Source organism: Streptomyces sp. NPDC003035 (genome assembly GCF_042888285.1).
Classification (GTDB): Bacteria; Actinomycetota; Actinomycetes; order Streptomycetales; family Streptomycetaceae; genus Streptomyces.
On sequence record NZ_JBIAPJ010000003.1, the window covers coordinates 56,991 to 282,454 of the forward strand.

A 225,464-nucleotide genomic window follows, 5' to 3' on the forward strand; every position below is an offset into this window, starting at 1 on the left:
ACTGGGGACAGGTCCTCTGCTCGAACGGCTGGTCCGCCTGGGTCGACGCGCGGCTGCTCGTCTCCGTGCCCGTCGACCCGCCGGAGGCCCGTCAGCCGCTCGCCAGGACCGCCGACCCGCGGCCGCTGATCGCCCGGGCGGAGGAGTCGCTCGGCCGCTTCCGGCGGGCCGCGGAGGAGTTGGCGGCGGGCCGCACGGACCGGGACACGTTCCGGCGGCGCACGTTCGGGCTGCGCGTCGGGATGGTGGTCGACGGCGAGTCGCTGTGGCTGTACGACGGGGAGCACGAGCGCTGGGTGTACTGCGACGGGACCGGGCTCAGTGCGTACGCGGTCTCCGCCGGGCCCTCGGCGGCGGCCGCCGTCCCGGCGGGCGAGGGGGTCGGCACCGGGCACGAGCCGACGCGGGTGGTGTCGCGGCTCGACGCGGACGTATCGGGCCCGGCGGGCCCGGCGGGCGCGGAGGGCGCGGAGGGCGAGAAGGGCGAGGAGAGTGGACGGCCGAACGAACCGGCCGGACCGCCGCCCACCCGGGTCGTGGACGTGACGAACCTGCCGGGTGAGGGCTGATGGCCGGCGCCTCCCGGCACACGGATCTCCCCGTCGGCCGGGAGTCGGGGCTCATCGGCAAGCAGATCGCGAGCTACGTGGTGGATGCCGAGATCGGGCGCGGCGGGATGGCGGTCGTGTACCGGGCGCGCGATCTGCGCCTCGACCGGACGGTGGCGCTGAAGCTCCTGGCTCCCGAACTGGCCCGTAACGACACCTTCCGCAAGCGGTTCGCGCACGAGTCGCGGGTGGCGGCGGCGATCGACCATCCGCACATCGTGCCGGTCTTCGAGGCGGGCGAGACGGAGGGGGTGCTGTACATCGCGATGCGGTACGTCCCCGGGCAGGACCTGCGGGCGCTCCTGGACCGCGAGGGCGCGCTGCCGCCGGTGCAGGCGGGGCGGATCGCCATCCAGGTCGCGTCCGCCCTGGACGCGGCGCACGCGCACGACCTGGTGCACCGGGACGTGAAGCCGGGCAACATCCTGGTCGCCGAGGGGACGGACCGCGACCATCCGGAGCATGTGTACCTCACGGACTTCGGGCTCACGAAGAAGTCGTTGTCGCTGACCGGTCTGACGACGGTGGGGCAGTTCGTGGGCACGCTGGACTACGTGGCGCCGGAGCAGATCTCGGGGAAGCCGGTGGACGGCCGGTGCGATGTGTACAGCCTGGCGTGCGTGGTCTACGAGACGCTGGCCGGGGTGCCGCCGTTCCGTCGTGACGACGACATGGCCCTGCTCTGGGCGCATCAGTACGATCCGCCGCCACCGCTCTCCTCGGAGCGGCCGGAACTGCCGGAGGCCGGGGACGAGGTGCTGGCGAAGGCGCTGGCCAAGGCGCCGGAGGAGCGGTACGGGACGTGCCTGGAGTTCGTCACGGCGCTGCGAGCGGCGCTGGAGCGGGGCGCGGACGGTCCGGGCGTCCGGAGCGGACGGGTCGGACCGGAGCCGCCGTCCGCTCCGCCCGCGCCGCCGGCATGGGCACGGCCGGTGTTCCGGGAGCCGCCGTCCTGACGCGAGGTCCGGCCGGACCCGGCGGGTACGGCGGTACGGCGCGGCAGGTACGGCGGTACGGCGCCGGGCTCAGCGGGCGGCGCCGGGCTCAGCGGGCACGTCGGTACGGCCCGGACTCAGCGGGTACGTCGGTACGGCCCGGACTCAGCGGACACGTCGGTACGGCCCAGGCTCAGCGGGTACGGGAGTCTGCCTCGCCGGTGCCTGCCCCGCCGCTGCCCGCTTCGTCTGTGCCGACCTCGCCGCGGCGGTGGACACGGGTGGCGAGCAGGCCGCCGAGGAAGCCCGCGACGAGGCCCCAGAGGAGGGCGAGGCCGGCCGTCTTCCACACCTGGGGCCGCAGCAGGACCTCGCCGCCCAGGGATTCGAGCTCCCCGATGCCGAGGATGGACAGCCCGAACCGCGCTTCGACGAGCGTGACGGGGGCGACGACCAGCACGGTCAGCGCGAAGGCGATCCCCAGATGGAGCGCGTGCTGCCAGAGGCGTGTCCGGGCGGGCGAGCGGACGGCCGAGAGGAAGGCCACGGCCAGCACCAGGACGGCGGCCACGGGCAGCAGCCACCAGGCCCGGGAGTCGTACGAGGCGAGGGAGGACAGGTCCACGGTGGACAGGCCGGCCGTGTCCGTGCGCAGGACCGAGTCGAGGATCTGGGGCATGGGCAGCCCGAACGGCCCTTCGACCGTGCCCTCCCAGGAACCTCCGATGCCGACGCCGAGGGCGAGCCAGCTGACGTTGGGCAGGCCGAGCAGGATCACGGCGAAGGTGTCGGCCGCATGACCCTTGGTGGCCGCCACGACGATCCCGATGGCCAGGCCGAGCACGACGTACACGAGCAGCAGGAGCAGCATCGCGAAGGCCGGCGGCCGTACGGCTTCCTGGTACCGCACGAGCCGGGGCGGCAGGGGGGTTCGGCGGGAGACCAGCAGGGCCATGAGGAGGACGCCGAGGATCCACAGGAGGCCGAAGCCGAGGGTCGCTCCGACGTCGGTGCGGAAGCCGACGGTCGGGTTCGCCGCATCGAGCAGTTCGCCGAAGAGGTCGGACATCGGGTCCTGGCTCTGGCCGCCGCCGATCGAGACGGGGAAGTCGTGCCGGGCGAGGGCGGAGAGGCAGGCCAGGGCGGCCAGCCAGACGACGACGGTGCGACCGGCCCGGGCGAGGAGGTCACGGGTCCCGGCGACGGCGTGGTGGCGCAGTGGGCGCAGGAAGCAGATGCCGGTGACCAGTGCGCCCACGAGGGTGACGGTGAGCGGCATGGCGGTGAGTTCGGCGTTCGTACCGGCGAGCGCTCCGGCGTCGCCGGAGAGGTCGACGCGTCCGCCCGCGGCCATGACGACCACCGCGGCGACGACGCTCGCGAAGCCGCCGGGCAGGTCGGTGGCGCCCGCGGCCCAGAGGCCGAGCGCGGCGACGACCGCCATCGCGAGGAGACCGGCGACCACGGCGGCCAGGGCCTCGCCCCAGTGGCGGGCGAGTTGCCGGGCGCCGTGCGCCGGTCGGGAGGTGGTGGGCAGCTGTTGGCTCACGTGTCCACGCTAGTACCGGAGCATGCCGTCCGCTTGCGGGCTGGACGGGTTCGGCGCACACAATGGGCCCGGAACGGAAGAAAGGGAAAAACGTGACTTCCCACCCGCCGTCCGGCCGCCCCTCGGTTCCCCCCTCAGGTCCGCCTTCGGGTCCTCTCTCGGGCCCGGGCACGCGCCCCGGAGCAGCCGGCCCCCCGCCACCCCCCGATCGGCCGCACGACGGCTCGGGGGGCGGTTCGGGCGGCCCCGGCGGCCCCGGCGGCTCTGGAGGCGGAGGGGGAGGCGAAGGCGCCTCCGGTGGAGGCCGGAGCGGAGGTGATGGCGGGGGCGCGGGCGGTGGCCCCTGGTGGCGCTCCGTCCCGAAGGTCGCCTCGGTCACCGCCGTCCTGGTCGCCGCCGTCGCCCTGGTCTTCGTCCTCACCCGCCCCGACGGCAACGGCGGCGGAGGAGGTGCGGCCGGCGGAGAGGTGTTCCTGCAGAACGCCTCCGCCTCGGGACCCGACCCGTTCACCAAGTCCACGGCGACCGCGACCGATGCCTCGCAGTCACCCGCGCCCCTGCCCACCCCGACCGAGTCCGTGGACGCCAACACCACGCGCAGCGTGAACGGTTCCGCCGCGGGCCTGTACGGCGGTTCGAGGAACACGGCGAGCTGCAACGTCGAGCAGCAGATCCGCTTCCTCGCCGACGAGCCCGCCAAGAACGCGGCCTTCGCCTCGGTCCTCGGCATCACGGCCGAGGAGGTCCCGGACCGTCTGCGCTCCCTGACCCCGCTTCAGCTCCGGGTCGACACCCGGGTGACCAACCACGGATTCCGGGGCGGCTCCGCCACCTCGTACCAGGCGGTGCTGCAGGCCGGTACGGCCGTACTCGTCGACGACCGTGGCGTCCCTCGGGTGCGCTGTGCCTGCGGAAACCCGCTGACGCCGCCGGTCGCGCAGAAGGCTCCGAGGACGACGGGTACCGCCTGGTCCGGCTATCGGGCCAACCAGGTGGTCGTCGTGTCGCCCTCCACGACCGTGGTCAACATCTTCGTCGTCTACGACCCCAAGGACGACGGCTGGTTCGCGCGCGAGCCGGGCGACACGGGCAAGCAGGACAAGCCGACCAGTCCGCCGACGGCTCCTCCGTCGCCCTCCGTCTCGGACCTGGTGACCGATTCCCCGACGAGCCCGCCGCCCTCGCCGGTGCCCTGCGTGACGGTGACGGGAGGGGAGGCTCCGAAGCCCCGTGGCACCGTGACGCCGACACCGTGCCCCTCGGACTCCGCCTCCACGTCCTCACCCGCGCCGAAGTCACCCGATGCGCCGAGCCCTCAATCGGAGCCGGCGACGGGCGGAACGGACACGGGCGGGACGACGACGAACGGCACGACGGGCACCACGACCGACGGGACGACGGACGGGACGACCGACCGGTCGGCCTCGGTGGAGAGCCCGCAGACCTCCGTCGGCTCACCGCAGCCCGGACCGCAGGCCCAACCGGTCCTCTGACCCCGACCGCCCCCGACCCCGTACCGGCCGCTCCTGGTACGGGGTTTCGGCGTTGCCGACGCGCGCGCCGACGCTCATGCCGGTTCGCACGGCCGGGCAGGACGCGGCCGGGCCGCGGCCATCGGGGCACGCCCTCCGGTCTCCGCGCGGTGGGCCGCCACCTGGGCCACCACCACCGCTCCCAGCCGGCGGATCCAGGCGCCGATCGGCAGGGGCCGCGCCACCCGCTCCTCGGCCCTGAGCTGCCAGATTCTCTCGTCACGGTCGGTCAGTTGTCCGGACATCGGTCGTCTCCTCTCACGCATCGGCCATACGGCCACCGGGCCACTGAAGAGAGTCTGTAGGCTTATTGGCCTGGACAGCAGAGCCAATAAGGAGTGATTGGCATGGCAGAGGGTCGAGTGGTCCGCACTGTGGTCCACACCGCGGACCGCACCCTGACGGGCCGCCAGCTGGCGTCGCTGCTCACACGGCCGCCGGACGGCAGGTTCGGCTACCGGGAGCTGGCCCGGGCCATCCGGGAGACCCTCCTCGACGGCCGGGTCGCGCTGCGGCTGCGGCTGCCCGCCGAGCGGGAGCTCGCCACCGCGCTGATGGTGAGCCGTACGACCGTCACCGGCGCCTACGACCTGCTGCGGGAGAGCGGGTACGCGCACAGCCGCCGGGGCGCGGGCACCTGGACGGCGCTGCCGGACAGCCAGGCACCGATCACCCTGGCCACGTTCCACGGCCACTCCGACGTCGCGATCGACCTCGCGCTCGCCGCGCCGGAGGCCCCGGCCGACGCGCTCGCCGAGGCGCTCGCCGTGGCCTCGGCCGAACTGCCGCGGTACGCGCGGACGCAGGGCTACCACCCCTTCGGGCTGCCGGAACTGCGTGCCGCCATCGCCGACCGCTACACGCGGCGCGGACTGCCGACCCGACCCGAGCAGATCCTCGTCACGACCGGGGCCCAGCAGGCCGTGTCCCTCTCCCTGGCGCTGCTCGGCGGCCCCGGCGACCGGGCGCTCGCCGAGAACCCTTCGTACACCAACGCTTTGGACGCCATGCGGGGCCGGCGGCTGCGCATCACCCCCGTACCGGTCACGGAGTCCGGCTGGGACAGCGGGCTGATCGACGCGGCGCTGCGTCAGACGGCGCCCCGACTCGCGTATCTGATCCCCGACTTCCACAATCCGACCGGGCATCTGATGCCGGACGCGCAGCGCCGGGAGGTGGCACGCTCGGCGCACGCCACCGGCACCTGGCTCGTGGTCGACGAGACGCTCGCCGACATCGCCCTGGACGTACCGTCTCCGCGGCCGTTCGCGGCGGTCGCGGGGCCGGGTCACGGCGAGCAGATCATCAGCGTCGGGTCGCTCAGCAAGGGCTGCTGGGGTGGGCTGCGGGTCGGCTGGGCCCGGGCCTCGGCGCGGGTGATCACCGAGCTGGCGCGCGTCCGGATCACCGCCGATCTGGCGGGTTCCGTCCTCGACCAACTGCTCGCCGCCGAGCTGATCGACCGCCTGGACACCATCCTGCCGGGCCGCGCGGAGGAGCTGCGGCGGCGCCGGGAGGCGCTGGTGACGGCGCTGGCGCGCCATGTGCCGGAGTGGCACTGGACCCTGCCGTCCGGCGGGCTCTGCCTCTGGATCGACCTCGGCCGTCCGATCGCCTCGTCCCTGGCGGGGCGGGCGCTCCGCCACGGGGTACGGGTCGAGGGCGGTTCCCGGTTCGGTGTGGACCCGGGCACCCACGAGCACCGGCTGCGCATCCCCTTCACGCTTCCGACGGACGTGTACGACACGGCGGCGGAACGCCTGGCGGCGGCCCTGTCGGGTGCTCCGGCCCGGATCGCGGACCCGAACCTGCCGGATTGGGTGGCCTGAGGCGGCCGGGTGACGGGCCGGCGCGGGCGGGTGGCGGCCGGGTGATGGGCCGGCGCGGGCGGGTGGCGGGCCGGCGGTCCGCCCGGGGCGGCCCGGGGGAAATCCGGATGCCCGCACGTCGGGGTGCGTGTACGGTCCACCGAGTGGAACCTCTTACCGACCAACAGATCCGCTCGTCGTTCGTGAACTGCACGAAGGGCGAGGCAAGCAGGCTCAAGCTGCCGCTGGACTTCGCCGAACTCCCCTGGCAGGACCTCGACTTCCTCGGCTGGGTCGACCCGGGCGCGCCGCTGCGCGCCCACCTCGTCGTCCCCCGCGAGGACGGTCCGCTCGGCATCACCCTGCGGGTGCCCGCGACGAGCCGAACCAGCGCGGTCAAGTCCAGTCTCTGCCAGGTCTGCCTGACGGGGCACGCCTCCTCGGGCGTGACCCTGCTCGCGGCGCCGCTCGCCGGCAGCCGTGGACGCGAGGGGAACACGGTCGGCATCTACCTCTGCGCCGACCTCGCGTGTTCCCTCTACATCCGCGGCAAGCGCCAGCCCAAGCTGCGGGCCGGGCGCCAGGAGGAGTCCCTGGACGTCGACGGACGGATCCAGCGGATGACCGCCAACCTCGACGCCTTCCTGGCCAAAGTGACGGCCGGCTAGACGGCCGGTCCACCGCCTCGCCGCACCGGGCCCTCCGGTGCGGCGCGGGGGATCAGCGGAAGGCCTGCTCGCCCGTGAGCGCCTTGCCGATGACCAGGGAGTGGACCTCGCTCGTCCCCTCATAGGTGAGCACCGACTCCAGGTTGTTGGCGTGGCGCATCACCGGGTACTCCAGGGTGATGCCGTTCGCGCCCAGGATCGTGCGGCACTCACGGGCGACGGCGATGGCCTCGCGTACGTTGTTCAGCTTGCCGACACTGACCTGCTCGGGCGTGAGGGTCCCCGCGTCCTTGAGGCGGCCGAGGTGGAGGGCGAGCAGCATGCCCTTGCCCAGCTCGAGGGACATGTCGGCGAGCTTCGCCTGCGTCAGCTGGTAGGAGGCGAGGGACCGTTCGAAGACGATGCGGTCACCGGCGTACGAGATCGCCGCCTCCAGGCAGTCGCGGGCGGCGCCGAGGGCGCCGAAGACGATGCCGAAGCGGGCCTCGTTGAGACATCCGAGCGGGCCGGACAGACCGCGCGCCGCGGGGAGCATCGCGTCCGCCGGGAGTCGTACGTCCTCCAGGACCAGCTCGCTGGTCACACTCGCCCGCAGCGACAGCTTCTGCTTGATCTCGGGGGCGCTGAAGCCGGGGGTGCCGGCGGGCACCAGGAAGCCGCGGACCCCTTCGTCGGTCCGGGCCCAGACGACCGCGACATCGGCGACCGAGCCGTTCGTGATCCACATCTTGGTGCCGTTGAGCACCCAGTCCGTCCCGTCCCGCTTGGCACGGGTGCGCATGGACCCGGGATCCGAACCGGCGTCCGGCTCGGTCAGCCCGAAGCAGCCGATGTACTCACCGGCCGCCATGCCGGGCAGCCACTGCTGCTTCTGCTCCTCCGAGCCGTACTTCCAGATCGCGTACATGGCGAGCGAGCCCTGGACGGAGACCAGGCTGCGCAGACCCGAGTCGACCGCCTCCAGTTCCAGGCAGGCCAGACCGTACGCGACGGCGTTGGTGCCCGCGCAGCCGTAACCCTCCAGATGCATGCCGAGCACGCCGATGCCGCCCAGCTGCCGCGCGAGCTCGCGGGCGGGGATGGCGCCCTGCTCGAACCAGCCGGCCACGTGGGGGCGCAGCTCGCGGTCCGCCATGGCGCGGACGGTCCGGCGGATCTCCCGCTCCTCGTCCGTCAGAAGCCCGTCGATAGCGAACAGATCGAAGGGGTGGACGGGGGACGACTTCGACGCGTTCGACGACTGCGGCGACTGCGGCGACTGCTTCACGGACGGCCTCCAGGCTGGTGCGGCTACTCGGCGTGCCGAGCGTAGCGCCAGATCGGATTTTGGATCCAGTATTGAATATCTGATCTCCGATGCGTACGTTCCCCCTGGATCCGATCACCGGGCGGAGGAGAGCGGTATGCACGCAGATCACCAAGGGACGCCCGGCCCGGGCGCCTTGTCCGGGATCGTCGTCGCCGACTTCGGCCGGGTGCTGGCCGGCCCCTACATGACGATGCTTCTGGCCGACCTCGGCGCCGACGTGATCAAGATCGAGCGGCCCGGGTCCGGGGACGACACGCGCGCGTGGGGCCCGCCGTTCGCGGACGGCGAGGCCACCTACTTCCTCGGGGTGAACCGGAACAAGCGCTCCGTCGCCCTCGACCTGACCGACCCGTCGGGCCGGGAGGCGGCCCGGGCCATCGTCGACCGCGCCGACGTCCTGGTGGAGAACTTCCGGCCCGGCACGATGGAGAAGCTCGGTCTCGGCTTCGAGGACGTGCGGGGCTCGAACCCCGGGCTCGTCTACTGCTCGGTGACCGGTTTCGGCGCGGCGGAGGGCGCCCACCTGCCCGGCTACGACCTGCTCGTCCAGGCCATGGGCGGCTTGATGAGCGTGACCGGCGAGCCCGACGGGCAGGGCACGAAGGCGGGTGTGGCGCTCGTCGACGTGATCACCGGGCTCCACGCGGGTCTCGGTGTCCTCGCCGCCCTGCGCCACCGGGAACGCACCGGAGAGGGCCAGCGTGTCGAGGTCTCCCTGCTCACCTCCCTGCTGTCGGCGCTCACCAATCAGTCGGCCGCCTATCTCGGCGCCGGAGTGGTCCCCCGCGCCATGGGCAACCGGCACCCGAGCATCGCCCCCTACGAGGTGTTCGAGGCCGAGGACCGGCCGCTCGTCCTCGCCGTGGGCAACGACCGCCAGTTCCGGACCCTCTGTGCCCGGCTCGGGCTCCCCGGGCTCGCCGACGACGCCCGTTTCGCCACCAACACCGCCCGCGTCGCCCACCGGGAGGAGCTGCTCGGGGCTCTGGCCGGTCCGCTCGCCGAGCGGACCGCCGACAGCTGGTTCGAGGAGCTCACGGCCGCCGGCGTGCCCTGCGGACCCATCAACGATCTCGCCGCCGCCTTCGAGCTGGCCGACCGTCTCGGCCTGGAACCGCGCGTGCCCAACGAGGCCGCAGGCCCGGGCCAGGTCGTCCACCCGATCGCGTTCGGCGCCACGCCGCCCGCCTACCGCGCGGCTCCCCCGCGCCTGGGCGAGCACACCGAGTCCCTGCTCACCGAGCTGGGACTGCTCCCCCGTACTCCGTAGGAAGATGTACGGATCCGGCACCGCGGGACCGCGGACCGGCCACGGAACCGAAGGAAGGGTCACAGGCGATGAGCAGCGCGGTGCAGAAGCGGCGGCCGCCGACCGCCCAGCAGTTCGTCCTTGAGGAGCTGCGGCGCGCCATCACCACCGGGGAGCTGCGGCCCGGCGACCAGATCCGCCAGGACGCGCTCGCCGCGCGGCTCGACGTCAGCCGGGTCCCGCTGCGCGAGGCCCTGAAGACGCTGGAGGCCGAGGGCCTCGTCGTGCACCACATCCACCGCGGGTACTTCGTCGCCGAGCTGTCCTTCGCGGATCTGGAGGAGATCTACCGGATCCGGGAGCTCCTCGAGACGGAGGCGGTCCGCCTGGCCGTCGTCCGCGGCGGGGACGGACTGGTCGCCACGCTGGAGACCGTCCAGCGGGAGGTGGAGCGGGCGGCCGACGCCGGGGACGTGACGGAGATGGCCGCGGCCAACCGCCGCTTCCACTTCACCCTGATCGAGGCGTCCGGGATGCCCCGGCTGGTCCGGCTCATCGGCACGCTCTGGGACGCCACGGACGCCTACCGCGCGCTCTACTACACCGAGGTACCGCACCGCGAACTGGCCGTGCGCGAGCACCGGGCCGTCATCTCTGCGGTGCGCCACGGCGACGAGCACGCCGCGGTGCGTCAGCTGAGCGAGCACCGGGCCCACGCGGTCGCGGCATTGCGGGAGGTCCTGGACCTGGACTGAGGCGGAAAACCGGATGACCGGTCCTCACCGACTCCCTAGCCTCGACGCCATGGAACACGGACGCCTGCTGAACATCGTCGACGTCGAGGCGACCTGCTGGGAGGGGAAGCGGCCGCCGGGGGCGGTGAGCGAGATCATCGAGATCGGTCTCACCGTGGTCGACCTGGACGCGGGCGAGCGGATCGGCCGGCACCGCGTCCTGGTCAAGCCGACCCGTTCCACGGTCAGTTCGTTCTGCACGGAGCTGACCGGACTCACTCAGGCCGAGGTGGACACCGGCCTGGACTTCGCCGCCGCCTGCCGGAAGCTCGCCGTCGAGCACGCCGCCGCGGCCCGGCCGTGGGCGAGTTGGGGCGACTACGACCGCAATCAGTTCACGCACCAGTGCCGGGTGACGGGTACGGCGTACCCCTTCGGCCAGCACCACACCAACGCCAAGGCCGTGTTCACCGAGGCGAACGGCCTGGCCAAGCGTCCCGGCATGGCCCAGGCGCTGGAACTCGCGGGGCTGCCGCTGGAGGGGCGGCACCACCGGGGCGAGGACGACGCCTGGAACATCGCCGCACTCGTCCTGCGGTTGCACGAGCGCGGGGCCTGGCCCACGTAACCGGGTCCGGAGGATTGACAGGGTCATAACATCCTCACCATTCTGAGAGCGCTCTCAGCTTCCTCCTGACCCCCACCCAGAGGAGCCCTCCCCCATGCCTTCCCGCCATCGACGCAGGCTCACGCCGCTCGCCCCCGTCACCGCCGCCGCCCTCATCGGCACCGCCGTCATCCTCGCGGGCCCCTCCCCCACGGTCCGGGCCGCCGACGCCCCGAGCGCCGCCCGGGCCGCCGCCCCGGCAGCGGTGCCCGCTACGATCCCGCTGACGTTCAGGAACAACTCGGGCCGCGGCGAGCAGGTGTACGTCTACAACCTCGGCACCGAACTCTCCACCGGCCGCCAGGGCTGGGCGGACGCCAACGGCACCTTCCACCCCTGGCCCGCCGGGGGCTCCGTCCCCGTCCCCGCGCCCGACGCCGCCATCGTCGGCCCGGCGAACGGCGGATCCATGACGATCCGTCTGCCGAAGTTCTCCGGCCGGATCTACTTCAGCTACGGCCAGAAGCTCGTCTTCAAGCTCGCGACGGGCGGCCTCGTGCAGCCCGCCGTACAGAACCCGAGCGATCCCAACCGGAACATCCTCTTCAACTGGTCCGAGTACACGCTCAACGACGCCGGGCTCTGGATCAACAGCACCCAGGTGGACATGGTCTCGGCCCCGTACGCCGTCGGGGTCAAGCGTCCCGACGGGAGCGTCGCCACCACCGGCCGGCTCAAGCCCGGCGGGTACAAAGGCTTCTTCGACGCGCTCAGGGGCCGGCCGGGCGGCTGGTCGCGCCTCGTCCAGACCCGGACCGACGGCACTGTGCTGCGCGCCCTGGCCCCGAGCCACGGCATCGAGGCCGGCGCGCTCCCGGCGGGCGTCATGGACGACTACATCAACCGCGTGTGGTCGACGTACACCGGCTCGACGCTCACCGTGACCCCCTTCGCCGACCGGCCCTCGGTGAAGTACCACGGCCGGGTCTCCGGCGACGTCATGAACTTCACGGACGGCGCGGGGGCCGTCGTGACCTCCTTCCAGAAGCCCGACTCGGACAGCGTCTTCGGCTGCTACAAGCGGCTCGACGCGCCGAACGACCAGGTCCGGGGCCCTATCTCCCGTACCCTCTGCGCCGGCTTCAACCGCTCCACCCTGCTCACGAACCCGAACCAGCCGGACACCTCGTCGGCAGGCTTCTACCGGGACCCGGTGACCAACCACTACGCGCGCGAGATCCACGCGCAGATGGCGGACGGCAAGGCGTACGGCTTCGCCTTCGACGACGTCGGCGCCCACGAGTCGCTGGTGCACGACGGCGATCCGCGACAGGCGTATGTGACCCTCGACCCGTTCGACTAGGGGGCCCGCCGCCCCGCGTCCGACGCCGTCCCCGGGTCCGCGTGGGGGATCATGGACGAAGGAGCGGAGAAGGGACGGGACCGGCGATGCGGAACCGCAGTGTGGCAGACCTGATGACGCCGACCGCGGTGGCCGTGCAGCCGGGGACGCCGTTCAAGGAGATCGCGCGGCTGCTCGACGAGTACGGCATCACCGCGGTGCCCGTGGTCGACGAGGACAACCGGCCGGTCGGCGTGGTGTCCGAGGCGGATCTGCTGCGGCGCCACACCGCCAAGGGCGGGCCCAGTACGGCCGGGGCCATGATGTCCAGCCCCGTGGTGGTGGCCCGCCCCTCCTGGACGGCGGTCGAGGCGGCCCGGCTCATGGAACGGCACCGGGTGAAGCGGCTGCCGGTGGTGGACGCGGGCGGGCAGCTCATCGGTGTGCTCAGCCGGAGTGATCTGCTCCAGCTGTTCCTGCGACGCGACCGAGCGATCCAGGAGGAGATCCTGGAGGACGTGGTCACCCGCATCCTCGGGCTCTCCCCCGCCTCCCTCCACATCGACGTGGAAGAGGGCCGGGTGACGCTCAGCGGCACGCTGGAGCGCCGGAGCCTCGCTCCGGTCTTCGTCCGGCTCTGCGAGAGCGTGGACGGCGTCGTGGAGGTCGTGGACCGGCTGTCGTACGACGTCGAGGACGACGTCGGCAAGGACAAGGGCGAGGTCGAAGACGAAGGCGAAGGTGGCGGCGGCCGCCACGGTGGGCAGGCGCCGCACCGGCCGTGACAGCCGGCCGGGCCCGCCGGCGGAAGGCCGGCGGGCCCGGTGCGGGTGGCGGTCCCGTTACGAGACCGCCTCCGGCCAGCCGTATCCGGGGCCGGTGTGCTGGGGTACCGTCCCCGCGCCCACCGCCTCCATCTCCCGGTTGGCCTCTCGCATCAACTGGCCCGCCAGGTCCTTCATGGCCCGGCCGGCGGCGAGCTCGTCGCCGATGGCCGGAACGTCCACGTCCGACGGGTTGCACCGTGCGCTGCCGTGGCCGGTGAGGGTCGACGTGCCGGTGTTCAGATGCGCCTCGGCCTTGGTCCTGCCGTCCTCTTCGACCAGTTCCAGGCCGACCGTCCACTCGAGGGTCCGTGTCATGGTCTGCCTCCTCGCGCCGTCGGGACGCGTAAGATCGCCGCGCGTTCCTTCCTCCTCCCAGGATCCATCCACGCGCGCGTGGGCGCGCGGCGACGGCACGGCGTACGTGGGAACGGGGTCGCGCCCGTCGTCCGACGTCAGCTCTTGACGCGGACGCGGTTCAGGGGCGCCGGGGAGATCTTCTTGTGGGCCCTGAGGTAGTCCACGAAGCTCTCGTGGTCCGCCCCGTTACGGACCGGAGCGGTATAGCCGGCGAAGGCGCTGTAGCCGTCGGCTCCTATGACCGTGTACGCGAGCGCGGCCACCCGGTAGGTGCGCTCGGGATCCAGCGGCCGGCCGTCGATGAGCACGTCGCGGGGCGAGACGCGGTCGCCGACCGGACGCGCGGGGTCGTAGAGGTAGGAGACGTTGCGCGACACGGCGAGCGGGGCGGACCTCACCGTGCCGTCGGCCTGCTTCTGCCACTGCTGCTCGAGGATCGCGTCCAGCCGACTCCCCTTCACGCTCACGGTGAGGACGGGGTTCCCGTAGCCGTACGCGTTCCAGGACTCACCGAACAGGATGCGGCCGTCCGCGTCGGCGGGGTGGCTTCCCTTGGCGTGGGGCAGGTCTCCGCGTACGGCGGTGCTGCCCTTGGCGGGCCGCGCGGCGATCAGCGCCAGATCGGCCCGCCCCTGGCGCGTGCGGTTGGCGTTCCAGTGCTGGACGTCGGCGTACAGGTCGGCGGCGGTGCTCTCGCCCGCGGCGTTCGGCGTACGGGTGAAGGAGCCGGTCTGGGTCGCGAGCGGTTCGGCGAAGCGCTCGGCTCCGCGCGCGGCCCAGTGGTCGACGATCCGCTGGACCTCGGGGTCCGGTGCCACGTCACGCGTCACCGCATGATTCACGGATCGGGTGCGGTCCCTGCGGACCTCGCCCGTCACCGGGTCGAGGGAGAGGTTGATCTCGCTGATCAGGGCGCCGTGGTTGCCGGCTTCGACGACCGGGCGGGGTTGGCCGGCCGGGTCGGGCACCATGCAGTTGAAGCGCGAGTGCCAGTCGCCGGTGACGACCGCGTCGATCTCGGGTGTCACCTTCTTCGCCAGCTCGATCACCGGCCCGTAGGCGGAGTCGCACGCGTCGTAGCCGGAGGTCGCGGCGGACTTCGGCGAGCCGCCCTCGTGCACGTTGAGGACGATGGCCTCGACGCCGCGGCGCTTGAGCTCCTCGGTGGAGCGTTCGATGGTCCGCGCCTGGTCGAGTGCGCGCAGTCCCGGCTGATAGGACGTCGAACCGGTGACGGTGGCCTCCACCGTGGTGGAGATGAAGCCGACGGGGACGCGCCTGCCGGAGGCGGTACGGAACCACTCGATGCGGTACGGATCCACGACCGGGCGACCGGTGCGCGAGGAGACGATGTTGCCGGACTGGAAGTCGAAGTCCGCGCCGTGGAAGCGGCGTCCGGTGGAATCGGTGAAGCAGCTGTCCACGCCGACCGTGCCGAAGCAGCGGCCCTGCTCCATGTGCTTGACGAGGAAGTCCGGGGACACGTCCAGCTCGTGGTTGCCCATGGCCGAGAAGCGCAGGCCCAGTGCGTTGAGGACCTCGATCGTCGGCTCGTCCTGGAAGGCGTCCACCTCGAAGGGCCAGCCGGCGAAGTTGTCGCCGGTGGAGAAGAAGACGGAGTGGGGGTGTCCGGCGCGCAACCGCTTGAGGTGGGTGGCGAGATAGGCGGCGCCGCCGACGGTGACCGAGGTGCCGTCGCCGGCGGGTATGCGTCCGCCCTGTCCGGCGGTGGGCGGCTGAAGGTAGCCGTGGAAGTCGGTGATGCTGAGGAGTTGGACGTCGAGGGTGTCGTCTGCTGCGGCCGGTGTGACGGACAGCGCGCCGCCGAGGAGAGCGGCGCTCACGGCGATGACGCCGATCCGGCGAAGGACGTTTCTCAAGGCGATGACTCCTTCGGAGTGGGACGAGCGAACTCATCTCAACTCCCTCTGGTGTCATGGCCATGAACGTCGGACTGCGCGGCAAGACATGGCGAATGACCGGGCTTCGTCGACGCCCGGCCCAGCGGGCGGGGGGGGCGGGCAAGGGCGGTCGCGCCGGCGGCCCGACCGCCGCGAACTCACTTCTGGGAGGGGGCGCCTTGGGCGGCCGGCTTGTCCACGCGCGCGTGGACGCGCGGTGGCGGCAGGGTCGAGAGAGCCGCTTCCACGTCGTCGAGAGCGCGCCGCGCCACCGCGATCCGCTCGCGCAGCCGTGCCTCGTCGCCCGCGCCCTCCTCACCGGCCTTGCCTCCGGCCCCGGCCCCGATCCCGCGCCCGCCCTCGCCCCCGGCCCCGATCCCGCCCCCGGAGGGGGTCTCCCCCGCCTCCGTCTTCTCGATCTCGCGGGCCTCCTCCAGTGAGTTGATCACGACCCCGATCAGCACGTTGACCAGGACGAAGGAGGCGATCAGCACATACGAGACGTAGTAGAGGAAGCTCCACCGGGAGATCGCCAGTCCCGCGTGGACCGCGTCGCCGAGCCCGTCGAGCGTCATCAGGAGGAAGAGGGTGAGGACGGCCCGGCCGATCGATCCGAAGTGCTGGGGGTCGTGCGCGGCGAAGAAGACCCAGCCGACCATCGCGTACACGTAGAGCAGCAGTGCTCCGACCAGCAGGAAGCTGGCGGTGCCGGGCAGGCTGCGGCCGACGGTGACGAGGACGATCCGCAGCTGGGGCAGGAACCTGGCCGCGCGCAGCACCCGTGCGAGCCGGAGCAGGCGCAGGACCGTGGAGTTCTCGCGCGCCGCGGGGATGAAGGCGGTCAGGACCACGACGAGATCGAAGATGTTCCACGGGTCGCGGAAGAAGTCCCGGGGCCGGACGGCGTACACACCGGCGCGCAGGACCATCTCCGTCGCGAAGGCTGCCAGGAAGAGGTGCTCGACCACCTGCAGTTCGGCGTGGAACCTGGTGGCGACTCCCGCGTACGTCTCCACCCCGAGCACCGCGGCGTTGCCGAGGATGAGGAGGAAGACCGCGGTGGCGAACCAGCGGGCCTCGGTGATCTCGCGGCACCGTACTGCCACCCGGACGCGGTGGCTGGGGCCCGCCACGGCGGACTGATCGGGCATGTCGGCGCTCCTCGATGCGTTGAACCGTGCTCAGGTGTTCCAACGGCGAGGACGGCCAAGGGTTCTGGGTTCTGGGTGCTGCCGCCGTCGGCGGCACCACCCGGCGAGCGGTCCGGACTCCGGTCGGTGGGGGTCCGGTGACCGCCGCTCGAAGGTTTCGCATCAGGGGGCGGTGGGGCCCGTGGGACGCGCCGTTCGGCGACGAGGTACGCGAGCCCCGGCAGCGTCAGCAGGGCGCTGCCCCACAGGGGAAGGAGGAACAGCGGTCCGTCACCGGCCAGTTCGTCGGCGAGGATCGGGGCGGAACGCGATCAGCGCCGCCATCCGCGGCGCGCGCCGGGGCAGCGGCATCCGCGCCCCACGCGCTCTTCGCCTCTCGAACCCCAGAGCTAGATGAAGATGATTATCAAACGCTAGTGTGTCCCCGCCCGCCACGGCACCCCGCCGCGGGCGCACAGGCGTGCGCCGAACCCGGCGGTCACGTGGACACGAGGACGGGAGACCACGATGGCCGAGGGGCCACCGACGACCGCGAGAGCCCTGGAACGCGGCGCGCCGACGGAGGAACGGCAGTGGAGGCAGGTGGCCTCCACCACCCCGCTGTTGGTGGCGGCGGCCGTCGCCCTGCTCCTCTTCCTCCCGGTCGCTCTGCCGTGGACCGACCCGGCAGCTCTCGGGGCCTGGCGCACGCTCCTGGTGGCCATCGTGGTGCAGGGCATCCCGTTCCTGCTCCTCGGCACGGTCGTCTCGGCGGCGATCGGCGCGTTCGTCCCGGCGCGGGTCTTCGCCCGCGCCCTGCCCAGGAATCCGGTGCTCGCCGTACCGGTGGCCAGCGCGGCCGGAGTCGTACTGCCCGGGTGCGAGTGCGCTTCCGTGCCCGTCGCGAGCAGTCTGATGCGGCGCGGGGTCGCCCCGGCAGCCGCGCTCGCCTTCCTGCTGTCCGCGCCGGCCGTCAATCCGGTCGTCCTCGTCTCCACGGCGATCGCGTTCTCCGGAAGCCCCGAGATGGTCTTCGCCCGGCTGTCCGCGTCGCTGCTCACCTCGGCGGCGATGGGCTGGCTGTGGATCAGGGCGGGGCGCGAGGAGTGGCTGCGGCTGCCCAAGGGGCCGACGGGTCACGCCCCGGGCGCGAACCGGCTGACCGAGTTCCGGCGCGGACTGCAGCACGACTTCCTGCACGCCGGAGGGTTCCTGGTGGTCGGCGGCATGGCGGCGGCGACCTTCAACGTCCTCGTACCGCCGTCGGTGCTCGACCTGTTCACCGACTCGCCCTGGCTGTCGATCCTGCTGCTGGCCCTGCTCGCCGTCCTGCTGTCGGTCTGCTCGGAGGCCGACGCGTTCGTCGCCGCCTCCTTCACCGGCTTCTCGCGCACCGCCCAGCTCGCCTTCATCGTCGTGGGGCCGATGGTCGACATGAAGCTGATCGCCCTTCAATCCGGCGCATTCGGACGGGCGTTCGCGATCCGCTTCTCCAGTGCCACGTTCGTCGTGGCCGTCCTGTCCTGCCTGCTCGTCGGAGGAGTGCTGCTGTGAGCAAGCCCGTCCAGCCCCTGCTGCTGCTCCTGACCGGCGCGGCCCTGCTGCGGATCACCCTCGGCAGCGACGTCTATCTGCGGTACGTGAAGGAGGGCCTCTGGCCGCTGCTGGTCCTGTCCGGTGTGCTGCTGGTCGGACTCGGCATCGCGGGACTCGTCTCGCTCGTGGCCGACCGGCTGCGCCAGCCGGTGATGCAGCTGCGCCACGACGCCGACGGCAGGCCCTACTGGCACCCGGCCCGCGACGCGCACGGGCGCGAACACGGGCACGGGCACGGGCATGGACATGGGCATGCGCACGGGCACGGGCACGGCGCGCCGCGTGTCGCCTGGTTGCTCGCCGTACCCGCCGTCAGCCTGCTGTTCTTCGCGCCCCCGGCGCTCGGCTCGTACACGGCGGCGCGCGACGGTGCGTCCGCCGCCGCCGAGCTGACGGCCTACGCCGAGCTGAAGGACGAGCCGACCGTCCCCTTGCGGATGGGCGAGTTCATCGGCCGCACCGTCCACGACACGTGGAGCGTCCGGGGGCGCAAGGTGAAGGTCATGGGCTTCGTGGCGCCCGGAAGCCGTCCGGGAACGTGGTATCTCAGCCGACTCACCGTCAACTGCTGCGCCGCCGACGCCCGCCCGATGCGCATCGAGATCCATGGCGCCGCCGCTCCGCCGACGGACTCCTGGGCGGAGGTCACCGGCCTGTGGCGGCCCACCGACGTCGATCCGGACGACCCGCTGCCGCAACTCGACGCGGGCGAGGTCACACCGGTCTCGCCGCCCAGGAACCCGTACGCCGACGAGGCGCCGGCCGGCGGCTCCGGAACGTCAGGGCCCCCTGAGAAGAAGGCGGGGAGCGCACAGGACGGCGCCTGACGCCCGGCCGGGGCGGCCAGGGCAGGGCGGCCAGGCGGGTCAGGCCAGGGCGGGGCGGGGCGGGGCGGGGCGGCCAGGCATCAGGCCGGGCAGGCCGGGGCGGCCAGGGCGGGTCAGGCCGGGCGGCCCGGCATCAGGCCAGGCAGGCCGGCATCAGGCGTTCATGGTGCTGAGCACCACGAACGCCCAGATGGCTGCGCCGACCGCCACCAGGACGGCCACCGTGCCCAGGACGGTCCCACCCCACGCGCGCCGACGGGCGGCGGGGCCTGGCCCGCCTACGGCGCCTGCGGCGCGCAACACGCCGACACCGGAGGCGATCGCCCAGATACCGACCGGGACGATCAGGTACACCGGAAAGAACCGGATCCACGGCGAGACGGCCTCGGGCAGCCAGGGGCAGGCCCCCATGGCCACGGCGCCGAGCCCGAGAAGCAGCGACCGGGTACCGGTCCGGGGCGCCGGGCCCGTCCCGGACGGCTCCGCCGTGCCTACGGCCAGGCGTTCGCCCACGCCGTCGCCTTCGTGTCGGTCAGCACTCATGGCGCGGAGCCTATGCGCCCCGGCTTCGCATCGCGTCGGGCCGACTACTCAGGTGGATCTGAGTACGGCGATCGGCCCGCCGGGCGCACGCCCCCCGTGTGTCTCGCCGTAGGTCCGGTGAACCGGCCGTGGAGCCGCCGGACGGCCGGGCGACAGATGGTCGCACGGTCGCCGCCCGGGTCACTCCTTCATGTGAGGCCGAGCCGGGCCAGCAGTACATGGCGGGCGAGGGTCGACCCGTCGGTGGGCCGGATCGCGGTCCAGGACGCGCCGGCGGCCAGTGCCGTGGCGGCGCTCGCGACGCCGAGGACCGCCCCCGCCGCCACATCTCCGGGGTAGTGCACGCCGGTGTGGACACGGGAGTAGCCGACGGCGCCCGCCAGGACCCCGAGCGGCACGGCGGCCACGGGCAGGACGACTCCGACGGCCGTGGCGAACGCGACGGCCGAGGCGGTGTGTCCCGAGGGGAACGACGCCGAGGCCGGCATGGGGACGTGCCGGGCCACGCCCACCCGGGCCGCCTCCCGGTCGGGGCGCCGTCGGCGGACCACGCGCTTGCCGACCAGATTCGCCGAGACGGAGGCCACGGCGACCGCCCCCACACCCGCGAGCGCGGCCCGCCGGGGCCGGCCGGGGAACACGGCGAGCGCGGCGGCGACGGCGAGCGAGATCTTGGAGTGGTCGGCCGCCGTGGACAGCCGCCGCAGCCCCGTGTCCAGCGTCGGCGTGGGGGTGGCGGCCACCGCCGCGTACACGGCACCGTCGACGGCGCGCAGGTCGTGGAGCGCCGCGGCGAGGCTCCGCCGCAGAGCCCAGGGCCCGCGCGACCGGCCCGTGCCGGCCCCGGCCTCGGGCCCGACCCCGTGCCCCGCCCCGCTGCTCGTGTCGTTCTCCCGCGGCGGCCTCACCGTGCACGTCCCAGGGCGAGTGCGGTGATCCACCGCCAGTTCAGGGGCGAGCGCGGAGCCACGGTCCCGGGCCGGTGGCGCGGAACGAGGACCCGCAGGGCGCGCGGGCGGACGGTGCAGACAACGGGCGTGGGCAGCGTCAGTGCCTCGCCGTCCACCGCGACGGGGAGGGTGTCCGTCTCCGCCACGACCTCCACCCGGTGTGCCGTCAGGACGTTGAGCCCCTGCGAGCGTTCTCCCCGTACGGCGAGCTCGGCCGCCTGGGCCACGTCCTCCACGCGGAGGGCGATCACTCCGAGCTTCCCGCGGTCGAGCCGGGACCGGAGGCCCGCGGCCGTCGGATCGGCCGTGGCATAGGGGTTGTTGCTGACGAGGATCGCCTGCTGTCCGGTGAGCCGCTTCTCGTCGACGGTCGCGTCCAGGCGCCGGCCGCTCTCCCCGAGCAGGTCGGGAAGAAGGGTGAAGGTGGTTCCCGTCTTCGCGTCGCGGTACTCGGGGCTCTGGACGATGTCCGCGTACACCCCGAAGGACACGGTGTTGACGAAGGGCCGGCCGCTGACCGTGCCGAGATCGACCCGGAGTTGCTCACCGTCGATCAGAGCGTCGAGACACCCGGACGGGTCCGTACGGTCGAGGCCGAGGTCCATGGCGAAGTGGTTGCGCGTACCGGCGGAGATCACCAGGAAGGGCAGATCGTGCTCGACGGCCACCCCGGCGACCAGCGCCTGGGTGCCGTCACCGCCCGCCACACCGAGCAGGTCGGCTCCGTCCTCGACGGCCTTGCGGGCCAGCGCCTCCACATCGGTACCGTCCTCCGTGTCCAGCAGGTGCACCTCGGCTCCCATCCGCTCGGCGCGCTCCACCAGTCCGAAGCGCTCGACCTTTCCGCCGCCCGACTTCGGATTCATGATCAGAACGGGCCTTCGTGGCAGCGGGCGCGTCTTGCCTCGCATCACGTACGCCCTCCCGGTGGCGCGCAGGGCGGCGCGCGCGCAGACCAGGGCGAGGCCGTAGAGGCCGAGGGCCAGGAGCGCGTTGCCCCACACGCCTTCCAGGATGTAGTGGACCAGCACGCCCACGGGTGCGGCGACCGCGAGCAGCGCGCCGAGCAGCCGGAGCGGTCCGCGGCGGGCGAGCAGCCACCACAGTCCGGCGGCGGAGACCACGATGCCGCCGAGGCCGCTCAGGAGGACCATCGGCCCGGCCTCGCCCAGCGCCAGGAACAGCACGACGACGGCGGCCACGATCGCCAGCAGCGCGCAGCGGGCCAGGAGCCGGGCCACTCCCCTCGTACGACCGGAACCACCCACCGGTACCACCTCCGGTCCAAGCCTCCCCCACTCGGCCCTGTCCGGCGCCTCGAACGGCGCCGTTCGGGAGACGTTTTCCGCGCCCAAGTCCCAGCCCCTCTCTCACGTACACCGCCTGTCCGGACCTGTGCATCGGCAAACCGCAGGGCGTCGGCCGGGACGGGAGGGCGGCGCGCGGCCGGTGTGGACCCGACGGGTCGTCAATCGGCTGACGACTCGAGCTTGCGCCTGGCCCGGTCGGCGGCGCGGTGCGCGTCCCGTGCCGCGCGACCGGCGTCCTTCACCGCCGCCTCGGCCTCGGCCACCGCGGTGCGCGCGGGGCGTTGTTCCCGCTTCGCCTCCCGCAGCTGCCGCTCCAGCTCGGTCACGCGCTCGTCCGCCGCGGCGGCATGATCCCGCGCCGCCCGTCGCTCTCCCTCGGCCCCGTGGAGCACCTCGTCGTGACGGCGGGCCTCCGCGGCGGCCTCCTCGGCAGCCGTACGATCCTGCTCCCGCCGCTTACGTCGCTCCGCTTCCGCTTCCACTTCCGCATCCGCATCCGCCTTGCTCGGCCGCTTCGCCGCGCTCCTCGCATGCCCCGCGTTCTTCGCCGGCTTCCCGGGTCCGGCCTGCCTCTCGGCCTCTGCGGGTTCCGGCGGCTTCCTGAGCGGGAGGGCCGTTTCGGGGGTGAGCTCGCCGAAGCCGACCGCCACCTCCGGTGCCTTGACGAGCCTGCCCGTCGCCCACTGCGCGGATACGTCGGCGCGGGCCAGGACGGTGTGGAAGATCTGCTCGACGTCCTGGAGGACCGCGTCGCTCACCGCCTGCCCGGCCTCCCGCGCCGAACCGGCTGCCTCCCGGACGAGCGCGGCGATCACCTTGTGCCGCTGCCCGCTCGCTTCCCGCATCGTCACCGGATCGAGCGTCCGGTGGGCCTCCCGGAGGGTCTCGCCCAGCGCGAGCAGGCGATCGACGTCCGCCTGCCGTTCCCGGACGAAGAGATTGGACACCCACGCCGCCGTGGTCGGCCGCCGAAGGCCCGAGAGCGCCTTCACCGCATCGGCGTCCCGTGCCTTGCGCGCCTCGGCGACGTACGCGTCACGGGCGGCGGTGAACTCCTCGGGCCGCAGTCCGTACAACTCATCGATGACCTGCTCGACATCCACGCCTCCCACTATCCGCCGTGCGCCGCCGAGGACGGCGCAGGACGCGTCCGTCGGGGTGCCCGTCATCGACTTCGGGCAGTTCGCCGCCCGCCGTCGCCGTCGCCGGTGGGGCGGGGACAACGCCCTTCGACCACCCGGCACTTCGGCGACCGGCGCCGCGTCCCCGGGACAGGGCCCCGCCCCGATCCTCTGGTACGTCGCCATCGCCGTGCTGGTGCTCTGGGTGCTGGGCTTCTTCATGCGCGGCGCGAGCGGGCGCTGGTACCGCTGGTGAACCCGGCCGCCTCCGGGCGTCTGGGAGGCTGGCCGCATGACGTCCGGTACCGCCGAGGAGTTCACCTCCCACCGCCCCAGGATGTTCGGCCTCGCCTACCGGCTGCTCGGGTCCGCCGAGGAGGCGGAGGACGTCGTGCACGACGCCTATCTGCGGTGGAGCGGCGCCGACCGGGCGTCGATCGAGCACCCCGCCGCCTGGCTCGCCAGGGTCGTCACCAATCTGTGCGTCAACCGGCTCACCTCGGCCCGAGTGCGACGTGAGCGGTACGTGGGGCCCTGGCTGCCGGAGCCGGTGTTCACGCGGGACGGATCACTCGGACCCCTGGAGTCCGCCGAGCAGCGTGACGCCGTGTCCACGGCGCTGCTGGTGCTGCTGGAGCGGCTCACACCGACGGAGCGTGCGGTCTATGTGCTGCGCGAGGCGTTCGGCTACAGCTACCGGGACATCGCCGAGGTGCTCGACCTGAGCGAGGCCAACTGTCGTCAGTCCTACCGCCGGGCGGTCCAGCGGGTGGCGACGGCCGAGCGCCGCTTCGCACCGGCGGCGAAGCGGCGGAACGAGCTCGTCGAGTCCTTCGTCAGGGCGGCGCGCGAAGGCGACCTGGCGGGCCTGGAGAAGCTGCTCGCCGAGGACGTCACCTGGTGGAGCGACGGCGGCGGCAAGGTCACCGCGGCCCGGCGGCCCCTCGTCGGCCGGGACCGGGTCGTACGCTTCCTCGCGGGCGTCGCGCGGCGCGTCCCGGACGGTCTGGTCCTCACGGTCGCCGAGGTCAACGGGTCGCCGGCGCTGGTCGCGCACACCGGGCGGCAGCTCGTCGCCGTCGCCTCGTTCGAGGTGCGGGACGACGCCGTCATCGAGGTGCAGGTCGTCATGAACCCGGAGAAGCTCGTCTTCGCGGAGCGGCAGTTCGCCGCCTCGGCCCCCACTGTCTGACCGGTGGGTGAGCGCGATCACATCGGCGGCTGTCACATCCGTCGGTGTTCGCCGGTTCTCAGCGGATGACGGGCGCTCCACCGGGGAGCACCCGCTCACCGAAGGGACGACACCACCATGACCACCATCCTGGTGACCGGCGGCACCGGCACCCTCGGCAGGCTCGTCACCGAGCGGCTGCGCTCCGCAGGAGGGCACGGAGAACACGGAGAGCGGGAAGAGCACGAGGTGCGCGTGCTGAGCCGCCGTTCCCGGCCGTACGCCGTGGATCTGCGCGAGGGCACGGGGCTGGCCGCGGCCGTCGCGGGCGTGGACACGGTCGTGCACTGCGCGAGCTCGCCGCGAGGCGGCGACGAGCAGGCGGCACGCCATCTCGTCGAGGCGGCGCGTGACGCGGGGGTCCGGCACCTGGTGTACATCTCGATCGTCGGCGTGGACCGGGTGCCACTCGGTTACTACCGGACGAAGCTCGCCGTCGAGGGGCTGATCGAGGAGTCGGGGCTCGGCTGGACGGTGCTGCGCACGACGCAGTTCCACGACCTGGCGTTGCGGGTCCTGGAGGGCTCGGCGAAGCTGCCGGTCATGCTGTTGCCGGCGGGGGTCGCCGACCAGCCGGTCGACGTGGCGGAGGTCGCCGCCCGGCTGGCCGAGCTCGCCGGCGGGGCGCCCGCGGGGCGTGTGCCCGACATGGGCGGTCCCGAGGTCCGTACGCTTCCGGAGCTGGCCCGGGCCTACCTGCACGCGAGCGGACGCCGCCGGCCCCTGGTGAACGTACGCCTGGCAGGCCGGGCGTACCGCGGGTTCCGCGCCGGCGGGCATCTGACGCCTGAGCGAGCGGTGGGCACGGTCACGTTCGAACAGTTCCTGGCGAAGAGCTTCCCCGCCCAACGGTGACCCCGGGGACGGGGCGGGCGAGGTGGTGCCTGGAGAAGGTGACCGTGTACGCCACGTACGCCAGCCTCGGTCTGGGGGACGCTGGAGCGGGCGCACGCTGCGGGTTTGGCGGCTTGGGACCTGATCGTCGTGGACGAGGCCCACCGGGTTTCGGGCCGGATCGGGAAGCCGTGGGCGGTCGTTCACGACAACCAGAAGATTCCCTCCCTGCGCCTTCTGTACATGACGGCCACGCCCCGGCTGTGGCAGCTCGGGGACGAGGACGAGGCCGGCGCACCGGGCGAGCTGGTCGCGAGCATGGACGACGACCCCGGCGGGCCCTTCGGCAGTAGGGCGTTCACGTTGACGCTCTCGGAGGCCATCGATTGGGCAATCTGTGCCCCCTACCAGCTTGTATGCGTGGACGTCACGGACACCGCGCTCCAGGCCGCGCAGCTCCTGGGCGCGGAGGGCCGGTCGGCAGAGGTTCGTGGTGCGCGGCTCGACGCCCTCCAGACCGCGTTGGTGAAGGCGTCCTCGGAGGAGAATTTCCGCAGGACGCTGGTCTTCCACCACCAGGTCCGCGAGGCCGAAGCTTTCCCGGCCGGCCTCCCGACGTCGCCGCGCAGCTCCACGCCAGCGACCCCGAGCTGTACCCGGCCACGATCTGGGCGGACTGGCTGTGCGGGGATCACAAGCCGCTGCACCGACGGATTCTGCTGGGCGAGTTCGCCGCCGGGATCGCCACGGACGGCACCGTGGTGGAGAAGCGCTTCCTGGGCTCGGTGAAGGTCTTGGGCGAGGGCGTCGACACCAAGAACTGCGACTCCGTCTACTGGGCGGATGTGCGCGGCTCGATGCCCGACCTGGTCCAGGCCGTGGGCCGGGCGCTGCGGATGCAGCCGGGCGAGGGCAAGATGGCGTCGCTCGTGGCGCCGGTGCTGCTCGGGCCGGGCGACACGGCGGACAACATGCTCACGTCCCGGGCCTTCGGCGGGCTCGCCAAGCTCTTGGAGGCACTGCGGGTGCACGACGCCAGGATCGTCGAGCAGCTCGCCGAACAGCAGGCCCCGAGCCGCTACAAGCCCGTAGCCAAGGACGAGAGCGGAAAGGACGGCGGGAGCGGCGAGGGCGCCGGGGGCGTCAGCGCCTCCGCCAAGGCCCTGCTGAAGTTCTCCACGCCCCGCGACCCGGCCGCGCTCGCCGCGTCATCAACCTGCGCGTCCTCAACCCGGAACACGAGCACTGGCGGCGCGGCGTGGAAGCGGCCGTCATCTACGTCCGCGCACACGGCGACCTGAAGGTCCCGTTCACGTACCGCGTCCCAGAGGGCGAGGAAGCCGAGGGAATTGGCTGGCCAGCCTCGCTGGCGAACTTCCCGCTGGGGCAGTGGATCGCCGACGCTCGCCGGTTTTACGCCCGCGGCGACATGGACGAGGACCGTATCGAGCAGCTGGAGAAGCTCGGCATGATCTGGAGCCATTTCGACGTCGCGCGGGAGGAGGGCCTGTCCGCCGCCCGCGGGTGGGCCGCCGAACACGGCCACCTCCCTGCCCCGCTGGACGCCGCCCACCAGGGCGATCTGGCTGAAGAACGCCCGCGCCGCCGCCCGCCGCGCCCAGGAGCTTGATGGATCGTTTGCCATCCAAGGTGGACCGACCAGCTGAACAGGTCTGATGGCTCCGTTGTTAGGGTCCGGTCCTGTGACTCTTTCAAATCCCGCAGCCAAAAAGCGGTTCCTCGTCCTGCACGACTATGGGATGGGCGGTTCGTGGTGGTGGGTCCACGCTCGGTCGGCCCGGGAGATTTTGGAAACGTTCGCATGGACCGAGGTTGTCACCAAGCAGGAGTCGGTGACCTGGGCCGAGGGCCAGGAGCTCGAAGAAGTCGACATCGATGCACCGCTCATGCCTCCAGGCCTGGACGACCTGCGGGCCAAACGCGACGTACAGCGCGGGCTTCCTGGCTTCGGCGCACTCGCGGACAGGAGCATCGTGTACGTGCGGCGTCACTGGGACGGCGAGGACGACGGCGGCCCGGTCTACCTCATGGAGGTCGAATCGGACGGGCGCCGGACCCGCGAAGTGGAGCTGGCTGAGGACGGGAGCGGCCGCATCAGGAGCGAACCTGACGACTGGCCCTTCAACCCGCCGGTCGTCGACTTCTTCGACCCCGAGTTGCCAGGCCAGGAGATCACCCGGGAAGAGTTCGAGGAGCAATGGGAACGCGCCGTACCCACTTCTGGCCTGTAGCCGCCCACGGCACGTGATCCTGCTTCGATGGCAAACGGTCCAAGTCCGGTGACAGAGAACACTTCGTCTTCGTCACCCGGCCGCGTGCTCCGATCAGGAAAGCCCCCGAACGCGTCACAGGCAGGCCTCACACGGTGACGCCTGCCGAACGCGAACGCCGCCGCCATGCCCTCGTGCGGCACCGCGGCGAGCACTATCGGCTGTCCGACCGTTCCCGGGCGCCGAAAAGGGGTGTCGCTGGGGTACCAGGTCGCCCCGCACTCCGGGCAGCGGAACCTCGGCCACGGATGCGGCCTGCCTTCGATCAGGGCCCGCATCGCCTCGCCGCCGGCGTCGATCGCTGGCCTGCGGGCCCGCTAGGTGTATTGACTCGCAGGGTTGTTTACGCGGCTGATGGGCGGGTGTCCGTCGAGTGCGGTGTGGCAGCGGTGGTGGTTGTAGGTGTGGAGGAAGTGTGCCAGGGCTTCGGTCCGCTCGGTGTTGCTGGTGTAGGGCCGTTGGTAGGCCCATTCGTCGAGCAGGGTGCGGTTGAAGCGTTCGGCCTTGCCGTTGGTCTGGGGCCGGTAGGCGCGGGTGAGTTTGCCGGTCGCGCCGAGGGCGGCGATGGCGGTCTTCCAGGCCAGGCCTTTGCGGTAGGCCCAGGCGTTGTCGGTCAGCACCCGTTCGATCCGGTCGATGCCGTGATTGCGGAAGAAGGCGGCCGCGCGGGTGAGGAAGCCTGCGCAGGTCGCGACTTCTCGTCTTCGTGGATCTCGCTGTAGGCGAGGCGCGAGTGGTCGTCGACGGCTCCTTCTGAACATCCTGGCCGGCAAGGACGACGAGCTAAAGCGACTCCGCCGCGAGCTGGAGACGTTCAGCCCGAACGTCCCCGGCGCCCGTCTCGGAACCGCGGCAGGGGTGGAGACAGCAAGCGCAGACTTGAGTCTCCTGCAGGGGGGACAGGAAGGTGAGCTCATGGACGGCGGCACCCTCTACTCGATCGGCGAACTGGCCAGCGCACCGGGCTGACGGTCAAGACCATCCGGTTCTACTCCGATCGGGGCATCGTCGAGCTCGCCGGCCGCACCCACGCCGGCTACCGGCTCTACGCCCAGGACACCGTCGCTCGCCTTGCCCTCGTGCGAACACTGCGAGAACTGGGACTCGGCCTCGCCACGATCCGGCACGTCGTGAACCAGGAACTCACACTCAGCAAAGTCGCCGCTGAACACGCGGCCGCACCTGACGCGCAGATCGGCATCCTGCGACTGCGACGGGTGGTTCTGACAGCCGCCGCCAAACGCGAACCCACCCCCGAGGAGCTGGAACTCATGCACCAGCTGGCCACGCTCTCCGAAGCCGAACGCCGACGCCTGATCGACGACTTCCTCAGCAGCGTCTTCGAAGGCCTCCACCGCGGCTCCTACCACGCTGCAGCTCGGCGTTCTATGACGCCCGAGCTCCCCAACAGCCCCACAGACGAACAGATCAGAGCATGGGTGGAGCTGGCTGAACTGTCTCTGGGCCCGGATTTCCGCGCAAGTGTGCCGCGCCTGGCCGAAGACCACGCAGCCGCCCTGCCCGACGACGCCCCCACGCCACCTCGCCCAGACATGATCGCCATTGCCCGAGATCTCGTTGGGCCAGCCGTGGCGCGCGCGGCATCAGCCCCGACTCGCCCCAGGCCGATCCTGTCGTCGCGTCGCTCACCGCCCACTGCGCGCCCGCCCACGGCCGCCCCGATGACGCCGAGCTGCACCGGTGGCTGCTACAGCGCCTGAAAGCCGCGAGCGATCCGCGCAGGGACCAGTACCTCCGGCTGCTCGCGCTGATCAACGACTGGTCGACACCGGAACGCCTCACCCCCGGTGATCGACTGGTCCATCACAGCTCTGCGGATACGGGCAGCCCAATGACGCAACAACCTCACAGCCCCGCCCCACAGTTACTGGCGGCGGGTGCCCAAGCCTTCGGGGGGCGCCGCGGTCGTACTCGGGGAGCGTTGCGTCGCTGCGCGGTACCCGTTTCACCTCGCGGCGGCGCTTCTTCCGGGGGCGTGGCATCACCTGACTTCTCGCGGGCTTGCATCTTCGCTTGGAAGCGCCGGTTGCGGACTTCGAGGAGAGCGGACACGCCCGCCGGACAGTCTCCGACCTCCTGCCCCGGCAACCCCGGCGCACCCGCTGGGCAGTCGCGCCGATCTGCGATAAAGTGATATCACTTTGCTACACCGAGCAGGGTACGGACGCGCAGAGAACGGGGACCCTCATGTTGACCACCTCCTCCCACCACCCCGGGCCCGCCCCCGCGGACGGCCTCCCCGAGATGCCCGCACCCCGGGTCACCGAGTTCCAGGCGCACAGCATCGGCGGCGGCCTCGCCCTCCTCCTCGGCCTGCTCGGCGTCGTCCTTTCGGCCGGCCTGATCGTGCTCGGCGCGACCGCTGTCCCGGTGGGCCTGAAGATCGTGCTGGTCGTCGTCGGCGTGCTGCTCTTCTTCGGCTCGCTGCTCGCGATGAGCGGACTGAACATGGTCTCGCCCGGTGAGGCCCGCGTCGTCCAGCTCTTCGGCCGCTACCGGGGCACCATCCGCACCGACGGTCTGCGCTGGGTGAACCCGCTCACCACCCGTAACAAGATCTCCACCCGGGTCCGCAACCACGAGACCGCCGTGCTGAAGGTCAACGACGCGTACGGCAACCCGATCGAGCTGGCGGCGGTCGTGGTCTGGCGGGTCGAGGACACCGCGCAGGCCCTCTTCGAGGTGGACGACTTCCTGGAGTTCGTCTCCACCCAGGCGGAGGCGGCGGTACGGCACATCGCCATCGAGTACCCCTACGACGCCCACGAGGAGGAGGGCCTCTCGCTGCGCGGCAACGCGGAGGAGATCACCCAGAAGCTCGATATCGAGCTGCGTGCGCGGGTCGAGGCGGCCGGGGTGCACATCATCGAGTCCCGCTTCACCCACCTCGCGTACGCTCCGGAGATCGCCTCCGCGATGCTTCAGCGGCAGCAGGCCGGCGCCGTGGTGGCGGCCCGCAAGCTGATCGTGGAGGGCGCGGTGGGCATGGTCGAGCAGGCGCTCGGCCGGATCGCGGAACAGGGCATTGTCGAGCTGGACGAGGAGCGCAAGGCGGCCATGGTGAGCAACCTCCTGGTGGTGCTGTGCGGCGACCGCGCGACCCAGCCGGTCATCAACACGGGTTCGCTCTACCAGTGAGCGACGACGAGACGGAGGGCCCGGCACCCAAGCCCCGCAAGGAGCCGCGCAAACAGGTGCTGCTCCGGCTCGACCCCAAGGTGTACGACGCCCTGGCCCGCTGGGCCTCCGACGAGCTGCGCAGCGCGAACGCCCAGATCGAGTTCCTGCTCCGCAAGTCGCTCATGGACACGGGCCGCCTACCCAAGAACACCGGCCCGATTCCGCGCCGGGGGCGCCCGCCGAAGGACCCGGACCCCGAGTAGCCGCGGGCCGGGCATAGGGCGAAGGTGAGGGGGGGTCGGGACGCCGGCCGGGCGCCTGCTCTCCCCGCTCACTCCGTCCGCAGCCCGTCCGGCCGCATCAGCCGCCACAGCGGAGGCAGGCTGAGCAACCCACGAGGGCATCCATTCAGGCATGGAGCTGATTGTGGCGGCTGATTGGGGGCCGGATGAACGCTTACGGCCCCCGTCCGGTCTCAGTGCTTCCGCTGGAACGCTGACTCGAGGCCGAGGCACAGCACCCCGCCGCGGCAGAGTTCGGCCCTGGCATCCGCCGCTTCGGCGTTAACGGGGGCGGGCGACGGTGGGAACCGCTACCGGCCGATGTCGTACTCGATCCCAGTGCCCTTTGTAGGCGGTCTGGGCGCTGGGCTCCAACGTGGCACGGCGGTTTGCCGGAAAAGTGCGCCCTCAGCCGTCCTCCGCGAGGATCAGATCGGCTGTGTGGTGCGGACAGGCCAGGGTGTGCCGGGTCACCGACAGGAACTCGCCGTCGGCGCTGAGAGTCCGTGCTCCGCCAGTGGCCGCAGTGGCCCGGCAAACGCCACAGAAGACGACCTTCAAAGGGAACAGGTCTGCCGAAGGGCGGGATCGTGTCGTCTGTTCCAACGCCTGCTCCTGCGGTGGCGGCACGGGCGAGACGAACCAGTCACACCAGCCCTTTGATCACCCCTCACCAGTGTGAAAACTCCGCAGGTCACCCCGTATAGGACGCGCTCTGTCCTATACGGAGGGCATGCTTCCGGCTAGGACTTCTCAAGGCGGGCTGCGTGCCCGTGAGAAGGCCACCGGCCCTTTTGCCCGCATCCCCTCTCGAGGAGTGATCCCTGATCAAATCACCTGCCATCTCTCCGTGCCTGGGTGTCTCGGACACCCAGGCGACCGTCGACTTCTACGAGAAGCTCGGCTTCACCGCCCTGCCCGCCGGCAACGACCCCGACGACGACCTGCGCATCCTCCTCTTCGAGGGCGAGTTCGCGCTGATGGTCTATTGCGACGAGCAGCTGCGCGGCTGGCTGCCCGTCCTCAAGGACACTCCGGTCGGCGCGTTCGGCATGTTCTACCTGGCAGTGGACGACTTCGACTCCTACGTCGAGCGCATCCGGCCCCTGGTCACCGTCCAGAAGGACGTCATGGAGCACCAGGGCCAGAAGCTCTTCTACTTCACCGACCCCAACGGCTACGTCATCGCTGTCACCCAGAAGCAGAGCTGGTGACCGCCGTGACGGGGTCTGCCTTTCCTGAACAGTCGTCTCCTGATCCGGGACGGTGTAGCCCAGCGCGCGACCCCCGCCGTGCCACTGTCGCAAAGTCGGCTGTGGGGGACAAAGAACTCACCGTCCGGCGAATCAGCGGCGCCTGACTCAGAATCGCCGCAACGGCGTCGCGGAAGCGCGGTGACGGGCGCCTGACCGGACGCCCCGGAGAGGGCGTCCTGCGGGTCCCAGCCCCGCATTCTTGCCCGCGGCGACGGTCCTGACCAGCTCCGCCTGGGCCTTCGCGACGTGCTCCAGGGCGCCGCGTTCGGTTTCGGTCGTGTAGACGTACGCGACGACCGTGCCGATGCGCATAGCCGCCGACCGTCCCCTCCTCCTCATCTCCACGCCTGCATGCCCGGCCTGCCCGGCCGCGACAGAGCCATTCACGGTGGAGGGCGAGCCGGTCTGGCGCTGCCCTTGCTGCTGCCCCCGCACATTCGGTTTCGTACTCTGCGAGGGCAGTCGTTGTCGTCCAGCGGCCGAGGACGACGTACACGGGTTCGCCCGGATGCGTTACCCGGGTACGAATCCCGGCGACGACTGCGTCGCTGGACCAGTTCTCGCTGACCCGGCGCCGACCGATGGGCCGCTGCGCTAGCCTCGGGCTGTACCCGACCACCGGAGGACCCGATGGCGCACCTGGCCTTCGACGAGGCCGAGCAGCGCGAGCTCCGCGAAGCCGCGCGCAGCGAGTTCCCCGGGAACCCGGCGCTCGCCTACGTCCTCGAGAACCTCGCCTCCGAGGGCATCGACCTCGACCGGTGCCGCGACTGGGACGACATCCGGGCCGAGAAGGGCCTGCCCGAGCGGAACGACGAGGCCCCGAACGTTGCCTAGTCCCAAGCACTCCCGCGGCCGCCGACCGCGCATCGTGTTCATCGAGCCGGCCGAGACCCAGGTCCGCGCCCTGAGCGCCGCGCAGGCCGCGATCCTGGACGGGACCCTGAACGCGATCGCGGCCGACCCCGACGCGGTCAAGCCGCACGCGCCTCAGCACTGCGTGACTACGAGCAGGACGGCGTCCGCGTGATCTTCTACGCGACCGCGCTCGGGAGCATCCTCATCGTCACCTACGTCGAAGTCGACTGACCGAAGCGGAGGCATGTCGGCTGGTTCGCGCCCTTGTGGCCGATCGCCCCGGTCCGTCACCTTCAGGATCGACAGCACGTCGTTCGTGAAGGGGGACATGTTGGCCAACCCGACCACACCCGCACCCCGACCCCTCACCCGCTGGACCGGCCGCGCGCTCCTGCACTGGGCGCGCCTCCTCCAGCACACCGTCGCCGGCCTGGACCGGCGTAAAGCCCTCGTCGCCCGCCGCAACTCCGCCATGCGCGCAGCGCACCAGCACGGGATAGACCGCGATGCGATCGCCCGGGCGGTGGGCCTGAGCACCCAGCAGACCCGTAAGGCCCTGAAGGGCGAGCCGACCGTCGAGTGACCGTTCATCCTCCACGGTGTGCGCGGCGGGTCACCCTCACCGGTGGTCACGACTGCACCCCGCCGTCGTTCGTGGCCCCCAGGTTCCACGCTCTGGCCTGGGGCCACGGACACCCTGCCGTCGGCCCTGCGGCTAAGGGTATTGACCTGCAGCGTTGTTGACGCGGCTGATGGGCGGGTGTCCGCCGAGTGCGGTGTGACTGCGGTGGTGGTGTGGTTGTAGATGTGGAGGTGTCGGCGTACACGTGAACGTGGCTCTGGCAAGATTTTCGTAGCTGGAGATCATCTCGATGACACGGTCGGCCGGTTCGCATAGTGGCGGCGAAGGGCCTCCGGGTGCTCCACAGGCCGGCGACGACCGCATCCCGGTCGCGTAGGAGCCCGTCGGCGAACTGTCGCAGGGCTGGGAGGTCGTCACGCCCGCCCCGTTCGATCCAATCGTGGAGGTCTTAGCCGCGGTGTTCGCAAGTTCGACGCGACGACCAGGGATTCAATCTGTGTCTCGTTGAGGACCCTGACTCTCGATGCTCCGCCAAGGAGCTCCTTCCCCCGGCTCAAGAGCCTCGACAAAGCCAGTAGCACCACGTCACAAGATCAGCGACAGAGCCCATTCGTCCGTACCCGACTGGGGAGAAAGTCCGTACGCCGACACCTGGGCCTTCGCCGTTATCCGGACCGGTTCCGAAGCGGAGCTCCGCGCCGTAGGTCGCGTCAGAAGTGGAGGATGCCGAGATCTCGCACCGTGTCGGCCAGAGCACGGATGAGGTCGTTCTCGGCTTCCGTCCGCCAGACCAGGGCGAAGGTCAAGGTTCCTATCTCGGGGATGGGCAGCCATCGGATGTGGGACATGCCCCAGTACCTGGTGACATGGCTGGGGAAGGTGTGGATGATTTCGCCCATACCGATGAGGCTGACCAGCTCGTCGGAATTGTCCGCCGGCTTGATGCGCTCGATCCGCCGGCCTCGTGGGGTGTGAAAGGGCAGGTAGCTGTCCTCCCAGTAGTCCGGCACGTCGAGGGCGGTGGCATGTGGGAACTCGGCGAGCAGCTCCAGCGGAACGGAGTCCCGTTGCGTGAAGCGGTGGTCGGCGGGCACGCCAAGGACCCGGGAGTCGGTGCAGAAGGTCGGACCGACGGTGAGGTCTGGCTCTTCCACCGGCAGCCAGACGACAAGGACATCCGTGGCGCCGGAACGGAGCCGGCCGAACACATCGTTGAAGGTCTCTAGGCGTATCTGGAGTTCGCACTGCGGATTCCTCGCGCGGAACGCCTTCCAGTACGGGTGCAGATCGGGCAGGTTGAAGGGCATCAGGCTGACGCGAAGCTGAGCCGTGATGCCGCGGGCCGCCAGCCGGGCGCGCTCCAGGGATGCGTGCAGGCCCGCGTAGACCGGTTGCAGATCATCGCGGAACTGTCGACCGACCTCGGTCAGGAACACCGTGCGGCTGGTGCGGGCGAACAGCTCGGCGCCGATGCGCCGTTCCTGCTTCTTGATGGCCTGACTGACGCGCGCCTGGGAGACGTGCAGCCGCTGTGCCGTCCGGCCGAAGTGCAGCTCCTCCGCCAGCACCAGGAATATCTCGATGTCCCGTAGCTCCACCGGCCCCCCAGCCTGTCGTCGATAACCCAGCGGTTATCGAACCGCGCGGAAGTTTACATTGATCATGATTGCGGCCGGCCAGAAGGTTGAGGGCATGCAAGCACTCATGAAGAACCCGGCGCTCGTCCTGCCGGACGCGCTTACGAGCATCGGCAGCTTCTTCAAGTCGGTCAACCAGGGAGCCCTCTCCAACCATCTGCCCGAGATCGTGGCTCTGCGCGCCAGCCAGGTCGTCGGCTGCGGTGACTGCGTGCACACCCACGTGCGGAGTTTGCGCGAGGCGGGTGAGAGTGACGAGCGGGTGGCGGCGGTGGCCGCCTGGCGGGAGGCACCGTTCTTCACCGATGCCGAGCAGGCCGCACTGGAGCTGGCCGAGGAGGTCACGCGCCTGGCCGACCGCTCCCCGGGCCCCGTGCCTGACGGCGTGCCGGACGCGCTGTGGGAGCAGCTGGCCGCGCACTTCAACGAGCAGCAGCTGTCCGCCCTGATCCTGTCGATCGGCGTGACGAACATGTTCGACTGCCACACCATCGCGGTCCGTGAACCGGTCGGCGGGTCCCGGGGCCGACGCCGGCCATGAGCGATGCCTTCGACCTGACCGTGATGTACGTGATGCACGATGCCCTTCGCCGGGAGCTGGCCCATCTGGACCGGATGACCACCGGCGCGGACCGTGATCCCGGGCAATTACCGGCCACGGCCGGATGGGCGCTGTTCAAGAAGGCTCTCCACGCCCATCACACGGCCGAGGACGAGGCCCTGTGGCCGGTGCTCCGCGGACGCCTGGCCGGTCACCCGAAGGACCTGGCTCTTCTGGAGGCGTTGGAGGCCGAACACGCAGCCATCGTCCCGCTGGTCAAGGCCATCGACGCGGCTCTCGCGGCTCCCGAGGTCGACCATCTGGGGTTGGGCATCCTGACCGACGCATTGGCCACCGGTCTGGCAGGGCATCTCAAGCACGAGGAGGACACGGCCCTGCCACTGGTCCGGCGGGCGTTGACGGCCGAGCAGTGGGGCCGCTTCCGTCAGGTCCAGGCCCAGCTGATCTGCCCGGAGGCGCCGCTGATGCTGCCGTGGCTGCTGGACGGCGCCGACGAGCGGACGGTGGCGAAGCTGCTCGCTCCCCTGCCCGCATCCGTTCGCGCCGCCTACACCACCGAGTGGGCCCCGGCTTACACCGCCGTGGACCGTTGGAGTCCTGGCACCGCCCCGACGCACTGACACCCCGGCTGCCGCGCCCCGCAGAGCGTCGCGTCGCGTCGCGTCGGTCAGTGTCGCAGGGGCCGGGGCCGGCCCGATGCCACCCGTGGGGCGGTTCACGGGCCCCGCAGTCTCGCACGGCATGCGTGCGCCCCGTCCGGAACCGGAACCCGAACTTACGTTTCCCGCAGAAGATCCCTGGAGTCATCGCCTTGTCCGAGCACATCCACCTCAGTCCGCTCCACGACATCTCGGCCGCCGACGCCGCGGCCTGGCACCGGGTCGTCGCCGCCTCGATGGCCCATGACCTGCCCGGAGTACCGTCTCCCGGCCCCGATCAGATCCACGCCCAGCTCACCAAACCCACGCTGAACAGCCACCGGCTGACCTGGCTGGCCACCGGGGCGGACGGCAGTCCGGTCGGAGTCGCGGGCCTGCGGCTGTTCACTTCCCCGGGGCGGGATCACCTGGCCGAACTGGAACTCCACGTAAACCCCGCGTACCGGCGCCTGGGCACCGGCTCCCTCCTGCTGTCGGCGGTCGTGGCGGCCTGCCGTGCCGAGGACCGGCGCAGCCTGATCGTCGAGGTGGCGGCCGACGGCCCGGGCGAAGCCTTCTGCGAAAAGCGGAACTTCCGCCAGGCACTGGCCCTGAACCATCTGATCCTGCGCCTGGACCAGTTGGGCGAGGCCACCGTTCTCCAGGTCGCCGAGGCCGAGCACCCCGGCTACCGGCTGACGGGCTGGACCGGCACGGTGCCCGACGACCTCGCCGCCGCCTTCGCCACCGCCAAGAACGCGATGAACGATATGCCCGTCGGAGACCTGGACTACGGCACCGAGAACTGGGACGCCGACCGCGTAAGGACCATGGCTCAGGTGATCGCCGACCGCGGCGACACCCTGCTGACCCTCACCGCCGTCCACGACGACGGCGCCATGGCCGGATACACCGAGATCCTGCTCCCTCGGGGCGCGGCACCTCGGGCGCAGCAGTACGACACCGCCGTCGTGCCCGCGCACCGCGGCCATGGCCTCGGGCTGTGGCTCAAGGCCGCCATGGTGCGCCGGCTGCGCGCCGAGCATCCCGGTGTCGTCGAGATCGAGACCGACAACGCCGAGGACAACGTCCACATGCTGGCTGTCAACCACCGGTTGGGGTTCCGCTCCTACCGGCGCACGCGCGAGTTCCAGCTCGACGTGCCCGCAGTCTGATCCCAGTACCCGTACGCACCACCGTGGCGAAGAAGCGAGAGGCCCCCGCGCAGGCCGACCTACCGCCTCCCCGCCCCACCCACCCGTCCCAGCTCACACTTCCGAGGAATCGCCATGCATGTGTCCGCCTCCACCGTTTCTCTCACCGTCGCCGACGTCGACGCCTCCCGTGACTTCTTCTGCACCCACCTCGGCTACGAAGTGACAATGGCCCAGGACGGCTTCGCCTCTCTGACCCGCGAGGGAGCCGCCGTCGACATCGTCCTGCTCCGCAAGGGCACCGAGGTCCTGCCCACCGAGCAACGGGACCGGGAAGCAGGCGGCCTGATCCTCGCGCTCACGGTCACCGGCCTCGCCGCGGAGGAGGCCCGGCTGCGCGCGGCGGGCGCCCCCATCACCATGGCCCTGCGGGAGGAGCCCTGGGGTGAGCGGCTGTTCCAGATGACCGACCCCAACGGGGTCGTCGTCCAGCTCGTCGAATGGGCCGTCCCCGGCGCCGGCACGGACGGGAGCGGGAGCACAGACGGGAGCGAAGGCACCGCCGTTCAGGTGATCACTCCCTCGGCCGACGATGTCACCGTCTCCCCTAACGCCACCATGACGGGCCTCGCGGCCCCCAGCCGCGGCAGCGCCGAACTCAGCACCTGGACGGTCTTGATGGAAGCCGGCGCGACCGGACCCGAGCATTCCATCAGCCGCGAGCAGGTTTGGACGGTCACGGCGGGCGCCCTGGAAGTGACCTGCGACGGCCGTACCGAGAAGGTACAGGCCGGCCAGAGCCTGATCCTGCCGCCGACCCTCGTCCGCCGTATCCACGCCCCGGAACGGGCAGAGGCCCACGTCTCGATGCGCTCCGACGGAGTCGCCTCCGTTCCCGGCACCGAGGGCACCCGCGACCTCCCCTGGGCTCGGTGACCGCGACCACCGCACACCAGCCCGCCTCCCGGCGGCTTCCGGCGCGATCGGGAACCGTCCCGAACCATCACCGGCCGAGGCCGGGATACACAGAAACGAGAATGACGACATGCGCGTGCTGATCATGGCCTACGGGTCACGCGGCGACATCATGCCGCCGACCGCCCTCGCGGCACAGCTGCAGAAACTCGGCGCAGAGGTACGGGTGTGCGCACCTCCGGACGAGGAGTTCGCCCAGCTGCTGGCCGGAGTTGGTGTGGAGCACGTGCCCTTCGGCCGAGCGGTGCGCCCGCTGGTCACCGGCGCGCCGCCGTCGCCCGACTTCGCCACCGAGTTCGCGGCCGAGCTGGTAGCCGCGCACTTCGACACGATCGCCGAGGCGGCCGAGGGATGCGACGTGCTGGTGGCGACCGGCCTCATGCCGGCCGGCGCACGGTCGGTGGCCGAGAAGCTGGGCATCCGCTACGTGTACGCCTGCTTCCACCCGTTCGAGATACCGTCGACGAACTACTTCCCGTCACCGCGGCCGGGCCCGGGGATCTCCGCCGAGGGGATCGACCCGACCGACAACCGGGCCATGTGGGACCTGGACGTCCAGAAGGTCAACGCCCTGTACCTGGCCCCGCTCAACGCCCACCGGGCGGAGATCGGGCTGCCGCCGCTGGACAACGTCCGCGACCACGTCTTCGGCGACCGGCCGTGGCTGGCTGCGGACCCGGTCCTGGGGCCGTGGCAGGAGCTGACGGACCTCGAACTCGTCCAGACCGGCGCGTGGATCCTGCCCGACGAGCGCCCGCTGCCGGCCGACCTGGAGGCGTTCCTGGACGCCGGCACACCGCCGGTGTTCGTGGGCTTCGGCAGCATGCCCATGCGCGCGGCGACGGACGTCGCCCGAGTGACCGTCGAGGCGGTCCGCGCGCAGGGCCGACGCGTACTCGTCTCGCGCGGCTGGGCCGACCTGGGCCTGGTCGACGACGCGGACGACTGCTTCGCCGTCGGCGACGTCAACCACCAGGCCCTCTTCCGCCGACTGGCCGCCGTCGTGCACCACGGCGGCGCGGGCACGACGACGACGGCCGCCCGGGCCGGCGCACCGCAGGTCGTGGTGCCGCAGTTCGTGGACCAGCCGCACTGGGCAGCCCAGGTCGCCGAACTGGGCATCGGCACGGCCCACGACGGTCCGGTCCCGACCTTCGAGTCCCTGTCGGCCGCGCTCAGCACGGCGCTGGCGCCCCAGACCGCGGCCCGGGCGAAGGCCGTCGCGGGCAGGGTCCGGGGCGACGGGACGGCGGTCGCCGCGAAACTCCTCCTCGATGCGGGGCAGGCTGCGCCGGTGAGCCGCGAACAGATCTCCGGCATCGCGCACGCCGACCACCCGATCAAGGCTCCGCTCGACGACGAATCGGTCAGCCGGCTGCTCGAACGCGCCCTCCCGCGAGGCGACGAGCGCGTGCTCGACCTCGGATGCGGCACAGCCGAATGGCTCCTGCGCGCCCTGGCGACACGCCCGCACCTGCACGCCGAAGGCGTCGACGTCTCCGAGGTCGCCCTGACGCAGGCCCGCCGGGCAGCGAGCGAACGCGGGGTCGAGGAGCGCCTGGTCCTCCACCACCAGGAAGCCGCGGACTTCGTCTCCGAGCAGCCGTTCGACCTGGTGATCAGCGTCGGCGCCACCCACGCCTTCGGCGGTCTTCTCCCCACCCTCGCAGCGGCCCGCAAGCACTTGGCCCCCGGCGGCCGCGTCCTGATCGGCGAGTCGTTCTGGGACCGCGCCCCCTCGCCGGCGGCGGTCGAGGCGTTCGGTGACCTCGACGACCTGGCGACCACGGTGGACCGCGTCGTCGCCGACGGCTGGGCCCCTGTCCACGGCCATGTCAGTACCCGCGGTGAGCTGGACGCCTACGAGTGGGCCTGCTGGGGCTCGCTGGCCTCATGGGCGCTGGATCACTCGGCGGAGCCGGCGAGCGTCCAGGTGCTGGAGACGGCCACCGCTCAGCGTTCGCAGTGGCTGCACGGGTACCGGGACAGCTTCGGCTTCCTGTGCCTGGTCCTGCGTGAGACACCCGTCATGACGACCGGAAAGTGAGTACCCGGAAGTGAATGCACAGATGCAACCGACGTTCGTGCTGGTCCACGGAGCCTTCGCGAACTCCTTCTCCTTCGCGCCCCTCCAGGCCGAACTCGGCCTCCTCGGGCACCGCTCGGTCGCCGTCGACTTGCCCGGTCATGGCTTCCAGGCGACCTTCATACGCGCCTACCAGTCCCCTCAGGACCCCGAGGGCCTCGCCACCGCGCCCGGCTCGATCAAGGGCGTGACGCTCGCCGACAACGCCGCGCACCTGATCGGGATCCTCGAGCGGGCCAAGCAGAACGGCCCCGTGATCCTCGTCGCCCACAGCCGCGGCGGCATCACGGCCACGGTCGCGGCCAACGCCCGCCCGGATCTGATCGACCGCATCGTCTACGTCTCGGCCTGGTGCCCGGTCGACCTCGACGTCAACGACTACTACGCCGAGCCGGAGATGACCACGGTCGACCCGGCCGCTTTCGCCCCGGCCCTGGCCGGAAACCCTGCCGACCTCGGCCTGCTCCGCGTCAACTTCCGCACCGCGAACCCGGACTCGCTCGCGGCGCTCAAGGGAGCCTTCTTCGCCGACGGCACCGACGAGCAGTTCCTCACCTTCCTGAACACCTTCCAGCCCGACGAGAACCTGGACGCCGGTAGCTCCGCCGACCGAGCGCAGGCCGCGACCTGGGGCCGCGTCCCCAAGACCTACATCCGCCTGGCCGCCGACACGAGCCTGCCTCTCGCCTTGCAGGACCGGCTGATCCGTGAGGGCGACGAGCTGACACCACACAATCCGTACGACGTCCGCACACTGGAGGGAAGCCACCTGAGGTGGCTGGTCGACCCGGCGCCGGCGGCCCGCCTCCTGGGCGAACTCGCCACGCTCCCGGGGCCGTCCGCTCCGGCATGAGCGGACTGGCCTGAGCGGATCGGTGGTGGAGACACGAGGAACGAGGGCGCCCGCGCGGGGCGCACCACGACCGCCCCCGGCGCTGACATCGGACGCCGCTACCGGCTGACGGCCTTAGCTTGGTCTTCGGCGCCAGGGTTACCTATGGCCCAGCCGCGTTTGTCAGACCGCCCCGGTACGGTCAGCGCATGCGAGCTACGGCAACTTTCACAGTCAAAGCGTTCGTCCCGACCGAGCTGAAGCCTCAGCCTGCCGTGTCCACTGGGCTCCCGGTAGGTGTGGCGACGATGGAGAAACACTTCGAGGGAGAGGTCGCGGGACGTTCGGCGACCCTGTTCACTGCCGCGTTCGACCAGTCCACCGGCGTCGGCAGCTATGTGGCCATGGAGTCATTCGAAGGCTCCCTGCAGGGACGGGAGGGAGCCTTCAACTTCGCGCACTCGGCGACAACATCCGGCAGCGACCGCACAGCGGAGTTCTTCACCATCGTGCCTTCGAGTGGCACCGGCGAGCTGGCCGGGATCTCCGGGGCCGGAGGGATAGCCGTTGAAGCTGACGGCACGCATCGCATCTGGTTCGACTACCAGCTCGGCTAGGCGTGTTTTAGAACTCGCTGACCTGCCTGGTTGGCCGTCCGGGGAAGTCGCGGGCGGCCATCCAGATGGTGAGGTCGCGGGCGATGTCATTGACGCTGGACGCCGTGGTGACCTCGTGCTCGTTGCGGGCGGTGTCACGGCGGACGATCTCGTAGCCGCCTTCATCGAGGACGGCCACGGAGGCGAACCAGACGGGGTCGTCCTCGTCGGGCTGGACGACCAGGAAGGTGTTGTCGGAGTTGTTGAGGTCGCTGATCAGGAGGAAAGTTCCGCCCCATCCGCCAACGCCCGGCACATCGCGAACGTCGGATCAGTCCGCCATTCCCCCACGTCACACCGCCCCACCGTCGAGTCCGAGCGGAACCGATCATGCCACCTTCAGGTCCGCGTGTTCGAAGCCGGAGGTAGACGACAAGCTGAACGCCTGTTTTCGTCCTGATGTTCTTCAGCCTCCTCCTTCGGGACGCGGCGCCGCCCGGGCGCAGCCGGGGCCAGCGGTCGCTACTCCTTCCGCCCCCGGGCCTAGGAGGGTGTGTGAATGCCTGATCCCCTCTCCTGCCTACCGCGAGGTACTACCACGGGAATGCCCAGGTCGACGGTTTGGGGCACGTAGGTCAGCCTCCCCGCTTCGACCTGCTTCTGCCGAAGCAGCCTCAAGGTCAGATCGATGCCCTCGATCTCGCCGAGCCAGCCTTCAGCGTCGGCACGGGCCCGGCGTGCGATCAGATCGGTCTCGATCTCCTCCAGGCGGAAGGCCATCTGCGGGTTGACCCGCAGAAGCGGACAGCGGATGCAGGCATGTTCGTGGCGGCAGTCGCTGGCGTACGGCCGGCCGCAGTCGCCGAGCTCGACCTTGCGGGTGTCGAAGTGCTGCTCGAACTCGCTCCACTCGGCGCTGGTCGGGTCCGGTATTCGCCGTCGGGTCGCAGGCGGCGCCGGTAGTCCCGGAACTGCTGGTAGTGCCGGACCTTCACTCCGGCGCAGGGGCTTGAGGCAGCACCTTCGACTTCGGTCGCGCTGGGTGATCACGAGATGTTGACCAGAGTCATCAGGACTGGCTGCTGTCACAGACCAGCACCGTCGCGAGGGGTTATTGGAGCAGGATGTTTTGCGGAGCAGTTCGAATCCGGGTCGGGCGCTCGAAGTTCACGTACCAGTTCCGCAGGCCGGCGCCGGTGAAGAACGCGTTGATGCTGGACCATTCGCCCGGCGGCTTCCACATCAGCAGCTCCCTCTCCTGCCACACGCCGTCCTCGAGGTCCCACTCCCCCGCCGCCATCACCTCGAACGCCTCGGTGCGCAGCGTCCGGTCGCCGCCCGCCGCGCGGGCCTTGGCTTACAGGGAGGGCCAGCGGGCTTCGGCTCCCGGTGCGCAGGCGATCACCAGCGCGTCGCCGGTGTCGTCGATGACCCGCAGCGCCTGCTCGCTCCACACCCGGCCGGAGCGGTGTACGACGCGCCGTACGACCGTCTGAACCATCTCGAACCTGCGCACCGCATCCTCCTCCGCCGGCCGAGGCGGTGATGTCCGGCCCGGCTTGCCCAGCTCAGCGCGCTATGACCGCTGTGGGCACTCGTCCGGCCAGGCTTGCTGGAGGTCGATGACGAACCGCCGGTCGCAGTCCCCGCGCAGAGACGGCCGGGGTTCTTGTCCAGGCATCGGGAGCGTGGGGACCCCGAACGTGGTCGAAGCCCCCACGCTCCGAGCTGTACATGCGGGGAATCAGGCGCCGCTCCATCCAGACAGCGGGGCTGGGCCTCACCTCCTTCACGTCCACGGAGTAAACGCCCGACACCCACCGGGTCATGCGCGTTCTTGTGGCTCTTCCTGAAGGGTGGCTCGATGCTCCTCATGCCCATCGGACGCGAGCGGCTCCGCCGGGCGGCCCTCCAATTCCCGCTGCCTGGCGGCCAAGGCCTTCGCCAGCATCCTCGCCCGGTAGGGGTTCGACGTTCCGAGAGCCTTCGCCACCTCCACGGCCTCGTCCAACAGGGCCAACCGTCGCTCAGGCAGCTCCCGCACCAGGGGCGACGTGCTCGCCTCCACCAGGACGTACGCCAGCTTCGACCCGTACGCCTCCGGCTCGACCTGAGTCAGAAGGCGGTAGATCCACATCCCCTCGGCGCCGCCCACCACCCGCCTGTTGGCACTGAGCAGCCTGACCCTCGCCAGTACAACCATGTCCTGATCCATCGATCCCCCTCGTCCCCCCACCCCCGGGCCCGTGCACGCCACACGGCGAGACAACACAGCGAACCCGCCGACAACCAGGAAGAGTTGCCGACAGCTTGGCCGGAGAGTGGATGACGACGAGTCTGGCCCGCGGCACCAGCCGCCACAAGGTCGAACGGACGTGCCGTGCGTCCTACCGAAACCGCCTCCGAACAGGCATGATGGACCTGACACTCACTCAAGTCAGTCTGCCAACCCTTGCTCGACTCAGCCACGGCATCCTGTGCATTTCAGCGGGCTGGACAGGGTGTTCCTGGCCGGTTCCGCTGGCTTGTCCGTGCGTCAGCCTGAGACCTCTTCGACGGTGGCCACGATGAGGCCCGGGAGGAAGTCGATGGCCCGCTTCAGCAGGCTCTCGACGGGGACGGCGTGGTGGTTACTGTCCACCCTGATGAGTCCGGCCCATCCGGCCGGCTCGTAGCGGGCCAGCATCGAGAGCGTGTAGACGACCGACCACCAGGCCATCAGCAAGTGTGGTTCCCGGCCAGTCGGTGGGATCGCCGGCAAGAACCAGCGTGACCGGCCGTGGCTCCGAGTGAGGCCGACGCGCTCGTGTCCTTGGGGCATGAGCCAACTCACCCGGAGTTCGCCACCGCCGCGGTCGTAGCGGGTAAAGTCGGGTGGCCCGTCGGGGCGGGGTGTCCGGCGGACGTACTCGTGATGCTGGGCGAGGCCCGGGTACTTCGCGAAGAACTCGTTCACCGTCTCCTGACTACCGCTGTCGATGACCCAGTCTGGGATGTCGCAGACCGGGACGTGCAGCAGAGGGTGGGGGTCGCCGTGGATGCTGACATCGTTCGTGTACAGGGCGGGGTGCCGGTTCCGGTCCGTGAGCGGGTACTCGAGGTTGACCGGCAGCAAGTCCCAGACATCCTCGAGCCGCACGGGATCGTCCTTGCCCCAGACCGGGGAGTCGAGGAGCCGACTCAGCCGCACGAAACTGCCCCGCGATGTCGCGGGGTCAGTGCGGATCTCGATGTCGGCGAAGGGCTTGTCGAAGCCGCTAGCCCGGATGCCGTGCCCGTCAAGTCGCCAGTGCTCGTCCTTGAGATCGACCGCCGCCGCGGCGATGGCACGGCCGGCCTGGCTCAAGCCGTAAAAGACCTGCAGGGGTCGAGTGGCCGGGCCCACCACGGCGGCCGCGCGGAACATCTGCTCTGCCTGTTCCAGGGCCGCCGCGTACGTCTTCCGGCGCGCTCCACCGCCAGCCTTGCCGGGCGGGTTCGCCCGGCTCGCACGCAGCTTCTCCCACGCCTCGTCAGGATCCGCCTTCATGTACATGCGCCGACGCTACCCCTCGGCACTGACATCGGTCTGAGAGGTATTCGGTACCCAGGGGGTTGTGGTCGGTGCCGTAGACCGGCGGCGCAGCAGCTGTTCGTCATCACGATCCATCCGTTTCAGCCTGGCGGCTGCCGCTGACAGCCGGGGTGCGGTCGTTTCACCTGCGGAAGCGGGAGAGCCAGGTTCCGCCCGCCTTCTGCCCGGGCACGGCCGGGCCCTGCTATTCATGCCCGTGCTCGTCCGACCAGGCTTGCTGAAGGTCGGTGACGAAGCGCCGGTCGCAGTCCGCGCACAGAGTCGGGTGGGGCTCTGGGGAAGCCAGCCGACGCGCTCGGTCGCCTTCCACCGTTCGTCGGTGAACGCGGCACCGCACTCGGTGCAGACGGGACGGCGGGCCTCGCGCTCGGCTGCCTTCTTCGCCTCCTGCTCCTGGGCCGCCCGCCGCACCTGTGCCTGGTACTCCTGCTGGCGGGCCTTGGCCTGCTCTTGCTCGCGAGCGTCGGCTGCCTCACGCCGGGGGTTGCCAATCGCTTCCCGCAGGGGCTGCATGTAGTCGCGCCCGAGGCGGAGGAACACCGGTCCCTCCGGGCCGTGCTCGCCCAGGTGGTTCAGGCCGGTCGCGATGATCGGCATCCTCCCGTCGTAGACGTGGTGGTCCTCGTACCGCTCTCCCTGCCACAGGTGACGGGTCAGCTCTTGCAGGCGCGGGACGGTGCGGTTGGGGTTGCGCTCGCCGACGCGGTTGAACACCAGCAGCACGGGCGGGTGCGCCGCATCACCGGACCAAGTGGCCGGAGCGCTCCAGCGGGTGCGCCACATCGGGCGCTCACGTCCGTCGGTGTCCTTCACCTTCCGCCGGAAGAACCGGGCGTACTTCTCCAGCTTGTCGGCGAGCTCCTCCGCAGCCTCGTGGCAGTTGTCGACCTCGATGAACAGCAGCGGCACCGGTCCTGCGGGGCGGTCAGGACGATGTCTGCCTGGGCGCCGCCCTTGCCGGGCGCGTTCCAGCTGCCGGTGGCGGGCAGCGGGACCTCGGTCCAGTACGAGGCGATCGTGCCGGCCCGGCCGGCCCGTCGACGACGGCCTGGGCGGCTGCCCGGACCTCCGGCGGATCGTCGGCGAGCTTGGCCATGTTCTCTCGTCGATCAGGCCGGATCAGGGAGCGGGGTCTGGTGCATGGGGTCTCCCCAGGCCCGCCAGGGCCGAGGGGACGGCTCGCAAGGCGGAGGAGGGAGACAACGCGGTGTGGGGGCACCTCCCGTGCCCGAAGGGCTACGGGGGAACGGTGCCAGGGCACGCGAGCCCGGCCTGATCGGCACGACACCCCCTAGGGTGGGCGGCGTGCGAGTGTTGCTGGTCGAGGACGACGACAATCTGCGATTCGGTGTGGCGGCGGCGCTGCGTGCCGCGGGGCTCGCCGTCGACGAGGCAGCCGACCTGCCCCGGGCCGACGAGGCGCTCTTCGTCACCTCGTACGACTGCGCCGTCTTCGACCGGATGCTTCCGTCCGGGGACGCCGCCGCGTACGTGGAGGAGATGCGCCGCGGCGGCAGCGCGGTCCCGGTGCTCTTCCTGACCGCCCGCGACTCGGTCACCGATCGTGTCGAGGGCTTCGCGAGCGGCGGCGACGACTACCTGGTGAAGCCGTTCGCCGTACCGGAGCTGGTCGCCCGGGTCCGCAGCCTCTGCCGGCGGGCCGCGACCGTCCGACCGCCCGTCCACCGGATCGGCGACCTTGAGGTCGACACCGCGCGTCGGCGTGTGCGTCGCGCCGGTGTGCTGCTCGCGCTGACCAGCCGGGAGTTCGCGGTCCTGGAGATGCTGGCCGCGCGGTCCGACCAGGCGGTCTCTCGGGCGGAGTTGCTGGAGAGCTGCTGGGACGAGATGGCCGAGCCGCAGTCCAACGTCCTCGACGTGCTCGTCTCCCAGCTCCGCCGCAAGCTGGGAGAGCCGCCGCTCATCCACACCGTCCGGGGTGTCGGATACCGCCTCGCCTGCGACGACCTGTGACGAGCCGACCCACCCACGTCGGTCGAACGGCCCGCATCGGGCGACCGGCCACCGCCCCCACCTCGGCCGACCGGTCCCGGTCGTCCTCATCAAATCCTCAGCATCGGCCCGTCATGCTCCCAGCGAACCGAACATGGGAGCACCTCGTTGAACCGCGCTGTCCGCCATCACGCCCTGGCCGTCGTCCTCGCCGTCGTCGGCACCACCACGCTCGCCGCCTGCACCTCTGAGCCAGGGCCCGGCAAGGGCCGGGCGCCGGGGGCGACCCGGCATGTCGACCCCGCCGACCGGCCCGAGCTGACACCCTTCTACCAGCAGAAACTGAACTGGACGGCGTGCGGTGCGTACCAGTGCGCCGAGCTCACGGTCCCCATGGACTACGCCCACCCGGCGAACGGGAAGACCTTCGTCCTTCCGGTGGCCCGAGCGGTCACCGCGAAGCCCGCCCGGCGGATCGGCTCGATCATCGCGAACCCCGGCGGACCGGGTGCTTCCGGAGTGACGTCCCTCCTGGAGGAGGGCATGGCCGATTCGTTCTCCGCCACGGTGCGCGCCCGCTTCGACATCGTCTCGTTCGACCCGCGCGGCGTCGGGGGCAGCTCGCCGGCGCTGACATGCGGGGGAGATGAGGAGACCGACGAGAAGGCCACCGACACCCGCGAGGAGACGGGCTCGGAGCCCGCCCCGGCCGATCCGTTCTTCCCGAAGGCCCCGAGCGAGCGCGCCGAGGCCCTCGCGGCCGCCAAGGAGCAGGCCGACGCGTGCGTGCGGCACAGCGCCGCCATCCTGCGCCATGTCGGCACGCAGGACGTGGCCCGGGACATGGACGTACTGCGGGCCGCGCTCGGGGAGCCCCAGGTCACGTATCTCGGCTGGTCGTACGGGACGAGTCTCGGCACGGCGTACGCCGAGCAGTTCCCGCGCCGAGTCCGCGCGATGGTCCTCGACGGCGCGGTCGACCCCTCCCTGGACTGGTCGAAGCGAGCCATCAGCCAGGGCGCGGGCTTCGAGCGAGCCGTCGACGACTACATCGCCTCGTGCGCCGACGTGGCGGGAGACAGTTGTCCCGGCGACACCCCCGAGGAGATACGGACGTTGATCGACCGGCTCTTCGAGGAGACCGCGCGCGATCCGCTGCCGATAGAGGGGGCCGAGTACGGCGCCGACGCGAACGTGCTGCTCGAAGCGCTCGTCATGTCGATGTACACGCCCGAGGCGCAGTGGAAGAGCCTGTCCGAAGCCCTGAGCGACGCGGGTCGCGGCGACGGTACGAAGCTGGCGCGTCTCGCGGAGTCCGAGGAACCGGCACCCGAGTCCGACGACTCCGCGACCGCTGCCCCGTCGGACGGACCGGGCGATGCCGACGAGCCCGGCGCGGAGGTTCCTTCCGACAACAGCGACGCGGCGCTCCTGGCCGTCAACTGCCTCGACGTCCCGCATCCCCGCGATCCGCAGCCGTACTGGGAGGCCCTGGCCCCCGCGGAGAAGGCCGCCGGCCGGTACGGCACCTCCGGCGTGACCATGGCACTCGCCTGCAAGGACTGGCCCACGCCCTCACCCGCACCCGCTTCCGGGCCCGCGTCCGCACCCGCCACCGCTTCCGCGCCGAGGCCGCATCGGGTCAGCGCCGAGGGTGTCGCACCCGTCCTGGTGGTGGGCACGACCGGCGACGCCGCCACCCCTTACGCGGAGGCGGCGAGTCTGGCCTCCCAGTTCCCCGGCGGCATGCTGCTCACCTACGAGGGCCTCGGCCACACCGCGTACGGCCGCAGCAACACCTGCCTCACGCACCACGTCGACGACTACCTCATCGAGCGGAGGACGGTTCCCTCCGGGACCGCCTGCTGAACCGGGCGGGCGAGCGAGGCGAGGAAGCCGTCGAGCATGGCGGTCTGAATGTCCTCCGGGAACCGGCCGGGGTCGAAGAGCGCCTGGACGACGAGTCCGTGCGTGAACGCGACGGCGGTGGCGGCCAGTTGGTCCGCGTCGGCGGTCTCCGGCAGCTCGCCGCGGTCGCGAGCGGCTTCGAGGTGGGGACGGATCGTCGCGCGGAGACGGGAGTAGCGGTCGGCCTGGTCCGCGCCGAGTGCGTCGTCGGCGAGGGCCAGGTCCCACGAGCTCACCCAGATGCGGTTACGGGCGGTGTCGTCGGGGGTCAGCGGCAGGATGTCGAGCAGGACGGCCCTCAGGGCGGCGAGGCCCTCGGTGGGACGTTCACGCCGGGGCCGTTCCGCGGTGCGCTTCTCCAACAGGTCCAGGGCGTGCGCGATCAGGGCCCGCTTGGTCGGGAAGTAGTGCATGAGCATCCCGGTCGAGACGCCCATCTCCGCCGCGACGGCACGCAGGGTCAGACCGCCGAACCCCTTGTCGGCGAGTACGTGCCACACCGCCTGCGAGACGTCCTCGCGGCGGGCTTCACGGTCTCCGGGTGCGGGTGGCATGCTGCTACTTTACATACCGAACGCTTGTTACGTACCCAGGGAATGAGGCATCCGTGTTCGCTCTGCCGCTCGGTGACCACGCCCGGCTCCGCCCTCTGGAGCCTTGGCAGGCCCAGGAGTTCCTCGATCACATCGACCGCGCCCGGCCGTACGTGGACCCCTGGATACCCTGGGCGACGTTCAGCACCGACCTCGACTCCGCCACCGCCGTCCTGCAGCGGTACGCCGACGACCAGGCGACGGACACCCGCCGGATCTACGGGATCTGGCTGGACGGCACACTCGTCGGCGGGGTCATGTTCACGAAGTTCGACGCCGCGTCCGGGGTCTGTGAGATCGGCTGCTGGCTGGAGGCCGACGGGGCGGGGCGGGGGCTGGTGACCCGGGCCTGCCGGGCGCTGATCGACTGGGCTTTCGGGGAACGCGGGATGAGCCGGGTCGAATGGGTGGTCGGGTCGGGCAACACCCGGAGCATCGAGGCCGCGCGCCGGCTCGGCATGACCCGCGACGGTGTGCTGCGGCAGCGCTATCCGTACCGGGGCGAGCGGCACGACAGCGAGATCTGGTCGCTCCTCTCCGAGGAGTGGTCCCCCGCGGGGGCCTCACCCGTGCCCGCGCCCGTACCGGTGTCCGCACCCGCGCCCGCGCCGGACGTCAAGGCGGAGCTCGACCGGCTGACGCACACCTTCTTCGGAGCGTTCACCAACACCGGGGACAGCCGGCCGGACGTCCATGTCGTCCGCGAGGTGTTCATTCCGGAGGGAAGGATCATCAGCAACGCCGGGGCCGATCCTGTGGTCTACGACCTCGACGCGTTCATCGAGCCCCGGCAGAAGATGCTCACCGACGGGACGCTGACGGAGTTCTCCGAGTGGGAGGTGGCCGAACGCACCGAGGTCCTCGGAACGATCGCGCACCGGTTCAGCGAGTACCGCAAGTCCGGCTTCCTCGACGGCGCGTGGTTCGAGGGCTCCGGGCGCAAGACCACCCAGTTCGTCCGTACGCCCGCCGGCTGGCGGATGAGCTCGATGGCCTGGGTCGACGCCTAGGGCGTGTTTCGAAAGTAGCGCCGTCCGCCCGCAGGGCGGGGCCCGCGGCGTCTGGTGCGTGCAATCGCAAGGCGGAGGATCATCCTCGTACTGGACGTACTTGGATGACTCCGACAACGCAGCGTGGGGGCACCTCCCGTGCCCGAAGGGCTACGGGGGAGTGCGTGCCAGGCGTCGCGGGCCAGGCGGGACTTTCGAAACACGCCCTACGACCTCGTGCACGGTAGGCGGTGAGACGTCGGGCCTGGATGGTTGATCATGGTCAGGTGGTGGGGAACTCAACGCGTGCGGTGATCATCAGTAATCGGCAAATCGCGGGCCTGACTCCCGGGGTGATTGCTGAACTCGTCGAGGAGATCGGCCCGTTGTGGCAAGAGCGTCACCAAGAGAGGCTTGCCGCTCGACCGCGGAAGCGGGCCGTGGGCGCCGGCGCCAAGCACCGGCTGGTGTTCATCGACCGGCTCCTGGCCACGCTCGTCCATCTCCGTCACGGGGTCACCCACGACGTGCTGGCCTGCTGGTTCGGCGTGGACCGCTCCACCATCACCCGGGCCGTCGGTGAGGTGCGGCCCCTGCTCGCCGAGCGAGGATGCACCGTCAGCCCCGACGTGCGGCTGCGGTCTCTGGCCGAGGTCGTCGACTATCTCGGCGCGAGCGGTACGGTTGGCATCGTCGACGGCACCGAGATCCGGGTCCGTCGGCCCGCCGCCGGACGCAAGGACCGCGACACGTTCATCTCCGGCAAGAACAAGCAGAACGCCGTCAAGTCCATGGTCGTCACGGACGGCGAAGGCCGCGTGCTGTGGTGCAGCCCAGCACGGCCCGCGAGCTGCGCGGACATCACTCACGCCCGCCAGTTAGGGCTGGTCAGGCTCCTGGCCGACGGGCCCGCGGTCGAGATCCTCGCCGATGCCGGCTACCAGGGCCTGAGCGCGCAGACCGGCGGCCGGGTGGTGACACCACCGCACCGCAAGTTCAAGAAGAACGCCCCGGACTGGTACGAGGAAATGCACGAACGACAGCGCAAAGCCCACTCCTCACGTCGTATCCGTGTCGAGCACGGCATCGCTCATCTGAAGAACTGGCGGGCGCTGGCCCGCCACCTCGGCCGCCGCGAGCACATGAGCGACACCGTCCAGGCAATCGCCGGCCTGCTGTCCCACCAGCAGACCGTAGACCTGAAGCCGACACGGCAGACGTGAACCTGGGCCACACCGAAGTTCGCGACGTCTCACCACCTACCGTGCACGAGGTCGCTAGGACTCCCTCCGCCCTCGGCCCGAACGGGGCCGAGGGCGGACGGAACACCGGCGGGCCGAGAGGACCCGGGCTTTACGGAGCCATCTCGTACGCGCCGGACAGCGCCTCGACGCGCTGCCAGACCCGGCCCGAGCGTGCCTCGTCGACGACCGGGCGCCGGACGGCTCCCAGCGCCCAGGCCTGCTGCTGCTCGGTGGCGGAGTCCTTGCCGTGCAGCTCCACGGCGTGGGCGGAGAAGTCCCGTACGAGAACGGCGAACAGCTCGTCCAGGACGTCCTCGTCGAGGCCCGTCAGGCGCGCCTGCTCCAGGACCAGCTGGCCGTGGACGACGAGCGCGAACAGCTGGCCGACGGCGAGGAGGAGGTCGAGGTCGCGGCTCTGCTCCTCGTCGGGCGCCGCGGTGGCGACGAAGTCGCAGAGGGCGTCGGCCTGTTCGCGGAAGCGGCCGACGTTGGGCAGGTGGGCGTACGCGTCGTACGCCGGGCGCCAGTCGTGGAAACGTACGGCTCCCAGGCCGCGGGCCGGTCCCTGCCGGAAGAGGAAGGTGTCGTCGGCCTCGTCCAGGCGGGTCGGGACGGGCTCGTACGCGGCCGGGTCCAGCAGGTGGTTCCGCAGGAACTTCAGGATCAGCGCCAGGTTGACGTGGACGGTGCCCTCCAGCTTCGGCAGGCCGCGGATCTCGACGGCCGCCTGGGCGAAGTAGTTGTCCTTCTCGAAGCCCTTGGCGGCGATGACGTCCCACATCAGGTCGATGACCTTCTCGCCCTCGGTGGTCACCTTCATCTTCGTCATCGGGTTGAAGAGGAGGTAGCGGCGGTCGTCGGGGCCCGCGGAGCGGAAGTAGTCGACGGCGCGGTCGCTGAACAGCTTCATGCCGACGAGGCGGACGTAGGCGTCGGTCAGCTCGCGCCGCACGTGCGGGAAGGCGGTGACGGGGCGGCCGTAGAGGATGCGGTTCTGGGCGTGGGTGACGGCCTCGTACATCGCGTGCTCGCAGATGCCGATCGAGGCGGTGCACAGGTTGAACTTGCCGACGTTGACGGTGTTGAGGGCGGCGTCGAAGGCGGCGCGGCCGGTGTGCAGGACGTCCTCCGCGGAGACGGGGTAGTCCTCCAGGCGGAACTCGCTGACGTACTTCGACGAGTCGACGACGTTCTTGACGAGCCGGTACGCCGGGTGGCGGCTGTCGGCGGCGAAGAAGACGTAGCCGTCGGGGCCTTCGACGTCCGTGCGGCGGCCGAAGACGGAGACGAGTCCGGCGGCGTTGCCGTTGCCGATGTAGTACTTGGAGCCGGTGGCCCGGAAGCCGCCCTCGCTGTCGGGCGTGAGCAGCATGTCGGTGGAGTAGATGTCGGCGCCGTGGGCCTTCTCGGACAGGCCGAACGCGAACACCTCACCCTGGTCGAGGAGTTCGGCGGCGCGGGCGCGGGCGGCCTCGTTGTCGCTCTGCCAGACGGGGCCGAGGCCGAGGATGGTCACCTGCCAGGCGTACCAGTAGTCGAGTCCGTAGAAGCCGAGGATCTCGTTCAGGGCCGCGATTCGGGCGGTGTCCCAGCGCTTGTCCCGCTGCCCGTCGGCGGCGCCGGAGGGCGTCAGGAAGGTCGCGAACAGCCCTTCCTTGGCGGAGAAGGCGAGGAAGTCGGCCAGCCATGCCCGGGACCGGTAGTCCTCGATCAGCCGGCGCTTGCCACGCTCCTCGAACCAGTCCACGGTGGCGCGCAGCAGGCGGCGGGTCTCGGGATCGAAGTGCGCCGGGTCGTAGGTGCGCGGGTTGAACAGCAGCGAGTCGGCCATGTGCTCCGTCTTTCGGTCGAGTGGACGAGAGGGGTGGTGCGGGTCGCCCCCATGGGGCGCTTCGGTGGCGTGCGCCTGGCGGGGCGTACGGTCGCGGTTCAGCGCTCGGAACCGAGCCGGTGGAGGGTGGCGAGGACGTCGTCGAGCCAGGCGAGCGTCATCCGCTCGTACGCGATGCCGCCGCGCAGCACGACGTGCTGGAGTTCCCGCCCCGGGTCGGGCGGGCCGCCGGCCGTTCCGGGCGCCTCCGGCCCCGTGAAGTCCCGCTCCTCGCCCGCGAGGTAGTGGGCGAGGCGCTCGGCGTGCGCCCGCCGGTGCCGTTCCACCTCGCCGATCAGCGCGGCGGGGTCGTCGAAGGCCGCGCCCCGGATCTTCACGGCAAGATCGTGCCGGAGACTCTCGGGCTCGACGCGCTCGTGCAGCCACCGGAACAGGGCGTCCCGTCCGGGGGCCGCGACGGAGTACTCCTTCTTGTCCGGACGGCCCTGCTGCGGCACGTCCCGGACGTCGACCCAGCCGTCGCTCTCCATGCGCTTGAGCACGCGGTAGATCTGCTGATGACTGGCCGTCCAGAAGTACCCGATGGACCGCTCGAACCGCCGGGCCAGCTCGTAGCCGGAACCGGGCTTCTCCAGCAGGGAGACAAGAATCGCGTGTTCGATCGCCACACCCCGATCCTTCTATGCAACTCGTTGCATAGACAAGCTCCACCGCCCGGGTGAGACGCGGCTCACCCGCTTCTTGAGCACCGTCTTCCATACGATCCGACCAGTCGGTATGTTGCACCGGACCGCCCAGCGCCCTTGGAGGACGTCATGCCCGAGCCCGGCCCGGCCCGTACACCCGGCACCGCCCCCGCGATTGAAGGGCGCTGCGACCGTCGCTTCGCCGCCGTACGGGACGCCTTCGAGGAGAACTTCCGCACACGGGACGAGCTCGGTGCGGCGGTGACGGTCCAGGTCCACGGCGAGACCGTCGTCGACCTGTGGGGCGGCTGGGCGGACGCCGCACGCACGCGGCCCTGGGAACGCGACACCGTGGTCAACGTCTGGTCCACGACCAAGGGCGTGACCGCGCTCTGCGCCCACCTGCTGGCGGACCGCGGGCTGCTCGATCTGGACGCTCCGGTCGCCGCGTACTGGCCCGAGTTCGGCGCGGCGGGCAAGGAGGACCTTCCCGTACGCCATCTCCTCTCGCACCGCGCGGGGCTGGCGGGTCTGCGCGAGCCGCTCTCGCTCACGGAGTTCTACGACTGGGAGGTGACGACGGCGCGGCTCGCGGCGACGGAGCCGTGGTGGGAGCCCGGCACCCGCTCCGGGTACCACGCGATGACGTACGGCTTCCTGGTCGGCGAGGTGATCCGGCGCATCACCGGACGGCTGCCCGGCGCGTTCCTCCACGACGAGATCACCGGCCCGCTCGGGATCGACTTCACGATCGGCCTGCCGGAGAAGGAGGCGGTCAGAGCGGCCGAGCTGGTACACCCGCGAGTTTCGTCCTCGAGCGAACAGGCCGCTCTTTTCGCCCAGTTGGAGCCCGCGGCACAGGCTGCCCTCGCCAACCCGGTCGTCGGCGCCACCCAGGCCAACAGCCCCGAGTGGCGCGCCGCCGAAGTGCCGGCGGCCAACGGCCACGGAACGGCCCGCGCGGTCGCCCAGCTGTACGGGATCTTCGCCGGGCGCGGTCGGTCCGGCGAGCGCCGGATCCTCTCCGAATCGGCCGCCGAACGGGCCCGCGAGGGGCAAGGGGCCTGCCGTGACCTGGTGCTCGGCGCGGGCTTCACCCACGACACGGAGTGCTCCCTGGGCCTCTGGCTCAGCGGCCCCAACGCCTCCTACGGACCCAACCCGCGCGCCTTCGGTCACGACGGCTTCGGAGGCTCCTGCGGCCTCGCGGACCCGGAGTCGGGGATCTCCCTGGGCTACGTGATGAACCGCATGGGCCCCCGTATCGCCGACGACCCGCGCAAGATGGCCCTGGTCGAGGCGGTGTACGCGGCGCTGTGACGCCGGCACGGGAAGCGGCGACGGGCGGGAACGGGCGACTGCGGGTCAGGACCACCACCCGTGTCCGCGACGGGAACCGGACACCCGTCGACCCGGAGGAGAGGGAACGATTACGGCATTGGGGGGCGTCCGCACCTGTACCACTGACCTGCGGACGGCCCTCCCCTCCGCCACGACCACGGACCCCCACGCCCCCGGCCCCTCCCGAGACCGCGGCGGGATCTGTGCGGCCGCTACCTCTCCGACGCACGGCCGCACCCCGCCCGCCGGAGAGCTCGTGCCGGAGGCGCGCGAGGAGCCGGCGGCGACGGCGGCGCGGCGGCTGAGGTGGAGAAACGGTACAGCCCCTTCCGCTTCCTGGGCCCGTCGGCGCGGCGCCGCCCCAGCCCCGCCGACACCTCCTGAAAAGCCGTCAGCAAAGCCGAGAAAGCGTTTGCACACTGACGACCTCCGCAGCTCGCGAGGTCCCCGATCCGGGCCCGCGCGGCCCCCGCCGGGTCCCGTACCGCGCGGACACGCGTGGATCGGCCGAAAGGCGTTCTTGCCGCGGGGGCCGGCCGAACCAGAGGATTCCACTCGTCGAGATTGACAGGGGCATGGCGGAGAACCCTCCGTCCCGGCCCGACGACTCCGTTTCGAGGACCCGCCCACCCAGCGGGTCCCCCACTCCCCCACCGGAGGATGTAGTGAACCTCAAGCGCCTGTCACCCCGCGGCGGCGTCGCCAAGGGCGCACGGCTGATCGCCGTGGCCTCCGCGCTGCTCGCCGCCTCAGCGCTTGCCGCCCCCACCTCGTCCGCGGCGACGGCCGAGGACGGCCGGGCCACCGCCGCCCAGCTCGCCGTCGCCGGCGAGGCCGTCCGCGGAGCCGACGTGCCCGGTACCGCGTGGTACACCGACGAGGCGACCGGGAAGATCGTCCTCACCGCCGACTCCACCGTCTCCGCCGCCGAGATCGCCAAGATCAAGAAGGCGGCCGGCGACCGCGCCGACGCCCTGGAGATCAAGCGGACCCCCGGCACGTTCAGCAAGCTGATCGCGGGCGGTCAGGCCATCTACGCGGGCGGCGGACGCTGCTCGCTGGGATTCAACGTCCGCAGCGGCTCGACGTACTACGCCCTGACGGCCGGTCACTGCACCAACATCGGCAGCACCTGGTACACCAACTCGTCGAACACCACCGTGCTCGGCACGCGGGCCGGTTCCAGCTTCCCGAACAACGACTACGGCATCATCCGCCACTCCAACGCCTCGGCGGCGGACGGCCGGGTCTCCCTCTACAACGGCAGCTACCGCGACATCACCGCGGCGGGCAACGCCTACGTGGGCCAGTCGGTGCAGCGCAGCGGCAGCACCACCGGCCTGCGCGGCGGAACGGTCACGGGCCTCAACGCGACCGTCAACTACGGCAACGGCGACATCGTCTACGGCATGATCCAGACCAACGTCTGCGCCGAACCCGGTGACAGCGGCGGCGCCCTGTTCTCCGGCAGCACGGCCCTCGGCCTCACCTCCGGCGGCAGCGGCAACTGCTCCAGCGGCGGCACCACGTTCTTCCAGCCGGTGACGGAGGCCCTGAACGCGTACGGCGTGAGCGTCTTCTAGCTCCGGCGATCCACCACCCGCCTCACGGCGACACCACCTCGCGGGCACACGGGCCGGCGGTCCCCACCGGGGCCGCCGGCCTCCGGCGTCCGCGACCTCAGCGGAGCCGGAACCAGTGCTCCTCACCGGGGCCGACGGTGACCCGCCGTTCTCCGGGGAGCACCACGGTGAGCGGTCCTGCGGGCGAGGCCGGCACCCGGACGCCCAGCCGCCCGGGGAGTATCCGCAGCCGTACGCCCTGATGGCCGCCGAAGCTGAGGGTGAACGCGAACCTGGGGATCTCCCGCAGCGCCACCGGAGCGACGCGCAGGCCCTCCGGTCCGGCTTCGAGGCCGGTGATCCCGCGCTCGACCAGGTCGAGGGTGCCCGCCATCGCGCCTAGGTGGATGCCTTCGCCGGTCGTTCCGCCCTGGACGTCGGCCACATCGGCGAGCAGGGCCTCCCGGCAGAACTCCCAGGCGCCCGTCCCCTGCTGACGGGCCAGGACCCAGCCGTGGACCAGGCTGCTGAGCGTCGATCCGTGACTGGTGCGCCGCAGGTAGTACGCGACGGTCGCGCGCCACACCTCGTCGTCCAGTGCGTACCCGAGCCGGCCGAAGAGGGCGTACAGCTCGGCCGGGCGGAAGACGTGGCCGAGCATGAGGGTGTCGGCCTGCTTCGACGCCTGGTAGCGGTTGACCGTGTCGCCCTCGGCCTCCAGGATCCGGTCGAGTCGGCGGATGTCACCGTACCGGTCGCGGTACCGGTCCCATTCCAGCTCCGCCAGCTCGCCGAAGCCCTCGAACTGGCTGATCACTCCCCGGTGGAACGGCACGTACAGACGGCGGGAGACGTCCTCCCAGTGGGACAGTTCCCCGGCGTCGAGCGACAGCCTCTCCGTCAGTTCCGCACGCCGGGCGTCGGACAGTTCCGCCAGCAGCTCCAGGCCGCGGGCGAGGACCCAGGCGGCGGTCGCGTTGGTGTAGGCGTTGTCGTCGATGCCGGGGGTCGTGGCGTCCGGATAGGCGTCGTGGTACTCATCGGGGCCCATGACTCCCCGGAGCCGATAGCGGTCACGCTCGGCGTCGTACGTGGCGGCACCGGCCCAGTAGCGGGCGACCTCCAGCAGGAGCTCCGCCCCGGCGCCGTGGAGGAAACCCTGGTCCCCCGCGGCCTGCGCGTACCGCCAGACGTTCAGCGCGATCGCCGAGCCCACATGGCGCTGGAGGTGCGAGTGATCGGCCAGCCAGCGGCCCGAGCGCGGGTTGAGGTGCAGCTCCTGGGTCTCCTCCCGGCCCGAACTGGCGCTCTGCCAGGGGAACATGGCGCCTTGACCACCCGCTTCTCGCGCGGCCGTGCGCGCTGCCGGAAGCCGGCGATGCCGGTACATGAGCAGGGCACGGACCACCTCGGGGAAGTGGAGGGTCAGGTAGGGGAGCACGAAGAGCTCGTCCCAGAAGACGTGGCCGCGATACGCCTCGCCGTGCAGGCCGCGGGCCGGGACCCCGACGTCGAGTTCGGCCGTGTGCGGCGAGAGCGTCTGCAGAAGATGGAAGAGGTGCAGGCGCAGGATGTGGCCCGCCTCTCCGGGGACGTGCAACTCGCCCTGCTCCCAGAGACGTTGCCAGGAGGACCGGTGGGCGGAGAGCAGGGCGGGGAAGGCCGGGGCGCGGGCGGCGGCGTCGACGGCCTCGGTGAGCGGATCGCCGGCGGGCCGGTCCAGCGAGCTGTGCAGCGCCAGGGTCTTCACGACGGTCGCCGAGCGGCGGGGACCGAGGGGCAGGCGGTACGTCTGAACGGTGCCCGTGCTGGTGGCGGTCTGCCGGGCGGCGCGTACGGGACGGGTGACCGTGCGGACGGCCATCGCGAGGTGGACGCCCGGGTCTGCCGTACGGCAGGACACCCCAGCGACCCCCTCGGGTCCGAAGCCGGTCCGGTGGTCCGTCAGATGGCGGCCCTCGAGATCGCGGTAGCGCTCCACTCCGGCGTTGACGACGGCGCCGTCGAGGACGGACTCGACCTCGACGGCGCCGCTCCAGCCGTACGCCCGGAACATGCTCCGCTGCACCGCCAGCCGGGCGTCTCCCATGTGGACGATCCTGATGTGGCGGACGAGCAGGCGGCGGCCTCGATCGTCCCGGAAGAGCATGCGGCGGGTGAGCACCCCGGCGCGCAGGTCGAGGTGGACGCGGTAGTGGCGCAGCCCTGCTGAGTCGGGGGTCAGCCAGTCCCCGGCCGGGCCGTCGGCCGGCAGGCACCGATAGCGCAGCAGGGTCCAGTTCGGGAGGTTGACGAGCTCCTCGTTCTCGACCCGCTCGCCCGCGACGAGCGAGGTGAGGCGGTCGTAGCAGCCGGCGAGGTACGTCCCCGGGTAGTGCACGGCGTCGGCGGCGCACTCGGGGGCCGAGCCACGGGTGGCGAATCTGCCGTTGCCGAGGGTGCAGAGGGCTTCGAGCAGCCGCTCCCGTCCCGGGTCGTAGCCGTCGTAGTCCCAGCTCCATCTGTCGGTCATACGGTCACTCCCCACACCTGCTCCACCAGCGCGACGAGATCGGTGACCACCGTGTCGGCGCCCTCCTCCCGCAGGCCGGGAGTGGCGCGCCGGTCCGGGGTGCGGTCGAGACCGGCGACGAGCCCGAAGTGCCCGCGGCGCGCCGCGGCGATTCCGGCGACCGCGTCCTCGACGACGGCGGTGTCCTCGGGGCGGGTGCCGAGGAGACGGGCCGCGTGGAGGAAGAGCGCGGGGTCCGGCTTTCCCGCGAGTCCGAGCCGGGCCGAGTCCTCGCCGTCCACCACCACGGGCAGGTGGGCGTCGAGCCCCGCGGCCCGGAGCAGCGCCCGGGCGTGCCGGGACGCGGACACGGCCGCGCAGGGCACGCGGGCCGCGCGCAGGGCGGCGAGCGCGGGCCGGGCGTCCTCGAAGGCCGCCACCCCCTCGGAGCGCAGCACGTCGCCGAACGCCTGTTCCTTGCGCGCCGCGACGGCCCAGACCGTGCCGCGGCCGGGCGCGTCGCGGGGGTCTCCGGGTGGGAGGCGAAGGCCGCGGGCGGCGAGGAAGGCGGCGGCGCCGTCGTACCGGGACCGGCCGTCGACGAGCCGGCGGTACTCGGCGTCCGCGTCGAAGGGTGGCTGTGTCCCGCCGTCGGGCGCCGGCGTGTCGAGGCAGGCGTCGAACGCGATCTTCCATGCCGCCGCGTGCACGACGGCGGAATCGAGCAGGACGCCGTCGGTGTCGAGGACGACGCCGTGCGGCGGCCCGGAGCGGGGGCCTCGACCCCGCGCGCCTCCGCCGTGCGCGCCCCGATCGCTCCGGCCTGGACCGTTCATCGGATCACCGGTGTGCCGGGGACGCGCACGGCCGTGTCCGGGGGCCGGCCGGCGCGAGCTCTGTCGGGAACACGAGTGCCTTCATGGCTGCGGCCTTCTCCTCGATGTCTCTTCCAGGGTTTCGCGAACCGGGGAAGCCGCAACTGGGATCGCGGGGGACGCGGGCGTGCGCGGCCGTCCCCGTGCGGGACGTCGCTCCGCCGCGCATGCTCGAAACATGTCCCAGGTGACGGCCACCGACCTCCGCGAGGTCACCATGGCGCTCTCGTACCTGCGGGAGGACATGCGCGCACCGGCCACCTTCAGTCTCTTCGTCCGCGACCTTCCTCCGGGCCGCGGGTTCCTCGTCGCGGCCGGACTCGAACCCGCCCTCGACCACCTCTCCCGGTTCCGGCTGGGACGGTCGGACGTCCAGGAGTTCGCGCAGGCCCTGCGGCGCCCCGCCGAGGAGCTCGAACCGCTGCACGGCCTGTCCTTCGACGGCCAGGTCCGCGCCGTCCCCGAAGGGCGGCTCGTCCTCGCCGGTGAGCCTCTCCTGGAGGTCACCGCACCGCTCCCCCAGGCCCAGCTCGTGGCGACGTCCCTGCTGTCCCTCCTCTGTCACCAGACGGCCGTCGCCACGAAGGCGGCGCGGTGCGTGCTCGCCGCCCGCGGCCGGCCGCTCCTGGACCTCTCGCTCCGCCGGAGCCAGGGGCCGGCGGCCGCCCTGCACGCGGCGCGGCTGTGCGCGGTGGTGGGCTTCGCCGGCACCGGCGACATCGCCGCCGCGAACCGGTACGGCATCCCCGCCTCCGGGGGCATGGCCCACGCGTACGTCCAGTCCTTCCCCTCCGAGGAGGACGCCTTCCGGGCCTACGCCCGCGCCCACCCCGGCCCGGTCACCTTCCCGGTCGACACGTACGACACCGATCGGGGGGTCGCGACGGCCGCGCGGGTGCTGGGTGACCTGGGGCGCGGTCCGGGATGCGCGATCCGCCTCGGCGGCGGGGACCTGGACGCGCTCGCCCACCGGGCCCGCGCCACGCTGGACGCCGCCGGACTGCGGGACGTCCGGATCGTCGCGGGCGGCGGACTCGACGAGTACGCCGTCGCCGCGCTCGTACGGGACGGGGCACCGATCGACGTCTTCGCGATGGACGCGATGGACGCGAACGCCGGCGGGGCCGGGGACGCCCCGTACCTCGACGCGACGTACGAGCTCGTCGAGTACGACGGGAGACCGGTCATGAGGCTGTCGTCCACGACGGTGAAGGCGACGGCACCGGCCCCGAAGCAGATCTTCCGCGGACCCGATCTGCGCGACGTCATCGGCCTGGCGAACGAGGAACCGCCCGAGGGCACGGAGCCGTTGCTGCGCACGATGATGCGCGGCGGCCTGCGCACGGAACCGCCCGACACCCTCGACGCCGCCCGCGCCCGCTTCGAGGCCGACGTCGCGGAGCTGCCGCAGTCGGCCCGGCGCGTCGAGGACCCGGTGGCCCCGGTCCCCGTGGTGTCGACGCGCCTGGCGGCCCTGACCACCATCGTGCGCCACCGCCTCCAGGCGCGGACGCCGAGTGGAACGTAGGAAACGAGCGGAACCTGGAGGGGCGGCGGTGGGGCGCGCGAATCCACCGGGTAACAGCGGGAAGACTGCCGGAATGACGTGGCTTCCGACGCTCGCGGGCGCTGCCCTGGTCCTGTACATCCTGCGGGACGTGTTCCACACGCTCTGGCACCCGACCCGTCACGGAGGTCTGAGCAGACTGGTGATGACGTCGATGTGGCGGCTCTCCGCGCGCTTCGGGGGGCGATGGCGGCCGGCCGGTATCGCGGGCCCGCTGGGCATGGCGCTGGTCGTCGCCGCCTGGGCGGTGACGGTGGCCGTCGGCTGGGCGCTCGTCTACTGGCCCCATATGCCGGAGAACTTCTCGTACGCGACGGGGCTCGACCCCTCCGAGCACGCGGGCCCCCTGGACGCGCTCTACATCTCCCTGGTCAACCTCTCCACCCTCGGCCTGGGAGACATCGCGCCGGCCTCGGGCTGGCTGCGCGTGCTCGCCCCGATGGAGGCCCTGGTGGGCTTCGTCCTGCTCTCGGCGACGGTGGCCTGGATCCTCGGCATCTACCCGGCACTGGCCCGTCGCAGGGCACTGGCTCTGCGGCTGTCCCACCTCCGTCGCAGCCGGGCCACCCCCCGGGCCCTCGACTCCGACGGGGGCGCCGCTCTCCTGGACGGTCTGGCCTCGGCTCTCGCGGTCGTCACGGTCGACTTCATGCAGTACGCCGAGTCCTACTACTTCTACGACGGCGACGAGGACACCTCCCTGTCCGAGCAGCTGGGTCACGCGTCCGGCCTGGCCGACGAGGCGACGGAGGCGCGCCACCCGGACGTACGGCTGTCCGCGTCGGTGCTGCGCACGGCGCTGGAGGACCTGGCCGCCGTGATCGACGGCCGCTTTCTGCGCACGGGAGAGAGCCCGGACCGCGTCTTCGCGGCGTATGCCGCCGACCACGGGCGTCCGGCGGGCAGGAGGCCGGACGGCCGCCGCCCCTGAGTCAGGAGCCCCCGCTCTGTTCCGGGTGGAAGCTTCCGCTGCACATCGACGTCAACGCCACCGACCACGACCAGGACACCGAGCCGGCCAGGTCCGGTTCATCCGAGGTAGTCCTCAGGGTGCGCCTGGGTCTGCAGCGTCCAGTACTCGCCCGCGCAGCCGCTGGGCATCGGCGGGAACCGATGCCCCTTCACATCGGTGCTCCAGTGGTGCTCCCCACCGCAGTCACACTCATAGATTCCGCTGGCCGGCACGATCTGTCCCGGATGCCACGACGACTCTTCCTCGCTCATGCCCTCAGGTCTACGTCGCCGGGCACGGGTCCGCTACCCGAGCGCCGTACGGCAGAGGCCGACGGCTGTCGCAGGCCGCATCCTCACCGTCATGGGTGCGGGTGGCATGCCACCGGCCGGCGGCTCGATCACCTCACGGAAGGGTGAGCGATCGGCCGCCGGCCGGGGCGTGCGCACAGCCGGAATCAGCGCATGGGCTCAGGACGCCCGGGCTTGACCTCCTGCTGCTGGATCTTCTCCCGCAGCTGACGCGCCCTCTCCTGCAGGCGCTGGCGCTCCTGCGGGTCGTTGGCGCGCTCGGCGGCCTGTTCCATCTCCTGCGCCTTGCGGCGCATCTGCTGAGCCTGATCGGCAATGCTCATGATCACTCCTTTGTGAACGGCTAGAGCGCCTCCAGCCAAACAGAGCCCCTCGGACATCGCACTCCGAACAGTCACGGAACGTGACATCCTGAGTCGGCGCGGCGACCTGTGACGCACCGGTGCGCGGTGGTGATCTCGCGCCGATAATTGCGCCGTGACGCGCATTCTCAACGCTCGTTCACGCGTCCCGAACGACCTGTGAAGACCGCTCGGCTACTCCCCTGCTCATCTCATCAGGAGGTATCCATGAGGATGCTGATCAACGTTCCGGAGACCGTCGTCGCCGACGCGCTGCGCGGCATGGCCGCCGCGCATCCCGAGCTCACCGTCGATGTCGAGCACCGCGTCGTGCTCCGGCGTGACGCGCCCGTCGCCGGCAAGGTGGGGCTGGTGTCCGGGGGTGGTTCGGGGCATGAGCCGTTGCACGGGGGGTTCGTGGGGCCCGGGATGCTGACGGCGGCCTGTCCGGGCGAGGTGTTCACCTCGCCGGTACCCGATCAGATGGTGCGGGCCGCCGCGGCGGTCGACAGCGGGGCCGGGGTGCTGTTCGTCGTCAAGAACTACACCGGTGACGTCCTGAACTTCGAGATGGCCGCCGAGCTCGCCGAGGACGAGGGCGTCCAGATCGCCAAGGTGCTCGTCGACGACGACGTGGCGGTGACGGACAGTCTGTACACGGCCGGGCGTCGCGGGACCGGGGCCACGCTGTTCGTGGAGAAGATCGCCGGGGCCGCCGCCGAGGAGGGCGCGCCGCTGGAGCGGGTCGAGTCGATCGCGCGGCGGGTGAACGAGCGCTCGCGGAGCTTCGGTGTGGCCCTGAGCGCCTGCACCACGCCCGCCAAGGGGAGCCCGACCTTCGAACTGCCCGCGGGCGAGCTGGAGCTGGGCATCGGGATCCACGGCGAGCCGGGGCGTGAGCGGCGGTCGATGATGACCTCGCGGGAGATCGCGGACTTCGCCGTCGATGCCGTACTGGAGGATCTGCGGCCGTCCGGGCCGGTCCTCGCCCTGGTGAACGGCATGGGCGCCACTCCGCTGCTCGAACTGTACGGATTCAACGCCGAGGTCCAGCGGGTCCTGACCGAGCGGAGGGTGCCCGTCGCCCGGACCCTGGTCGGGAACTACGTCACCTCGCTGGACATGGCGGGCTGTTCGGTGACGCTGTGCGAGGCCGACGAGGAGATGCTGCGACTGTGGGACGCGCCCGTACAGACTCCTGCCCTGCGCTGGGGCCGGTGAGAGGAGTGCCCGAAGTGACCGCACTGGACGCCGCGTTCTTCCGTCGCTGGCTGGCCACGGCCGCTGCCGCCGTCGACCGTGAGGCCGACCGGCTCACCGAACTCGACTCGGCGATCGGGGATGCCGACCACGGGGCCAACCTGAAGCGGGGGTTCGCCGCCGTGACGGACGTACTGGAGAAGGAGGCTCCGGGGACTCCGGGGGCGGTGCTCGTCACGGCCGGGCGGCAGTTGATCTCCACCGTCGGCGGGGCCTCCGGGCCGCTGTACGGGACGCTGCTGCGCCGTACCGGGAAGAGCCTCGGCGAGGCCCCGGCGGTGACGCTGCCGGAGTTGGCGGCGGCGCTCACCGCCGGAGTCGCCGCGGTCGGCCAACTCGGCGGTGCCGCGGTCGGGGACAAGACCATGCTGGACGCGCTCGTCCCGGCGGCCGAGGGGCTCGGCGAGTCGTTCGCGGCGGCCCGGGACGCGGCCGAGCGGGGTGCGCTCGCGACCGTACCCCTGCGCGCCCGGAAGGGCAGGGCGAGCTACCTGGGCGAGCGTTCCGTCGGGCACCAGGACCCCGGGGCCACCTCGTCCGCGCTGCTGATCGCCGCCCTCGCGGAGGTGGCGGACGCGTGAGCGCACAGGTGGGCATCGTGCTGGTCTCGCACAGCGCGGCCGTGGCCGCCGCCGTCGCCGCGCTGGCCCAGGGTCTCGCCGGTGGCGGGGCGATCGCGCCGATCGCGCCCGCGGGCGGCACACCCGACGGCGGTCTCGGCACCAGCTCCGAGCTGATCGTCGAGGCGGCACGCGAGGTCGACCGGGGTGCCGGAGTGGCGTTGCTGGTCGATCTGGGGTCCGCCGTGCTGACGGTCAAGGCGCTCCTCGCCGAGGGGGACGAGCTTCCGGAGGGCGCACGGCTCGTGGACGCCCCGTTCGTCGAGGGCGCCGTCGCCGCCCTCGTCACGGCGAGTGCCGGCGGGGATCTGGAGGCGGTGGTGGCCGCCGCGTCGGAGGCCTACGCGTACCGGAAGGGGTGAGCAGGGGGCGCGCGAGATCCGTCACACACCGTCCGGAGGGGCATCCGTGTTGTGATGTAGCTGGTCAACCCACTAATGTCACAGCGCCTTGGTGTACGGGAAACCGGTGCGGTACCGGTGCGGCCCTCGCCACTGTGATCGGGAAGTCCGGCTCCATCCCTCCGGGGAAGCCACTGGACCGCCGCGGGAGACCGCGGCGGTGTGGGAAGGCGGAGCCGCGGCGGCATGACCCGTCAGCCAGGAGACCGGCCAAGGTGCGTTGTCCATCCACGAGGTGCTGGAGAGGTCTCCCAACCATGCATATAGCCGAGGGGTATCTGCCCCCTGTGCACGCGGCCGCCTGGGGCGTCGCGTCCGCTCCGTTCGTCGTCCACGGTGTCCGCGCGCTGACCCGTGAGGTCAGGTCCAACCCCGAGTCGACCCTGCTGCTCGGTGCGGCGGGCGCGTTCACCTTCGTCCTGTCCGCGCTCAAGATTCCGTCGGTGACGGGCAGTTGCTCCCACCCCACCGGTACGGGTCTGGGCGCGATCCTGTTCCGGCCACCCGTGATGGCGGTCCTGGGCACCATCACGCTCCTCTTCCAGGCGCTTCTGCTCGCCCACGGCGGGCTCACGACGCTCGGCGCCAACGTCTTCTCGATGGCGATCGTCGGGCCGTGGGCGGGCTTCGGCACGTACTGGCTGCTGCGCCGGTTCGACGTGCCGCTCATGGTGAGCGTGTTCTTCGGGGCGTTCGTCGCCGATCTGTCCACGTACTGCGTCACCAGCGTCCAGCTCGCGCTGGCCTTCCCGGACCCGGGCAGCGGTGTGCTCGGGGCGCTGGCCAAGTTCGGCGGGATCTTCGCCGTGACGCAGCTGCCGCTCGCCGTCAGCGAGGGGCTGCTCACGGTTCTCGTGATGCGGCTGCTCGCCCAGTCCAGCAAGGCGGACCTGACCCGGCTCGGGGTCCTGCTGCCGTCCCGGAAGAAGAACGAGAACGCGGAGGCGAGCGCCTGATGAGCCGGAACGCCAAGATCAACACCCTGCTCCTGCTCGTCGTCGCGGCGCTCGCGGTGCTCCCGCTGGTGCTGGGGCTCGGCGACCACAAGGAGGAGCCGTTCACCGGGGCCGACGCCGAGGCGGAGACGGCGATCACAGAGATCGCTCCCGACTACGAGCCGTGGTTCAGCCCGCTGTACGAGCCGCCGTCCGGCGAGGTCGAGTCGGCGCTGTTCTCGCTCCAGGCGGCGCTCGGCGCCGGCGTGCTCGCGTACTACTTCGGGCTGCGGCGCGGTCGCAGGCAGGGTGAGGCGCGCGCCGTGGCGGCGAAGGAACCGCTGGTCACCACCGGCGACGAGTAAGCGCCGATGCTGCCGATCGACGCGGCGGCGCACAGCAGTCGCTGGCGCCGCCGTCACCCCTGCGAGAAGGCCGTGCTCGGCTTCGGTCTGACGCTGTGCGCGGTCTGCCTGCCGCCCTGGCCGGGTGCCGTGCTGGTGGCGGCGGCCACGCTCTCGGTGCTCCTCGGGCCGGCCGGGGTGCCGGGACGTCAGCTGTGGCGCGCGTTCCGCATTCCGCTGGGCTTCTGCGTGACGGGGGCGGTCCCGTTGCTGTTCGAGGTGGGCGGGGCGCGGGGCCTTGTCGCCCTCGCGCCGGACGGCCCGGTCCACGCGGGTGAGTTGCTGCTGCGGACCTCGGCCGCGTCCCTGGGCGTGCTGCTGTTCGCGTTCACCACGCCCGTCTCGGACGTGCTGCCGCGGCTGGTACGGGCGGGGGTGCCGGCGCCCGTGGTGGACGTGGCGCTGGTGATGTACCGGATCAGCTTCCTTCTCCTTGACGCGATGTCCAAGATCCGGCAGGCCCAGGCGGCCCGGCTCGGGCTGACCACCCGGGCGGCGGTCTGGCGCTCGCTCGCCGGGCTCGCCGCGACGGCGTTCGTCCGCGCCTTCGACCGGGCGCAGCGGCTGCAGACGGGGCTCGCCGGGCGGGGGTACGACGGGACCTTGCGGGTCCTTGTGCCCCAGGCCGCGATCTCGGTCCGGTTCCTCGCGTCGACGGCCGGTCTGCTGGCCGGTCTCGTCGCCCTCACTCTCGTACTGGAAAGGTCCCTGCCGTGAGTCCTGCACCGCCTGTCGTGGAACTGGTGAAGGCCACGTTCGCCTACGAGGACGGGCCGGTCGTCCTCGACGGCATCGACTTCGCCGTACCGGAAGGCCGGGCGCTGGCTCTCCTCGGCCGCAACGGCGGCGGCAAGACGACGCTGCTGCGGCTGCTGAGCGGGGGCCTGCGCTGTGCCGGCGGCGCCCTCCGGCTGGACGGGGAGGAGGTGTCGTACGACCGGAAGGGGCTGACCCGGCTGCGGACGACCGTGCAGCTGGTCGTCCAGGACCCGGACGACCAGCTCTTCGCCGCCTCGGTCGGACAGGACGTGTCGTTCGGGCCGATGAACCTGGGGCTTCCGGAGGAGGAGGTACGGCTCCGGGTGCGCGAGGCGCTGGAGGCGCTGGACATCGTGGCCCTGGAGAACCGGCCGACGCATCTGCTCTCGTACGGGCAGCGCAAGCGGGCCGCGATCGCGGGCGCCATGGCCATGCGGCCGCGGGTGCTCGTCATGGACGAGCCGACGGCGGGCCTGGATCCGCACGGGCAGGAGCGGCTGCTCGGCGCGCTGGCGCGGCTGCGGGAGTCGGGCACCACGGTGGTGATGGCGACCCACGACGTCGATCTGGCCCTGCGGTGGGCGGACGAGGCGGCGGTGCTCACGCCCGAGGGACTGCGGACGGGCCCGATCGAGGAGCTGCTGGCGGACGACGCGCTCCTCGACGCGGCACGGCTGCGCCGCCCCTGGGGGATGGCGGTGACGCGCCTGCTCCGAGCCCACGGCCTGCTCGGGGCCGACGCGGAGGGCCCGCGCACGGCGGAGGACCTGGACACCTGGGTCACGGCGCCCCGCAGCGCATGAGACACCCACCACCCCACGACGGCCCCCTGGCGGACACCCGCGAGGGGGCCGTCGTACGCCACGCCGCCGCGCAACGTCGCGCAGATCACGCCCTCCGCCTTATGCAACTTGTTGCACAAGCTCCCTCGGGTCGTCTACAACAGTCCTGACGACACTGCGCGAGGAGGCGCCCCCCATGACCCCGTACCCGCACCTGCTGAGCCCGCTCGACCTCGGGTTCACCACCCTGCCCAACCGGGTACTGATGGGTTCCATGCACGTCGGCCTCGAAGAGGCGGAGAACGGCTTCGAGCGGATGGCAGCGTTCTACGCGGAGCGCGCCCGCGGTGGCGTCGGACTGATCGTGACCGGCGGCATCGCCCCGAACGAGGCCGGCCGCCCCTGGGACGGCGGCGCCAAGCTCACCACCGACGAGGAGGTGGCCGAGCACCGGGTCATCACCGACGCCGTGCACGCCGAGGGCGGACGGATCGCGATGCAGATCCTGCACTTCGGCCGGTACGCCTACCACCCCGCGCTCGTCGCCCCCAGCCCGATCCAGGCGCCGATCAGCCCCTTCGCCCCCAACGAGCTCACCGACGCCGAGGTCGAGCAGACCGTCGAGGACTACGTCCGCTGCGCCGAGCTCGCCAAGGCCGCCGGATACGACGGCGTGGAGATCATGGGCTCCGAGGGCTACCTGATCAACGAGTTCATCGCTGCCGCCACCAACCACCGCACCGACCGCTGGGGCGGCTCGTACGAGAACCGGGTCCGCTTCCCGCTGGAGATCGTCCGGCGCATCCGCGAGCGGGTCGGCGAGGACTTCATCCTCGTCTACCGCCTCTCCATGCTCGACCTCGTCCCGGGCGGTTCGACGCTGGAGGAGGTCGTCGCGCTCGCCAAGGAGATCGAGTCCGCCGGCGCGACCATCATCAACACCGGCATCGGCTGGCACGAGGCCCGCATCCCGACCATCGCGACCTCGGTGCCCCGGGGTGCCTACACCTGGGTGACCAAGAAGCTGATGGGCGCGGTGACCATCCCCCTCGTCACCAGCAACCGCATCAACACCCCCGAGGTCGCCGAGCAGATCCTCGCCGAGGGCCGCGCGGACATCGTCTCCATGGCCCGCCCCTTCCTGGCCGACCCGGAGTTCGTCGCCAAGGCCGCCGCGGACCGCGCCGACACCATCAACACCTGCATCGGCTGCAACCAGGCGTGCCTGGACCACACCTTCAGCCTGAAGATCACCTCCTGCCTGGTGAACCCGCGCGCCTGCCACGAGACCGAACTGGTCCTCTCCCCCACCCGTCTCGCCAAGCGGATCGCCGTCGTCGGCGCGGGCCCGGCCGGACTCGCCTTCTCCGTCTCCGCCGCCGAACGCGGCCACTCCGTCACCCTGTTCGACGCCGCGGGCGAGATCGGCGGCCAGTTGAACATCGCCAAGCGGGTGCCGGGCAAGGAGGAGTTCGACGAGACGCTGCGCTACTTCCGCACCCAGCTCGACGCCCGGGGCGTGGACGTCCGGCTGAACACCACCGCCACCACCGAGCTGCTCGCGGAGTACGACGAGGTCGTCGTCGCCACCGGCGTCACCCCGCGCACCCCCGAGATCGAGGGCGTCGACCACCCCAGCGTCGTCACCTACCTCGACGTCCTGCGCGACGGGGCGCCCGTCGGCGAGCGCGTCGCGATCATCGGGGCCGGCGGCATCGGCTTCGACGTCGCCGAGTTCCTCACGGACGGCGGCGAGGGCGCGAGCCAGGACCCCGAGACCTACTTCCGCCAGTGGGGCGTCGACACCTCGTACGAGACGCGCGGCGGGCTGCGCACGCCTGAGCGGCCCAAGCCGCCGCGCCAGGTCCACCTGCTCCAGCGCAAGACCACCAAGGTCGGCGCGGGCCTCGGCAAGACCACCGGCTGGATCCACCGCGCCGAGATGAAGCACCGCGGCGTCACGATGGTGGCGGGAGCCTCCTACGAGCGGATCGACGACGAGGGCCTGCACATCACCCTCGACGGCGAGCCGCAGACCGTCCCGGTCGACACGATCGTCCTGTGCACCGGCCAGGAGCCGCGGCGCGGGCTGTACGAGGAGCTGATCGCCGCGGGCCGTACGGCGCACCTGATCGGCGGCGCCGACGTGGCCGCCGAGCTGGACGCCAAGCGCGCCATCGACCAGGGCACGCGTCTGGCGGCCGCCCTGTGATCGTTCCGCCGCCCCGAACCTAGGATGCGGGCATGTCCCTCCCGCACGCGATCCTGACCGCGCTGCTCGAGAAGCCGTCCTCCGGGCTCGAGCTGACGCGCCGTTTCGACAAGTCGATCGGCTACTTCTGGTCGGCCACGCACCAGCAGATCTATCGCGAGCTGGGCAAGCTGGAGCAGGCGGGGCACATCCGCGCCCTGCCCGCCCAGGTGCCGGCCCGTGGGCAGAAGAAGGAGTACGAGGTCCTGCCCGCGGGCCGCGCCGAGCTGAGCGAGTGGGTGGCGAGGAGCGAGGACCCCAAGCCGATGCGGGCGGCGCTGCTGCTCCGGATGCGGGCGGCGGCGGTCGTCGGGGCGCCCGGGATGCGGGCGGAGCTGGAGCGCCATCTCGTCCTCCACCAGCGGCAGTTGGAGGAATACCGGGCCATCGAGGTCCGGGACTTCCCGCCGGCCCGCCGGGAGAGCGAGCCGGACCGGCTGCGGCATCTCGTCCTGCGCGGCGGGATCGACCTGGAGCGGTTCTGGGTGGAGTGGCTGACCCAGGCGCTGGGCGAGCTGGAGCGGTAGCCACCCGCTCCAGCACCCGCCACCGCCGCGCCCAGTGGAAGGCGACCACGCCCCAGCTGGTCCCGATCACGGTCGACGGCGTCGTCTACCGGGTGCCGCAGCGCCTGGCCAAGGCGTACGAGCGCGGCCTGCCGCACCCGGAGAGCTGAGCGCGACAACGGCCACGGCGACGCCCGTCCCGGCCGTGACCGCCTGACCCTCACTCCCCGGCCGTCGCCTTCCGCCAGGCCGCCTCGCGCAGCAGCCGCAGACCGTTGAGCCCCACCAGGACCGTGGAACCCTCATGGCCGGCGACGCCGAGCGGCAGCGGGAGGTGGCCGACGAGGTCCCAGATCACCAGGGCGCCGATGCAGGTGCCCGCGATCACCAGGTTCTGGACCACCAGCCGGCGGGCGCGGCGCGAGAGGGCCACGACCGCGGGGACGGTGGCCAGTTCGTCGCGTACGACGACCGCGTCGGCGGTCTCCAGGGCGAGGTCGGAGCCGGCCCGGCCCATCGCGATGCCGGTGTGGGCGGCGGCCAGGGCGGGGGCGTCGTTGACGCCGTCGCCGACCACCAGGACCCGGGAACCGGCCTGCTCCCACTCCCGTACGGCCGCGACCTTGTCCTGCGGCAGCAGGCCCGCCCGCACGTCGGTGATGCCGGTCTGCGCGGCGACCCGGCCCGCCGCGCCGGCGTTGTCGCCGGTCAGCAGGGTGGGCGTGGTGCCGGTGAGGCGGGTGAGGGCGGCCACCGCCTCGGGCGCGCCGTCCCGGAGCCGGTCGGCGAGTTCGATCACGGCGATCCGCTCGCCGTCGACGACGACCTCGACGGTGGTGTCGGCGTGCTCGCCGTCCGCGCGCCGGACGCGTACCTCTCGGCCCTCGACCACGGCCCGTACGCCCTCGCCGGGCACCGAGACGAAGTCGTGCGCCTCGGGGACGGTGAGTCCGCGGGCTCGTGCGGCGGCCACCACCGCGCGGGCCAGCGGGTGTTCGCTGGGCAGCTCGGCCGCGGCGGCGAGGGCGAGCGCCTCCGGGTCTCCGTCGACGCGGGTCACGCGCGGCGCGCCCTCGGTCAGGGTGCCGGTCTTGTCGAGCGCGACCCGGTCGACCGCGCCCAGGCGCTCCATCACGACGGCGGACTTGACCAGGACGCCGTGGCGTCCGGCGGTGGCGATCGCGGAGAGCAGCGGCGGCATGGTGGCGAGCACGACCGCGCAGGGCGAGGCCACGATCATGAAGGTCATGGCGCGGAGCAGCGTGCTGGTGAAGTCGGCGCCGAGCGCGAGCGGGATCGCGAAGAGGGCCAGGGTGGCGACGACGACGCCGACGGAGTAGCGCTGCTCGATCTTCTCGATGAAGAGCTGGGTGGGGGCCTTGGTGGCGCTGGCCTCCTCGACGAGGGCGACGATCCGGGCGATGACGGAGTCGGCCGCGTCCTTGTCCACGCGGACGCGCAGGGCGCCCGTGCCGTTGAGGGTGCCGGCGAAGACCTCGTCGCCGGGCGTCTTGGCCGCGGGCAGCGACTCGCCGGTGATGGTCGCCTGGTCGACGTCGCTCGCGCCGTCGAGCACGGTGCCGTCGGCGGGCAGCCGCTCCCCCGGCCGTACGAGAACGGTGTCGCCGACCCGGAGATCGGCCACGTCCACCGGCTCCTCGGCCCCGCCCCTCAGCCGTACGGCCCGCGCGGGCGCGAGGTCCAGCAGGCCGCGTACGGAGTCGGCGGTGCGGCGGGTGGCGAGCGCCTCCAGGGCGCCGGAGACGGCGAAGATGACGATCAGGAGGCCGCCGTCGAGGTACTGGCCGATCGCCGCCGCGCCGATCGCGGCGACCACCATGAGCAGGTCGACGTCGAGGGACTTCTCGCGGAGCGCCTGGAGCCCGGCCCAGCCGGGCTCCCAGCCTCCGGCGGCGTAGCAGACGGCGTAGAGCGGCCCCCAGGCCCAGGCGGGGGCGCCGGCCAGATCCAGCGGCAGGGCGAGGAGGAACGCGAGGGCGGACAGCGCGGCCCAGCGGACCTCGGGCAGGTCGCGAAGACGGGCGCGCCGGGAGGGGGGCGGGGCCGCGTCCGCGGAGGCCGCGGTCCGGGCCTCGAGCACCGGGGAAGCCATGGGGGGTACACCTCTTCGAAAGGGGACGTCGGGGTGAGCGGACACCACCATAGCGGAACACATGAAGAGGTCTTCATTCATAGGTACTCGCCGCCGCTACGATGAACGCATGGGACACGGAGCGAACGGCGAGACGACCCCGGCAACCCACCTGGACGCGGAGTCCGCGGCCACCATCGCCGCCACCCTCCAGGCCCTCGCGACGCCCTCACGGCTGATGATCCTCACCAAGCTGCGCCAGGGTCCCTGCGGAGTTACCGAACTCGCCTCCGCCGTCGAGATGGAGCAGTCCGCCGTGTCCCACCAGCTGCGCCTGCTGCGCGCACTGGGCCTGGTCACCGGTGTCCGGCAGGGGCGCCGGATCGAGTACAGCCTCTACGACAACCACGTCGCCCAACTCCTCGACGAGGCCGTCTATCACATCGAGCACCTGCGCCTCGGCACGCGCGATGCACCGCGCGAGACAGTGGATACTGGTCAGCCGTAGACCCACTTCGGGGAAGGGGCGGGGATGGCCGACGAGTTGGGGTACCGCGGGACACGTCACGCGGTGGTCATCGGGGGGAGTCTCGCGGGCCTGCTGGCGGCGCGAGTGCTCAGCGAGCACGCGGAGAGGGTGACGGTCGTCGAGCGCGACCGCTTCCCCGAGGGGCCGGAGGCCCGGCCCGGTGTGCCGCAGTCCCGGCACACGCATGTGCTGATCGAGGGCGGACAGCAGGCGCTGGACGAGTTGTTGCCGGGGTTCATGAAGGAACTGGCAGGCCTCGGTGCGCCTCGGGTGGGCATGCCCGAGGACATGGTGCAGTGGCAGAACGGTCAGTGGTTCCGCCGGACGGCCGCCACGTCCACCATCTCCACGGGCTCCCGCGCACAGCTCGAATGGCTGGTGCGCCGACGTGTTCTCGCCGATCCGCGGATCGGGACCGTCGAAGGGGCCGAGACGGTCGGCCTGATCGGTGACGCCTCGCGGGTCCGGGGCGTACTGCTGCGCGAACGCGGAGCGGGGGCCGCCAAGGAGGCCCGGCCCCTGGCGGCCGACCTGGTGGTGGACGCCTCCGGCCGCGGCACGGGCGCCCCCGACTGGCTGGCGGCGATCGGCGCGGAGGCGCCGCACGAGGAGACCATCGACACCGGGCTCGCCTACTCCACCCGCGTCTACCGCGGCCCGCGGGACAGCACCTCGGACGCCTCGGACGCGCTCGCGTACTACATCATCCCCAATCCCGAACAAGTCTACAGCGGTGGGGTGTTGCCGCTCGGCGAAGGCCGGTACATGGTGACGCTGTCCGGACTGCGGGGCGACGAGCCGCCCACGGACGAGGCCGGATTCGAGGAGTACGCGCACCGGCTGCCGCACCCGCTGATCGGCGAGTGGCTGGCGAAGGCGGAGCCGGAGTCCTCCGTCTTCGGGTTCCGCAAGACCGCCAACATCCGCCGCCGGTACGACCGTCCGGGACGCCGGCCGGCCGGCTTCCTCGCCACCGGCGACGCGCTGTGCGCCTTCAACCCGATCTACGGCCAGGGCATGGCGGTCGCCGCGATGAACGCCGTCGCCCTGCGCCGGGCGCTGGCCGATCCGAAGCGCACGCCGAGCACCCGAGCGGTGCAGAAAGCACTGCTCGACTCCTCGAAGCAGGCCTGGGACATCTCGGCCGGCGCGGACAAGAAGATGCCGGGCGCCACCGGCAGCGCGATGGGCTCCCGCGCGGTGGACAAGCCCGTGGGCTGGTACCTGAGCCGGCTGCAGCAGCGGTACGCCGGGGATCCGGTGGTGGGTGCGGCATTCCGTTCCGTACTGACTCTGACGTCTCCGATGACCTCGTTGTTCGCGCCCGCCGTGGCCCGTGCGGTGCTGTTCGGTCCGGTTCCGGAGACGCCGGCCGAGCCGCCGATGCGACGCGAGGTATGACGTCGCGGACCCGTCCTCGCCGTCACACCCCGGGTGCCGCGATGAGCACGCCGGCGGCGATCGCCGCGCTCAGCGCCGCGTAGTCGTCGGCGTTCTGGCCCGCGTACTGGATCGCGAAGTCGGCGACCGACCGGTCGAACACGTCCGAGGAGCCGAGGTAGGCGGCGATGGCGATGCGGTCGCCGGAGCGGGCGTGGGCGCGGGCCAGGGCGCGGCCGCAGAGCCTCGCGTACCCGCGGAGCATCGCCGGGGACATGGTCTCGACGTCCGCCGACCCCTTCATGTCGCGCAACTGGCGCCAGTAGAAGTGGCGTCTCTCCGGCCCGGTCGTCCAGCCGAGGAAGATGTCGCCGGCGGCCTGGATGAGGCGCTGTCCGCAGACGACCCGCTGCCCCTGATGGATGTACGCGCTCGGCGACAGATACGGCTCGAGGACCGAGCGGCCGGCCTCCTTGATCTGGAGCATCAGCGGGTCGGCGGCGTCGCGGCCTTCGAACAGGAGGACGAAGCAGCGCGTGCCCACGCTGCCGACGCCGACGACCTTGCGTGCCGCGTCGACGAAACGGAACCGGTCCAGGAGCGGCCTGCGTTCGTCGGAGAGCGAGCTGCGGTAGTCGCTGAAGATCTTGCTGAGGGTGGCCCGGTCCACTTCTGTGACGCGTTCGAGGAGCGGCGGGTCGTCGACGAAGTGGCGGCCACCGCTCTCGTCCTGCTCGGTGAGCCTGCCGAGCGCCTGGAGGCTGGTGCGGCGGCGCGCCTTGGCCAGGTTGCTCTCGGCCCGCGCCCGGCGGTCGGGACGGACCAGGGCCGGCAGGTCGTCGGCGTCGAGCCGGGCGTACCAGACGGCGAGCTCCCCGAGGCCCGCGAGACGTTTCATGGCGGCGTGGTACGCCTCGGTGGCGGCGAGGGCCGCGCGGTGGGCCTTGGGCTTGGTGGTGCCGTTCTGCAGGGCGGCCACGGCGACACTGGCGGCCAGCCGCTTCACATCCCACTCGAAGGGGCCGGGCAGGGTCTCGTCGAAGTCGTTGACGTCGAAGAGAAGCGCCCGTTCGGGTGAGGCGTAGACGCCGAAGTTGAGGAGATGGGCGTCGCCGCAGAGCTGGACGGTGAGGCCGGTGTGGCGCTGGGCGGCGAGGTCGGCGGCCATGACGGCGGCGGCGCCGCGCAGGAACGCGAAGGGGGAGACGGCCATCCGGCCGTACCGGACGGGGAGCAGTTCGGGTACGCGGTCGACAGCCTGTCGCTCCAGCACGCTCAGCGGGTCCGGGCGCTGCGACGAGGGTATCCAGCGGCCGTGCGAGGACCGCGGCACACTCCTGCGGGCCGCTCTGCCGGCCTCGGCCCGCGCCGCCGGTGTCGTCATCCGGCCTCACCGCCTCTTCCGCCGCCGTTGCCGGTCGAGACTCATTACAAGGTCAGACGCCGCCGGGCGCACCCGGAGCGGTCCGGGTTTCGGCCAGTCCGCCCGACCCCTCTTCCTAATGGTTTAGACCAATGATAGGAATTGATCACCCACACGACCCAGACAGTCACGCTGAGCAAAGAGAGGGTTGGAACATGGCTGAGCCCGAACCCGAGCAGGCGGCGGTGGTCCCGCTCTACCTGAAGGTCGCCGCCGCACTGCGAAGCGATCTCGCCGACCGGCGGATCTCCCCCGGAAGCCGGCTGCCGTCCGAACGCTCCCTGGCCCACCGCTACCACGTGAACCGGCAGACCGTCCGCAACGCGCTCCACCTGCTGCGGGAGGAACGGCTCGTCGTCACCGACCGCCGCGGCACCTTCGCCGCGAGCGGCGAACACGGGCCGGCGACACCGGGCCTGACGGCCGGTCGGCAACTCTTCCCCGGCGGTACGGAGACGGTCGCCGCCCTGGTCCGCGCCTCGCTCGCCTGGGAGGCGCCGCCGGCCGCGTCGGCCGGGCGGCTCGGCCTGGTGCCCGGCGAGCCCACGCTCGTCCACCGGCATGCCGTTCTCTCCCCCGGCAGCGCGCCCCTGCAGCGCTCCGTGTCCTGGTTCTCCCGGCCGGCGCTCGCCGAGATACCGCAACTCGCACGCTACCGGCGGGCCAGGGGCATCGTGCTCCAGCCCGATCTGCGGCTGCTCTACCACTGGATGCACCAGGCCGGACTGCACCTCACCCGTCGGGAGTCGATCGGCGTGCCGCCGATGCCGCCGGCCCGCACCACCGGGGTCGGGGGCGGTGCGGCCCGGCTGCTCGTCCACCGGGTGGTGAGCGACCAGCACGGGCACGCGCTGGAGATCACGGACATCGACTTCGCGGCGCACGGGGCCGCGTGGACCTACGAGTTCAGCGGCTGACGCCGGCGCTCCTCGTACGACCCGTCAGACGATGCCCTCGGCGATCTCCGCCTCTTCGCGGGCGCTTCCGTACGCCGAGGGCGTGCCGTACGAGCGGCGGGCCACGTACCACCAGACGCTGGAGAGCAGGAGAACGACGGCGAGGGCGACGACCGCGTAGTTCATGGAGTCGATGGTCACCGGCGACTTCTGCGGCAGGCAGAAGAGAACGGTGACGAGGCCCACCCAGATCACGGCGGTCCAGCCGATCGGCGCGCTCCAGCGACCCAGGCTCCAGGGGCCCGGCGTGAACCGCTTGCCGGCCCGCAGCCGCAGATAGATCGGAATGGCGTAGGCGGGGGTGATGCCGATGACATTGATGGCGGTGACGGCGCCGTACGCGGTGGCGGAGTACAGCGACGGTACCGCGAGGAGTGCGGCGACGCCGACAGCGAGCCAGACGGCCGGCACCGGGGTCTGCGTACGGCTGCTGACCTTGCGCCAGAGGGCCGAGCCGGGAAGGGCGTTGTCGCGGCTGAAGGCGAAGACCATGCGGCTGGCGGCGGCCACCTCGGCGTTGCCGCAGAAGAGCTGGGCCACGATCACCACGAGCAGCAGGGCGGTGGCGCCGCCGGAGCCGAGCGCGTCGAGCAGGATCTGGGCGGGCGGGACTCCGGTGGCGCTGTTCTGCGTCCCCGCGTAGTCCTGGATGGCGAAGGTCAGTCCGGCGAGCAGCGCGAACCCGGCGATCCAGGAGACCCAGATGGCGCGGACGATGCCCTTGGCCGCGCTGACCGAGGCGTTGGACGTCTCCTCCGAGAGATGGGCCGAGGCGTCGTAACCGGAGAAGGTGTACTGCGCGAGGAGCAGGCCGACGGCGGCGACGTAGAAGGGGTTGGCCCAGCCGGTGTCGTTGACGAACTCGGTGAAGACGAACTCGGCGGACTGGTGGCGGTCGGGGATGAACGCCAGCGTGCCGACGATCACGGCCACACCGGTCAGGTGCCACCACACGCTGATCGAGTTGAGCACGCTGACCAGGCGTACGCCGAAGAGGTTGAGCACGGCGTGCAGCAGCAGGATCGCGAGGAAGATCAGGAAGGTGGAGCCGGCCGTGGGCACGACGCCCCACTGGAGATGGAGCAGCGCACCTGTGAAGAGGGCGGCGCCGTAGTCGATGCCCGCGATCGCACCCAGCAGACCGAGCAGGTTCAGCCAGCCGGTGTACCAGCCCCAGCGCCGGCCGCCGAGCCGGTCGGCCATGTAGTAGAGGGCGCCGGAGGTGGGGTACGCGCTGGTGACCTCGGCAAGCGCGAGACCGACGCACAGCACGAAGAGGCCGACGCCCGCCCAGCCCCACATCATGACGGCGGGGCCGCCGGTGCCCAGGCCGAAGCCGTACAGCGTCATGCAGCCGGACAGGACGGAGATGACGGAGAAGCTGATGGCGAAGTTGCCGAAGCCGCCCATGCGGCGGGCGAGAACGGGCTGGTAGCCGAGCTCTCTGAGCCGGGCCTCCTCGTCCTGCGCGGCCGGGGGCCTGCGTATCTCGTCGGCGGGGACGGTGCGGGACATGCCGGTACCTCCGGGGAAGGGTGAGCGAGGGTCGGGGAGCGGGGGGCGTCGCCAGGGACCAGGGGGCGCGGTCAGGGATCGAGACAGCGGGCACGGGCGCGCACGAAGACCTCTTCGGCGAGCGCACGATCGTCGGGCCGAGGCGTGCGGTACGCCCAGGGCAGGACCGTCCAGTACGGCCCGAGGGCCTCGAAGACGCGGGCCGCGTCGGTGAAGCGGAGCGCGCCGAAGAGGGCGTGGGCGAGATGGTTGAGGTCGAGGAGGGAGGCCTCGGTGGTGTCGCAGAAGAGGAACCAGGCGTCCAGGGCGCGGCGCGCGTCGCGGACGGCGTCCTCGGCGACCCAGTGCAGGTCGAGGGCGTGCTCCTGGCCGCGTTCGCGCCGGTAGCGCTCGACCCTGACGTGCAGCGGAAGGGCGTGCAGGGCGGAGCCCATGGGAGCCGAACCGGTCGCCCACTGCGCGTAGTTGACGGCTTCGGAGAGCGATCCGGAGGGGCTGCCGAGGAAGAACTGCAGCATCCGGTGGTGGGCCTCGCGGTTGTGCGGGTCGCGTTTCTCCGCCTCGGCGAGGAGTCCCCAGGGGCCGGGCGGCAGCATGGGCGCGGGTGGGCGGAGCCGGTGCTCCTCCATGTGCCGGCGCTCGTCGAGTGTGGCGAGGGCGAGCAGGCAGACCCAGGGGACGGGGTCGGCGGGTGCCCGTTCGGTGGCGTGATGGCAGGCGGTCCACGCCTCCTGCCAGAGGGTGCGGGTGCGGGGGTGGCCGGCCCGGTGGGCGCGTACGGCCCGTTCCACGGCGACCCGGGCGTGCATCACGGTCGCGGAGACGCTGTCCGGCTGCTCGGCCCGCCAGGTCTGCACGACGTCGGTGCCGGCGGCGACCGTGGCGAGCACCTGGGTGCGCCGGGTCCAGCCGTCCCAGCCCGCCGTCTCGTCGAGCAGTCGGGCCATGGACACCCAGCGGCCGGTCCGCAGGTCCTGGACGGCATGGCGCAGGGCGTGGTCGTGGCCCGCCGGATGGTAGACGGGCCGGAAGCCGTGTCCTGCCATCAGCGAGCGGGGCGTGCGGTGGGAGACATGGGTCCTCGGTGAATGAAGGGGATGGTCAGTCCCCCCGGTGGGCGTCCCGGCCGGTGGTCGGCGATCACTATAGAGGCGTCTGGACGAGCCCGGTCCGGTTTCGGATCTGACCGTAACTATTCGGCCACGGAACGAATATGAGCAACCATCACATCTCTGTGACGAGCTGACGTACTGGCCGGGAACCGCTTGACGGAACGGTGCGCGTGCACGAGTCTTTCCGCTTCCGCGATCAAGGACCGAAGGCGCTTCGGGGACGGGAGTACGACGATGACGGGCCCGGTACTCGCCGTCGACCAGGGCACTTCCGGGACCAAGGCGCTCGTCGTCTGCCCCGAGCGGGGCGTCATCGGCTCCGGTTCCGCGCCCGTGCGCCCGCGTTATCTGCCGGGCGGTCTGGTCGAGGTCACGCCTGCCGACCTGTACGACTCCGTCGTCACCGCGGGCCGGGCGGCACTGGCCGAGGCGGGCACTCCGGTCTCGGCGGTCGGCCTGGCGAATCAGGGCGAGACCGTGCTGGCCTGGGACCCGGCGACAGGTGAGCCGCTCACCGACGCGCTCGTCTGGCAGGACCGCAGGGCCGAGAGCCTGTGCGGGGAACTCGCCGCCCACGCCGACGCGTTGAGGCAGTGGACCGGTCTGCCGCTGGACCCCTATTTCGCCGCGCCCAAGATGGCCTGGATCCGTCGCCGGCTCACCGGGGAAGGGGTCGTCACGACGAGCGACGCCTGGCTGGTGCACCGGCTCACGGGCGAGTTCATCACGGACGCCGCGACCGCCGGGCGCACCGGCCTGCTCGATCTGGACACCGTGTCCTGGTCCGCGGAGGCCCTCGACGTCTATGGTCTCGGCGGCGAGCGCCTGCCCCGTGTGGTCGACGCCGACACCCGGGTGGGCGTCACCACCGCGTTCGGGCCACCGCTGCCGCTGACCGGGCTCCTGGTGGACCAGCAGGCGGCGCTCCTCGCCCAGAGCGTCACCGAGCCGGGGGCGGCCAAGTGCACCTACGGGACAGGGGCGTTCCTGCTCGCGCAGACCGGGCCGGCCCCGCGCCGCGGCGACTCCGGGCTCGTGAGCTGTGTGGCCTGGCGGCTCGCCGGACGGACCAGCTACTGCCTCGACGGCCAGGTGTACACGGCCGCGTCCGCCGTGCGCTGGCTGACCGACCTCGGGGTGCTGTCGGGCGCCGGGGACCTCGACGCGGTGGGCGGCGCGGTGCCGGACTCCGGCGGAGTCACCTTCGTACCGGCCCTGGCCGGGCTCGCCGCCCCGTGGTGGCGCGGCGACGTGCGCGGTTCCCTGCACGGCCTCGGCCTGGACACCACGGGCGGGCACCTGGTCCGGGCGCTCTGCGAGGGGATCGCCGCCCAGGTCGTGGAGCTGGCAGGCGCGGCCGCCGCCGACCTCGGCACCCCTTTGACGACGCTGCGTGTGGACGGCGGCCTGACCCGCTCGGCCCTGCTGATGCAGACGCAGGCCGATCTGCTCCAGCTCCCCGTCGAGGTCTCCGCGTTGCCGGACGCGACGGCGCTGGGGGTCGGCGCGGTGGCCCGGCTCGGTCTCGACTCCTCCCTCACCGTCCGCGAGGCCGTTCCGGAGTGGAAGCCGTCGGCCGTGTACGAGCCCGCCGTCAGCGGCGCCGAAGCGGCGGAACGCCTGGACCGGTTCCGTTCCGCCGTGGCGGCGCTCCTCGACGGTTCCTCCGAAGCGTCCCGCCCGTGACGGCGGATCGGCGCGTCGGCGTCGTCACCCGTAGGGGAGCGCTGCCGGACACCTCGGCGCCGGGCGCGGAGTACGACGTCGCGGTGGTCGGCGCCGGGGTGGTCGGCTGCGCGATCGCCCGCGAACTCGCGCGCCGCCCGCTGCGGGTGGCGCTCGTCGAGGCGTCCGGCGATGTCGGCGAGGGCACCTCGAAGGCCAACACGGCGATCCTGCACACCGGTTTCGACGCCGTCCCGGGCTCCCTGGAGGCCCGGCTCGTACGGGACGGGCAGCGCCTGCTCGCCGATCACGCGCGGGAGACGGGCATCCCCGTCGAGCCGGTCGGCGCGCTGCTCGTCGCCTGGGACGAGGAGCAGCTGGCCGCGCTCCCCCGTCTCGCGGACAAGGCGGTGCGCAACGGCCATCGCACCACCCGGATCCTGGGCGCCGGGGAGCTGCGCGCGCGGGAGCCGCAGCTGGGGCCCGGAGCGCGCGGTGCGCTGGACGTACCGGGTGAGTCGATCATCTGCCCCTGGACGACCACGCTCTCGTACGCCACCCAGGCGGTTCGCTCGGGGGTCGACCTGCATCTCGGCTGCCGCGTGGAGAAGGCGGTTCCCGGCGAGCCGCACCGGCTGGTCACACCGCGCGGCGTCCTGCGCGCGCGGTACGTCGTCAACGCCTGCGGGCTGTACGCGGACCGGTTCGACGCGCTGTTCGGCCGACGGGACTTCACGGTGACACCGCGCCGCGGCCAGCTGATCGTCTTCGACACGTTCGCGCGCTCCCTGATCCGGCACATCCTCCTGCCCGTGCCCAGCGCGCTCGGCAAGGGCGTCCTGGTCGCGCCGACGGTGTACGGGAACGTGCTGCTCGGCCCGACGGCCGAGGACCTGGACGACAGGTCGGCCACCGGGTCGACGGCCGACGGCCTGGCCGCGCTGCGCGCGCAGGGCCGCCGGATCCTGCCCGCGCTCCTCGACGAGGAGGTCACGGCCGTCTACGCGGGACTGCGGGCGGCGACCGAGTACGACGACTACCGGATCAGCGCGCGGTCCGCCGGGAAGTACGTCACGGTGGGGGGCATCCGGTCCACCGGCCTGACCGCGTCGATGGCGATCGCCGCGCACGTGGTGGACCTGCTCGCGGACAGCGGGCTGGCCCTGGGGGCGGAGCGTCCGCTCGCCCCGGTACGGATGCCGAACCTGGGCGAGGCGTTCCCTCGCCCGTACCGGGACGCCGGACTCATCGCCCGGGATCCGGAGTTCGGCTCGATCGTCTGCCACTGCGAGCGGGTCACGCGGGGCGAGATCCGGGACGCGCTCGCCTCGACGATCCCGCCGGCTTCGCTCGACGGACTGCGGCGCCGCACACGGGCGCGCGCGGGCCGGTGCCAGGGGTTCTTCTGCGGGGCCACGGTCCGGGCGATGTTCGAGGAGGCGAAGCAGTCATGACCGGAGCGGTGAACCGTACGGTGGACGTGCTCGTCGTCGGCGCCGGGCCCGCCGGGCTCGCGGCGGCCGCCCGGCTCGCCACGACCGCGGCGGGCCGCTACCGGATCGAGGTCCTGGAACGGGAGCGGGAGGCCGGTGGCGTACCCCGCCACTGTGCCCACGGCGGTTTCGGCTCGATCGGCGCGATTGGCTCGGTCGGCTCGGTCGGCTCCGGCCGCACCATGGACGGGCCGGGGTTCGCGCGCCGGACGGCGCGGGCTGCGGTGGTGGCCGGGGCCACGGTCCGTACCGGGGTCTCCGTGACCGGCTGGGCGGGTCCCCTCACCCTGGACGTGACGGCACCGACCGGGCTCGAGAGGGTCACGGCGCGGGCGGTGGTCCTGGCGACCGGTGCGCGTGAACGGCCGCGCGGCGCGCGCCTGGTGCCGGGGACGCGGCCGGCCGGGGTGCTGACCACCGGCGAACTGCAGCAGTCCGTGCATCTGTACGGAGTGCGGGCCGATCGGCTCGGGCGGCGGGCCGTCGTCGTCGGCGCCGAACCGGTGGCCCACCACGCGGTGCGGGCGCTGCGCCGGGGCGGGGCGGAGGTGGTGGCCATGGTCACCGAGCAGCCGTACGCGCCACGACCGTACGCCGCCGCGCCTCCCCCTCCGCTGCTGAGGGGCACGGTGGTGACGGAGCTGCTGGGCCGGGGACGCCTCACCGGTGTCCGCCTGAGCCGCCCCGACGGTCGCGATGTCACGATCCGCTGCGACACGGTCGTCTTCACCGGGGAGTGGATCCCCGACAACGAACTGGCCCGCGCGAGGGAGGTGCCGCTGGATCCCGGTACGCGCGGGCCCGCGGTGGACGGCTTCTTCCGTACCGCTTCGGCGGGTGTCTTCGCGGCGGGCAACGTGCTGCGCGGGGTGGAGTCGGCGGCCGCCGCGGCGGCCGAGGGGCGGGGAGCGGCGGACGCGGTGCTGCGCCATCTGTCGGGCGAGCCGTGGCCCGTCGGAGGTGTGCCGGTGGCGCCGGATCCGCCCCTGGCCTGGGTGGCGCCGAACCGGATCACGACGGGAGCGGCCGCACGCCCGTTTCTGCTGCGGGTGAGGGAGCCGCTGGTGCGTCCGGTCGTGGAGGTCGCGCAGGACGGCCGGATCCTGTGCAGGAAAAGGCTTCTGGGCACGGCGTGGCCGCACCGGTCCGTGCGGCTCGCGGGTGCGTGGGCGTGCGAGGTGGACCCGGCGGGCGGTGCCGTGACCGTGCGGATCGCCGCGTAGGCGCCACTGGCCTGGGCCATTGGCAGGGGTCCCGCACTGTTGACCGGGGTCCCGTCCCGCCCCATGCTCGTGGTCATGCTCATGACGGGGAGCGGGCGGAGAACCCTCCGCCCGCTCCCCGTCCGCCGTCTTCTTCCGCCGTCTTCTTCCGCCGTCTTCTTGCCACACACGGAGGTGTCATGGTCCGGCGCTTGGTCAGATCCCTGCTCGCCACGGTCCTGGTGGTGGTCGCCGCCCTCGCGGGCACGGTCGCCACATCCGGCACCGCGCACGCCGACGAGTGCTACACCTGGGGCCGCACCCTGTCCTCGGGCATGTCCGGCGCGGACGTGACCCAACTGCAGATCCGGGTCGCCGGGTATCCCGGCTACGGCGCGGTGCTGACGGTCGACGGGGACTACGGCCCCGCCACCAAGGCCGCGGTGACCCGCTTCCAGCAGGCGTACGGACTGGCCGCCGACGGCGTCGCCGGCCCCGCGACCTTCTCGAAGCTGTACGCCCTCCAGGACGCCGACTGCACGCCGGTCCACTTCACCTACGCCGAGCTCAACAAGTGCAACAGCGACTACTCGGGCGGGGCGGTCAGCGCGGCCACCGCCAGGTCGAACGCCCTGCGCGCGATGTGGAAGCTGGAGGCGATGCGCCACGCGCTGGGTGACGTCCCGATCTCGGTGAGCAGCGGTTTCCGCTCGTACGCCTGCAACTCGGCGGTCGGCGGGGCGTCGGACAGCCGGCACCTCTACGGCGACGGGATCGATCTGACGGGGTCGCCCTCGCTCTGCACGCTGGCCAAGCAGGCGCGCTACCACGGCTTCAACGGGATCCTCGGCCCCGGCTACCCGGGCCACGGCGACCACGCCCACGTGGACACCCGTGCCTCCCGCTACTGGTCGGCGAGCAGCTGCGGCATCTGACCCGGTCCGCCACACTGGACGCCATGTCGGACAAGCGCAGTGCCGGGCTTCTCCTCTTCCGCCGGACGGCGGACGGTGGCTTCGAGGTGCTCATCGGTCATATGGGCGGTCCCTTCTGGTCCTCGAAGGACGTCTCCGCCTGGTCGATCCCCAAGGGCGAGTACGGGCCCGAGGAGACGCCGGAGGCCGCCGCCCGCCGTGAGTTCGAGGAGGAGCTCGGCCTGCCGGCGCCGGACGGCGAGCGGATCGCGCTCGGCGAGGCGCGGCAGGCGAACGGAAAGACCGTCACCGTCTGGGCGATCGAGGCGGATCTGGACCCGACCCTGGTCGTGCCGGGCACGTTCACCATGGAGTGGCCGCGCGGTTCGGGCGTCCGGCGGGAGTTCCCGGAGATCGACCGGGTCGGCTGGTTCCCGCCCGAGGCGGCCGCTCCGCTCCTCGTCGCGGGCCAGCGGGTCTTCCTCGACCGGCTCGCCACGGCGGTGGACGGGAACGGGCGGCGCGACATCTGACCGGCGGGTCCTGGACGCTACGACGGGACGGCGGCGGCGTGCGGTTCGTCGGTCACCGGCCGCGGCAGGGGTTCGCTGAGCTGTTCGCGCAGGTAGTTCCAGACCACCGCGATCAGCGCGGCCACGGGTACGGCGAGCAGGCTGCCCACGATGCCGGCCAGGCTGCCGCCCAGCGTCACCGCCAGCAGGACCACCGCGGCGTGCAGGCCGAGCCCGCGGCTCTGGATCATGGGCTGGAACACGTTGCCCTCCAGCTGCTGCACGACCACGATGATCGCCAGCACGATCAGGGCATCGGTCGGGCCGTTGGACACCAGCGCGATGAGCACCGCGACCAGGCCGGCGAACAGGGCTCCCACGATCGGCACGAACGCGGAGACGAAGGTCAGCACCGCCAGCGGGAGGACCAGGGGCACCCCCAGAATCCACAGTCCGAGGCCGATGAAGACGGCGTCGAGCAGGCCGACGAGAGCCTGGGAGCGCACGAACGTGCCCAGGGTGTCCCAGCCGCGCTCGGCGACGACCGGGACGTCGGTGGCGAGCCGGCCGGGGAGCTGTCGGGTGAGCCACGGCAGGAACCGCGGACCGTCCTTGAGGAAGAAGAACATCAGGAAGAGCGCCAGGACGGCGGTGACGATGCCGTTGAACACGGTGCCGACTCCGGTGGCGACGGCGGTGACCATGCTGCCGACGCTGTCCTGGACGCGGGTCATCGCGGTGTCGAGAGCGCCTGAGATCTGGTCGTCGCCGATGTTCAGCGGCGGCCCGGCGGCCCACTCCCGAAGCCTCTGGATGCCTTGGACCACGCCGTCGGCCAGTTCGCCGGACTGGGAGGCCACCGGCACCGCGATCAGCGCGACGATGCCCGTGACGAGCAGGAGGAACAGCACGGTCACGGCGCCCGCGGCGAGGGCGGGAGGCCAGCCGTGCCGGCGCAGGAACCGGGTCAGCGGCCAGGTGAGGGTGGTGAGGAACAGGCCCACTATGAGCGGCCAGACGACCGGCCACATCCGGCCCACGATCCACAGACTCACGGCAGCCATCACGAGGACCAGCAGCGACTCCCCGGAGACACGTGCCGCGGTACGCAGCGCGGCGGCCGTTTTCGTGGAACTCAACGTCACAGACATGGGATCACCCTATGGGGGCCCGATGGCGGCGGTGCCGCCGGTGGTCGCATGCCCGCACCGGCGACACCGCCGACCCGTCAGCGGCGCTCGGGCAGGTCCTCCTCCGCGGGGAGCGTCGAGAAGCCGCGCGCCGAGGGCGAGGACGCCGAGGAAGTCGCCGGGGCCGGCTTCTTGCCGCAGAACGCGGCCTCCAGCGTGCCGCCGAGCGCGGTGTTGGCCGCGCCCCGGTTGGAGGTGTTGGCCATCGCGGCGAGGCTGCGGCGGCCGTCCCGGGTGGCGAAGGCATAGGTGTAGTAACCCTGGACGGTGCCGGTGTGCCCATAGACCTGAGTGCCGCAGGACAGGTCGTAGCGGCGCAGCCCCAGCCCGTAGAACCGGGTGTTGGTCGTGTCCGTCGGGGTGACGGTGGTCATGGCGTCGAGCATGCGGGGCGACAGCAGCCGGCCCCGCATCAGCGCGGTCGTGAAGGTGTTCAGGTCGGCGGGGCTGGAGATGACGGCCCCGGCCGACTGCGCCCAGGACACGGTCTGTTCCGTGGAGTCGACGAGCGGGGCACCGGCCTCGTCCGGGTGCAGATAACCGCGCGCGTGCGGTCCCTCGATCCGGGTGTCGGGGTGGACGTAGGAGGTGTTGCGCAGCCCCAGGGGCTTGATGATGCGGCGCTCGTACGCCTTGGCCACCGGCCGGCCGGTGGCCTTCTCGATGAGCATGCCGACCACGACGAAGTTCGTGTTCGAGTACTTGTACGCGGCTCCGGGCTCCGTGGTGCGCGGTTCGCCGAGGGAGAGGTCCACCAACTCCTGGTAGCCGAACACACGGTTGCGTACGGCCTCGAAGCCGGGCACGGTCTTCTCGAACATCGCATTGGTGTAGTCGGCCAAGCCGCTGCGATGGGTCAGCAGATGACGCACCGTGATCCGGTCGTCGGGCAGGAGACCCGGCAGGTAGGCGTTCACCGGAGCGTCGAGCTCCAGCTTGCCCTCCTCCACCAGTTGCAGCAGGACGACGGAGGAGAAGGTCTTGCTGACGCTGCCGATCCGGAAGCGTGCCCGGGTGTCCATGGGCGCGCCCGACTCCCGGTCGCGGACTCCGAGGGCGCGCGTCTGGACACCACCGGGGCCGGTGTAGCGGGCCATCGCGCCCGGGGCGCCGTTGGCCATGGCGGCGTTCAGCGCGCCGACCACGCCCTCCATGTCGGGGGCGGGAGCGGTGGGGACCGCGGGGGCGGCGGGCGTGAGGGGCGCGGCGGACGCGGTGGCGGGGGCGATGCCGGCGGCGAGCGCGGCGATCAGCGTGGCGCTCACGGTCAGGCGGCGGTGTGACGACAGGGGCACGTTACTTCCTCGACTCGGTGGGTACGGGCACGAACTGCAGTCGGCCGTAGGGCTTCAGGAGGCCGGCGGTGTGCGCCGTCTCCCGGTCCCATGGGTCATGAGTGCCAACGTCACCGAAAGGTTCCTGACACGGGGCGCGGGTTCCCGGACAGGGGCGGACATGCCGAGGGAGGCCGTCCAGAGCCTCATTGTCAGACCCGTACGAGAGGGTGGAAGACGCCAACCTGTCGAGAGGGAGCCCGACATGACCACGATCACCGCCCGTGAGCGCGCCGCTGCCCAGGCGTACCTTCGCCTTCTGGAGTCCACCCAGGCCGTGCTGACCGATCCGCACCTCGTTCCCTACGCGGCGGCGATGCTCACGCACCCCATGGCGGAGGCCGACGAGGCCCTGCGGGCCGCGGGCTTCTCGGGCAACGAGGCGCATCTGCTGCACGTCGTCTCGGCGCTGCGCGCCTCCCCCGCGGGCGACCGCGGCCGGGCGGGGTGAGCGGTCATCTCCTGGCGCGACGCCGCTGCGCGGCGACACGTTCCCGGGAGGCGCAGGCGGCGGAGCAGTACCCCTGGGCGCTGCCGGGACCGGCGCCCAGGTAGAGCGTGGAGCAGCGGGCGGCGGCGCAGACGCCCCAGGTGATCCGGCCGTGGTCGGCGAGGAGCTGGGCGAGGACGAGGGCGCTGGACGCGAGGAACCAGTCGGCCCAGCCGGTGTCCTCGCCCCGGTCGACGTGCAGGTGCCAGGGACGCGCCCGCCGCCCTGTTGCTCCTGGCCGCCGCGGTGACCCAGATCGTCGCAGCCGCGCTCCACCACGTTCCTCCGGCGCGCTCGGGGTGCCGATCGTGTGTCCGCGACTCACCCGACGGGGTCCGGTGCGGGCTGACGCGGGCGGCGGCCGAGCAGTTCGGCGAGGCCGCGGCGCGTGGCGGCGATGACGACCCGGTCCCCGGCGCCCAGGACACGGTCCGGCTCCAGCTGCCAGACGAGCCCCGCCCCATGGCGGCCGAGGGGCGCCGAACCCGTGGCCAGGGCGATCACCCGCCAGGCTCCCGGCTGGAACGCCTGCGCCACCGTCCGGCCCTCGAGCAGAGGGTTGTCCGCGGCCTCCACGGCCGCGAACAGCAGCACGCGGCGCTCCACCGGGATGGCGCCCAGGATCTGGCGGCCCATCATCGCGCCCGCGAACGCGGGCGCGGCCAGGTGGGAGACGCTGCGGCTGCGCGTGAGGGCGTCGGGATGCGCGACACGCAGGGTGCGGTAGACGGCGGTGGCGAAGTCGTCGTCGTACAGCCGCAGCGCGACCCGGAGATCGGCCTTGACGGCACGGGCGGAGAGCGCGGCCTCCAGGTTGGTGATGTCGATGCTGGTCAGGGCGAGCAGGGCGTGGGCCCGGTGGATACGGGCGGCCTCCAGGACGCCCTCCTCGGTGACGTCCCCGATGACGGTGGGCACGCGCAGCCGGCGCGCCAGCGCGATACCGCGCGCCTCCGGGTCGGACTCGACGCACACCACGGGGATGTTCAGCCTGCGCAACCGCGCCAGGACACGCGTGCCGACCTTGCCGAGGCCGAGGAGCACCACGTGTCCCGACAGGCCGCGCGGCGGGCGGCGCAGCGAGGTCGCGGTCCGGAAGGTGCCCAGGGCCTCCAGGATGCCCGCGATCAGGACGGGCATCAGCAGGAGGCCGACGAAGCCGGCGAGGATCTGCAGCACCTGACGGCTGGTCGTCTCCCCGACGGCCGGGTCCCCGATCGCGAAGAGATCGAGCAGCGTGAGGTACGCGGCGTGCAGCGGGTGGTCGCCGGTGGTGAGCCAGGAGGCGAGGGCGATCGCCCCGACCGCGGCCGCCACGCCCGCGAGCGACCAGCGCAGGCGGCGGGAGAAGAGCGAGCCGACGGGCAGAGCGGAGGCGCCGAACCGTTTGGAGGACAGGGTCGGACCCGCGTACGTGATCGCTTCGAGCGCGACCGTGCCCCGGCCGGGAGCGGCCGCGACCGCCCGGTCGTCGGGCAACAGCAGCGGGCCCTGGTCGCCGCTGCTCTCCGAGCCCTCGCAGCCGGCCGGGTCGTTGGTGGTCGCCGACAGCAGGGCGAGCGTGCACAGCCCCGGGTCGGCGACCTCGCCGCGCGCGGGCGGAGTCCGCTCGACGGCGTGCAGGAGCAGACCACCGGCCTGCACGACCTTGCTCGTGCCGGCGACGGCGGTGGCCGCCAGGGCGGGGGCCGCGGTGTCCGCGTCGGAGAGCACGGTCGTCGAGGCGTCGAGGAGCTTGGGGTCGAGACAGGGTTCGGCGACGGCGGCGGCCTGGTCCAGGAGCGTCTCCAGGTGCTGGCCGAGCTTGCGGTTGTAGAGCCGGATGACCAGGCGGAGCCGGGGGTTGAGGCGGCGGGCGGCGAGCGCCGCGCGGATGTTCGTCTCGTCGTCGTCGTGGACCAGGGCGAGGGCGGCGGCCTGCTCCACCCCCGCGTCGAGCAGCACCGCGTCATCGACCTCGTCCGTCTCGACCACGCGGACGGATCGCCCGGCGGGCGCACCCCGTTGTTCCCCGACGGCCGTACGCGTCACGGCGGCGGTCACCCGCCCGAAGAGCGCGACGGCGCGGCCCGGGCGACCCGCGGGCTGCTGCGGGGTGTCCGTCCGTGCCGGTACGAGCAGGGTGACCCGCTCCCCGTAGACCTCGTGCAGCTCACCCGCGAGCCGGTGGGCGAGCACGTCGTCCCCCCAGACGATCATGTGGCCGAGAGGGGCGGGCCGGTCCGGCCGCTCGGCCCGGAACAGGGGCGCGCCGAACGGCGCGCCCTGCGGGTCGCCGGCGGACGGACGCACCGCGGGGTCCGGCGTAACGCGTGTACGGGGCTGCGGAGATGAGGACACGTCACCAGGATGCCCTGCCCCACCGACAGCCCGGTCACCGGTCGCCGTTCACCCGTTCGCGGGACTCGGAGGGCGAGGCGGAATCCATGGGGCGACCGTTCGGAGCCCTGGCCGCGCACCGCCCGTCCGCCACTCGCCGTACGCCGGTCGGCGCACTTCGATCTGCGGGCGCCGTCCCCGCTTCCTACGGTGGCTGAATGATCGTCACGTCAGCTGTCCGTCACGCTGCCGCCGGTACCGCGGCGCTGCTGCTCGTGCTGCCCGTCCCGGCGGCCACGGCATCCTCCGTCACCGAACCCACGCCTCCCGCCGCCCGCTTCATCGACCCCGCCCGGCTCCACCGCTCGGGGACCCAGGTCCAGCCGCTGTCCGGCGGGCCGGACGCGCCTTCCTCCGTCTCGGCGCTGTCGTGGCTGGTGGCGGACGCCTCGACCGGCGAGGTCCTGGCGGCGCGCGACGCCCACCGACGGCTGCCGCCCGCCAGCACGCTCAAGGCGCTGTTCGCCGTGACCGCGCTGCCCCACATCGATCAGGAGCAGCGGCACACCGTCACCGAGTCGGAGCTGAAGGGAATCGGCACCGGCAGCAGCCTGGTGGGCGTCCGGGCCGGCTACACGTACAAGGTGTCGGATCTGTGGAACGGGGTCTTCCTCAGCTCGGGCAACGACGCCGTCCGGGTGCTCGCGGCGATGAACGGGGGCTGGGAGTCCATGGCCCGTCAGATGCAGGCGAAGGCCCGTGCGCTGGGGGCGCGCGACACCCGGGTGGTGTCGCCGGACGGGTACGACGCGCCGGGGCAGGTGTCGTCGGCGTACGATCTGGCGCTCTTCGGCCGGGCGGGCCTGCAGGACCCCGCGTTCACCCGGTACTGCTCCACGCCGTACGCCGATTTCCCGGCCGGGGGCTGGTCGTACGGCATCCGCAACACCAACAGGCTGCTGACCGGGGCGAACGGCGTGGCCCGCTACCCGGGGCTCATCGGGGTCAAGAACGGCTACACGAGCGGCGCGGGGAACACGCTGATCGCGGCGGCCCGACGGGGTCCGCGGACGCTGGTGGTGTCGGTGATGAACCCGCAGTCGGGCGGCGGGCTCGCGGTGTACGAGGAGGCGCGCACACTCCTCGACTGGGGGTTCGACGCGGCGGGCTGGGTCCAGCCGGTGGGCTCCCTCGGACCGGTACGGGACAGGGCGAAGGAATCGAAGGAGTCGGTGAAACAGGCGGCGAAGGAGCGGACCGGGCGCGAGACCGTACCGCAGGCGGGCTCGGAGGCAAGGAAGGAAGGAGGCGGGAAGACGGAGAAGGACGTGGCGGGGAAGGCGGTGGCGGGCCAGGCGGCGAAGGGGCCGGTGGCGCCGTCGGCGGACGGCGCCGCGCTGGCCGCCCCTGAGCAGCCGGCGAAGCCCGGGACGACCGTCTCCCGCGACGCCGTCCCCCCTCGGCCTTGGGCGGGCCTGCCCCTGGCCTTGGTGGGGTCCTCCCTGGGCGCCGCGCTCTCCCTGTGGATGTGGCGCCGCCGCCCGACCCGGGGGAGCGACGAGGGCGTGTGATGCCCTTCGTCCGGTGCTCACCGCGCTTCGTGAGCACCGGACGAAGGCCGCCGCTCAGGTCCTGAGCCCGGCCTCGACGGGTCCTGTCAGGCCGGCAGGAAGTCGCCGAGCAGTGTCGCGAACTCCTCCGGGTCCACCAGTCTGATGCCCAGCTCCTCCGCCTTCGCACGCTTGGATCCGGCCTTCTCGCCCGCGACGACGAGACCGGTGCGCTGGGAGACGCTGGAGGAGGACTTGCCGCCTGCGCGTTCGATCAGCTCGTTCATCTGATTGCGGCTCAGGGCTTCCAGAGGGCCCGACATGGCGCCGGTGACGACCACCGACAGGCCCGAGAGCGGACCGGCCGCCTCGGTGGTGGAGGCGTCCGCCCAGGACTCCGCGCCGAGCTCCGGCCCCGTCCCCGGCGCGGGCGGCGGGGTGGCACCAGGCTCGGTCATGTTCACCCCGGAGGCCACGAGCTTGTCGATGACCGCGGCCAGCTCGGCCAGCTCGGCGACGATGACCGGCGCCTTCTCCGCGCCGATCCCGTCGACCCGCTGCATCGCCTCCGCGTCGGCCGCCCGGACCGCTTCCATGGTGGCGAAGTGGCGGGCTATGCGACGGGACATGGAGCGCCCCGTCCCCCGGATGCCGAGGGCGCACAGCACCCGGCCGAGCGGCCGCGTGCGCGCGGTGGCGATCGCCGCGAGGAGGTTGTCCGTGCTGGTCTCTCCCATGCGGTCCAGGCCGAGCAGCTGCTCGCGGGTGAGGGTGAACAGGTCGGCCACGTCCGTGACCAGGGCCGCGTCGACGAGCTGGACGATCCGGCTCGCGCCGAGGCCCTCGATGTCGAGCTGGTCGCGGCCCACGGCGTACGACAGGGAGGCGACGAGGTGGCAGTCGCGTCCACGTGCGCACCGCCAGCGCTGCTCGCGGCGGTCGATGCCGGAACCGCACTGCGGGCAGGTCTCGGGGAAGCCGATCGGCTGTTCGTCACCGGTCCGCAGGTGGGCGACGGGCGCCTCGATCCGCGGAATGATGTCGCCCGCCTTGTAGACCATCACGTGGTCGCCGAGGCGCAGGTCGCGACGGGTGATGTCGGAAGGGTTGTGCAGGGTGGCGTAGGTGACGGTGCTGCCGTCGATCTCCACCGGCTCCAGGACGGCGCGGGGCGCGATGACGCCGGTGCGGCCGACGTTCCACTCGACCGCGACCAGACGGGTGACCTTCTCCACGGCGGGAAGCTTGTACGCGATGGCCCACCGCGGCGCACGGGAGCCCTCGCCCGCCTCCCGCCGGTCGGCGGCGAGGTCGGCCTTGATGACGATCCCGTCGATACCGAAGGGGAGTTCGGCGCGCAGGGCCGCTATCTCCGCGACACGGGCCAGCACCGCCTCCGTGCCGGTGACCGCACGGCCGGGCACGGCTGTGGCGCCCGAGGTGTGCAGGCCGAGGGCGGCCGCCCGCGCGATCAGTTCACTGTGGGCGAGACCGTCCAGACCGTCCGGGTCCACGTCCCCCTCCGCGACCGGGCCCTCTGCGTCGGTCGTGGCCGGCGGGAGCATGTCGTAGGCGAAGAAGGTCATCTCGACCCGGTACGGGCGGTCCTTGGCCCGCAGCGTCCCGGCCGCCGCGTTGCGCGGGTTGGCGAACGGCTCGCCGCCGTGTGCGACGCGCACGGGGTTGGCCGCCTCGAACTGCTCGGTGGTCATCAGCACTTCGCCGCGTATCTCGACGGTGACCGGCTCGGCGAGCCGCTCCGGCAGCCCGACGATCGTCCCCCTCGCGTGCGACACGTCCTCGCCGGCCGTGCCGTCGCCGCGCGTGACGAGCCGGGTCAGCCGCCCGCGCTCGTACCGTGCGGCGATCGCCAGGCCGTCGAGCTTCGGCTCGACGCTCCACCGCTCGACAGCGCGCCCGATCCGGCGCTCCAGCGACGCGGCCCAGCCGGTGAACTGCTCGGCCGAGAACACGTTGTCGAGCGAGAGCATCGGCCGGGTGTGCGGTACGTCCCCGTCCGCGGCGCCCCCGGCGACCTTGCCGGTCGGGGAGTCCGCGCTCACCTCGTCGGGGTGCTCCGCCTCCCAGGCCGCTATCGCCCTGCCGAGGTGGTCGTAGGCGTCGTCGTCGAGCGGGGACGTACCGCCCGCGTAGTAGGCGGCCGCGGCCCGCTTGGCGTCCTCGACCGCCTGCGCGTACGCGGCGGCATCGGCAAGAACCGGAGTCGTTGTCATGGTGTCCATCGTGCCGGGCACCACTGACAACGGACCCTGCCTCTCGCCCCTGCCGATCGACCCGGTCGGCGACCCCGGCCGCTCAGCTGCCGAGGGCCCGCTTCAGCTGCGCCTTGTCCATGGACGAACGGCCGTGGATGTCTCGCCGCTTCGCCTCGGCGTACAGCTGGTCGTACGTCTGGCCCTGGGAGCCGCTGTGCGATCGCTTCCCACCGCGCTCGGAGGACGACATGTCCTCCGTGGAGCTCTTGCTCGCGGTCTTCGACTCACCGGAGCGGGCGCGTTCCTTGTTGACGGTCCGTGACGCGATCTCCTTGGCCCGCTTCTCGCTCTCTCCTCGGTCCTTCGCGCTCTCCTTGATGTGCTCGTACTGTCGTTCCCGCTTGGGGCTCGATCCGCGAGGCATGACGCGCTCCTCTCCTGTCAGGGTTTCGTGTCGAGGTTCCGGGACCAGCGGATGACCAGGCGCAGCAGGCAGCTCAGCGTCACCACCCAGACCGCCGCGAAGGCCCAGATCAGGCCGGGTCTCCCGGTGGTCACCGCGAGGACCAGCAGTCCGAGGGTCAGCGCTCCGAGCAGCGCGACGCCCAGCGCCGCGCGGTGGCCGCCCACGGTGAAGCGGCGCCCTCCCCCACGTCGCATGGTGCGCAGTCCGCGCTCCAGGGCTACGTCCTCGCGCAGCGCCTCCTCGATCTCGGCCAGGATGCGCTGTTCACGCTGCGAGAGACGGGCCTCGTCCATCACCGACACCTCCCGTGTGGACGCCGGATCCGTTCCGCCGGTGCGGGTACCCCGGAGGAGCGCGTTCAGACACCCGGGCGTGGCGGACCGGTAGAATCCAGAACGGACGCGATCATTCCGGACAACCACACGGTGGAGGGACGGAGGAGTCGTGACGACGTCTGCGGCGGAAGCTCCGGAGCCCGGCACCCCCGGCCTCGCGGCCGAGAACAGGCGGCTACGGGCGGAATTCACCCGTCGGCATCTCATCGACCTGGCCACGGGCGTTCTCGCGGCCCAGCTGAACGCGTCCCCGGCCGATGCGGCGGAGCACCTGGACTCCCTCTCCCACGCGACAGGCCTCGGCGTCGAGGATCTCGCCGCCGACATCGTGAACGGCGTCGCCGGCCTCACGGCCGGTGGGACGCGGGCGGCCCCCTCGGGAGCCCCCGGGTCCGGAGCCACGTCCCTCGTCTCCGCGCCGGACCGGTCCGCGGCTCCGCCCGTCGTGTTCAGCACCCCCGACGAGCGGCGCGCCCGGCGCGCGGCCGCGGCGGCCGAGACCATGGACACCGTCGGCGAGGCCGCACAGGAGCTCCTGGAGGGCGGCCTCGCCCCTCTCGGCGCGCAGAGCCTCTGGCTGTGGCGCTGCGACGCGCCGGGATGTCTGCGCCTTGCCGGACACGCCGGCGCCGGGGCCGCGGAGGCCGCCGCCTGGCGTTGGATCCCCCCGGCCGCCCCGGCCGCGTTCCGCTCCGTGCTCTCCGACGGCACGGCCGTCTGGCTGGAGTCCGGCCCCGAGGACGGCGAGGTCCTGCCGGGGCCCGGGCCTCACGCGGCGCGGGCGCTGCTCCCCCTGCGCCTGCGCGGTACGACGGTGGGTCTGGCCCTGATCGCGTGGCCGGGGCCGGTCACGTTCGACGACGGGCTGCGCAGGGCCCTGGTGGGCCTGACGGAGGTGGCCGGAACCGTTCTTGACGCGGCCGACGCGCCCCCGCCGGTCACGCCGGTCCTGGTGGACGTCCTGGACGCCCTCGTCCATCCCGCGATGCTGCTGAAGGTCGCCCCGACCACCGCGCAGCCGACCGTCGAGCACCTCAACGAGTTCGCCGTGGCGGCGCTCGGCGGCGCGCCACCCGCCGAGAACCGGGCCCTGTCCTTCGTACTCCCCCAGATCCACGCCGATCTGGCCCATCTCGTACGCCGCGCCCAGCGGACCGCGCGCACCCAGCGGGTGGCCCGGCTGCCCGCGTCCGCGGACACCGGTCCCGGGGAGCCGGCGCCGCTCCTCGACGTGCGCGTCCTGCCGGCCGGGGCGGAGCGCGCCGTGGTGCTCTGGCACGGCACCACCGATACGGGGCTCGCCTCGGAGCGTGCCGTGTCCCGGCTGCAGAGCGTGGCCCTCTTCCAGGACAGCCTGACGGGCGGCGACACGGTGTGGTCGGAGCAGGCCTACGCCCTCTTCGGCAGGGCCCGTGACGAACCTCCCGTGCCGCTGCTGGGGCTCCGGGGGCTCGTGCACCCGGAGGATGGTGAGGCCCTGACGGAGCTGCTCAGGACGCTGGTGGAGCGGCGCACGGGCTCGCAGACGGTGTTGCGCCTCGTGCTCGGCGACCGGATCGTGCGCCATGTCCGGGTGGCGGCGGAGCCGCTCCTGGACGGAGGGTCGGTCATCGGTGTGGCGGGGGTGTACCAGGACGTGTCGGCGAGCCGGCGGACCGAGGCCGCGCTGACCGCGACGTTCGACCAGCTCACCGCCGTACGGACGCAGGCCGAGCTCAGGCACCAGCTGGCCCTGCAGCTGCAGCAGGCGATCGTGCCCGAGGTTCCCGACCTGCAGGACCTGCCCGGTCTGGTCGTGGCGGCCCGGTACCGGCCGGCGGCCGAGGAGTACCGGGTGGGCGGGGACTGGTACGACGTCCAGCCGCTGCCGAGCGGCAAGGTCCTCATGGCGGTCGGGGACGTGGCGGGGCACGGCATCGACTCGGTCACCGGCATGGTGGCGCTGCGCAATGCCCAGCGCGGCCTGGCGTGCACCGGCGACTCCCCGCGGCGGCTGATGGAGTGGCTCAACGAGATGACACTGCGGACCAGCGGACACCCGACGGCGACCGCGGTGTGCGCGCTGTACGACCCCGAGGACCGCAGCCTCGTCTGGTCGAGCGCCGGGCACCTGCCACTGCTGCTCCTGCGCGACGGCGTGGCACGGCTCCTCGAACCCCCGCACGACGTCCTGTTGGGGGCGGTGCCCTCGTACGCGTATCAGGAGCGCCGTACCGCGCTGCGCCCCGGCGACACGCTGCTGCTCTACACGGACGGGCTGGTCGAACGGCGCCACGACGGTCTCGACCACGGGCTGGCGCAGCTCGCCACGACGGCGGAGCAGCTCAGTGGTCTGCCTCCGGATCAGCAGGTGGAGCGGCTGCTGGGCGCGGCGACCGGCGACACGGACGACGACACGAGCATCGTCGCGGTACTGGTCCAGTGACGCGGCCCGGCATCACGGGGACGACGTGGACAGCCAGTGCCGGACCTTGGCCATCAGGCCGTCCGCGTCGACGGGCTTCGCCACGTAGTCGCTGGCCCCGGCGGCCAGGGCCCGTGCCCGGTCGCCGGGCATGGCCTTGGCGGTGACGGCGATGACCGGCAGCTCCGCGCGGCCGGGCAGCTTGCGGATGGCTTCGGTGGCGGCGTATCCGTCCAGGCCGGCCATCATGACGTCCATCAGGACGAGTTCTATCTCGTCGTGGGACTCGAGCAGGTCCAGACCGGCACGGCCGCTGTCGGCCTGGAGCACCCGGACGCCGTGGCCTTCCAGCACTTCGGTGAGGGCGTAGACGTTGCGTACGTCGTCGTCGACCACGAGGACGGTGCGGCCCGCCGTGCGGGGGTCGTGTCCGCCGGTGCCGGGCTCGCTCCGCCCGCCGGTGCCGGTGTCCGCGTCGGCGGCCGCCGCCCCGGCTCCGGTGGGCGCGCCGGGCGGAGCCGTACGGGGGGCGGGCAGGTAGAAGGTGAACCGGCTGCCCTGTCCGGGTGTGGAGCGGACGTCGATGGCGCCGCCCAGGAGGCCGGCGACCTCGCGGCTGATGGAGAGCCCGAGTCCGGTGCCTCCGTAGCGGCGGGCCGTGGTGCCGTCGCCCTGCTGGAAGGCGCCGAAGATGCCCTCCAGGCGCTCGGCGGGGATCCCGACCCCGCTGTCGTTGACGTGGAAGGCGAGCACCGGTCCGCTGTCGCGCAGCCCGGGCGGGGGTTCGTCGGGGCCGGCGTACTCGATCGTCAGCTCCACGCCGCCCTCGTCGGTGAACTTCAGCGCGTTGGACAGCAGGTTGCGCAGGATCTGCCGAAGCCGCGACTCATCGGTGGTCAGTTCCTCGGGCACGTCCGAGGAGACCGTGACCGAGAAGGTCAGCCCGCGCTCGTCCGCCACCGGTCCGAAGGTCGCCTCCAGATACTCCAGGAGCTGGTGGAGCGGGAAGCGTTCGGCGCGGATCTCCATCTTGCCCGCCTCGACCTTGGACAGGTCCAGGATGTCGTTGATCAGCTGGAGCAGGTCGGAGCCGGCCGAGTGGATGACCTCGGCGTAGTCGACCTGCTTCTCCGTCAGGTTCCCCGCCGGGTTCTGGGCGAGCAGCCGGGCGAGGATCAGCAGGCTGTTGAGCGGGGTGCGCAGCTCATGGCTCATGTTGGCCAGGAACTCGGACTTGTACATGGAGGTGCGGGACAGCTGCTGGGCGCGCGCCTCCAGCTCCTGGCGGGCCTGTTCGATGACGAGGTTCTTCGACTCGATGTCCTTGTTGCGTTCGGCGAGCAGCGCCGCCTTCTCCTTCAGTTCGGCGTTCGAGCGCTGCAGTTCCTGCTGCCGGGCCTGCAACTCCTTGGAGCGCGAGCGCAGTTCGTCGGTGAGCCGCCGGGACTGGCCGAGCAGCTCGTCGGTACGGAGGTTGGCGACGAGCGAGCGGACGACGGCTCCCGCGGTGTCCACGAACTGTTCCAGGAAGTCCCGGTGGATCGCGGAGAACGGCTGCAGCGAGGCGAGTTCCACGGCGCCGAGCACCTGGTCCTCGACCACGATCGGCAGGATGATCAGCATGCCGGGTTCGTCGGAGCCGGTCGCGGAGGCGATGGTGGCGTACGCGGCGGGGACCCGGTCGACGACGAGGACGCGCCGGTCGCGGGCCGCCTGTCCGACCAGCGACTGGCCGAGGCGGAAGCGGCGGGGCGGGGCGTCGGGGTCGTCCGGGCTCGCATAGGCCGCGGTGACGACGAGTTCGGTGCCCTGCCCGTCGTGCCGGGCGACGAAGAAGGCGCCGTACTGCGCGGAGACCAGGGGCGGCACCTCGGTCATGATCAGTTCGGCGACCTCGTCCAGGGTCCGGGCGCTCTGCATGAGGCGGGCGATCCGGGCGATGTTGGTCTTGAGCCAGTCCTTCTCCTCGTTGGCCCGGGTGGTGGCCCGCAGCGACTCGACCATGGCGTTGATGTTGTCCCGCAGCTCGCCGACCTCGCCGGGGGCGTCGGCGGTGATCGAGCGGGTGAGGTCGCCCTCGGCGACGGCGCTGGTGACCTCGGCGATGGCGCGGACCTGCCGGGTCAGGTTGCCGGCCAGCTCGTTGACGTTCTCGGTGAGCCGCTTCCAGGTGCCGGAGACGCCTTCGACCTCGGCCTGGCCGCCGAGCTTGCCCTCCGTACCGACCTCGCGGGCCACACGGGTGACCTCGGCGGCGAAGGAGGAGAGCTGGTCGACCATGGTGTTGATGGTGGTCTTGAGCTCCAGGATCTCGCCGCGCGCGGACACGTCGATCCGGCTGGTCAGATCGCCCTGGGCGACGGACGTGGTCACCTGGGCGATGTTGCGCACCTGGTTGGTGAGGTTGTCCGCCATGGAGTTGACGTTGTCGGTGAGGTCCTTCCAGGTGCCGGAGACACCGTGGACCGTGGCCTGACCGCCCAGTTTGCCCTCCGTACCGACCTCGCGGGCGACCCTGGTGACCTCCTCGGCGAAGGAGGACAGCCGGTCCACCATCGTGTTGATGGTCTCCTTCAGCTCCAGGATCTCGCCCTGCGCGTCGACCCGGATCTTCCGCGTGAGGTCGCCGCGGGCGACGGCGGTCGCGACCTGGGCGATGGATCTGACCTGGGAGGTCAGATTGTCGGCCATGGTGTTCACGCCGGAGGTCAGCTCGCGCCACACACCGCTCACCCGCGGCTGTCGGGCCCGCCCGCCGAGCAGCCCCTGCCCGCCGACCTCGCTGGCGACGCGGGTGACCTCGGAGGTCACGAGCGACAGCTGGTCGACCATGTCGTTGTAGACGGCCGCGATCTCGCCGAGGACTCCGCCGGTGGAGTCCGGAAGACGCACGGAGAGATCACCGTCGCGTACGGCGGTGAGCCCGTTCAGAAGTCTTCCCAGGCCGTCCTCGTCCACCTGCTCGGAGGGCGGGCGCGGCTCGGACGCGGGCGCTCGGGGGGAACTCTCCATCACGGACCTCGCGCGGCACCTATACGGCAGGGACGGCGGACCGGGTCCCGTCACGGATGCGAGCTGTGCGCCCGTGACAGCCCCCGCCCCGCTCCTCCACTCTAGGCACGACCCGGGCGAGCGGCAGCGTCTGCCGAGGGGGCCGGGGCCATCTCCACCTCGAACCAGACGGCCTTGCCCTCACCGCGCCGGAGCCAGCCCCACGCCGCGGAGAGGCGTTCGAGCAGATAGAGACCGTGCCCCGAGGACCGGCTCGGGACGTGGGGGCCGTGCGGGTGCGGACGGGCCGGACTGGTGTCGCTGACCTGCACCCACACCCGGCCGCCGGAGCGGCCGAGGCGGAGTTCGTACGGGGCGCCACCGTGCTTGTACGCGTTGGTGACGACCTCCGAGACCAGGAGCAGGACGTCCTCGACGAAGATCTCGTCCGCCCCGCCGACCGGGCCGAACCACTCACGGAGCGCCTGGCGCGTGAGGTCGCGGCACTCACCCACCACACCGGGGCCGTCACCCAGTGCGAACCGGCGTGCCGTTGTCGTCGTCATGGCACGCGTCTTACCGGATATTTCGTGTCAAATCCCCTTTGAAGGGAATGTCTCTCTCAGGATGCTCGAACGACGGACCTCCGCCGCCCCCGTTCGGCAGCGCAGGGCCACACCACCCCGTCGAGGGAGTCCTCATGTTCACCGATCGCAAGCCGACACCCACGGAACCCGCCGCCGTACGCCACCGTGCGCTGGCCGGTCTGCCCGAGATAGACCGGCCCACCGAGGTGAGCACGACAGACGCCCAGACGCTGTCCACGGCGCTCTTCACCCGCCTGGAAGGCCTCGAGGAGGGCACGCCCGAGCACGCGTACGTACGGAACACGCTGATAGAGCTGAACCTCAGCCTCGTGAAGTTCGCGGCCCGCCGGTTCCGGAACCGGGCCGAGCCCACGGAGGACATCATCCAGGTGGGCACGATCGGCCTGATCAAGGCGATCGACCGGTTCGAGGTCGGCCGGGACGTCGAGTTCTCGGCGTTCGCACTGCCCACCATCGTGGGCGAGATGAAGCGCTTCTTCCGGGACACCAGTTGGTCCGTCCAGGTGCCGCGACGGCTTCAGGAGCTGCGCATCGAGCTGGCGAAGGCCGTCGACACCCTGGAGCAGCATCACGGCCGGCGCCCGAGCCGGGCCGAGCTGGCCGCGTACCTCCACATGGACGAGGAGAGTGTGGCGGAGGGCGAACAGGCGTCGAACGGCTATGTCGCCCGCTCGCTCGACACGCCGGCCGGCGACGACGAGTCGACCCTCACCGCGGGCGCCAGGCGTCTCGGCGAGGAGGAGCGGGCGTTCGAGCTGATCGACTCGCTGGAGTCGCTGAAGCCGCTGATCGCCGGGCTCGACGCGCGGGACCGCACGATCCTCGCGCTGCGCTTCGGCGAGGAACTGACCCAGGCGCAGATCGGTGAGCGCCTCGGCCTCTCCCAGATGCACATCTCGCGCCTGCTGGCGCGGATCCTGGACGAACTCAGGACCGGCCTGCTCGAGGACGACGACACCCCGCACCGGACCCCCGCGGCCTGACCGACCAGGGACCCCCGCCCAGCCGGACGGCCGGGCGGGGGTCCCGGCCGGAGGAAAAGGGACGACCTAGGCGGGCGGGTGCCGGCGGAGGCGCCGGGTGCCGACGGAGCGCGTGGGGGCCGGGCTGCCGCCCGCTGGGCCCGGGCGTACGGGTCCGGGCCCCGCCGCGTGCCGGGCGGACGGTGCGGGCCCGTGGTATCCGCCGGGGCGCACCCGGGTCAGGGAAGGGCGTCGCGGTGCCACGGGGGGTGGGACGGGCGTTCGACCTCGAGCCAGACGACCTTGCCGCGGGCGCGGGGCTCCGATCCCCAGTCGCCCGCCAGCCGGTCCAAAACCATCAGCCCGTGGCCCCCCGGAAGTGACGGGGCCCGGGGCTGTCGCCGTCTCGGCGGCTCCGGGTTCGCATCCGAGACCTCCACGCGCAGGCGCCCGTCGCCGTGGCGCAGCACCAGTTCCTGGGGCCCTCCGGCGTGCAGGCACGCGTTGGTGACCACCTCGGAGACCAGGAGCAGCACGTCGTCGACCCGCTCCCGGGCGTCGTCGTTCTCGGCCGGGATCCAGCCCCAGTCGGCGAGCGCCTCGGCGGTGAAGTCGCGGCAACGCATCACCACGCCCTTGGTCCCGAACAGCACGAGCCGCCGGACCTGCCCTTCCTCCCCAGCTCTCTCGCCCACGGCTCCCTCCGCCCTCGCCGCCTAACCGCTCGCCCGTCGGTCCTCGAGCGCCTCCGACACGTTCTCGTACACCCGGAACACCGTCCGCGCCCCGGTGATCTCGAACATCCGGGCCACCGGCGGTCGCAGTCCGGCCAGCTCCAGACGGCCGCCCGCCTCCAGCGCGTGGAGGCGGGCCCGCAGCAGGACGTTCAGGCCGGTCGAGTCGCAGAACCGCAGCCCCTCGCAGTCGACGAGGATGCGTACGGCACCGTTCCGTTCCTCCAGCGAGGCGCGCAGCGCGTCCGCGGTGTCGTGGTCGAGCTCCCCCGCGAGGGACAGCACCACGACTCCGGGCCGCGGCCCGGGCGCCGCCGTGACGGTGAACCGCTCCGACGCCATCGGGTCACCCGCCTCCCTCCGCCTTCGTACAGGGGCGTATACCCCTAATGCCCCAGATACTCGGGAAAATGGCCTTCCTTCGTCAGGAGCCGGGCATGCCTTCGAGGGCCTGCCGGGGCGCGGGGTGCGCCTTCCCCACGTACCGTTCGGCGGCGTGGACCGCCTCACGCGCCGTCCGCTCCCCCATCAGCACGCACAGCGTGTACGCGGTGTCCTCGAAGCGCCTGCGGATCGCCAGGTCGGACGGCCTGGCCAGGACCGCCCTTTCCTGGGCCCGGTAGTACCGCAGGAGTCGGTCGATCGTGTTTCGGTCGGGCAGCAGCATCATGTCCTCCTGGCGCACCCCCTTCGCTTCGTCGCTCCATATTCGGGTCACCTCGTCACCCGCGCGACCCGCGCGGACACACTCCGTAACGGCTCGGGTTCGGCGTGCGGGTCCGCCGCGGATGACGGAAGGTCGATGCATGAAGGCGAGCGAGGGACTGAAGGTGGTCGTCACGGGCGCCACGGGCAATGTCGGTACGAGCCTGGTCCGGGCTCTGGAGCGGGAGGAGCGGGTCTCCTCCGTCCTCGGACTCGCCCGCCGCAGACCCGCGTTGACGCTGTCGAAGACCGAGTGGGCCGAGGTGGACCTGTCGCTGGAGGGCGACGAACCGCGGCTCGCGCAGTACATCGAGGACGCCGACGCGGTCGTCCATCTGGCCTGGCGCTTCCAGCCGACCCACGACCCGGTCGAGACCTGGCGGGCCAACGTCCTGGGCTCGCTGCGGGTCTTCGACGCGGTGGCGGCGGCCCGGGTGCCCGTGCTGGTGTGCGCCTCGTCGGTCGGGGCCTACTCACCGGGCCCCGCGAGCGGCGCGGCCGTCTCGGAGTCCTGGCCGACACACGGCTGGCCGGGCGCCGCCTACACCCGCGAGAAGGCGTATCTGGAACGGGTTCTGGACACCTTCGAGCGCGACCATCCGACGACCCGGGTGGTGCGGATGCGGCCCAGCTTCCTGTTCAAGGAGGAGTCGGCCAGTGAGCAGCGCCGGATCTTCGCGGGCCGCTTCCTGCCGGGCGGACTGGTCCGCCCCGACCTGCTGCCGCTCCTCCCCGGACCGGACGGACTCCGCTTCCAGGCCCTGCACACGGACGACGCGGCCGATGCCTACCTCCGGGCGCTCGTACGGGACGTGCGCGGCGCCTTCAACCTGGCGGCGGACCCGGTGATCGACATGCCGACCCTCGCCTCGCTCCTGGACGCCCGGCCGGTGAAGGTGCCGAGCGGGGCGGTACGGGGCCTGCTCGCGACCGGCTGGAAGATGCGCGTGGTCCCCGCCTCCCCCGACCTCTTCGACGCCGTGCTGCGCCTGCCGCTGCTCTCCACGGATCGCGCCCGCAGGGAGCTCGACTGGACGCCGACCGCCACCTCCCTGGAGGCTTTCGGCGCCTTTCTGCGGGGGGTCCGCGCGGGCCGCGGGGACGCGACGGCCCCCCTCGCCGGGCGCCGCGTCGGCTGACGGCACGGCGGCCCCGACGCCCGCCGCACCGCCCGCATGGGCGGGAGCGAATCGGGTAGCCGCGCTGCGTCGTACCCCGGCTTCATCCGTGAGGCCCCGCACCGAAGGACGAGCACACCATGGTTTCCCTCGCCGATCCGGCGGCGGCCGTTCCGCTCCAGGAAGGCCGTATCGTCCGGCTGCTCGGACTGGCGCTCCGGTTCTCCGGCCCGGGCGACATCTCCATGGCCGTGCCTCCGACGGAGGCGGCGTCGGGCCCCTTCACGGTGAAGGAGGGCGCGGAGTTCCGCGCCGTGGTCAGTTTCCGGGTGGACGGCCCGTCGGTGACCGGTCTGAAGGTGATCGACGTACGGACGAGGAACGGCGTGGAACTCGGCGGGCGCGAGGTGATGCTCGGGGACTTCCGGCACGGCGGGCCGTACGAACTGGAGCTCCCGCCGGATCGCGTCCCGAGCGGCCCGCGGGCGCGCGGGGTCTACGACGTCTATGCCGCGCTGGCGGACGCGGAGGGCCGGGTGCTCGACCGGCGGGACTACCGTTTCGAGATCAAGAAGGACTGGGACCCGCCGTACGCGTGACGCTCCGGCGCTCCGGGGCGCACGAATCCGGTCACCGCCGTGCGGAATAATGCGGACCATGCGCATCTCAGCCAGGGCGGACTACGCGGTGCGAGCCGCGCTTCAGCTCGCCGCCGCCCAGGACGCGGGCCCGGTGAAGGCGGAGGCGATCGCGGAGGACCAGGGGATCTCCCACAAGTTCCTGGAGGGGATTCTCGGCGACATGCGCCGGGGCGGTCTGGTGCTGAGCCAGCGGGGCGGCAACGGTGGGTATTGGCTGGCCAGGCCGGCCGATTCGATCTCCGTCGCGGATGTGATCAGGTGCGTGGACGGTCCGCTGGTGTCGGTGCGCGGGGTGCGGCCTCCGGAGCTCTCGTACACCGGCCCGGCCGAGTCGCTGCTCACGCTGTGGATCGCGCTGCGGGCGAACGTGCGCGCGGTGCTCGACGGGGTGTCCCTCGCGGACGTGGCCGCGGCGAAGCTGCCGCCGGGGATCTCCGCGCTGGCGGAGGACCCGGAGGCATGGACCAATCCCTGACCGCGCATCTCGCCACGCCGTCTCGCGAAGCAAGATCCTTCTGTCCATGATGTGAGCGCCTCTTGGGGCCCGGGCCGACCTCTGCCACTATCCCTACCATTCCAGTGGGGATATCAGGGATCATGTGAGGTGACGTGAGAACGCCGAAGAAGTCAGCGATACGGCCCACCTCCGGACCGTCCGACCGCCCCGTCGACCGCCCCGCCGACCGCCCCGCGGACGACGAGCTCTGGGACCGTGTCACCCGGGAACTCGCCGACGACCTCGCGGCCGACGCGCCGGCCAGGGACCGGGCCGGCAAGGCACCCTTCGACGAGGTGGCCAGGCTGCGGGAAGCCGGACTGCCCGCTCTGCTCACCCCACCGGGGGTGAGCCGCCGCGGCGCCGACTGGAAGGCCGCCTGCGCAGTGATCCGCGAGATCTCCGCGGCGGACGGCTCGATCGGCGAACTCCTCGCCCACCACTACGGGTTGTCCTGGACCGCCCGCTTCTTCTCGCGGGGCGGCGAGGCGCCGGGCGCTCCGGCGGCCTTCGAGGACCGCACGGCGCAGGAGCGGTGGCTGCTCGCGGGTGGCGTCGAACCCTCCCGTACGGACGGCGGCGAACCGGGGCTCACCCTCATCCCCGCCGACGGCGGTTACGTCCTCGAGGGGCGCCGCTCCTTCGCCTCCGGCGTCACCGTCGCGGACCGCCTGGTCGTGGGGGCACGGTGTACCGGGACCGGTGAGCTCCTCGTCGTGCTGGTGGACCCCGCCCATCACGCGGTGTTCACCGACGCCGGGACCGACCGGCTCGGCCAACGCCTCGCGGGCGCGGGAACGGTGACCTTCGACCAGGTGCGGGTGGCCGCCCGGGACGTCCTGGGCGCGCTCCCCCGCGACGAGCACGCCGTGGCCCCCTTCACGGCGCTGGCCCCGCTCGCCCTGCGGCTGCTCCTGGTCCACGTCGTCCTCGGCATCGCGGAGGGAGCGCTCGCGGAGGCCCGGGACGTCAGCCGCGCCGCCCAGGCCGTACCGCCGCCCGCCGACCCGCGCACCGCCGCGGACACGGAGGCGTACCCGATGGGCTGTGGGGAGGATCCGTACCTCCCGCTGGTCTACGGGGAGTTGGCCACGGCGGCGCACGCCGCCGCGGCGGTCGTCGAGCGGGCGACGGACGCCCTGGCGCGCGGACTGCTCGCGGAACAGGCGCTCGGGGCCGAGGAGCGCGCCGACATCGCCGTGCTGGTCGCCGCGGCCGAGGCCGTGACCGGTGGAGCGGCGGTCCGGATCACCACGCGGATCCTCGAACTCGTCGACACCGTACAGGCCGCCCCCAGCACGGACGGCGGGCCGGGTTTCGACCGCTTCTGGCGCAACGCGCGCACCCTCACGGCCCAGTCGTCCCCGGCCCACCGGCTCCGCGACATCGGCGACCACTACCTCCACGGGACCCATCCGCGGCTCACGCTGCGGGCGTGAGCCGCGGGTCCCTTCCGGTCCGGTCAGGGGCAGCCGGTGCGGGTGTCGCCCGCGTCGGTGGAGCAGGAGTCGGTGCCCGGACCTCCGTGAGCGCTGTCGTTGCCCGAGACGCCGTCCACGGTGTGGAGCGTGTCGTTGCCGTACGAGCCGGTCACGCTGTCGTTCCCCGCCTCGCCGAAGAGCCGGTCGGCACCGTAGCCGCCGTCGACGGTGTCGTTGCCGTGGCCGCCGTAGACGGTGTCGTTGCCGTTCCCGGGGGTGATGACGTCGTTGCCGCCGAGACCACAGACCACGTCGTCGCCGGCGGTGCCGTAGAGGCGGTCGGCGCCGCTCGTGCCCACGACGGTGCAGCCGCGGGAGTTGGCCACGGTCGTCGTCACACCGGCCGAGTTGTTCCCCGGGACGGGATCGCTCCCGGAGGCCGAGACGGTGGCGGTGTCGCCGATGGTTCCGGCGGCGGACGGCTCGACGACGACGCTCACACCGACGGACGCGCCGGGCGCGAGCGTGCCCAGCGCGCAGGTCGCGGTGGCGCCGGCCAGGGAGCAGGTGCCCTGCCCGGGGGCGGCCGAGATCAGCGTGCCGGGACCGGTGTGGGCGTCGGTGAGGGTGACGCCGGTGGCCGAGGCGGCGCTACCGAGGTTGGTGACCGTCACGGTGTAGGTGACGCGGGTGCCGAGCACGACGGACGTCGGACCGCTCTTGGTCACCCTCAGGTCCGCGCCGGTCGGCAGAGGTGCGCCGCCGCCTCCCTGGTAGCGGGCGAGCGCGAAGTCACCGTCGCGGTGCCCGGCGGCGACGATGTTCCCGTCACCCTGCAGGGCGAGTCCGTACGCGATCTCGAATCCGCCGCCGAAGTCGGTGACCGCCCTGCCGTCGCCGCTGAAGCCCGTGTCGAGACTGCCGTCGGTCTGGTAGCGGGCCAGGGCGAAGTCGCCCGCCCTGTTGCCGCCCGCCACGATCCGGCCGTCGGGCTGGAGGACCACGGCGCGGGCGAGTTCACCGCCCCCGTCGAAGTCGGTGGTCGTCCTGCCGTCGCCGCTGAACGCGGGGTCGGGGGCGCCGTCGGCGAGCAGCCGGGCGACCGCGAAGTCGTTGCCGGACGCTCCCGCGGCGACGATCCGGCCGTCGGAGTGGACCGCGACGCCGTGGGCCATGTCGGTGGCGCCGAAGTCGACGGTCGCCCGCCCGTCGGCGCTGAAGGTGGTGTCGAGACTGCCGCCGGTGGTGTACCGGGCCACCGCGAAATCGTAGTTCGGGCCCGCCCCGTGGTGGCCGGCGGCGACGATCCGGCCGTCGGCCTGCACGGCGAGCGAGCGGGCCGCGTCGGCGCCTCCGTCGAAGTCGGTGGTCACTCGCCCGTCGGTGCCGAAACCGGTGTCCAGAGTGCCGTCGGGGTTATAGCGGGCGAGCGCGAAGTCGCCCGCGCTCTGGCCCGCGACCACGATCAGCCCGTCCGGCTGGACGGCGACCGAGGTGCCATCGTCGGCGCCTCCGGTCCCGAAGTCGGTGACGACCCGGCCGTCACCGCCGAACCCGAGGTCGGGCGTGCCGTCCGGGTGGTAGCGGGCGACGGTGATGAAGAAGCCGCCCTCGCTCGACTCGCTCGTGCCGGCGACCACGATCGCGCCGTTCTGCTGGAGCGCGACGCCCTGCGCGACGTCGCCGCCGCCGTCGATGTCGGTGAAGACCCGGCCGGTGTCGCCGAAGCTCAGGTCCCGGCTGCCGTCGGGGTGGTAGCGGGCCAGCGCGAAATCGCCCGCCCCCTGGGGTGTCCCGAAGCCGACGGCCACGATGCGGCCGTCCGGCTGCACGGTCACCGCCCGCGCCTCCTCCTCGGCTCCGAGGTCGCTCACCAGGCGGCCGGCGTCACCGAAGCCCGGATCCAGGTCGCCGGGGGCGGCCTGCGCCGGGGTGGGAAGGGCCACGACCAGCGCCGTGGCGGCGACCGCCGCCAGCGCGGCGCGCCGGGCCGCGGCCGGTCTCGGTACAGAACTGAAGGGGGACGTCACAGGTCCACTCGCCTCTCGTCGTCATCCGGCGAACCATCGGCCTCAGAGTCCCGGCGCGGCACCCTGACGACGACTCAGCAGCGGTCGGGGCTGCGCCCACTGGCGCTCCTGATCCACTCTCCGGAGTGAGCGGAGGCGGTGGCCCGCGGACCGACGTACCGTCATGGGGGGACGTCCGGCCCTCTGGTCGAGCGGTCGAGGCTCCCCTGCCCGGAAGCGAGAAGGGCCGGTCGACGGACCGGGCCCGCCACGGATGACGGAGGCAGCCTGATGAGTCGAGAGATCGTCGCGGGAGTGGACGGTTCCCCCGAGAGTCTCGCGGCGGCCGACTGGGCCGCCCGCGAGGCGGGACGCCGGCGCCTGCCCCTGCGGCTGGTCCACGCCTGGCGCTGGGACCCGCTCGACCTCCCGCTCCGACAGGACCGGGCGAGCCAGGAGCGGATGGCCGACGACGTGCTGCGGAAGGCCGAGTCGGCTCTCGCCGAGCGGCATCCCACACTCCCGCTCACCGCCGAGGTGGTGCCCGACACCCCGGTCGCCGCGCTGCTGAGCACCGAGGAGCGGGCCGAGATGGTGGTCATCGGCTCGCGCGGGCACGGGGCGGTGGCCGGCTTCCTGCTCGGTTCCTACGGTCAGCAGATCATCGCGGCCGCCCACCGGCCGGTGGTGGCGGTGCGTTCGCGGGACGGCGAGGACGCCGGCGAGGTGGGCAAGCACCGCGGCGAGCACCCGGACGGCGGCGGCGTGATCGTCGTCGGTCAGCTGGGCGGGGCGGAGGACAGCGCGCCGGCGCTGCGCTTCGCCTTCGAGACGGCGGCGGCCCGGGGCGCGTCCGTCCGCGCGGTACGGGCGTGGAGCCTGCCGCCGCTGTACGCCTACAGCCCCACGTCGAGTGCGCTGGCGCTCGCCGACGAGGCCGGCGGCCTCGTCCCGTACGAGAAGAAGGCGCTGCGTGAGGCGCTGACCCCGTGGCGGGAGCGGTTCCCCGAGGTGGGGGTCGACGAGCACGTGGAGATCGGCAGCGCGGGACAGGTGCTGCTCGGAGTCTCGGGCGACGCCGGGCTCCTGGTGGTCGGGCGGCGGGCGCGGCGCGGGGCGATCGGGCCCCGGATCGGTTCGGTGGCCCACGCGGCGCTGCACCTGGCGCCGTGCCCGGTGGCGGTCGTGCCGCACGAGTGAGGCGGGGCGCACCGCGTTGACGAGGTGTGTCGATGATCCGGGGGGCGGAAAGTGTTATGGCCGTCGCCCTGGCGGCTCTCCCTTGTGCCGGACGGTCCGGTGGACCCGGAGAAGAGAGCGGAGCACATGCAGCACCACGACGAGCGCAGCACCGACGACCAGCGGACGAACGGCGGCGGCAGGCACCGCAGAGGAGGAGGCGCGGGCCGTCACGCGCGCCGCGTGCCGTCCTTCCGTACGGCCGTGACGGTCGCGGGTACGGCGACGGCGGTCCTCACCGTGGCGGCCGGGGCGTACGTGGCGTCCCTGGGCACTCCGGAGGATGCGGCCACCCGTCCGGACGCGGTCGCCCTGGCGCAGGTGGGCCCCCTCCTGGAGGGATCCGTACCGTCGGCCGCGGCCTCGGAACGGACGCCGGGCGCCGTGACCACCGCCCCTTCGGTCACCCCGCCCCCTGCCCCGTCCGTGTCGGCGGCGGCGTCCGTGTCCGCGTCGGCCCCCTCGTCCGGCCGGCCCACGCCGGTCCAGGAGCCGGCGACGACACGGCCCACGCCGGAGAAGGCAGCGCCCGCCGTCGGGACGGCCGACCGGTACATCGACCAGGTCGTCTCGCTCGCCAACGCCGAGCGGGAGAAGGCGGGTTGTGACCCGCTCCGCTCCAACGGCCGGCTGCGGAACGCCGCCCAGGCCCACGCGGACGACATGGCGGCGCGCGACTACTACGACCACAACAGCCCCGACGGGCGGGACGCGGGCGACCGGATCACGGCCGCCGGATACACGTGGTCCAGCTGGGCCGAGAACATCCACCGCGGCCCGAAGACCCCCGCCGAGGCGGTGGAGGACTGGATGAACAGCGACGGGCACCGCCGCAACATGCTCAACTGCTCGTTCAAGGACATCGGCGTCGGGGTGAACCTGAGCGCCAACGGCCCCTGGTGGGTGCAGAACTTCGGCAGCGCCCGCTGACCGGAGCGCGCGCCGTCGGGCGGGCGGTGTGGGTTCAGGAGGCGGGCGAGGCCAGCTTCTGCACCCACACCGTGCCGTCCGGGCCGGGTACGGCGGCGACTCCCGTGTGGCGGTAACGGCAGTCCAGCATGTTCTCCTGGTGCATCCCGCCGTCCATCCAGCCCTCGAAGACGGCGGCCGGGTCGGCCGTGCCGCGCGCCAGGTTCTCCGCCCAGGCGGACCAGGCGTAACCGGCCGACGAGATCCGTGCGTCGGCGAACGCGCCCTCGGGGCTGCTGTGGGCGTAGTAGCCACGCCGGACCATGTCCCGGGCGTAGGCACGGGCGGCCCCGGCGAGCCGGGGATCCGTCCGCAGTGGCGCGCAACCCGCCTGCGCGCGACGCTGGTTGACGAGTCGGGTCAGCCGCTCCTCGGCGGTGACCGTCCGTGCCGGGGTGGGCGTCGCGGTGGCCTTCGGGGACGGGGGCGGGGTGGGCGCGGCGGTGGTGCCGCTCGCTCCGGGCGGGGTCGTCGGCGCCGGGGGCGGAGCCGCCACGGGCGCGGCGGGCGCGGGCTCCCGCGCCTCCGGCTCGGACGGTACGAGCAGGATGACCCCGCCGAGTACGCCCAGGGCCACCGCCCCGGCGACCCAGGCCCGCCGCAGCGAACCCCCGCCCTCGCCGCTGCCGGCCATCGGCCCGCCGTCGCCCCGCCCGGCCTCCGTGACCGGTGGCCGCCCCTGGTACGAACCCGAGGCCGGCCCTGTGCCCCCGTACGGAATCGGGCCGGGCCCTGCGCCCGCGGACAGGGAGGGGTCCGGGACCACGTTCGTGAGCGGGTCCGGGACCGCGTCCGTGAGCGGGTCCGGGACAGCCCCCGCGTGCGGGTCCGGGACAGCCCCCGCGTGCGGGTCCGGGGCTGCTCCCGCGAGAGGGTCCGGGGCCGAGCCGGTCGGGTCGGGGGCGTCGCCCGCCCAGGCGGCCGCCTGGGTGTCCGGGTGGGCCGCGGGCCAGAGAAGCAGGGGCGGGATCAGGCCGAGGCCCACCAGGAGCCCCTCGGCGGGGGCGAGGCCCGCGCGGGTGCGGCCGCACGGGGCGCAACCCATCGCGTGGCGGGCGATGCGCTTGCGCCATACAGGAGCCGGGCGCCCGTCCCAGGCCGCGGTCACGCGGGCCAGGGCCGCGCAGGGCGGCCGCGCGGCGAGGGCCCGGACGACGGCCCGGCCGGTCTCCAGCCGGTCCTTCATCCGCTGGACGCGGACCGCCGCGTGCGCGGGGGTGACGGCCAGGGCCTCGGCGAGCTCCGCCCGGCTCAGTTCGCCGCCCGCCTCCAGCCACCACAGGGCGAGCAGCTCGCGGTCGGTCTCGTCCAGCCAGCGGGTCGCCTCGGCGACCTCGCGTCGCTGCCCGGACAGGCCGAGCCGCAGAATGGTGAGGTCGACGAAGTCTCCGGCGGGATCGGGGAGCTCGGCCGCCCGGTCGAGGCCGGGCAGCGGCCCCGCCTGCCGCTCACGCCAGCGCCGGCGGACCTGATTCATCGCGATCGCGACCAGCCAGGACCGGAAACGTTCGGGGTCGCGCAGCCCGGGCAGTCCGTCCAGCGCGCGGAACATCGTCTCCTGCACGACGTCGTCGACATCGGCGTGCCCGTCGAGCGCACGGCCGACGATGTTGTAGACGAGCGGAAGGTACGCGCGGATCAGCCGCTCACCGGCGTGCCGGTCCCCTGCCGCGGCCGCGTCCACCAGTGCGGCCGTGCCGCGCTCGTCGCTGTGCATCCTGCCTGCTCCCTCATGCCTGGGTCTGTCCGTCCCCGTCGTGAGGAGACCCGTGGACGCGGGTGGGATAACACTTCGCGACGATGTTCATGCCGGAGGTCGTGACAGGGACGGCACGGTGGCCGCGTTCCCCTCCCGCACCGCCTCGACCGCGGCCTCGTGGAGATCGCGGCTCTCCCTCTCCGTCGCGCACGGAACCGGACTGCCCGACATCGTGAACCAGTCGGACGCGCCGCTGTACTGCACGGCCACGCGTGCTTCGCCCTCTGCCCAGGTGGTGTGCACGGTCACGTCGCCCGTGACCGGACCGACTTCGTCGGTGAGCACCCCACCACGCCCGGTGTAGACGCCGGGGGTCGTCCATGATGCCCAGCTCATCCCTCAAGGTTCACACCCGAATGCCACATCCGCCACCGACAGGACCGCCCCGGCCGGAAGAACTCCGGCCGGGGCGGAACCACTGTCGCGCCGGGATCAGGCGAGGGACGCGATGGCCTCGTTGAAGGTGGCGGACGGACGCATCACGGCCGCGGCCTTGGCCGCGTCCGGCCGGTAGTAGCCACCGATGTCGGCCGGGGAGCCCTGCACCGCGTTGAGCTCGGAGACGATGGTCTCCTCCTGCTCGGTCAGGGTCTTGGCCAGACCGGAGAATGCCTCCGCGAGCTGCGCGTCGTCGGTCTGCCTGGCCAGCTCCTGGGCCCAGTACATGGCCAGGTAGAAGTGGCTGCCGCGGTTGTCGATACCACCGAGGCGACGGCTCGGCGACTTGTCCTCGTTGAGGAAGGTGCCGGTGGCGCGGTCGAGGGTGTCGGCGAGGACCTGGGCGCGGGCGTTGCCGGTGGTGGTCGCCAGGTGCTCGAAGGAGACCGCGAGGGCGAGGAACTCGCCGAGGGAGTCCCAGCGGAGGTAGTTCTCCTTGACGAGCTGCTGGACGTGCTTGGGGGCGGAGCCGCCGGCGCCCGTCTCGAACAGACCGCCGCCGTTCATCAGCGGGACGACCGAGAGCATCTTGGCGCTGGTGCCCAGCTCCAGGATCGGGAAGAGGTCGGTCAGGTAGTCACGGAGCACGTTGCCGGTGACCGAGATGGTGTCCTCGCCGCGGCGGATGCGCTCCAGGGAGAACGCGGTGGCCTCGACCGGGGAGAGGATCTTGATCTCCAGGCCCTCGGTGTCGTGCTGCGGGAGGTACTGCTTGACCTTGGCGATCAGCTGGGCGTCGTGCGCGCGGGTCTCGTCCAGCCAGAAGACGGCCGGGGAGCCGGTGGCGCGGGCGCGGGTCACGGCGAGCTTGACCCAGTCCTGGATCGGCAGGTCCTTGGTCTGGCAGGCGCGGAAGATGTCGCCCTCGGCGACCTCCTGCTCCAGGACGACGTTGCCGGCGGTGTCGACGAGGCGGACGGTGCCGGCCGCGGCGATCTCGAAGGTCTTGTCGTGGGAGCCGTACTCCTCGGCCTTCTGCGCCATCAGGCCGACGTTGGGGACGGAGCCCATGGTCGACGGGTCGAAGGCGCCGTGGGCGCGGCAGTCGTCGATGACGGCCTGGTAGACACCGGAGTAGCTGCTGTCCGGGAGGACGGCGAGGGTGTCGGCCTCCTGGCCGTCCGGGCCCCACATGTGGCCGGAGGTGCGGATCATGGCCGGCATGGAGGCGTCGACGATGACGTCGGACGGCACGTGCAGGTTGGTGATGCCCTTGTCGGAGTCGACCATCGCGAGGGCCGGGCCCTCGGCGATCTCGGCCTCGAAGGACGCCTTGATCTCCTCGCCGACGTGCGGCACGGAGGCGAGGCCGTTCAGGATGGTGCCGAGGCCGTCGTTGGGGGACAGACCGGCGGCGGCGAGCACCTCGCCGTACTTCGCGAAGGTCTTCGGGAAGAAGGCGCGCACGACGTGGCCGAAGATGATCGGGTCCGAGACCTTCATCATCGTGGCCTTGAGGTGGACGGAGAAGAGCACGTCCTCGGCCTTGGCGCGGGCGATCTGCTCGCCGAGGAAGGTGCGCAGGGCGGCGACGTGCATGACGGAGGCGTCGACGACCTCACCGGCGAGGACCGGGACCGACTCGCGCAGGACGGTGGTGGTGCCGTCGGCGGCGACGTGCTCGATGCGCAGCGTGCCGTCCTCGGAGACGACGGTGGACTTCTCGGTGGAGCGGAAGTCGTTCTCGCCCATGGTGGCGACGTTGGACTTCGAGTCGGAGACCCAGGCACCCATGCGGTGCGGGTGGGTCTTCGCGTAGTTCTTGACCGAGGCGGGGGCGCGGCGGTCGGAGTTGCCCTCGCGCAGGACCGGGTTGACGGCGCTGCCCTTGACCTTGTCGTACCGGGCGCGGACGTCCTTGTCCTCGTCGGTCTGCGGGTCGTCCGGGTAGTCCGGGAGGGCGTAGCCCTGCGCCTGGAGCTCGGCGATCGCGGCCTTGAGCTGCGGGATGGACGCCGAGATGTTCGGCAGCTTGATGATGTTGGCCTCGGGCGTCTTGGCCAGCGCGCCGAGCTCGGCGAGGGCGTCCTCGATGCGCTGCCCCTCTTCGAGACGCTCGGGGAAGCTGGCGATGATGCGGCCGGCCAGGGAGATGTCACGGGTCTCGACATTGATCCCGGCGGTCGAGGCGTAGGCCTGGATCACGGGCAGGAACGAGTACGTCGCCAGGGCGGGCGCCTCGTCAGTGTGCGTGTAGATGATGGTCGAGTCAGTCACCGGGTGTGCTCCGCTCCACGTCTGCGTCTGCGAGATTGCTCGACATCAAGATATCTCGTGATCGGCCTCGGTGGGAAAGGGCCCCGGCTCGGGCGGAACGGGGGTGCCCGTGAGCCGGTAGTGGGTGGGGCGGGCGTCCAGGTCGACATGGCGCAGCAGGGCGAGCAGCACGAGCGTGACCGCCGCGCTCGCCCCGGCGGCCAGGGCGTGTCCGGACCGGTAGGCGAGGTGGGGAAGGTAGGGGTCGGTGGGCTGCGGGGCGAACATCGAGTCGACGAGCAGCACGGTGCCGAGGCCGAGGCCGCCCACCGCGGCGACGCAGAGAAGCAGGAGCACGAGGAGGGTGCGCAGCGGGAGGGGGCGCCTGCGCCCGGGGCCGACCCGGCCGCGGCGGGCCATGACCGCGACGAGCCCGCAGGCCACGGCGAGGACGATCAGGTCGGCACCGATCGTGTCGCTGGGCCGGTGCCACCCGGCGGCCACGGTGTACGCGCCCACGGCCATCGCCCACAGGGCACAGAGGCCCACGGCGAGGCCGCGTGCCCGGTACGGGACGACGAGGGCCAGGCCGAACATCACGCTCATCGCGATCGTGGTGTGTCCGCTCGGGAAACTGTTGGGGATGAGCCGCGGCGGCGCGTCGACCAGGTCCGGGCGGAACAGGACGTAGCGCTTGAGCACCTCGACGAGGAACAGGGAGAGCCCGACGGTGCCCAGGGCGACGACCGTGAGCGCGTACCGGCGGCGGAGCATCCCGATGACGGTCAGCACCAGCAGGGCGACGGCCAGGGAGTACACGGTGATGTACTGCAGGGTGCGGTTCGCCTCGTGGGCGGCGGCCAGCGTCTCGTCGGTCAGCCGGCCGGCGAGCACCGCGTTCTCCCAGCGCTGGCCCGTGGCGGTCAGCACGAGGCCGGCGTAGACGACCGCGAACAGCAGGACCGAGCCGAGGCAGGCGTGCCGCATCCTTTTACGTACGCGGGTGCTGAAGGAATCGGCCGCTTCACCGGCGACGGCGGCGTACCACCAGGTGCTGGTGTCCAGCGACTGCGTGCTGCCGTCGGTACGGAGCCTCTCGTAGGGAGCCATGGTCCGATTCGAACCCGACGGCGGCTCGCCCGCCCGCTGGGCGCACCCGAACGAATCGCCGACCGGGCGTTTCCGGGGCCGTCGGCCGCGCGGCGGGCCGTCTGCTCCGGCGATCGGCGGTCCTGGCCGGTACGGGGTCGTCGGGCCCCGGGAGCAGGGCGAGCGGCCGTCGAGGCCGCCGGGATCACGTCACGGCGGAGCGCCCCAGGGCCGAACGATCGTGCCGGCGTGTCCCGAACAGGGTGAACGCCGTGTTGACCAGGGCGACATGGCTGAGGGCCTGAGGCATGTTGCCCAGCTGGCGACGGGCGTGCGGATCCCATTCCTCGGCAAGCAGGCCCACGTCGTTACGGACGTCCAGGACCCGCTCGAAGACGGTGCGCGCCTCGGCATGGCGGCCCGTCATCGACAGTGCGTCGGCGTACCAGAACGTGCAGGCCAGGAAGGTCCCTTCGGCGCCGCGTACGCCGTCCACCTCATGGACCTCGCCGTTGCTCACGTCCGCGTACCGCCGCAGGAATCCGTTGTCGTCGAGGCCCCCGATCGCCCGGACGGTGCTCAGGACGCGCGGGTCGGTCGCGGGGAGGAAGCCGAGCCGGGGGATCAGCAGCGCGGTCGCGTCGATCCGCCGGGCTCCGTAGTACTGCACGAACGACTGCTGTTCGTCGCTCCAGCCGCGCGCGCAGATCTCGTCGTGGAGATCGCGGCGCAGGGCCTGCCAGCGCCGGACGGAGGTGCGCAGGCCGGCGACCCGGGCCAGACGCAGGGCACGGTCGGCCGCGACCCAGGCCATGATCTTGGAGTGGACGAAGTGGCGGCGCGGGCCGCGGACTTCCCAGATGCCCTCGTCCGGGTCCTGCCAGCGCTTCTCGACGTACTCCAGGAGCGAGGCCATCAGAGTCCAGACGTGTGGGTCGATGGCGACTCCGGCCCGGACGGCCGAGTAGATCGTGCCCAGCACCTCGCCGTAGATGTCCAGCTGGAACTGGTCGACGGCCGCGTTGCCGAACCGGACGGGGCGTGAGTCCTCGTATCCCGGCAGCCAGTCGGCGAGCACCTCGCGGAGGTTGCGCTGTCCCGCCACGCCGTACAGCGGCTGCAGATCTGCGGGGTCGCCCGCGACGGCGCGGACGAGCCAGTCCTTCCAGGAGAGCGCCTCGCGGCGGTATCCGCTGCGCAGCAGACAGGAAAGGGTGAAGGTGGAATCGCGCAGCCAGCAGAATCGATAGTCCCAATTCCGCTGGCCTCCTATGGATTCGGGGAGCGAGGCGGTGGCCGCGGCGATGACTCCGCCGGTCGGTTCGTAGGTGAGGGCCTTCAGGGTGATGAGTGATCGGACGACCGCTTCGCGATACGGGCCGTCATAGCGGAGATTCGACGTCCATTCGTCCCAGAAGGCGAGCGTGCGGGCCAACTCCGCCTCCACGTCCGGCATGGGGGGAGGCACGGAATGGGAGGGGCTCCAGGCGAGCACGAAGGAGGCGCGCTGACCTGCCGTCAAGGAGAGGTCGAGCGAGGTGCATCCGTCGGTGACGGTGATGTCGGTGCCCGGCCCGCAGCGCAGATACGCCGCGTCCGGGCCGGCCACGGTCGCGACCGTACGGGGGTCGGTGAGCCGCGACCAGGGGACGACGCTGCCGTTGTTGAAGCGCATCCGCAACTCGCCGTGCAGAGCTACCTGCCCGGCGAGGCATTCGACCAACCGGACGATCCGCGGCGCCTGTTCGCGCGGCGGCATGAAATCCGTGATGCGTACGGTGCCGGAGACGGATTCCCAGACGGATTCCAGCACCAGGGTGTCGGCCCGATAACTCCGGCGACTGCACGGGCGTTTACCGGTCGGCGCGAGGATCCATTGACCGTGGGACTCGGACCCCAGGATCGCGGCGAAGCAGGCGGGCGAATCGAAGCGTGGGGCGCACCACCAGTCGACAGCCCCGTCCATTCCTATGAGAGCGGCCGTCTCCAAATCCCCGATGAGGGCATAGTCCTCAATTCGCCCTGCCATGAAGGGAGTGTAATACCGTGGAGGGGAGCCGTGCGGAGGAGAATTCGATGGATTCCCACTCTCCCGCATAACAAGCCGCCCGGAGAAGACCGATCCCGGAGGCCATACCGATGAGTAAGGGGCCGCATCCGCTGCGCCGGTCGACCGACCGGGCGCCGGGAGGCGACGGCCGCACGGTGAGCCTGGTCGTCCCGGTGCGGCCCGGGGACCGCGATACAGGCCGGCTGCTCGCGCGGGTGCCGTCCGACGTCAGGGAGGTCGTTCTCGTCGGACGCGGCACCAGCACCAGCACCGACACCGACATGCGCACCGCTCATGGCACTGTCCGCGTCCGCAGACTCGGGCCGTGGAACTGCGAGGCGGGCGACATCCCCCATGCGGGGCTGCTCGCCGCCACCGGCGACCACATCGTGCTGATGGGCGCCGACGGCTCCATGTCCCCGGAGGAGATCCCGCACTACCTGCACTACCTGAACAGCGGTTACGACTTCGTCAAGGGTTCACGCTTCATCGCCGGCGGCGACTTCGCCGACTATCCGCTGCTGCGACGGCTCGGCCACAGCGCGCTGCTCCGTCTCGCCCGCCAGTTGTACGGTCAGCATCTGACCGACCTGTGGTACGGCTTCTGCGCCTTCCGCCGGGGCTTCGTCGACCTGCTGGACCTGCGCCAGGACGGCGTCGAGCTCGGCGCCGAACTGGTCACCCACGCCCTGCACTACGGGCTGCGCATCGCCGAGGTGCCCAGCCTCGAACTGCCGCATCCCCACGGGTCGCCCCACCCCCGCACGTTCCGGGACGGGGCGCGCATCCTGGGTGGACTGCTCCAGGAGCGCCCGCACAACGCCCTGCACCGGCTGGCTCCCGCGACCCGACCGGAGAAGCACGCGAAGCAGACCCATCGCGCTTGACGGATCAGATACCGGATGCTAACGCTGGAAGTCAGACATTTCGGACGCATGGCAGACCCTCGGCAGGGTCGGTTGCCGGAAGAAGCTCGCCGTGACTGCACTCCGCATCGGCCGGACCCCGGCGGCACCCGCTCCGCATCCACGGCGACGGGTGACCGACTGGCCTTCCGTCGATTCCCGGCGCCGCCCCGCCCGCGTCCTCCCCCGGCGCCCCACGGCCCATCCCGCACGGCGTGCCTCCGACCGCCTCCCCGTCGCGGTCCGGACCTGCCCTCCCGCCGTCCGCCGCCCGCGGGCGGCCGCCCGGCGCCGGCGCTCCCGTACGGTCCGCGCCTGCGCCACGGCCGACCGGCGCGACGGCGGATCGGACGGCTCGGGCCGGTCCGCGCCATCCGCGGGACCCGCTGATCAGCGGCGATCCGGACGGCCCCGCGGCGGTCCACGTGCGCGCGCCCGCACGACTCCCCCGCCCCCAGGCGGACGTCGAACTGATCATTCCCGCGCGCATCGAGACCCTCGACCGTCGCTCTCGGCGCGGCGCGACGGACTGCGGAGGCGGGTCTCGTGGACACGGTGAACGCTCCCCTTCTGGTCGCGGTGTCCGGCCCCGACGGCACGGGCAGGTCCTCGCTGGTCCGGCGCCTGGCGACGCTGCTGCGTGAACGCGGTTTCGGTGTCGCCACGGTCCACGGCCACGGCTGCTTCCTGTGCCGCAGGTTCACCGCTCCGCCCCGGGCCGGGGTCGAGAACGGCGAGGGGGCTCCGCCCTCCGGCGGGGCCGCGCGCCGCGGATCGTGGACGCGCCGTGCCCACGCCCTCCTCGACGCGAGCGAGCTGTCCGTACGGACGACGGTCGCACGGCGCCTGGTGTCCGCCCGGTCCATGGGCCGTCCCACGGCCGTCCTGACGGACCGTGGACCGCTGGACGGGCTGGTGAGGTTCGACCTCCCGCCGCGTGCCGGGGCCTCGGCGCTCTTCCTCCGGATCGCCCGCCGCTACGACCTGACCCTGCTCCTGGAGGCCGCTCCGGCCACACCGCGGGCGCGCCACCGCTCCTGGGGCTCGCGCCTGCCCCGGGTGGCGCGCCTCGACGGCGAGCGCGCCCCCTCCCTGGTGGCGGTCGAGGCCCTGGAGCGGATGCTCGACAGCGCGAGGAGCCGGAGCGGCGGCAGGGACACGGACAACGGGACACCCGGCGCCGCGCGCAAGCGCGTCGTCGTCTCGATCTACGACGACGCGGGCAATCCCGACTATCGGGGCGAGGGAGCGCTGGTGGTCGAGAAGGTCGCCCGCAGGCTCTGCGACGACTTCGACGTGACGGTGGTGACGGCCGGGCTGCGCGGGGGCACGCGGGAGCACGACGGCATCCACTACCGCTACCTCCCCGTGCGCTGGGCCGGCCCGCGCCTCGGGCAGCTGCTCTTCCTGGCCCTGCTGCCCTTCCTGGCCCGCAGGCTGCCGCACGACGCGTGGCTGGAGCACTTCACGCCGCCGTTCTCGACGAGCTTCCTGCCGCTCTTCTCCCGCGCCCCGGTGGTCGGCATCGAGCAGGGCCGCAGCGCCGAGGCGCTGTGGCGCAGGTACCACGTCCCGTTCTTCCTGGTGGAACGGATCGGGCTGCGCTGCTACCGGCACCTCGTGGTGCTGAGCGAGGCGGACGCGTCCGCCGTACGGCGGCTCCGGCCCCGGGCCGACGTCCAGGTGATCGCCAACGGCGTGGAGCAGCGGCAGATCGACGACGCCCGGCTCGGCGACGGCGACTACATCCTGTTCCTGGGCCGGATCGACATCTGGATCAAGGGCATCGACCTGCTGCTCGACGCCTACGCGCGGGGCCGTCCGCCGATGCCACTGCTGCTGGCCGGCAGTGGCACCCGGGCGGAGGAGCGGAAGCTGGCGGCGCTGCTCGCCGCGCACCCCGGCGGCGTCCGCTGGGTGGGGCACGCCGGGGAGGGACTCAAGCGGGACCTGCTGCGCGACTGCGCGTTCCTGGTCATGCCGTCACGCCACGAGACCTTCGGCCTGGTGGCGCTGGAAGGCATGTCGTACGGGAAGCCGGTCCTCCATTTCGATCTGCCGGCGCTGCGCTGGATGAGTGACGGCGGCGATGTCGCCGTGCCGCCGTTCGACGTGGCCGCGCTGGCCGACGGGATGCGCATGCTCGCCACCGACGAACGGGCGCGCGGCACCCTGGGGCGCCAGGCGGGGCACGCCGCGCAGCGCTACACCTGGGACGAGATGACGGGCCGGTATCTGGCCCTGACGCGTCGCCTCGTCGACACTCCGGCCGTCGGGCGTCGGCCGCGGAGGGACAGGAGGGGCGCGCCATGGCCGTCGACCCGCTGACCGCCGAGGTGGCGAGGGAAGGGCCGCACATCGCGTTCTCCGTGGCCCCCGTCGCCGCGGCGGCTCCGACGGGGGCAGGTCATGGGCGCTAGCGCACGCCGGCCGCGGGTCCTTCTCCTCACCAGCAGCCCGCTGGACGGAGCGGGTGGATCGGACGTGCGTCTGGCCGACGAGGTCCTCGGGGCGTTGCCCGACGTGGACTTCGTGTGGTTCTCCCGGTGGCCGCGCCCGCGCGGGCGACCGCGGCCCGACGGCCGGAGCATCCCGATCCTGTCGGGGGACGGCGTGACGCGTGTCCCGGGGCGGGTGCAGTCGGCGCTCGTGGGGGCCGTGGCGGCACGCCGTGTCGATCTGGTGCACGCCTTCCTGACGATCGGACGCGCATTTCCCGTCTTCTCCTGGCTGCGCCCCCTCATGCTCGGGGCTCGCCCGGTCGTCCACACCGTGCCCGGAGTGATGGAGTCCGGCCACCTCTCCAGGACCCGTCCGCTGGGGACGACGGTCGCGCTGTCGGAGTCGATGGCCCGGCGGCTGCGGGCGGCGGACTTCGGTGACGTACGGGTGATCCCGCCCATGGTCCCGTTGGATCGGTGGCCCTGCCTGCCGCGTCCCGCGGGCCTGCCGGTGGTCCTCTTCGCCGGCCACCACGACCCGCGAGGCGGCGCCGTGACCGCGATCGAGGCCGCCGCCGAGGCGGCGAGCGCGGGGGCCGAGTTCCGGCTCGTCCTGGCCATGCGGGGGCGCCCGGGGCAGAACGTCGGTGCGCTGGAGGAGGAGTTGCGGGAGCTGGCCGGGGAACGCGGGCTGCGGGACGTGGAGGTCCGAGGGTACGTCGACGACATGCACGCGCTGCTGGCCTCCGCCCATGTGCTGCTCTTCCCGCCACCGACGATCGGCGGCAAGGCCGACATCCCGCTGACCGTCCTGCAGGGGCTGGCCACCGGCCGGCCGGCCATCCTCAGCGATCTCCCCCAGTTCGCCGACTTCGGCGACGCGGTGTTGCGCGCCCCCGCAGGGGACGGGCGCAGGACCGGGCAGCAGCTCGCCTGGCTGCTCGCCCAGCCCCGGGTGTGGGACATGCTCGCGGAGCGGGGGAGGACCACCGTGGAGGAGCGTTTCGGCCCCGAACGGTTCGCCGCCCAGTACGGGGCGCTCTACCGGGAGTTGCTGGCATGAGGCCGCCCACCCCGCGCGCGAGCGGCGGTCCGCTCCGGGGTCACGGCCGTTCCGGTCGTACGGCCGTCAGCAGGATCACCCCGGTGTCGCCGTAGTCGGGCAGAGTGCGGTCCTTTCCCAACCGGTCGATCCGCAGCTCCTCGGTCAGCGGGGCGAAGACGGAGCGGACGGCGTCGACGTCCACCGGACAGGCCGGCCAGCGGGGTCCGGGGCCGATGCGGTAGCTCGGCATCCGCTCCATGAAGGAGGCGACGAGGTACCCGCCCGGACGCACCGAACGGACGAAGGCGCCGCAGAGCGACGCGACCTCGGCGAAGTCCTCGGTGACGCTCTCGGCGACGAAGTTCATCGAGGCGAGGTCGTAGGTCCCTTCCGGGATGTCGCCGGCGTCGCCGGGGACGATCCGCACCCGGGCCAGGGCCTTCGCGGCCGTGTCGGGGAGGCCCGGGTCGAGCGCGCGGCAGAGGGCGTAGAAGGCCTGCCAGCTGTCGTCCGGTCCCCGGTCCAGCTGGTCCTGGAGATAGCCAACGTTGGCGGCGCTCGGTTCGAGCGCGTCGATGTGCCGGCTGGCCGCCGCGGCGAGCATGAGCGGGTAGAGGTTCGGTCCGGCGCCGACCTCCAGGGAGCGCGCGATCCCGCCGGGCGGGAAGCGCCGGTAGAAGGCCGAGTGGTGGCGGATCACGCCGATGTCGCAGGGATGCAGGCGCCGGTAGTTCTCGGCGAGGTAGTCCTCCACGGGCCACGCGTTCCAGTCCGCGTCCCGGTTGTGCCGTATCCGGCCGGGGTGCGCCGCCGGGTTCACCGCGCGTCCGGCGACGGGTGTCCGGCCACGACGCCGCCCGCGTGCGCCTCGGCGGTCCGTTGCAGCGCGAAGCGCCGGGACAGGTCGGTCAGTGCCGCGTTGAGCTGGTCGATCTCCTCGTCGGTGTTGGCGGCGGTGACCTGGATGCGGAAGCCCACGCGGTCGCGCGGGACGAGCGGATAGCTCGCCAGGGTGACGTAGATGCCCCGCTCCCACAGGAACGCGGCGACGGCTTCGAGGGTCTCCGCCTCGGCGAGCGGGACCTCGATGATCGGGAGTCCGTCGGTGTTGGGGGTGGCGATGCCCAGCGCCCGTACGTGCCGCAGAACGCGGTCCGTCTTGCGGTGCAGGTCGGCCCGGATCGCGTCGCCGCGCTCGGCGTTGACGTCGAGGCCCGCGAGCGCCGTGGCGAGTGAGGCCGTGGGGGACGGTCCTGAGTAGAGGTAAGGGGCCGCCGCGACCTTGAGATGGTCCTTCAGCCAGGTGGGGACGGCCAGGAAGGCGAGCAGCGAGGAGTACGCCTTGGAGAATCCGCCGACGAGCACCAGGTTGTCGTAGGACTCGCCGAGGTGGCGGACGATGCTGTTGCCCCGGGAGCCCCAGGACGAGCTCTCACCGGGGACGCGTTCGCCGATCACACCGAACCCGTGCGCGTCGTCCACGTACAGCAGTGCGCCGTTCTCCCGGCAGATCCTGGCGATCTCCCGGAGGTTCGGATAGTTGCCGGTCATGCTGTTGACGCCGTCCATGCAGACCAGGCGGCTCACGTCGCGGGGCAGGGCCCGCAGTTGCAGGTCCAGGTCCCACGGGCTGTCGGCGTGGAAACGCTTCAGCGTCGCGCCCTGGCCACGGGCCGCCACGCATCCGTCGTAGACGGTGCGGTGGGCCTGGGCCTCGACGAAGACCCGGCCGCTGCCCGCGAGGAGCGGGATCACCGAATGGTGGATGAGGGTGATGGTCGGCAGCAGCAGGGTGTCCGGTGCGCCGAGGAGTTCCGTCAGCCGTTCCTCGATCCTGGGATAGAGGCGCGGGCTGCCGATCAGGCGCGACCAGCTGGGGTGGGTGCCCCAGTTCCTGACGTGCGGGCCGATGGCGGCCATGATCTCCGGATCGAGATCGAAGCCGAGGTAGTTGCAGGAGGCGAAGTCGACGAGCCATCGGTCCTCGACGCGGAGCTTGCGTCCGTCGATCTGGTCGATGACGGCGTCGCACATCGGGCTGGTCCGCTTCAGGCGCTCCAGGTCGCGCCAACGCGGGTCGCGCCGGACGGACCGGCCTCGCCTGCCTCCCGGGCCGGCGGCCCGCGGCGCCGCCGCCGACTGCCGCGCCGCCGTCACGGCCCCCGGGCGGACGGGCGGCCGTCCGCCCGGCGTTCCCGGCTCGCCGCGGGCGGCGGGGCTTGCATCGGCCCTGGCCTCGGCGCGGCGCAGGAAGGACTCGGCCTGGTGGGCGGTCATGGGCCGGGCGAAGAGATAGCCCTGGCCGTACCGGCAGCCCATGTCGGCGAGGAGCGCGCGTTGGCCCTCGTTCTCGATGCCCTCGGCGACCACCCGTAGCCCGAGGACGTCGGCGATGCGCACGATCCCCTCCACGAGGGCCACCTGCTGGCGGTCGGTGGTGATGTCGTCGATGAACGACTTGTCGACCTTGAGGACGTCGATGGGGAACTCCCGCAGATAGCTGAGCGAGGAGAACCCGGTGCCGAAGTCGTCGATCGCGAGGGACACCCCGAGGTCCCTCAGGGCCGTCATGGTGGCGTGGATCTGCTCGTCCTTGCGCATCAGGACGGTCTCCGTGAGCTCCAGCACCAAGGAGCCCGGCTCGAGTCCTGAGGACGCGAGGGCGTGGCGTACCTCGTCGAGGAGATTCGGGTCGCGGAACTGGCGCGCGGAGACGTTGACGCTGGCGTGCAGGGGCGGCTGCCGGCCGGGGCGGGCCCGCTGCCAGCGGGCCACGTCGAGCGCCGCGTGCTCGAGCACCCAGGCGCCGAGCGGCATGATGTGCCCGCTCTCCTCGGCCAGGGTGATGAACTGGTCGGGCGGGACCATGCCCCGCCGGGCGTGCGGCCAGCGGATCAGCGCCTCGAAGCCGGCGACGGTGCCGTCGGCGACCTCGACGATCGGCTGGTACCGCAGGGCGAAGGCATGCTCGGCGATGGCGGTGTCCATGCCTGCCTGGAGTTCGTGCCGGGCGACCAGCCGGGAGTGCAGTTCGGGCCGGAACCGCCGCCACCGCTTCTTGCCCGCCGCTTTGGCCGCGTAGAGGGCGAGGTCGGCGTGGCCGAGCAGTTCCTCGGCGTGGGCGCTGTCCAGGACGGTGGCCACGCCCACACTGGTCGACACGGACACGGCGCCGTCGGTGAGGTGGAAGGGCTGGCTGAGGCTGTGCACGATGTGAGCGGCGAGGGCCTCCGCGTCGGCGGGCTCCTTCGCTCCCTCGATGAGCACGGCGAACTCGTCCCCACCGAGGCGGGCGGCGGTGTCGCTCAGCCGCAGCACGGAGGTGAGCCGACGGGCCACGGCGACGAGCAGTTCGTCACCGACCGAGTGCCCCATGGTGTCGTTCACGACCTTGAAGTCGTCCAGGTCGACGAAGAGCATGCAGGTCAGGGTGGACTCCCGGCGTCCTCGCAGCAGCGCGCGCTCGATCCGTTCGAGCAGCAGGACACGGTTGGGCAGCCCGGTGAGCGAGTCGTGGAACGCCCGGTGGGTGAGCTCACGTTCGAGCTTCCGCTGCTCCGTCACGTCGCGCAGGGTGAGCACGAGGCCGTGGACGGTCTGTTCGTTGCGGAGGTTGCTGCACCGGACCTCGACGTGCAGGTCCTTGGCGTCGCCGCGCAGCAGCTTCCAGTCGGCCCGGGCGTCGACGTCGTTGCGCGAGCGGACGCCGGCCAGGATGCGCAGGGCGCTCGCGGCGTCCCCAGGGGCCAGGACGTCGACGAGCGGGGTGCCGGGCAGCAGCGCGTGACCGAACATGGACTCGGCCGAGGGGCTGGCGTACCGCACGGTGTCGTCGTCGTCGACGATGAGGATGACGTCCGAGGTGTTGTGCACGAGGGTGCGGAAATACGACTCGCTGGTACGCCGGTTGACCTCCTCGCTCAGCCCGAAGCGCTCCAGGGCCAGGGCCGCCTGGGAGGCCAGGGACTGCGCGGGCCCCGATATGTCGCGGAGCTTCTTCTCGGGGCCCGCGAGCAGCAGCACCCCGAGCAGCCGTTCGCCCGCGGCGGGTGCCTGCAGGGCGAGCGGTGAAAGCAGCGCCTGCGGCAGGGGTTCGAGGGCGTGCGCGACGACGGGGTCGAGCTGTTCGGTGGGAACGAGCCGGCTGCCCTCGGCGAGGAGTTCGGGCCACGGGGCGCCCTGGGGGCCCGACAGCCCGGTGGCCCGGAAGTTCCAGGGCAGGTGCCCGGTCGGGACGGCGTACAGCAGGCCGCGGCGGTCCCGGGCGAGCAGCATCGTCTTGTGCGGTGTGCCCGGTCCGACGAGCGTGGCGGCGGCCGCCTCCACCGCGCTGGCGACCTCGCGCGGGCTCAGCGAGGCCACGAGCGAGGCCGCGGCCACGCGCAGACTGCGCTCGCGGGCCTCGGCGTTCCGATGCTCGGCCATCATGCCCCACAGGCGCGTGAGCACGAGCAGGAACATGATCGCGGAGAAGACCGCGATGACGGCGGTGTCCTGCTCGTGGTCGGTCCGCAGGGACTGGTGGAGCAGCAGGGCGGGGGCGACGAGCGAGGCCGCCGCGAGCAGGGCGAGGCGCCGTTCGGCGATGACGGGCGGCGGCCGGGGCGCGCGCTCGGTCAGCCCGGTCATGGAGGGGTGCAGCGCGGCGAGGCCCCAGGCGGTGAAGAAGACGACCCACCCGAGGTCCCAGCCGGTGCCCACCCGCCAGGTGCCCTTCAGCTGGAGCATTCCGTAGATGACGTCGGAGGCGAGGATGCCGCAGGTCCCGACGGTGAGCAGCTGCACCGCCCGCGACCTCAGACCACCGGGGACAAGCAGACGGGCGAGCATCGCGAGCATCAGGACGTCACCGAGCGGATAGGCGATCGAGATCGCCTTCTCGACCCACGTCATGCCGGGCGCCTCGGTGAGCGGGGTGATCAGGTGCACCCAGGAGAGCAGGGCGAGCCCGGAGGTGAGGATCAGCGCGTCGAGCGCCACGGCGAGGTCGCGCCCGGCGGCGCGGTAGCGGATGAAACCGAACAGGCCGACGGCGAACAGCGGGTAGGTGACGAGGTACAGCGCGTCCGCGACGGAGGGGAACGGGTTGGTCTGCCCGAACAGGTTCTCCAGCAGGTTGTACGCCGTGTCGCCCGCCACGAAGGTGAAGTTGGCCCCGGCGAGCACGAGCCAGGGCCAGCGCCTGGCCGGCTTGTGCAGATGGACTCCGGTCAGGATCGCGGCCACTCCGCTGAGGCCGATCAGCGCCCACAGCATGGTGTGCCGGGAGGGCACGGTGAGGTAGGCGGCGGCGAGCAGGGCCACGGCGAGCACGTAGACCAGGGTCCACCGCTTCAGCGTCCCGGTCCGGTTGAGCGCACGGTTCTGCTGTCGCAGCGGCATCGACGACCGCCCCCTTGCCAGGTTGGCGCCCGGTGACGGAAGGGACCCTGTTGTCCCAATTCTCCGCACATCGCGGGGGTGGTGCATCTCGGAGGGACGGGCCCGCCCCCGCGGAGGGGCGCGACGCGTCGGAGGAGCTCCAGGACACGTCGGGAGGAGCTTCAGGACGCGTCGGAGGAGCCTCAGGACGAGTCGCGGACGACCAACTCCGTCGGCAGCACACGGTGCGGCTGCTCCCCCGACGCCCCGGCGATCTCCTGGAGCAGCAGCCGGGCCATCGTGCGCCCCATCTCCTCGATGGGCTGGCGCACGCTGGTCAGGGGCGGGTCCATGTGACGCGCCACCGCCGAGTCGTCGACGCCGACCAGGGCCACGTCCTGCGGGACCCTGCGCCCCGACGCGCGCAGCACCGCGCGGGCGCCCGCCGCCATGACGTCGGAGGCGGCGAAGACGGCGTCGAGGCCGGGGCTGCGCTCCAGCAGCTCCCGCATGGCACGCCGTCCGCCGTCCTCGGTGAAGTCACCGGTGGCCACGAGGGCTTCGTCGGGGGTGAGCCCGGCCTCCGCGAGTCCGTGATGGTAGCCGTCGAGGCGGCAGCGGGCGACGTACATGTCGAGCGGGCCCGTGATCGTGGCGATGCGGCGGCGGCCCCGCCCGGCGAGGTGGGCGACGGCGGAGCGCCCGGCCCCGACGTTGTCGGAGTCGACGTACGCGACCGGTTCGGCCTCGGTGCGGCGGCCGTTCAGGACGGCCGGCAGACCGAGCGCCCGCACCTGGTCCGGCAGCGGATCGTCGCCGTGGACCGACACCAGCAGCACGCCGTCCACCCGCTGGGCCGCCAGATACTGCTCGAAGCGCTGGCGCTCCTTGTCGCTGCGGACGAGCGTGAGCAGCAACTGCTTGTCGGCGTCGGCCAGTTCGGCACTTACACCGCGGATGATGTCGAGGAAGTACGGCTCGGCGAAGAGCCTGGCCTCGGTCTCGGGGATCACCAGCGCCACGGCGTCGGTACGGCTGCCGGCCAGCGCCCGCGCCGCACGGTTCGGTACGTAACCGAGTTCGGCGACGGCCCGGTCGACGGCGGCCTTGGCGTGCTCGCTCACCCGCGGGGAGCCGTTGATCACCCGCGAGACCGTGCCCCGGCCGACACCGGCCCTGGCCGCGACCTCCTCCAGGGTGGGCCTGCCGTTCTGGCGCCCGCTCACCACCATGTGCCGTCTCCCCTCATGTCCCCTGCGTTCCCCAGACCCTATCAAGCATGGGAGCGCTCCCACACTCCACGTAACGGATCCTGGCCCACCTCTTGACACCCGTACGAGCCAGGCAGCAACCTTCCGGCGAGACGCAGTGGGAGCGCTCCCACGTGGCGGGCCCAGCGCCCCCGCATCGCACCACCCCGGACGAGGAGAGTCGTATGCGCATTTCCAGCACGAGCCGCAGCAGACAGAGGGACCGCCGCACCGCACGCGCCGCGGTCGCGGGGGCCGTGGCCTGCGCCGCCCTGATCACCGGCTGTGGCGGCGACGGCGGTTCCGACGAGGCCGGCGGCGGGAAGATCACCCTGCGCATCGGGACCTTCGGCTCCTTCGGTTACGACAACGAGACCGGTGCCAAGCTGTACGCCGAGTACGAGAAGTCGCACCCCAACATCAAGATCGAAGAGTCGAACGTCGCCGACGGACAGAAATACTGGGACACGCTCAAGCTACGCCTGTCCCGCAACAGCGGACTCGCCGACATCCAGGCGCTCGAGGTCGGCTACATCTCCGAGGCCACCGGACCCACCATGGGTGACAAGTGGGTCGATCTCGGCAAGACCGGCGGCGCGGACGTCGACGCCTTCCTCGACTGGAAGATCAAGCAGGCCAGCACCGCGGACGGCAAGGTCATCGGCCTCGGGACCGACATCGGCCCGATGGCCATCTGCTACAACAAGGAACTCTTCGCCAAGGCCAAGCTGCCGACGGACCGCGAGGCGGTCGCCAAGCTGTGGCAGGGCGACTGGAACGCGTTCATCAGGACCGGCGAGACCTACAAGAAGAACGCTCCTGCCGGGACCGCCTTCCACGACTCCGCGAGCGGGCTGTTCAACGCCGTCATCTCCAGTGAGCCGGTGCAGTACGCCAACACCAAGGGCGAGCTGGACTACGAGAACAGCCCCGGTGTGAAGAAGGCCTGGGACACCGCCGTCGCGGCGGCCCAGGGGGGACTCACCGCCAAGCTGCGGCAGTTCGACGAGAAGCAGACCTGGAACGCCGCGTTCAAGAACTCCAAGTTCGCCACCGTCGCCTGCCCCAGCTGGATGACCGGCATCATCAAGGACTCCGCGGGCCCGGAGAACCAGGGCAAGTGGGACATCGCCGCGCCGCCCGTGGCCGGCAACTGGGGCGGCGCGTTCCTCGCCGTCCCCAAGGCGGGCAAGCACGCCAAGGAGGCCGCCGAGCTGGCCGCCTGGCTCACCGCGCCCGCGCAGCACGCCAAGGTCTTCGGCGTGAACGGCAACATCCCCTCGACCAAGCACACCCTCACCTCGGCGGTCGTCCGGGACGCCAAGCTGCCGTACTTCGGTGACACCCCCGTCGGCGCGATCTACTCGGAGGCCGCGGCGGGCATCACGCCGGCCCCGATCAGCCGCTGGGACGGGCAGGTGAAGACCTTCCTCACCGACAACGGCATCCTCGACATCGAGCAGCGCGGCACCGATCCCGCGAAGGCGTGGGACAACGTCAAGAAGCTGATCGAGGACAAGGTCGAGCAGTAGCGGGGGGCGCGCCCACGAGCCGCCCGGCGCTCCCCCGCCGGGCGGCCGCACGCCCGCACGCCCGCCCGCCCGCCCGCCTCGCGCGCAGCACATCCGCCCGCCTCGCGCGCAGCACATCCGTACCGATTCCGAAGGGACGCCCCCGTGGCCACCTCCCTCCGGGCGGCGGCCGACGGCCCCCCGCCGCCCGCCCCGCCCGCCCCCGCCTCACCCGAGCCGCCTCCGGCGCCCGATGCCTGGCGCAGCCGGCTCTACCGATGGGACCTGCGGTTCAGCCCGTACGCGTTCGTCGCCCCCTTCTTCCTCACCTTCGCCGCCTTCGGCCTCTTCCCGCTGATCTACACGGGCTGGCTCTCGCTGCACCGCGTCGAGCTCGGCGGAGACGCGCGGTGGAAGGGGCTGGAGAACTACGCCGACCTCGCCGACAGCACCTTCTTCTGGCAGGCGCTCCTCAACACCTTCACCATCGGGGTCATCTCCACGGTGCCCCAGCTGCTCATGGCCCTGGGCCTGGCACATCTGCTCAACTACAAGCTGCGCGGCCGCGGTTTCTTCCGGGTCGCGGTCCTCGCCCCGTACGCGACCTCGATCGCGGCGGCTACGCTCGTCTTCGCCCAGCTCTTCAACACCGACTACGGACTGATCAACACCGCCCTGGGCTGGGTCGGCTTCGATCCGGTGGACTGGGAGTCGTCCCGGTGGCCGTCCCAGATCGCGATCTCGACGATCGTCACCTGGCGCTGGACCGGCTACAACGCGTTGATCTACCTCGCGGCGATGCAGGCCGTGCCGCAGGATCTGTACGAGGCGGCGGCGCTCGACGGTGCCTCGCGCTGGCGGCAGTTCCTCAGCGTGACGATCCCCTCGATCCGCCCGACGATCCTCTTCACGATCGTCGTCTCCACGATCGGCGCCACCCAGCTGTTCGGCGAGCCGATGATCTTCGGCGGCAGCCTCGGGGTGAGCGGCGGCAGCGGCAACCAGTTCCAGACGCTGAGCCTGCTGATGTACGAGAAGGGCTGGGTGACCGGCGCGCTGGGGCAGGCGTCCGCCATCGCCTGGGTGATGCTGCTGCTCCTGCTGCTGATCGGAGCCGTCCAGACGCTCGTGTCCCGGGCGAACCGCAAGAAGCTGGGGGCCTGAGCCCATGTCACGTCTCCGTCTGCGCCCGTCGGCCGGCCGCCAGCACCACGCGGGCCCGCTGACCTACGTCCTGTTGGGCCTGGCCGCGCTGGTCTCGCTCTTCCCGCTGTACTGGAACCTGGTCGCCGCCTCGCACTCGGGCGAGCGGGTCGCGACGGCCCCGGCGCCGCTGCTGCCCGGCCCCCGGCTCTTCGACAACCTCACCTTCGCCTGGAACCAGGTCGACATGGGCGAGGCGCTCGTCAACACCACCGTCGTCGCGGGGCTCGTGGCGCTGTCCACCGTGATGTTCTCCACCCTGGCCGGCTTCGCCTTCGCCAAGCTGCCCTTCAAGGGGCGGGGCGCCATGCTGGCGCTCGTGGTGGCGACCATGACGATCCCGCCGCAGCTCAGCGTCATCCCGCTCTACCAGATCATCACCGACCTCGGCTGGGTCGACCAGCTCCAGTCCGTCGTCCTGCCGTCCCTGGTCGCCGCCTTCGGTGTCTTCTTCATGCGGCAGTACCTCATCGAGGCGCTGCCGGTGGAGCTCGTGGAGGCGGCCCGGATGGACGGCGCCCACAGCCTGCGGATCATCTGGCACGTGGTGTTCCCCGTGGCCAGGCCCGCGATGGCGGTGCTCGGCATGCTGGTCTTCGTACAGGCCTGGAACGACTTCTTCTGGCCGTTCATCGCGCTGACCCCGGACGGCAGTCCGACCCTCCAGGTCGCCCTGGCCGGCCTCGGCGCGGGCAACCACACCGTCGACCAGGCGATCGTGCTGACCGGCGCGCTGATATCCACGGTGCCGCTGCTGCTGGTCTTCGCCGTCCTCGGCAAGCACATCGTCGGCGGCATCACCTCGGGCGCGGTCAAGAGCTGACCGGCGCACCGATCTACCGCCCTCCCTCCTTGTACATCCCTCTCACCCGGGAGCACTTCCGCATGACCGCGACTGATCCCCGACCGCTCACCGCCACCCGTTCGTTCCCGCCCGGCTTTCTCTGGGGCGCGGCCACCGCCGCGTACCAGATCGAGGGCGCGGCGGCCGAGGACGGCCGTACCCCGTCGATCTGGGACACCTTCTCGCACACTCCGGGGAAGGTGTTCGAGGGCCACACCGGCGACGTGGCGGTCGACCACTACCACCGGTACCGCGAGGACGTCCGGCTGATGTCCGAACTCGGCCTGAACGCCTACCGGTTCTCCGTGTCCTGGTCCCGCGTCCAGCCGACCGGCCGGGGCCCGGCCGTGCAGAAGGGCCTGGACTTCTACCGCCGCCTGGTCGACGAGCTGCTCGCCGCCGGGATCGAGCCGGCCCTCACCCTCTACCACTGGGACCTGCCCCAGGGTCTCGAGGACACGGGCGGCTGGCCGGAGCGGTCGACCGCCGAGCGGTTCGCCGAGTACGCGGGCATCGTGGCCGATGCCCTCGGCGACCGGGTCCCCCGCTGGACCACCTTCAACGAGCCCTGGTGCAGCGCCTTCCTCGGCTACGGCTCCGGGGTCCACGCCCCGGGCCGTACCGACCCGGTCGCCGCTCTGCGCGCCGCCCACCACATCAACCTCGCTCACGGTCTCGGCGTCCAGGCCCTGCGGGCCGCGCTGCCGGCGGACCGGCAGATCGCGGTCTCCCTCAACCTGCACGAGGTGCGGCCGCTGACGCCCTCCGCCGAGGACGCGGAGGCGGCCCGCCGGATCGACGCCGTCGGCAACCGGGTCTGGCTCGGCCCGATGCTGGAGGGCGCCTATCCCGAGGACCTGCTCGCCGACACCGCGCACCTCACCGACTGGTCGTTCGTCCGGGACCGTGACACGGCCACGGTCCACCAGCCGCTGGACCTGCTCGCGATCAACTACTACACGCCGACGGTCGTCTCGCACGTCGCCGAGGGCGAGGAGAAGCCGCAGGACGACGGCCACGGCAACAGCGCGTACTCGCCGTGGCCCGGTGCGGACGCGGTCGCCTTCCACCAGGCGCCGGGCGAGCGCACGGCGATGGGCTGGGCCGTGGACCCGAGCGCCCTGTACGACCTGCTGACCCGGGTCGCGTCCCGCTACCCCGGTCTGCCGCTGGTGATCAGTGAGAACGGCGCCGCGTACGAGGACGAGGTCGGCCCGGACGGCACGGTCCACGATCCCGAACGCGCCGCCTACGTCCACGCGCATCTGGACGCCGTGCACCGGGCGATCGCCGACGGGGTCGACGTCCGGGGCTACTTCCTCTGGTCGCTGATGGACAACTTCGAGTGGGCGTACGGCTACGCGAAGCGGTTCGGCGCGGTCCACGTCGACTACACGTCGCTCGCCCGTACCCCCAAGTCCAGCGCCCGCTGGTACGCGCGGGTGGCGCGGTCGAACGCGCTCACGGACCCGGCGGCGGGCACCCCTTAGTCGGGTCAGGAGTGGCGGGGGCGCGAGATCGGCCATCGCGCCCCAGCCCTCGCCTCGACGGCCACGCATCCCGTCGCCGCTGGTCAGGGGCTTCCGACATGCGTGGGGCACCCCCTCGGCGTAACGTCACGGGTGGATCTCGGGGACGCCGACCGCACCGGGAGGGCTGTGTGCGTGGCTCCAGGTACGACGACGCGGCCGCCGCGCCCCGCGACCGCCGCGGCATACGCATCGCGGTGACGGCGGCCGGAGCGGCCCTCGTCGCCGCGGGCGGACTGTATGTGGCGGGGCTCGTCGCCGCCGGCGGCGAGATATCCGAGGGCACCCGCGTCGACGGGGTGGACATCGGCGGCATGAGCCGGAACGAGGCCCGCGCGAAGCTCGCGTCCTCGGCGCCGGCGTCCTGGACAGCCCTGATACCGGTGCGGATCGGTGCGAGCACCGGCGCCGTCGATCCCGCCACGGCCGGGCTGAGCGTCGACATCGGCGGGACCGTCGAGAAGGCCGCCGACGGGGCACGGGACCCGATGACCGTGATCGGGCGGCTGTTCTCCACCGAGGAGCGGGACATCGAACCCGTCGTCGCCTTCGACGAGGCCGAGGCGCGTGGGGCGATGACCGAGACGGCGCGGACGTACGACCGCGCGACCGTCGAGGGCGCCGTGTCCTTCAGGGCGGGTCAGGCGGTGGCGGTGCACGCCCGCGACGGACAGAAGCTGGACGTCGACAGCGCCGTCGACACCCTGCGCGCCAACTATCCCGACCGGGTGGCCCAGAACCCGGTGGCGCTGCCGACCGCCGTGTCCCGGCCCAGGGTGGACGAGACGGAGACGGTGCGTTTCCTGAACGAGTTCGCCACCCCGGCGATGTCGGGGCCCGTCACCCTGACCGTCGACGGGAAGAGCCTGCGGATCACGCCGACGACGCTCGGCGCCCATCTGACGGTGAAGGCGGACGACAAGGGCCGGCTCGTCCCCACGCTCAACGCCCAGGCACTGATCCGCGACCCGGCGGTGGCGCGCCCGCTCGAAGAGGTCGCCACCGGGGCGGTCGAGGCGAAGCTGGGGGTGGAGAACGGCCGGGTGGTGGTGCTGTCGGACGGCCGCCCGGGCCACGAGGTGACCGCCGAGGCCCTGCGCGACGCGGTGCTCCCGCTGCTTCCGAAGAAGGGCGAGGCCGCCCGTACCGGGCCCGTGGCCACCCGGCTGATCCAGCCGGTCCTCACCCGCAAGTCGGTGGCGGACATGGGGATCAAGGAGGAGATGTCGTCCTTCACGGTCAACTTCCCCACAGCGCCCTACCGGACGATCAACATCGGCCGGGCGGTCGAGCTGATCAACGGCTCCCTGGTGAAGCCCGGCGAGGTCTGGAGCTTCAACCGGACGGTCGGCGAGCGCACGAAGGCGAACGGCTTCGTCGACGGCACGATGATCCTGGACGGGCAGTACCACTCGGCGCCCGGCGGAGGCGTCTCCGCCGTCGCCACCACGGTCTTCAACGCGATCTTCTTCGCCGGGGTGAAGCCGGTCGAGTACGGGGCGCACTCCTTCTACATCGAGCGGTACCCGCCGGGCCGGGAGGCGACCGTGGCCTGGGGCACGCTGGACCTGAAGTTCCGCAACAATTCCGACGCGTCGATCTACATCCGGGCGAGTTCCACGGACTCCTCGGTGACCGTCAGCTTCCTCGGCACGAAGAAGTACGACGCGGTGGAGGCGGTGGAGGGCCCCCGCACCAATCTCACGGAGCCCGCCGAGCGGAAGGGCACCGGCCCCAAGTGCGAGCCGCAGCCCCCGCTGGAGGGCTTCGACATCACCGTGGACCGGGTCTTCCGCGACGACGGGGCGGAGGTCGGGCGGGAGACCTTCCGTACCCACTACACCCCGCGCGACCGCGTCACGTGCGCACCAGAGGAGCCTCCGCCGCCAGCACCTGGAGCAGGTGGGTGACCGCCTCCGCCACGGCGGTGCGCGCCGGGCCGAGATAGCGGCGCGGGTCGACGGTCGAGCCGTTCTCCCCCAGGTGCGTCCGGACGGCCCCGGTGAACGCCTTGTTCAGGTGGGTGGCGACGTTCACCTTCGTCATACCGGCGTTGACGGCCCAGCTGAGGTCCACGTCCCCGACGCCGGACGAGCCGTGGAGCACGAGGGGGACGTCCACGGCCTCGCGCAGCCGCGAGACGAGGGCGAAGTCGAGCACGGCGTCCCGGGTGAGCATCGCGTGGGAGCTGCCGACGGCCACGGCGAGGGCGTCGACGGCGGTGGCGGCGACGAACGCCCGTGCCTCGTCCGGATCGGTGCGCACGCCGGGGGCGTGGGCGCCGTCCTTGCCGCCCACCTCGCCGAGCTCGGCCTCCACCCAGACGTCGTGGCGGTGGCAGTAGTCCGTCATCTCGCGGGTGGCGGCGACGTTCTCCTCGTACGGGAGGGTGGAGGCGTCGAACATGACGGAGCAGAAGCCGAGGGCGACCGCCTCGCGCACGAGCTCGGGCGATTCGGCGTGGTCGAGGTGGACGGAGACCGGGACGGCGGCCCGGCGGGCGATGGCCAGGGTGGCGAGTCCGATGGGTTCCAGGGAGCCGTGGTAGCGCGCCGTGTTCTCGCTGATCTGGAGGATCACGGGCAGGCCCGCGGCCTCGGCCCCGGCCACGATGGCCTGTGCGTGCTCGATCTGGATCACGTTGAACGCGCCGGCACCGGCGTTCCGCTCGCGGGCGCCGAGGACGATCTCGTCGGTGGTGGTGAGAGGCATCAGTTCCGCTCCGCTCCGGCGGCGGTCAGGACGACGGACCGGGTGAGGTTGCGCGGCCGATCGGGGTCCTGGCCCTGGGCTTCGGCGAGCAGCACCGCGAGCCGCTGCGCGCGGACGAGGTCGGCCATCGGGTCGAGGTGGCCGTTGTCGCCGCCCGACTCCGCGACGAGGGTGCCGCCCACGCGGGCGACGTCGTCGGCGAGGCCGGCGGGGACGGGGCCGAAGGTCCAGGCCACCCGGCCCGGCGCGGTGATGCTGATGGGGCCGTGCCGGTACTCCATCGCGGGGTACGCCTCGGTCCAGGCGCCCGCGGCCTCGCGCATCTTCAGACCGGCTTCGAGGGCGAGGCCGTAGGTCCAGCCGGTGCCGAGGAAGGTGTACTGCTCGGCACCGGTGACCTCGGCGGCGAGGGGTTCGGCGACGGCCCGCTCGGCGTCCCCGGCCGCCCGCTCCACCGTCCGGACCCCGGCCGGGAGGGCGTCCTCGGCCTCCAGGTGGGCGCGGAGCAGGGCGAGGGCGGTGGTCGCGAAGCGGGTCTGCACCACCGACTCCTCGTCGGCGAAGTCCAGGACGGCGACGGCGTCGGCGGCGTCCATGACGGGGGTCCCCGGGTCGGCGGTGAGGGCGCCGGTGGCGAGGGATCCCTTGATCCGGGTGAGCAGGTCGAGGACCTCGGTCGTGGTGCCCGAGCGGGTGATCGCCAGCACGCGGTCGTAGCGGCGCCCGAGCGGGAACTCGGATGCCGCGAAGGCGTCGGTCTCGCCGTGGCCGCCGCTCTCCCGGAGCTGGGCGTAGGCCTGGGCGATGAACCAGGAGGTGCCGCAGCCGATCACCGCGACGCGCTCACCGCGCACCGGAAGGGCGGCACGGTGCTGGGGCAGGGTCTCGGCGGCCTTGCGCCAGCAGGCGGGCTGGGAGGCGATTTCGACGGCGGTGCGGGAGGGGGAGAGTCCCGAGGTGGACACGTGCGGCTCCTTCACTGGCAAGTGATGCTCACTTCTGCTCGTAACACCATACTTTCAAGCAACTTCGAGCACCTGTTTCGTGCGCAGTATCTCTGAGTTCCCGTGGACGGTCCAGGGCTGCCCGCGTCCGTGCGGCGCTAAAATCGCGATCATGTCGAAGCACGAGCGGTGGAACACGCTCCTCGAACTGCTCGCCGCCACCGGCAGGCTGGAGGTCGAGGACGCCGCGACGACGCTCGACGTCTCCCCGGCCACGATCCGCCGGGACCTGGACGAGCTCGCCGAACAGCGGCTCCTCGTCCGCACCCGCGGCGGGGCTGTGCCGCAAGGGGTCTCGTACGAGCTGCCACTGCGCTACAAGTCCTCCCGGCACGCCGCGGAGAAGCAGCGCATCGCCGCGGCCGTGGCGGAGCTCGTCCACGAGGGCGAGGTCGTGGGTCTCAACGGCGGGACGACGACCACCGAGGTGGCCCGCGCCCTCGCCCTGCGCTTCGCCGGGGGCGGTGCGCGGGAGACGGTCGGCACCCCGGCCCTGACCGTGGTCACCAACGCGCTCAACATCGCGGGCGAGCTCGCCGTCCGGCCACAGATCAAGATCGTGGTCTCCGGGGGCGTGGCCCGCTCGCAGACGTACGAACTGGTCGGCCCGCTGGCCGCCGGGGTGCTCGACGAGGTCGTGCTCGACACCGTCGTCCTGGGCGTCGACGGCATCGACCCGCGGCTGGGGCTCATGGCCCATCACGAGGACGAGGCGGGGATCAGTCGGCTCTTCGCCGAGCGGTCGAGCCGGGTCGTCGTGGTCGCGGACTCCTCGAAGCTCGGCAGGCGGGCCTTCGCCCGGATCTGCGGGGTCGACCGCGTGGACGTCCTGGTGACGGACGAGGCCATCCCGGCGGAGGCGGTGCGGGAGTTGACGGACGTGGGGGTGCGGGTCGTCACCGTCTGACCCGTCACGCCGCTCCGATCGGCCGCACCGCCCCTCACACTCAGGCCGTGATGATGCCCGGGTCGCTGACGCCCGGCGCACCGGTCTCCACATGGCCGGCAAAGCGGCGCAGGAAGGTGGAGTCGCCGTCGGAGACGACCGTCAGGTCGTACCAGCGCCCGCTGCCGCGCAGATCCGGCGTGTGCGTCACGGTGGCCCCCTTGAGCACCCTGAAGGTCTGCGACCCCCCGCCGTAGGCCGGGGCGCTGGTGACCGTGAGATTCACGTCCACGGTGCCCGGGTTCGTCATCGTGAGCAGCACGGTGCCGGCGACGCCGTCATGACGGGCCGTCACCTCGGGACCGGCCGTCGTGCCCGGGCCGCGGAAGCGGCGCAGGAAGCCCTGCGGGCCGGTCACCGTGAGGTCGTATGTCCCCGCCGAGTACGCGGTGTTCCAGGTGTCCGGCAGGCTCGTGCCGGCCCCTGCGGTGTACGTCCACGGCCCGTCGGTGCGGTTCGGCGCGGTGACGTGGAAGAAGGCCCCGGCCCTGGCGCCCGCGCCGAAGGTGAGGGTGAAGCGACCCGTGGACGGGGTGGCCGAGCCGTCGACGTACAGCTCGTACGGCAGCGCCCTGATCGGGCGCGCGCCCGCCTCCTGGACGGGCAGGACCGGCTTCCTGGGCGGCTTCGGTACGTAGCTGGGGTGCCGCTGGTGGTCCGGCGGCTCGTAGGCGGAGGTGTCGGGCAGCGCGACGGGCGCGGCGTCCCCCAGCGTGAAGTCGAAGGCGGACGTCAGATCGCCGCAGACGGCCCGCCGCCAGGGCGAGATCTGCGGTTCCCCGACACCGAAGCGGCGCTCCATGAACCGGATGATCGAGGTGTGGTCGAAGACCTCCGAGCAGACGTAACCGCCCTTGCTCCACGGGGAGACGACGATCATCGGCACGCGCTGTCCGAGGCCGTACACCCCGGCGGCGTAGCCGGCGTTGCCGGCGAACCGGTCGAGGGAGGTGTCGACGGTGGAGAGCCCCTGGGCGGCCGAGGACGGCGGATAGGGCGGGACGACGTGGTCGAAGTAGCCGTCGTTCTCGTCGTACGTGAGGAACAGCGCGGTCCTGCTCCATACCTCCGGGTTGGAGGTGAGGGCGTCGAGGACCTGGGCGATGTACCAGGCGCCGTAATTGGAGGGGAAGTTGGGGTGCTCGGTGAAGGCCTCGGGGGCGGCGATCCAGGAGACCTGCGGGAGCCGGTCCGCGGCGACGTCGGCCCGCAGGATGTCGAAGAACCCGTCGCCCTTCGACACGTCGGTGCCGGTGCGGGCCTTCTCGTAGAGCGGGCTGCCGGGCTGGGCGTCGCGGTACTGGTTGAAGTAGAGCAGGGAGTTGTCACCGTAGTTGCCGCGGTAGGCGTCGTTGATCCAGCCCCAGTGACCGGCGGCGTCCAGGCCGTCGCCGATGTCCTGGTAGATCTTCCAGGAGACCCCGGCCTGCTCGAGCCGCTCGGGATACGTCGTCCAGGAGTACCCTGCCTCCTCGTTGCCGAGGACGGGGCCGCCGCCCGTGCCGTCGTTGCCGGTGTGACCGCTCCACATGTAGTAGCGGTTGGGGTCGGTGGCCCCGATGAAGGAGCAGTGGTACGCGTCGCAGACGGTGAACGCGTCGGCGAGCGCGTAGTGGAACGGAATGTCGTTCCGGTTCAGATACGCCATCGTGCCCGCGGACTTGGCGGGGATCCACTGGTCGTACCTGCCGTTGTTGAACGCCCGGTGACCGCCCGCCCAGTCGTGGTTGAGCCCGGCGATGAACTGCATCCCGAGGTCGTCGGCCGTCGGGTGGTACGGCAGCACGGTCTTGGTGCCGTCCTGCTGGTGCCAGACGGACTTGCCGCTGGGCAGGGTGACCGGACGCGGGTCGCCGAAGCCGCGCACCCCGTTGAGCGCGCCGAAGTAGTGGTCGAAGGAGCGGTTCTCCTGCATCAGCACGACGATGTGTTCGACGTCGGCGAGGGTCCCGGAGGCGCGGGCGGCGGGGATGGCCGCGGCCCGGGCGATGCTGCTCTGGAGCGCCGCGAAGCCGGCGGTGGCGCCCGCTATCTGCAGAAAGCGGCGCCGGTTGAGTTCGGTCATGGGTCTGAGCACCTCTGATGATTCCGGGGGGCGGTGGTCGGAGCAGCCCAAGATCAGTGGGTGAGGGGGTGGGGGCGTGGCGTCGACGCGTGGGGGCGCGGTACGGAACGTGAACGCGGAGCGGAGCGTGCGTCCCCACGGCCGCGTACACCGTAGGGTCCGGCGGCACGCCGCCGAGGGCGGTCGGCGAAGAGTCCATGAGCTCGTACGAGAAGTCCATGCGCCGTGCACGCGCCCTTCCCGGGAACCGGCGGTGGCCGGAATCTGTCCCCATGGAGGAGGACGGGGGGCGAAATATGGACGCATGGGTGGTCCCCGGGTACACGGAGTACCGGGAACTGGGTTCGGGCGGCAGCGGGCGGGTGGTCCTCGCCGTCCATGACGCGACCGGCGTGCCGGTGGCGGTGAAGTACCTCGGCGAACGGCTGCGGACGGACGCGGCGTTCGTCCGGGGCTTCCGGGCGGAGGCGCGCCTGCTCGGCGGCCTCGACTCGCCGTGCGTCGTGGGGCTGTACGAGTACGTCGAGGCGCCGCGCGGCGCGGCCATCGTCATGGAACTGGTCGACGGGCTCGCCCTGCGCGCGCTGCTCGCCCGGGAGGGCGCGACCGGCCCCGAGGCGGCGCTCGTGGTGCTCAAGGGCTCGCTCCTGGGCCTGGCCGCCGCGCACCGGGCGGGCGTCGTGCACCGCGACTACAAGCCCGAGAACGTCCTGGTCGCGGCCGACGGTTCGTCCAAGCTCGTGGACTTCGGCATCGCGACGGACCACGGCAGCACACCCGGCGTCGCCGGCACACCGGCGTACATGGCTCCCGAACAGTGGAACGGCGAGCCCGCGTCCCCCGCCGCCGATGTGTACGCGGCGACCGCGACCTTCCACGAGTGCCTGACCGGGCACAAGCCCTTCCTCGGCCAGAACATCGCCGAACTGGCGCTCCAGCACCTCGACGCACCCGTCCCCGACGCGGACGCGCCGGAGCCGCTGCGCCCCTTGATCCGGCGCGGTCTCGCCAAGGCCCCGCGGGAGCGTCCGGAGAACGCGGCGGCGTTCGTGGCGGAGCTGGAGACGGTCGCCACGGCTGCCTACGGGCCCGACTGGGAGGAGCACGGCCGTCGGCGGCTCGCGACGCTCGCTGCCCTGCTCCCCCTGCTCCTCCCCTCGTCCGGCGGCCCGGCCACGGGCACGACCGCGCTTGCCACGACCACCCTGCCGCCCCGTGGGGGGCGTGGGGCCCGGCTGTGGCCGAAGGTGCTGCCGGCCGGTGTGGCGGCGCTGATCCTGGCGGTGCTCGCCGCGGTGGGCGCGCGGGCGGGTGACGACGGGCCGACCACGACGACGACCGAGGCGTTCGCCACGACGAGCGCGGGACCGGACACCGGGGCGGAAGCCGGGCCGGGCGCCTCCGATGCGCCGGACAGTCCGTCACCGACGGGCAGTCCCTCCGCGAGTGGATCGGACACTCCTCCGGAGTCGCCCTCCGGCGCGCCGACGACCACCGCCCCGCCACCCGTGACGTCGACCCCCACGGCCACCGGCACGGTGACTCCGACGGCGACCCCGACCTGGACTCCGACGACGTCCACCCCGACCACAGAGGCGACGACCACTTCGCCGGCGCCACGGCCGGTCGGGGTGAAGTCGGTGTCGGTGACCTCGCTGCGTCAGACCGGCCCGAGCACCGCCGAGGCGTCCTTCGAGGTCCTCACCGACGGGCCCGGCCCGGTGACCGTCCTGGTCGCCTGGTTCACGGGTGACGCCCAGGGTGAGCCGGGCGTGTCCGACGGGTCCGCGAGCATCCGGCGGAGCGGCGCGACGCAGTACACGATCACGCTCACCCACACCTTCCAGGGAAACGGCTGCTCCTGGGGTGTGCGGGCGACGACGGATCCCCCGGCCGCGAACGGCGGCTCCACCCAGCAGATCCTGACGCGGCGGTGCACGATCTCATGAACGATCCCCGAGTTCCCGGAGGGCCCGGAGCGCCTGGAGGTCCCGGAGGGCCCTACGACTCCGCGGAGTACAGCGCCACCGTGCTCGGCAGCCAGTGGTTCGAGCGGCCGGCCGAGGACGTGTCGCCCGACCGGGTGGACGGCGACGTCCTGCGCTTCGGTCCCGGTGTGACGGCGGCCGCGCTGCGCCGGTCGGCGGACAGCCCCACGACGGCACAGATCTGGCACGGCACCTTGCCCCTGCCCGGCCGGGACGCGGGCGGCGCGCCGCCGCGCCGCCGCCGTGGCGTGCTGCGCCGGTACGCCCTGCCCGGCCTGGTGCTGCTCGCCGTGCTGGCCTTCCTCACCTGGCAGCGGCTCGGACCGGAGGTGTCCGTACGCCGGGTGACGGTCCTCGCCCCGGAGCAGCCGCCTGCCTGCGACGGCACGGCGGACGTCGTGGCGGTGGTGGAGACCGACGGGCGGCCCGGCACCGTGACGTACCGCTGGGAACGCAGCGACGGCACGACGTCCGGGCTGCTGCGGGAGCGGCTCGCCCGCCACCAGACGCAGGCGCGCCTGCATCTGCTGTGGACGTTCCGGGGGCAGGGCGAGCACCGGGCGACGGCCCGGCTGGTGGTCGTCTCTCCCACCCCCGGGCACACCGCGGAGACCCGTTTCACGTACCGCTGCGACTGAGGCGTCAGCCGCCGCGGCGGATCCGGGCGGCCTTGCGCGCCTCGGCCAGCTTGCGGTCCTCGGCCGACCGCCGGGACTCGTTCTTGGCCCGGCCGGGCTTGCCGGGAACGGTGCCCATGCCGCGGAAGGGCGCGCCGCCGCGCTTGGGGCGCTCGCTGCTCGGCGCGCTGCCGTCCACCGGAACTCCGGAGGGGGCCTTGGCGCCGGTGATGCGGCTGAGCTCCGCCTCGCCGGAACGGACCTGGGTGACCTGGGGCCGGAGCCCGGCGTCCGCCATGAGACGGACGACGTCGCGCCGCTGGTCGGGCAGGACGAGCGTGACCACACTGCCGGACTCGCCGGCGCGCGCGGTACGTCCGCCGCGGTGCAGGTAGTCCTTGTGGTCGGCCGGCGGATCGACGTTGACGACGAGGTCGACGTCGTCGACATGGATGCCGCGTGCCGCGACGTTCGTGGCCACGAGGACCGTCACGTCGCCCTTGCGGAACCGCTCCAGGGTGCGGGTGCGCAGCGGCTGCGACTTGTCGCCGTGCAGGGCCGCGGCCCGTACGCCGCTGCCGAGCAGATGCGCGGTGAAGCGGTCGACGGCGGCCTTGGTGGCCAGGAACATGATCACGCGTCCGTCGCGGGCGGCGATCTCGGTGGCGGTGGCGTACTTGTCGGCGCCGTGCACCTGCAGGACGTGGTGGTCCATGGTGGTGACGGACGCGGCCGAGGGGTCGACCGAGTGGACGACCGGGTCGTGGAGGTAGCGCTGGACCAGAAGGTCCACGTTCCGGTCGAGGGTGGCGGAGAACAGCATCCGCTGGCCGCCGGGGCGTACGAGTTCGAGCAGTCCGGTGACCTGCTCCATGAAGCCCATGTCGGCCATCTGATCGGCCTCGTCGAGGACGGTGATGCCCACCCGGTCCAGGCGGACGTCCTTGCGTTCGACGAGATCCATGAGGCGGCCGGGGGTCGCGACGACGACCTCGGCCCCTTCGCGCAGCGTGGCGGCCTGCCGCCCGATCGACATGCCGCCGACCACGGTCACCAGCCGCAGCTTCAGCACCCGGGCGTACGGCGTGAGCGCGTCGGTGACCTGCTGGGCCAGCTCGCGCGTGGGTACGAGGACGAGCGCCCGAGGCTTGCGGGCCTCGGCCCGGAACCCGGCGTCGGCGATGCGCAGGAGCAGCGGAAGCCCGAAGGCGAGCGTCTTGCCGGATCCCGTGCGCCCGCGGCCCAGGACGTCGCGCCCGGCGAGGGCGTTCGGCAGGGTGGCGGCCTGGATCGGGAAGGGCGTGTCGGCGCCGTGCGCGGTGAGCAGTTCCCGTACCCCGTCGGGCAGGCCGAGCTCGTCGAAGGACGCGACGGCGGGCAGGGCCGGGGTACGGCTGACCGGCCGCGCGAATTCGTCCTTGGAGGTGACGGTACGGGGGGCGGGGCGAGCTGAACTGCTCATGAAAACCTTTGCGGGGAGCCTTTGTGCCGAGAAACGGCGAGGGAAAGCGGTGGGACGGCCGCGGAGTCGTGGAACAGCCGTGAAAATGCAACGAGCCGGGGCCCTCACCGAGAGGTGAGGGCCCCAGCTGCGTCGGACGCGAAGACGTCAGGCGGGGAGGATGTTCTCCGCCTGCGGGCCCTTCTGGCCCTGCGTGACGTCGAAGGTCACCTTCTGGCCCTCCTGCAGCTCACGGAAGCCGGAGGTCGCGATGTTGGAGTAGTGGGCGAACACGTCCGGGCCGCCACCCTCCTGCTCGATGAAGCCGAAACCCTTTTCCGAGTTGAACCACTTCACGGTGCCAGTAGCCATGCCAAATTCTCCTTCGAGGCATTACCCGGGAATCCGCACTGTGCGAATCCCGGCGTCGCCGCGATGATTACCCCTCGGAAAAACACCGAAAATACAAAAAGTGCCCGGCGATTCATCATCACCTAAGGCACTTGAAGTCTATGGGAACCACAACTGCAACTGATCACGACTGTAGCACGGAGTGGTCACGCACGCACGGAATTCTCCATTCCATCTTCCGCCGGGTCGCGACCTTCCCCGTCCACCCTGCGCCGCGCCGGGCATATCCCCGCCCGGGACACGCCGATCGCGGGACGGAAGAGGGGCGGAAACATGTCCTCTGCCTGCCCTGCGCGAGCACGGGGTGCGGGTCGGCCTCGCTCCGGCGCGTTCCTCGCCTGAGAGGAGCCTGGGCGGGCGGGGGCGGGGCACAGCCTCGCCCCCGCCCGGTACCCGCTACGAGCCCGGACGCGGATTCCGGTCCGCCATGGCGCGGCGCAGGTGGCTCAGCCGTGCCTCGAAGTTCGTGTGCGCGCCCTTCGACATCACGCGGTCGGCCTTCGTCCTGGCGGGTTCCGGCGCCGGCACGTACGGACCGGGCGGGGCGTACGGGGTATGGGGAGGCGCTCCGTACGGCGCCATGCCCTGCGGGAAGGGGCCGGGCATCGACCGCGCCCGGTGTTCCTCGACGAGCACCTCCATCAACTCGTCGCCGAAGCCGAGCCCCGACGCGTACGCGTCGGCGCGGAACTCGGCGCGACGGTGCAGCCAGGCGATGAGGACCGGGCCGGCCGCGACCGGGAGCACGAGCCACCACATCCCCTCCATGAAGGTGAAGAAGACGAGGAACTGCACGATGGTCACCGAGAGGCACCCTCCGCAGGCGATGCCCGCCCAGTTCTTCGAACGGAAGAGGAAGGACAGGCCGGCGATGATCCACCGCCCCGCTGTCCGGGCGGGCAACGCGTACCAGTCGACGAGCATCCCGGCCCAGGTGTGTCCGCCCACGTGGTGGCCCAGTTCGTGGGCGAGCACCGCCGCGAGGCGGGAGTTGGGGAGCCGATCCATGGCGTGCCGGGTGACGCCGACGATGTGACCGGCCACCGCGGTCGCGTTCAGCTCGGCGCGCTCCTGGATCCACAGCTCGTAGGTCAGCCGGTCGACCCCGGCGCGTCGCGTCACCTCCTCCCACACCGCGCCCAGTCGTTCGGCCTCGGCGGGCGTGGCCCGCCGCATGCCCAACAGGTGGCGGGCGATGGCCCCTTCGACCGTTCGGTGAAAGACCAGGGGGCCGGACAGCAGCCACAGCACGGGCAGGACCATCCCGAGCAGGGGGTTGACCAGGGAGCCCACGAAGACGACCACGAACAGGCTGATCACCGCGGTCGGAAGGGCCACGACCAGCTGGGAGAGCGCCGCACCGTCCACACCGCGCTGGTAGGCCTTGAGATGCCTCCGCCCCGTCGCGAGGCGCAGGTCGTCCTGCGCGGCGCCCGGGACCGGGGGCACCGTCGGGACCGGCGGTGGGTACGGGTGGGGCTGCTGGGCCGGGATCGCGGCCGGCGGGTGCTGCGGCTGCGCCACTGCCGGATACGCGGGCGGCGGCACGTACGCCGCCATGGGGACCTCGGCCACGCTAGCGTCACCCGGATACGCGGGCGGGGCGTCGATGGGATGCGGATACGCGGGCGGGGCTTCCGCGGCCGCGGAGGGTGGTGACGACACGTCGGTGGGGTACGAAGGCGGTGCGGGCGCCGACGGGTAGGGAGGCGGCGGCAGCTCCGGAACGCCGGGACTGTCCTGGTCGGACATGACGGTGACTCTCCTGGTTGTGGTCCGAGACGTGGCGGCCGGCGGGCGCTCAGCCGACGAGCAGCGCACCCGGCAGCAGCACGAGCGAGGCCGTGAAACCGGCCATGCCCACCCGCAGCCAGCCGTACTTGTCGGCGACGATCCGGCTGTTCTCCGTGAGCGAGACGAGCACGGCGGCGGCGGGCGCCCGGTCGGTCTCCCGGAGCGCCTCCTCCAGCACCGTCTGTCCCCGGCGGGCCGCCGCGCGGATGTCGGCGAAGTGGGTGAGGGGCAGACCTGGCCGCCAGCCGCGCGCCCTGTAGCGCGGAACCACCGCCATCAGCAGGGAGAACAGCGAAGCGAGGAAGCAGGTCGCGCCCACCCACCACACCACCTGCCCGAGCGGTGAGAGGGACGTCGGCTGCCAGCCCCGGACGGCGAGCACTCCGACGAGTGCCGCGGCGGCCATGCCCTGTGCCGCCACGAGGACGGACCCTTTGGTGTCCGCTCGGGCCGACTCCTGGCGCAGCTCGGCCAGGAGCCGCTCGGCCGTCCGCGTCGCGTCCGGGTCCGTCGGGGCGGCGGGCTCGGGAACCCCGGTCGTCATCGGACCGGGGGCGGGGTCGGAGCGGGGTAGCCGAAGACGGGTCCGCCGTCCGGAGGTGTCGGATCGTGGGGTTCGTCCCGCGGAGCGTTCGGCGCCGCCCCACCGCCCTCGGACGGCCGGCTCCAGGCCTCGGACGCCTCCTCGCGCCGCGGTCCCTCGACCGCGGGAGGGGGTTCGACGGCTGCCGGGGGCTCGACAGCGGGCGGGGCCTCGACCGGGCCCGACGACAGCTTGTTGCTGAGAACTTCCCTGATGACGTTGGCGGCCAGCCTGCGCGGCTCGTCCAACTGATGCTCCTCCAGACCGCCAGGCCCCCCGCCGAGGGCCTGCAGCGCCACCTGGAGCTGGTTCTGCATCGTGCGCAGCTGGTCCTCCCGCAGGTTCTCCATGACCAGGCGGGCGTCCTCGGGGTGCCGGGCGAGCTGGAACGCCATCGCGGTGGGGCCGCCACGCTCCAGGTAGTAGGAGTAGTACTCGATCTTCTTGGCCTCGATCTCCTGCAGCTCCAGCTCCTGATGGCCGCGGATCAACTGCCGCTCGTGGCCCAGGTTCTGGTTCTGGAGCTCGATCCGGTGCTGTTGTCGTCCCTGGGCGAGGGCACGCTCCGCCGCCAGTTCGTCCTCCCGCATGAGCAGCGCGTGCTGGGGTTCGAGCTTCTGCCGGGCGAACTCGAGTTCCCGCAGCTGTCGCGCGTGCTCGATCGTCGCCTCGTCACGGCGGATGCGAATGGCGCAGCGGACGTTCAGTCCCGCCCTCGCCGCCAGGGGACCGACGGCGTCGAGAGCCTGCTGCGCGTGCCGTTCCGCCGCCGCGCTGTCCTCCATCGCGTAGCCGCGGAGCACGGGACGTACGACGTCTTCGACGACTCGTCTCACCATCGCGGGCACGTTGCGCTCGCCGCTCGCGACGAAGGCGGCGGGGTCGCTCACCTGCCAGCTGCAACTCAGCGACACCTCGAAGAGAAAGGCGTCGTTGTCGCTGGTGAGCTCGAGGTCGGCGGCGGCCTCGTGCCACCCCATGTCCACCTCGTACACGCTGGTCCACCGGCGGGTGGCGAGTTCCGTACGACTCGGGCGGCTGGGCGGGAGATAGGTGTCCAGGCCGCCCTGGGGCGTCGTGAAGACCAGGGCGTGGTCGATGCGAGTGGTCCGCAGCGGCTTGAAGCGTGCCAGCTCCTGGATCGTGACCACCGGGTCGTCGAGGTGGGAGTGACGGTTGGCGTCCTGCTGCCACTGGGGTGGCTGGTTCATCATGGGTTGCTGCTCCTTGAAGTGGTCAGGACGGGACCTGGGATGCCGCGGCGCCCTGCGCGGCTCGGGGAAGCGTCGACGGCGTGTCCGGCGGCAGGCCGGCCAGGTGGCTCGGCGCCTCCGGCGGGCGCGGCGCGGAGAGTGCGTGGCGCAGCCGGAGCGCCACGGCGAGCGGTGTCGGATCCGGCTCCCCGCGCAGGTTCTCCAGCAGGTAGACGAGCCGCCGGTGGTCCTCGACCGAGACCGCGAGCAGGGGAAGGAGTTCCCTGAGCGCGCTCTCGGCCCCGCGGTCGTCCTCGGCCGCCCGCACCCAGCGCCGCAGCGCGGCGAGACCGGACGCGGAGCTCGTCGGATCGTTCAGAACGCTGCGCCACAGGACGGCGAGGGCGTGACGCAGCAGGGCTCCGGTGGTACCGGGCGTCGGGTCGGCCCGCGCGAACAGGTCGAGCAGGAGCGGGCGTCCGTTGCCGGCCGCGTCGTCCGTGGGACCGGAGGCGTGGACCATGGTGCGCAGGACGAAGTCCCGCGTGGTTCCGGCGCGCGCGAGGGTCTGGAAGCCGGACCACAGTTCGGCCGCGGCGGCCCCGACGCCTCGTTCGGTCGTCTCCTGACCGGCGGCGAGCATGAGCGCGGCCGCGGACTGGGCGAGGTCGTCGAGCTCCTGCGGCCAGCCCCGCGCCGGACCGCCTCGCGCCTCCAGGCCGCGCACCGCCGACGTGAGCGCGTCGACGGCCTCCCGGGGGAAGGCGTCCCCGACGAGGGCGTAGGTGCGCACGGCCGTCCATCGCAGGCGGTGATCGGGCGCGGTGCACCACTCCCCCAGGATCCGGGGGATGTGCGGGGCGCCCAGGTGATGGGCGAGAGCCAGCGCGTTGGCCGCGGCCATCCGTGCGCGGAGACGCCGCTGCGCCGCCCATGGGCGGATGAGCAGCGCCATGGTCGACGGCAGATCCGTCTCCGCCAGTACGGCCGCGGTGGAGGCGGCGCGGGTACGGACGACGGGCCGCGGGTCGTCCGCGAGGCGGCGCAGCCAGGCCACGAGCGCGGGGCGGGCCGACGGGTGGCCGGCCCAGACCTCGCGGAGCAGGGTGATGGCGGTGAGCGGGTCCCTGAACTGGACCTTGGTCTGGAGCACCGGGCCCCATTCGGTCTCCTCGGCCTCCTGGTACCGGTCGGCCAGGGCGTGCTCGACACGTTGGGCGCTGGAGGTGCCGAAGACCGGGATGCGGGCGGGCTCGCCGGGGTTCTCGATGCGTTGCAGGAGGCCGTAGAGGACATCGCTCAGCTCGGCCGTCAGCGGGTAGGGCGCCTCGTCGAAGGTGGCGAGCGCGATGAGGAACGCCTTGTCGTGCAGCGTCTGTTCCGCGCTGTCGAACCATTCGCGCACCTGGCGTTCGGCGGCGTAGTGGCCGAACGCGCCGAGCTCGGCCGAGGACACGGTCCCCCTCGCGTAGCCGGCGATCCGCTCGGCGAAGCGGGCCGTCTCGGCCACCGGTCGACGGTGTCCGAGCACCGCCTGGACCTCGGGGAGCAGCAGCAGGTCGTCCACGCTCCAGCCGGCCAGGTCCTCGTCCTTCAGTCGCTCCCGGATGACCAGGGAGGGCTCCGGGGGCTGCCACGGCACATGGCCCACGCCACCGTGGACGACGGGGTGCGGCCCGACCACGATCACCAGATGGCTGTCGGTCGCGTGGAGCCTCTCGCTGAGGGCGCGTAAGTGGTGTTCCCGCAGGGGCCGTTCCGCGCTCGTGGCGAAGTCGGCGACGACGTGGCCGCACCGCTCACGGAGCTCCCCGGCGAGCCGGCCGGGCGAGAGCGCCGGGTCCAGAGCCCGGTAGGTGGTAGCCCCCGCGGCGCGCAGCAGCATGAGGGCGGCGGCCCGGCGGCCGGTCGTGGCGGGGCCGGAGAGAACCGCGACGCGGTGGCGCCGGAGTCCGGCGAGCGCGAGGGCGAAGGGGCTGCCGGGCTCCCACGGTTCGCCTGTACGGGCGGGATCGGTCGGGTCTCCCGTACGGGCGGCGTCGGTCGGGTCGCCCGTACGGGTGTCCTCGGTGACGGGGCCGCGTGCGACCGGTCCGGTGCCGGTGGTGTCCGGTCCCTGGGCGGTCGGGCCGTGCTCGGCGCGCGGCGGGTGGACGAAGTACCGGGCGAGCGACTCGACTTCGGCGGCGGGGATCTCACCGGAGCGTTCCTCCGTGTCCCCTCCGAGGTGGTACTCGACCTTGCTGCCCCCGAGGATCACGTCACCGGTCACCTGGCCGCCGCTCACCCCGTGCTGGTCGCCGCCGACGAGCGAGCCACCGAGGTGGGCGGAGCGGCCGACCATGATGCCCGGGCTGTGACGGTAGAGGTCCCGCCGGGAGTCCCAGGCGTGCTCCTCCTCGCCCTCGCCGTCGGAGAGCTGATCGGCCGCCTCGGTCCCGGTGTCTCCGTTCGGCCCGTCGTGCGGCCCCGGTAAGTGCTGGGCCGGGCCCGCGGACGGCGTCGTGCCCGGCTCGTGCGCGACGGCCTGGTGCTCATGCGGTGCGTTCACGGCCGGCTCCCGTCGTCGGTGCGGCCCTCGTCGGCGCGGGGAGCCCGGGCCGGCTTGGTGACCGAGCCGCCGAGAACGACGTCACCGGTCACCTGCCCGCCGCTCACCCCGTGCTGGTCGCCACCGACCACCGAGCCGTGGATCACGGGAGCGCCGTGGAAGTGGAAGACCGCGCCGGCGGGTCGCTCCGGTGGTACGGGCTGTTCCGGAGCCCGCGTGGGCGCGGGGGACGGGGAGCCTACGGGCCGTTCCCGCGGCTCCTCGCCCCCGTGGATCCAGGCGGAGAGCACACCGTCCTTCACCTTCACGTCGGTGGGCCGGAAGAGCTCCGGCCGGACCCCTCGGTGCCCGTGCCGGACGACCCCTTCGTACACCGGCGCGCTCACCGCGAGGACGCAGTTCTCGTCCGTCCGTCCGGCGAGCGCCTCGCGCAGCGCGTCCGAGTCGAGCAGCCGGAACGCCTGGTTGAGGTCGTGCCCGACGACTCCCCCGGTCGTGCCGGTCTGGGGGTCGTGGGCGACCTCTCCCGCGGAGAGGACGATGCGCAGCCGCATCTGCGCGCTTCCCGAGGCCAGACGGTTGTGGTCGTGGAGGAGTTCGGGCGTGGTGGTGAGGAGCGAGCGGAGGACCGCGGTCTTCGCCACGTCTCCGCTGAGGAGCACGATCAGACCGTCACCGCGGTCCTCGCGGTACTGCTGGGTGGCCTCCACGCCGGCCGCCACGAGCGTCTGGTCCACGACGGTGTTCAGGGTGCGCCGGAGCACGGCCTGCACCACGTCGTCGCGACGGCTGAACCTCTCGATGTCGAGGAGCAGGATGGTTCGGTTGACAGGCTCGCGCATGGCCGCCTTCCGCTGAGGGTGTCGGGCCCGTGAAGGGCCTCCGGACACCAAGAAGATGTCAGTGGCAGGGAGTTTGAGGCGACGGAAACTAGCACACTCGAAGTGTGACCACGTACACACAAGGGGGCGCCGGCCGCTGGTGCGGGCGGAGGCCGATCACCCGTTCCCGGCGCGCGCCATCTGCCGCAGGACGTCGGGTCGGACGACCACGAGTCCGCGGCGTCCGGTCCTCACGATGCCCCGCTCCCGGAGCTGTTTCAGGAGCCGGGCGACCGCCTCGCGGGAGGCACCGACCGATCCGGCCAGTTCGCTCTGGGTGAGCCCGGCCGTCAGCTGTACGCCCTCGTCCGACTCCTCGCCGTGCGTGCGGATCAGCTCCAGCAACAGCAGGGCCAGGCGCTCCTGCACGGTCAGGGAGGCGTACTGCACGCGTCGTCGGTCGCTGTCGCGCGTCCGATCCGCGGTGAGAGCGAGCAACTTCCGTGAGATGTCGGGGCGTTCGTCGAGAAGCGCGCTGAACCGGTCCGCGTCGACGGCCAGCGCCTCGACCCGGCCCAGCGCGGTCACGGTCGCCCCACGGGGACGCCCGCTGAGCATGGCCTGCTCACCCACGATGTCGCCGGGGCCGCGAAGCGCCAGCAGCGCCTCGTAGCCGTTGGGCGCCGCCGAGGTCACCTTCGCCCAGCCGGCGAGGATGATCAGTACGTGCGTGGTGGGTTCGTGTTCGCGCAGCATCACCTGCCGCATGGGGAAGACGAGGGGCGTCCCCCTGGCGAAGAGCGCCTGGCGGTCCTCGGACTCCAGCCGGACCACGAACGGAACCCGGTCCTCGAACTGCATCAACTGCCTCTCTGCGCCCGGCCTTTGCACGTGGCACGAGCACGTGATCACCGGGAGGCTAGCGCATCCGGGGACGCGAGGCGCCGACGTACGCCCCGAGGTGTTCGCCGGTCAGGGTGGAGCCGTCGGCGACGAGGTCGGCCGGGGTGCCCTCGAAGACGACGCGGCCGCCGTCGTGGCCGGCTCCGGGGCCGAGGTCGATGATCCAGTCGGCGTGGGCCATGACCGCCTGGTGGTGTTCGACGACGACGACCGACCTGCCCGAGTCGACGAGCCGGTCGAGCAGGCCGAGCAGCTGCTCGACATCGGCGAGGTGCAGGCCGGTGGTCGGCTCGTCGAGTACGAGGACGGACCGGCCGCCACCCTTGTCGGCCATGTGGGTGGCGAGCTTCAGCCGCTGCCGCTCGCCTCCGGAGAGCGTGGTGAGCGGCTGGCCGAGGCTGAGGTAGCCGAGCCCGACGTCGGCGAGTTGCTCCAGGATGCGGTGTGCGGCCGGCGTGGCCGCCTCTCCGGTGCGGAAGAACTCCTCGGCCTCGGTCACCGACATCGCGAGCACCTCGCTGATGTCGCGGCCGCCGAGGTGGTGGTCGAGCACGGAGGCCTGGAACCGCTTCCCCTCGCACTCCTCGCAGGGGGTGGCCACGCCGGCCATCATCGCCAGGTCGGTGTAGATGACACCGGCACCGTTGCAGGTGGGGCAGGCGCCCTCGGAGTTGGCGCTGAACAGCGCCGGCTTCACGCCGTTGGCCTTCGCGAACGCCTTGCGGATCGGCTCGAGCAGTCCGGTGTACGTCGCCGGGTTGCTCCGTCGCGAGCCGCGGATCGCGCTCTGGTCGACGGAGACGACACCCTCGCCGGCCGGGATCGACCCGTGCACGAGCGAGCTCTTGCCGGAACCGGCGACGCCGGTGACGACGGCGAGCACGCCGAGCGGGATGTCCACGTCGACGTCGCGCAGGTTGTGCGCCGTCGCACCGCGGATCGGCAGCTTGCCGGTGGGCGTCCGTACCGTCTTCTTGAGCGAGGCCCGGTCGTCGAAGTGGCGGCCGGTGATGGTGCCGCCGCGCCGCAGGCCGTCGACGGTGCCCTCGAAGCAGACGGTGCCTCCACCCGTACCGGCTCCGGGTCCGAGGTCGACGACGTGGTCGGCGATCGCGATGACCTCCGGCTTGTGCTCCACGACCAGGACGGTGTTGCCCTTGTCGCGCAGCCGCAGCAGCAGGTCGTTCATGCGCTGGATGTCGTGCGGGTGCAGTCCGGTGGTGGGCTCGTCGAAGACGTAGGTGACGTCGGTGAGCGAGGAGCCGAGGTGCCGGATCATCTTGACGCGCTGCGCCTCGCCGCCCGACAGGGTGCCCGCCGGGCGGTCGAGCGCGAGGTAGCCGAGGCCGATCTCGACGAACGACTCGAGGGTCTGCAGCAGTGCGGTGAGCAGGGGCGCGACCGAGGGCTCCTTGAGGCCGCGGACCCATTCGGCCAGGTCGCTGATCTGCATCGCGCAGGCGTCGGCGATGCTGATCCGCTTGATCTTCGACGCCCGGGCGCCCTCGCTGAGCCGGGTGCCGTCGCACTCGGGGCAGGTGGTGAAGGTGACCGCGCGCTCCACGAACTCACGGATGTGCGGCTGCATGCCCTCCTTGTCCTTGGAGAGCATCGACTTCTGGATCCGCGGGATCAGACCCTCGTAGGTCATGTTGATGCCCGCGATCTTCATCCGGGTCGGCTCACGGTGGAGGAAGTCGTGCAGCTCCCTCTTGGTGAACCTGCGGATCGGCTTGTCCGGGTCGAAGAAGCCCGACTCGGCGTAGAGCCGGGAGTTCCAGCCGCCGCCCTTGTAGCCGGGGACGGTGATCGCGCCCTCGGCGAGGGACTTGGAGTCGTCGTAGAGCTGGGCGAGGTCGAGGTCGGAGACCGTGCCCCGGCCCTCACAGCGCGGGCACATGCCGCCCGTACGGTTGAAGGTGGCCTTCACCGCCTTCTTGGCGCCGCGCTCCACGGTGATGGCGCCGCTCGCCCGCACCGAGGGGACGTTGAAGGCGTACGCGCTCGGCGGGCCGATGTGGGGCTTGCCGAGCCGGCTGAAGAGGATGCGCAGCATCGCGTTGGCGTCGGTGGCGGTGCCGACCGTGGAGCGGGGGTCGGCGCCCATCCGCTGCTGGTCGACGATGATCGCGGTCGTCAGCCCTTCGAGCACGTCGACGTCGGGACGCGCCAGCGTCGGCATGAAGCCCTGGACGAAGGCGCTGTAGGTCTCGTTGATCAGCCGCTGCGACTCCGCGGCGATCGTGTCGAACACCAAGGAGCTCTTGCCCGAGCCGGAGACACCGGTGAACACCGTCAGCCGGCGCTTCGGGATGTCGATGCTGATGTCCTTGAGGTTGTTCACACGCGCACCGTGGACGCGGATCACTTCGTGGCTGTCGGCGACGTGCGACGCGGGCGACCGCGTGTTCTTCCTCGTGGCCATGCTCTTCCTGTCTCCGTCCGTGGGGCGGGCCTCCGCCGCGGCCTCCGCCGCGGTCGCCCGGCTCGACCCCGTGACGGTCACGCTAGCTCCAGCCCGGGGTCCGCGCTTCTCGATTCCTGACCGGTCCGGCCGCGTGTCCCCCGCGTCCGGGGCAGGTACGGAAGCGGGGCCGCCGCTCCCGTACGAACGGGAGGCGGGGCCCCGGCCGGGAACCTCGGGGGTCAGATGCGGGCCAGCTCCGCCGCGCCGAAGGAGACGTCGAAGCGGTCGCACCAGATGCTGACGCTCGTGTACGCGCTCCAGTCGACTCCGGCGGGCAGCGCGTAGTTCTGGTCGTCCTTGTTTCCCTTGAGCTTGCCAAGACTTACGTACTTCCCGTCGTCGAAGACGTGCCAGCCGGCCCGCCCTTCCTTCACCGGTGCGTCGGTGAGCCAGACGCGCAGGTCGGGGCCGTTGCTGGTGTCGAGGCCCTCGAAGCGCAGCGTGTGCGTGCCGTCCTCGAGTCGTACGAGCTTCACGGAGCCCGTGGTGGTGTGCTCGTGGCTGATCAGCTTGCCCGCGGCCACGGTCTGCGGCCCTGCGGGGGCGGCGGAGGTGCTGGGGGTCTGCCGCGGCGTGGTGGGAGGCGTCGTCCGGGTCGCCGCCGCCGACGGCAGCTCCTCGCGTACGGTCTCGTCGACCCAGAGCGACCAGGGCTTGAACCACACAAGGCCGAAGCCGAGCACGGCCAGTACGACGACCGACAGTCCGGCCGTGAGCTTCTTCTTCGCCACGCGATCCACGGTGCGCGCCCCCTTCGCATCAGAACGTCTCGCGGCCCATTCAACGGGATGATCCCGGCCCACGGCGCCCGGGGCAGGTTACGGATTCCTTACCGTCCTCACCGCAGCCCGCCGAGCACGCGTCAGCCGGTCCCGCGCCCCAGTTCCGCGCCGCCGGACTCCGGGGTGCGCTGGTAGATGTCGGGGATGCCGTCGGCGTCCTCGTCCCGTTCCTCTTCCTCCCACAGGTGTCGGTAGATGCGGTTGCGGCGGCGCAGGAGGATCGCGGCGAGGAGCGCGGCGACGAGGGAGCCGACGAGGACGGCGGCCTTGATGTGTTCGGCCTGTGCCGCGTCGGGGAAGGCGAGTTCGCCGATCAGGAGGGCGACGGTGAAGCCGATTCCGGCCAGCGTGGCGAGTCCGAGGACATCGGCCCAGGCGAGCTCCGGGTTGAGCTCCGCTCTGGTGAAGCGGGCGGCGAGGTACGTACCGAGGAAGATGCCGAGGATCTTGCCCGCGACGAGGCCGATCACGACGGCGAGGGGCTCGGGGTCGGTGAAGACGTGGGTGAGCGCGGCGGTGGAGACGCTGACGCCGGCGGCGAAGAGGGCGAACAGCGGGACCGCGATGCCCGCGGAGACGGGGTGCAGCCGGTGCGAGACCCGGGATCCCGGCGAGTGCGCCTCCCCCTTGTCGCGGGTGGTGCGCAGGATCAGGCCCATGGCGACACCGGCCACGGTGGCGTGGACACCGGAGTTGTACATCAGCGCCCAGATCGCGATGCCGAGCGGCACGTACCACCACCAGCCGCGCACCCGGAAGCGCTGGAGGGCGGAGAAGAGGACGAGCCCGGCGACGGCTGCGCCCAGAGCCCGGAAGTCGAGATCCGAGCTGAAGAAGATCGCGATGATGAGGATGGCGCCGAGGTCGTCGACGACCGCCAGGGTGAGCAGGAAAGCCCGCAGGGCCGAGGGCAGATGGGTGCTGATGACGGCGAGGACCGCGAGGGCGAAGGCGATGTCGGTGGCCATGGGGACGGCCCAGCCCTCCAGGCTGCCCCCGCCCGCGGTGGCGGTGAGCGCGTACAGGGCGGCCGGTACGGCCATGCCGCACAGCGCGGCGATGACGGGCAGCGCCGCGGTGGCGGGGGTGCGCAGCTCGCCGATGACCAGTTCGCGTTTCAGCTCGATGCCCGCGACGAGGAAGAAGACCGCGAGCAGCCCGTCGGCGGTCCAGTGCCCGACGGACAGGTCCAGGCCGAGGGCGGGTATGCCGAAGTGGAAGTCCCGTACGGACTCGTACGCCGCGCTCCACGGACTGTTCGCCCACACCAGCGCGACGACAGCGGCGGCGAGGAGGACGAGTCCGCCGACGGTCTCCGTGCGCAGGGCTTCGGTGACGGCCTGGCGTTCGGGCCAGGGAAGCAGTCCGAAAATGACCTTGCGGGAGCGGTCCTGGGCCATGAAAAGGTGCCTCCGGGACATGTCGATGTCGACGATCGGGCACACATGGCCCCTCGGACGCCGACCAGACTTCCCGGCACACCAGCATCGCGTTGATGCGTTCTTTACACCCTATCGGGTGGCCGGGGGTCTCACCAGGCGTCCCTCACGTGCGAGGACGGGCGAGAGGGCCCGTGCCCACCAAAGGCGCGAGGTGGGTACGGGCCCTCTCGGGAGCCGGGCCGCGGGGGCGGTCAGACGGTGGTCTTCACCGGCTCCGGGTCTGCGTCCTCGTCCGTGTCGAGGCCGGCGTCGCGCTTCTTGACGAAGGCGAGGAAGGAGTTCAGCTCCCTCTTGACGACGGGGGCGAGGAGGTACAGGCCGATGATGTTGATGACGGCGAGCATGAAGAGCACCGCGTCGGCCATGTCGATCAGCGTCTGGAGCGTGAGCAGCGATCCGGCCACCGCGAAGAGGGTGTAGACGATCTTGTAGATGGTCTCGCTGGTCCGGCTGCGGCCGAAGAGGTGCGTCCATGCCTTGACGCCGTCTTGATGCCGGTGCCGCTCCCTCGGCGCCGCCTCTCTTCCGTCGCGTGTCACCCTTGGTCTCCGCGCGCGTCGGGAAGACGTCGACGGCGCGTCAGGATCCGGGGAGGGGCCGTGGCCGAACGAGAGACGAGCGAGGACTACCTCGCGGGGTACGCCGAGATGCTGGCGGCCGTGTGCGCGACGGGCCGGCGGCTGACCCGCGAGGAGCTGGAGGGGCTGCGGTCGCGCGGGGAGCGGGCCGCGGAGGCCGGCCTGGGGCTCCGCGCCCTCGTGCGCGCCCATCTCTCGGCCGCGAGGACGACCCACCCCGCCCTGCCCCGGGCCGCCCACGACCATCTGCTGGCGGCCGTCGAGCAGGCCGTCGACGCCTTCGCCGAGGGCCACGAGCGCGCCCAGCTTCTGGCGGTACGTCAGGAGGAGGCGGCACGCCGGGAGTTCATCGACGACCTGCTGTACGGGCGCAGCGACCTCGGCCGCCTCGCCGAGCGCGCGGAACGCTTCGGTCTGCTCCTCTCCCACGCCCACGCCGTGGCCGTCGCCGAAGGGCCGGAGCCGTACGCCGACGGATACCCGGTCTCCCGGGGCATCGAGTCCTCGCTCGTCGCCCGCTTCGGCGACCGCCGGATCCTCCTCACCACCAAGGACGGCCGGCTGATCTGCATCGCCCCGGCGGACGAACCCGACGTGCTGACCCACTTCGCGAAGCAGGCGTACGCGGCCACCGACGGCGGCCGGGTCGCCATCGGCCGCCCGCACCCCGGCGCGGGCGGCGTCGTCCACTCCTACGAGGAGGCCCTCAACGCCCTCGATCTCGCCGCCCGCATGAGCCTGGACGACCCCGTCCTGCACGCCGCCGACCTGCTCGTCTACCCCGTGCTCACCCGCGACCGGCAGGCGATGGCCGACCTGGTGGTCAGCGTGCTCGGCCCGCTCCGGAACGCGCGCGGTGGCGCCCAGCCGCTCATCGACACCCTCACGACGTACTTCGACACCGGCTGCGTCGCCGCCGAGGCCGCCCGGCGACTCACCCTGAGCGTCCGCGCCATGACGTACCGGCTCGAGCGCATCCACCGGCTGACCGGCGCCGACCCGGGCGACCCCGTCCAGCGCTACACGCTCCAGACCGCCGTCGTCGGCGCCCGCCTGCTGGGCTGGCCCGAGCAGGAACTCTGACCCCGGGTCAGGGTCTGCCCGGTCGGGGGAGTTCGGTCAGGGGAGTTCGGTGAACGCCTCCACCGCGCGCGTCTTGCCGGTGACGACGAGGATGTCGCCCTTCTCGACGACCGTCTCGGCGGTCGCGTACGTGAAGTCCTCCCCCGGCCGCTTGATGCCGACGACCGTGACGCCGTACTCGCTGCGCACCTGGGAACGGCCGAGCGGCTTGCCGGTGGCGACCTGTGGGGCGACGGTCTTCACCAGCGCGTAGTCGTCGTCGAACTCGATGAAGTCGAGCATCCGGCCGGTGACCAGGTGCGCCACGCGCTCGCCCATCTCGTGCTCGGGCAGGACGACGTGAGGGACCCCGAGGCGTTCGAGGATCTTGCCGTGCTGACGGCTGATCGCCTTGGCCCAGATGTTGGGGACGCCGGCTTCGAGGAGGTTGGAGCTGACGAGGATGCTCGCCTCGATGTCGCTGCCGATGCCCACCACGGCGCTGGTGAACTCGTGGACGCCGAGCTGGTTGAGCACGACGGGGTCCGTGGAGTCGGCCACGGCGGCGTGGGTGAGCAGGTCGCTGTACTTCTGGACGAGGCGGGCGTCCGTGTCGATGCCCAGGACGTCCCAGCCGCGGCGCATCAGCTCGTTGGCGAGGGAGAACCCGAAACGGCCCAGGCCGATGACGGCGACGCGCTGGTCCGCCTGTGCGGGGGACCGATCGGTCGGCCGCCGGCGGCGGCGCCGGCGCAGATGGTGCAGGAAGTCAGCCAATGACGGGTCGCTCCTCGGGGAGTTCGTAGCGTCGTGTGCGCTCGCGCAGGGCGAGCGCGGAGACGAGGGTGATGGGGCCGATGCGGCCGATGAACATCAGCGCGACGAGAATCAGCCGGCCGGCCTCCGGCAGGTCGGCGGTGATGCCGGTCGACAGGCCCACCGTCGCGAAGGCCGACACGGCCTCGAACAGGACGGCCTCCAGCGGCGCGTCGCTCACCGACAGCAGCGCCAGGGTGGAGCTCATGACCAGGCCCACGCCGAGGAGGGCCACGGTGAGTGCCTGCCGCAGTGCGTGGGGCGCGAGCCGACGGCCCAGGACGGCGGAGGTGGGCTCGCCGCGGACCTCCGCGACGATCGCGGCGGCCAGCACGGCGAAGGTGGTGACCTTGATGCCGCCGGCCGTTCCCGCACTGCCGCCGCCGATGAACATCAGGATGCACGTCATCAGGAGCGTCGAGGCCTGCAGCGCACCGATGTCGAGCGAGTTGAAGCCCGCGGTGCGGCTCATCGACGAGTAGAAGAAGCTGTTCAGGAGCTTGCCGGGCACGTCGTGCGCGCCGAGAGTGGCCGGGTTGGTCCACTCGAGCAGCCCCGTGAGCACGGTGCCGACCAGCAGCAGGACGAGCGTCGTCAGCACGGTGAGCTTGGTGTGCAGGGTCCAGTTCGTGCGGCCGGTGGTCCGCGCGCGGTGACGGTGACGCAGCATCTCCAGAAGGACCGGGAAGCCGATGCCGCCGAGGATGACGGCCGCCGCGATCGGCAGTGTGATCCACGCGTCCTGGGCGTAGCGGGTGAGGCTGTCCACGTGCAGGCCGAAGCCGGCGTTGTTGAACGCGGACACGGCGTGGAAGAACCCGAGGTACGCCGAGTCCCAGAAGCCGTTCCCGTACCCGTACCGGAAGCGCAGCGCCAGGAACGCGCCGACGGCCAGCTCCACGGCCAGCGTGCTGCCCGCCACGCCGATCAGGACCCTCCGCACGTCCCCGATGCCGAGGCTCCGCGTCTCGGCCTGGGCTGTGAGCTGCATCCGCAGCCGCAGCCGGCCGGCGACGAGGAGGGCGAGCAGGGAGGCCATCGTCATGATCCCGAAGCCACCGACCTGGATGAGCGCGAGGATGACGCCTTCGCCGAAGCCGCTCCAGTAGGTGCCGGTGTCCACGACCGCGAGCCCGGTCACGCAGACGGCGGAGGTGGACGTGAACAGCGCGGTCGACACGTCGGTGGCCCGGCCGCTCTCCGTCGCGAGCGGCAGCATCAGCAGCAGGGTGCCGACGGCGACGACTCCGGCGAACCCGAGGACGACCGTCCGGGCGGGATGGGCCGTGAAGAACGCGCGCGCACGTCGGGGTGCGGAGGTCACCACGGTCTTGAGCTCCCTTTTCCCGCGCGGAGACGCTGCCTGGACGTCAGGGGAGCGTAGACGATCGACGGCCCGTCGCCGCATCCGGCTCGCCCGGCCGCTGTGCGGCTGTCCAGCCGCCCTTCACCCTCATCGGGCCGCCGTTCGGCGTGGTCCGGCCACCGTCCGGCCTGGTCCGTGGGGTCGCGCGGCCCTATTCTGGACGTCCCCGGGCAGCCCGGCTGAGCGCGGACACCCGTCCGTCGCGTGGTCGTGCCGACTGGTACGGACGCTGGCTGGCGAAAGCCCTCGAGCGGACGGTCGCCGCCCCGGCGGTCGTCGTGGGGCACTCACTGGGCGGAGCGATAGCGCTCGTCCGCGCGTCGGAGCGGATCGGGGCCCGGGTCCTGGTCTCGCCCGCGGGCCTGGTCCGCCTGCGGGTCAGACCCGCGGCTTCGGGGCGACGCTTCCCTGGCTCCTGCGTCCCACTCTTCCCCGGGCCGAACGGCTCGTGCGCCACATGGTGGGGCGCGGGGCGCGGCCGGCGCGCGAACTGGCCGAGTGGATGGAGCTCGTCGGAGCCTCGTGCCACAGCAGCCTCGCCCCCGCGCCACTGCCGCCGCGTGTGCTGGTGGAGGCTCGGCGACGGTCGTGCTTCGTGGCCGTGGGCGCTGACGACACGCTTCTGCCTCCGTCCCGTCCGAGGCGAGCCGCCGCACGGCTGGGCACCGACCTGCGGGTGCTGGACAACGCCGGGCACGTGGCGCTGGACGAGGCCGCGGACGGCGTCGCCGCGTTGGCGGCTGATGCCCTCGCCCGCGTGGCCGCCGGCCGAGGCGGCGGCGGACCGTCGCGGGCGCCCGGTGTCTGACGCTCGATCACGGCATCAGGAACGCGTCAAGGATTGCCGGACTTCGGCAGTGACCCTCTGTACGCGTCGGTGTGACCATACGTCTGATGACGGGTAACGCCCGGGCGCCCCGGCACGGCGTACAGCCTCCAGCGGATCCCTGTCCAGGCTGCCTGGACTCACGCGACGGAACGCCGGGAATGTTCTTGGCATTCCGGCTCCCCGTGGCGGGGTGGAGGGTCAGGGGAAAGGGGGAGGACATGGTCGTGCTGCCGCAGCACACCGCGCGGGGGGTTCTGGCAGGACACATGGTGGTCTGCGGTGACGACGGGCTCGCGCACCGGCTGGCCGCCGAGTTGCGGGACGTCTACCGCCAGCGGGTCGTCCTCGTCGTCCCCGGGGAACGGGCGACGGGGCAGCCCGCCGCGCTGTCGCGCGCGGCGGAGCTGCTGACCCGGATCGGGGGTTCCGCGGCCGACGCCGGCAGCGGCGGCGTGGTGGTGCCGGTCCGGGAGGTCGTGGCGTCGGCGCCCACCGAGGACGTCCTGCTGGGGGCCGGTGTCGACCAGGCCGCCGCCCTGGCCCTGCTGTACGAGGACGACGAGACGAACCTGCGTGCCGCGCTCGCCGCCCGCAGGCTGAGCCCGGGACTGCGGCTCGTGGTCCGCATGTACAACCGCAAGCTGGGACAGCACCTGGAGGAACTCCTCGACCAGGCGGCCCTCGTCGCCGTGCCCGGTCTGGACCGGGCCGTCCTGGAGGCGTCCACGACCGTGCTCTCCGACGCGGACACGGCCGCGCCCGCGCTCGCCGCCTCGGCGATCGCCGGAACGAGCAAGGTCGTCCAGGCGGACGGGCTGCTGCTCCGCGCCGTCGAGCGGACCCCGCCCGGGCGGGGCGAGGTGCCGGACCCGGGGCTGTGCACCCTGGCCCTGCTGTCGTCCACGACCACGGACCCGGCGGGCGCCGAGGGCTCCGACACCAGCGGCCCGCAGGGACCCCAACTCCTCCCGGACGACCACACCGTGCAGGCCGCCACGGGGCGCGGCACCGTCGTCCTGGAGACCGTACGGCACGCCGCGCCCGCCGTACCGAACCGGCGCCGCACCGGCAGGAGGGCACCGCTGGGCGAGTTGTTCTCCGCCCGGCTCCGCTGGGCGCTCGCGGGTATCGCCGGCTGCGTCCTGGCCCTGACCGTCACCACCACCCTGCTCACCGACGCGGACCCGGTCCACGCGGCGTACCTGACCCTGCTCGACCTGTTCTCGATCAACGACCCCGCCGTCGACGACTCGTCCACGCGCCAGATCCTGCAACTCCTGTCCGGTCTCGTCGGCCTCGCCCTGCTCCCCCTCCTCATAGCGGGCGCCCTGGAAGCCCTCGGCACCTTCCGCGCGGCCGGCGCGCTGCGGCGTCCGCCTCGGGGCCTGTCCGGTCATGTCGTCCTGCTCGGACTGGGCAAGATCGGCGCCCGGGTCCTCGCCCGCCTGCGCGAACTCGACATCCCCGTCGTCTGCGTCGAGGAGGACCCGGAGGCCCGGGGCATCCCGCTCGCCCGCGGCCTCGGCGTCCCGGTCGTCCTCGGCGACGTCACGGAGGAGGGCGTCCTGGAGGCGGCCAAGATCCACCGGGCGCACGCGCTGCTCGCCCTCACCAGTTCCGACACCACCAACCTGGAGGCCACGCTCTACGCCCGCACGGTGAAGCCGGACCTCCGGGTCGTCCTGCGGCTGTACGACAACGACTTCGCCACCGCCGTCTACCGCACCCTGCGCACCGTCCACCCGGACGCCCTCACCCGCAGCCGCAGCGTCTCCCACCTCGCGGCGCCCGCGTTCGCGGGCGCCATGATGGGCCGCCAGATACTCGGTGCCATCCCCGTCGAACGGCGAGTCCTGCTCTTCGCCGCGCTCCTCGTGGAAGGGCATCCCCAGCTCGAGGGACACACCGTCGCCGAAGCCTTCCGCCCGGGCGCCTGGCGCGTCCTCGCCCTCGACACCGCGGGCCCCGGCCGACGACGGCCGGACCTCGCCACCCCGCACCCCGACGGCGAGGACCCCCAGCTGCTGTGGGACCTCCATCCCGGCTACGTCCTGCGCCCCCAGGACCGGGTCGTCATCGCCGCCACGCGGCAAGGGCTCGCCGACCTCCTGGAGACGGCGCCGTCCCAGCCCGGTGCCACCACCCGCGCGGACCGCCGCGGACCGCCGTGGATCGCCGGGGCGTAGGCTTCGCCCAGCAGCAACGCGGCCCGGGGGCGGAGCACATGACGGCAGGGACAGCACAGCGGTGGGGGTCGACCCTCGACTCGGTCGTGGTGTACGCGCAGGGCGCCGTATGCCGCCGCCTGGCCCGGGGCAGCGTGCCGCCGGACGGCAGGGTGCGGGTGACGGGACTGCCCCGTTCGCTGGACCCTGGCTCCCTGCGGGCCCGTGTGCTGGGTGCCGCCGGGGTGCGTGTCACGGAGGTCCGGGTGGAGATCGAGGCCGAGCCGCAGGGCACCGGCGCCCCCGACGCGTTGCGGCGCGAGGCCGAGCGCCTGCGTGAGGAGTACGCGGCGGCGCGAGGTCGCCGGGATCGCCAACAGGTCCTGATCCAGGAGGTCCAGGGCCTGCGCCCGGTGCCGCCGGCCCGCAAACGCGAGGATCCGCACCGCCGCACCGCGGTCGACGCGTGGCTGGAGCTCGCCGACTTCGTCGACGGCCGGCTGACGACCCTGCACGCCCGTCTCGTCGAGCTGGAGGAGGCGCTGGTCCGCGTCGAGCACGACCTCGGCGTCGCCGAGGACAGGCTCGCCCGAGCCTCCACCGACGCACCGTCGGCACACGTGACGGCCACGGTCTGCGCGGTCCTGACCCTCGACGTCTCCGGCACCCTCACCGACGCCGGCGACGCGGAGGCAGAAGTGGAGCTGGAGTACGGGGTGCCGGGCGCCGTCTGGGTACCGGCCTACCGTCTCACCCACCGTCAGGGCGACGGCACGGGCCGTCTGGTGCTGCGCGCCTCGGTCGCCCAGCGCACCGGCGAGGACTGGACCGGTGTACGGATCGCCCTGGCCACGGCCGACCTCCGGCGCCGCACCGATCTGTCGAAGCTCCGCTCGCTCCGGATCGGCCGCCGTCAGCCCGCGCCGGCACCGTCCGGCTGGCGCGAACCTCCGGCCGGGCTCGCCGACCTGTTCGCCGGGTACGCGGCGGCCGGCCCCCGGCCTGCCACGACCGCCATGCCCGGGGCCGGCGCGGCCGGGGCCGTATCCGGCGCCGTATCCGGGCCTGTTCCGCCCCCACCGCCACCGCCGCCCGCACCGCAGGCGCCGCGGGGTTACGGTGCGCCGCCCGTCTCGCCTCCGCCTGCCGCCGCGCTCCCGGTGCCCGGTGGCGCGTACGGCGGCCCCTCCCCGGCCCCCGCTCGACCGGGCGCCAGGCCGGGCGCCCAGCCGGGTGGGGACGCCAGGTCCTTCGCGGGGGCACCCGCGGCCATGGCACCCGGGGCTCCCGGCCAGGCCCCTCCCCCACCGTCCCCGCCCCCGGCGGCCGGTCCGCCGCAGCCGAGCGGCGCCGAACTCGACTACGCCGCCCTCGTGCTGTGCGGCCCCGACGAGCAGGCCGGCCGCAGGGGCCGGCTGTTCCCCGACTCCCCCTTCGACCCGGTGGCGGCCGAGTACCGCCGCCGTGCCGAAGCGGTGGCCGCGCTGCCGCTGCCCGGACACGCCGTGCGTCCACGCGAGTCGGCGGGTTCCTTCGACCACCGCTTCGATGCCGCCGCCCGCGCCGACATCCCGTCGGACGGCACCTGGCACACCATCACCGTCGGGGAGATCCCGGTCGGTCTGCGCACCGAATACCTCTGCGTGCCGTCCGTCGAGCAGACCGTGTACGCGACGCTGGTGCTCGCGAACGCCACCGACCAGGCCCTCCTTGCCGGCCCGGTGGAGGTCACCGTCGACGACGACTTCCTGCTGACCGCCGCACTGCCCACGCTCGCCCCCGGCGGTGTCCGCCGGGTCGGGCTCGGGCCGGCCGAGGGCATCCGGGTCACACGCCGGACGCATCTGCAGGAGTCGGCCTCCGGCCTGCGCAACCACACCACCGTGCTCGACCACCGCGTCCACGTGGAGCTGGCCAACCGGCTCGCGCGGCCCGTCACCGTCGAGGTCCACGAACGGGTGCCGGTGACCTCCGAACCGGACGTACGGGTCGAGGAGCGGGCCGACTGGACGGCACCGGAGGCGGGCGCCGGGCACGAGCACCACGCGCCGGGCACCCGTGTCTGGCGGGTGGACCTGCCCGCCGGTGGCACCGCCGCCCTCGACGGCGGCTACGAGATCCGTATCCCGGCCGGCAAAGCCCTGGTCGGCGGCAACCGCAGGAGCTGACACACGCCATGTCCACGGACTCGAAGCCGATCCCCCTCCCTGTCACCGCCGTCACCTGCCTGGAGGACCGCGCGCTCGTCGAGCGCGCCGTCCGGCTCGATCTGGCGGCCGGGGTCCAGCGGCTGCGGCTGGGACCGGTCAGCGCGCTGGCCGTCGACCGCACCCTCCATGCCGAGCTGACCTCCGGTCACCCGGCGACCGTGCTCGACGCGCGGATCGTCCGCACCTGGACGCCGCGGCAGCCGCTGCCGTCGGCCGACGACGACTCTCCCCTGCGCCGCCGCGTCCACACCCTCGAAGAGGAGCGGCTCACGCTGGAGCAGCGCCGCGATCGGCTGCGGGCCCGCCTCGACCTGCTGGGCACCCTCGCGGCCGATGTGCTGCGGGAGATCGGCGAGGGCGCCGGATCCGGGGAGACCGAAGGGCCGCGCTGGGCGCGCGAACTGGACCGGGTGGACGCCGAGCGCGACACGTACGGCGAGCGGCTCCGCGCCGTGGAGGCCCGGCTGGCCGCGCTCGCCGTCGAGCTCGGGGAGACGGAGCGGGCCATGGACCTCGCCGAGGAGGAGCCCGCCGAGTTGGTCGCTCATGTCGAACTGACCGTGGAGGCGGCGGCCGCCGGTCCGGTCGGGCTGCGGCTGACCCACCTCACCCCCTGCGCGCTGTGGCGGCCCGCGTACCGGGCCGTGCTCGACGGGGACTCCCTGACGCTGGAGACCGACGCGATGGTCTGGCAGCGCACCGGCGAGGACTGGTCGGACGTACGGCTGACGCTGTCGACGGCCCGCTCGGCGTCGGCCACCGAACCGCCGCGCCTCGCCGAGGACCGGCTGACGCTCAGGGAGCGCTCCGCCGCGGAGCGCCGCAAGGTCGACGTCGAGCTGCGCGAGGAGGAGATCGCGGACCTCGGGCCCGTCCCCGTGCTCGGCCTGCCGGGGGTGGACGACGGCGGCGAGACGCGGGTGCTGAGCGCCCCGGCGCCGGTGTCCGTGCCCGGCGACGGCCGCGCGCACCGGGTGCCGCTCTCCGTCTTCACCACGGGCGCGAGCAGCGAGTACAGCTGCTCGCCCGAGCTGTCGCCGCTGGTCACCCAGGTGGTGCGGTGCGACAACCTTTCCGGCCATGTGTTGCTCGCCGGGCCCGTGGACCTGGTCCGCGGCAGCGGTTTCACCGGCCGCGGCACGCTGGACTTCACCGCGCCCGGCGCCCCCGTCGAGCTCGCCTTCGGCAGCCGCGACGACCACCGGGTGGTCCGGGAGACCGAGGAGTCCCGCGATTCCACCGGGATCACGCAGCGGACCGTGGTCACCCGCACGGTCCGGCTGCACCTGTCCCGGTTCTCCGCCCCGGGCGAGCACGGCGAACGGGTGATCGTCGTCCGGGAGCGGATCCCGGTCTCCGAGGTCTCGGCGGTGGAGGTACGCCTCCGTAAGGAGGCCTGCTCCCCGGCGCCCGACGCGGTCGACGCCGAAGGCATCGCCCGCTGGGACGTCCCTCTCCCTCCCGGCGGCCGCCGCACGGTCACGCTGGTCTACGAGCTGTCGGCGAGCGCCAAGGTCGCCGGTCTCTGAGCCTGCCGGACCCTCTTCTCCCCCTCCCGCCCGCTCGGCTCTTCCGGTCGGTGTGGGCGCTCACGGTCGGCATTCCTCATCGCCTCGCGGGTAGACGACGACTGCTTGTTACGCGGGGTGCCCTGCGTGTTCTCGTGGCAAGGCGGTCTGCCGTGCGCGACCATACGGGCGGGTCGCAGTGCTCGATACAAGAACAGCGGACAACCTCAAGAGCAAGCAGGCCAGCAGAGGGAATCACCGACACAGGAAGAAGGACGGACGTGTCCGGCAGCGAAAGCGAGAACCCAGCAATCCCCTCCCCCGCCCCGGCGCCGACTCGTCCCAGGACGAACCGGGACTGGTGGCCGAATCAGCTGGACCTTCAGGTACTTCACCAGCATTCACCTCAGTCCGATCCGATGGACGAGGACTTCTCCTATGCCGAAGAGTTCAGGACCCTGGACCTCGACGCGCTGAAGCAGGACGTCTTCGAGGTGATGACGACGTCGCAGGACTGGTGGCCCGCGGACTACGGCCACTACGGGCCGCTCTTCATCCGGATGAGCTGGCATGCGGCGGGCACGTACCGTATCGCCGACGGCCGGGGCGGTGGCGGCTCCGGTGCCCAGCGCTTCGCCCCGCTCAACAGCTGGCCGGACAACGCGAGCCTCGACAAGGCGCGCCGTCTGCTCTGGCCGGTCAAGCAGAAGTACGGCCGGAAAATCTCCTGGGCCGATCTTCTGGTCTTCGCCGGCAACTGCGCGATGGAATCGATGGGGTTCAAGACGTTCGGATTCGGATTCGGGCGGGAGGACATCTGGGAACCCGAGGAAATCTTCTGGGGGCCCGAGGACACCTGGCTCGGAGATGAGCGCTACAGCGGTGACAGGGAACTCACCGGTCCTTTCGGTGCCGTGCAGATGGGGCTGATCTACGTCAATCCGGAGGGCCCGAACGGAAATCCGGATCCGCTCGCCGCCGCCCGGGACATTCGCGAGACGTTCGGGCGCATGGCGATGAACGACGAGGAGACGGTCGCGCTCATCGTCGGCGGCCACACCTTCGGCAAGTGCCACGGTGCGGTCGACCCGGAGTACATCGGTCCGGAGCCCGAGGGCTGCCCCGTGGAGTACCAAGGCCTCGGCTGGAAGAACACGTACGGCACCGGCAAGGGCGCCGACGCGCTCACCAGCGGGCTGGAGGGCGCGTGGACCTCCGAGCCGACGAAGTGGGACAACGGGTATCTGGACAACCTGTTCCGCTACGAGTGGGAGCTGACGACGAGTCCGGCGGGTGCGAAGCAGTGGACGCCCACGGATCCCTCGGCCAGGGACACGGTTCCCGATGCCCATGATCCGTCGAAGAGGCACGCTCCCATGATGCTGACGACGGACCTCGCGCTGAAGGTGGATCCGGTCTACGGGCCGATCGCGAAGAGCTTCCACGAGAACCCGGAGAGGCTCGCGGACGCGTTCGGCAAGGCGTGGTACAAGCTGTTGCACCGCGACATGGGGCCCGTGTCGCGCTACCTCGGCCCGTGGGTTCCCGAGCCGCAGCTGTGGCAGGACCCCGTCCCCGCGGTGGATCACGAACTGGTCGGGCAGCAGGACGTCGCCGCCCTCAAGGAGAGGATCCTCGGCTCGGGGCTGTCCCTGTCGCAGCTGGCCACGACCGCGTGGGCGTCCGCGGCGAGCTTCCGCGGCACCGACAAGCGGGGCGGGGCCAACGGGGCGCGGATCCGGCTCGCGCCGCAGAAGGACTGGGAGGTCAACGACCTGCCCGAGGTGACCGAGACGGTGCAGAGCCTCGAGCGGATCCAGCAGGACTTCAACGGCTCGCAGACCGGCGGTACGAGGGTCTCCCTCGCCGACCTGATCGTCCTCGGCGGGTGCGCGGCGGTCGAACGGGCCGCGAAGAACGCCGGGTACGACATCACGGTCCCGTTCGCGCCGGGGCGCACGGACGCCTCGCAGGAGCAGACGGACGCGGAGACGTTCGCCGTGCTGGAGCCCGCGGCGGACGGCTTCCGCAACTACCTCAGGACGGGCGAGAAGCTCTCACCGGAGACCCTGCTCCTGGACCGCGCCAACATGCTGACGCTGACCGCTCCCGAGATGACGGTCCTGGTCGGCGGTATGCGGGCCCTGAACACCGGCTTCGGGCGCTCACCGCACGGCGTCCTCACCGACCGGCCCGAGACGCTGACCAACGACTTCTTCGTCAACCTGCTCGACATGGGTACGGAGTGGAAGGCGTCGACCTCGGCCGAGAACGTGTTCGAAGGTCGGGACCGCGCCACGGGCGAGGTGAAGTGGACGGCCACGGCCGTGGACCTCGTCTTCGGTTCGCACTCCCAGCTCCGTGCCCTCTCGGAGGTGTACGCGTCCCGGGACGCGGGCGAGAAGTTCGTGCGCGACTTCGTGGCGGCGTGGGACAAGGTGATGAACCTCGACCGGTTCGACCTCGCCTGAGCCCGAGGTCCCGGTCGGCCGAGGAGCGGCCGACCGGGACCTCCTGCCCGTGGCGGCGTCGGCAGGTCCGGCGCCCAGCCGGGCGCGGATGCGCTCCGCCGGTCCCTCGTCGAACGCCATGACAGCCCTCACTCCCGCAGCCGTCGGCTCAGCTGCCGCTCCAGGTCCCGCAGGTCCTTGACCAGCGAGGAGCGTACCTTCCGCCCCATCAGGGGCGCTGCCATCCGGTACGCACCGGACGCGTCGCCGCGCACGCGGATCCGGGCGAGCGTGCCGCCGTCCGGATGCGGGGCGAAGGTGTACGTCACGTGCATCGGCAGGGGCCCGGCGACCGAGACCATGTCCAGCAGCCTCGGCGGCTCGTACGCGGCGACGCGGAGGACGTAGTCGATCCGCCTGCCCAGAAAGTACGCGGTCCGCGTCACCTCGGCCCCGGCCCCGAACCCGCCCGCCGTGGCCTCGCGGGTCAGCTCCGCCGTGCGGATGCCCTGGGTCCACTCGGCGTCGTGGCGCCAGTCCATCGCGTACGCCGCCACCTGCTCGCACGGCCACGGGATCACCCGCTCCACCGTCTCGTCGATGGCCATCCGCTGCCCCGTCTCTCGCCGACGGTTCCGCCGACAGTTCTATGGACCCATCCCGGGCGAGCACCGGCAACCCGGGCTGCGACCCGCCCCTGCGGAACCGTTTCCTTCAGGAGGATATGGGAGGTTTGGTCCAGCTCTGTCGGGTCAGGCGCGGAAGAGACAAGGGCTCACCGCACGAAAGGAATCCGACGTGTCGCTCGACGGAAAGAACGTCCTCGTTCTCACGACGAACTACGGGACGGAGCAGGACGAGCTGCAGAAGCCGGTGGCCGCGCTCCGCGACGCGGGGGCGCGCGTCACGGTCGCCGCGCAGGAGGACGAGCCCGTCCAGACCCTCGTCTCCGACCGCCGGCCCGGTGCCGTCGTCGAACCGGACACGACCTTCGCGAAGGCCGGGGCGGACGAGTACGACGCCGTGATCGTGCCAGGCGGCACCGTGAACGCCGACCAGCTGCGGACGGACGGCGATGCTCAGCGCCTGGTCTCCGCCCTCGCCGAGGCCGGCAAGCCGGTGGCCGCCATCTGCCACGGACCGTGGCTCCTCGTGGACAGCGGCCTGGCCAAGGGTCGTGAACTCACGTCGTACGCGTCGCTCCGCGCCGACCTCGAGAACGCGGGCAGCAGGTGGGTGGACAAGGAGGTCGTGGTCGACACCTCGGGCAGCCACACCTTGATCACCTCCCGCAAGCCGGACGACCTGGACGCCTTCTCGGCGGCCGTCGTGCGCACCCTCGAGGGCGCGAGCTGAGGCCCGAGACCCCCACTCAAGCCACCCTGAACCGAGTGCAGGCGATACATCATGACCACCGCACGCGACATCATGACTCCGGACGCGACCTGCGTCCGCGCGTCCGAGACCGTCGTCGACGCCGCACGGAAGATGGTCGAACTCGACGTGGGAGCCCTGCCGATCTGCGGCCCCGACGAGCGGCTGAAGGGCATGCTCACCGACCGCGACATCGTCGTGAAGGTCGTCGCCCAGGGCAAGGACCCGGGGAGCTGCACGGCTGGTGAGCTCGCTCAGGACGAGATCATCACCGTCTCCGTCGACGACAGCGTGGAGGACGTGCTGCGCGTCATGAGCGAGCACCGGATCCGCCGCGTCCCCGTCATCGACGGCCACATCCTCGTCGGCATCATCGCCCAGGCCGACGTGGCCCGGCATCTGCCCGAAGGACAGGTCGGCGGTCTCGTCGAGAACGTCTCCACAGAAACCTGACGGCGTGAGCCATGAGGAGGAGGAAGAACCGATGAACACACCCGACCGCGGCAGCAGCAAGTCGGGCCCTCGGCTCGACGACGAGCGCAAGAAGGAGGTCGAGGGACAGATCCGGTCCGGCCGGTCGACCCGGGCGGAGGACTGGCACGACCCGGAACCGCCGGTGGACCCCCCTCCGTACACGGAGGAACGCGAGACCTCCCGGCTCCAGGACCCGCGAGAAGACCGCTAGGGCATCGGAGATTTCGGCGGGACGGCTCCCGGACGGCAACGTGCCGTCCGGGAGCCGTGCGTGAGGCCGTTCACCCGGTGCCTCACCCCGTACCGCCGGACCACCCGTTCGATCCGGTACGGAACACCTCGCCCCTGCGGACCGCGAACGGCCCGATGGCCAGCAGGTCGATCGGCGTCGAGGCGAAGCACTCCAGCGCGTCCCGCGGATCGTCCACCATCGGCCGGCCCGCCGTGTTCAGACTCGTGTTGACGACGACCGGCAGGCCGGTGCGCCGCTCGAACTCCTCCAGCATCCGCGCCACCAGGGGTTCGTGCCGCCGGTCCACCGTCTGGATCCGAGCGGTGCCGTCGACGTGGACGACGGCCGGGATGCGCCCGCGCCAGCGCGGAGCGACGTTCTGCACGAACAGCATGTACGGACTGGGCAGTGGGCCGTCGAAGACCTCCGCGCACCGTTCCGTCAGGACCATCGGCGCGACCGGGCGGAACTGTTCCCGCCCCTTGATGTCGTTGAGCCGCTCCAGATTCCCGGCGTGCCCCGGATGCGCGAGCAGCGAGCGGTGCCCCAGCGCCCTCGGCCCGTACTCCGAGCGCCCCTGGAACCAGGCCACGACCGCGTTCGCGGCCAGCGCCTCCGCGACGGTGGCGGCGATGTCGGGAGGGCGTTCGAAGGGCACCGCGGCCGTCTTCAGGCGCCCGGCGAGCTCGGCGTCCGACCAGTCCCGCCCGAGCGCGGCGCCCGGCATCGGCGCCGGTTCCTCGCCCGCCTCCGCCGACAGCAGCAGCGCCCCGCCGAGGGCCGTCCCGGCGTCACCGGCGGCGGGCTGCACCCAGACCCGGGAGAACGGCCCCTCCAGGGCGATCCGGGAGTTCGCCACGCAGTTCAGGGCCACTCCGCCGGCGAGCGTCAGCACGCTGTCGTGGGTACGGCCGTGCAGCCAGCGCACGAGATCGAGCAGCGTCTCCTCCACAACCGCCTGGGCACTGGCGGCCAGGTCCGCGTGGTCCCCGGTCCACGGTTCGCCGGGCGCGCGCGGCGGTGCCAGTTCCGCCCAGGGCACGCCGTGCGCCCGGAAGCCTCCGTCACCCGTGGGATGGACGTACCGGCGCAACTCTCCGAGCATCCGCGGCGTTCCGTGCGAGGCGAGTGCCATGACCTTGAACTCGTCGGAGGAGCGCAGGAATCCGAGGTGCTCCGTCAGCTCTTCGTAGACCAGCCCGAGCGAATCCGGCAGCTGTTGGGCGCGCAGGGGTTCCAGGCGGTCGCCGACCCGCCGCGCGGCCAGGTGCGAGGCGGATTCGCCCCGCCCGTCGAGTACGAGGACCGACGAGGTCTCGGCCGCCTCGGCGGCGAAGGCCCCCGACGCGGCATGGGCCATGTGGTGCGGCACGAAGCGGACGGCCGCGGGATCCAGCCCCGGCAGCGCCGTCGCGAGAAAGGCGGGTGCGTGCCGGGCGTAGGCCTGGCGGAGGCTGTCCCAGGGATCGTCGAGGCCCAGGGTCGCGGCGGGGCGCGCCAGCTCCGGATCGTACGAGTACGCCACCAGGTCGAGGTCTCCGGGGCGCAGGCCGGCCCGGCTCAGGCACCAGCGCGCGGCCTGTTCGGGCAGCTCCCACGCGGAGAACGGCACGGGGCGTTTGCCGTGCTTGCGCCGGGAGAAGCGCTCCTCCTCCGTGGCGGCGACGGTGATGCCGTCCACGAGCAGGGCCGCGGCGGGGTCGTGGAAGAGGGCGTTGATGCCGAGAACACGCATGGCAGGCCTTTCCGGTGAGGTACGCCGGGCTCGCCCGGTCGCGGCGGACGCGGGAGTCACTGCGCGGGAGGAGACCGGAACCGGAATTCGAGCGATGGACCGGCAGGGCCCCTGCACGCGAGCGCCTGACGCGCGCGGGTGCGATCCGACAAGGGCCCGGCGGCCCGATCCTCCGGTGGCTGCGGCGTGCCGCCGGCGCCGTAGGTGCGACATCGCCATGGTGATCTCGTCGGCGACGGGCCGCGCACCGGATTGCTCCGTTCGGGTGAGAACCGTTGCGACGCTTCCGGGCAGCGCTACTCCCCGCAGTCGAAGGCCGCGCTCCTGAAGCGGCTCATGAGTGATCAGTGCGGGACGTGGGCAGTCGCACGGCGAAACCGCCCGGCTTCCCGGCCGGGCTCGGATCGAGGAGATGCCCGCGATGAACACGCGGATGGACATTCCCCCTGCCGACGAGATGATCAGCCACGACCGCACCCTGTGCACTCACCGGGCGGCCCGTACGGGTCCCGACGGGACGTCGCCGGACGAGTCGGAGGGCGCTGCCGCCGCTGATCCCGAACGGCACATCATCCGTGGCGACGATTGACCCCGCCCGCCCCCACGCGCCCGGCCTCCGGAGACCGGGCGCTTCGACGTGTGGAACCGCACGTGAAGCGGCGTACGGAACGGCGACTTTCGCCCCCGTTACCTGGCGCGATTCCGGGTAGCCGCGTGGGCGGAACCCGATGGCCCGGGTTCCACGCCACGAAGGGAGAGGCTTCATGACCGCGAATCCGAGCCCCGAAGGGCCGGCGCAGGACCGAGACACGGCGCAGGACCGGGACACGGCAGAGAACCGCGACACGGCGCAGGCCCGAGACACGACGCAGGCCCGAGAGGCGGCCCCCGGACGGCCCGGCGCGAAGCCGGCGTCTCTGGGAGAGCCCACCGATCCGCACGGCCCGCTGCCGCCCAAGCCGGACCAGAGCGGCCCGGAGACGGTCGGCCCCACGGGCCAGGCCACGGGCGAGGACCCCGCCCGGTCGTCCCAGAGCGGCGCGTACCTGACGACCGCGCAGGGCAACCGGCTGTACGAGAGCGATCACTCGCTCAAGGCCGGCAGCCGCGGCCCCGTGCTGCTGCAGGACCATCATCTGCGCGAGAAGATCACGCACTTCGACCACGAGCGCATCCCCGAACGGGTGGTCCACGCGCGCGGCGCCGCCGCACACGGCGTCTTCCGGAGCTACGGGACGGCGAGCCGGCTGACCCGGGCCGCGTTCCTCGCCGAGGAGGTCGAGACCCCCGTCTTCGTACGGTTCTCCACCGTGCTCGGCTCCCGCGGGTCCGCCGACACCGTCCGGGACACCCGCGGTTTCGCGACGAAGTTCTACACCGACGAGGGCACCTTCGACCTCGTGGGCAACAACATTCCGGTGTTCTTCATCCAGGACGCCGTGAAGTTCCCGGACATCATCCACGCGGGCAAGCCCCACCCCGACAACGAGATCCCGCAGGCGCAGAGCGCCCACGACACCTTCTGGGACTTCGTCACCCTCCACACCGAGGCCACCCACCACACGCTCTGGAACATGTCGGACCGGGGCATCCCCCGCTCCTTCCGGATGATGGAGGGCTTCGGCGTCCACACCTTCCGTCTCGTCGACGCCGAGGGCGGGACGACGCTGGTCAAGTTCCACTGGAAGCCACGGCTCGGTGTGCACTCCCTGGTCTGGGAAGAGGCGCAGATCGTCGGGGGAATGGATCCCGACTTCCACCGCCGGGACCTCCACGACGCGATCGAGGCGGGCGCCTTCCCGCAGTGGGAACTCGGCATCCAGACCTTCCCCGACACCCCTGAACAGACCTTCGAGGGCATCGACCTGCTCGACCCCACGAAGATCGTGCCCGAGGAACTGGCCCCCGTGCAGCCCATCGGACTGCTCACGCTCAACGCCAACCCCAAGAACTTCTTCGCCGAGACGGAGCAGGTCGCCTTCCACCCCGGTCACCTGGTGCCCGGCATCGACATCACCGACGACCCGCTGCTCGCCGGACGGCTCTTCTCCTACCTCGACACCCAGATCAGCAGGCTCGGCGGCCCCAACTTCGCGCAGCTGCCCATCAACCGGCCGCACGCCCCGGTCAACGACATGCTGCGTGACGGCATGCACCAGACGGCCGTGCACACCGGCGTGGCCCCCTACCGCCCCAACTCCCTCGACGGGGGCTGCCCCTTCCTGGCCGGTGCCGACAACGCCGCGTACATCGAGAGCCCCGTCCAGGTCCCCACGTCGACGAAGCGGCGGGAGGCGCCCGAGTCGTTCTCGGACCACTTCAGCCAGCCCCGGATGTTCTGGCGGAGCATGACGCCGACGGAGCGCGAACACATCATCGCGGCCTACACCTTCGAGCTGAACAAGTGCTACGAACAGGCCGTCAAGGAACGAGCGCTGACCGTGCTCGCCAACATCGACCCCACGCTCTGCGAGGGCGTCGCGGCGGGACTCGGTCTGCCGATTCCGCCGGCGACGGTGCCGTTCACCGACGTCGAACCCAGCCCCGCTCTCTCCCAACTGGGCCAGACGTGGCCGCTCGACGGGCGCGTCATCGGTGTCGTCGCGGACGAGGCCGGCGGCATGGACACCGTACGGCCGGTGCTCGAAGCCGCCGAGGCCGCCGGAGCGATCCCGATGGTCGTCGCCGCCGCGGGCGGCACGCTCGACGCCGGCGGGGAGGCGCTCGCCGTGCAGCGGACCTTCGCCACCGCGCGGTCGACCGAGTTCGACGCCCTGCTGCTGACCGCGAGCCCCGCCCCCGGGCTCGACGCGCAGGGGGTACGGGACGCCAAGGCCGGCCACGTCGCGACCGACTCCGCGACGGTCGACCCGCGCGTGCTGCTCCTGCTGGACGAGGCCTACCGCCACGGAAAGGCCATCGGCGCGACGGCGGAGGGTGCGACGGCCCTGGAAGCGGCGCGCCTGCCCGCGGACACCCCGGGTGTGATCGTGGGCGACGACGCTCAGCAGGTACTGGCCGGGCTCACGGAGCTGCTCGGTGGGCACCGCGTGTGGCAGCGGTTCCCCGCGTCGATCTGACGCCCTGGCCTGGACACGTGGAGACCGGGTGCCCATCGGAACCCGGTCTCCACGACCGACTTTCGGCACCCGGGTCTCACGCCCGACTTTCGGCACCCGGCTTTTCGGCGCCCGGCCCCTTCGGCATCCCGTCCGGCCGCGCGGACACCCGGATCAGCCGGCGCTGTCCCGATCGCCGCGGTGCCAGGCCGCCAGCCACAGGATCTGGAAACCGGCGTCGACGAAGTAGACCCGGCGGATCCGCCCTCGCGTCGCATAGACCAGGTCGATCGCGAGCAGGGTGAGGGCCGTCATGGTCCCCAGCCGCCGGGCGACGTCGCCTCCCGGGTCGGTGGAGGCGGCGCGGATCTGGGCCCAGCCGATCGTGACGAGGAGCCCGGAGACCGTCTGGAGCAGCCAGACGTCCGTCTTCGGACCGGTGACCCCCTCGAAGCTGCGCCGGTGGACGAGCGGCCAGGCTCCGGTCACGAGGTGGAACCAGCCGTGCGCCCGTGCGATCGTGGCAGAACTCGTCATCGTGCTCCCTGGCGGCCGAACGGCGGGCGGGAGACCGGAAAGGCGGTCGCTCCCCGCTCGTACGGATGGGGATGGTGAACTCCATTGTCCTCGTACGGCAAACGAAGCACCACAGCGGCGGTGCCGTCACACGATCTCGGCCCCTCGCGCCAGGAGTTGGGCGACGACCATGCCCGCCGCCACGACGGCGGCGCGGAACGGCCACCGGCTCCCGTCACGCCATCTCAGAGTTGTACCCGCGAGGGCGGCGCATCCCGCGGCGGCCGCGCACACCCACCCGGACGTTCCCGGGGCCCCCGGCGGCCCCACCGTCACGACCGCCACCGCCGCGAGCAGGACGACCAGGGCAAGCCGCCGGGCGGCCACGGCACCGAGGCGCTGCGGCAGCCCGCGCACGCCCGCCGCGAGATCGTCCTCGATGTCCGGGAGCGCGTTCAGCCCATGAGCCCCGACGCCGAGCAGCGCGCTCGTGACGACGGCCCACCAGGCGGGCCACGGGTGGGCGGGCAGGCCGAGCGTGACGAAGACCGGGAGCGAGGCGAAGCCGAGGGCGTACGGCAGAGGCGAGAGCGGGGTGCGCTTCAGGACCAGGTTGTACGCCCAGCCGCCGGCCACCACGCCCGTGAGGTGCGCGAGCGCCGCCGGCACGCCGCTGAGCAGGGACAGCGGCACACAGACGAGGAGGGCACCCACGGCGGCCACGGCGGCCGTCCGTGGCGCGAGGGCGCCTGCGGCGAGGGGTTTGTCCGTTCGGCCGGCGACGGTGTCGCGGGCCGCGTCCACCGCGTCGTTGCACCACCCCACCGACAGCTGACCGGCCAGCACCGCCGCCGCGACCGCCGCCGTGCCGCTCGCCCCTCGCCCGGACATCGCCGCCAGGGCGGTGACGAACACCGTCACGGCGAAGGTCGGCTCCGGATGGCACGAGCGCAGCAGCGCGGCCGACCGGTGTGTCGCGCGCACCGGGACGGTGGAGGGGTATAGAGACACGGGTGCAAGGTAGTCGCGCGACCGGACGTGAGGAACCTTACGAAATGCGTGTCCCCGCGACCGACGGTCACGTACGCCCGGGCGGCCGCGGCGTGAACCGCACGGCCGACCTGCTGATCGCGGGGGGCGGTCCCGCGGGACTGGCCACCGCGCTCTACGCCGCACGGGCGGGATTCGACGTCGTCGTGGCCGAACCGCGCGGCACGCCCATCGACAAGGCGTGCGGCGAGGGGCTGATGCCGGGGGCCGTCCGGGAGTTGCGCGCACTGGGCCTGGAGGTGCCGGGCCACCCGATCACCGGCATCCGCTACCGGCAGGGTCCGCACCTGGCCCAGGCCGAGTTCCGGCGGGGTCACGGCCTCGGCGTACGGCGCACGCTTCTGCACGCCGCCCTGCACACCGCTGTCGTCGCCGCCGGAGTGTCCGTCCTGCCCCTGCGTGTGCGGGACGTGCGCCAGGACGCCACGGGTGTCTCCGACAGCGCGACGGGCGTGCGGGCCCGCTGGCTCGTCGCGGCGGACGGGCTGCACTCGCCGGTGCGACGCTCCCTCGGCCTGGGGGCGGCGACGAGCCCGGACCGGTCCCGTTACGGCCTGCGGCGGCACTACGCCGTCGAGCCGCCCTCCTCGTACGTCGAGGTCCACTGGGGTCCGTACGGCGAGGCGTATCTGACGCCGCTCGGCCCGCGGCTGCTGGGCGTCGCGCTGCTGACGGCGCGGCGTGCGCCGTTCGACGAGCAGTTGGCCGGCTTCCCCGCACTCGCGGCGCTCCTGCCCGCCGGGGCGGCGGTCGGGACGGTGCGCGGTGCGGGTCCCCTGCGGCAGCGGGTCCGTACGCGCGTGTACGGCCGCGTCCTGCTCGTGGGCGACGCCGCGGGGTACGTCGACGCGCTGACCGGCGAGGGCCTCGCCCTGGCGCTCGCCGGCGCCCGGGTGCTGGTCGATCAGCTGCGTCGCGGCACGCCCCGCTCCTACGAGACCGCCTGGCAACGGGCGACCCTCCGGCACCGCCTCCTGACCCACGGCCTGCTCCGGGCCCGGCAGCAGCCGCGTCTCGCGGACCTGATCGTGCCCACCGCGGCCCGGCTCCCCCGCGTCTTCACCCTGGCGGTCGACGCCCTGGCCTGATGACGGCGCCCGTCCTCCGATCCACTCCGTGGAGGGACGTCACAGCCCACGTCAGGCGTCCTCGGGCTGCGCCAGACGTCTGCCGACCCGCGCCGCCGTCTCGCGCAGCCAGATGTGCGCGGCGTCGTGCGTGTGCACCGGATGCCACCACAAAGCCTCCCGCAGCGGCACCGCCTCGTACGGGGGCTCCAGGACGCGCACCGAGGCCGTCGGGGCGAGCAGTGCGGCGAGACGGGCCTGGACGAGCGCGATGCGCCGGGTGCCGGCGACCAGTCGTGGCAGCAGCTGGAAACTGTCGACGGAGACCTCCACGCGCGGCTCGATGCCGAGCATGCCGAGCTGGCGGACGGCCGGGGAGTCGTACGTGCGCTGGTACGTGACCCAGGGCAGGCGCGCCAGGTCCTGCCGGGTGAGCCGGTCGTCGACGCTCGGGTGGTCGTCGGCGACGACGAAGACCCAGCGGTCGTCGTACAGGTCGGTGGCCGGGAAGTCGCTGATGACGCCGTGCGGCATGAGCAGTCCGTCCGTGGCGCTGAGCAGGGTCGCCGTGTCGTCGACCACCGTGGTCGGGGTCTGGGAGAAACGCAGGCGGATCCCCGGGGCCTCGTCGTGGACGACGCGGGCGAACTCGACCCCGAAGACGGCGACCGCGTAGTCGGAGGCCAGGATCCGGAACTCGCGGGTCTCCTTGGCGGGGTCGAAGTCGGCCTGACTGGCGAAGAGGCGTTCCAGCACGTCGTAGGCCGTGGCCGTGCGGTCGAGAAGGACCTGGCCGAGCGCCGTGAGCTCGTACTGGCCGCCGACCCGGGAGAGCAGTTCGTCGTCGAAGTGACGGCGCAACCGGGCCAGGGCGGCGCTCATCGCGGGCTGACTGAGCCCGACCCGCTGCCCGGCGCGCGTGACATTGCGCTCCTCCAGGAGCGCACGCAGGGCGACGACGAGGTTGAGGTCGAGGCGGGCCAGATTCACGCGGGTCCCCTTCGGACGCAACGCCGAACAGAGCGAATAGACAGCACGGATGATTCTCGTCCAGAGAATCGGCGACACTTATTGTCTCAGGTGCGCTGAGTTCTGGAGCCGATCGATCCGCCGGTCCGTCACTCGGGGAACACGATGTCCTTGACGAACACGATCCCGTCGCTGTTCGCCAAGTGAACCGGGTTCAGCGGGGCATAGCCGAACCAGGGGGATACGCGGGGCTCGGGCGGCGTGTCGCCGAGGACGGTGGCCAGCCGCGGGGCGTCGACGACGCAGCGGTCCTCCGGGAGTGCGTACAGAAGTCCTTCGACGGTGTCCGGCGGCGGCGTGTCCACTCCCTGGTGCCGGATCGTGCCGAGGGCCGTGGCCACGAAGGCGTAATCCTCGCCGAGCCGGGCGCTCACCAGCGCGCCGGCGCTCCACCACTCCAGCGGCGTCCCACCCATCCGCATCGAGCTCTTCTCCCGCTGGAGATGGGAGTTGTGGGCGTGGACGAGTGCGGGGCCCCGAGTGGCGACGGCGAGGAGGTTGTCGGCCATCATCCGGTCCCGCACGCCCACCAGCCGGGTCATGCGGGCCGGTGAGGTGTCGGCCATCCAGTGGTGGTAGCGCAGCAGACCGAGGGCGGTGCGCCCGTACAGGCACGCCCGCTCCCAGTCGTCCCGCGAGGTCGCCGTGATCAGGTGCGGTGTCTGCTCGGCGAGCAGCGCCGTCAGTTCGTCGGCGAGCAGCCGCAGTCGGCCGGCCTCGGCCGACTGCCCCACGGACCGGGACGGGTCCCTCATCGCGGCGGAATCGGTCCACCGGTCATCGGTGCCGAGCAGGCGGTCGAGCGTTTCCGCGGTGCAGGGCAGCAGGTCGGGATCCACCCGGGCCGCGAGGTAGTCGTGGAGCGCGGTCAGGGCCTGGCGGGGGCTCGCGGCGCCGGTGATCTCCAGGGGGCCGTCGAAACCGGCGAAACGGAGCCGCTCGGACGCGGGCCGGCCGTCGATGTCGGCGCGGACGTTGTAGGCGCGCATCCAGCGCACGAGCTCGCGGTTGGCCGCGGAGACCCCCCAGCCGTGGCTGAATCCGTGCTCCATGACCTCGTCGAGGGTGCCCGTACCCGAGGTGATGTGGTCGTCCACGACCAGGCCCCGCAGGCAGTCGCTCTCGATCGCGATCGTCCGGTAGCCCTCCTGCTCGACGAGCTGCCGGAAGAGCTCGTTCCGCAGGTCGAGCAGAGCGTCCTCACCGTGAGTCGGCTCGCCCAGGGCGAGCAGCCGGGGCCGGGCCGGGAGCAGCCTCATGACGGCCGCAGCCTCGACGGCGTGGACGGTGTCCTTGATGTCGGTAGCCATGGCTTCAACCGTATCGTTGAAGCCTCGGTGGAAACTTTTCCGCGATAGCTTCGGTCCCGTGGCACGAAACCTTCAAAGCGGTGAGCGGCTCAGGCCGGTCGATCTGGCGCGCGGGCACGGACTGTCCACGCAGGCGATCAGGAACTACGAAGAGGCCGGCATCCTTCCGGCCGCCGCTCGCACACCCCACGGCTACCGCACCTACACCTCGCTGCACGCCGGGGCCCTGCGCGCGTTTCTCGCCCTGGTGCCCGGCCACGGTCACCGGACGGCGACGTCGATCATGCGGACCGTGAACCAGGGCGCGGTCGACGAGGCGTTCCGGCTCATCGACGAGAGCCACGCCCAGCTCCTCGACGACCGGCGGACCCTCCGAGCCGTGGAGAGCGCCCTCCGCGACCTGGATCCGACCACGGCGCCCGAGCCGGCCGCCGCGTCCGGGACCGACGGCACGTTCATCGGCCCGCTGGCGGGGAAGCTCGGCATCCGGCCGGCGACGCTGCGCGCATGGGAGCGCACCGGGCTGGTCCGCCCGCGCCGCGACCCGCGGACCGGGTACCGCGTCTACGACGAGGCCGACGTACGGGATGCCCGGCTGGCTCACCAACTCAGGCGGGGCGGCTACCTGCTGGAGCAGATCGCCCCGCTGATCGCCCAGGTGCGGTCGGCCGGCGGACTGGAGCCGCTGGAGGCAGCACTGGGTGACTGGCACGGCCGGCTGTCCGCCCGCGGGCGGGCGATGCTGACCGGTGCCGCGGAACTGGAGGCGTACCTCCGCCGACGCGGATGAGACCGCGGTCGCCGACGGGAGAGACCCGACGGAGACGACACGGCGTGCGCGGTCGGCATTCGAGCGCGGTCCCGCCTGGGTGCCTCGTGCGGGTTGGTAGTGTCCCGCGCGGAGGTCGAACGTGAACGCGAGCGGAGTTGCGCGCCGAGGCGCCGTCCTGGGACGCCTCCTGCTCGTCGGAGTGCTCGCGTTCGCCGTGTTCGTCATGCACACCGTCGGCCATGCGGACGGTTCGCCGGTCCACGGCATGGCCGCCGCCTCACACAGCGTGGGGCACCCCTCCGTAGAGCCCACGGATCATGACTCCGACTGCTCGTCGGCGCTCACCGAACCTCTCGGCAGCACGCACATGGCCTCCCTGTGCGTCGGCGTGATCAGCAGCTCGGCGGCGGCTTCGCCGCTGCGGCCCGCGCTCGCCCGCCACGCGGGCTGGTCGCCCGTCCACGAGGCAGGACTCACCGAAAGTCCGCGGCCGACCCCGCTGTGGCGAGAGCCCTGCCGGGCCCGGTTGCCGGTCCTCCGGGTATAGGCCGTCGCGCGCTTCCGCGCCCACGGCTTCCCGTACGACCGACAACACGAGGTGAATCACGCATGCCCGCCTACGCGAACCCGTTCCGCCGACCGCTCCCCCGCCCCCGCCCCCGCTCGCTCTTCGCCGTCGGCTCCGTCGTCGGCTCCGTCGTCGCCGGAGCCCTCTCCCTCGCCGCGTGCGGCGACGGCACCGCGTCCGGGAGCGCCGTCGCCGGGACCGAGGGGGTCAAGCCGGACTCCGCCCTGCACAGCCACATCCACGGACTGGGAGTCGACCCGGAGGACGGCAGGCTCTACGTCGCCACCCACGAGGGAATCTTCACCTCGGACGAGGCCGGAAGCCCGCGGCTGGTCGGAGACAGCAGGGACGACTTCATGGGCTTCACCGTGGCCGGTGCCAAGACCTTCCTGGCGAGCGGCCACCCGGCTCCCGGCAGCGATCAGCCGGCCGACCACGGACTGATCAAGAGCACCGATGCCGGAAAGTCGTGGAAGAGCGCCTCGCTCCAGGGCGAGGCGGACTTCCACAGCCTGGACCACGCCAAGGGCGTCATCTACGGGTACGACAGCACGCGCGGCCTGCTGCGCGTGAGCAAGGACGGTACGAACTGGCAGGAGCGCGCCCAGATGCAGGCCCTCGACTTCGCGGTCGATCCCGCGGACCCGAGCCGGGTCGTCGCCACCACTGCGGACGGCGTCGCCCGCAGCACGGACAGCGGCGCGAGCTTCGGTTCCGGCGTGGGGCCGGGGATGGAGTACGTGTCCTGGGCCTCGCCGGGCGCCTTGTTCGGCATCGACCTCACCGGCGCTCTGAGCGTCAGCTCGGACGGCGGCGCCACCTGGAAGAAGACGGCCACCGTGCCCGGAGGGCAACCCCAGGCCCTGACCGCCGTCGACGATCAGCACATCCTCGCCGCCACCCAGGACGGCGTCTACGAGTCCCGGGACGCGGGGAAGACCTTCACCAAGCGCCTCCCCGTGGCGAACGGCGATCACCACTGACCTGCCGCGAAACATCGGGCCTGCCCGGCGGCGATCACCGCGGGGCAGGCCCGCCACTGTCAGACCCTGCTCGTAGCGTCGGAAGTGAGGGCCGGGCTGTGCCGGCCCCTCGAGCGTGGGAGCACTCATGGGTGAGATCAGCGTGGACCGGCAGCACCTCGACCGTCTGCTGGCCGACAGCGCCAGCGCGTACGACGCCCCGTACCAGCGAGCCTTCGCCGACCTCGCCGCGACGCATCGCGGCAGCCCGGTCGGGGAGATCCTGCCTCTGCTGCGCGCGGCCGCCGATCAGGCGCTGCTCGGCTTCACGACAGCGGACCTCCGCGAACAGGCGGAGGCGATCAGCACCGGGCAGCCGTACGTCCTGCGAGTCCGCGTCGCCGAGCGCTGATCGCCGACCGTGATGGGCGAAGGCCGGTGGGACAGCCCACCCGCCCCTGGCCACGTGCGGGTTGGCGGTGTGCGGCCTGGGTGGCGACCGGCCGGAGGGGAGGGTTCCGTGCTCCCCGTACGATGCGCGCGGACCCATCCTCGTACGCATGAACAGAAAGGGCGACCGCGCCACCATGCCCGGACCCCACAGCCACGAGCCGCCCCCGTCCCCTTCCGCTTCCCCGGCGGCGCAGCGCTGGTGGCGGACGGGCGGCGCACGCCTCGGAGCGGTCGCCGCGGTGCCGCTGCTGGGTCTGCTGAACGACCGGCTGGGTGGAGTGATGCTGCTCGTCGCCCTGGTGCTGTTGTGGTGGCGCAATCCGTGGCCCAAGGCGGGGCGGGTCGTGGCCACCGTCGTCGCCATGGCGCTCTTGGGGGCGGTGGTCCCGGACCAGCCGGACCGCGCCCCGGCAGGAGCGGCGGGCGCCGCCGATGCGAAGCCGGCCTCGCGGCCGAGTCTCTTCCCGAGGCCCGCGCGGACGACGCCGGCCCCGACGATGCCCACGGTGCCCGATTTCACGGGCGATTCACTGGACGTGGCGTTCCCTCGGTCACGAAAGAGGGGCTTCACGGTCACCTACCACGACGCCTCGGACCAGAAGCGGGACGTGTCGGCGCGTTCGCTGTGGAAGGTGTGCTTCCAGGAGGCGGGCGGCACTCCGGAGGATCCCACGGTCGACTTCGCCGTCGTACGCCGGGAGGAACCGTGCCCCCAGGACGAGGGCAGAGCGGTGCCGTGGCCGGTGATGCCCGAGGTCGTGTGGATGACGTGGCGTACGGCCGTCCCGAAGGTCGTGGGCGTGGGCGTGCCGGAGAAGCGGCTGCGTGCCGAGGCGGCGTACAGCAACGACGTGCTGCCCGCCGAGGGCGAGTACGACGACTGGCGGGTGTGCCGGCAGGACCCGGCGGAGGGCGAACCGATCACGGACGACGTCTACTTGGTGACGCTCTCCCTGTCCTCGCCGGCCAACGGCTGCCCCGCTCCGGATCGGGGCAGGGACGCGTACCTGCCCGACCGTGACGGCGACGGGGACCCGGACTACCTCGACCCGTACCCGGGCGACCGGAACCGGACGAGGGTCTTCCCGGACGGCCGCCCCAGCGGTTCCGGAAGCTCCGGCGGTTCCGGCGGTTCCGGTGGCGACGGCTGGAGCCCCTGCCGGCACACGCGCTGGTGCTGACCAAAAACAAAGGCAAGGAGGTCACGCGCTCCTTGCCACTCTGGAACTGACGTACCCGCGGTGCTGTTGCGGCCGGACGGCCATGTGGCGTGGGTGGGTGGGTGGGGACCAGCGGGATCTGCTCGGTGTGCTGCCCACCTGGTTCGGCACTGCCACCGGTTGAGACCGGTCGGCGAAAATTGCGTGCCGAGCCGGTCGGGTGACGTGCAGACTCGCTCCATGGCAGACATGTGGGCGTTCCTGAACGCGGTCGGCCGCTGGGCGGCCGGCGGTCCCGGTGGCCCGGCGGGTGATCTGGCCGAGGAGTTGGGACTGCGTACGGCGGTCCTGCTGGAGGGGCTGAGCGACCTCGCGGCCGTCGAGGCGCTGGCCGCACGGCACGGCCGGGATCTGACCGCCGAAGGGGTGGGTGTCGTCCCGATGGGCGGGGCGATGAACATCGCCCGCTACGCCGGTCTGCTCGGGCCGCCCGGTCTCGGCCTGCGTCTGACGGGACTGTGCGACGAGCGCGAGCGGCCCTTCTACGACCGCGGCCTGGAGCGGGCCGGTGCGCCGCGCCGGGACTTCTTCGTGTGCGTCGCGGACCTGGAGGACGAACTCATCCGCGCGCTGGGCCCGGCCGCGATCGAGGAGATCATCCGCGCCGAGGGCGACCTGCGGGCCTGGCAGACCTTCCTGCACCAGCCCGCCCAGCATGGACGGCCCCGGCACCAGCAGATGCGGCGCTTCCTCGGCACGAAGAAGGGCCGCAAGATCCGCTACGGACGTCTCCTGGTGGAGGCCCTCGACCCCGGAAAGGTACCGGCCCCGCTCGACGGTCTCCTCACGAGCGTGTGACCGACGCACGAGAGCGGCGGCGACGACTACGGCCGAGGGCCCGAGCGCTTCGCCGAGCGGGTGGAGGACAGGGCCTGGCCCAGCGCCGGCACGCTCAGGCCGAACATCAGGACGCCCAGGGGCACATGGAGCGACGGCATGTGCGCGATGCCCAGCACCACCTGCACCGAGGCGAGGACGAGGAAGCCGGAGGCGTACAGGATGGGGCGGGGCGATCCGCCGCCCGGCCGCCATGCCAGGATCGCCGCGAGCACGTACAGCATCGACGCGCCGTACATCACGCGCGATCCGACGTCGTGCAGCACCGCGCCGAGGGACGAGGAGAGCAGCATTCCGGCGGTGACCGCCTGGAAGAAGAGGGACAAGGTCTGCAGGGCGACCGCGGCCTGCAGGAAGGTGAGTCTGCCCGGTGCTGCCGTCGTCTGTGTGGTCATGACGTGGTCCCCTCTACTGCCTCGCGGCGGTGGATCGGTAGTGTCTCGGTGGTTCGACGACGTGGGTCCACGAAATGTGAGGCGACGCGCGGGCCTCGTCGTCCGGTGCGGAAGCGGACGGGAAGAACCAGGGGGCGGTCGCGCACATGAGTACCTCGTTCCAGCCGGAGCACACCCGGTCCGAGCCCGGCCCGGGCACGGTCATCGGCGAGCGACGCCGACTGATCAATGTCGCGTACCGCCTGCTCGGTTCGCTGGCCGAGGCCGAGGACGCCGTGCAGGAGACCTACGCCCGCTGGTACGCGCTGTCGCGGCCCCAGCAGGAGGCCATCGCGTCGCCCGGAGCCTGGCTGACGACGGTGGCCGGTCGCATCTGTCTGGACGTGCTCGGCTCGGCGCGGGTCCGGCGCGAGCGCTACGTCGGCGAATGGATACCCGAGCCGCTGCCCGACCGTACGGAATGGCTCGGCGGACGGGTGAGCGGCGGCAGGTCCGAGCCGCCCGACCCCGCCGACCAGGTCACCCTGGACGAGTCGGTGAACATGGCGTTCCTCGTCGTGCTGGAGTCGATGACGCCGGCCGAGCGGGTGGCGTTCGTCCTGCACGACGTCTTCCGCTACCCCTTCGCCGAGATCGCCGAGATCGTCGGCCGGACGCCCGCGGCCTGCCGGCAGCTGGCGTCCTCGGCCCGCCGGCGTATCGGCGCCGCACGGGCTCCGGCGGTCCCGACGGCCGGACACGCCGGTCTGGTACGGCAGTTCAAGGAGGCGTGGGAGGCCAAGGACATCGAGGCCCTCGTCGACCTCCTCGACCCGGACGCCGCGATGATCGCCGACGGCGGCGGCCTGGTCGGCACCGTCCTCCGCCCGGTCGAGGGCAGCGCGCGCATCGCCGAGTACCTGATCCACATCGCCGGTAAGGCCCCTGGGACGACGCTCCTGGAACGGACGGTCAACGGCCGGCCCGGCCTGGTCGCCCAGCACGCCGGGGTCACCGTGACCGTGGCGGCGTTCAGCCTCGCCGACGGCCGCATCCGTCGCATCTGGGCGGTCCGCAATCCGGAGAAGCTCCGCCCGTGGACCGCGTACGGACAGAGCTGACCTGCCCGCGAAGACGTCAGCCTCTCAGGCCCTCCCCGCGTGCGCGGTACGCGTCTTCCGGTGACCCTTGATCTGACTGACCAGGCGCCATGCTTCCTGGAACGAGGTGCGGATCGTGTCGTTGAAGATTGAACGCATCGACCCTTGCAGCGGATCCCTCCACCAGTACGTCACCCTCACCGGACCCCTGCTCGGCACCCGGCACATCCTCTGGGGCGACCACGTCCTGGGAGAAGGCGAATGGAAGGGGGAGGAATCCGCTCCCGGGGAACTGTCGCTCACCTTCACCATTCCGCAGGGCATCGGAACCGTGCCCGTGGTGGCCATCGACGGGGAGGAGAGGAGCAACACCGTGTACTTCACGTACGACCGGCCTCGGCTGCGCGAAGGGCCTCCGCTCCCCCACGCCGCAGACGCGGCGGTTCTCGGTGAACTCGTGCGGTGTGTACGGGCGGCTCCACGCGAGCTCGTCGACCGGCTGGAAGAGAGCGACGACGCAAGAACGGCCCGCCTCGGGCGCATCATGCGCAGTGTCCGCGACCAACTCCCGCCCCGCCCGGACGGCTTCGATCGCCGAGGCGAGCAGCCGTGCGGGGAGCCCGTGTCGATGGACCCCATGTCGATCGACCCCGTGACGCACGACCCCGCCTGGTGACCACGGAACCGGTGCCGACGGTTCTCGTCACGGATCTCGACGGGACCCTGCTGAGCGGGGACCGTGACAGCCGCCGACAGCTGCTCCGCGCGCTGGGCCGGCATCCACGGATCACGGTCGTCTACGCCACCGGCCGCGGCCTTCCCTCCGTACAGGCCCTCCTCGCCGTGGACCCCTTGCTGCCACGCCCGCGCTGGATCATCGCGGACGTCGGTGCGAGCGTCGTCGACGCCACCGACATGCGCCACGTCCCGGCCCTGGAGGAGCCCCTTCGCGCCGGATGGCCGGGACACGACCAGGTACGGTCGGCGCTCAGCCGGTTCCCCGAGCTCGTGTACCAGCACGACGCCGACCAACAGGGCCGGTGCTCCTACTACCTGGCGCCGGAACAGCTCTCCCGCGACATCACGGCAGCCGTGGAGAGCCTGGGCTGCGCCTGGACGTACTCCGCCGACCGGTACTTCGACGTCCTTCCGGCCCGAGCAGGCAAGGGCTCTGCCCTTCGCGGGCTCATGCGTCACCTCGACTGGCCCGAGTCCGGCGTGCTCGTGGCCGGGGACTCCCTCAACGACCTGTCGCTGTTCCGGCTCGGGACGCACGGCGTCGTCATGGGGAACGCCGAGCCCGGCCTGTCGGCGCGCGTGGCCACCGACCCGCTGGTGCACCGCCCCGCGCTCGACGGCGCCGCCGCCATCCTCTCGGCACTGGAGCGCCTCGCCTGGGTGAAGCGCCCCAGGCGCGTGGTGATCGGCTACCACCGCCCACCCGTGCACTGGTCCGAGGGGCAGTGGCGCGAGCCGTGCAGCCCCAACGGCATCCTGCCGACGCTGGTGTCCCTCCTCAGCACGGGCGACGGCGACCTGGACGCCGTGTGGGCCGCCGCCACCACCGACGACGCCGCCAGGGCCGCGACCGTTCCGACGCGGCTGCCCCTGGCCCTCCTTCCCGTACCGGCCGACCAGTGGGCCGGCTACTTCCACCGCGCCTGCAAGGAGACGCTGTGGCCCGCCCTGACCTCCCAGGACCACCTGATCCGCCACGAGGCCGCTTGGTGGGCCGACTACGAAGCGTTCAACGCCGCCTTCGCCCGCCACGTGATCACCCACGCCGAGCCGAACGGAATCGTCTGGCTCCACGACTACAACCTCTGGCTCGTCCCGGGTCTGGTCAAGCGCGAACGACCCGACCTCGCCGTCGGCCTGTTCCACCACACCCCCTTCCCCCGCCCCCCTACCTTCCGGCGTCTCCCGATGGCGGAGCAGCTGCGCACGTCCCTTGCCCAGCTGGACTGGGCCGGCTTCCACACACCCGAATTCGCCGAAAACTTCCGGCGCCTGCTCGGTGGATGTCCCCGCGTCCCCCGTATCGGCGTCCATCCGCTGGGCATCGACCGTCGGGCCGTCGCCGACCTCGCCCGTTCACGAGCGCCGGCCGTCCCCACGGCCCCTCACGCTCTGTCGGTCCTGTCGGTGGAGAGGCTGGACTACGCCAAGGCGCCCGTACAGAAGATCGACGCCGTCGCCGCGCTCCTCGACCGGCAGCCGGCGCTTCGCGGGCGGCTGTGCTACCGCCTGGTGTGCCCTCCGCCCGCTCCGGGCATCCGCGCCTACGACACCACCCGCACGTACCTCGAGCGGGCCATCAGGCAGCTGAACGCCCGGTGGCGCGACGGGAATTGGGCACCGATCGAGTACGTACCCCGGACGCTGTCCTTCCCCGAGGTCATCGACCACTACCTGGCCGCCGACGTCTTCTGGGTCACCTCGCTCGCCGACGGCATGAACCTCACCGCTCAGGAATTCCTCGTCGCGCAGGCCGCGACCGACCGCTCGGGCGTTCTGGTCCTCTCCCGTCACGCCGGAGCGGCCGACTACCTCCGCGGCCCCGCGCTGCTGACCGATCCGCACTGTGCCCACGATCTGGTCGACGTCCTGCGCGTCGCCCTCGCGATGACGCCCGCGCAGCGCCGCGCCAACACCACGCGTCTAGCCCGTCTCCTGACGATGCCCCCGCCGGCCGAGTGGGCCCGCGCCGTCATCGCCGCGATCCGTGACGAGCCGACGCCCGGCGGCTGATGCGTAGAGCGCGGGACACCGGCACGAAACGGCGCCATCATGGCGCACCACCCCCGGCCCGGGGTCGCCTCGGAGGGCTCCGCGCGAGAGAGCCACCTCGTGGGCTGATCGCCATGGCCCCGCTCCCCGGGGCCCTCTTCCGCGCAGACGGAACGTTCAGGCCAGGGGGACCTTCGCCCGAATCCGTTTGCCGTGGGAGGCCGTCTCGATCTCGAGGCCGACGCAGAGCGCGAGCACGATCTCCATGCCGTGCTGCCCGAGCCTGTCCGGGTCGCGGGGTCGGGCGACCGGGGTGACGGGGTGGGTGTCGTGGACGCAGATCTCCAACGCGTCCGTTCGCAGCGCGAGTTCGAGGCGGCAGGGACCGGGGGCGTATTTCACGACATTGGTGACCAGTTCGCTGACGACCAGCCGGGCGGCGTCGACGACCGCCGGCGGGCAGGGCATCCGAGGCGTAGGGGACCGCTCCAGGAACGCCGTGGTGAAGTCCCTGGCGGCTGCGATGGCGCCGTCCGCCCCGCAGAAATCCACCACAGCGCGCAGGACATCACCCGCGCGGCTGCGGGCCGTGCTCGTCTCGGTCACCTCATGTCCCCGTTCGCGGTCCTCAGCCCGTTCACCGTCCTCGGCCGTCGTCCGGCCAGGCGAACGGCCTCACCAGAAGGGGGTTGGTGAGGCCGTTCCGTTCTCCTGGAAGGTTCATCCCCCCACGGTGTCGAGCATGCCCTTGCGCAGGCGCTCCAGGTTGCGCGAGAGCAGTCGTGACACCTGCATCTGGGAGACGCCGAGCTGCTTGCCGATCTCCGACTGCGTCAGCTCCTCGACGAACCGCAGGTGCAGGAGCAGCCGGTCGCGCTCGCCGAGCTCCTCCAGCAGGGGCGCGAGGGTGTGGAAGTCCTCGAAGAGCTCGAGCGCCGGGTCCTCCACGCCGATGAAGTCGGAGAGCGCGGCGTCGCCGTCTTCGCCCTCGCCGCCGATGGCGGCGTCGAGCGAGGTGGAGTTGTACCCGTTGGAGGCGACGCGCGCCTCGATCACCTCGTCCTCGGAGAGGTTCATCAGGGCCGCGAGTTCCGCCACGCTCGGTGCCCGCCCGAGACGCGAGCTCAGCTCCTCCGTCGCCTTGGCCAGCTCCACGCGGGCCTCCTGCAGTCGGCGCGGTACGTGGACCGCCCAGGAGGTGTCGCGGAAGAACCGCTTGATCTCCCCCACGATGTACGGGACGGCGAAGCTGGTGAACTCCACCTCACGGGAGATGTCGAACCGGTCGATGGCCTTGATCAGTCCGATGATGCCGACCTGGACGATGTCCTCCATCTCGTCGCCGCGGGCCCGGAAACGACCGGCCGCGTAGCGCACGAGCGACATGTTCATCTCGATCAGCGTATTGCGCGCGTACTGGTACTCGGGGGTTCCCTCTTCCAGTTCCGCCATCTTGTCGAAGAACATCTTCGACAGCTCGCGTGCGTCCTTCGGCGCGACCTTACGGGGAACCTCGAGCACCGGCAGGCCCCCCACCGTTGTTTCGACGCCGGTCCTCGTCTCCGTCGACACCGTAGTCAGCACTGATGACTCCTTCGTCCGTCGGCAACCTGTTTTCTCGTGAGCTGCTCGCATACCCCGACTCCGCGGCAGCATGCGTGTTCTTTTCGAAACGGCGGGTTCAGACGAGGGAAAGGCGGACCCTGACCCGCTTCCCCCACGGATGGGGCTCCACACTCACGCTCTCGCAGATGGCGACGACGATCTCGACTCCGTGCTGGCCTACGCGACCGGGGTCGTGGCCGCGGGGCACGGGTGACGCCTCCACGCGGTCGAACACCGAGATCTCCAATGCGTCCTCGAACAGTTCGAGCATCAGCCGGCAGGGGCCTGGCGCGTGGCGCACCGCGTTGGTCACCAGCTCGCTGACGACGAGACGCCCGAGGTCGACACGCTCCTGGGTCACCCGCGCGCGTCCCACCGCCGGTGCGGCGGCGAGAAAATCGGCGGTGAAGTCACGTGCGGACGCGACCATGCCGTCGCCGGTGTCCACGCCGTCGTAGTCCACAGTCGCGCACAGCGCGGGTGCTCGTGTCGCACGGCTCGTCATGATCGCGTCCGTCATCGGCCTGCCTCCCTCACGCGGCTTCGCGCGGTGCTGTGCCGCCCCGTCCTGGGCGTTTTCCCTCCCTCACACATTCCATACCGTCCGCGCCCGAGATGGGAGACATGATCGCGTTCCCGCTGGTGGGGACGGTGGGATCGGTCGGATCGTTCTGTCGCCCCTCGCCCCTCGCCCCTCGCCCCTCGCCCGCGACCGCGCGCCGCTCGGCGGCACGGCGTGGTTCAGCCGCCGTCGGCCTCCGACCGGCCGGCATCCTCTCCGTCCTGTCGTCCGTCCTCTCGTCCGTGCCAGTCGAGGCAGACGACGAGCGCGTCGTCCTCCAGCGGGGCGTTCCCGTGGTACGTGGCGAGTTCGCGCAGGACCGCACCCGGCACCTGAGTGGGCGGCAGCAGCCTCGTCGCGGTGAGCGCGCGGGCCAGCGCCCGATCTCCGTAACTCTCCCCTTCGGGGGAGGCGGCGTCGTACACCCCGTCGCTGCCGAACAGCAGCCGGTCCCCCGGGCGCGCCGTGAAGCGCTCGGGGACGTAGACGGAATCCTCGAACATCCCCAGGGGCAGCTGAGCCTCGAACGAGACGGGCTCGACGGAACGGTCCCGCAGCCGCCACAGGCGGGGCGAGCCGGCGTCGATGGCCTCCACGTCGCCCGTGGCGAGGTCGAAGCGCAGCAGGAGTACGGAGACGAAGGCGCTGCCGTGATACTGCGCGTACACGGCCTGGTCCGCGAGCGCCGCCTGGTCCGCGAGGTCGAGGCCGGCTCGGCGGGCGTTGCGGAGCGCGTTGACGGCGAGGTTGGTGAGCAGGGCGGCCTCGATGCCCTCCCCCATGCCGTTGGTGACCGTCAGGGTCAGGTGGTCGGCCGAGGCCGACCAGTCGTAGTTGTCCCCGAAGATGGCGTAGGCGGGTTCCAGGTGCGCGCCGAGGGCGAACTCGGGCCGGGCGCAGGAGCGCCCCGGAAGGAGCTGCCACTGCATCTCGGCCGCGAGCGTCAGCCGGGCGGCCCGCCGCGCCAGGACGTACAGGTCCGTGTCGCGCTCGGCCACGAGGATCTCGTGGCCGAGCGCCTCGCAGATGTGCTGGAGCTCGGGCAGCAGGGGCGTGGGGTCTCGATCCGCCGGCATGGCCACGGTGAGGACGCCCATCCGGTCCCCCTGATGGTGACCGGCAGATGCGCGAAGACGGATTCGGCGTCACGGGTGACGTACGGCTCCTGGGCGCCGAAGGCACGGCCCTGCGGGCTGTCGTGGATCAGTACCGGCGAGGTCGCGAGCGGCAGGTGTTCGACGAGCTGGAGCGAGCGCAGTGCGTAGTCGGCCAGCCGGAGCTCCACCCGCTGCGCGCCGTAGTGCTTCCGCAGAGCCTCGTCCACCACGTTCATCAGCATGTGGGGAGCGGCCCGGCGCAGCGCCTGCTCGACGACGGTGATCTCGTCCACGTGTGCCCGCTTCTCCTTCTGCCCGCGGTGCGGTCCCGCCCCCGGCGGGACCGCACCTGCTGTCCTCTAAGCCGCGTGGCCCGCCGCCGCGAGCGCCTCCGCCACATCGGCGTGCAGAGGTGTCGTCATCGTCAGACCGGTGATCTCCAGAATGCGCCGCACGGCCGGGGTCGGCGCGACGAGATGGAGGTCGCCCCCGGCCTCTCGCGCGTCCCGTGCCGCCCTGATGAGGATGTTCAGGCCGGACGAATCCATGAAGTCCAGGGAGGAGAGATCCAGGACGAGATGACGACGGCCCTGGAGGAGCTGGCTGGCCAGATGGTGATGGAGCTGAGTGGCGGTCTCGATGTCGAGTTCGCCTCCTAGGGACACCACCGCCGTGTCGGCGGCACGGATCTCCACGTCGACGTCCAGGTTCACTTCTCGCTCGGTCATACTCCCTGCTTTCTCCGTATTACGGAGGTGGATATGCGGTCGGACATGCGGTCAGGTCACCCGCACGCCGATCAGGCCGCCGCCCCTCCTGTACGACTCCGGCCTCGACCGTTGTCATACAGCAATAAAGATGACACTACTCCCCCGTGATCGACACCAGGAGAACGGAGGGAACCAAGTGGCCTGAACGAGCCGGTCCCGAGGTGACCCTGGTCTGCCCCGCGCTCCGGAAACCGGACACGGGGTCCTGCCGCCACGGCCCGCATACAACCGGGGACGCCGGGTATCCGGCGGATCGAGCCGGGCGGTCGGCGCCCTGTCGGCGAGGGGAGACCCACTGTGTTGATGGCCCATCCTGCGGTGCTGAACAACCTCATCGAGCAGTACGAGACGCTGAGGGTGCTGCACGCGGAGAACGGAAGCGCGGAGGTACGGCGGCGCATGGACGACATCGCGTACACGCTGTGCATCTCCACCGGTACGCGTGACGTGGACGCGGCATTGATCGCCGCCCGCCTGCGGCTGCCCGGCGCACGTCCCGAGGACGACTCGGTCCTGATGGCCTGAATCGGCACACCCCCCGAACCCGGCACGGCCCCTCCCAGGGGCGTGCCGGGTTCGATCGTTTCCACGGAGTGCCGCAACCTTCCGCGTGTTGACGGGACCTGACGCCTCGTCCGGGGTTCCCGGGGGTGAGGACGGGAAGGCGAGAGGGGAACGAACACTCGACGACCGGGAGGAAAGGGGAACCATGATGCGGCCCCCGGGCAAAGCATGGTCCCGTACATCGACACACCCGCGTCCTCGTGGACGCCGCGCCGGGGACGGCCGGGCGGTCCGCACCTGCACCCAGGCCCGCGAATTCACCCGGCGAAGGCTCGCCGGCGCCCGCCCGGTGGACGAGTCACGGATCGACGATCTGCTGCTCGTCGTCTCGGAGCTGGTGACCAACGCCCAGCGGCATGCCGGCGGCGTCATCGACTTCCGGCTCCACGTCGCACGCGACAGCGCGACGGTGTCCGTCACCGATGCCAGCAGCGACGTGCCGTCGTACCAGCGCCACGAGGAACTGACCTCCGGCGGCTTCGGCTGGGCCATCGTGCTGCAGCTGTGCCGTGAGGTGGCCGTCTCGGTCCGCCCGGACGGCAAGACGATCCGCGCGGTCGTGCCCCTCGGGCTGTGACCGGCCCTCGCGCCCGGGCCGCGCCGGCCCGCGGCGCGCACGTCGCATACGGGGGCGAGGTGCACGTCACGTACGGAGGCGGAGGTGTGGGCGCCACCCCCTCTGTCAGGGGTGGCGCCCACACCTCCGTCGTGCGTCGCGCCGGCGACCGGGCGAGGTCTACCAGCGATACCAGCGACCTGTTCCGCCCTTCGGCCGGGCCACGAAGCCCAGCAGCCAGACGACGAGCACGATCACGGCGATCCACCAGAGCGCCTTCACCGCGAAACCGGCGCCGAAGAGAATCAGCGCGAGAAGCAGAACCAACAGAAGGGGAACCATTCTTATCAACCTCCGAAGCGCCGTGTACCCCGCGCATGCTCCCCCATTCTCCTGAATTCACGGTTGCCTGTTTCCCGTGACGAAGAATGGGAGTGGCGTGTCCGAGTTTTCCTTCTTCGGGTTTACGGAGGCGATTCGAGGTCAGGTGTTCTGTCGTCAGGAATGACCTATCGCGCAGGGAGTGATCAGCTGTGTCCGGTGAGCAGAAGATGAAGGCCAAGGGCGAGCAGGCCAAGGGCAAGCTCAAGGAAGCAGCCGGGCGGGCGACGGGTGACGAGGCCCTTGAGGCCGAAGGCCGGGCGGAGCAGGTCAAGGGCGACGCGCGGACCGCCAAGGAGAAGGCGAAGGACACCTTCAAGCACTGACGTCACCCCAGCGAGAAGGGGCGGCTCCGGGCTTTTCCGGAGCCGCCCCTTCTACGGTGTGGCGCCACGCGTCCCCGTCGATCCGGGGAGGGTCAGCTCCCCTCGTTCTCGAAGGTGCGCAGCACATCGGCGGCGACGCTCACGGCAATGGTCGCGGGTTCCTTGCCGGTGATGTCGGCCAGCCCGATCGGGGTCTTGATCCGATCGATGGTGGCCTCGTCGTGTCCGCCCTCGGTGGCGAGGCGTTTGCGGAACCGTACCCACTTGGCCGCGGACCCGATCAGTCCGATGGAGCCGAGATGGGTGGTGCGCAGGGCGGCGTCGCACAGGGCCGCGTCCTCGGCGTGATCATGGGTCATGATCAGGATGTGGGTGCCGTGCGGCAACTCCTCCAGCACCTCCTCGGGCAGCAGCGGCGTGTGATGCACGTGCACCTGCGCCACGGCGTCCGCCAGAACGGCAAGCCGCTCCTCGGTGAGGATGTCGGAGCGGGTGTCGATCAGATGGAGGTCGAGGTCCTGACGGGCCAGGATGCGCGCCAGCTCAAGACCGACGTGTCCGACGCCGAAGATGGCCACCGCCCGTACCACCGGCAGCGGTTCGAGCAGCACCGTCACCGTGCCACCGCAGCACTGCACGCCATGACGGTTGGCCACCTTGTCGTTCAGGGCGAAATCGATGAGCTCCGGCTCGGGCGTGGACGCGACGATCATCTCCCGGGCCCGATCGATCGCGACGGCCTCGACATTGCCGCCACCGATCGAGCCCCATGTCTCCGTCCGCGCCACGACGAGCTTCGCGCCGGCGTCGCGCGGGGCGTGGCCGCGCACGGCCGCGACGGTCACCAGCACGCCGGGCTCCCGGCGTGCTCGCAGCCGCGCGACCGTGCCGACCCATGTCATGTCAGGCACTGCTCAACGCTTGTGCGTCGGTGCGGTGCGTGCCCTCGACGGCGTCGCCGTCAGGGGAGGCATCGCCCTGGCGAGCCGCCTGGATCGCCCAGTACACCGCCTCCGGCGTCGCGGGCGAGGCCAGCTCGACGCTGATCCCGCTCGGCCCGAACGCGGCGGCGGCCTGCCGCAAGGCCTCCCGTACCGAGAACGCCAGCATCAGCGGAGGCTCGCCCACCGCCTTGGAGCCGTACACCGCGCCCTCTTCGGTGGCGTGCTCCACCAGCGTGACGTGGAACTCCTCGGGCATCTCCGAGAAGCTCGGCAGCTTGTAGGTGCTCGCGGCCTGGGTCAGCAGCCGGCCGCGGTTCGGCCCGTCACTGGCGTCCCAGCGCATGTCCTCGAGGGTGAGCCAGCCCGCGCCCTGGACGAAACCACCCTCCACCTGGCCGATGTCGATCATCGGGGAGAGGCTGTCGCCGACATCGTGCACGATGTCCACCCGCCGGATGCGGTACGCGCCGGTGAAGCCGTCCACCTCCACCTCGGCCGCGGCGGCGCCGTGGGCGAAGTACTTGAACGGCGATCCCCTGAACGTCCTCGCGTCCCAGTGCAGACCCTCGGTCCGGTAGAAGCCGGCCGCCGACAACTGCACCCGCTGGAGATACGCGGTGCGCACCAGGTCGTCCCAGGCCAGCTCCTTGTCGCTGCCCAGCGTGCGCGCGACGCCCTCGACGATGCGTACGTCCGAGGCGTTCGACCCCAACTGGGTGGCGGCCACCTGCCGCAGCCGCTCGCGCAGCTGCTCGCAGGCGTTCTTCACCGCCGCACCGTTGAGGTCGGCTCCGGCACTGGCGGCGGTGGCGGAGGTGTTGGGCACCTTGTCGGTACGCGTCGGGGCCAGCCGTACCTTGTACAGCGGGATGCCCAGCGTGGTCGCGGCCACCTGCAGCATCTTGGTGTGCAGGCCCTGGCCCATCTCGGTGCCGCCGTGGTTGATCAGGACGGAGCCGTCCTTGTAGATCAGCACCAGCGCGCCGCCCTGGTTGAAGGCGGTGAGGTTGAACGAGATGCCGAACTTGAGCCCGGTGATCGCGAGGGCCCGCTTGGTGTGCGGGTGCGCGGCGTTGAAGGCGGCGATCTCGCGCCGGCGATCGGCGATGCCGGCGTTGTCCTTGACCTGCTCCCAGACGGCGGAGATCCGTTCGGGCTGAACGACCGGCTGTCCGTACGGAGTCGACTGACCCCGCTGGTAGAAGTTGCGCTCCCGCAGCTCCGCCGGGTCCAGGCCGAGCAGCGGCGCGCACCGGCCCATGATGTCCTCGATCACCAGCATGCCCTGCGGTCCGCCGAAGCCGCGGAAGGCGGTGTTGGAGACCTTGTTGGTCTTGGCGATGCGGCCCGTGATGCGAGCGTTGGGGATCCAGTACGTGTTGTCGATGTGGCACAGCGCACGGGCCACGACCGGCTCGGACAGGTCCAGGCTCCAGCCGCCGTCCGCGGTCAGGGTGGCGTCGAGGGCCTGGATGCGGCCGTCGGCGTCGAAGCCGATCTTCCACTGGGCGTGGAAGCCGTGCCGCTTGCCGGACATGGTGAGGTCCTGGGTCCGGTTGAGCCGCAGCCGGACCGGCCGGCCGGTCAGCTTGGCGCCGAGCGCGGCGACGGCCGCGAACCCGTGCGGCTGCATCTCCTTGCCGCCGAAGCCGCCGCCCATCCGCAGACACTGCACCGTCACCTCGTGGCTGTGCAGGCCGAGGACGTGCGCGACGATCTCCTGGGTCTCGGAAGGATGCTGGGTGCTGCTCTGGACGAACACCTGCTCGGCCTCGTCGATGTGGGCCAGCGCCGCGTGCGTCTCGAGGTAGAAGTGCTCCTGGTCGGAGAACTGGAACTCGCCGGTGAACACGTGCGCGGAGCCGGCGAAGCCGGCCTCGACGTCTCCCGTCAGCATCACGGGCCGAGCGCCGTGGAAGCTGTCGGCCGCGATCGCCTCCCGCAGCGTGATCAGGGAGGGTTGTTCGTCGAGTTCCACCTCGACCGCCGCCGCACCGAGACGCGCCGCCTCCAGGGTCTCGCCGAGGACCCAGGCCACGGCGTGCCCGTGGAACATGACCTCGTCCGGGAACAGCGGTTCGTCGTGCTTCATGCCGGCGTCGTTGACGCCGGGCACGTCCGCGCCGGTCAGTACGCGGACCACACCGGGCACGGCGAGCGCGGGCTCGGTGCGCAGCGCGGTGATCCTTCCGTGGGCCTTCATGACCTGGACCGGGTAGGCGTGCAGCACGTCCTTGGTGCGATGGACCAGGTCGTCGGTGTAGAGCGCGGTGCCGGTGACGTGCTGGGCGGCACTCTCGTGCGGCATGGAGAGGCCGACGACGGGCTTCTCGGGACGCTGGGACAGATGACTCATGACGACACCGCCTCGGTGGTCTGCGCGTACAGCTTCAGCAGGCTCTGGCCGAGCATCGCGGAGCGGTAGGCGGCGCTGGCGCGGTGATCGTTCATCGGCGTGCCCTCGGCCCGCAGCACCGCGGCCGCGGCCTCTACGGTCTCTGCCGTCCACGGCGCGCCCTCCAGAGCCGCCTCGGTGGTGAGGGCGCGGATCGGGGTGGCGGCCACGCCGCCCAGGCCGATGCGTGCCCTGCGGACGATCCCGTCCTCGATGTCGAGCGCGAAAGCGACCGCGACGCTGGAGATGTCGTCGAAGCGTCGCTTGGCGATCTTGTGGAAGGCCGTGACCGGCGACAGCGGCAGCGGGATCCGCACCGCGCGGATCAGCTCGCCGGGACGGCGCACGCTCTGCCGGTAGCCGGTGAAGTAGTCCGCCAGCGGGACCTCGCGCTCACCGTCGGCATCGGCGAGCACCACCGATGCCTCCAGCGCGAGCAGCACCGGCGGGCTGTCGCCGATGGGAGAGCCGGTACCGAGGTTGCCGCCGAGGGTCGCACCGTTGCGGATCAGCCGGGACGCGAACTGCGGGAACAGGTCGGCGAGGAGCGGGACGGCGCCGTCGAGGCGGCGCTCGATCTCGGTGAGCGTCAGGGCCGCTCCGATCTCGATGTGCTCGGATTCGACGCGTAGGTCCCGCAGTTCGGGCAGCCGGTCCACGGCGACCACGCAATTCGCCCGCCGGGAACGGATATTGACCTCGACGCCCCAGTCGGTGGAGCCGGCGACCACCACCGCGTCGGGCCGCTCGCGCAGCAGCCGCAGCGTTTCGGCGAGGGTGCTCTTCCGGAGGAACGCGCAGTCGTCCTGGGTGTATGCGGTGGCGACCGGTTCCGGCGGGGACTGCTCGCGACGCCGCGCCAGCGGGTCCTCGTCGGTGGGCGAACCGACGGCGAACGCGGCATCACGAATCGGGCGATAACCGGTGCAGCGGCACAGGTTTCCGCTCAGCGCGTGCAGGTCGAAGCCGTTCGGACCGTGCTCGGCGTCGGCGCTTTCGGTATCGGCGCCGTTGGCGCTGTCGGCCGGGCTCGCGTGCGCGCAGCGGTCGGGCCGGTAGTACTCGGCGGCCATGCTGCAGACGAACCCCGGTGTGCAGTAACCGCATTGGGAGCCGCCACGGACGGCCATCTCCTCCTGCACGGGGTGCAGGGCGGGCGGCTTTCCGGGTTCGCCGGCGGTGGCGAGGCCTTCGGAGGTGATGACCTCCTGACCGTCGAGCGCCGCGACCGGGACCAGGCAGGCGTTGACCGCCACCCAGTCGGTGGGCTTGTTCACCCCGGGACGGGCCACCAGGACCGAACAGGCGCCGCATTCCCCCTCGGCGCAGCCCTCCTTGGTGCCGGTGAGGCCGCGCTCGCGCAGGAAATCCAGCGTGGTGGTGTGGGGTGCAGCCGGGGAGATCGGTGTTTCTTTCCCGTTGACCGTGATCCGCGCCGCTACCACGACAGACCTTCCATTCGGTGCGCGATCCGTCGATTCATCATATTCGCCAATTTCAGGCAGCTTTCTGTGTTCAGAGGCGCCACAGGGCAGAAGTGGGCGCAAAAGCGGCACGCGACAGCGGCGTACCACGAGAGGGTGGAGGAAAAGGAGGAAGAGCTGGAATGTGCCACAGAGGGGCACGTCGGAACGGCGTGATCAGCAGCCGTGCGCGATACGACCCGGAACCCAGACCGTGCTGTGGGCGAGGCGACTCAGGTCGGAGCTGGTGTTCATCCGCCGGTCGCCTCCTCTCGGTCGTCATGGGTCGAGGTTGAAACCGCAAATTAGTGGCTGCCGCCGCAGAGGTCAAGACTCCACGAGACATCAGCCCCCACGTAATCGCTCACACGTTCGCTTTCTGGGTACGCTGGATCCATGCACGCACACCTCCAGGCCTCGCTCTTCGACCAGGGCGACGACATCCGGCTCGGGCCGCTGCACGACGTACGGAGGCGTGAGCTGGGCAGCGGCGCCTGGATCGATCTGCTCCCGGGCTGGCTGACGGGGGCGGACGCGCTGTTCGAGGAACTGGCCGCCGGGGTCCCCTGGAGGGCGGAGCGGCGGCACATGTACGAGCGGGAGGTCGACGTACCCCGACTGCTGGCCTCGTACCGGGAGGGCGAGCCGCTGCCGCACCCCGTGCTCGAGGAGGCCCGGTCCGCCCTGAGCGCGTACTACGCGCCGGAGCTGGGCGAGCCCTTCGCGACGGCCGGCCTCTGCCTGTACCGCGACGGTCGCGACAGCGTGGCCTGGCACGGCGACCGCACGGGACGCTCCCGTACGCAGGACACCATGGTCGCCATTCTCTCCGTGGGCGACCCCCGCGACCTGGCGCTGCGCCCGCGCGGCGGTGGCGCGGCGGCCCTGCGGCTGGCGCTGGGCCACGGCGACCTGGTGGTGATGGGCGGCTCCTGCCAGCGCACGTGGGAGCACGCGATCCCCAAGTCCACCCGCGCGGTCGGCCCGCGGATCAGCGTCCAGTTCCGCCCCCAGGGCGTCTCCTGACCCCGACCCGGCCCGCCCGGCCGCCTGCTGACCGACGTGCTGTTCCAGGCCGCGAGGGCACCGAGTGGTCGGCGCCCGGGGAAGGAGAGAGGGTGGATGTACGGGCGATCCGGGTGTGAACGGTGCGCCGCAGAGCACGCCGGCCCGGCACCGGGAAAGAGGCAGCCATCATGCGCATGTTGCTGAAAGTCCAGATGGACACCCAGATGTCCAACGAGGCCATCAAGAACGGCACGTTGCAGAAGACGATGGAGAGCGCACTGGAGACGATCCGCCCGGAGGCGGCCTACTTCACCACCGACAACGGTTGTCGGACGGCGTACCTCTTCTTCGACCTGGCCGACCCCTCGCAGATGCCGAAGACGGCTGAGCCCTTCTTCCTCCAGCTGGGTGCGAAGATCTCCTACTCGCCGGTGATGAACCGCGAGGACCTGAACAAGGGCCTGGCAGCCCTCTCCTCGCAGGGCTGACCGCGTCACCGCGCTCCGGCCGGTGAGGCCCGCCTACCGGCTGTGGAGGTTCAGCTCCAGGAGGTCGGTGGACTCGCGCACACCCACGGCGCCCGGGCCCGAGGGTTCCGGAAGCCGGCCGTCCGCCGCCTTCAGGCCGGCGAGCGCCCTGTCGATCGCCTCATGGGCGGCGAAGAGGCACGGGGTGCTGTAGATCGCGACGGCGACGCCGAGCTCGGTCAGTTCGCCGAGCGACAGCCTCGGCGACTTGCCGCCGCCGATCTGGTTGAACAGCAGCGGCACGTCGCCGACCACGTCACGTACCCGGCGGATCGCGTCGACGCTGCGCACTCCGTCCACCAGGACGACATCGGCACCGCTCTTGGCCAGAGCGTCCGCCCTGCGCAGCATCTCGGCCTCTTCCACGGCGTCCGTGCGGGCCACGACGATCATGTCGCCGCGGTTGTCGAGCACCTTGTGCAGCTTGTCGAGGTACGTCTCCAGCGGGAGGATCCGCTTGCCGTCGGCGTGCCCGCACCTGCGCGGCCGCTCCTGGTCCTCGAGGATCACCCCGGACGCCCCGGCCCGGTCCAGTCGGCGCACGACATGGCACGCCACTTCCGGATCGGCGTATCCGTCGTCGATGTCCACCAGCAGGTGGTGGCGGGGGAAGGCGTGCCGCAGCCGTTCGGCGAAGGCCACGATGTCCGGCCAGGCGATGAACCCGATGTCGGGCAGACCGTAGTGGGACGCGGCGAATCCGAAGCCGGAGAGGAAGAACCCGTCGTAGTGCCGCGCCACCAGGGAGGCCGAGTACATGTCGTAGACGCCGATGAGTGGTGTCGTCCCGGCCTCGGCGATCTCGTCGCGCAGCCTGTGCCCGTAACTCATCGCCACTCCAGGTGAACTGGGCAGCGGTGGTGCGGCCACCGCTGCCAGGGGATCTTCGGGCGCAAGCTTCGCAGGAAGATCGAGAACCGCACAAAGCGGTGATCACCCGATCGAACCACGAGCGGCCCGTTCTGAACGTCCTGGCCCGATTCGGCCGGTACGAAGCGGTGTGCACCGTTCCGGCCCCATCCCTCCCTCCTCCAGGGCACCATGGGCCCCGCCATGTATCCGCACGTACGACCTGGGGGGTAACGCGTATGCGAAAGATGACGGCGACCATCGGCGCCGCGGCCGTTCTGGCCGGCCTTGTCACGGCGGCCGGACCGTCCACGGCGAGCGAGGCCGCGAGGGGCGAGGCCACGGGGAGCGAGGCCGCGGGCTGCAGACCGGCGCTCAGTGTGCTGCGGGCGCTGCCCGGCGCCGAGGTCGCCTGGCCGAAGGAGGGCGTGCGCGCCCTGGGCCGGGGCGCCGTGTCCGTGGGCTCCTCGCGGGGGAAGGCGGTGTACTGGATCGGGCCCACGGTGCACCGGGTGCCCGTGCCCGACAGCCGGGCGGAGAGCGAGCTGCTCGGTGTGAACGCGAGCGGGCTGATGACGGGCTGGTACCGGCCCTACGGAACGACCACACAGGTGGGCTTCACCTACCGGGCGGGCGACGCCACCGTCACCGAGTTGCCCGACGGCCCGCGGTGGAGCGTGGAGCTGGACGTCAACGACTCGGGTCGCGTGGTCGCGGGCGGGTACGGCCACCGGACGATCCAGGTCTACGCCGACGGCGTGGTGGAGCGGACGCTCACGATTCCCGAGGAGCTGGGCCCGGAGGCGTACGTCTACACCGTCGGAGGCATCAACGCCCGCGGCGATGTCGTCGCGACCGTGCAGAAGGTGGAGCCGGACACCGGTGGCCGCGTGGAGTTCTCCTACCCGGTGCTGTGGCCGGGGGACGGGGGCCCGGCACGGATCCTCCCGCAGGCGGCGGGTGGCGGCGACACCAGCTGGGTGGCGGGCATCGCGGCGGACGGGACGATCGTCGGCAGCGACTGGTACGGGCCCGGCTACGCGTGGACGCCGTGGGTGTGGACCACGCCGTACGGCACGGCGGGTACGTCGCCGGGTCGCTTGAGCACCCACCCGTACGCGAGCCTCGACGGCGTCAGCCCCACCACCGGCGTGGCGGTCGGCACGGCTCGTTTCCACCCGGAGGAGGCCGCCAGCGGTGCCGACCAGGCCGTGCTGTGGCCCGGCTCGGGCCCCGTGCTGGCTCTGCCCAGGCTGGCGGACGGGATGGCGAGCGAGGCCGTCGCCGTGTCCGACGACGACCGGGCAGCGGGCAGCGCGGTGAACGCGTCCGGCCAGGCGCGAGCCGTGATCTGGAAGTGCGCCACGCGTCAGGCGTACGCGCCGAACCCGAGCTGACCGATCTGGGGCAGGTCAGACCCCGCCCGGGACGCCCGGGACGCCCCGGCCGGCCATCGCCGGCCGGGGACAGCTCGCCTCCCTCACCCGGAGCCTTCGGAACCGACACGCCATCCCGACCGCCCCGGGCAGGCGGAGGCGTCCAAAGGCCCCCGCGCCCGCGGCGGGATCATCGGCTGTCGGGTGCCGGGGCGGGCGGCGGGCCCCAGGGCGTTTCCAGGACTGTTCGCAGGGCTGCGACCGCCTCCTGGCCGATCCGCGCGGCGAGTTGCTCCTCCAGCCGTTCGAGGACGAGGACCGCCTGGCGGTGTGTGCGTTCGCCTTCCTCCGTGCGCCGGATCAGCCGGCGGCGCGCGGAGGCCGGGTCGGGGGTCTGTTCGAGCAGGCCGGCGGCGATCAGCCCGTGCACGGCCTGATGCGCGGTCTGCCGCGTGACGCCCATGCGCCGGGCCAGCTCGGACACCGTCGTCCCTCCGTCGTCCAGTACGGCGAAGAGCTGCGCCTGCGTCGGACTCACCGGCATGGCACCGGCCGTCTCGAGAGCCGCCAGCAGCCCTTCCTCGAACCAGCGTCGAGCGTCCCCCAGGAGCTGGGGCAGGTGGCGGCGGTTCGCCTGCATGGGTTCCTCACGAGGGGCCGGTTCGTCTCCCGCACTTGATGAAGGACACTCTCTCATGTCAGGCTGCCTGACATCCGCATGGAGGTCGATCCGAGGAGCAGCCATGACCTTCGAGTACGCCACCCGCTACCGGCGGGCCTCACACATCCCCCCTGAGCCGGGAAAGCCGTACTTCATCGAGAAGGGCGAGGGCGACCGGGCCCACCTCTTCGGCGACCTGATCACCATCTACGCCGGCGGCGAGCAGACCGAGAACACCTTCAACTTCTTCACGGTCGAGGGTCCCAAGGGCGACCTCATCCCGGCCCACCTGCACACCGACACCCACGAGGTCTTCTACGTCACCCAGGGCGCGGTCCGGCTGTTCGTCGAGGACACCGAGGGCGACCAGCAGGAGAAGCTGCTCACCCCCGGCGACTTCGGCTTCGTGCCCAAGAACTGCCGGCACGCCTACCGCATGGAGCGCCACCACAGCCAGGTCGTCGGCGTAGCCGCAGGACCGGGAGGCACCTTCGAGCGGTTCTTCGAGAACCTGGGCGCGCCCACGGAGCAACTGGGCCTGCCGCACCAGCCGGTCGTGCCGGAGCCCGGCAGATTCGCGACCGTACCCGAGCGGTTCGACGTACGCTTCCTGCCCGACCACCAGTGGCGGACCCGATGACGGCCACCGGCCCCTCCCTCCAGGAGCTCATCACCGCGCCCCACCCCGACGTCGCTCCCCTGCCGTCGGCCTCCACGCCGTACGACACCGGCGTACGCGAACTGCGCGGCGTGCCCTACGCCCCCGTCGAGGGCAGCCGTCCGCTCGAACTCGACCTGTGGCTGCCCCCGGCCGGACGGCCCGGCCCCTTCCCCCTGGTGCTGTTCGTGCACGGCGGCGCCTGGCGACGGGGCAGGCGCGACGACATGGGGATGCGTACGCGCCACTGGGCACCCGGGCCGTTCGCCCGTCTCGCGGCCGCGGGAACGGCCGTCGCCTGCGTCGACTACCGGCTCAGCGGGGAGGCCGCCTTCCCCGCCCCGTTGGACGATCTGCGGGCCGCGGTGCGCTGGCTCACGCTGCGCTCCGCCGAACTCGCCATCGACACCGGTCGCACCGTGGTGTGGGGAGAGTCCGCGGGCGGGCACCTCGCCTCGCTCCTCGCCCTGACCCACGGCGAACCGCGGCTGATCGGTGCGGTGATCTGGTACGCGCCGAGCGACCTCACCGTCGCACGGGGCGGCTTCAGCCCCGATGACGCCACCACCCCCGAGGCGCTCCTGCTCGGCGCGGCCCCGGCCGCCGCTCCGGAGCGCGCCCGCGCCGCGAGCCCTCTGCTCCGGGTCCACCCGGGGGCGCCACCGTTCCTGCTGGTCCACGGCGACGCGGACACGATGGTGGAGCACTCGCACAGCGCGTCCCTCGCCGCGGCGCTGGAGAGGGCCGGGGCCCCGGTCGAACTGTGGAGCGTGCCGGGCGCCGACCACGGCTGGCACGGGGCGGCGGACCTTCAGGTGGGCGAGGTGTTCACCCGTTCCCTCGCCTTCGCCCGCCGCCTCCAGAGCTGACGGGAGCTCCGGAGCGCGCGCCGTGGTGCCGTTCAGTCCTGCGTGGGCAGGCGGTCGAGACCGTCGAGTTGTTCACGCTGGGCCGGTGACAGGTGGAGTCCGGCCGCGACGACGTTCTCCTCGAGGTGGGCGATCCGGCCGGTGCCGGGGATCGGGAGGATGACGGGAGAGCGGGCGAGGAGCCAGGCGAGCGAGACCTGGGCGGGGGTGGCGTCGAGTTCGGTCGCCACGGCGGCGACGTCGGCCGCGACGCCGGCCGCGACGCCGGACGTCGCACCGGCGACCGGCCGCCACGGCAGGAACGCGATCCCCGCCGCCTCGCAGGCGGCGAGCACCGGCTCGTGTTCACGGTCGACAAGGCTGTACCGGTTCTGCACGCTCGCGATGTCGACGGTCTTCCGTGCCTCGTCGAGTTCGGTGACCGTGACCTCGGACAACCCGATCTGTCCGACCTTGCCCTCGGTCCGCAACTCCCGCAGCGCGCCGAGCTGGTCGGCCAGGGGGACGGCGGGGTCGATGCGGTGCAGTTGGAGCAGCTCGATCCGATCGACACGCAGCCGGCGCAGAGCGTGGTCGACCTGCGCGCGCAGCCCGTCCGGAGAGGCGTCGTGCCGCCAGCCGGCCGCGGAGGCCGATCGTGCGATGCCGACCTTGGTGGTGACGATCAGCCCGTCCGGGTAAGGGTGCAGGGCCTCGGCCAGGAGCTCCTCGTTGGCTCCCCAGCCGTACATATGGGCGGTGTCGATCAGCGTGACACCCAGTTCGACGGCGCGCCGGGCGACCGCGAGGGAGGCGTCACGGTCGGAGCCGGGTCCCGTCGGGAGACGCATGGCACCGAATCCGAGCCGCCGCACGTCCAGCTCCCCACCGATACGGAACATGGTCGATCTCATCGTCCGCCGCCTCCCCCAACGTCGCTCGAAGATGCAACGCTAGCAGCGCGGTTGACATCGCCCGGGGGCGGCCCGATCGGCAGGACCTAGGTCAGGTCGTAAGCCTTCCGCCCGTTACGCCGCCGTGGCGCCTCGCCTAGCGTCCTCGCCATGGAAACGACGGACGATACGACGGGCGATACGACAGGCATTCTCGACGAGGCGCTCCAGCGACTGCACGACTCAGGGCCCGAGCGGCTCGGGCGGCTCACCAATCACGCGCCGATGGCCGTCGAGGCGCTCGCCGCTCATGGACAGGCGCGTTCGGTGCACCGCTGGCTCGATACGTACGCGCACAAGCTCGAGGAGTTCCCGTCCGCTGCCGAGCCGGTCACGGCCGCGAACTGGCCTTCCGCGCTCGGTGATCCGCGCCGTGCCGCCGACTGGATCGGCTACTTCGAGCGCGAGATCGCCGAACGTCCCTGGCGTGAGGTTCTCGCGCAGTGGTGGCCACGTCTTCTGCCCGGCATGTACGGCGGGTCCACGCACCCGGTGATCCGGGTGGGCCACGCCGTACGCACTCTTCTGGCGGGCGAGAGCACCGAACCCCGTCTGGCCGAACTCGCCCACGGCCTCGGCTACTGGGCCGCCCGTCACCGCCTCGTCGCGGACCTCGTTCCGCTGCCGGGTGCCGACAGCGCGGCCGCCGCCCTCGACGCGGTACCGCCCGTCGTCGAACGGGACGGCGGCTTCCCCGCCCGGCTCGGTCGCGTGACGGGCCTGCCGGTGTGGGCGGCCACGACCACGGTGACGGAGCCCGAGGAGGCGTACCACCGCCTCACCGAACTGGTGCGGGCGGCCACCCACCGATATGCCACGCACGGCCACGGCGAGGAGACGATGCTGGTCCACGCGGCCACGGCTCCCAACGCGGTCCTGCGCACCCTGCCCGCGCTCCCCCACGTCCTGTGGGTACCGAGTCTGCGGGCCGCCTGGACGGCTTCCGCGGCGGTGACCGCGATGTACGCACCCGGCACCCCGGTCACCTACGCCCCGCCGGGCGCGGTCACCCCCGAGGAGGTTTTCGAGCGGGCCCTGGCGCACGGCGACGAACACGTCATCAAGCTGACCGACACGGCCCTCGACATCGGCGACGAACCGGCCCTGGCGGCGGCTCTGCGCTCCATCGAGCTGAGCGAACCGTTGACGTCGTGGACGTGATCGCCCTGCGGGAGCTCCGGGAACGGTGGGCGTCCTACCGGCGGCTGCGTACGAGCAGGTAGAGGAAGTACGGCGTGCCGACCACCGCGGTCATGAGACCGGCGCCCAACTGGGCCGGCGCGATGACGGTACGGCCCACCAGGTCGGCCGTGCAGACGAGCGCCGCTCCGAGGAGCACCGCGACCGGTACCACGCGCGCGTGCTGTCGGCCCACGAGGGCCCGCGCCGCGTGCGGGGCGACGAGGCCCACGAAGCCGATGGTGCCGGCGGCGGCGACGGCGGTGGCGCTGAGCAGGACGCTCAGGGCGAGGAAGCCGAGGCGCCCGCGTCCGAGGTCGAGACCGAGGAGTCGCGGGGTGTCCTCGTCGAGGGAGACGAGGTCGAGTTCGGTGCGCCGCGCGACCGCGACGGCCACGCCCACGGCCAGTGCGACGGCGAGGGGCAGCACGTCGGGCAGGGTCCGGCCGTAGGTGGAGCCCGACAGCCAGGTGAGGGCCTTGGTGGCGTTGAACGGGTCGGTGAGGATGATGAGCAGGCTGACCAGGGCGGCTGCCCCGGTGTGGATCGCGAATCCGACGAGAACGAGCCTGGTCTGCTGGAATCCGCCGCGCGCGGCGAGCCCGAAGAGGAGGACGGAGGCGAGCGCCGCGCCCGCGAACGCGGCGCCGGCCACGCCCCACGCCCCGGCCAGAGGCACCGTCGTCACCAGGAGCACGGCGCCGAGCGCGGCGCCGCCGGAGACGCCCATGATGCCGGGCTCCGCGAGCGGGTTACGGGTCACGGCCTGGACGAGCGTCCCGGCCAGGGCGAGTGCGGCCCCCGCGAGCAGCGCGGCGAGGACGCGCGGCACCCGGGTGTCGAGGACGAAGGTGACGGTCTGTCCGGCCCTGTCCAGCGCCCAGTTGGTCACGTCGCCCAGGAGCAGCTTGGCGTCGCCGAGCAGGACGGCGGCGATGGTCACGCCGACGAGGACGACGACCAGGGCCGCCGTGGTGGTGAGGAAGACGGCCCGGCTCCTGATGCGCAACCGGTCGGCGGCGACGCCGGCGGTGTCCCGCAGCCGTGTGGCCATGACGATGACGAAGACGGCGCCGACGAGGCTGGTGACGACCCCGGTCGGCACGGCGACCGCCGTGTCCGCCGGCACGAGGGTGCGCAGCAGCACGTCGGAGCCGAGCACCAGGGCGGCGCCGACGAGACCCGCGACCGGGATGCCGACGCGGGTCCGGGTGAACCCACGGAAGCGCCGGGCCAGGACGCGGGCGAGCGCCGGGGCGCACAGGCCGACGAAGCCGACCGGGCCGGCCAGGGTGACGGCGGCCGTGGAGAGGAGTGCGGCGAGCACGACCGCCGTGAGGCGGGTGGTGCGGACGGGGACGCCGAGGCCCCGTGCGGCGTCGTCGCCGAGGGCCAGGGCGTCGACCCGGCGGGCGAGCAGCAGGAGACCGGCGAGGCCGACGACGCCCATGGGTGCCATCTGCAGCACTCCGTCGAACCCGTTCTGGGAGATGCTGCCCTGGTTCCAGTGGTAGACCCCCTCCGTCTGCTGGGGGAACAGCAGGAGAAGGCCCTCGGTCACGGCGGTGAGGCCGAGCGTCAGAGCACTGCCGGCGAGCACGAGGCGGACGGTTCCGGTGCCGAGACCGGACAGCCCGAGCACGACGGCCGCCGCCGTGAGGCCGCCGGCGAACGCGATGCCGGAGGAGGCGAGCAGCGGGAGCGAGACGCCGGTGGCGGCCGCCACCCCGAGGGCGAAGTACGAACCGGCGTTGACGGCGAGGGTGTCGGGCGCGGCGAGGACGTTGCGGCTCACCGCCTGCAGGGCGGCTCCCGCCATGCCGAGCACGACGCCGACGAGCAGGCCCGCCGCCATCCTCGGCAGTCGCGAGGCGATGACGACGGACGCGTCGGCGGGGTCGGCGCGACCGATGAGGGCCTTCCAGACCTCGGACGCGCCCACGGCGGCGGTGCCCTGGGTGATGTCGACGAGCGCGAGGCCCGCGACGAGGAGGAGCAGTGCGGCCGTCACCGCGGCCGCGCCCGTCCGGGACGTGACCGTCGACGGACGGGTGGCGGGAGTTGTCGCGGTGACGGCCATGGTCCTACTTCTTCGTCAGCGCGGCGACGACGGAGTCGATGTACGTGTTCATCGACTCAGGACCGCCGAACATCCAGATGCCGTCGGGCAGTCGGTGGACGTCGCCCTTCTTCACGAACGGCAGCGACGTCCACACCTTGTCCTTGGCCAGCACGCCGGTGAAGGGGGTGCTGTTCTCGTCGCCGTCGTTGCCGATGTAGGCGAAGTGCGCGTCGCCGATCTTGGTGAGGCCCTCGACATCGGTCGCGCCGAGGCCGTAGGCCGGGTCGCCCTTGACCGTCCAGGCGTTCTTCAGGCCGAGCTTCTCGTTGACCCCGCCGATGAGCGAACCGCTCGTGAAGGGACGGATCGATACCTGGTTGGAGACGATGTAACCGTCGGCGAAGGCGTACGGTGCCCCGGCCAGACCGGCGCCTTCCAGGGCCTTCTTGCCCTCGGCCAGCTTGGTCTCGAACCGCTTCTTCAGCTTGTCGGCCTGCTCCGTGGTGCCGGTGGCCTTGGCGATGAGGTCGAGGTTCTTCGTCATCTGGCCGACGGGGTCGGCCGCGTCGGCGGCCTTGACGGCCAGGACCGGGGCGACGCCGCGCAGCTGCTTGACGGCGGCCGGCGGCAGGTCGGTGGTGGCGACGATCAGGTCGGGCTTGAGCGCGGCGATCGTGTCCATGCTGGGCTCGCCGCGGGTACCGATGTCCTTGGGGGCGTTCTTCAGCGGGACGGCGGTGTTCCAGGTCTTGTAGCCCTTGACGTCGGCGACGCCGGCCGGGTCGACGCCCAGCGAGATCAGGCTCTCGACGATGTTCCACTCGGTGCCGACGACCGTCTTGGCGGGCCCGTCGAGCTGGACCTTCTGCCCGGAGGCGTCGGTGAGGGTGATGCGCTCGGCGGTCTTGTCCGCCTTCGCGTCGGATGCGGGCTCGGTGGTGCCGCACGCGGTCAGGGTGAGGGCCGCCGTGGTGAGGACCGCGGCGGTGAGGAGGTGTCGTCTCATCGGGCTGTGCTGAGCCTTTCGCTTCGCGTGTGGTGCCGGCCTATCGCTCGGGTGCGGAGCCGTCCGGTCAGGGGGTCGGTGTCGACGTCGACACGGATGCCGTACGTCTGGGTGAGGCGCTCGGCCGTGAGGACGTCCTCGGGGTGGCCCTCGGCGACGACGCGTCCGGCGTGGAGCAGGACGATCCGGTCGGCGACGGCCGCGGCCTGGTCGAGGTCGTGGAGGACGGCGCCGACGGAGATGCCGTGGTCGTCGGCCAGGTCGCGCATGAGGTCGAGCAGTTCGACCTGGTAGCGCAGGTCGAGGTAGGTGGTCGGCTCGTCGAGCAGGAGGACGCCCGTCTCCTGGGCGAGGCAGCCGGCGAGCCAGACGCGTTGGAGCTGTCCGCCCGAGAGGTGCTCGACGCCCCGGTCGGCGAGTTCCGCCACGCCGGTCAGGGCGAGCGCGCGATCCACCGCGGCCCGGCCGCCCGCATCGGCCCTGCCCCAGCGGCCGCGGTACGGATAGCGGCCGAACTCGACCACGTCCCGCACCGTCAGCCCGCTGGGCGTCGGGCGACCTTGCGTCAGCAGGGCCACCCGCCGGGAGAAGTCACGCGGGCTCAGGGCGAGACCGTCGGTGTCACCATCGATGACCAGCGCGGCGGTCCGGGGCTGCTGGAGACGGGCGATCGTGCGCAGCAGCGTGGACTTCCCGCTGCCGTTCGGCCCGACCAGGACGGTCACTTCACCGGCCCGCAGGGTCATGGAGGCGTCGTGGACGACGTCGACGCCGTCGTACGCCACGGTGACACCCGTGGCCGAAAGTTCATGACCACGTGGGCGGACGTCCGCGGGGGTCTCTTCAGCAACTCGCACGCCACGGAGGTTAGCCTAACCTAAGCAGTTGGCGAAATAAGGTCTCACCAGTCGAGCGCAAGACGAAAACCAGCCTTGTCCTGGACCCGCCTGGGGTGGCACAGGCCACGCCATGGTCAAGCCGTGTGGGCGTGAGGCGCCCAGCGGGCGCTCTCTCGCCATGCTGGGTCCGCGGGCGCGGACCCAGCACAGGCGGGGTCAGCCGACGAAGGCCTTGACCTGGCCGTAGACGGTGGCGTCGGCGTGCAGGTCGCTGTGGCCCAGGCAGGCGGTCCGGGTGTTCGTGGCGCCGCTGAGGGCGACGCTGCTGTCCGGGTTGATGATGCTGTCGCACGGCGACCACCAGGTGGCGTACCGCGACGCGCCGGGAGTCTCGTCGCCGGAGTTGAGCTCGTTCAGGAAACTGGATCCGGGGCGCATCTCCGTACAGGAGGCACCGCCGCACCAGTACGCGGTATCGGTGCCATGGTTGGGGCCGCCGAGCGAGACCCAGGCGTCGACCTTGGCCGCGCCGCCGAGGTTCTTGGTGTAGTACCGAGACGACAGTCCACCCATCGAGTGGGTGACGACGTCCACCTTGGTGGCGCCGGTCGCGGCCAGGACCCGGTCGATCTCCTGGGCGAGCTGGGAGGCCGTCGTCGCGTTGGACTGGCTGGTGTTGTAGCTCCACTGGACGAGGTGGCTCGCGGGGCGGCCGTCGGCCCTGAAGCGGCCGGCCATGGTGTTCCAGGTGGAGCCGCTGGAGTTCCAGCCGTGCACGAAGACGATCGGGTCGGGCCCGGCCGCGGCGGTCCGGGCGCCGGCCGACGGGGCCTGGAGGGTGAGGCCGGCGAACGTGGCGGCGGCGAGGGCGCCGAGCGCGGCGCGGCGTGAGAGGCGCATGTCGATACTCCTTGGTGGCGTGGGTCCGAGCCGAGCAGGCGGCATCCGTGCCGGCTCGCCCCAGGACCGGAGGAAGGAAGGCGAGTCCGGTACCGCGGATGGGGCACAGGGGGCCGCGGTACGGGAGTTCCGTGCGAGCGGAACCGGTCGCTCAGGAAGCCCCGCGGTACCGCGCTTCCTTGCCGATCGAGCGGTACGTGCGGTCGGTCCGCGTCTCGATCAACTGCTGCACGACGTCCCGGTTACGGCTGGTCTCGCGCGCGATGGGGCTCCCCGCCGACGGGAGCATCGCCGGCAGTAGAGTTCGGGGATGAACAGACGGGCCCCGACGTTGGAGGATGTGGCGCGGGAGGCGGGGGTGTCCCGCGCGACGGTGTCGCGGGTCGTCAACGGCGTGCGCAACGTCGATCCCGACATCCAGGACCTGGTCCGTCACGCGATCGAGCGCACCGGTTACACGCCCAACCGCGCGGCGAGGTCCCTGGTCACCCGACGAGCCGACACCGTGGCCCTCATTCTCTCCGGGGCCGGAGACGCCTTCGCGGCCCGGGTCTTCGCCGACCCGTTCTTCGGGCGCGTGGTGAGCGGCGTCCTGGGGTACCTCCGGGCCCGCGCGATGCACCCGGTGCTGCTGTTCGCCGAGTCGGAGGCGGCCAGGAAGCAGGTGGTCGACTACGTGCGGCAGGGCGGCGCCGACGGGGCGCTGGTGGTGTCGATCCCGGCCGCCGACCCCCTGCCGGAGATGCTCCTCTCCGCTCGGATACCCACGGTCCTGTTCGCCCGTCCCGGCCGGACGACACCGATCAGCTACGTCGACCTGGACCACTACGCCGGGGGCGGGCTGGCCGGCGCTCATCTTCTGGCCCGCGGTTGCCGGCACATCGCGGCGATCAGCGCCCCACCGGAGCTCCCGGCCGGTCAGGACCGTCTCGCGGGGTTCCGCGACGCTCTGGCCCGCGCCGGCCGGCACCACCCCCCGGTCGTCGAGGGCGCCTTCACCCTCGACAGCGGCGCGGCGGCGATGACCAGGCTGCTGCGGGAGCATCCGGAGGTGGACGGGGTGTTCGCGGCCAACGACCTGATGGCGCAAGGGGCTTGTCAGGTCCTTCGCGAGCGGGGCAAGAGGGTGCCGGAGGACGTCGCGGTCATCGGCTTCGACGACTCGACCATCGCGGTGACGTGCCGACCACCTCTGACGACGGTGCGCCAACCCGTGGAGGACATGGCCGCGACCATGACCAGGCTCCTGAACGAGCAGGTCCAGGGTGCGCGGACCGAACCCAGGACCGTGATCTTCGAACCGGAACTGGTCGTACGGGAGTCCGCATGAGCCGGCCGGCGGGCAGGCCGCCGATCACGCCTGTCCGCCGGCACATGAGCCGCTCCCCCTGTCCCTGCCGACGGGATCAGGCATGGGCCTGTCGGTGGGCGCGGATGATGTCCGCGTACCGGCGGCCGCTCGCCTTGATGGTGCGTTCCTGCGTCGCGTAGTCGACGTGGACGAGCCCGAAACGCTTGTCGTAGCCGTAGGCCCATTCGAAGTTGTCGAGGAGCGACCAGGCGTAGTAACCGGCGAGCGGGGCGCCCTTGCGCACCGCACGGGCGCAGGCGCTCAGGTGCTGCTCCAGGTAATGGGCCCGTTCGGGGTCATGGACGGTTCCGTCGGGACGGACGAGGTCGGGGAACGCGGAGCCGTTCTCGGTGACGTACAGCCGTCGTACGCCGTAGTCGTCGGTCAGCCGCATCAGGAACGCCTCCAGGCCGTCGGCGTCGATCTGCCAGTCCATGCCGGTGCGTGGTACGTCGGTCAGGCGGATCTCCCGGGCGTACGGGACGGGGCCCTGCGGGTCGTCCGCGACGGTCACCGGGAAGTAGTAGTTGAGGCCGTGCCAGTCCAGCGGGACGGCCATCGTCTCCAGGTCGCCGGGGCGCTCCGGGAGTTCGACGCCGTAGAGCTCGCGCATGTCGGCGGGGAAGCCCCGGCCGTGGACGGGGTCGAGCCACCAGCGGTTGGTGTGGCCGTCCATGCGGGTGGCCGCCGCGATGTCCTCCGGCCGGGGGGAGGCCGCCTCGACGGTGGAGTGGTTGGTGACGAGCCCGACCCGGGCGTCCGGCGCCGCCGCGCGGATCGCTTGCGTGGCCAGTCCATGGCCGAGGAGGAGATGGTACGAGGCGTGCACGGCGGCGGTCAGGTCGGTGAGGCCGGGAGCCATCCGGCCCTCGAGGTGGCCGATCCACCCGGAGCAGAGCGGCTCGTTGAGGGTGGCCCACTGGGTGACCCGGTCGCCGAGCCGTCCGGCGACGACGGAGGCGTAGGCGGCGAGGTGTTCGGCCGTGTCGCGGACCGTCCAGCCGCCGCGGTCCTGGAGGGCCTGGGGCAGGTCCCAGTGGTAGAGGGTGATGTTGGGAGTGATGCCGGCGTCGAGGAGGCCGTCGACGAGCCGGTCGTAGAAGTCGAGACCGGCCGGGTTGACCGGGCCGTCGCCGGCGGGGAGCACACGGGGCCAGGCGATGGACATGCGGTAGGCATCCGTGCCGAGCCGCCGCATGAGCGTGATGTCCTCGGGCCACCGGTGGTAGTGGTCGCAGGCCTCGTCGCCGTGGTCGTCGTGGTCGATCTTTCCCGGGGTGTGGGAGAAGGTGTCCCAGATCGACGGGGCCCGGCCGTCCTCGGTGACGGCGCCCTCGATCTGGTAGGCGGAGGTGGCCGTGCCCCAGACGAAGTCGGGCGGGAAAGCGGCGAGGTCTATCGCATCGGACACAGAGGGCCTCTCTGGGGTGAGGGGAGGAGTGGGGTGAGGGAAGGGGGACGCGGCCCGCTACTTGACGGCGCCGGCGGTCAGCCCGGCGACGAGGTAGCGCTGGAGGAGCAGGAATCCGGCGACGACCGGGAGGCTCACGACCAGGGAGGCGGCCATGATCTGGTTCCAGTACACGTCGTTCTGGGTGGAGTAGCCCTGGAGGCCGACGGCGAGGGTCCGGGTGGTGTCGTTGGTCATCACGGAGGCGAACAGGACCTCGCCCCAGGCGGTCATGAAGGCGTACACCGCGACGGCCACGATGCCCGGGATCGCGGCGGGCACGACGACCCGGAAGAGCGCGCCGAGCGGCCCGCAGCCGTCCACCTTGGCCGCCTCGTCCAGGTCGCGGGGCACCGAGTCGAAGTAGCCGATGAGCATCCAGATGGAGAACGGCAGGGAGAAGGTGAGATACGTGAGGATCAGCCCGCCCCGCGAGCCGAACAGGGCGATGCCGGTGGCGTTGCCGATGTTGACGTAGATGAGGAACAGCGGCAGCAGGAACAGGATGCCGGGGAACATCTGGGTCGAGAGCACGGTGACCGTGAAGACCCGCTTGCCGCGGAAGGAGTAGCGGCTGACCGCGTAGGCCGCGAAGACGGCGATGGTGACGGAGCAGACGGTCGCCGCCCCTGCCACGATCAGGGAGTTCATGAAGTAGTCGGCCAGCGGAACGGTTTTCCAGATGTCGACGTAAGGGCGGACGGTGAGGCCCGAGGGGATCCACTGGAACTTTCCGGACACGTCCTCCAGCGGCTTGAGCGAGCTGGAGACCATGACGTACACCGGCAGCAGCACGAAGCCGGTGAGGAGCGTCAGGAAGATCCGCCGGCTCCACAGGAAGGACCGCGGGGCGGCCATCGGGGAGCGGGCCGGCCGCCGGGACGGGCTAGGCATCGGTGGCCTTCCTTCCTCGGGAGGTGAGCAGGAGGTAGGCGCCTGTCACCACGAGCAGGAACAGGAGCAGGAGGACCGACATGGCGGAGCCCGCGCCGAAGTTCCAGGTCTGGAACGAGGACTGGTAGATGTGCAGGGAGATGAGGTCCGCCGCCTCCGGTGCCGCCTTGCCGAAGAGGACGAACGGCGTGTTGAAGTCGTTGAACGTCCACAGGAAGAGGACCAGGACGAGGACCTGGTTGACCGGGCACAGCGAGGGCAGCGTGATCCGGCGGACCTGCTGCCAGACGCCGGCGCCGTCGAGCGCGGCGGCCTCGTAGATCTCCCGGGGGATGTTCTGGAGCCCGGCCATCATGATGAGGAAGGCGAAGGGCCAGCCCTTCCACACCGACACCACGAGGAGCGTGACGAAGCTGTTCTCGCCGATCAGCCAGAACGGCGGGCTGTCGGTGAGCCCGAGCTGGTCGTGCAGCACATGGTTCACCAGGCCGTTGTCCCGCTGGAACATGAACGCCCAGGTGATGACGGCGGCGTAGACGGGCAGCGCGTACGGGACGAGGAAGACCGTGCGCAGGAAGCCCCGGCCGCGGAAGCTCTCCTGCATGAAGATCGCGGCGGCGGTGCCGAGCAGCCAGCACAACCCGACCGAGAACAGGGTGAACAGGCACTTGGTGAGGAAGGACCGCAGCAGCGCCTCGCCCACAGGGGCGTTGACGTCGACCGCGAGGGAGTAGTTGTCGAGCCCGGCCCAGGGCGCGGTGCCCCAGTCGCGGACGTAGAACTGGGTGAGCTCCTTGAAGCTGACGACGATGCCGATCACCATCGGCACCAGGTGGACCAGGAGTTCCAGGATCAGGGCGGGAAGCAGCAGGAGGTACGGCAGGCCGACGCGGCGCAGCCGCCCGGAGCGGCGCGGGCGCGGCGCCGCTCCGGGAGAGTTCTTCCGTGCCGTCCGCTCGCCCGTGCCGGGGGCAGCGGTGAGGGTCATCGAGGTGTCCGTGATCACTTCTTCGGCATCTGCTGCTGGGCCTTTTCGAGCTTGGCCCGCACCGACTCGGTGGTGACCGGACGGCCGGCGGCCGCCTCGGCGAAGAGTTCCTTGACCGCGGTGCCGACGACGGTCTCGAACTGGGACTCCTCGGGGACCTGCGGGAGCGCGGCGGCACTGGTGGTCAGGGTCTCGCGCAGGACGGCGATCGCGGGGGTGTTGAAGGCCGGGTCCTGTTGGGCGGTCTTGACCGGCGGGATGGATCCGTAGGCCTTGTTGAGGATGATCTGCTCTTCGTCGCTGGTCATGAACTTGACGAACTTCTTGGCGCCGTCGATGTTCTTGGTGTTCTTGAAGACGGCCATGTTGATGCCGGCGACCATGGAGTTGGTGGCGGCGCCCGGGCCGGGCTTGCCGGACTGCACCGGGGCGGGTGCCACTCCCCACTCGTCCTCGTTCATGCCGTGGGAGGCGAAGGTGGCCGACGCGGTCTGCCACAGGACCATCGCGGTCTTGTCCTTGGCGAAGTCGCTCAGGGACTGGTTCTGCGCGTACTCGGCGTTGCCCGGCGCGATGATCTTGTCCTTGGCCATCAGGTCGACGTACTGCTTGACGGCGGCCACGGCGCCGTCGGAGGTGAAGTCGGCCTTGCCGTCGGGGGTGAAGAAGTCCGCGTTGTGCTGCTTGGCGAGGACGAACACCTGGTGGATGTTGCTGGAGAGGTTGGACCCCTCGGCGCCGAGCCCCCACGCACCGTTCTTGGAGAGCTTCTTGCCGGTCTCCGCCAGCTCCGCCCATGTGATGGGCGGCTTCTGTATGCCGGCGTCGGCGAACATCTTCTTGTTGTAGTAGAGCGCGTAGGCCATGGAGTACAGCGGTACGGCGGCGGGCTCCCGGCCCTGGACACCGGTGGAGCCGAGGGCGGAATCCACGAAGCGGTCCTTGCCGCCGATCGCCGCGAAGTTCTTCGCGTCCCAGGGGAGCAGGGCGCCGCTGGACTGCAGGGAGGCGCTCCAGGTGTTGCCGATGTTGAGGACGTCGGGTCCCTGGCCGGAGGTGGTCGCGGTGAGGATCCGGTTGAGCAGGTCGGACCAGGGCACGACCTCCAGCTTCACCTTGATGCCGGTCTCCTTCTCGAACTTGTCGAGTTCGGGCTGGAGGACCTTCTTGTCGACCTCGAGGTTGGCGCCCTGGTTCGTGGCCCAGTACGTGAGTGTCCTCGGCTGCTCGTTGGAGCCCTCCGAGCCGGACGAGCCGCCGCCGCAGGCGGCCGCGGTGAGAACGAGCGAGAGGGTGACGGCGCCGACGGCTGCGGCTCTGATTCTGCGCATGACTCCAGGGGCCTTCCGGGGAGGTGGACGGAGTTCGCCTGCGGGGAGGGGCGACGGCAGAAGCGTCCCGCGTTCAGGTCCTGAAACCCTCCGCCGCTTAATTTACGGTGTGAGTTAAACCTCAAGCGAAGGTCGCGTCAAGGCCTCCGTCACCTGTAAGTTGCAGGGAGGACAACGGAGATGAGGGGGCAGAGTGAAGGTGCGCAGCGGCCGTACTGTGCGTGACCTGCGGCGGGAGAACCGCACCGCGGTACTGCAACGGTTGTATTTCGACGGGCCTTTGAGCCGCTTCTCGCTCGGCCCGGTCACCGGCCTGAGCTCGGGCTCGGTGAGCAACGTGGTGGCCGAACTGGTCGCCGAGGGCCTGGTCGAGGAGGCCGGCAGCGTGGACTCGGCCGGCGGCCGCCCCCGAACGCTCCTGCGCATCAGCGCGCACAGCGGCTACATGATCGGGGTGGACATCGGTGAAACGCGCGTGCGGATCGAGCTCTTCGACCTGGCTCTCACCGAACTCGCCCGGATCGAGAGGCCGTTGACGACGGAAGGCCCGCGGCGCGTCGACCGTTACGACGTCGGCGTCGTCGTGGGCCATCTGCGCGAGGCCATCCCCGAGGTCCTGAGCCAGGCCGGGATCCCGGCGGAGCGGCTGCTGGGCGTCGGCGTCGGAGTGCCGGGCATCGTCGCCAGGACCCCCGAGGACGGCGCCGTGGTGCACGGCCAGACCATCGGCTGGGACGCGGTCCCGCTGGAACGGCTCCTGCGCGAGTCGCGGCTCCTGCCCGAGACCGTGCCGTACTACATCGACAACGGCGCCAAGACACTCGGTCAGGCGGAGATGTGGTTCGGCGCCGGGCGCGGCGCACAGAACGCCGTGGTGGTCCTCTTCGGTTCCGGGGTGGGCGCCTGCCTGGTCACCGACGACATGCGCTCCGGCCGGGCCGTGGAGTGGGGCCATCTGACGGTACGGGTCCGGGGGCGCCGCTGCCGCTGCGGCGCCCAGGGCTGCCTGGAGGCGTACGCAGGCGCCGAGGCCCTCCTGGAACGCTGGTCCGAGGCGGGTGGGCGGGCCCCCGCCGGCGCGGACGAGGAGACCGCGCTGACCGCGATGCTCGCCGCCGCCTACCCCGCCCCGGTCGCCGACGGAACGACGCCGCCGGCCGACGCGACCGCCCTGGCCGTGCTGGAGGAGACCGCCGAGTACCTTGGTGCCGGTTTCTCTGACCTGATCAACCTGTTCCAGCCCGAACGCATCCTGGTCGGCGGCTGGGCGGGCCTCCAGCTCGGCCGGCGCTTCCTCGACGCCGTCCGGACCCACGCCACCTCGTACTCCCTGGCGTACCCGGCCGCGCACGTGGAGATCGACCTGGGCACCCTCGGGCCGGACGCCGTCACGGTCGGAGCCGCGATCCTGCCGCTCGCCGACTTCTTCGCCCGCGGCGGCCGCCGCGCCGAGGCGGATCCGGAGGAGCAGAGCCCCGCCTGGCAGACGACTCTGCGGGAACGGGCGGCGCAGTGAGAAGCCTCAGCCGGTGACCGCCCGGCGCTCGACCGACACCGTCCCTTCCCAGCGCGGGTCCCCCGCCGACCGCCCCACCATGAGCCGGTACGGCCCCGGCTCCGTGGACCAGGCGCGCTCCTCCTCCGACCAGTGGCGCAGGGCACGGGCAGGCACCTCCACCTCGGCGGTCACCGCCCGGCCCGCCTCCGCCCCGACCGCCGCCCAGCCGGCGAACCAGCGTACGGGCCGCTC

The 225,464-nt window shown here is 72.0% G+C and carries 205 protein-coding genes, 5 pseudogenes and 1 riboswitch (2 of these 211 cut by a window edge); of the genes and pseudogenes, 113 read left to right on the forward strand and 97 right to left on the reverse strand.

Features of this window, described 5'->3' with window-relative positions; translation table 11 throughout:
- A protein-coding gene (locus ACFYV5_RS09945) for a hypothetical protein (RefSeq protein ID WP_389167792.1) crosses the window boundary here: on the forward strand, positions 1-569 show its 3' portion. 166 nt of this gene lie to the left of the window's left edge; the window shows 569 of its 735 coding nt (coding positions 167-735); its start codon lies beyond the left edge, outside the window; it ends in the stop codon at positions 567-569.
- Positions 569-1,564 (forward strand): serine/threonine-protein kinase, encoded by a 996-nt coding sequence (locus ACFYV5_RS09950; protein ID WP_389166534.1) that lies wholly within the window; start codon positions 569-571, stop codon positions 1,562-1,564. The genes ACFYV5_RS09945 and ACFYV5_RS09950 overlap by 1 nt, the downstream gene beginning before the upstream one ends.
- A 172-nt stretch (positions 1,565-1,736) precedes the next feature.
- Here ACFYV5_RS09950 and ACFYV5_RS09955 read toward each other — a convergent pair whose 3' ends face one another.
- Positions 1,737-3,092, reverse strand: a complete 1,356-nt coding sequence (locus ACFYV5_RS09955) for a streptophobe family protein (protein WP_389166536.1) — start codon at positions 3,090-3,092, stop codon at positions 1,737-1,739.
- Between the two features lie 92 nt (positions 3,093-3,184).
- On the opposite strand from ACFYV5_RS09955, the gene ACFYV5_RS09960 reads away from it, so the two are divergent.
- On the forward strand, positions 3,185-4,585 hold the full coding sequence (locus ACFYV5_RS09960) for a DUF6777 domain-containing protein (RefSeq protein ID WP_389166539.1): 1,401 nt from the start codon (positions 3,185-3,187) through the stop codon (positions 4,583-4,585).
- A 74-nt stretch (positions 4,586-4,659) separates the two neighbouring features.
- Here ACFYV5_RS09960 and ACFYV5_RS09965 read toward each other — a convergent pair whose 3' ends face one another.
- Positions 4,660-4,869, reverse strand: a complete 210-nt coding sequence (locus tag ACFYV5_RS09965; RefSeq protein ID WP_389166541.1) for a hypothetical protein — start codon at positions 4,867-4,869, stop codon at positions 4,660-4,662.
- Positions 4,870-4,971: 102 nt separating this feature from the next.
- On the opposite strand from ACFYV5_RS09965, the gene ACFYV5_RS09970 reads away from it, so the two are divergent.
- Together ACFYV5_RS09970 and ACFYV5_RS09975 are read left to right on the forward strand one after the other, a co-directional pair.
- Entirely contained in the window at positions 4,972-6,453 is a 1,482-nt protein-coding gene (locus ACFYV5_RS09970; protein WP_355112629.1) for a PLP-dependent aminotransferase family protein, read from the forward strand.
- 107 nt (positions 6,454-6,560) lie between these two features.
- Complete coding sequence (locus ACFYV5_RS09975) at positions 6,561-7,100, forward strand: FBP domain-containing protein (RefSeq protein ID WP_389166543.1); 540 nt, start codon at positions 6,561-6,563, stop codon at positions 7,098-7,100.
- 52 nt (positions 7,101-7,152) lie between these two features.
- On the opposite strand, the gene ACFYV5_RS09980 is transcribed toward ACFYV5_RS09975, so the two are convergent.
- Positions 7,153-8,367, reverse strand: coding sequence for an acyl-CoA dehydrogenase family protein (locus ACFYV5_RS09980; RefSeq protein ID WP_389166545.1), 1,215 nt, complete (start codon positions 8,365-8,367; stop codon positions 7,153-7,155).
- Between the two features lie 136 nt (positions 8,368-8,503).
- Between ACFYV5_RS09980 and ACFYV5_RS09985 the strand changes: the two genes are divergently transcribed.
- The 5 genes from ACFYV5_RS09985 (at position 8,504) to ACFYV5_RS10005 (ending at position 13,126) form a co-directional block, all read left to right on the forward strand.
- The gene (locus tag ACFYV5_RS09985; RefSeq protein ID WP_389166547.1) at positions 8,504-9,679 is read left to right on the forward strand and encodes a CaiB/BaiF CoA transferase family protein; all 1,176 of its coding nucleotides are present in this window, start codon (positions 8,504-8,506) and stop codon (positions 9,677-9,679) included.
- Between the two features lie 68 nt (positions 9,680-9,747).
- Positions 9,748-10,413, forward strand: coding sequence for a GntR family transcriptional regulator (locus ACFYV5_RS09990; protein ID WP_355112623.1), 666 nt, complete (start codon positions 9,748-9,750; stop codon positions 10,411-10,413).
- Positions 10,414-10,462: 49 nt separating this feature from the next.
- Positions 10,463-11,020, forward strand: coding sequence for an exonuclease domain-containing protein (locus ACFYV5_RS09995; RefSeq protein WP_389166551.1), 558 nt, complete (start codon positions 10,463-10,465; stop codon positions 11,018-11,020).
- A gap of 94 nt (positions 11,021-11,114) precedes the next feature.
- The gene (locus ACFYV5_RS10000) at positions 11,115-12,362 is read left to right on the forward strand and encodes a glycoside hydrolase family 64 protein (RefSeq protein ID WP_389166554.1); all 1,248 of its coding nucleotides are present in this window, start codon (positions 11,115-11,117) and stop codon (positions 12,360-12,362) included.
- 86 nt (positions 12,363-12,448) lie between these two features.
- Entirely contained in the window at positions 12,449-13,126 is a 678-nt protein-coding gene (locus ACFYV5_RS10005; protein WP_389166556.1) for a CBS domain-containing protein, read from the forward strand.
- 57 nt (positions 13,127-13,183) lie between these two features.
- Here ACFYV5_RS10005 and ACFYV5_RS10010 read toward each other — a convergent pair whose 3' ends face one another.
- The 3 genes from ACFYV5_RS10010 to ACFYV5_RS10020 all read right to left on the reverse strand — a co-directional run bounded on the left by ACFYV5_RS10010 (position 13,184) and on the right by ACFYV5_RS10020 (position 16,577).
- On the reverse strand, positions 13,184-13,483 hold the full coding sequence (locus tag ACFYV5_RS10010) for a DUF1876 domain-containing protein (protein WP_355112616.1): 300 nt from the start codon (positions 13,481-13,483) through the stop codon (positions 13,184-13,186).
- 137 nt (positions 13,484-13,620) lie between these two features.
- Positions 13,621-15,405: a bifunctional metallophosphatase/5'-nucleotidase gene (locus tag ACFYV5_RS10015; protein ID WP_389166559.1), complete on the reverse strand. Its 1,785-nt coding sequence runs from the start codon at positions 15,403-15,405 to the stop codon at positions 13,621-13,623.
- A gap of 179 nt (positions 15,406-15,584) precedes the next feature.
- Positions 15,585-16,577: an ion transporter gene (locus ACFYV5_RS10020; protein WP_389166561.1), complete on the reverse strand. Its 993-nt coding sequence runs from the start codon at positions 16,575-16,577 to the stop codon at positions 15,585-15,587.
- 507 nt (positions 16,578-17,084) lie between these two features.
- Here ACFYV5_RS10020 and ACFYV5_RS10025 point away from each other — a divergent pair.
- A complete protein-coding gene (locus ACFYV5_RS10025) occupies positions 17,085-18,110 on the forward strand; it encodes a permease (RefSeq protein WP_389166564.1) in 1,026 nt (341 codons plus the stop codon).
- On the forward strand, positions 18,107-18,979 hold the full coding sequence (locus tag ACFYV5_RS10030) for a TIGR03943 family putative permease subunit (protein WP_389166566.1): 873 nt from the start codon (positions 18,107-18,109) through the stop codon (positions 18,977-18,979). Before ACFYV5_RS10025 ends, ACFYV5_RS10030 begins: the two co-directional genes overlap by 4 nt.
- 153 nt (positions 18,980-19,132) lie before the next feature.
- On the opposite strand, the gene ACFYV5_RS10035 is transcribed toward ACFYV5_RS10030, so the two are convergent.
- The 4 genes from ACFYV5_RS10035 to ACFYV5_RS10050 form a co-directional block, all read right to left on the reverse strand.
- On the reverse strand, positions 19,133-19,522 hold the full coding sequence (locus ACFYV5_RS10035) for a hypothetical protein (RefSeq protein ID WP_389166569.1): 390 nt from the start codon (positions 19,520-19,522) through the stop codon (positions 19,133-19,135).
- 188 nt (positions 19,523-19,710) lie between these two features.
- Positions 19,711-20,331, reverse strand: coding sequence for a phosphatase PAP2 family protein (locus ACFYV5_RS10040; RefSeq protein ID WP_389167795.1), 621 nt, complete (start codon positions 20,329-20,331; stop codon positions 19,711-19,713).
- Positions 20,332-20,426: 95 nt separating this feature from the next.
- Positions 20,427-21,740: a diacylglycerol/lipid kinase family protein gene (locus ACFYV5_RS10045; protein ID WP_389166572.1), complete on the reverse strand. Its 1,314-nt coding sequence runs from the start codon at positions 21,738-21,740 to the stop codon at positions 20,427-20,429.
- A gap of 200 nt (positions 21,741-21,940) precedes the next feature.
- On the reverse strand, positions 21,941-22,885 hold the full coding sequence (locus ACFYV5_RS10050; protein WP_389166575.1) for a hypothetical protein: 945 nt from the start codon (positions 22,883-22,885) through the stop codon (positions 21,941-21,943).
- On the opposite strand from ACFYV5_RS10050, the gene ACFYV5_RS10055 reads away from it, so the two are divergent.
- From ACFYV5_RS10055 to ACFYV5_RS10085, 7 genes are all read left to right on the forward strand, one after another.
- Entirely contained in the window at positions 22,866-23,159 is a 294-nt protein-coding gene (locus ACFYV5_RS10055; protein ID WP_389166577.1) for a hypothetical protein, read from the forward strand. The genes ACFYV5_RS10050 and ACFYV5_RS10055 overlap by 20 nt on opposite strands.
- A 36-nt stretch (positions 23,160-23,195) precedes the next feature.
- A complete protein-coding gene (locus ACFYV5_RS10060; protein WP_389166580.1) occupies positions 23,196-24,095 on the forward strand; it encodes an RNA polymerase sigma-70 factor in 900 nt (299 codons plus the stop codon).
- Between the two features lie 117 nt (positions 24,096-24,212).
- Complete coding sequence (locus ACFYV5_RS10065) at positions 24,213-24,989, forward strand: SDR family oxidoreductase (protein WP_389166583.1); 777 nt, start codon at positions 24,213-24,215, stop codon at positions 24,987-24,989.
- A 129-nt stretch (positions 24,990-25,118) separates the two neighbouring features.
- Complete coding sequence (locus ACFYV5_RS10070; protein ID WP_389167798.1) at positions 25,119-25,757, forward strand: hypothetical protein; 639 nt, start codon at positions 25,119-25,121, stop codon at positions 25,755-25,757.
- Positions 25,727-26,269, forward strand: a complete 543-nt coding sequence (locus tag ACFYV5_RS10075) for a helicase-related protein (protein ID WP_389166586.1) — start codon at positions 25,727-25,729, stop codon at positions 26,267-26,269. Before ACFYV5_RS10070 ends, ACFYV5_RS10075 begins: the two co-directional genes overlap by 31 nt.
- Positions 26,227-26,598, forward strand: coding sequence for a helicase associated domain-containing protein (locus tag ACFYV5_RS10080; RefSeq protein ID WP_389166588.1), 372 nt, complete (start codon positions 26,227-26,229; stop codon positions 26,596-26,598). The genes ACFYV5_RS10075 and ACFYV5_RS10080 overlap by 43 nt, the downstream gene beginning before the upstream one ends.
- A 73-nt stretch (positions 26,599-26,671) precedes the next feature.
- Positions 26,672-27,220, forward strand: coding sequence for a hypothetical protein (locus ACFYV5_RS10085; RefSeq protein WP_389166591.1), 549 nt, complete (start codon positions 26,672-26,674; stop codon positions 27,218-27,220).
- Positions 27,221-27,576: 356 nt separating this feature from the next.
- Here the strand turns inward: ACFYV5_RS10085 and ACFYV5_RS10090 are convergent.
- Positions 27,577-28,007: pseudogene (locus ACFYV5_RS10090) on the reverse strand (integrase core domain-containing protein); the annotation flags it as partial.
- A gap of 167 nt (positions 28,008-28,174) precedes the next feature.
- On the opposite strand from ACFYV5_RS10090, the pseudogene ACFYV5_RS10095 reads away from it, so the two are divergent.
- From ACFYV5_RS10095 to ACFYV5_RS10125, 7 genes and pseudogenes are all read left to right on the forward strand, one after another.
- A pseudogene (locus tag ACFYV5_RS10095) lies at positions 28,175-29,115 on the forward strand (MerR family transcriptional regulator).
- Positions 29,116-29,467: 352 nt separating this feature from the next.
- Positions 29,468-30,418 (forward strand): SPFH domain-containing protein, encoded by a 951-nt coding sequence (locus ACFYV5_RS10100; RefSeq protein ID WP_389166594.1) that lies wholly within the window; start codon positions 29,468-29,470, stop codon positions 30,416-30,418.
- Positions 30,415-30,663: a hypothetical protein gene (locus tag ACFYV5_RS10105; RefSeq protein ID WP_389166596.1), complete on the forward strand. Its 249-nt coding sequence runs from the start codon at positions 30,415-30,417 to the stop codon at positions 30,661-30,663. The genes ACFYV5_RS10100 and ACFYV5_RS10105 overlap by 4 nt, the downstream gene beginning before the upstream one ends.
- A gap of 872 nt (positions 30,664-31,535) precedes the next feature.
- On the forward strand, positions 31,536-31,895 hold the full coding sequence (locus ACFYV5_RS10110; RefSeq protein ID WP_389167800.1) for a VOC family protein: 360 nt from the start codon (positions 31,536-31,538) through the stop codon (positions 31,893-31,895).
- Between the two features lie 672 nt (positions 31,896-32,567).
- On the forward strand, positions 32,568-32,774 hold the full coding sequence (locus ACFYV5_RS10115; protein WP_389166599.1) for a hypothetical protein: 207 nt from the start codon (positions 32,568-32,570) through the stop codon (positions 32,772-32,774).
- Complete coding sequence (locus ACFYV5_RS10120; protein WP_389166602.1) at positions 32,767-32,967, forward strand: hypothetical protein; 201 nt, start codon at positions 32,767-32,769, stop codon at positions 32,965-32,967. Before ACFYV5_RS10115 ends, ACFYV5_RS10120 begins: the two co-directional genes overlap by 8 nt.
- A 156-nt stretch (positions 32,968-33,123) precedes the next feature.
- The gene (locus tag ACFYV5_RS10125) at positions 33,124-33,378 is read left to right on the forward strand and encodes a hypothetical protein (protein ID WP_389166605.1); all 255 of its coding nucleotides are present in this window, start codon (positions 33,124-33,126) and stop codon (positions 33,376-33,378) included.
- 710 nt (positions 33,379-34,088) lie between these two features.
- Here ACFYV5_RS10125 and ACFYV5_RS10130 read toward each other — a convergent pair.
- Complete coding sequence (locus ACFYV5_RS10130) at positions 34,089-34,976, reverse strand: LysR substrate-binding domain-containing protein (RefSeq protein ID WP_389166609.1); 888 nt, start codon at positions 34,974-34,976, stop codon at positions 34,089-34,091.
- 94 nt (positions 34,977-35,070) lie between these two features.
- Here ACFYV5_RS10130 and ACFYV5_RS10135 point away from each other — a divergent pair, with 94 nt between their 5' ends.
- The 8 genes and pseudogenes from ACFYV5_RS10135 (at position 35,071) to ACFYV5_RS10170 (ending at position 41,879) form a co-directional block, all read left to right on the forward strand.
- Complete coding sequence (locus tag ACFYV5_RS10135) at positions 35,071-35,556, forward strand: carboxymuconolactone decarboxylase family protein (protein ID WP_389166612.1); 486 nt, start codon at positions 35,071-35,073, stop codon at positions 35,554-35,556.
- A complete protein-coding gene (locus ACFYV5_RS10140) occupies positions 35,553-36,197 on the forward strand; it encodes a hemerythrin domain-containing protein (protein WP_389166615.1) in 645 nt (214 codons plus the stop codon). Before ACFYV5_RS10135 ends, ACFYV5_RS10140 begins: the two co-directional genes overlap by 4 nt.
- A gap of 191 nt (positions 36,198-36,388) precedes the next feature.
- Positions 36,389-37,390, forward strand: a complete 1,002-nt coding sequence (locus tag ACFYV5_RS10145; RefSeq protein ID WP_389166617.1) for a GNAT family N-acetyltransferase — start codon at positions 36,389-36,391, stop codon at positions 37,388-37,390.
- A 114-nt stretch (positions 37,391-37,504) separates the two neighbouring features.
- Entirely contained in the window at positions 37,505-38,305 is an 801-nt protein-coding gene (locus tag ACFYV5_RS10150; protein ID WP_389166620.1) for a VOC family protein, read from the forward strand.
- A 109-nt stretch (positions 38,306-38,414) separates the two neighbouring features.
- Positions 38,415-39,620 (forward strand): annotated as a pseudogene (locus ACFYV5_RS10155) (glycosyltransferase); the annotation flags it as partial.
- An 18-nt stretch (positions 39,621-39,638) separates the two neighbouring features.
- On the forward strand, positions 39,639-40,391 hold the full coding sequence (locus tag ACFYV5_RS10160) for an SAM-dependent methyltransferase (protein ID WP_389167803.1): 753 nt from the start codon (positions 39,639-39,641) through the stop codon (positions 40,389-40,391).
- 22 nt (positions 40,392-40,413) lie between these two features.
- A complete protein-coding gene (locus ACFYV5_RS10165) occupies positions 40,414-41,283 on the forward strand; it encodes an alpha/beta fold hydrolase (RefSeq protein ID WP_389166622.1) in 870 nt (289 codons plus the stop codon).
- A gap of 188 nt (positions 41,284-41,471) precedes the next feature.
- A complete protein-coding gene (locus ACFYV5_RS10170; RefSeq protein ID WP_389166625.1) occupies positions 41,472-41,879 on the forward strand; it encodes a DUF3224 domain-containing protein in 408 nt (135 codons plus the stop codon).
- Between the two features lie 7 nt (positions 41,880-41,886).
- On the opposite strand, the gene ACFYV5_RS10175 is transcribed toward ACFYV5_RS10170, so the two are convergent.
- The 7 genes from ACFYV5_RS10175 to ACFYV5_RS10205 all read right to left on the reverse strand — a co-directional run bounded on the left by ACFYV5_RS10175 (position 41,887) and on the right by ACFYV5_RS10205 (position 46,341).
- Entirely contained in the window at positions 41,887-42,174 is a 288-nt protein-coding gene (locus tag ACFYV5_RS10175; RefSeq protein ID WP_389166628.1) for a hypothetical protein, read from the reverse strand.
- A 227-nt stretch (positions 42,175-42,401) separates the two neighbouring features.
- Complete coding sequence (locus ACFYV5_RS10180; protein ID WP_389166631.1) at positions 42,402-42,908, reverse strand: hypothetical protein; 507 nt, start codon at positions 42,906-42,908, stop codon at positions 42,402-42,404.
- A 61-nt stretch (positions 42,909-42,969) separates the two neighbouring features.
- Entirely contained in the window at positions 42,970-43,158 is a 189-nt protein-coding gene (locus ACFYV5_RS10185; RefSeq protein WP_389166634.1) for a hypothetical protein, read from the reverse strand.
- Positions 43,159-43,215: 57 nt separating this feature from the next.
- Positions 43,216-43,374, reverse strand: coding sequence for a hypothetical protein (locus ACFYV5_RS10190; RefSeq protein WP_389166637.1), 159 nt, complete (start codon positions 43,372-43,374; stop codon positions 43,216-43,218).
- 309 nt (positions 43,375-43,683) lie between these two features.
- Positions 43,684-44,073 (reverse strand): hypothetical protein, encoded by a 390-nt coding sequence (locus ACFYV5_RS10195; RefSeq protein WP_389166640.1) that lies wholly within the window; start codon positions 44,071-44,073, stop codon positions 43,684-43,686.
- 321 nt (positions 44,074-44,394) lie between these two features.
- Complete coding sequence (locus tag ACFYV5_RS10200; RefSeq protein ID WP_389166643.1) at positions 44,395-45,393, reverse strand: YaaC family protein; 999 nt, start codon at positions 45,391-45,393, stop codon at positions 44,395-44,397.
- 9 nt (positions 45,394-45,402) lie between these two features.
- A complete protein-coding gene (locus ACFYV5_RS10205) occupies positions 45,403-46,341 on the reverse strand; it encodes a hypothetical protein (RefSeq protein WP_389166646.1) in 939 nt (312 codons plus the stop codon).
- 402 nt (positions 46,342-46,743) lie between these two features.
- Here ACFYV5_RS10205 and ACFYV5_RS10210 point away from each other — a divergent pair, with 402 nt between their 5' ends.
- Complete coding sequence (locus tag ACFYV5_RS10210; RefSeq protein ID WP_389167806.1) at positions 46,744-47,406, forward strand: response regulator transcription factor; 663 nt, start codon at positions 46,744-46,746, stop codon at positions 47,404-47,406.
- Positions 47,407-47,553: 147 nt separating this feature from the next.
- Entirely contained in the window at positions 47,554-49,254 is a 1,701-nt protein-coding gene (locus ACFYV5_RS10215) for an alpha/beta hydrolase (RefSeq protein ID WP_389166648.1), read from the forward strand.
- Here the strand turns inward: ACFYV5_RS10215 and ACFYV5_RS10220 are convergent.
- Positions 49,209-49,847 (reverse strand): TetR/AcrR family transcriptional regulator, encoded by a 639-nt coding sequence (locus ACFYV5_RS10220; RefSeq protein WP_389166651.1) that lies wholly within the window; start codon positions 49,845-49,847, stop codon positions 49,209-49,211. The genes ACFYV5_RS10215 and ACFYV5_RS10220 overlap by 46 nt on opposite strands.
- Positions 49,848-49,900: 53 nt before the next feature.
- On the opposite strand from ACFYV5_RS10220, the gene ACFYV5_RS10225 reads away from it, so the two are divergent.
- Together ACFYV5_RS10225 and ACFYV5_RS10230 are read left to right on the forward strand one after the other, a co-directional pair.
- Positions 49,901-50,896 carry a GNAT family N-acetyltransferase gene (locus ACFYV5_RS10225; RefSeq protein WP_389166653.1) on the forward strand — a complete coding sequence of 332 codons (996 nt, stop codon included), beginning with the start codon at positions 49,901-49,903 and terminating at the stop codon, positions 50,894-50,896.
- A gap of 248 nt (positions 50,897-51,144) precedes the next feature.
- Positions 51,145-52,098, forward strand: a complete 954-nt coding sequence (locus tag ACFYV5_RS10230; RefSeq protein WP_389166656.1) for a transposase family protein — start codon at positions 51,145-51,147, stop codon at positions 52,096-52,098.
- A 130-nt stretch (positions 52,099-52,228) separates the two neighbouring features.
- On the opposite strand, the gene ACFYV5_RS10235 is transcribed toward ACFYV5_RS10230, so the two are convergent.
- A complete protein-coding gene (locus ACFYV5_RS10235) occupies positions 52,229-53,950 on the reverse strand; it encodes an acyl-CoA dehydrogenase family protein (RefSeq protein ID WP_389166658.1) in 1,722 nt (573 codons plus the stop codon).
- 98 nt (positions 53,951-54,048) lie between these two features.
- Complete coding sequence (locus ACFYV5_RS10240; RefSeq protein ID WP_389166661.1) at positions 54,049-54,618, reverse strand: PadR family transcriptional regulator; 570 nt, start codon at positions 54,616-54,618, stop codon at positions 54,049-54,051.
- Positions 54,619-54,765: 147 nt separating this feature from the next.
- Between ACFYV5_RS10240 and ACFYV5_RS10245 the strand changes: the two genes are divergently transcribed.
- Positions 54,766-55,956, forward strand: a complete 1,191-nt coding sequence (locus ACFYV5_RS10245) for a serine hydrolase domain-containing protein (RefSeq protein WP_389166664.1) — start codon at positions 54,766-54,768, stop codon at positions 55,954-55,956.
- A gap of 686 nt (positions 55,957-56,642) precedes the next feature.
- Positions 56,643-57,560: a S1 family peptidase gene (locus tag ACFYV5_RS10250; RefSeq protein WP_389166667.1), complete on the forward strand. Its 918-nt coding sequence runs from the start codon at positions 56,643-56,645 to the stop codon at positions 57,558-57,560.
- 97 nt (positions 57,561-57,657) lie between these two features.
- Here the strand turns inward: ACFYV5_RS10250 and ACFYV5_RS10255 are convergent, their stop codons facing one another.
- Positions 57,658-60,051 carry a glycoside hydrolase family 65 protein gene (locus ACFYV5_RS10255; protein ID WP_389166670.1) on the reverse strand — a complete coding sequence of 798 codons (2,394 nt, stop codon included), beginning with the start codon at positions 60,049-60,051 and terminating at the stop codon, positions 57,658-57,660.
- Positions 60,048-60,866 (reverse strand): HAD family hydrolase, encoded by an 819-nt coding sequence (locus ACFYV5_RS10260; RefSeq protein WP_389166673.1) that lies wholly within the window; start codon positions 60,864-60,866, stop codon positions 60,048-60,050. Before ACFYV5_RS10260 ends, ACFYV5_RS10255 begins: the two co-directional genes overlap by 4 nt.
- A 217-nt stretch (positions 60,867-61,083) precedes the next feature.
- Here ACFYV5_RS10260 and ACFYV5_RS10265 point away from each other — a divergent pair, with 217 nt between their 5' ends.
- A complete protein-coding gene (locus ACFYV5_RS10265; protein WP_389166675.1) occupies positions 61,084-62,433 on the forward strand; it encodes a nicotinate phosphoribosyltransferase in 1,350 nt (449 codons plus the stop codon).
- A gap of 73 nt (positions 62,434-62,506) precedes the next feature.
- Complete coding sequence (locus ACFYV5_RS10270) at positions 62,507-63,403, forward strand: potassium channel family protein (RefSeq protein WP_389166678.1); 897 nt, start codon at positions 62,507-62,509, stop codon at positions 63,401-63,403.
- Positions 63,404-63,501: 98 nt separating this feature from the next.
- On the opposite strand, the gene ACFYV5_RS10275 is transcribed toward ACFYV5_RS10270, so the two are convergent.
- Together ACFYV5_RS10275 and ACFYV5_RS10280 are read right to left on the reverse strand one after the other, a co-directional pair.
- Positions 63,502-63,696: a hypothetical protein gene (locus ACFYV5_RS10275; protein WP_355116346.1), complete on the reverse strand. Its 195-nt coding sequence runs from the start codon at positions 63,694-63,696 to the stop codon at positions 63,502-63,504.
- A 185-nt stretch (positions 63,697-63,881) separates the two neighbouring features.
- Positions 63,882-64,058, reverse strand: a complete 177-nt coding sequence (locus ACFYV5_RS10280) for a DUF6381 family protein (RefSeq protein ID WP_355116348.1) — start codon at positions 64,056-64,058, stop codon at positions 63,882-63,884.
- 246 nt (positions 64,059-64,304) lie between these two features.
- Between ACFYV5_RS10280 and dhaK the strand changes: the two genes are divergently transcribed.
- From dhaK to ACFYV5_RS10330, 10 genes are all read left to right on the forward strand, one after another.
- Positions 64,305-65,297 carry a dihydroxyacetone kinase subunit DhaK gene (gene dhaK / locus ACFYV5_RS10285; RefSeq protein WP_355116349.1) on the forward strand — a complete coding sequence of 331 codons (993 nt, stop codon included), beginning with the start codon at positions 64,305-64,307 and terminating at the stop codon, positions 65,295-65,297.
- 5 nt (positions 65,298-65,302) lie between these two features.
- A complete protein-coding gene (gene dhaL / locus ACFYV5_RS10290; protein ID WP_389166682.1) occupies positions 65,303-65,917 on the forward strand; it encodes a dihydroxyacetone kinase subunit DhaL in 615 nt (204 codons plus the stop codon).
- The gene (locus ACFYV5_RS10295) at positions 65,914-66,318 is read left to right on the forward strand and encodes a PTS-dependent dihydroxyacetone kinase phosphotransferase subunit DhaM (protein WP_389166685.1); all 405 of its coding nucleotides are present in this window, start codon (positions 65,914-65,916) and stop codon (positions 66,316-66,318) included. The genes dhaL and ACFYV5_RS10295 overlap by 4 nt, the downstream gene beginning before the upstream one ends.
- Before the next feature lie 72 nt (positions 66,319-66,390).
- A riboswitch (cobalamin riboswitch) is annotated at positions 66,391-66,587 on the forward strand.
- Between the two features lie 27 nt (positions 66,588-66,614).
- Positions 66,615-67,313 carry an energy-coupling factor ABC transporter permease gene (locus ACFYV5_RS10300; RefSeq protein ID WP_355116354.1) on the forward strand — a complete coding sequence of 233 codons (699 nt, stop codon included), beginning with the start codon at positions 66,615-66,617 and terminating at the stop codon, positions 67,311-67,313.
- Complete coding sequence (locus ACFYV5_RS10305) at positions 67,313-67,657, forward strand: energy-coupling factor ABC transporter substrate-binding protein (RefSeq protein ID WP_355116356.1); 345 nt, start codon at positions 67,313-67,315, stop codon at positions 67,655-67,657. Before ACFYV5_RS10300 ends, ACFYV5_RS10305 begins: the two co-directional genes overlap by 1 nt.
- A 6-nt stretch (positions 67,658-67,663) precedes the next feature.
- The gene (cbiQ, locus tag ACFYV5_RS10310) at positions 67,664-68,413 is read left to right on the forward strand and encodes a cobalt ECF transporter T component CbiQ (RefSeq protein ID WP_389166687.1); all 750 of its coding nucleotides are present in this window, start codon (positions 67,664-67,666) and stop codon (positions 68,411-68,413) included.
- On the forward strand, positions 68,410-69,258 hold the full coding sequence (locus ACFYV5_RS10315) for an ATP-binding cassette domain-containing protein (protein WP_389166690.1): 849 nt from the start codon (positions 68,410-68,412) through the stop codon (positions 69,256-69,258). Before cbiQ ends, ACFYV5_RS10315 begins: the two co-directional genes overlap by 4 nt.
- Before the next feature lie 175 nt (positions 69,259-69,433).
- Positions 69,434-71,449 carry an FAD-dependent oxidoreductase gene (locus ACFYV5_RS10320; protein WP_389166693.1) on the forward strand — a complete coding sequence of 672 codons (2,016 nt, stop codon included), beginning with the start codon at positions 69,434-69,436 and terminating at the stop codon, positions 71,447-71,449.
- A gap of 32 nt (positions 71,450-71,481) precedes the next feature.
- Complete coding sequence (locus ACFYV5_RS10325; RefSeq protein WP_389166696.1) at positions 71,482-72,015, forward strand: PadR family transcriptional regulator; 534 nt, start codon at positions 71,482-71,484, stop codon at positions 72,013-72,015.
- Positions 71,979-72,164: a 50S ribosomal protein L32 gene (locus tag ACFYV5_RS10330; protein WP_389166699.1), complete on the forward strand. Its 186-nt coding sequence runs from the start codon at positions 71,979-71,981 to the stop codon at positions 72,162-72,164. The genes ACFYV5_RS10325 and ACFYV5_RS10330 overlap by 37 nt, the downstream gene beginning before the upstream one ends.
- A 50-nt stretch (positions 72,165-72,214) precedes the next feature.
- Here the strand turns inward: ACFYV5_RS10330 and ACFYV5_RS10335 are convergent, their stop codons facing one another.
- The gene (locus ACFYV5_RS10335) at positions 72,215-74,107 is read right to left on the reverse strand and encodes a heavy metal translocating P-type ATPase (protein ID WP_389166702.1); all 1,893 of its coding nucleotides are present in this window, start codon (positions 74,105-74,107) and stop codon (positions 72,215-72,217) included.
- A 109-nt stretch (positions 74,108-74,216) separates the two neighbouring features.
- Here ACFYV5_RS10335 and ACFYV5_RS10340 point away from each other — a divergent pair, with 109 nt between their 5' ends.
- Together ACFYV5_RS10340 and ACFYV5_RS10345 are read left to right on the forward strand one after the other, a co-directional pair.
- Positions 74,217-74,594 (forward strand): ArsR/SmtB family transcription factor, encoded by a 378-nt coding sequence (locus tag ACFYV5_RS10340; RefSeq protein ID WP_389166704.1) that lies wholly within the window; start codon positions 74,217-74,219, stop codon positions 74,592-74,594.
- 24 nt (positions 74,595-74,618) lie between these two features.
- Positions 74,619-76,016 (forward strand): FAD-dependent oxidoreductase, encoded by a 1,398-nt coding sequence (locus tag ACFYV5_RS10345; RefSeq protein ID WP_389166707.1) that lies wholly within the window; start codon positions 74,619-74,621, stop codon positions 76,014-76,016.
- A 22-nt stretch (positions 76,017-76,038) separates the two neighbouring features.
- On the opposite strand, the gene ACFYV5_RS10350 is transcribed toward ACFYV5_RS10345, so the two are convergent.
- Positions 76,039-77,379, reverse strand: coding sequence for a DUF2252 domain-containing protein (locus ACFYV5_RS10350; RefSeq protein ID WP_355116374.1), 1,341 nt, complete (start codon positions 77,377-77,379; stop codon positions 76,039-76,041).
- 194 nt (positions 77,380-77,573) lie between these two features.
- On the opposite strand from ACFYV5_RS10350, the gene ACFYV5_RS10355 reads away from it, so the two are divergent.
- Positions 77,574-78,335, forward strand: coding sequence for a GntR family transcriptional regulator (locus ACFYV5_RS10355; protein WP_389166711.1), 762 nt, complete (start codon positions 77,574-77,576; stop codon positions 78,333-78,335).
- Between the two features lie 24 nt (positions 78,336-78,359).
- On the opposite strand, the gene ACFYV5_RS10360 is transcribed toward ACFYV5_RS10355, so the two are convergent.
- Positions 78,360-79,889 carry an amino acid permease gene (locus ACFYV5_RS10360; protein ID WP_389166713.1) on the reverse strand — a complete coding sequence of 510 codons (1,530 nt, stop codon included), beginning with the start codon at positions 79,887-79,889 and terminating at the stop codon, positions 78,360-78,362.
- Positions 79,890-79,960: 71 nt separating this feature from the next.
- The gene (locus ACFYV5_RS10365) at positions 79,961-80,935 is read right to left on the reverse strand and encodes a hypothetical protein (protein ID WP_389166715.1); all 975 of its coding nucleotides are present in this window, start codon (positions 80,933-80,935) and stop codon (positions 79,961-79,963) included.
- Between the two features lie 300 nt (positions 80,936-81,235).
- Here ACFYV5_RS10365 and ACFYV5_RS10370 point away from each other — a divergent pair, with 300 nt between their 5' ends.
- The 5 genes from ACFYV5_RS10370 to ACFYV5_RS10390 all read left to right on the forward strand — a co-directional run bounded on the left by ACFYV5_RS10370 (position 81,236) and on the right by ACFYV5_RS10390 (position 86,808).
- On the forward strand, positions 81,236-82,687 hold the full coding sequence (locus tag ACFYV5_RS10370; protein WP_389166718.1) for an FGGY family carbohydrate kinase: 1,452 nt from the start codon (positions 81,236-81,238) through the stop codon (positions 82,685-82,687).
- Positions 82,684-84,120, forward strand: coding sequence for an FAD-dependent oxidoreductase (locus ACFYV5_RS10375; protein ID WP_389166719.1), 1,437 nt, complete (start codon positions 82,684-82,686; stop codon positions 84,118-84,120). Before ACFYV5_RS10370 ends, ACFYV5_RS10375 begins: the two co-directional genes overlap by 4 nt.
- On the forward strand, positions 84,117-85,382 hold the full coding sequence (locus ACFYV5_RS10380) for an FAD-dependent oxidoreductase (RefSeq protein ID WP_389166722.1): 1,266 nt from the start codon (positions 84,117-84,119) through the stop codon (positions 85,380-85,382). Before ACFYV5_RS10375 ends, ACFYV5_RS10380 begins: the two co-directional genes overlap by 4 nt.
- Before the next feature lie 179 nt (positions 85,383-85,561).
- On the forward strand, positions 85,562-86,296 hold the full coding sequence (locus tag ACFYV5_RS10385; protein WP_389166725.1) for a D-Ala-D-Ala carboxypeptidase family metallohydrolase: 735 nt from the start codon (positions 85,562-85,564) through the stop codon (positions 86,294-86,296).
- Between the two features lie 23 nt (positions 86,297-86,319).
- A complete protein-coding gene (locus ACFYV5_RS10390) occupies positions 86,320-86,808 on the forward strand; it encodes an NUDIX domain-containing protein (protein ID WP_355114427.1) in 489 nt (162 codons plus the stop codon).
- A gap of 17 nt (positions 86,809-86,825) precedes the next feature.
- On the opposite strand, the gene ACFYV5_RS10395 is transcribed toward ACFYV5_RS10390, so the two are convergent.
- On the reverse strand, positions 86,826-87,938 hold the full coding sequence (locus tag ACFYV5_RS10395; RefSeq protein WP_389166729.1) for an AI-2E family transporter: 1,113 nt from the start codon (positions 87,936-87,938) through the stop codon (positions 86,826-86,828).
- A 77-nt stretch (positions 87,939-88,015) separates the two neighbouring features.
- A complete protein-coding gene (locus ACFYV5_RS10400; protein WP_355114423.1) occupies positions 88,016-89,272 on the reverse strand; it encodes a serine hydrolase domain-containing protein in 1,257 nt (418 codons plus the stop codon).
- Between the two features lie 244 nt (positions 89,273-89,516).
- Here ACFYV5_RS10400 and ACFYV5_RS10405 point away from each other — a divergent pair, with 244 nt between their 5' ends.
- On the forward strand, positions 89,517-89,762 hold the full coding sequence (locus ACFYV5_RS10405) for a hypothetical protein (protein ID WP_389166733.1): 246 nt from the start codon (positions 89,517-89,519) through the stop codon (positions 89,760-89,762).
- Between the two features lie 4 nt (positions 89,763-89,766).
- On the opposite strand, the gene ACFYV5_RS10410 is transcribed toward ACFYV5_RS10405, so the two are convergent.
- Together ACFYV5_RS10410 and ACFYV5_RS10415 are read right to left on the reverse strand one after the other, a co-directional pair.
- Positions 89,767-90,126 carry a CGNR zinc finger domain-containing protein gene (locus ACFYV5_RS10410; protein ID WP_389166736.1) on the reverse strand — a complete coding sequence of 120 codons (360 nt, stop codon included), beginning with the start codon at positions 90,124-90,126 and terminating at the stop codon, positions 89,767-89,769.
- Positions 90,123-92,000, reverse strand: coding sequence for an NAD-binding protein (locus ACFYV5_RS10415; RefSeq protein ID WP_389167809.1), 1,878 nt, complete (start codon positions 91,998-92,000; stop codon positions 90,123-90,125). Before ACFYV5_RS10415 ends, ACFYV5_RS10410 begins: the two co-directional genes overlap by 4 nt.
- Positions 92,001-92,338: 338 nt before the next feature.
- Between ACFYV5_RS10415 and ACFYV5_RS10420 the strand changes: the two genes are divergently transcribed.
- Entirely contained in the window at positions 92,339-93,691 is a 1,353-nt protein-coding gene (locus tag ACFYV5_RS10420; RefSeq protein WP_389166739.1) for a D-alanyl-D-alanine carboxypeptidase family protein, read from the forward strand.
- 86 nt (positions 93,692-93,777) lie between these two features.
- Here ACFYV5_RS10420 and ligA read toward each other — a convergent pair whose 3' ends face one another.
- From ligA to ACFYV5_RS10435, 3 genes are all read right to left on the reverse strand, one after another.
- Complete coding sequence (gene ligA / locus ACFYV5_RS10425; RefSeq protein ID WP_389166742.1) at positions 93,778-95,913, reverse strand: NAD-dependent DNA ligase LigA; 2,136 nt, start codon at positions 95,911-95,913, stop codon at positions 93,778-93,780.
- 73 nt (positions 95,914-95,986) lie between these two features.
- Positions 95,987-96,310 (reverse strand): plasmid stabilization protein, encoded by a 324-nt coding sequence (locus tag ACFYV5_RS10430; protein WP_355114416.1) that lies wholly within the window; start codon positions 96,308-96,310, stop codon positions 95,987-95,989.
- Positions 96,311-96,327: 17 nt separating this feature from the next.
- Positions 96,328-96,645: a DUF3040 domain-containing protein gene (locus tag ACFYV5_RS10435; protein ID WP_355114414.1), complete on the reverse strand. Its 318-nt coding sequence runs from the start codon at positions 96,643-96,645 to the stop codon at positions 96,328-96,330.
- 151 nt (positions 96,646-96,796) lie between these two features.
- Between ACFYV5_RS10435 and ACFYV5_RS10440 the strand changes: the two genes are divergently transcribed.
- The gene (locus ACFYV5_RS10440; RefSeq protein ID WP_389166747.1) at positions 96,797-99,112 is read left to right on the forward strand and encodes a SpoIIE family protein phosphatase; all 2,316 of its coding nucleotides are present in this window, start codon (positions 96,797-96,799) and stop codon (positions 99,110-99,112) included.
- Positions 99,113-99,124: 12 nt separating this feature from the next.
- On the opposite strand, the gene ACFYV5_RS10445 is transcribed toward ACFYV5_RS10440, so the two are convergent.
- Both ACFYV5_RS10445 and ACFYV5_RS10450 read right to left on the reverse strand, forming a co-directional pair.
- Entirely contained in the window at positions 99,125-102,103 is a 2,979-nt protein-coding gene (locus tag ACFYV5_RS10445) for a HAMP domain-containing protein (protein ID WP_355114411.1), read from the reverse strand.
- A 101-nt stretch (positions 102,104-102,204) separates the two neighbouring features.
- Entirely contained in the window at positions 102,205-102,648 is a 444-nt protein-coding gene (locus ACFYV5_RS10450; RefSeq protein WP_355114410.1) for an ATP-binding protein, read from the reverse strand.
- A 134-nt stretch (positions 102,649-102,782) separates the two neighbouring features.
- On the opposite strand from ACFYV5_RS10450, the gene ACFYV5_RS10455 reads away from it, so the two are divergent.
- On the forward strand, positions 102,783-103,673 hold the full coding sequence (locus ACFYV5_RS10455; RefSeq protein ID WP_355114408.1) for a SigB/SigF/SigG family RNA polymerase sigma factor: 891 nt from the start codon (positions 102,783-102,785) through the stop codon (positions 103,671-103,673).
- Between the two features lie 218 nt (positions 103,674-103,891).
- Here ACFYV5_RS10455 and ACFYV5_RS10460 read toward each other — a convergent pair whose 3' ends face one another.
- The 3 genes from ACFYV5_RS10460 to ACFYV5_RS10470 all read right to left on the reverse strand — a co-directional run bounded on the left by ACFYV5_RS10460 (position 103,892) and on the right by ACFYV5_RS10470 (position 105,104).
- Positions 103,892-104,347 carry an ATP-binding protein gene (locus tag ACFYV5_RS10460; protein WP_389166753.1) on the reverse strand — a complete coding sequence of 152 codons (456 nt, stop codon included), beginning with the start codon at positions 104,345-104,347 and terminating at the stop codon, positions 103,892-103,894.
- A 21-nt stretch (positions 104,348-104,368) separates the two neighbouring features.
- Positions 104,369-104,728, reverse strand: coding sequence for an STAS domain-containing protein (locus ACFYV5_RS10465; protein ID WP_389166756.1), 360 nt, complete (start codon positions 104,726-104,728; stop codon positions 104,369-104,371).
- 82 nt (positions 104,729-104,810) lie between these two features.
- Complete coding sequence (locus ACFYV5_RS10470) at positions 104,811-105,104, reverse strand: DUF5133 domain-containing protein (RefSeq protein WP_389166759.1); 294 nt, start codon at positions 105,102-105,104, stop codon at positions 104,811-104,813.
- Positions 105,105-105,192: 88 nt separating this feature from the next.
- On the opposite strand from ACFYV5_RS10470, the gene ACFYV5_RS10475 reads away from it, so the two are divergent.
- From ACFYV5_RS10475 to ACFYV5_RS10490, 4 genes are all read left to right on the forward strand, one after another.
- Positions 105,193-106,230, forward strand: a complete 1,038-nt coding sequence (locus tag ACFYV5_RS10475; protein WP_389166762.1) for an NAD-dependent epimerase/dehydratase family protein — start codon at positions 105,193-105,195, stop codon at positions 106,228-106,230.
- Positions 106,231-106,349: 119 nt separating this feature from the next.
- Positions 106,350-106,808 carry a hypothetical protein gene (locus ACFYV5_RS10480; RefSeq protein WP_355114402.1) on the forward strand — a complete coding sequence of 153 codons (459 nt, stop codon included), beginning with the start codon at positions 106,350-106,352 and terminating at the stop codon, positions 106,806-106,808.
- 58 nt (positions 106,809-106,866) lie between these two features.
- Positions 106,867-107,325 carry an RrF2 family transcriptional regulator gene (locus tag ACFYV5_RS10485; RefSeq protein WP_389166766.1) on the forward strand — a complete coding sequence of 153 codons (459 nt, stop codon included), beginning with the start codon at positions 106,867-106,869 and terminating at the stop codon, positions 107,323-107,325.
- Between the two features lie 134 nt (positions 107,326-107,459).
- Positions 107,460-108,785: an acyl-CoA dehydrogenase family protein gene (locus tag ACFYV5_RS10490; protein ID WP_389166769.1), complete on the forward strand. Its 1,326-nt coding sequence runs from the start codon at positions 107,460-107,462 to the stop codon at positions 108,783-108,785.
- A gap of 23 nt (positions 108,786-108,808) precedes the next feature.
- Here ACFYV5_RS10490 and ACFYV5_RS10495 read toward each other — a convergent pair whose 3' ends face one another.
- Entirely contained in the window at positions 108,809-110,797 is a 1,989-nt protein-coding gene (locus ACFYV5_RS10495; protein ID WP_389166772.1) for a calcium-binding protein, read from the reverse strand.
- A 270-nt stretch (positions 110,798-111,067) separates the two neighbouring features.
- Between ACFYV5_RS10495 and ACFYV5_RS10500 the strand changes: the two genes are divergently transcribed.
- Positions 111,068-111,976, forward strand: coding sequence for a universal stress protein (locus ACFYV5_RS10500; protein ID WP_389166775.1), 909 nt, complete (start codon positions 111,068-111,070; stop codon positions 111,974-111,976).
- A gap of 126 nt (positions 111,977-112,102) precedes the next feature.
- Complete coding sequence (locus tag ACFYV5_RS10505; RefSeq protein WP_389166778.1) at positions 112,103-112,945, forward strand: CAP domain-containing protein; 843 nt, start codon at positions 112,103-112,105, stop codon at positions 112,943-112,945.
- Between the two features lie 34 nt (positions 112,946-112,979).
- Here the strand turns inward: ACFYV5_RS10505 and ACFYV5_RS10510 are convergent, their stop codons facing one another.
- The 5 genes from ACFYV5_RS10510 to ACFYV5_RS10530 form a co-directional block, all read right to left on the reverse strand.
- Complete coding sequence (locus tag ACFYV5_RS10510; RefSeq protein WP_389166781.1) at positions 112,980-114,701, reverse strand: sigma-70 family RNA polymerase sigma factor; 1,722 nt, start codon at positions 114,699-114,701, stop codon at positions 112,980-112,982.
- Between the two features lie 87 nt (positions 114,702-114,788).
- Positions 114,789-115,079 (reverse strand): hypothetical protein, encoded by a 291-nt coding sequence (locus ACFYV5_RS10515; RefSeq protein WP_355114391.1) that lies wholly within the window; start codon positions 115,077-115,079, stop codon positions 114,789-114,791.
- A gap of 96 nt (positions 115,080-115,175) precedes the next feature.
- Positions 115,176-117,398, reverse strand: coding sequence for an NADP-dependent isocitrate dehydrogenase (locus ACFYV5_RS10520; RefSeq protein WP_389166784.1), 2,223 nt, complete (start codon positions 117,396-117,398; stop codon positions 115,176-115,178).
- Between the two features lie 45 nt (positions 117,399-117,443).
- Positions 117,444-118,487 (reverse strand): phosphatase PAP2 family protein, encoded by a 1,044-nt coding sequence (locus tag ACFYV5_RS10525; protein WP_389166787.1) that lies wholly within the window; start codon positions 118,485-118,487, stop codon positions 117,444-117,446.
- 184 nt (positions 118,488-118,671) lie between these two features.
- A complete protein-coding gene (locus ACFYV5_RS10530) occupies positions 118,672-120,495 on the reverse strand; it encodes a glycoside hydrolase family 15 protein (protein ID WP_389166790.1) in 1,824 nt (607 codons plus the stop codon).
- Positions 120,496-120,605: 110 nt separating this feature from the next.
- Between ACFYV5_RS10530 and ACFYV5_RS10535 the strand changes: the two genes are divergently transcribed.
- From ACFYV5_RS10535 to ACFYV5_RS10545, 3 genes are all read left to right on the forward strand, one after another.
- A complete protein-coding gene (locus tag ACFYV5_RS10535; protein WP_389166793.1) occupies positions 120,606-121,403 on the forward strand; it encodes a glycosyltransferase family 2 protein in 798 nt (265 codons plus the stop codon).
- A gap of 573 nt (positions 121,404-121,976) precedes the next feature.
- The gene (locus ACFYV5_RS10540) at positions 121,977-123,749 is read left to right on the forward strand and encodes a glycosyltransferase (protein ID WP_389166795.1); all 1,773 of its coding nucleotides are present in this window, start codon (positions 121,977-121,979) and stop codon (positions 123,747-123,749) included.
- Positions 123,750-123,830: 81 nt separating this feature from the next.
- On the forward strand, positions 123,831-124,925 hold the full coding sequence (locus tag ACFYV5_RS10545; RefSeq protein WP_389166797.1) for a glycosyltransferase family 4 protein: 1,095 nt from the start codon (positions 123,831-123,833) through the stop codon (positions 124,923-124,925).
- 40 nt (positions 124,926-124,965) lie between these two features.
- Here ACFYV5_RS10545 and ACFYV5_RS10550 read toward each other — a convergent pair whose 3' ends face one another.
- The 3 genes from ACFYV5_RS10550 to ACFYV5_RS10560 all read right to left on the reverse strand — a co-directional run bounded on the left by ACFYV5_RS10550 (position 124,966) and on the right by ACFYV5_RS10560 (position 131,500).
- Positions 124,966-125,727: a class I SAM-dependent methyltransferase gene (locus ACFYV5_RS10550; protein ID WP_355114377.1), complete on the reverse strand. Its 762-nt coding sequence runs from the start codon at positions 125,725-125,727 to the stop codon at positions 124,966-124,968.
- Positions 125,724-130,289, reverse strand: a complete 4,566-nt coding sequence (locus ACFYV5_RS10555; RefSeq protein ID WP_389166801.1) for an aminotransferase class I/II-fold pyridoxal phosphate-dependent enzyme — start codon at positions 130,287-130,289, stop codon at positions 125,724-125,726. Before ACFYV5_RS10555 ends, ACFYV5_RS10550 begins: the two co-directional genes overlap by 4 nt.
- A gap of 182 nt (positions 130,290-130,471) precedes the next feature.
- Complete coding sequence (locus tag ACFYV5_RS10560) at positions 130,472-131,500, reverse strand: LacI family DNA-binding transcriptional regulator (protein WP_355114373.1); 1,029 nt, start codon at positions 131,498-131,500, stop codon at positions 130,472-130,474.
- Between the two features lie 203 nt (positions 131,501-131,703).
- On the opposite strand from ACFYV5_RS10560, the gene ACFYV5_RS10565 reads away from it, so the two are divergent.
- The 5 genes from ACFYV5_RS10565 (at position 131,704) to ACFYV5_RS10585 (ending at position 138,515) form a co-directional block, all read left to right on the forward strand.
- Positions 131,704-133,050: an ABC transporter substrate-binding protein gene (locus ACFYV5_RS10565; RefSeq protein WP_389166805.1), complete on the forward strand. Its 1,347-nt coding sequence runs from the start codon at positions 131,704-131,706 to the stop codon at positions 133,048-133,050.
- Between the two features lie 144 nt (positions 133,051-133,194).
- Complete coding sequence (locus ACFYV5_RS10570) at positions 133,195-134,193, forward strand: carbohydrate ABC transporter permease (RefSeq protein ID WP_389166808.1); 999 nt, start codon at positions 133,195-133,197, stop codon at positions 134,191-134,193.
- Positions 134,194-134,197: 4 nt separating this feature from the next.
- Complete coding sequence (locus ACFYV5_RS10575) at positions 134,198-135,055, forward strand: carbohydrate ABC transporter permease (protein WP_355114368.1); 858 nt, start codon at positions 134,198-134,200, stop codon at positions 135,053-135,055.
- 62 nt (positions 135,056-135,117) lie between these two features.
- Positions 135,118-136,566, forward strand: coding sequence for a GH1 family beta-glucosidase (locus ACFYV5_RS10580; protein ID WP_355114367.1), 1,449 nt, complete (start codon positions 135,118-135,120; stop codon positions 136,564-136,566).
- A gap of 170 nt (positions 136,567-136,736) precedes the next feature.
- Positions 136,737-138,515 (forward strand): VanW family protein, encoded by a 1,779-nt coding sequence (locus ACFYV5_RS10585; RefSeq protein WP_389166812.1) that lies wholly within the window; start codon positions 136,737-136,739, stop codon positions 138,513-138,515.
- On the opposite strand, the gene ACFYV5_RS10590 is transcribed toward ACFYV5_RS10585, so the two are convergent.
- Positions 138,463-139,317 carry a ketose-bisphosphate aldolase gene (locus tag ACFYV5_RS10590; protein WP_389166816.1) on the reverse strand — a complete coding sequence of 285 codons (855 nt, stop codon included), beginning with the start codon at positions 139,315-139,317 and terminating at the stop codon, positions 138,463-138,465. The genes ACFYV5_RS10585 and ACFYV5_RS10590 overlap by 53 nt on opposite strands.
- The gene (locus tag ACFYV5_RS10595; protein WP_389166819.1) at positions 139,317-140,282 is read right to left on the reverse strand and encodes an SIS domain-containing protein; all 966 of its coding nucleotides are present in this window, start codon (positions 140,280-140,282) and stop codon (positions 139,317-139,319) included. The genes ACFYV5_RS10590 and ACFYV5_RS10595 overlap by 1 nt, the downstream gene beginning before the upstream one ends.
- A gap of 151 nt (positions 140,283-140,433) precedes the next feature.
- Here ACFYV5_RS10595 and ACFYV5_RS10600 point away from each other — a divergent pair, with 151 nt between their 5' ends.
- Complete coding sequence (locus ACFYV5_RS10600; RefSeq protein WP_355114360.1) at positions 140,434-141,228, forward strand: DeoR/GlpR family DNA-binding transcription regulator; 795 nt, start codon at positions 140,434-140,436, stop codon at positions 141,226-141,228.
- 40 nt (positions 141,229-141,268) lie between these two features.
- Here ACFYV5_RS10600 and ACFYV5_RS10605 read toward each other — a convergent pair whose 3' ends face one another.
- Positions 141,269-143,332, reverse strand: a complete 2,064-nt coding sequence (locus ACFYV5_RS10605; protein ID WP_389166823.1) for a phosphocholine-specific phospholipase C — start codon at positions 143,330-143,332, stop codon at positions 141,269-141,271.
- Positions 143,333-143,628: 296 nt separating this feature from the next.
- On the opposite strand from ACFYV5_RS10605, the gene ACFYV5_RS10610 reads away from it, so the two are divergent.
- On the forward strand, positions 143,629-145,281 hold the full coding sequence (locus tag ACFYV5_RS10610; protein WP_389166826.1) for a protein kinase: 1,653 nt from the start codon (positions 143,629-143,631) through the stop codon (positions 145,279-145,281).
- On the forward strand, positions 145,278-145,958 hold the full coding sequence (locus ACFYV5_RS10615) for a hypothetical protein (RefSeq protein ID WP_389166829.1): 681 nt from the start codon (positions 145,278-145,280) through the stop codon (positions 145,956-145,958). Before ACFYV5_RS10610 ends, ACFYV5_RS10615 begins: the two co-directional genes overlap by 4 nt.
- 4 nt (positions 145,959-145,962) lie before the next feature.
- Here the strand turns inward: ACFYV5_RS10615 and ACFYV5_RS10620 are convergent, their stop codons facing one another.
- From ACFYV5_RS10620 to ACFYV5_RS10675, 12 genes and pseudogenes are all read right to left on the reverse strand, one after another.
- Positions 145,963-147,399, reverse strand: coding sequence for a DEAD/DEAH box helicase (locus ACFYV5_RS10620; RefSeq protein ID WP_389166832.1), 1,437 nt, complete (start codon positions 147,397-147,399; stop codon positions 145,963-145,965).
- A gap of 147 nt (positions 147,400-147,546) precedes the next feature.
- Positions 147,547-147,750, reverse strand: a complete 204-nt coding sequence (locus tag ACFYV5_RS10625) for a cold-shock protein (protein ID WP_033201600.1) — start codon at positions 147,748-147,750, stop codon at positions 147,547-147,549.
- Positions 147,751-148,185: 435 nt separating this feature from the next.
- Positions 148,186-149,364, reverse strand: coding sequence for a M48 family metalloprotease (locus ACFYV5_RS10630; protein WP_389166837.1), 1,179 nt, complete (start codon positions 149,362-149,364; stop codon positions 148,186-148,188).
- Between the two features lie 226 nt (positions 149,365-149,590).
- Positions 149,591-150,127, reverse strand: a complete 537-nt coding sequence (locus ACFYV5_RS10635; protein WP_355114350.1) for a Pycsar system effector family protein — start codon at positions 150,125-150,127, stop codon at positions 149,591-149,593.
- Positions 150,124-151,380 (reverse strand): SPFH domain-containing protein, encoded by a 1,257-nt coding sequence (locus ACFYV5_RS10640; protein ID WP_389166841.1) that lies wholly within the window; start codon positions 151,378-151,380, stop codon positions 150,124-150,126. The genes ACFYV5_RS10635 and ACFYV5_RS10640 overlap by 4 nt, the downstream gene beginning before the upstream one ends.
- Positions 151,381-151,402: 22 nt before the next feature.
- The gene (locus ACFYV5_RS10645) at positions 151,403-153,910 is read right to left on the reverse strand and encodes a hypothetical protein (protein WP_389166844.1); all 2,508 of its coding nucleotides are present in this window, start codon (positions 153,908-153,910) and stop codon (positions 151,403-151,405) included.
- On the reverse strand, positions 153,907-154,752 hold the full coding sequence (locus ACFYV5_RS10650) for a hypothetical protein (protein ID WP_389166847.1): 846 nt from the start codon (positions 154,750-154,752) through the stop codon (positions 153,907-153,909). Before ACFYV5_RS10650 ends, ACFYV5_RS10645 begins: the two co-directional genes overlap by 4 nt.
- Positions 154,753-154,908: 156 nt before the next feature.
- Positions 154,909-155,592: a Crp/Fnr family transcriptional regulator gene (locus tag ACFYV5_RS10655; protein ID WP_389166851.1), complete on the reverse strand. Its 684-nt coding sequence runs from the start codon at positions 155,590-155,592 to the stop codon at positions 154,909-154,911.
- Positions 155,593-155,650: 58 nt separating this feature from the next.
- Positions 155,651-158,059: an ATP-binding cassette domain-containing protein gene (locus ACFYV5_RS10660; protein WP_389167812.1), complete on the reverse strand. Its 2,409-nt coding sequence runs from the start codon at positions 158,057-158,059 to the stop codon at positions 155,651-155,653.
- Positions 158,060-158,280: 221 nt separating this feature from the next.
- Entirely contained in the window at positions 158,281-158,832 is a 552-nt protein-coding gene (locus ACFYV5_RS10665) for a DM13 domain-containing protein (protein WP_389166854.1), read from the reverse strand.
- Between the two features lie 131 nt (positions 158,833-158,963).
- Positions 158,964-160,283, reverse strand: a complete 1,320-nt coding sequence (gene nhaA / locus ACFYV5_RS10670) for a Na+/H+ antiporter NhaA (protein ID WP_389166857.1) — start codon at positions 160,281-160,283, stop codon at positions 158,964-158,966.
- A gap of 233 nt (positions 160,284-160,516) precedes the next feature.
- Positions 160,517-160,810, reverse strand: a pseudogene (locus ACFYV5_RS10675) (alanine:cation symporter family protein); the annotation flags it as partial.
- 162 nt (positions 160,811-160,972) lie between these two features.
- Between ACFYV5_RS10675 and ACFYV5_RS10680 the strand changes: the two are divergent.
- Positions 160,973-161,986, forward strand: coding sequence for a PucR family transcriptional regulator (locus ACFYV5_RS10680; RefSeq protein ID WP_389167815.1), 1,014 nt, complete (start codon positions 160,973-160,975; stop codon positions 161,984-161,986).
- Between the two features lie 36 nt (positions 161,987-162,022).
- Here the strand turns inward: ACFYV5_RS10680 and ACFYV5_RS10685 are convergent, their stop codons facing one another.
- Both ACFYV5_RS10685 and ACFYV5_RS10690 read right to left on the reverse strand, forming a co-directional pair.
- The gene (locus ACFYV5_RS10685; protein WP_389166860.1) at positions 162,023-162,742 is read right to left on the reverse strand and encodes a potassium channel family protein; all 720 of its coding nucleotides are present in this window, start codon (positions 162,740-162,742) and stop codon (positions 162,023-162,025) included.
- Complete coding sequence (locus ACFYV5_RS10690) at positions 162,735-164,108, reverse strand: TrkH family potassium uptake protein (RefSeq protein ID WP_389166863.1); 1,374 nt, start codon at positions 164,106-164,108, stop codon at positions 162,735-162,737. The genes ACFYV5_RS10685 and ACFYV5_RS10690 overlap by 8 nt, the downstream gene beginning before the upstream one ends.
- A 634-nt stretch (positions 164,109-164,742) precedes the next feature.
- Between ACFYV5_RS10690 and ACFYV5_RS10695 the strand changes: the two genes are divergently transcribed.
- The 5 genes from ACFYV5_RS10695 (at position 164,743) to katG (ending at position 173,330) form a co-directional block, all read left to right on the forward strand.
- Positions 164,743-164,955 carry a hypothetical protein gene (locus tag ACFYV5_RS10695; RefSeq protein ID WP_389166866.1) on the forward strand — a complete coding sequence of 71 codons (213 nt, stop codon included), beginning with the start codon at positions 164,743-164,745 and terminating at the stop codon, positions 164,953-164,955.
- A gap of 239 nt (positions 164,956-165,194) precedes the next feature.
- Positions 165,195-167,162: a potassium channel family protein gene (locus tag ACFYV5_RS10700; RefSeq protein WP_389166869.1), complete on the forward strand. Its 1,968-nt coding sequence runs from the start codon at positions 165,195-165,197 to the stop codon at positions 167,160-167,162.
- A 38-nt stretch (positions 167,163-167,200) separates the two neighbouring features.
- A complete protein-coding gene (locus ACFYV5_RS10705) occupies positions 167,201-169,309 on the forward strand; it encodes a DUF4139 domain-containing protein (RefSeq protein ID WP_389166872.1) in 2,109 nt (702 codons plus the stop codon).
- A gap of 8 nt (positions 169,310-169,317) precedes the next feature.
- On the forward strand, positions 169,318-170,880 hold the full coding sequence (locus ACFYV5_RS10710; RefSeq protein ID WP_389166875.1) for a DUF4139 domain-containing protein: 1,563 nt from the start codon (positions 169,318-169,320) through the stop codon (positions 170,878-170,880).
- 260 nt (positions 170,881-171,140) lie between these two features.
- Positions 171,141-173,330 carry a catalase/peroxidase HPI gene (gene katG, locus ACFYV5_RS10715; RefSeq protein ID WP_389166878.1) on the forward strand — a complete coding sequence of 730 codons (2,190 nt, stop codon included), beginning with the start codon at positions 171,141-171,143 and terminating at the stop codon, positions 173,328-173,330.
- 128 nt (positions 173,331-173,458) lie between these two features.
- On the opposite strand, the gene ACFYV5_RS10720 is transcribed toward katG, so the two are convergent.
- Complete coding sequence (locus ACFYV5_RS10720) at positions 173,459-173,917, reverse strand: SRPBCC family protein (RefSeq protein ID WP_355114321.1); 459 nt, start codon at positions 173,915-173,917, stop codon at positions 173,459-173,461.
- Between the two features lie 190 nt (positions 173,918-174,107).
- On the opposite strand from ACFYV5_RS10720, the gene ACFYV5_RS10725 reads away from it, so the two are divergent.
- The 3 genes from ACFYV5_RS10725 to ACFYV5_RS10735 are packed head-to-tail and all read left to right on the forward strand — an operon-like array spanning position 174,108 to position 175,368.
- Positions 174,108-174,665, forward strand: coding sequence for a type 1 glutamine amidotransferase domain-containing protein (locus ACFYV5_RS10725; RefSeq protein WP_355114320.1), 558 nt, complete (start codon positions 174,108-174,110; stop codon positions 174,663-174,665).
- Between the two features lie 51 nt (positions 174,666-174,716).
- On the forward strand, positions 174,717-175,136 hold the full coding sequence (locus tag ACFYV5_RS10730; protein WP_355114319.1) for a CBS domain-containing protein: 420 nt from the start codon (positions 174,717-174,719) through the stop codon (positions 175,134-175,136).
- A 31-nt stretch (positions 175,137-175,167) separates the two neighbouring features.
- A complete protein-coding gene (locus tag ACFYV5_RS10735) occupies positions 175,168-175,368 on the forward strand; it encodes a hypothetical protein (RefSeq protein ID WP_389166884.1) in 201 nt (66 codons plus the stop codon).
- An 82-nt stretch (positions 175,369-175,450) separates the two neighbouring features.
- Here the strand turns inward: ACFYV5_RS10735 and ACFYV5_RS10740 are convergent, their stop codons facing one another.
- On the reverse strand, positions 175,451-177,124 hold the full coding sequence (locus ACFYV5_RS10740) for a carbamoyltransferase (RefSeq protein ID WP_389166886.1): 1,674 nt from the start codon (positions 177,122-177,124) through the stop codon (positions 175,451-175,453).
- A 421-nt stretch (positions 177,125-177,545) separates the two neighbouring features.
- Here ACFYV5_RS10740 and ACFYV5_RS10745 point away from each other — a divergent pair, with 421 nt between their 5' ends.
- Positions 177,546-177,713 carry a hypothetical protein gene (locus ACFYV5_RS10745; RefSeq protein ID WP_389166889.1) on the forward strand — a complete coding sequence of 56 codons (168 nt, stop codon included), beginning with the start codon at positions 177,546-177,548 and terminating at the stop codon, positions 177,711-177,713.
- Between the two features lie 175 nt (positions 177,714-177,888).
- Entirely contained in the window at positions 177,889-180,204 is a 2,316-nt protein-coding gene (locus tag ACFYV5_RS10750; protein ID WP_389166892.1) for a catalase, read from the forward strand.
- Between the two features lie 153 nt (positions 180,205-180,357).
- Here ACFYV5_RS10750 and ACFYV5_RS10755 read toward each other — a convergent pair whose 3' ends face one another.
- Together ACFYV5_RS10755 and ACFYV5_RS10760 are read right to left on the reverse strand one after the other, a co-directional pair.
- On the reverse strand, positions 180,358-180,720 hold the full coding sequence (locus ACFYV5_RS10755; RefSeq protein ID WP_389166895.1) for a hypothetical protein: 363 nt from the start codon (positions 180,718-180,720) through the stop codon (positions 180,358-180,360).
- A 126-nt stretch (positions 180,721-180,846) separates the two neighbouring features.
- Entirely contained in the window at positions 180,847-181,710 is an 864-nt protein-coding gene (locus ACFYV5_RS10760; protein ID WP_389166898.1) for a UbiA family prenyltransferase, read from the reverse strand.
- Between the two features lie 44 nt (positions 181,711-181,754).
- Between ACFYV5_RS10760 and ACFYV5_RS10765 the strand changes: the two genes are divergently transcribed.
- Positions 181,755-182,837 (forward strand): NAD(P)/FAD-dependent oxidoreductase, encoded by a 1,083-nt coding sequence (locus ACFYV5_RS10765; RefSeq protein WP_389166902.1) that lies wholly within the window; start codon positions 181,755-181,757, stop codon positions 182,835-182,837.
- Positions 182,838-182,888: 51 nt separating this feature from the next.
- On the opposite strand, the gene ACFYV5_RS10770 is transcribed toward ACFYV5_RS10765, so the two are convergent.
- Positions 182,889-183,806, reverse strand: coding sequence for a LysR family transcriptional regulator (locus ACFYV5_RS10770; RefSeq protein ID WP_389166905.1), 918 nt, complete (start codon positions 183,804-183,806; stop codon positions 182,889-182,891).
- A gap of 128 nt (positions 183,807-183,934) precedes the next feature.
- A complete protein-coding gene (locus ACFYV5_RS10775) occupies positions 183,935-185,155 on the reverse strand; it encodes an erythromycin esterase family protein (RefSeq protein WP_389166908.1) in 1,221 nt (406 codons plus the stop codon).
- 58 nt (positions 185,156-185,213) lie between these two features.
- On the opposite strand from ACFYV5_RS10775, the gene ACFYV5_RS10780 reads away from it, so the two are divergent.
- The 6 genes from ACFYV5_RS10780 (at position 185,214) to ACFYV5_RS10805 (ending at position 189,928) form a co-directional block, all read left to right on the forward strand.
- Positions 185,214-185,945 carry a TioE family transcriptional regulator gene (locus tag ACFYV5_RS10780; protein WP_389166910.1) on the forward strand — a complete coding sequence of 244 codons (732 nt, stop codon included), beginning with the start codon at positions 185,214-185,216 and terminating at the stop codon, positions 185,943-185,945.
- Between the two features lie 121 nt (positions 185,946-186,066).
- Positions 186,067-186,474 (forward strand): hypothetical protein, encoded by a 408-nt coding sequence (locus tag ACFYV5_RS10785; RefSeq protein ID WP_389166912.1) that lies wholly within the window; start codon positions 186,067-186,069, stop codon positions 186,472-186,474.
- Positions 186,475-186,536: 62 nt separating this feature from the next.
- Positions 186,537-187,478: a F510_1955 family glycosylhydrolase gene (locus ACFYV5_RS10790; protein WP_389166915.1), complete on the forward strand. Its 942-nt coding sequence runs from the start codon at positions 186,537-186,539 to the stop codon at positions 187,476-187,478.
- A 127-nt stretch (positions 187,479-187,605) separates the two neighbouring features.
- On the forward strand, positions 187,606-187,869 hold the full coding sequence (locus tag ACFYV5_RS10795; RefSeq protein ID WP_355114301.1) for a hypothetical protein: 264 nt from the start codon (positions 187,606-187,608) through the stop codon (positions 187,867-187,869).
- 148 nt (positions 187,870-188,017) lie between these two features.
- Positions 188,018-189,091 carry a hypothetical protein gene (locus ACFYV5_RS10800; protein ID WP_389166918.1) on the forward strand — a complete coding sequence of 358 codons (1,074 nt, stop codon included), beginning with the start codon at positions 188,018-188,020 and terminating at the stop codon, positions 189,089-189,091.
- A gap of 219 nt (positions 189,092-189,310) precedes the next feature.
- The gene (locus tag ACFYV5_RS10805) at positions 189,311-189,928 is read left to right on the forward strand and encodes a TOPRIM nucleotidyl transferase/hydrolase domain-containing protein (RefSeq protein WP_389166920.1); all 618 of its coding nucleotides are present in this window, start codon (positions 189,311-189,313) and stop codon (positions 189,926-189,928) included.
- A 26-nt stretch (positions 189,929-189,954) separates the two neighbouring features.
- Here ACFYV5_RS10805 and ACFYV5_RS10810 read toward each other — a convergent pair whose 3' ends face one another.
- The gene (locus ACFYV5_RS10810; RefSeq protein ID WP_389166923.1) at positions 189,955-190,362 is read right to left on the reverse strand and encodes a hypothetical protein; all 408 of its coding nucleotides are present in this window, start codon (positions 190,360-190,362) and stop codon (positions 189,955-189,957) included.
- A 146-nt stretch (positions 190,363-190,508) separates the two neighbouring features.
- Here ACFYV5_RS10810 and sigJ point away from each other — a divergent pair, with 146 nt between their 5' ends.
- The 3 genes from sigJ (at position 190,509) to ACFYV5_RS10825 (ending at position 194,192) form a co-directional block, all read left to right on the forward strand.
- The gene (gene sigJ, locus ACFYV5_RS10815) at positions 190,509-191,462 is read left to right on the forward strand and encodes an RNA polymerase sigma factor SigJ (RefSeq protein ID WP_389166924.1); all 954 of its coding nucleotides are present in this window, start codon (positions 190,509-190,511) and stop codon (positions 191,460-191,462) included.
- Positions 191,463-191,577: 115 nt separating this feature from the next.
- On the forward strand, positions 191,578-192,117 hold the full coding sequence (locus tag ACFYV5_RS10820; protein WP_389166927.1) for a hypothetical protein: 540 nt from the start codon (positions 191,578-191,580) through the stop codon (positions 192,115-192,117).
- A complete protein-coding gene (locus ACFYV5_RS10825; RefSeq protein WP_389166929.1) occupies positions 192,114-194,192 on the forward strand; it encodes an HAD-IIB family hydrolase in 2,079 nt (692 codons plus the stop codon). Before ACFYV5_RS10820 ends, ACFYV5_RS10825 begins: the two co-directional genes overlap by 4 nt.
- Positions 194,193-194,348: 156 nt before the next feature.
- Here the strand turns inward: ACFYV5_RS10825 and ACFYV5_RS10830 are convergent, their stop codons facing one another.
- The 5 genes and pseudogenes from ACFYV5_RS10830 to ACFYV5_RS10850 all read right to left on the reverse strand — a co-directional run bounded on the left by ACFYV5_RS10830 (position 194,349) and on the right by ACFYV5_RS10850 (position 198,163).
- A complete protein-coding gene (locus tag ACFYV5_RS10830; RefSeq protein ID WP_389166932.1) occupies positions 194,349-194,777 on the reverse strand; it encodes an ATP-binding protein in 429 nt (142 codons plus the stop codon).
- 114 nt (positions 194,778-194,891) lie between these two features.
- The gene (locus ACFYV5_RS10835) at positions 194,892-195,806 is read right to left on the reverse strand and encodes an RNA polymerase sigma factor SigF (RefSeq protein ID WP_355114287.1); all 915 of its coding nucleotides are present in this window, start codon (positions 195,804-195,806) and stop codon (positions 194,892-194,894) included.
- A 46-nt stretch (positions 195,807-195,852) separates the two neighbouring features.
- Positions 195,853-196,296 carry an ATP-binding protein gene (locus ACFYV5_RS10840; RefSeq protein ID WP_389166935.1) on the reverse strand — a complete coding sequence of 148 codons (444 nt, stop codon included), beginning with the start codon at positions 196,294-196,296 and terminating at the stop codon, positions 195,853-195,855.
- A 221-nt stretch (positions 196,297-196,517) separates the two neighbouring features.
- Positions 196,518-197,677 (reverse strand): annotated as a pseudogene (locus tag ACFYV5_RS10845) (PP2C family protein-serine/threonine phosphatase).
- 117 nt (positions 197,678-197,794) lie between these two features.
- Positions 197,795-198,163 carry an STAS domain-containing protein gene (locus ACFYV5_RS10850; RefSeq protein WP_389166937.1) on the reverse strand — a complete coding sequence of 123 codons (369 nt, stop codon included), beginning with the start codon at positions 198,161-198,163 and terminating at the stop codon, positions 197,795-197,797.
- Positions 198,164-198,502: 339 nt separating this feature from the next.
- Here ACFYV5_RS10850 and ACFYV5_RS10855 point away from each other — a divergent pair, with 339 nt between their 5' ends.
- Positions 198,503-198,730, forward strand: coding sequence for a DUF5133 domain-containing protein (locus ACFYV5_RS10855; RefSeq protein ID WP_355114280.1), 228 nt, complete (start codon positions 198,503-198,505; stop codon positions 198,728-198,730).
- 187 nt (positions 198,731-198,917) lie between these two features.
- On the forward strand, positions 198,918-199,346 hold the full coding sequence (locus ACFYV5_RS10860) for an ATP-binding protein (protein WP_389167819.1): 429 nt from the start codon (positions 198,918-198,920) through the stop codon (positions 199,344-199,346).
- 159 nt (positions 199,347-199,505) lie between these two features.
- Here the strand turns inward: ACFYV5_RS10860 and ACFYV5_RS10865 are convergent, their stop codons facing one another.
- Positions 199,506-199,667, reverse strand: a complete 162-nt coding sequence (locus tag ACFYV5_RS10865) for a hydrophobic protein (RefSeq protein WP_355114277.1) — start codon at positions 199,665-199,667, stop codon at positions 199,506-199,508.
- Positions 199,668-199,858: 191 nt separating this feature from the next.
- On the opposite strand from ACFYV5_RS10865, the gene ACFYV5_RS10870 reads away from it, so the two are divergent.
- Positions 199,859-200,032: a CsbD family protein gene (locus ACFYV5_RS10870; RefSeq protein WP_355114275.1), complete on the forward strand. Its 174-nt coding sequence runs from the start codon at positions 199,859-199,861 to the stop codon at positions 200,030-200,032.
- A 92-nt stretch (positions 200,033-200,124) separates the two neighbouring features.
- Here ACFYV5_RS10870 and xdhC read toward each other — a convergent pair whose 3' ends face one another.
- Genes xdhC through ACFYV5_RS10885 form a run of 3 tightly spaced genes read right to left on the reverse strand, consistent with a single transcriptional unit; the run spans position 200,125 to position 204,816 of the window.
- Positions 200,125-200,934: a xanthine dehydrogenase accessory protein XdhC gene (xdhC, locus tag ACFYV5_RS10875; protein WP_355114434.1), complete on the reverse strand. Its 810-nt coding sequence runs from the start codon at positions 200,932-200,934 to the stop codon at positions 200,125-200,127.
- 1 nt (position 200,935) lies between these two features.
- Positions 200,936-203,332, reverse strand: a complete 2,397-nt coding sequence (gene xdhB / locus ACFYV5_RS10880; RefSeq protein WP_389166941.1) for a xanthine dehydrogenase molybdopterin binding subunit — start codon at positions 203,330-203,332, stop codon at positions 200,936-200,938.
- Positions 203,329-204,816 carry a xanthine dehydrogenase small subunit gene (locus tag ACFYV5_RS10885; protein ID WP_389167823.1) on the reverse strand — a complete coding sequence of 496 codons (1,488 nt, stop codon included), beginning with the start codon at positions 204,814-204,816 and terminating at the stop codon, positions 203,329-203,331. Before ACFYV5_RS10885 ends, xdhB begins: the two co-directional genes overlap by 4 nt.
- A gap of 414 nt (positions 204,817-205,230) precedes the next feature.
- Between ACFYV5_RS10885 and ACFYV5_RS10890 the strand changes: the two genes are divergently transcribed.
- The gene (locus tag ACFYV5_RS10890; RefSeq protein ID WP_389166944.1) at positions 205,231-205,860 is read left to right on the forward strand and encodes an alpha-ketoglutarate-dependent dioxygenase AlkB; all 630 of its coding nucleotides are present in this window, start codon (positions 205,231-205,233) and stop codon (positions 205,858-205,860) included.
- Between the two features lie 170 nt (positions 205,861-206,030).
- Positions 206,031-206,330 carry a hypothetical protein gene (locus ACFYV5_RS10895; protein ID WP_355114268.1) on the forward strand — a complete coding sequence of 100 codons (300 nt, stop codon included), beginning with the start codon at positions 206,031-206,033 and terminating at the stop codon, positions 206,328-206,330.
- 33 nt (positions 206,331-206,363) lie between these two features.
- On the opposite strand, the gene ACFYV5_RS10900 is transcribed toward ACFYV5_RS10895, so the two are convergent.
- The gene (locus tag ACFYV5_RS10900) at positions 206,364-207,200 is read right to left on the reverse strand and encodes an isocitrate lyase/PEP mutase family protein (RefSeq protein WP_355114267.1); all 837 of its coding nucleotides are present in this window, start codon (positions 207,198-207,200) and stop codon (positions 206,364-206,366) included.
- A 257-nt stretch (positions 207,201-207,457) separates the two neighbouring features.
- Here ACFYV5_RS10900 and ACFYV5_RS10905 point away from each other — a divergent pair, with 257 nt between their 5' ends.
- Positions 207,458-208,615 carry a hypothetical protein gene (locus ACFYV5_RS10905; RefSeq protein ID WP_389166948.1) on the forward strand — a complete coding sequence of 386 codons (1,158 nt, stop codon included), beginning with the start codon at positions 207,458-207,460 and terminating at the stop codon, positions 208,613-208,615.
- Positions 208,616-208,784: 169 nt separating this feature from the next.
- Here the strand turns inward: ACFYV5_RS10905 and ACFYV5_RS10910 are convergent, their stop codons facing one another.
- Positions 208,785-209,234: a MarR family winged helix-turn-helix transcriptional regulator gene (locus ACFYV5_RS10910; RefSeq protein ID WP_355114264.1), complete on the reverse strand. Its 450-nt coding sequence runs from the start codon at positions 209,232-209,234 to the stop codon at positions 208,785-208,787.
- Positions 209,235-209,337: 103 nt separating this feature from the next.
- Between ACFYV5_RS10910 and ACFYV5_RS10915 the strand changes: the two genes are divergently transcribed.
- Positions 209,338-209,895 (forward strand): quercetin 2,3-dioxygenase, encoded by a 558-nt coding sequence (locus tag ACFYV5_RS10915; RefSeq protein WP_355114262.1) that lies wholly within the window; start codon positions 209,338-209,340, stop codon positions 209,893-209,895.
- The gene (locus ACFYV5_RS10920; protein WP_389166952.1) at positions 209,892-210,782 is read left to right on the forward strand and encodes an alpha/beta hydrolase fold domain-containing protein; all 891 of its coding nucleotides are present in this window, start codon (positions 209,892-209,894) and stop codon (positions 210,780-210,782) included. Before ACFYV5_RS10915 ends, ACFYV5_RS10920 begins: the two co-directional genes overlap by 4 nt.
- 32 nt (positions 210,783-210,814) lie before the next feature.
- Here ACFYV5_RS10920 and ACFYV5_RS10925 read toward each other — a convergent pair whose 3' ends face one another.
- Complete coding sequence (locus ACFYV5_RS10925) at positions 210,815-211,675, reverse strand: aldo/keto reductase (RefSeq protein ID WP_389166954.1); 861 nt, start codon at positions 211,673-211,675, stop codon at positions 210,815-210,817.
- 150 nt (positions 211,676-211,825) lie between these two features.
- Here ACFYV5_RS10925 and ACFYV5_RS10930 point away from each other — a divergent pair, with 150 nt between their 5' ends.
- Entirely contained in the window at positions 211,826-212,875 is a 1,050-nt protein-coding gene (locus ACFYV5_RS10930; RefSeq protein WP_389166957.1) for a questin oxidase family protein, read from the forward strand.
- 34 nt (positions 212,876-212,909) lie between these two features.
- Here the strand turns inward: ACFYV5_RS10930 and ACFYV5_RS10935 are convergent, their stop codons facing one another.
- From ACFYV5_RS10935 to ACFYV5_RS10955, 5 genes are all read right to left on the reverse strand, one after another.
- Positions 212,910-214,973 carry an iron ABC transporter permease gene (locus ACFYV5_RS10935; RefSeq protein WP_389166960.1) on the reverse strand — a complete coding sequence of 688 codons (2,064 nt, stop codon included), beginning with the start codon at positions 214,971-214,973 and terminating at the stop codon, positions 212,910-212,912.
- 4 nt (positions 214,974-214,977) lie between these two features.
- Positions 214,978-215,961: an ABC transporter substrate-binding protein gene (locus ACFYV5_RS10940; protein ID WP_389166963.1), complete on the reverse strand. Its 984-nt coding sequence runs from the start codon at positions 215,959-215,961 to the stop codon at positions 214,978-214,980.
- Positions 215,958-216,818 (reverse strand): ABC transporter ATP-binding protein, encoded by an 861-nt coding sequence (locus tag ACFYV5_RS10945; RefSeq protein ID WP_389166964.1) that lies wholly within the window; start codon positions 216,816-216,818, stop codon positions 215,958-215,960. Before ACFYV5_RS10945 ends, ACFYV5_RS10940 begins: the two co-directional genes overlap by 4 nt.
- A 198-nt stretch (positions 216,819-217,016) precedes the next feature.
- The gene (locus ACFYV5_RS10950) at positions 217,017-217,700 is read right to left on the reverse strand and encodes an esterase/lipase family protein (RefSeq protein ID WP_389166967.1); all 684 of its coding nucleotides are present in this window, start codon (positions 217,698-217,700) and stop codon (positions 217,017-217,019) included.
- A 151-nt stretch (positions 217,701-217,851) separates the two neighbouring features.
- Complete coding sequence (locus ACFYV5_RS10955) at positions 217,852-217,989, reverse strand: hypothetical protein (protein ID WP_355114251.1); 138 nt, start codon at positions 217,987-217,989, stop codon at positions 217,852-217,854.
- Positions 217,990-218,010: 21 nt separating this feature from the next.
- Here ACFYV5_RS10955 and ACFYV5_RS10960 point away from each other — a divergent pair, with 21 nt between their 5' ends.
- Positions 218,011-219,030, forward strand: a complete 1,020-nt coding sequence (locus tag ACFYV5_RS10960; RefSeq protein WP_389166971.1) for a LacI family DNA-binding transcriptional regulator — start codon at positions 218,011-218,013, stop codon at positions 219,028-219,030.
- A 76-nt stretch (positions 219,031-219,106) separates the two neighbouring features.
- Here the strand turns inward: ACFYV5_RS10960 and ACFYV5_RS10965 are convergent, their stop codons facing one another.
- From ACFYV5_RS10965 to ACFYV5_RS10980, 4 genes are read right to left on the reverse strand one after another with little or no spacing between them, the layout of a single operon-like run.
- On the reverse strand, positions 219,107-220,462 hold the full coding sequence (locus ACFYV5_RS10965) for a GH1 family beta-glucosidase (protein WP_389166974.1): 1,356 nt from the start codon (positions 220,460-220,462) through the stop codon (positions 219,107-219,109).
- A 57-nt stretch (positions 220,463-220,519) separates the two neighbouring features.
- Positions 220,520-221,359, reverse strand: coding sequence for a carbohydrate ABC transporter permease (locus ACFYV5_RS10970; protein ID WP_389167826.1), 840 nt, complete (start codon positions 221,357-221,359; stop codon positions 220,520-220,522).
- A 28-nt stretch (positions 221,360-221,387) separates the two neighbouring features.
- Positions 221,388-222,383 (reverse strand): carbohydrate ABC transporter permease, encoded by a 996-nt coding sequence (locus tag ACFYV5_RS10975; RefSeq protein ID WP_389166976.1) that lies wholly within the window; start codon positions 222,381-222,383, stop codon positions 221,388-221,390.
- Between the two features lie 14 nt (positions 222,384-222,397).
- Positions 222,398-223,714: an ABC transporter substrate-binding protein gene (locus tag ACFYV5_RS10980; protein WP_389166979.1), complete on the reverse strand. Its 1,317-nt coding sequence runs from the start codon at positions 223,712-223,714 to the stop codon at positions 222,398-222,400.
- 193 nt (positions 223,715-223,907) lie between these two features.
- Here ACFYV5_RS10980 and ACFYV5_RS10985 point away from each other — a divergent pair, with 193 nt between their 5' ends.
- Positions 223,908-225,230: an ROK family protein gene (locus ACFYV5_RS10985; protein WP_355114243.1), complete on the forward strand. Its 1,323-nt coding sequence runs from the start codon at positions 223,908-223,910 to the stop codon at positions 225,228-225,230.
- 6 nt (positions 225,231-225,236) lie between these two features.
- Here ACFYV5_RS10985 and ACFYV5_RS10990 read toward each other — a convergent pair whose 3' ends face one another.
- Positions 225,237-225,464: the 3' end of a glycoside hydrolase family 3 protein gene (locus ACFYV5_RS10990; protein ID WP_389166982.1), read on the reverse strand. The gene runs 2,211 nt beyond the window's last position; only the last 228 of its 2,439 coding nucleotides appear in the window; its start codon lies off the right edge, out of view; it ends in the stop codon at positions 225,237-225,239.

What these genes read in the sequence shown, in the direction of transcription:
- ACFYV5_RS09950 (WP_389166534.1), top strand. Translation starts at nt 569, where the DNA reads ATGGCCGGCGCCTCCCGGCACACGGATCTCCCCGTCGGCCGGGAGTCG.
- ACFYV5_RS09965 (WP_389166541.1), bottom strand. Translation starts at nt 4,869, where the DNA reads ATGTCCGGACAACTGACCGACCGTGACGAGAGAATCTGGCAGCTCAGG.
- ACFYV5_RS09970 (WP_355112629.1), top strand. Translation starts at nt 4,972, where the DNA reads ATGGCAGAGGGTCGAGTGGTCCGCACTGTGGTCCACACCGCGGACCGC.
- ACFYV5_RS09975 (WP_389166543.1), top strand. Translation starts at nt 6,561, where the DNA reads ATGCCCGCACGTCGGGGTGCGTGTACGGTCCACCGAGTGGAACCTCTT.
- ACFYV5_RS09985 (WP_389166547.1), top strand. Translation starts at nt 8,504, where the DNA reads ATGCACGCAGATCACCAAGGGACGCCCGGCCCGGGCGCCTTGTCCGGG.
- ACFYV5_RS09990 (WP_355112623.1), top strand. Translation starts at nt 9,748, where the DNA reads ATGAGCAGCGCGGTGCAGAAGCGGCGGCCGCCGACCGCCCAGCAGTTC.
- ACFYV5_RS09995 (WP_389166551.1), top strand. Translation starts at nt 10,463, where the DNA reads ATGGAACACGGACGCCTGCTGAACATCGTCGACGTCGAGGCGACCTGC.
- ACFYV5_RS10000 (WP_389166554.1), top strand. Translation starts at nt 11,115, where the DNA reads ATGCCTTCCCGCCATCGACGCAGGCTCACGCCGCTCGCCCCCGTCACC.
- ACFYV5_RS10005 (WP_389166556.1), top strand. Translation starts at nt 12,449, where the DNA reads ATGCGGAACCGCAGTGTGGCAGACCTGATGACGCCGACCGCGGTGGCC.
- ACFYV5_RS10010 (WP_355112616.1), bottom strand. Translation starts at nt 13,483, where the DNA reads ATGACACGGACCCTCGAGTGGACGGTCGGCCTGGAACTGGTCGAAGAG.
- ACFYV5_RS10020 (WP_389166561.1), bottom strand. Translation starts at nt 16,577, where the DNA reads ATGCCCGATCAGTCCGCCGTGGCGGGCCCCAGCCACCGCGTCCGGGTG.
- ACFYV5_RS10025 (WP_389166564.1), top strand. Translation starts at nt 17,085, where the DNA reads ATGGCCGAGGGGCCACCGACGACCGCGAGAGCCCTGGAACGCGGCGCG.
- ACFYV5_RS10035 (WP_389166569.1), bottom strand. Translation starts at nt 19,522, where the DNA reads ATGAGTGCTGACCGACACGAAGGCGACGGCGTGGGCGAACGCCTGGCC.
- ACFYV5_RS10055 (WP_389166577.1), top strand. Translation starts at nt 22,866, where the DNA reads ATGACCTGCTCGACATCCACGCCTCCCACTATCCGCCGTGCGCCGCCG.
- ACFYV5_RS10060 (WP_389166580.1), top strand. Translation starts at nt 23,196, where the DNA reads ATGACGTCCGGTACCGCCGAGGAGTTCACCTCCCACCGCCCCAGGATG.
- ACFYV5_RS10065 (WP_389166583.1), top strand. Translation starts at nt 24,213, where the DNA reads ATGACCACCATCCTGGTGACCGGCGGCACCGGCACCCTCGGCAGGCTC.
- ACFYV5_RS10100 (WP_389166594.1), top strand. Translation starts at nt 29,468, where the DNA reads ATGTTGACCACCTCCTCCCACCACCCCGGGCCCGCCCCCGCGGACGGC.
- ACFYV5_RS10115 (WP_389166599.1), top strand. Translation starts at nt 32,568, where the DNA reads ATGGCGCACCTGGCCTTCGACGAGGCCGAGCAGCGCGAGCTCCGCGAA.
- ACFYV5_RS10125 (WP_389166605.1), top strand. Translation starts at nt 33,124, where the DNA reads ATGTTGGCCAACCCGACCACACCCGCACCCCGACCCCTCACCCGCTGG.
- ACFYV5_RS10135 (WP_389166612.1), top strand. Translation starts at nt 35,071, where the DNA reads ATGCAAGCACTCATGAAGAACCCGGCGCTCGTCCTGCCGGACGCGCTT.
- ACFYV5_RS10140 (WP_389166615.1), top strand. Translation starts at nt 35,553, where the DNA reads ATGAGCGATGCCTTCGACCTGACCGTGATGTACGTGATGCACGATGCC.
- ACFYV5_RS10150 (WP_389166620.1), top strand. Translation starts at nt 37,505, where the DNA reads ATGCATGTGTCCGCCTCCACCGTTTCTCTCACCGTCGCCGACGTCGAC.
- ACFYV5_RS10165 (WP_389166622.1), top strand. Translation starts at nt 40,414, where the DNA reads ATGCAACCGACGTTCGTGCTGGTCCACGGAGCCTTCGCGAACTCCTTC.
- ACFYV5_RS10170 (WP_389166625.1), top strand. Translation starts at nt 41,472, where the DNA reads ATGCGAGCTACGGCAACTTTCACAGTCAAAGCGTTCGTCCCGACCGAG.
- ACFYV5_RS10185 (WP_389166634.1), bottom strand. Translation starts at nt 43,158, where the DNA reads ATGGCGGCGGGGGAGTGGGACCTCGAGGACGGCGTGTGGCAGGAGAGG.
- ACFYV5_RS10195 (WP_389166640.1), bottom strand. Translation starts at nt 44,073, where the DNA reads ATGGATCAGGACATGGTTGTACTGGCGAGGGTCAGGCTGCTCAGTGCC.
- ACFYV5_RS10200 (WP_389166643.1), bottom strand. Translation starts at nt 45,393, where the DNA reads ATGTACATGAAGGCGGATCCTGACGAGGCGTGGGAGAAGCTGCGTGCG.
- ACFYV5_RS10220 (WP_389166651.1), bottom strand. Translation starts at nt 49,847, where the DNA reads ATGCCACCCGCACCCGGAGACCGTGAAGCCCGCCGCGAGGACGTCTCG.
- ACFYV5_RS10230 (WP_389166656.1), top strand. Translation starts at nt 51,145, where the DNA reads ATGGTTGATCATGGTCAGGTGGTGGGGAACTCAACGCGTGCGGTGATC.
- ACFYV5_RS10235 (WP_389166658.1), bottom strand. Translation starts at nt 53,950, where the DNA reads ATGGCCGACTCGCTGCTGTTCAACCCGCGCACCTACGACCCGGCGCAC.
- ACFYV5_RS10245 (WP_389166664.1), top strand. Translation starts at nt 54,766, where the DNA reads ATGCCCGAGCCCGGCCCGGCCCGTACACCCGGCACCGCCCCCGCGATT.
- ACFYV5_RS10255 (WP_389166670.1), bottom strand. Translation starts at nt 60,051, where the DNA reads ATGACCGACAGATGGAGCTGGGACTACGACGGCTACGACCCGGGACGG.
- ACFYV5_RS10260 (WP_389166673.1), bottom strand. Translation starts at nt 60,866, where the DNA reads ATGAACGGTCCAGGCCGGAGCGATCGGGGCGCGCACGGCGGAGGCGCG.
- ACFYV5_RS10265 (WP_389166675.1), top strand. Translation starts at nt 61,084, where the DNA reads ATGTCCCAGGTGACGGCCACCGACCTCCGCGAGGTCACCATGGCGCTC.
- ACFYV5_RS10270 (WP_389166678.1), top strand. Translation starts at nt 62,507, where the DNA reads ATGACGTGGCTTCCGACGCTCGCGGGCGCTGCCCTGGTCCTGTACATC.
- ACFYV5_RS10275 (WP_355116346.1), bottom strand. Translation starts at nt 63,696, where the DNA reads ATGAGCGAGGAAGAGTCGTCGTGGCATCCGGGACAGATCGTGCCGGCC.
- ACFYV5_RS10280 (WP_355116348.1), bottom strand. Translation starts at nt 64,058, where the DNA reads ATGAGCATTGCCGATCAGGCTCAGCAGATGCGCCGCAAGGCGCAGGAG.
- dhaK (WP_355116349.1), top strand. Translation starts at nt 64,305, where the DNA reads ATGAGGATGCTGATCAACGTTCCGGAGACCGTCGTCGCCGACGCGCTG.
- ACFYV5_RS10300 (WP_355116354.1), top strand. Translation starts at nt 66,615, where the DNA reads ATGCATATAGCCGAGGGGTATCTGCCCCCTGTGCACGCGGCCGCCTGG.
- ACFYV5_RS10305 (WP_355116356.1), top strand. Translation starts at nt 67,313, where the DNA reads ATGAGCCGGAACGCCAAGATCAACACCCTGCTCCTGCTCGTCGTCGCG.
- cbiQ (WP_389166687.1), top strand. Translation starts at nt 67,664, where the DNA reads ATGCTGCCGATCGACGCGGCGGCGCACAGCAGTCGCTGGCGCCGCCGT.
- ACFYV5_RS10320 (WP_389166693.1), top strand. Translation starts at nt 69,434, where the DNA reads ATGACCCCGTACCCGCACCTGCTGAGCCCGCTCGACCTCGGGTTCACC.
- ACFYV5_RS10325 (WP_389166696.1), top strand. Translation starts at nt 71,482, where the DNA reads ATGTCCCTCCCGCACGCGATCCTGACCGCGCTGCTCGAGAAGCCGTCC.
- ACFYV5_RS10335 (WP_389166702.1), bottom strand. Translation starts at nt 74,107, where the DNA reads ATGGCTTCCCCGGTGCTCGAGGCCCGGACCGCGGCCTCCGCGGACGCG.
- ACFYV5_RS10340 (WP_389166704.1), top strand. Translation starts at nt 74,217, where the DNA reads ATGGGACACGGAGCGAACGGCGAGACGACCCCGGCAACCCACCTGGAC.
- ACFYV5_RS10345 (WP_389166707.1), top strand. Translation starts at nt 74,619, where the DNA reads ATGGCCGACGAGTTGGGGTACCGCGGGACACGTCACGCGGTGGTCATC.
- ACFYV5_RS10350 (WP_355116374.1), bottom strand. Translation starts at nt 77,379, where the DNA reads ATGACGACACCGGCGGCGCGGGCCGAGGCCGGCAGAGCGGCCCGCAGG.
- ACFYV5_RS10355 (WP_389166711.1), top strand. Translation starts at nt 77,574, where the DNA reads ATGGCTGAGCCCGAACCCGAGCAGGCGGCGGTGGTCCCGCTCTACCTG.
- ACFYV5_RS10360 (WP_389166713.1), bottom strand. Translation starts at nt 79,889, where the DNA reads ATGTCCCGCACCGTCCCCGCCGACGAGATACGCAGGCCCCCGGCCGCG.
- ACFYV5_RS10365 (WP_389166715.1), bottom strand. Translation starts at nt 80,935, where the DNA reads ATGGCAGGACACGGCTTCCGGCCCGTCTACCATCCGGCGGGCCACGAC.
- ACFYV5_RS10370 (WP_389166718.1), top strand. Translation starts at nt 81,236, where the DNA reads ATGACGGGCCCGGTACTCGCCGTCGACCAGGGCACTTCCGGGACCAAG.
- ACFYV5_RS10380 (WP_389166722.1), top strand. Translation starts at nt 84,117, where the DNA reads ATGACCGGAGCGGTGAACCGTACGGTGGACGTGCTCGTCGTCGGCGCC.
- ACFYV5_RS10385 (WP_389166725.1), top strand. Translation starts at nt 85,562, where the DNA reads ATGGTCCGGCGCTTGGTCAGATCCCTGCTCGCCACGGTCCTGGTGGTG.
- ACFYV5_RS10390 (WP_355114427.1), top strand. Translation starts at nt 86,320, where the DNA reads ATGTCGGACAAGCGCAGTGCCGGGCTTCTCCTCTTCCGCCGGACGGCG.
- ACFYV5_RS10395 (WP_389166729.1), bottom strand. Translation starts at nt 87,938, where the DNA reads ATGTCTGTGACGTTGAGTTCCACGAAAACGGCCGCCGCGCTGCGTACC.
- ACFYV5_RS10405 (WP_389166733.1), top strand. Translation starts at nt 89,517, where the DNA reads ATGACCACGATCACCGCCCGTGAGCGCGCCGCTGCCCAGGCGTACCTT.
- ACFYV5_RS10415 (WP_389167809.1), bottom strand. Translation starts at nt 92,000, where the DNA reads ATGATCGTCTGGGGGGACGACGTGCTCGCCCACCGGCTCGCGGGTGAG.
- ACFYV5_RS10420 (WP_389166739.1), top strand. Translation starts at nt 92,339, where the DNA reads ATGATCGTCACGTCAGCTGTCCGTCACGCTGCCGCCGGTACCGCGGCG.
- ligA (WP_389166742.1), bottom strand. Translation starts at nt 95,913, where the DNA reads ATGGACACCATGACAACGACTCCGGTTCTTGCCGATGCCGCCGCGTAC.
- ACFYV5_RS10430 (WP_355114416.1), bottom strand. Translation starts at nt 96,310, where the DNA reads ATGCCTCGCGGATCGAGCCCCAAGCGGGAACGACAGTACGAGCACATC.
- ACFYV5_RS10435 (WP_355114414.1), bottom strand. Translation starts at nt 96,645, where the DNA reads ATGGACGAGGCCCGTCTCTCGCAGCGTGAACAGCGCATCCTGGCCGAG.
- ACFYV5_RS10445 (WP_355114411.1), bottom strand. Translation starts at nt 102,103, where the DNA reads ATGGAGAGTTCCCCCCGAGCGCCCGCGTCCGAGCCGCGCCCGCCCTCC.
- ACFYV5_RS10450 (WP_355114410.1), bottom strand. Translation starts at nt 102,648, where the DNA reads ATGACGACGACAACGGCACGCCGGTTCGCACTGGGTGACGGCCCCGGT.
- ACFYV5_RS10455 (WP_355114408.1), top strand. Translation starts at nt 102,783, where the DNA reads ATGTTCACCGATCGCAAGCCGACACCCACGGAACCCGCCGCCGTACGC.
- ACFYV5_RS10465 (WP_389166756.1), bottom strand. Translation starts at nt 104,728, where the DNA reads ATGGCGTCGGAGCGGTTCACCGTCACGGCGGCGCCCGGGCCGCGGCCC.
- ACFYV5_RS10475 (WP_389166762.1), top strand. Translation starts at nt 105,193, where the DNA reads ATGAAGGCGAGCGAGGGACTGAAGGTGGTCGTCACGGGCGCCACGGGC.
- ACFYV5_RS10480 (WP_355114402.1), top strand. Translation starts at nt 106,350, where the DNA reads ATGGTTTCCCTCGCCGATCCGGCGGCGGCCGTTCCGCTCCAGGAAGGC.
- ACFYV5_RS10485 (WP_389166766.1), top strand. Translation starts at nt 106,867, where the DNA reads ATGCGCATCTCAGCCAGGGCGGACTACGCGGTGCGAGCCGCGCTTCAG.
- ACFYV5_RS10500 (WP_389166775.1), top strand. Translation starts at nt 111,068, where the DNA reads ATGAGTCGAGAGATCGTCGCGGGAGTGGACGGTTCCCCCGAGAGTCTC.
- ACFYV5_RS10505 (WP_389166778.1), top strand. Translation starts at nt 112,103, where the DNA reads ATGCAGCACCACGACGAGCGCAGCACCGACGACCAGCGGACGAACGGC.
- ACFYV5_RS10510 (WP_389166781.1), bottom strand. Translation starts at nt 114,701, where the DNA reads ATGCACAGCGACGAGCGCGGCACGGCCGCACTGGTGGACGCGGCCGCG.
- ACFYV5_RS10515 (WP_355114391.1), bottom strand. Translation starts at nt 115,079, where the DNA reads ATGAGCTGGGCATCATGGACGACCCCCGGCGTCTACACCGGGCGTGGT.
- ACFYV5_RS10525 (WP_389166787.1), bottom strand. Translation starts at nt 118,487, where the DNA reads ATGGCTCCCTACGAGAGGCTCCGTACCGACGGCAGCACGCAGTCGCTG.
- ACFYV5_RS10530 (WP_389166790.1), bottom strand. Translation starts at nt 120,495, where the DNA reads ATGGCAGGGCGAATTGAGGACTATGCCCTCATCGGGGATTTGGAGACG.
- ACFYV5_RS10535 (WP_389166793.1), top strand. Translation starts at nt 120,606, where the DNA reads ATGAGTAAGGGGCCGCATCCGCTGCGCCGGTCGACCGACCGGGCGCCG.
- ACFYV5_RS10545 (WP_389166797.1), top strand. Translation starts at nt 123,831, where the DNA reads ATGGGCGCTAGCGCACGCCGGCCGCGGGTCCTTCTCCTCACCAGCAGC.
- ACFYV5_RS10555 (WP_389166801.1), bottom strand. Translation starts at nt 130,289, where the DNA reads ATGCCGCTGCGACAGCAGAACCGTGCGCTCAACCGGACCGGGACGCTG.
- ACFYV5_RS10560 (WP_355114373.1), bottom strand. Translation starts at nt 131,500, where the DNA reads ATGGTGGTGAGCGGGCGCCAGAACGGCAGGCCCACCCTGGAGGAGGTC.
- ACFYV5_RS10565 (WP_389166805.1), top strand. Translation starts at nt 131,704, where the DNA reads ATGCGCATTTCCAGCACGAGCCGCAGCAGACAGAGGGACCGCCGCACC.
- ACFYV5_RS10575 (WP_355114368.1), top strand. Translation starts at nt 134,198, where the DNA reads ATGTCACGTCTCCGTCTGCGCCCGTCGGCCGGCCGCCAGCACCACGCG.
- ACFYV5_RS10580 (WP_355114367.1), top strand. Translation starts at nt 135,118, where the DNA reads ATGACCGCGACTGATCCCCGACCGCTCACCGCCACCCGTTCGTTCCCG.
- ACFYV5_RS10590 (WP_389166816.1), bottom strand. Translation starts at nt 139,317, where the DNA reads ATGCCTCTCACCACCACCGACGAGATCGTCCTCGGCGCCCGCGAGCGG.
- ACFYV5_RS10600 (WP_355114360.1), top strand. Translation starts at nt 140,434, where the DNA reads ATGTCGAAGCACGAGCGGTGGAACACGCTCCTCGAACTGCTCGCCGCC.
- ACFYV5_RS10605 (WP_389166823.1), bottom strand. Translation starts at nt 143,332, where the DNA reads ATGACCGAACTCAACCGGCGCCGCTTTCTGCAGATAGCGGGCGCCACC.
- ACFYV5_RS10610 (WP_389166826.1), top strand. Translation starts at nt 143,629, where the DNA reads ATGGACGCATGGGTGGTCCCCGGGTACACGGAGTACCGGGAACTGGGT.
- ACFYV5_RS10615 (WP_389166829.1), top strand. Translation starts at nt 145,278, where the DNA reads ATGAACGATCCCCGAGTTCCCGGAGGGCCCGGAGCGCCTGGAGGTCCC.
- ACFYV5_RS10620 (WP_389166832.1), bottom strand. Translation starts at nt 147,399, where the DNA reads ATGAGCAGTTCAGCTCGCCCCGCCCCCCGTACCGTCACCTCCAAGGAC.
- ACFYV5_RS10625 (WP_033201600.1), bottom strand. Translation starts at nt 147,750, where the DNA reads ATGGCTACTGGCACCGTGAAGTGGTTCAACTCGGAAAAGGGTTTCGGC.
- ACFYV5_RS10635 (WP_355114350.1), bottom strand. Translation starts at nt 150,127, where the DNA reads ATGACGACCGGGGTTCCCGAGCCCGCCGCCCCGACGGACCCGGACGCG.
- ACFYV5_RS10640 (WP_389166841.1), bottom strand. Translation starts at nt 151,380, where the DNA reads ATGATGAACCAGCCACCCCAGTGGCAGCAGGACGCCAACCGTCACTCC.
- ACFYV5_RS10650 (WP_389166847.1), bottom strand. Translation starts at nt 154,752, where the DNA reads ATGCGCGAGCCTGTCAACCGAACCATCCTGCTCCTCGACATCGAGAGG.
- ACFYV5_RS10655 (WP_389166851.1), bottom strand. Translation starts at nt 155,592, where the DNA reads ATGCAGTTCGAGGACCGGGTTCCGTTCGTGGTCCGGCTGGAGTCCGAG.
- ACFYV5_RS10660 (WP_389167812.1), bottom strand. Translation starts at nt 158,059, where the DNA reads ATGGCCACGAGGAAGAACACGCGGTCGCCCGCGTCGCACGTCGCCGAC.
- nhaA (WP_389166857.1), bottom strand. Translation starts at nt 160,283, where the DNA reads ATGGCCCAGGACCGCTCCCGCAAGGTCATTTTCGGACTGCTTCCCTGG.
- ACFYV5_RS10680 (WP_389167815.1), top strand. Translation starts at nt 160,973, where the DNA reads ATGCTGGCGGCCGTGTGCGCGACGGGCCGGCGGCTGACCCGCGAGGAG.
- ACFYV5_RS10700 (WP_389166869.1), top strand. Translation starts at nt 165,195, where the DNA reads ATGGTCGTGCTGCCGCAGCACACCGCGCGGGGGGTTCTGGCAGGACAC.
- ACFYV5_RS10705 (WP_389166872.1), top strand. Translation starts at nt 167,201, where the DNA reads ATGACGGCAGGGACAGCACAGCGGTGGGGGTCGACCCTCGACTCGGTC.
- ACFYV5_RS10710 (WP_389166875.1), top strand. Translation starts at nt 169,318, where the DNA reads ATGTCCACGGACTCGAAGCCGATCCCCCTCCCTGTCACCGCCGTCACC.
- ACFYV5_RS10720 (WP_355114321.1), bottom strand. Translation starts at nt 173,917, where the DNA reads ATGGCCATCGACGAGACGGTGGAGCGGGTGATCCCGTGGCCGTGCGAG.
- ACFYV5_RS10730 (WP_355114319.1), top strand. Translation starts at nt 174,717, where the DNA reads ATGACCACCGCACGCGACATCATGACTCCGGACGCGACCTGCGTCCGC.
- ACFYV5_RS10735 (WP_389166884.1), top strand. Translation starts at nt 175,168, where the DNA reads ATGAACACACCCGACCGCGGCAGCAGCAAGTCGGGCCCTCGGCTCGAC.
- ACFYV5_RS10740 (WP_389166886.1), bottom strand. Translation starts at nt 177,124, where the DNA reads ATGCGTGTTCTCGGCATCAACGCCCTCTTCCACGACCCCGCCGCGGCC.
- ACFYV5_RS10745 (WP_389166889.1), top strand. Translation starts at nt 177,546, where the DNA reads ATGAACACGCGGATGGACATTCCCCCTGCCGACGAGATGATCAGCCAC.
- ACFYV5_RS10750 (WP_389166892.1), top strand. Translation starts at nt 177,889, where the DNA reads ATGACCGCGAATCCGAGCCCCGAAGGGCCGGCGCAGGACCGAGACACG.
- ACFYV5_RS10755 (WP_389166895.1), bottom strand. Translation starts at nt 180,720, where the DNA reads ATGACGAGTTCTGCCACGATCGCACGGGCGCACGGCTGGTTCCACCTC.
- ACFYV5_RS10765 (WP_389166902.1), top strand. Translation starts at nt 181,755, where the DNA reads ATGCGTGTCCCCGCGACCGACGGTCACGTACGCCCGGGCGGCCGCGGC.
- ACFYV5_RS10775 (WP_389166908.1), bottom strand. Translation starts at nt 185,155, where the DNA reads ATGGCTACCGACATCAAGGACACCGTCCACGCCGTCGAGGCTGCGGCC.
- ACFYV5_RS10790 (WP_389166915.1), top strand. Translation starts at nt 186,537, where the DNA reads ATGCCCGCCTACGCGAACCCGTTCCGCCGACCGCTCCCCCGCCCCCGC.
- ACFYV5_RS10795 (WP_355114301.1), top strand. Translation starts at nt 187,606, where the DNA reads ATGGGTGAGATCAGCGTGGACCGGCAGCACCTCGACCGTCTGCTGGCC.
- ACFYV5_RS10800 (WP_389166918.1), top strand. Translation starts at nt 188,018, where the DNA reads ATGAACAGAAAGGGCGACCGCGCCACCATGCCCGGACCCCACAGCCAC.
- ACFYV5_RS10805 (WP_389166920.1), top strand. Translation starts at nt 189,311, where the DNA reads ATGGCAGACATGTGGGCGTTCCTGAACGCGGTCGGCCGCTGGGCGGCC.
- ACFYV5_RS10810 (WP_389166923.1), bottom strand. Translation starts at nt 190,362, where the DNA reads ATGACCACACAGACGACGGCAGCACCGGGCAGACTCACCTTCCTGCAG.
- sigJ (WP_389166924.1), top strand. Translation starts at nt 190,509, where the DNA reads ATGAGTACCTCGTTCCAGCCGGAGCACACCCGGTCCGAGCCCGGCCCG.
- ACFYV5_RS10835 (WP_355114287.1), bottom strand. Translation starts at nt 195,806, where the DNA reads ATGCGAGCAGCTCACGAGAAAACAGGTTGCCGACGGACGAAGGAGTCA.
- ACFYV5_RS10840 (WP_389166935.1), bottom strand. Translation starts at nt 196,296, where the DNA reads ATGACGGACGCGATCATGACGAGCCGTGCGACACGAGCACCCGCGCTG.
- ACFYV5_RS10850 (WP_389166937.1), bottom strand. Translation starts at nt 198,163, where the DNA reads ATGACCGAGCGAGAAGTGAACCTGGACGTCGACGTGGAGATCCGTGCC.
- ACFYV5_RS10860 (WP_389167819.1), top strand. Translation starts at nt 198,918, where the DNA reads ATGCGGCCCCCGGGCAAAGCATGGTCCCGTACATCGACACACCCGCGT.
- ACFYV5_RS10865 (WP_355114277.1), bottom strand. Translation starts at nt 199,667, where the DNA reads ATGGTTCCCCTTCTGTTGGTTCTGCTTCTCGCGCTGATTCTCTTCGGC.
- xdhC (WP_355114434.1), bottom strand. Translation starts at nt 200,934, where the DNA reads ATGACATGGGTCGGCACGGTCGCGCGGCTGCGAGCACGCCGGGAGCCC.
- xdhB (WP_389166941.1), bottom strand. Translation starts at nt 203,332, where the DNA reads ATGAGTCATCTGTCCCAGCGTCCCGAGAAGCCCGTCGTCGGCCTCTCC.
- ACFYV5_RS10890 (WP_389166944.1), top strand. Translation starts at nt 205,231, where the DNA reads ATGCACGCACACCTCCAGGCCTCGCTCTTCGACCAGGGCGACGACATC.
- ACFYV5_RS10895 (WP_355114268.1), top strand. Translation starts at nt 206,031, where the DNA reads ATGCGCATGTTGCTGAAAGTCCAGATGGACACCCAGATGTCCAACGAG.
- ACFYV5_RS10900 (WP_355114267.1), bottom strand. Translation starts at nt 207,200, where the DNA reads ATGAGTTACGGGCACAGGCTGCGCGACGAGATCGCCGAGGCCGGGACG.
- ACFYV5_RS10905 (WP_389166948.1), top strand. Translation starts at nt 207,458, where the DNA reads ATGCGAAAGATGACGGCGACCATCGGCGCCGCGGCCGTTCTGGCCGGC.
- ACFYV5_RS10910 (WP_355114264.1), bottom strand. Translation starts at nt 209,234, where the DNA reads ATGCAGGCGAACCGCCGCCACCTGCCCCAGCTCCTGGGGGACGCTCGA.
- ACFYV5_RS10915 (WP_355114262.1), top strand. Translation starts at nt 209,338, where the DNA reads ATGACCTTCGAGTACGCCACCCGCTACCGGCGGGCCTCACACATCCCC.
- ACFYV5_RS10920 (WP_389166952.1), top strand. Translation starts at nt 209,892, where the DNA reads ATGACGGCCACCGGCCCCTCCCTCCAGGAGCTCATCACCGCGCCCCAC.
- ACFYV5_RS10925 (WP_389166954.1), bottom strand. Translation starts at nt 211,675, where the DNA reads ATGAGATCGACCATGTTCCGTATCGGTGGGGAGCTGGACGTGCGGCGG.
- ACFYV5_RS10930 (WP_389166957.1), top strand. Translation starts at nt 211,826, where the DNA reads ATGGAAACGACGGACGATACGACGGGCGATACGACAGGCATTCTCGAC.
- ACFYV5_RS10935 (WP_389166960.1), bottom strand. Translation starts at nt 214,973, where the DNA reads ATGGCCGTCACCGCGACAACTCCCGCCACCCGTCCGTCGACGGTCACG.
- ACFYV5_RS10940 (WP_389166963.1), bottom strand. Translation starts at nt 215,961, where the DNA reads ATGAGACGACACCTCCTCACCGCCGCGGTCCTCACCACGGCGGCCCTC.
- ACFYV5_RS10950 (WP_389166967.1), bottom strand. Translation starts at nt 217,700, where the DNA reads ATGCGCCTCTCACGCCGCGCCGCGCTCGGCGCCCTCGCCGCCGCCACG.
- ACFYV5_RS10955 (WP_355114251.1), bottom strand. Translation starts at nt 217,989, where the DNA reads ATGCTCCCGTCGGCGGGGAGCCCCATCGCGCGCGAGACCAGCCGTAAC.
- ACFYV5_RS10960 (WP_389166971.1), top strand. Translation starts at nt 218,011, where the DNA reads ATGAACAGACGGGCCCCGACGTTGGAGGATGTGGCGCGGGAGGCGGGG.
- ACFYV5_RS10970 (WP_389167826.1), bottom strand. Translation starts at nt 221,359, where the DNA reads ATGGCCGCCCCGCGGTCCTTCCTGTGGAGCCGGCGGATCTTCCTGACG.
- ACFYV5_RS10975 (WP_389166976.1), bottom strand. Translation starts at nt 222,383, where the DNA reads ATGACCCTCACCGCTGCCCCCGGCACGGGCGAGCGGACGGCACGGAAG.
- ACFYV5_RS10980 (WP_389166979.1), bottom strand. Translation starts at nt 223,714, where the DNA reads ATGCGCAGAATCAGAGCCGCAGCCGTCGGCGCCGTCACCCTCTCGCTC.